The sequence below is a fragment of the Streptomyces sp. SX-6 genome (genome assembly GCF_059089585.1).
The window spans coordinates 1-198023 of sequence record NZ_JBTHHU010000013.1; the positions used below are offsets into that span (position 1 = coordinate 1).

General features: G+C 71.3%; 159 protein-coding genes, 1 pseudogene and 1 riboswitch. Of the genes and pseudogenes, 81 read left to right on the forward strand and 79 right to left on the reverse strand.

The genetic code is table 11. From position 1 onward, the window contains the following. The 6 genes and pseudogenes from ACV530_RS17740 to ACV530_RS17765 all read left to right on the forward strand — a co-directional run. Positions 1 to 113: pseudogene (locus tag ACV530_RS17740) on the forward strand (IS5/IS1182 family transposase); the annotation flags it as partial. A gap of 513 nt (positions 114 to 626) precedes the next feature. Beyond that, positions 627 to 1100 carry a DUF7848 domain-containing protein gene (locus ACV530_RS17745; protein WP_494333476.1) on the forward strand — a complete coding sequence of 158 codons (474 nt, stop codon included), beginning with the start codon at positions 627 to 629 and terminating at the stop codon, positions 1098 to 1100. A 225-nt stretch (positions 1101 to 1325) separates the two neighbouring features. Then, positions 1326 to 1571: a hypothetical protein gene (locus ACV530_RS17750; RefSeq protein WP_494333477.1), complete on the forward strand. Its 246-nt coding sequence runs from the start codon at positions 1326 to 1328 to the stop codon at positions 1569 to 1571. Next, positions 1568 to 2134, forward strand: coding sequence for an orotate phosphoribosyltransferase (locus ACV530_RS17755; protein WP_494333478.1), 567 nt, complete (start codon positions 1568 to 1570; stop codon positions 2132 to 2134). The genes ACV530_RS17750 and ACV530_RS17755 overlap by 4 nt, the downstream gene beginning before the upstream one ends. Positions 2135 to 2387: 253 nt before the next feature. Continuing rightward, a complete protein-coding gene (locus ACV530_RS17760) occupies positions 2388 to 4340 on the forward strand; it encodes an ABC transporter ATP-binding protein (RefSeq protein WP_494333479.1) in 1953 nt (650 codons plus the stop codon). A gap of 26 nt (positions 4341 to 4366) precedes the next feature. Next, positions 4367 to 5365, forward strand: coding sequence for an alpha/beta hydrolase (locus ACV530_RS17765; protein ID WP_494333480.1), 999 nt, complete (start codon positions 4367 to 4369; stop codon positions 5363 to 5365). Here ACV530_RS17765 and ACV530_RS17770 read toward each other — a convergent pair. Beyond that, entirely contained in the window at positions 5340 to 5714 is a 375-nt protein-coding gene (locus tag ACV530_RS17770) for a hypothetical protein (protein WP_494333481.1), read from the reverse strand. The genes ACV530_RS17765 and ACV530_RS17770 overlap by 26 nt on opposite strands. 203 nt (positions 5715 to 5917) lie before the next feature. Between ACV530_RS17770 and ACV530_RS17775 the strand changes: the two genes are divergently transcribed. Further along, positions 5918 to 6577: an MgtC/SapB family protein gene (locus ACV530_RS17775; protein WP_494333482.1), complete on the forward strand. Its 660-nt coding sequence runs from the start codon at positions 5918 to 5920 to the stop codon at positions 6575 to 6577. A gap of 134 nt (positions 6578 to 6711) precedes the next feature. Here ACV530_RS17775 and ACV530_RS17780 read toward each other — a convergent pair whose 3' ends face one another. Next, the gene (locus ACV530_RS17780) at positions 6712 to 8043 is read right to left on the reverse strand and encodes an RNA-guided endonuclease InsQ/TnpB family protein (protein WP_494333483.1); all 1332 of its coding nucleotides are present in this window, start codon (positions 8041 to 8043) and stop codon (positions 6712 to 6714) included. A gap of 239 nt (positions 8044 to 8282) precedes the next feature. Then, positions 8283 to 9188 (reverse strand): LysR family transcriptional regulator, encoded by a 906-nt coding sequence (locus ACV530_RS17785; RefSeq protein WP_494333484.1) that lies wholly within the window; start codon positions 9186 to 9188, stop codon positions 8283 to 8285. A gap of 110 nt (positions 9189 to 9298) precedes the next feature. Here ACV530_RS17785 and ACV530_RS17790 point away from each other — a divergent pair, with 110 nt between their 5' ends. Beyond that, the gene (locus tag ACV530_RS17790) at positions 9299 to 10207 is read left to right on the forward strand and encodes an EamA family transporter (RefSeq protein WP_494333485.1); all 909 of its coding nucleotides are present in this window, start codon (positions 9299 to 9301) and stop codon (positions 10205 to 10207) included. Here ACV530_RS17790 and ACV530_RS17795 read toward each other — a convergent pair. After that, the gene (locus tag ACV530_RS17795) at positions 10173 to 11180 is read right to left on the reverse strand and encodes a phospholipase D-like domain-containing protein (RefSeq protein ID WP_494333486.1); all 1008 of its coding nucleotides are present in this window, start codon (positions 11178 to 11180) and stop codon (positions 10173 to 10175) included. The genes ACV530_RS17790 and ACV530_RS17795 overlap by 35 nt on opposite strands. 252 nt (positions 11181 to 11432) lie before the next feature. Here ACV530_RS17795 and ACV530_RS17800 point away from each other — a divergent pair, with 252 nt between their 5' ends. After that, positions 11433 to 12512 (forward strand): NHL repeat-containing protein, encoded by a 1080-nt coding sequence (locus ACV530_RS17800; protein ID WP_494333487.1) that lies wholly within the window; start codon positions 11433 to 11435, stop codon positions 12510 to 12512. Between the two features lie 107 nt (positions 12513 to 12619). Here ACV530_RS17800 and ACV530_RS17805 read toward each other — a convergent pair whose 3' ends face one another. Further along, a complete protein-coding gene (locus ACV530_RS17805) occupies positions 12620 to 13789 on the reverse strand; it encodes a helix-turn-helix domain-containing protein (RefSeq protein WP_494333488.1) in 1170 nt (389 codons plus the stop codon). Positions 13790 to 13939: 150 nt separating this feature from the next. Between ACV530_RS17805 and ACV530_RS17810 the strand changes: the two genes are divergently transcribed. The 4 genes from ACV530_RS17810 to tgmC all read left to right on the forward strand — a co-directional run bounded on the left by ACV530_RS17810 (position 13940) and on the right by tgmC (position 17406). Next, positions 13940 to 14356, forward strand: a complete 417-nt coding sequence (locus ACV530_RS17810; RefSeq protein WP_494333489.1) for a hypothetical protein — start codon at positions 13940 to 13942, stop codon at positions 14354 to 14356. Between the two features lie 706 nt (positions 14357 to 15062). Beyond that, complete coding sequence (gene tgmA / locus ACV530_RS17815) at positions 15063 to 15326, forward strand: putative ATP-grasp-modified RiPP (RefSeq protein ID WP_494333490.1); 264 nt, start codon at positions 15063 to 15065, stop codon at positions 15324 to 15326. Between the two features lie 11 nt (positions 15327 to 15337). Beyond that, positions 15338 to 16291, forward strand: coding sequence for an ATP-grasp ribosomal peptide maturase (tgmB, locus tag ACV530_RS17820; RefSeq protein WP_494333491.1), 954 nt, complete (start codon positions 15338 to 15340; stop codon positions 16289 to 16291). Then, entirely contained in the window at positions 16288 to 17406 is a 1119-nt protein-coding gene (gene tgmC / locus ACV530_RS17825) for an ATP-grasp peptide maturase system methyltransferase (protein WP_494333492.1), read from the forward strand. Before tgmB ends, tgmC begins: the two co-directional genes overlap by 4 nt. Positions 17407 to 17745: 339 nt before the next feature. On the opposite strand, the gene ACV530_RS17830 is transcribed toward tgmC, so the two are convergent. Beyond that, positions 17746 to 18333, reverse strand: a complete 588-nt coding sequence (locus tag ACV530_RS17830) for a TetR/AcrR family transcriptional regulator (RefSeq protein ID WP_494333493.1) — start codon at positions 18331 to 18333, stop codon at positions 17746 to 17748. Between the two features lie 335 nt (positions 18334 to 18668). On the opposite strand from ACV530_RS17830, the gene ACV530_RS17835 reads away from it, so the two are divergent. Then, complete coding sequence (locus tag ACV530_RS17835; protein ID WP_494333631.1) at positions 18669 to 19877, forward strand: Cmx/CmrA family chloramphenicol efflux MFS transporter; 1209 nt, start codon at positions 18669 to 18671, stop codon at positions 19875 to 19877. A 94-nt stretch (positions 19878 to 19971) separates the two neighbouring features. Here the strand turns inward: ACV530_RS17835 and ACV530_RS17840 are convergent, their stop codons facing one another. Both ACV530_RS17840 and ACV530_RS17845 read right to left on the reverse strand, forming a co-directional pair. Then, positions 19972 to 20922 carry an SDR family NAD(P)-dependent oxidoreductase gene (locus ACV530_RS17840; protein WP_494333494.1) on the reverse strand — a complete coding sequence of 317 codons (951 nt, stop codon included), beginning with the start codon at positions 20920 to 20922 and terminating at the stop codon, positions 19972 to 19974. Positions 20923 to 21146: 224 nt separating this feature from the next. After that, positions 21147 to 21728 (reverse strand): TetR/AcrR family transcriptional regulator, encoded by a 582-nt coding sequence (locus ACV530_RS17845; protein WP_494333495.1) that lies wholly within the window; start codon positions 21726 to 21728, stop codon positions 21147 to 21149. Positions 21729 to 21800: 72 nt separating this feature from the next. On the opposite strand from ACV530_RS17845, the gene ACV530_RS17850 reads away from it, so the two are divergent. Then, the gene (locus tag ACV530_RS17850; RefSeq protein ID WP_494333496.1) at positions 21801 to 22295 is read left to right on the forward strand and encodes an SRPBCC family protein; all 495 of its coding nucleotides are present in this window, start codon (positions 21801 to 21803) and stop codon (positions 22293 to 22295) included. Positions 22296 to 22578: 283 nt separating this feature from the next. On the opposite strand, the gene ACV530_RS17855 is transcribed toward ACV530_RS17850, so the two are convergent. After that, on the reverse strand, positions 22579 to 23373 hold the full coding sequence (locus tag ACV530_RS17855; RefSeq protein WP_494333497.1) for an IclR family transcriptional regulator: 795 nt from the start codon (positions 23371 to 23373) through the stop codon (positions 22579 to 22581). Between the two features lie 724 nt (positions 23374 to 24097). Between ACV530_RS17855 and ACV530_RS17860 the strand changes: the two genes are divergently transcribed. Beyond that, entirely contained in the window at positions 24098 to 25510 is a 1413-nt protein-coding gene (locus tag ACV530_RS17860) for a phenylacetate--CoA ligase family protein (protein ID WP_494333498.1), read from the forward strand. Beyond that, the gene (locus tag ACV530_RS17865) at positions 25507 to 26409 is read left to right on the forward strand and encodes a hypothetical protein (RefSeq protein WP_494333499.1); all 903 of its coding nucleotides are present in this window, start codon (positions 25507 to 25509) and stop codon (positions 26407 to 26409) included. Before ACV530_RS17860 ends, ACV530_RS17865 begins: the two co-directional genes overlap by 4 nt. Positions 26410 to 26457: 48 nt before the next feature. On the opposite strand, the gene ACV530_RS17870 is transcribed toward ACV530_RS17865, so the two are convergent. The 3 genes from ACV530_RS17870 to ACV530_RS17880 form a co-directional block, all read right to left on the reverse strand. Further along, positions 26458 to 26928 (reverse strand): GNAT family N-acetyltransferase, encoded by a 471-nt coding sequence (locus tag ACV530_RS17870; RefSeq protein ID WP_494333500.1) that lies wholly within the window; start codon positions 26926 to 26928, stop codon positions 26458 to 26460. Positions 26929 to 27038: 110 nt separating this feature from the next. Continuing rightward, the gene (locus ACV530_RS17875) at positions 27039 to 27956 is read right to left on the reverse strand and encodes a serine hydrolase (RefSeq protein WP_494333501.1); all 918 of its coding nucleotides are present in this window, start codon (positions 27954 to 27956) and stop codon (positions 27039 to 27041) included. Continuing rightward, positions 27953 to 28822: a LysR family transcriptional regulator gene (locus tag ACV530_RS17880; protein ID WP_494333502.1), complete on the reverse strand. Its 870-nt coding sequence runs from the start codon at positions 28820 to 28822 to the stop codon at positions 27953 to 27955. Before ACV530_RS17880 ends, ACV530_RS17875 begins: the two co-directional genes overlap by 4 nt. An 82-nt stretch (positions 28823 to 28904) precedes the next feature. On the opposite strand from ACV530_RS17880, the gene bla reads away from it, so the two are divergent. Beyond that, positions 28905 to 29789 carry a class A beta-lactamase gene (bla, locus tag ACV530_RS17885; RefSeq protein WP_494333503.1) on the forward strand — a complete coding sequence of 295 codons (885 nt, stop codon included), beginning with the start codon at positions 28905 to 28907 and terminating at the stop codon, positions 29787 to 29789. On the opposite strand, the gene ACV530_RS17890 is transcribed toward bla, so the two are convergent. The 6 genes from ACV530_RS17890 to ACV530_RS17915 form a co-directional block, all read right to left on the reverse strand. After that, positions 29779 to 30345: a DJ-1/PfpI family protein gene (locus ACV530_RS17890; protein WP_494333504.1), complete on the reverse strand. Its 567-nt coding sequence runs from the start codon at positions 30343 to 30345 to the stop codon at positions 29779 to 29781. The genes bla and ACV530_RS17890 overlap by 11 nt on opposite strands. A gap of 36 nt (positions 30346 to 30381) precedes the next feature. Further along, positions 30382 to 31665 (reverse strand): alpha/beta hydrolase family protein, encoded by a 1284-nt coding sequence (locus tag ACV530_RS17895; protein WP_494333505.1) that lies wholly within the window; start codon positions 31663 to 31665, stop codon positions 30382 to 30384. Positions 31666 to 31734: 69 nt separating this feature from the next. Then, positions 31735 to 32868 (reverse strand): alpha/beta hydrolase, encoded by a 1134-nt coding sequence (locus ACV530_RS17900; protein ID WP_494333506.1) that lies wholly within the window; start codon positions 32866 to 32868, stop codon positions 31735 to 31737. Positions 32869 to 32963: 95 nt separating this feature from the next. Then, positions 32964 to 34082 (reverse strand): glycosyltransferase, encoded by a 1119-nt coding sequence (locus ACV530_RS17905; RefSeq protein ID WP_494333507.1) that lies wholly within the window; start codon positions 34080 to 34082, stop codon positions 32964 to 32966. Beyond that, the gene (locus tag ACV530_RS17910) at positions 34079 to 34849 is read right to left on the reverse strand and encodes a DUF2334 domain-containing protein (RefSeq protein WP_494333508.1); all 771 of its coding nucleotides are present in this window, start codon (positions 34847 to 34849) and stop codon (positions 34079 to 34081) included. The genes ACV530_RS17905 and ACV530_RS17910 overlap by 4 nt, the downstream gene beginning before the upstream one ends. 482 nt (positions 34850 to 35331) lie before the next feature. Then, a complete protein-coding gene (locus tag ACV530_RS17915; protein WP_494333509.1) occupies positions 35332 to 35760 on the reverse strand; it encodes a hypothetical protein in 429 nt (142 codons plus the stop codon). A 353-nt stretch (positions 35761 to 36113) separates the two neighbouring features. Continuing rightward, positions 36114 to 36265: riboswitch (cyclic di-AMP (ydaO/yuaA leader) on the forward strand. A gap of 5 nt (positions 36266 to 36270) precedes the next feature. Between ACV530_RS17915 and ACV530_RS17920 the strand changes: the two genes are divergently transcribed. Further along, positions 36271 to 36744 (forward strand): C40 family peptidase, encoded by a 474-nt coding sequence (locus tag ACV530_RS17920; protein ID WP_494333510.1) that lies wholly within the window; start codon positions 36271 to 36273, stop codon positions 36742 to 36744. A 48-nt stretch (positions 36745 to 36792) separates the two neighbouring features. Here the strand turns inward: ACV530_RS17920 and ACV530_RS17925 are convergent, their stop codons facing one another. Then, complete coding sequence (locus tag ACV530_RS17925; RefSeq protein WP_494333511.1) at positions 36793 to 37191, reverse strand: YchJ family protein; 399 nt, start codon at positions 37189 to 37191, stop codon at positions 36793 to 36795. A gap of 51 nt (positions 37192 to 37242) precedes the next feature. On the opposite strand from ACV530_RS17925, the gene ACV530_RS17930 reads away from it, so the two are divergent. The 3 genes from ACV530_RS17930 (at position 37243) to ACV530_RS17940 (ending at position 42124) form a co-directional block, all read left to right on the forward strand. After that, positions 37243 to 38127, forward strand: coding sequence for a TolB family protein (locus tag ACV530_RS17930; protein ID WP_494333512.1), 885 nt, complete (start codon positions 37243 to 37245; stop codon positions 38125 to 38127). Between the two features lie 152 nt (positions 38128 to 38279). Beyond that, positions 38280 to 39596: an alpha/beta hydrolase gene (locus ACV530_RS17935; RefSeq protein WP_494333513.1), complete on the forward strand. Its 1317-nt coding sequence runs from the start codon at positions 38280 to 38282 to the stop codon at positions 39594 to 39596. After that, positions 39593 to 42124: a bifunctional lysylphosphatidylglycerol flippase/synthetase MprF gene (locus ACV530_RS17940; protein ID WP_494333514.1), complete on the forward strand. Its 2532-nt coding sequence runs from the start codon at positions 39593 to 39595 to the stop codon at positions 42122 to 42124. The genes ACV530_RS17935 and ACV530_RS17940 overlap by 4 nt, the downstream gene beginning before the upstream one ends. Before the next feature lie 24 nt (positions 42125 to 42148). Here the strand turns inward: ACV530_RS17940 and ACV530_RS17945 are convergent, their stop codons facing one another. Further along, positions 42149 to 43228, reverse strand: coding sequence for a polyprenyl synthetase family protein (locus ACV530_RS17945; RefSeq protein ID WP_494333515.1), 1080 nt, complete (start codon positions 43226 to 43228; stop codon positions 42149 to 42151). Between the two features lie 99 nt (positions 43229 to 43327). Next, positions 43328 to 44029 carry an SDR family oxidoreductase gene (locus tag ACV530_RS17950; RefSeq protein WP_494333516.1) on the reverse strand — a complete coding sequence of 234 codons (702 nt, stop codon included), beginning with the start codon at positions 44027 to 44029 and terminating at the stop codon, positions 43328 to 43330. 458 nt (positions 44030 to 44487) lie between these two features. Between ACV530_RS17950 and ACV530_RS17955 the strand changes: the two genes are divergently transcribed. From ACV530_RS17955 to ACV530_RS17995, 9 genes are all read left to right on the forward strand, one after another. Then, entirely contained in the window at positions 44488 to 45741 is a 1254-nt protein-coding gene (locus tag ACV530_RS17955) for an MFS transporter (RefSeq protein WP_494333517.1), read from the forward strand. Positions 45742 to 45836: 95 nt separating this feature from the next. Further along, the gene (locus ACV530_RS17960; protein WP_494333518.1) at positions 45837 to 47612 is read left to right on the forward strand and encodes a non-ribosomal peptide synthetase; all 1776 of its coding nucleotides are present in this window, start codon (positions 45837 to 45839) and stop codon (positions 47610 to 47612) included. Beyond that, positions 47605 to 48366 (forward strand): hypothetical protein, encoded by a 762-nt coding sequence (locus tag ACV530_RS17965; RefSeq protein ID WP_494333519.1) that lies wholly within the window; start codon positions 47605 to 47607, stop codon positions 48364 to 48366. The genes ACV530_RS17960 and ACV530_RS17965 overlap by 8 nt, the downstream gene beginning before the upstream one ends. Next, positions 48363 to 50174, forward strand: coding sequence for an amino acid adenylation domain-containing protein (locus ACV530_RS17970; protein ID WP_494333520.1), 1812 nt, complete (start codon positions 48363 to 48365; stop codon positions 50172 to 50174). Before ACV530_RS17965 ends, ACV530_RS17970 begins: the two co-directional genes overlap by 4 nt. Further along, entirely contained in the window at positions 50171 to 51463 is a 1293-nt protein-coding gene (locus tag ACV530_RS17975; protein WP_494333521.1) for a cytochrome P450, read from the forward strand. Before ACV530_RS17970 ends, ACV530_RS17975 begins: the two co-directional genes overlap by 4 nt. Further along, positions 51460 to 52233 carry a thioesterase II family protein gene (locus ACV530_RS17980; protein WP_494333522.1) on the forward strand — a complete coding sequence of 258 codons (774 nt, stop codon included), beginning with the start codon at positions 51460 to 51462 and terminating at the stop codon, positions 52231 to 52233. Before ACV530_RS17975 ends, ACV530_RS17980 begins: the two co-directional genes overlap by 4 nt. A 29-nt stretch (positions 52234 to 52262) precedes the next feature. Further along, positions 52263 to 53477, forward strand: a complete 1215-nt coding sequence (locus ACV530_RS17985) for a cytochrome P450 family protein (protein ID WP_494333523.1) — start codon at positions 52263 to 52265, stop codon at positions 53475 to 53477. A 38-nt stretch (positions 53478 to 53515) separates the two neighbouring features. Then, positions 53516 to 55336 (forward strand): non-ribosomal peptide synthetase, encoded by a 1821-nt coding sequence (locus tag ACV530_RS17990; RefSeq protein WP_494333524.1) that lies wholly within the window; start codon positions 53516 to 53518, stop codon positions 55334 to 55336. Next, the gene (locus ACV530_RS17995) at positions 55333 to 58566 is read left to right on the forward strand and encodes a non-ribosomal peptide synthetase (RefSeq protein ID WP_494333525.1); all 3234 of its coding nucleotides are present in this window, start codon (positions 55333 to 55335) and stop codon (positions 58564 to 58566) included. The genes ACV530_RS17990 and ACV530_RS17995 overlap by 4 nt, the downstream gene beginning before the upstream one ends. 67 nt (positions 58567 to 58633) lie before the next feature. Here the strand turns inward: ACV530_RS17995 and ACV530_RS18000 are convergent, their stop codons facing one another. Beyond that, positions 58634 to 58837 carry an MbtH family protein gene (locus ACV530_RS18000; protein ID WP_494333526.1) on the reverse strand — a complete coding sequence of 68 codons (204 nt, stop codon included), beginning with the start codon at positions 58835 to 58837 and terminating at the stop codon, positions 58634 to 58636. Positions 58838 to 58996: 159 nt separating this feature from the next. On the opposite strand from ACV530_RS18000, the gene ACV530_RS18005 reads away from it, so the two are divergent. The 9 genes from ACV530_RS18005 to ACV530_RS18045 all read left to right on the forward strand — a co-directional run bounded on the left by ACV530_RS18005 (position 58997) and on the right by ACV530_RS18045 (position 68298). Beyond that, complete coding sequence (locus ACV530_RS18005) at positions 58997 to 60487, forward strand: condensation domain-containing protein (protein ID WP_494333527.1); 1491 nt, start codon at positions 58997 to 58999, stop codon at positions 60485 to 60487. Positions 60488 to 60534: 47 nt separating this feature from the next. Then, entirely contained in the window at positions 60535 to 61869 is a 1335-nt protein-coding gene (locus ACV530_RS18010; protein WP_494333528.1) for a lysine N(6)-hydroxylase/L-ornithine N(5)-oxygenase family protein, read from the forward strand. A gap of 22 nt (positions 61870 to 61891) precedes the next feature. After that, on the forward strand, positions 61892 to 62536 hold the full coding sequence (locus tag ACV530_RS18015; RefSeq protein WP_494333529.1) for an FMN-binding negative transcriptional regulator: 645 nt from the start codon (positions 61892 to 61894) through the stop codon (positions 62534 to 62536). 53 nt (positions 62537 to 62589) lie between these two features. Further along, the gene (locus ACV530_RS18020) at positions 62590 to 63354 is read left to right on the forward strand and encodes a thioesterase II family protein (protein WP_494333530.1); all 765 of its coding nucleotides are present in this window, start codon (positions 62590 to 62592) and stop codon (positions 63352 to 63354) included. Beyond that, positions 63344 to 64954: a condensation domain-containing protein gene (locus ACV530_RS18025; protein ID WP_494333531.1), complete on the forward strand. Its 1611-nt coding sequence runs from the start codon at positions 63344 to 63346 to the stop codon at positions 64952 to 64954. Before ACV530_RS18020 ends, ACV530_RS18025 begins: the two co-directional genes overlap by 11 nt. Next, positions 64947 to 66224 carry an ATP-grasp domain-containing protein gene (locus tag ACV530_RS18030; protein WP_494333532.1) on the forward strand — a complete coding sequence of 426 codons (1278 nt, stop codon included), beginning with the start codon at positions 64947 to 64949 and terminating at the stop codon, positions 66222 to 66224. The genes ACV530_RS18025 and ACV530_RS18030 overlap by 8 nt, the downstream gene beginning before the upstream one ends. Before the next feature lie 80 nt (positions 66225 to 66304). Next, the gene (locus ACV530_RS18035; RefSeq protein ID WP_494333533.1) at positions 66305 to 67213 is read left to right on the forward strand and encodes an alpha/beta fold hydrolase; all 909 of its coding nucleotides are present in this window, start codon (positions 66305 to 66307) and stop codon (positions 67211 to 67213) included. A gap of 168 nt (positions 67214 to 67381) precedes the next feature. Further along, complete coding sequence (locus ACV530_RS18040; protein WP_494333534.1) at positions 67382 to 67615, forward strand: chaplin; 234 nt, start codon at positions 67382 to 67384, stop codon at positions 67613 to 67615. 116 nt (positions 67616 to 67731) lie between these two features. After that, positions 67732 to 68298: a hypothetical protein gene (locus tag ACV530_RS18045; RefSeq protein ID WP_494333535.1), complete on the forward strand. Its 567-nt coding sequence runs from the start codon at positions 67732 to 67734 to the stop codon at positions 68296 to 68298. A 13-nt stretch (positions 68299 to 68311) separates the two neighbouring features. Here the strand turns inward: ACV530_RS18045 and ACV530_RS18050 are convergent, their stop codons facing one another. Continuing rightward, entirely contained in the window at positions 68312 to 68764 is a 453-nt protein-coding gene (locus ACV530_RS18050) for a universal stress protein (protein ID WP_494333536.1), read from the reverse strand. Positions 68765 to 68958: 194 nt separating this feature from the next. On the opposite strand from ACV530_RS18050, the gene ACV530_RS18055 reads away from it, so the two are divergent. Further along, a complete protein-coding gene (locus ACV530_RS18055) occupies positions 68959 to 71061 on the forward strand; it encodes an FUSC family protein (RefSeq protein WP_494333537.1) in 2103 nt (700 codons plus the stop codon). Here ACV530_RS18055 and ACV530_RS18060 read toward each other — a convergent pair. Beyond that, the gene (locus ACV530_RS18060) at positions 71048 to 71950 is read right to left on the reverse strand and encodes a LysR family transcriptional regulator (RefSeq protein ID WP_494333538.1); all 903 of its coding nucleotides are present in this window, start codon (positions 71948 to 71950) and stop codon (positions 71048 to 71050) included. The genes ACV530_RS18055 and ACV530_RS18060 overlap by 14 nt on opposite strands. Positions 71951 to 72093: 143 nt before the next feature. Here ACV530_RS18060 and ACV530_RS18065 point away from each other — a divergent pair, with 143 nt between their 5' ends. Beyond that, a complete protein-coding gene (locus ACV530_RS18065; RefSeq protein WP_494333539.1) occupies positions 72094 to 73368 on the forward strand; it encodes a hypothetical protein in 1275 nt (424 codons plus the stop codon). Positions 73369 to 73373: 5 nt separating this feature from the next. Here ACV530_RS18065 and ACV530_RS18070 read toward each other — a convergent pair whose 3' ends face one another. Continuing rightward, positions 73374 to 73838, reverse strand: coding sequence for a universal stress protein (locus tag ACV530_RS18070; protein WP_494333540.1), 465 nt, complete (start codon positions 73836 to 73838; stop codon positions 73374 to 73376). 195 nt (positions 73839 to 74033) lie between these two features. Between ACV530_RS18070 and ACV530_RS18075 the strand changes: the two genes are divergently transcribed. Then, positions 74034 to 74690 carry a response regulator gene (locus ACV530_RS18075; RefSeq protein ID WP_494333541.1) on the forward strand — a complete coding sequence of 219 codons (657 nt, stop codon included), beginning with the start codon at positions 74034 to 74036 and terminating at the stop codon, positions 74688 to 74690. 45 nt (positions 74691 to 74735) lie between these two features. Here ACV530_RS18075 and ACV530_RS18080 read toward each other — a convergent pair whose 3' ends face one another. Together ACV530_RS18080 and ACV530_RS18085 are read right to left on the reverse strand one after the other, a co-directional pair. Beyond that, a complete protein-coding gene (locus tag ACV530_RS18080) occupies positions 74736 to 76190 on the reverse strand; it encodes a glyceraldehyde-3-phosphate dehydrogenase (RefSeq protein ID WP_494333542.1) in 1455 nt (484 codons plus the stop codon). 54 nt (positions 76191 to 76244) lie between these two features. Continuing rightward, positions 76245 to 77534, reverse strand: a complete 1290-nt coding sequence (locus ACV530_RS18085) for a cytochrome P450 (protein ID WP_494333543.1) — start codon at positions 77532 to 77534, stop codon at positions 76245 to 76247. A 132-nt stretch (positions 77535 to 77666) separates the two neighbouring features. Between ACV530_RS18085 and ACV530_RS18090 the strand changes: the two genes are divergently transcribed. Further along, entirely contained in the window at positions 77667 to 79184 is a 1518-nt protein-coding gene (locus tag ACV530_RS18090) for an MFS transporter (RefSeq protein ID WP_494333544.1), read from the forward strand. 59 nt (positions 79185 to 79243) lie between these two features. Then, complete coding sequence (locus ACV530_RS18095; RefSeq protein ID WP_494333545.1) at positions 79244 to 80092, forward strand: sulfurtransferase; 849 nt, start codon at positions 79244 to 79246, stop codon at positions 80090 to 80092. Position 80093: 1 nt separating this feature from the next. On the opposite strand, the gene ACV530_RS18100 is transcribed toward ACV530_RS18095, so the two are convergent. The 3 genes from ACV530_RS18100 to ACV530_RS18110 all read right to left on the reverse strand — a co-directional run bounded on the left by ACV530_RS18100 (position 80094) and on the right by ACV530_RS18110 (position 84091). Continuing rightward, entirely contained in the window at positions 80094 to 81245 is a 1152-nt protein-coding gene (locus ACV530_RS18100) for a Cmx/CmrA family chloramphenicol efflux MFS transporter (RefSeq protein WP_494333546.1), read from the reverse strand. 224 nt (positions 81246 to 81469) lie between these two features. Further along, entirely contained in the window at positions 81470 to 82441 is a 972-nt protein-coding gene (locus ACV530_RS18105; RefSeq protein WP_494333547.1) for a hypothetical protein, read from the reverse strand. A gap of 183 nt (positions 82442 to 82624) precedes the next feature. Continuing rightward, entirely contained in the window at positions 82625 to 84091 is a 1467-nt protein-coding gene (locus ACV530_RS18110) for an FAD/NAD(P)-binding protein (RefSeq protein ID WP_494333548.1), read from the reverse strand. Between the two features lie 81 nt (positions 84092 to 84172). Between ACV530_RS18110 and ACV530_RS18115 the strand changes: the two genes are divergently transcribed. Next, on the forward strand, positions 84173 to 85162 hold the full coding sequence (locus ACV530_RS18115; protein ID WP_494333549.1) for an NAD-dependent epimerase/dehydratase family protein: 990 nt from the start codon (positions 84173 to 84175) through the stop codon (positions 85160 to 85162). Here ACV530_RS18115 and ACV530_RS18120 read toward each other — a convergent pair. Beyond that, positions 85159 to 86151: a GlxA family transcriptional regulator gene (locus ACV530_RS18120; protein WP_494333550.1), complete on the reverse strand. Its 993-nt coding sequence runs from the start codon at positions 86149 to 86151 to the stop codon at positions 85159 to 85161. The two genes, ACV530_RS18115 and ACV530_RS18120, sit on opposite strands and share 4 nt — an antisense overlap. A 52-nt stretch (positions 86152 to 86203) precedes the next feature. Here ACV530_RS18120 and ACV530_RS18125 point away from each other — a divergent pair, with 52 nt between their 5' ends. After that, positions 86204 to 86602: a cupin domain-containing protein gene (locus ACV530_RS18125; protein WP_494333551.1), complete on the forward strand. Its 399-nt coding sequence runs from the start codon at positions 86204 to 86206 to the stop codon at positions 86600 to 86602. A gap of 18 nt (positions 86603 to 86620) precedes the next feature. Here the strand turns inward: ACV530_RS18125 and ACV530_RS18130 are convergent, their stop codons facing one another. The 5 genes from ACV530_RS18130 to ACV530_RS18150 form a co-directional block, all read right to left on the reverse strand. After that, a complete protein-coding gene (locus ACV530_RS18130; protein WP_494333552.1) occupies positions 86621 to 87088 on the reverse strand; it encodes a MarR family winged helix-turn-helix transcriptional regulator in 468 nt (155 codons plus the stop codon). Between the two features lie 58 nt (positions 87089 to 87146). Beyond that, on the reverse strand, positions 87147 to 88544 hold the full coding sequence (locus ACV530_RS18135; RefSeq protein WP_494333553.1) for an MFS transporter: 1398 nt from the start codon (positions 88542 to 88544) through the stop codon (positions 87147 to 87149). Positions 88545 to 88641: 97 nt separating this feature from the next. Beyond that, positions 88642 to 89754 carry a PP2C family protein-serine/threonine phosphatase gene (locus tag ACV530_RS18140; protein WP_494333554.1) on the reverse strand — a complete coding sequence of 371 codons (1113 nt, stop codon included), beginning with the start codon at positions 89752 to 89754 and terminating at the stop codon, positions 88642 to 88644. Between the two features lie 50 nt (positions 89755 to 89804). Beyond that, complete coding sequence (locus tag ACV530_RS18145; RefSeq protein WP_494333555.1) at positions 89805 to 90473, reverse strand: IclR family transcriptional regulator domain-containing protein; 669 nt, start codon at positions 90471 to 90473, stop codon at positions 89805 to 89807. A gap of 134 nt (positions 90474 to 90607) precedes the next feature. Beyond that, positions 90608 to 91144: a hypothetical protein gene (locus tag ACV530_RS18150; protein ID WP_494333556.1), complete on the reverse strand. Its 537-nt coding sequence runs from the start codon at positions 91142 to 91144 to the stop codon at positions 90608 to 90610. A 241-nt stretch (positions 91145 to 91385) separates the two neighbouring features. Between ACV530_RS18150 and ACV530_RS18155 the strand changes: the two genes are divergently transcribed. The 5 genes from ACV530_RS18155 (at position 91386) to ACV530_RS18175 (ending at position 95172) form a co-directional block, all read left to right on the forward strand. Then, positions 91386 to 91661, forward strand: coding sequence for a hypothetical protein (locus ACV530_RS18155; RefSeq protein ID WP_494333557.1), 276 nt, complete (start codon positions 91386 to 91388; stop codon positions 91659 to 91661). A 201-nt stretch (positions 91662 to 91862) separates the two neighbouring features. Beyond that, positions 91863 to 92237 carry an RNA-binding S4 domain-containing protein gene (locus ACV530_RS18160; protein ID WP_494333558.1) on the forward strand — a complete coding sequence of 125 codons (375 nt, stop codon included), beginning with the start codon at positions 91863 to 91865 and terminating at the stop codon, positions 92235 to 92237. A 112-nt stretch (positions 92238 to 92349) separates the two neighbouring features. Further along, positions 92350 to 92631: a Sec-independent protein translocase subunit TatA gene (gene tatA, locus ACV530_RS18165; RefSeq protein WP_494333559.1), complete on the forward strand. Its 282-nt coding sequence runs from the start codon at positions 92350 to 92352 to the stop codon at positions 92629 to 92631. A 491-nt stretch (positions 92632 to 93122) separates the two neighbouring features. Beyond that, the gene (locus tag ACV530_RS18170) at positions 93123 to 93608 is read left to right on the forward strand and encodes a DUF6542 domain-containing protein (protein WP_494333560.1); all 486 of its coding nucleotides are present in this window, start codon (positions 93123 to 93125) and stop codon (positions 93606 to 93608) included. Beyond that, positions 93601 to 95172, forward strand: coding sequence for an LCP family protein (locus tag ACV530_RS18175; protein WP_494333561.1), 1572 nt, complete (start codon positions 93601 to 93603; stop codon positions 95170 to 95172). Before ACV530_RS18170 ends, ACV530_RS18175 begins: the two co-directional genes overlap by 8 nt. A 164-nt stretch (positions 95173 to 95336) precedes the next feature. Here the strand turns inward: ACV530_RS18175 and ACV530_RS18180 are convergent, their stop codons facing one another. From ACV530_RS18180 to ACV530_RS18190, 3 genes are all read right to left on the reverse strand, one after another. Further along, positions 95337 to 96242, reverse strand: a complete 906-nt coding sequence (locus ACV530_RS18180; RefSeq protein WP_494333562.1) for a DUF4142 domain-containing protein — start codon at positions 96240 to 96242, stop codon at positions 95337 to 95339. A 183-nt stretch (positions 96243 to 96425) separates the two neighbouring features. Next, the gene (locus tag ACV530_RS18185; protein ID WP_494333563.1) at positions 96426 to 97028 is read right to left on the reverse strand and encodes a hypothetical protein; all 603 of its coding nucleotides are present in this window, start codon (positions 97026 to 97028) and stop codon (positions 96426 to 96428) included. A gap of 241 nt (positions 97029 to 97269) precedes the next feature. Continuing rightward, positions 97270 to 98172 (reverse strand): phosphotriesterase family protein, encoded by a 903-nt coding sequence (locus ACV530_RS18190; protein ID WP_494333564.1) that lies wholly within the window; start codon positions 98170 to 98172, stop codon positions 97270 to 97272. Between the two features lie 81 nt (positions 98173 to 98253). Between ACV530_RS18190 and ACV530_RS18195 the strand changes: the two genes are divergently transcribed. Continuing rightward, positions 98254 to 98817 carry a CGNR zinc finger domain-containing protein gene (locus ACV530_RS18195; RefSeq protein ID WP_494333565.1) on the forward strand — a complete coding sequence of 188 codons (564 nt, stop codon included), beginning with the start codon at positions 98254 to 98256 and terminating at the stop codon, positions 98815 to 98817. 20 nt (positions 98818 to 98837) lie between these two features. On the opposite strand, the gene ACV530_RS18200 is transcribed toward ACV530_RS18195, so the two are convergent. From ACV530_RS18200 to ACV530_RS18220, 5 genes are all read right to left on the reverse strand, one after another. Beyond that, positions 98838 to 99647 (reverse strand): Tellurium resistance, encoded by an 810-nt coding sequence (locus ACV530_RS18200; RefSeq protein WP_494333566.1) that lies wholly within the window; start codon positions 99645 to 99647, stop codon positions 98838 to 98840. A gap of 24 nt (positions 99648 to 99671) precedes the next feature. Then, the gene (locus ACV530_RS18205; RefSeq protein WP_494333567.1) at positions 99672 to 101303 is read right to left on the reverse strand and encodes an NRAMP family divalent metal transporter; all 1632 of its coding nucleotides are present in this window, start codon (positions 101301 to 101303) and stop codon (positions 99672 to 99674) included. Positions 101304 to 101685: 382 nt separating this feature from the next. After that, positions 101686 to 102357 (reverse strand): transglycosylase SLT domain-containing protein, encoded by a 672-nt coding sequence (locus tag ACV530_RS18210; RefSeq protein ID WP_494333568.1) that lies wholly within the window; start codon positions 102355 to 102357, stop codon positions 101686 to 101688. A 62-nt stretch (positions 102358 to 102419) separates the two neighbouring features. Further along, positions 102420 to 103658, reverse strand: coding sequence for an LCP family protein (locus ACV530_RS18215; protein ID WP_494333569.1), 1239 nt, complete (start codon positions 103656 to 103658; stop codon positions 102420 to 102422). After that, entirely contained in the window at positions 103651 to 104148 is a 498-nt protein-coding gene (locus tag ACV530_RS18220) for a DUF6542 domain-containing protein (RefSeq protein ID WP_494333570.1), read from the reverse strand. Before ACV530_RS18220 ends, ACV530_RS18215 begins: the two co-directional genes overlap by 8 nt. Positions 104149 to 104295: 147 nt before the next feature. Here ACV530_RS18220 and ACV530_RS18225 point away from each other — a divergent pair, with 147 nt between their 5' ends. Next, a complete protein-coding gene (locus ACV530_RS18225; RefSeq protein WP_494333571.1) occupies positions 104296 to 104511 on the forward strand; it encodes a cold shock domain-containing protein in 216 nt (71 codons plus the stop codon). A gap of 50 nt (positions 104512 to 104561) precedes the next feature. Then, the gene (locus tag ACV530_RS18230; protein WP_494333572.1) at positions 104562 to 105296 is read left to right on the forward strand and encodes a Mut7-C RNAse domain-containing protein; all 735 of its coding nucleotides are present in this window, start codon (positions 104562 to 104564) and stop codon (positions 105294 to 105296) included. Positions 105297 to 105319: 23 nt separating this feature from the next. On the opposite strand, the gene map is transcribed toward ACV530_RS18230, so the two are convergent. Continuing rightward, positions 105320 to 106087, reverse strand: a complete 768-nt coding sequence (gene map / locus ACV530_RS18235) for a type I methionyl aminopeptidase (RefSeq protein ID WP_494333573.1) — start codon at positions 106085 to 106087, stop codon at positions 105320 to 105322. Between the two features lie 51 nt (positions 106088 to 106138). Here map and ACV530_RS18240 point away from each other — a divergent pair, with 51 nt between their 5' ends. Next, positions 106139 to 106411 (forward strand): helix-turn-helix domain-containing protein, encoded by a 273-nt coding sequence (locus ACV530_RS18240; protein ID WP_494333574.1) that lies wholly within the window; start codon positions 106139 to 106141, stop codon positions 106409 to 106411. Positions 106412 to 106456: 45 nt separating this feature from the next. Here the strand turns inward: ACV530_RS18240 and ACV530_RS18245 are convergent, their stop codons facing one another. The 3 genes from ACV530_RS18245 to gnd all read right to left on the reverse strand — a co-directional run bounded on the left by ACV530_RS18245 (position 106457) and on the right by gnd (position 109955). After that, a complete protein-coding gene (locus ACV530_RS18245) occupies positions 106457 to 107095 on the reverse strand; it encodes a 50S ribosomal protein L25/general stress protein Ctc (RefSeq protein ID WP_494333575.1) in 639 nt (212 codons plus the stop codon). 184 nt (positions 107096 to 107279) lie between these two features. Continuing rightward, positions 107280 to 108455 carry a MalY/PatB family protein gene (locus tag ACV530_RS18250; protein ID WP_494333576.1) on the reverse strand — a complete coding sequence of 392 codons (1176 nt, stop codon included), beginning with the start codon at positions 108453 to 108455 and terminating at the stop codon, positions 107280 to 107282. Between the two features lie 39 nt (positions 108456 to 108494). Beyond that, positions 108495 to 109955: an NADP-dependent phosphogluconate dehydrogenase gene (gene gnd, locus ACV530_RS18255; RefSeq protein ID WP_494333577.1), complete on the reverse strand. Its 1461-nt coding sequence runs from the start codon at positions 109953 to 109955 to the stop codon at positions 108495 to 108497. A gap of 291 nt (positions 109956 to 110246) precedes the next feature. On the opposite strand from gnd, the gene ACV530_RS18260 reads away from it, so the two are divergent. Beyond that, on the forward strand, positions 110247 to 111416 hold the full coding sequence (locus tag ACV530_RS18260) for a cytochrome P450 family protein (protein ID WP_494333578.1): 1170 nt from the start codon (positions 110247 to 110249) through the stop codon (positions 111414 to 111416). 40 nt (positions 111417 to 111456) lie between these two features. On the opposite strand, the gene ACV530_RS18265 is transcribed toward ACV530_RS18260, so the two are convergent. After that, positions 111457 to 112401 carry a hypothetical protein gene (locus tag ACV530_RS18265; RefSeq protein WP_494333579.1) on the reverse strand — a complete coding sequence of 315 codons (945 nt, stop codon included), beginning with the start codon at positions 112399 to 112401 and terminating at the stop codon, positions 111457 to 111459. A gap of 148 nt (positions 112402 to 112549) precedes the next feature. Next, complete coding sequence (locus ACV530_RS18270; protein ID WP_494333580.1) at positions 112550 to 113686, reverse strand: class II histone deacetylase; 1137 nt, start codon at positions 113684 to 113686, stop codon at positions 112550 to 112552. Positions 113687 to 113873: 187 nt separating this feature from the next. Between ACV530_RS18270 and mdlC the strand changes: the two genes are divergently transcribed. Both mdlC and ACV530_RS18280 read left to right on the forward strand, forming a co-directional pair. Further along, the gene (mdlC, locus tag ACV530_RS18275; protein WP_494333581.1) at positions 113874 to 115475 is read left to right on the forward strand and encodes a benzoylformate decarboxylase; all 1602 of its coding nucleotides are present in this window, start codon (positions 113874 to 113876) and stop codon (positions 115473 to 115475) included. A gap of 74 nt (positions 115476 to 115549) precedes the next feature. Beyond that, positions 115550 to 123430 carry an SDR family NAD(P)-dependent oxidoreductase gene (locus ACV530_RS18280; protein WP_494333582.1) on the forward strand — a complete coding sequence of 2627 codons (7881 nt, stop codon included), beginning with the start codon at positions 115550 to 115552 and terminating at the stop codon, positions 123428 to 123430. Here ACV530_RS18280 and ACV530_RS18285 read toward each other — a convergent pair. The 12 genes from ACV530_RS18285 to ACV530_RS18340 all read right to left on the reverse strand — a co-directional run bounded on the left by ACV530_RS18285 (position 123402) and on the right by ACV530_RS18340 (position 145090). After that, positions 123402 to 126296, reverse strand: a complete 2895-nt coding sequence (locus ACV530_RS18285) for a M91 family zinc metallopeptidase (protein WP_494333583.1) — start codon at positions 126294 to 126296, stop codon at positions 123402 to 123404. The genes ACV530_RS18280 and ACV530_RS18285 overlap by 29 nt on opposite strands. Positions 126297 to 126333: 37 nt before the next feature. Further along, positions 126334 to 128085 (reverse strand): hypothetical protein, encoded by a 1752-nt coding sequence (locus ACV530_RS18290; RefSeq protein WP_494333584.1) that lies wholly within the window; start codon positions 128083 to 128085, stop codon positions 126334 to 126336. 75 nt (positions 128086 to 128160) lie between these two features. Continuing rightward, entirely contained in the window at positions 128161 to 129408 is a 1248-nt protein-coding gene (locus ACV530_RS18295) for a hypothetical protein (protein WP_494333585.1), read from the reverse strand. A 30-nt stretch (positions 129409 to 129438) separates the two neighbouring features. Further along, on the reverse strand, positions 129439 to 131166 hold the full coding sequence (locus tag ACV530_RS18300) for a hypothetical protein (RefSeq protein WP_494333586.1): 1728 nt from the start codon (positions 131164 to 131166) through the stop codon (positions 129439 to 129441). A gap of 47 nt (positions 131167 to 131213) precedes the next feature. Further along, a complete protein-coding gene (locus tag ACV530_RS18305) occupies positions 131214 to 132164 on the reverse strand; it encodes a scabin-related ADP-ribosyltransferase (protein ID WP_494333587.1) in 951 nt (316 codons plus the stop codon). 45 nt (positions 132165 to 132209) lie between these two features. Then, positions 132210 to 133115: an MBL fold metallo-hydrolase gene (locus tag ACV530_RS18310; protein WP_494333588.1), complete on the reverse strand. Its 906-nt coding sequence runs from the start codon at positions 133113 to 133115 to the stop codon at positions 132210 to 132212. A gap of 127 nt (positions 133116 to 133242) precedes the next feature. Beyond that, the gene (locus ACV530_RS18315; protein ID WP_494333589.1) at positions 133243 to 134370 is read right to left on the reverse strand and encodes a hypothetical protein; all 1128 of its coding nucleotides are present in this window, start codon (positions 134368 to 134370) and stop codon (positions 133243 to 133245) included. After that, positions 134367 to 135335 carry a hypothetical protein gene (locus ACV530_RS18320; RefSeq protein ID WP_494333590.1) on the reverse strand — a complete coding sequence of 323 codons (969 nt, stop codon included), beginning with the start codon at positions 135333 to 135335 and terminating at the stop codon, positions 134367 to 134369. The genes ACV530_RS18315 and ACV530_RS18320 overlap by 4 nt, the downstream gene beginning before the upstream one ends. 29 nt (positions 135336 to 135364) lie before the next feature. Next, positions 135365 to 138811, reverse strand: coding sequence for a hypothetical protein (locus ACV530_RS18325; protein ID WP_494333591.1), 3447 nt, complete (start codon positions 138809 to 138811; stop codon positions 135365 to 135367). Continuing rightward, entirely contained in the window at positions 138808 to 141087 is a 2280-nt protein-coding gene (locus ACV530_RS18330) for a hypothetical protein (RefSeq protein ID WP_494333592.1), read from the reverse strand. Before ACV530_RS18330 ends, ACV530_RS18325 begins: the two co-directional genes overlap by 4 nt. A 7-nt stretch (positions 141088 to 141094) precedes the next feature. Then, complete coding sequence (locus ACV530_RS18335; RefSeq protein WP_494333593.1) at positions 141095 to 143674, reverse strand: DUF6603 domain-containing protein; 2580 nt, start codon at positions 143672 to 143674, stop codon at positions 141095 to 141097. A gap of 768 nt (positions 143675 to 144442) precedes the next feature. Continuing rightward, positions 144443 to 145090 carry a TetR/AcrR family transcriptional regulator gene (locus ACV530_RS18340; protein WP_494333594.1) on the reverse strand — a complete coding sequence of 216 codons (648 nt, stop codon included), beginning with the start codon at positions 145088 to 145090 and terminating at the stop codon, positions 144443 to 144445. A gap of 295 nt (positions 145091 to 145385) precedes the next feature. Here ACV530_RS18340 and ACV530_RS18345 point away from each other — a divergent pair, with 295 nt between their 5' ends. Continuing rightward, positions 145386 to 146651, forward strand: a complete 1266-nt coding sequence (locus ACV530_RS18345; RefSeq protein WP_494333595.1) for an NAD(P)/FAD-dependent oxidoreductase — start codon at positions 145386 to 145388, stop codon at positions 146649 to 146651. Here ACV530_RS18345 and ACV530_RS18350 read toward each other — a convergent pair. Further along, entirely contained in the window at positions 146587 to 147078 is a 492-nt protein-coding gene (locus tag ACV530_RS18350; protein WP_494333596.1) for a helix-turn-helix domain-containing protein, read from the reverse strand. The two genes, ACV530_RS18345 and ACV530_RS18350, sit on opposite strands and share 65 nt — an antisense overlap. Between ACV530_RS18350 and ACV530_RS18355 the strand changes: the two genes are divergently transcribed. Both ACV530_RS18355 and ACV530_RS18360 read left to right on the forward strand, forming a co-directional pair. Next, positions 147070 to 147936, forward strand: a complete 867-nt coding sequence (locus ACV530_RS18355) for a DUF6424 family protein (protein ID WP_494333597.1) — start codon at positions 147070 to 147072, stop codon at positions 147934 to 147936. The two genes, ACV530_RS18350 and ACV530_RS18355, sit on opposite strands and share 9 nt — an antisense overlap. Positions 147937 to 147952: 16 nt before the next feature. Then, on the forward strand, positions 147953 to 148408 hold the full coding sequence (locus ACV530_RS18360; protein WP_494333598.1) for a hypothetical protein: 456 nt from the start codon (positions 147953 to 147955) through the stop codon (positions 148406 to 148408). A gap of 20 nt (positions 148409 to 148428) precedes the next feature. Here ACV530_RS18360 and ACV530_RS18365 read toward each other — a convergent pair whose 3' ends face one another. The 7 genes from ACV530_RS18365 to ACV530_RS18395 form a co-directional block, all read right to left on the reverse strand. Continuing rightward, positions 148429 to 149460, reverse strand: a complete 1032-nt coding sequence (locus ACV530_RS18365) for an NAD-dependent epimerase/dehydratase family protein (protein WP_494333599.1) — start codon at positions 149458 to 149460, stop codon at positions 148429 to 148431. Positions 149461 to 149532: 72 nt separating this feature from the next. Continuing rightward, positions 149533 to 150063, reverse strand: coding sequence for a GNAT family N-acetyltransferase (locus tag ACV530_RS18370; RefSeq protein ID WP_494333600.1), 531 nt, complete (start codon positions 150061 to 150063; stop codon positions 149533 to 149535). A 74-nt stretch (positions 150064 to 150137) separates the two neighbouring features. Continuing rightward, positions 150138 to 151040 carry a ribokinase gene (locus ACV530_RS18375; protein WP_494333632.1) on the reverse strand — a complete coding sequence of 301 codons (903 nt, stop codon included), beginning with the start codon at positions 151038 to 151040 and terminating at the stop codon, positions 150138 to 150140. A 28-nt stretch (positions 151041 to 151068) separates the two neighbouring features. Then, positions 151069 to 152019 carry a D-ribose ABC transporter substrate-binding protein gene (locus ACV530_RS18380; RefSeq protein WP_494333601.1) on the reverse strand — a complete coding sequence of 317 codons (951 nt, stop codon included), beginning with the start codon at positions 152017 to 152019 and terminating at the stop codon, positions 151069 to 151071. Positions 152020 to 152027: 8 nt separating this feature from the next. Further along, entirely contained in the window at positions 152028 to 153005 is a 978-nt protein-coding gene (locus ACV530_RS18385; protein ID WP_494333602.1) for an ABC transporter permease, read from the reverse strand. After that, the gene (locus tag ACV530_RS18390; protein ID WP_494333603.1) at positions 152995 to 154545 is read right to left on the reverse strand and encodes a sugar ABC transporter ATP-binding protein; all 1551 of its coding nucleotides are present in this window, start codon (positions 154543 to 154545) and stop codon (positions 152995 to 152997) included. The genes ACV530_RS18385 and ACV530_RS18390 overlap by 11 nt, the downstream gene beginning before the upstream one ends. Then, complete coding sequence (locus ACV530_RS18395) at positions 154542 to 155585, reverse strand: LacI family DNA-binding transcriptional regulator (protein ID WP_494333604.1); 1044 nt, start codon at positions 155583 to 155585, stop codon at positions 154542 to 154544. Before ACV530_RS18395 ends, ACV530_RS18390 begins: the two co-directional genes overlap by 4 nt. A 238-nt stretch (positions 155586 to 155823) precedes the next feature. On the opposite strand from ACV530_RS18395, the gene ACV530_RS18400 reads away from it, so the two are divergent. After that, complete coding sequence (locus ACV530_RS18400) at positions 155824 to 156606, forward strand: sigma-70 family RNA polymerase sigma factor (protein ID WP_494333605.1); 783 nt, start codon at positions 155824 to 155826, stop codon at positions 156604 to 156606. A 55-nt stretch (positions 156607 to 156661) separates the two neighbouring features. After that, positions 156662 to 156835: a hypothetical protein gene (locus tag ACV530_RS18405; protein ID WP_494333606.1), complete on the forward strand. Its 174-nt coding sequence runs from the start codon at positions 156662 to 156664 to the stop codon at positions 156833 to 156835. A 57-nt stretch (positions 156836 to 156892) separates the two neighbouring features. Here the strand turns inward: ACV530_RS18405 and ACV530_RS18410 are convergent, their stop codons facing one another. Then, positions 156893 to 157132 (reverse strand): chaplin, encoded by a 240-nt coding sequence (locus ACV530_RS18410; RefSeq protein WP_494333607.1) that lies wholly within the window; start codon positions 157130 to 157132, stop codon positions 156893 to 156895. Positions 157133 to 157430: 298 nt separating this feature from the next. Between ACV530_RS18410 and ACV530_RS18415 the strand changes: the two genes are divergently transcribed. Beyond that, on the forward strand, positions 157431 to 158879 hold the full coding sequence (locus tag ACV530_RS18415; RefSeq protein ID WP_494333608.1) for an SDR family NAD(P)-dependent oxidoreductase: 1449 nt from the start codon (positions 157431 to 157433) through the stop codon (positions 158877 to 158879). Here ACV530_RS18415 and tsaD read toward each other — a convergent pair. Continuing rightward, entirely contained in the window at positions 158858 to 159940 is a 1083-nt protein-coding gene (tsaD, locus tag ACV530_RS18420; RefSeq protein ID WP_494333609.1) for a tRNA (adenosine(37)-N6)-threonylcarbamoyltransferase complex transferase subunit TsaD, read from the reverse strand. The genes ACV530_RS18415 and tsaD overlap by 22 nt on opposite strands. An 80-nt stretch (positions 159941 to 160020) precedes the next feature. Here tsaD and cbiE point away from each other — a divergent pair, with 80 nt between their 5' ends. Together cbiE and cobM are read left to right on the forward strand one after the other, a co-directional pair. Continuing rightward, complete coding sequence (cbiE, locus tag ACV530_RS18425) at positions 160021 to 161247, forward strand: precorrin-6y C5,15-methyltransferase (decarboxylating) subunit CbiE (protein WP_494333610.1); 1227 nt, start codon at positions 160021 to 160023, stop codon at positions 161245 to 161247. Further along, on the forward strand, positions 161244 to 162002 hold the full coding sequence (cobM, locus tag ACV530_RS18430; RefSeq protein ID WP_494333611.1) for a precorrin-4 C(11)-methyltransferase: 759 nt from the start codon (positions 161244 to 161246) through the stop codon (positions 162000 to 162002). Before cbiE ends, cobM begins: the two co-directional genes overlap by 4 nt. A gap of 27 nt (positions 162003 to 162029) precedes the next feature. Here the strand turns inward: cobM and ACV530_RS18435 are convergent, their stop codons facing one another. After that, positions 162030 to 163280: a glycosyltransferase family 2 protein gene (locus tag ACV530_RS18435; protein WP_494333612.1), complete on the reverse strand. Its 1251-nt coding sequence runs from the start codon at positions 163278 to 163280 to the stop codon at positions 162030 to 162032. Positions 163281 to 163645: 365 nt separating this feature from the next. Here ACV530_RS18435 and ACV530_RS18440 point away from each other — a divergent pair, with 365 nt between their 5' ends. Further along, entirely contained in the window at positions 163646 to 165091 is a 1446-nt protein-coding gene (locus ACV530_RS18440; protein ID WP_494333613.1) for an ArnT family glycosyltransferase, read from the forward strand. Next, complete coding sequence (locus tag ACV530_RS18445; RefSeq protein ID WP_494333614.1) at positions 165088 to 167514, forward strand: galactose oxidase early set domain-containing protein; 2427 nt, start codon at positions 165088 to 165090, stop codon at positions 167512 to 167514. Before ACV530_RS18440 ends, ACV530_RS18445 begins: the two co-directional genes overlap by 4 nt. Before the next feature lie 62 nt (positions 167515 to 167576). Here ACV530_RS18445 and ACV530_RS18450 read toward each other — a convergent pair whose 3' ends face one another. Further along, a complete protein-coding gene (locus ACV530_RS18450) occupies positions 167577 to 167843 on the reverse strand; it encodes a dsRBD fold-containing protein (protein WP_494333615.1) in 267 nt (88 codons plus the stop codon). 149 nt (positions 167844 to 167992) lie between these two features. Here ACV530_RS18450 and ACV530_RS18455 point away from each other — a divergent pair, with 149 nt between their 5' ends. The 3 genes from ACV530_RS18455 to ACV530_RS18465 all read left to right on the forward strand — a co-directional run bounded on the left by ACV530_RS18455 (position 167993) and on the right by ACV530_RS18465 (position 170328). After that, positions 167993 to 168826, forward strand: coding sequence for a MerR family transcriptional regulator (locus ACV530_RS18455; protein WP_494333616.1), 834 nt, complete (start codon positions 167993 to 167995; stop codon positions 168824 to 168826). Between the two features lie 77 nt (positions 168827 to 168903). Then, a complete protein-coding gene (locus tag ACV530_RS18460) occupies positions 168904 to 169920 on the forward strand; it encodes an MDR family NADP-dependent oxidoreductase (RefSeq protein ID WP_494333617.1) in 1017 nt (338 codons plus the stop codon). 27 nt (positions 169921 to 169947) lie between these two features. Continuing rightward, on the forward strand, positions 169948 to 170328 hold the full coding sequence (locus tag ACV530_RS18465) for a MerR family transcriptional regulator (protein WP_494333618.1): 381 nt from the start codon (positions 169948 to 169950) through the stop codon (positions 170326 to 170328). 2 nt (positions 170329 to 170330) lie between these two features. On the opposite strand, the gene ACV530_RS18470 is transcribed toward ACV530_RS18465, so the two are convergent. Then, the gene (locus ACV530_RS18470) at positions 170331 to 171476 is read right to left on the reverse strand and encodes a cobalt-precorrin-5B (C(1))-methyltransferase (RefSeq protein WP_494333619.1); all 1146 of its coding nucleotides are present in this window, start codon (positions 171474 to 171476) and stop codon (positions 170331 to 170333) included. A gap of 50 nt (positions 171477 to 171526) precedes the next feature. On the opposite strand from ACV530_RS18470, the gene ACV530_RS18475 reads away from it, so the two are divergent. From ACV530_RS18475 to ACV530_RS18500, 6 genes are all read left to right on the forward strand, one after another. Beyond that, the gene (locus ACV530_RS18475) at positions 171527 to 172291 is read left to right on the forward strand and encodes a cobalt-precorrin-6A reductase (protein ID WP_494333620.1); all 765 of its coding nucleotides are present in this window, start codon (positions 171527 to 171529) and stop codon (positions 172289 to 172291) included. A 205-nt stretch (positions 172292 to 172496) separates the two neighbouring features. Then, on the forward strand, positions 172497 to 173717 hold the full coding sequence (locus tag ACV530_RS18480; RefSeq protein ID WP_494333621.1) for a ComEC/Rec2 family competence protein: 1221 nt from the start codon (positions 172497 to 172499) through the stop codon (positions 173715 to 173717). Positions 173718 to 175008: 1291 nt separating this feature from the next. After that, on the forward strand, positions 175009 to 179106 hold the full coding sequence (locus tag ACV530_RS18485; protein WP_494333633.1) for a DUF6603 domain-containing protein: 4098 nt from the start codon (positions 175009 to 175011) through the stop codon (positions 179104 to 179106). Next, complete coding sequence (locus ACV530_RS18490; protein ID WP_494333622.1) at positions 179103 to 181454, forward strand: hypothetical protein; 2352 nt, start codon at positions 179103 to 179105, stop codon at positions 181452 to 181454. The genes ACV530_RS18485 and ACV530_RS18490 overlap by 4 nt, the downstream gene beginning before the upstream one ends. Further along, entirely contained in the window at positions 181451 to 185293 is a 3843-nt protein-coding gene (locus ACV530_RS18495; protein WP_494333623.1) for a hypothetical protein, read from the forward strand. Before ACV530_RS18490 ends, ACV530_RS18495 begins: the two co-directional genes overlap by 4 nt. Then, positions 185290 to 186837 (forward strand): hypothetical protein, encoded by a 1548-nt coding sequence (locus ACV530_RS18500; protein ID WP_494333624.1) that lies wholly within the window; start codon positions 185290 to 185292, stop codon positions 186835 to 186837. The genes ACV530_RS18495 and ACV530_RS18500 overlap by 4 nt, the downstream gene beginning before the upstream one ends. 55 nt (positions 186838 to 186892) lie before the next feature. On the opposite strand, the gene ACV530_RS18505 is transcribed toward ACV530_RS18500, so the two are convergent. Beyond that, positions 186893 to 188515, reverse strand: coding sequence for a phospholipase D-like domain-containing protein (locus ACV530_RS18505; protein ID WP_494333625.1), 1623 nt, complete (start codon positions 188513 to 188515; stop codon positions 186893 to 186895). A 373-nt stretch (positions 188516 to 188888) separates the two neighbouring features. Between ACV530_RS18505 and abc-f the strand changes: the two genes are divergently transcribed. From abc-f to ACV530_RS18520, 3 genes are all read left to right on the forward strand, one after another. Next, the gene (gene abc-f, locus ACV530_RS18510; protein WP_494333626.1) at positions 188889 to 190526 is read left to right on the forward strand and encodes a ribosomal protection-like ABC-F family protein; all 1638 of its coding nucleotides are present in this window, start codon (positions 188889 to 188891) and stop codon (positions 190524 to 190526) included. Between the two features lie 41 nt (positions 190527 to 190567). Continuing rightward, complete coding sequence (locus ACV530_RS18515; RefSeq protein WP_494333634.1) at positions 190568 to 192013, forward strand: aldehyde dehydrogenase; 1446 nt, start codon at positions 190568 to 190570, stop codon at positions 192011 to 192013. Between the two features lie 265 nt (positions 192014 to 192278). Then, the gene (locus ACV530_RS18520) at positions 192279 to 192638 is read left to right on the forward strand and encodes a hypothetical protein (protein WP_494333627.1); all 360 of its coding nucleotides are present in this window, start codon (positions 192279 to 192281) and stop codon (positions 192636 to 192638) included. 51 nt (positions 192639 to 192689) lie between these two features. On the opposite strand, the gene ACV530_RS18525 is transcribed toward ACV530_RS18520, so the two are convergent. The 3 genes from ACV530_RS18525 to ACV530_RS18535 all read right to left on the reverse strand — a co-directional run bounded on the left by ACV530_RS18525 (position 192690) and on the right by ACV530_RS18535 (position 197879). Beyond that, on the reverse strand, positions 192690 to 193595 hold the full coding sequence (locus ACV530_RS18525; RefSeq protein WP_494333628.1) for a Dyp-type peroxidase: 906 nt from the start codon (positions 193593 to 193595) through the stop codon (positions 192690 to 192692). 341 nt (positions 193596 to 193936) lie between these two features. After that, positions 193937 to 194305: an SCO4402 family protein gene (locus ACV530_RS18530; RefSeq protein WP_494333629.1), complete on the reverse strand. Its 369-nt coding sequence runs from the start codon at positions 194303 to 194305 to the stop codon at positions 193937 to 193939. Beyond that, the gene (locus tag ACV530_RS18535) at positions 194295 to 197879 is read right to left on the reverse strand and encodes an RHS repeat-associated core domain-containing protein (RefSeq protein ID WP_494333630.1); all 3585 of its coding nucleotides are present in this window, start codon (positions 197877 to 197879) and stop codon (positions 194295 to 194297) included. Before ACV530_RS18535 ends, ACV530_RS18530 begins: the two co-directional genes overlap by 11 nt. Between the last annotated feature and the right edge of the window lie 144 nt (positions 197880 to 198023).

The following is a 198023-nucleotide window of genomic DNA, read 5'->3' on the forward strand; positions in this document are numbered from 1 at the left end:
GCTACCGCCGCCTCACCGTCCGGTACGAACGCAAGGGCTCCCACTTCCTCGCCTTCCTCGGCCTCGCGGCCGCCCTCACCTGCTACAAGAAACTCGCCAAGATCACCACGTGAGACATCCTCTTAGTACCCTCGACAAGTAGGCGGGATCGTACTTCAGTTCGCGTGCGACAGCCCTCATGGTCAGCCCCTCGGACGCTAGTGCGGCTCGCGCGCGGGAAGCGAAGTCGTTCATGACAACTCCAAGGTGTTGACCAGTGCCTCCGAGAATAGTCAACGCCGGTCAACTCCCGCGACGGGTTTGAGATCCGGTACTCATGACTAGCTCAAACCCCGGCGACCGTCGTACCGGCCCCGGGGCGTGGCCAACGCCGTAGAGGAGCGCTGACATGGTCCACCGTATCCGCCGCTGGCTCCGCCAAGCCAGCACACCCCACCAGCACGCCAACACCCCCGCACCAGCCCCACACCCCCCGCTCACCGCCCTCACCCGGACCCCAAAGCCCGATGCGGTTGCCACCACCTTGCAACCCCCACGCCCGGCTTCCAGGGCGACCTCATGCTGTGGGCCACCCCCCACGGCATCGACATCCGCACCCGCCAAGCCAGCGGCAGGAAGGCGGGCCGATGAACGACGCACTCCCACGCCGCACCCCCCAACAGGCTCACGAAACAGGCTCGTTCGTCATGGACACCAGGCGGGACGAGATCGGCCAAGTCATGGGCCGTGAAGGCCCCTGCTACCAGCTACGCCCGCCACGAGGCGGCAGGGAGTGGGAAGCCCAGCCCAACCGCATCCGGCCCGCAACGGACGCCGAAAAGCTCAGGGCCAAAGTCCAGATCGCCAACACCGGCGACAGGTCAGGCAAGGGGATGACCCTGATGCGTATCGCCGACTGGACCATCAGCCCCGAGACGGCGCCGGAAGCCCCAAAGATCATCCACGAACTGCAATGCACCACCTGTCACGCCACATCCGAAGCCAGCGAGGACTTCGGGACGGTACGCGAGTGGGTCTTGATCCACGTCGACCACAACCCCTCCCACACCGGCTACCGCGAGCTCATTCACCGGTTCTGGCGAGCAGTGCCCGTGAGGTGACAAACACCCCCTAGACACCTGCCCCGGGTACCCCCACGGCCGGTAGCCGGAGGCGGGCAGCGGAGCCCCTGTCAGCTCAAGGCAGGGGCCCCACATCCGGCCCCCGTCGACACGGCGGGGGCCGCTTCACGCTCTGTTACGGTGGCGGAGAGTGAGGGAGGGTGACGGGGGTGGACAGGTCCAGGGTGTCTATCACTTATCCCCCGCGCGGATCTGGTGGTTGCGATGGGCGGCGGGGTCGGCACCCTGCACGAACTGACCGCCGCCGTCTACTACGCGGGCAACATCCGTGCCGTTCCCGTCTGGTTCGCCGGCCCCACTGCCCTTCGCCTGTTGGCCTTCCTCCAGCGCGAGCAGTGGCTGTTCGAGTCGCCGACCAGGCCACTGGGGTTCCTCACCCCGATCGCCTCGGCGGCCCTGTTCGCCACCGAACTCGCCCACCTGTACCCACCATCGCAGGGGGAAGCATGACCACCGCCACGGGTGTAACGCCAACGCTGCCGTCTCGCATCGCCGAAGTCGCCTGCGTCACAGGCCCGTTCGCTCTGGCTGACGGCCGAATGCTGGACGCCTACTTCGACGAGTACCGGCTCGCCGGTGACCCGTTCCTGCTGCACGATGTCGCCGACGCGATGGCTGCCCTGGTCCCGGCGGGGGCCGATGCCCTCGCCGGGGTCGAGCTCGGCGGTGTCCCGCTGGTCGTCGCCCTGTCTGCGGTCACCGGCCTGCCCGCCGCGTTCCTGCGGCGGGCCCCGAAACGCTACGGCTCGCAACAGCAGGTCGAAGGCGCGCCCGTTGAGGACCTGGGGGCCGAACTCGACGACAAGGCCCTGCTGGGCGCCGCGGTCTCGCCCCACCTGCACCAGGATGGGATCCAAGCCAGCCAGTTGCTCGCCGGGCCAGCCCGAGCGGTTGGCGGCGGTTCCGGGGGGGGCAAGGGACCGCTCGCCAGCGCCGGTGGCCGACGCTCGCAAGCACTTGGCCAAGCCCTGGTCGTCGCTGCTCAGGAGGCAACCGCCCTGCTGAACAAGTAGCAGGCGAGAGAGCGCCGACAACCGGATGACCCACCTCGGCCTCGCCGACCCACGTGGCCGAAACCTTCTCCAGGCTGCATACAAAGCGCTGTCGCCGTGACCTTCCGAACGAACACCCGGTTGAGCACCGGGTGCCTTCGTCATGGCGCTCTTTGCCCAAGGGGAGGGAGTACGGAAGGTGGAGGATTCGTCCGGCGGTAAACAGACCCGGTGCCGGCTGTGGGGGAACTCCCGTGCACGGGACCAGGCGCCCTTGTCGGAGAGCGAGAAGCTGCTCTTCTCCGGCGCGCTGCGGCACGACAAGAAGTGGGCGGTCTACGAGGACCCGCTGCTGCGGATGTCGCTGTGGTCGATGGCCAAGCAGTTCCCGTCGATTCTCGCCACAGTCTGCAAGGTGGCGTGGGGCGTGGACCGCCTCGCGCTCCTCGTGGTGTTCGGCGCGAACCTCGCGGCCGGGCTGATGACGGCGTTCGGGCTGGTGGCCACCAACCAGGTGCTGGTGCACCTGTTCGCCACCGGCCCCACCACCGACCGGCTCCGCCAGGCACTGCCGGCGCTGCTCTCCGCCGGGGCCGTCTCGGCGGTGTCGGTGGGGCTCGGCTGCTGGTCGGTGATGTACGCGGGCCGCCTGTACCCGAAGATCGAACTGGCCTATACGGCCCGCTACTACCGGGGCATGGCGCGCTGCGAGATGGCCGCGCTCGAGAACAAGGACATCTACAAGGTCCTGGCGGCAGGACGCTACGGCACGGACTCCGTCAAGCGCATGCTGCGCTACGCGGTGGACATCCTGCACGACCTCGTGGGGTTCGCCGCCTCGGCAGTGGTGCTGGCTCTCCTCAACCCGCTGCTCGTCGCCGCGCTCGCCCTGATCGCCGTGCCCCGCTGGCTCGCCGCGGTCGCGGTGGTGCGCCGTACGTACGCGTCCATGCACGTGTGGCTCGACCACACGCGCGCGGTGGACACGATCACGTATCCGATCACGCGGGCCGACGTCAGCGCCGAGGTGCGGGTGCACGGCGCGGGCAAGCTGCTGATGGACGCGCACGCCGACATGGCGGCCACGGCCGCCCGGGAGAAGGCGCGCCTGGCGAAGGCGGAGGCGGGTACCGAACTGGCCGGGTCCGCGGCCTCGGGCGTGGGACGGCTGTGCGCGTACGGGCTGTTGTGGTTCCTGCTGACCTCGGGCGGCATGCCACTGGCGGCGGCCGGCACGGCCGTGATCGCCATCCGTACCTCCACCGGATACCTCGCCGGTCTCGTGATGCAGTTCAACCACATGGTCGAAGAGTCCATGTACCTGGCCGACTTGGACCAGGCATGCGCGCTGACCGCCGAGCATGCGATTCCGGACGGCGGCCGGCCGGTCCCGGAGCACGGGTTCGATGTGGTCCTCGACCGGGTCTCGTTCCGCTACCCCAACGCGGACCGGCACGCCCTCGAGGACGTGTCGTTGACGATCCCGAAGGGCAAGGTGGTGGCCCTGGTCGGGGAGAACGGATCGGGCAAGACGACCCTGGCCGGCCTCGTCGCCGGCCTGTACCTCCCCACCGGCGGCACCCTGGCCTTCGGCGGCGTGGACGTGCGCGAGGCCGACCGCGACAAGGTCTTCGACCGGATCGCCGTCCTGTCCCAGGAGATCGCGCACTGGCCCATGACCGTACGGGCGAACATCCACATCGGCCGGGCCACCGTCCCGCGCCGTGACATCCAGCAGCGGGCGGAGAGAGCCGCGGACGAGGCCGATGTCATCGGCGTCATCGAGGACTTGCCGGACAGCTGGGACAGCATCGCCGTCAAGGGCTTCGAGCGCGGCGTCAAGCTCTCGGGCGGGCAGTGGCAGAAGCTCGCCACCGCCCGCGCCCTCTACCGCGACGCGCCCCTGCTGATCGTGGACGAGCCGACGGCCGCCCTCGACCCGAAGAAGGAGATCGAAACCTTCGCCGCGCTGCGGGAGTTGACGAACGACGGCACCACGGTCCTGATGATCACCCACCGGCTCGCCGCGACCGCCACCGCCGACCTGATCCACGTCCTGCACGAAGGCCGGCTGCTCGAATCCGGCACGCATGCCGAGCTGATGGCCGTCGACCGCGGCCACTACCGAGAGATGTACGAACTCCAGGCCGCCCAGTACGCCCGGACCGTCCCCGCACCCCGCGCGCCCCGCAAGGAGGGAGACCGTGTGAACGGCATCGGCGGATGATTGACGCGGATGATTGACTACGTCGTATGGATCTCGGACGAGTGCCCCCTTTCGACCCCGAACTGGCCGTGGCGCTGGCCGCCTTGGGCGACGCGGTGAGGGAGCCGTTCACTCCGGAGAACCTCGCGGCCCGGCAGGAGCGGGACGCCGCGGTCCGGCCCAGGCCCTCGGTTCAGGATCTCCGGGCCGACGGCCGCTTCGAGGTGGACGAGCTGCGCGTGCCGGGAGCACCGGGCGGTCCGGACGTCACGCTCGTGAGCGCCCGGCCCGCCGGGATCACCGGGCCGCTGCCGCTGCTGTACTACATGCACGGCGGCGGCATGATCATGGGCAACGCGTGGTCCGTCCTTCCGCAGCTGCTGCGCGAATGGGCTCACACGCTGGAACTGGCCGTCATATCTGTCGAGTACCGGCTGGCGCCGCAGACGCGGTACCCCGGACCGCTGGAGGACTGCCACGCCGGATTCCTCTGGGCGGCCGCGCACGCGGACCGGCTGGGCATCGACGCGAACCGCATCGTCATAGGAGGGAAGAGTGCCGGCGGCGGACTCGCCGCGGCACTCGCCCTGCTCAACCGGGACCGCGGCGGGCCCGCGCCGGTCGGGCAGTTGCTCCTGTGCCCGATGCTCGACGACCGTGACAACACCTTCTCCAGCCACCAGATGGACGGGGCCGGAACCTGGGACCGAACCTCCAACGCCACCGTGTGGCAGGCGCTGCTGGGCGACCGGTACGGCGCTGCGGACCTGCCGCCTTACGCCGCTCCCGCTCGGGCCACGGATCTGTCCGGGCTGCCCCCGGCCTATATCGAGGTCGGGTCGGCCGAGACCTTCCGGGACGAGGGAGTGGCCTACGCCGACGCGATCTGGCGGGCCGGCGGCCAAGCCGAACTGCACGTCTGGCCGGGGGCCTTCCACGGCTTCGACACCTTCGCGCCGTCGGCGGCTCTCAGCCGGGACGCCCGCGACGCCCGTACCCGCTGGCTCCGGCGCATCCTCGTCAGCCCTCCTCGATGTCCGAGATGAGCTTGGTGCTCAGATCGCTCTGCACCGCCAGCCGGGTGTGCCCGGCATCCGGGCCGGTGCCCCAGGTGAGCGTGACCGTGGTGAACAGGTGCCCGGCACCGGAATCGTGATAGCGGACCTCCCAACGGGTGGGCACGTCCTGGGCGCGCAGGACGCCGTCGGCGTGGTTGGCCTCCTCCCAGGCGGCCAGCCGCTGCCGGAAGTCCTCCGTGAGGTAGTGGGCACGAAGCTCGTCGGACAGGTCGTCGGTGCCGTCGGAGACGGCGTCGATGTAGGCCCCGTAGAAGTCGGCCACCCGGTCGACCGCGGAGTCCGGACTCCCGCTGCGGACCGCGTCGTTGTCAGGCATGAATTCCCCCCTGGGACAATGCTGTTCAGTCCACACTCTTGGTGACAATCTGCCCTGTTCTGCTGAAAACAGTCCCGGACGGTCGTGTGCTGGTCGAACCGGAACCGTAGCGCGCGGCGAAATCAATCGTTTGAGCCGGTATGGCAGTTATTTGGGCGAATGAGCCGGTTGGTCAAGGCTGGGCGCAGATCGCGGAGTTCCTGGTGGCGCTGCTCCTCTCGGGGATCATCGGGCTCGAACGCCAGATGAGGCACAAGGCGGCGGGGCTGCGGACCTACACCACGGTCGGCGGCGGAGCGGCGGTGTTCATGCTGGTGAGCAAGTACGGGTTCACCGATGTGGTGCATGCGGGCACGGTGGTGCTCGACCCGTCGCGCGTCGCGGCGCAGATCGTGTCGGGGCTGGGCTTCATCGGCGCGGGGGTCATCTTCGTCCACCGTGGTTCGGTGCAGGGGCTGACGACGGCGGCGACGATCTGGCTGACCGCGGGGGTGGGGGCGGCCGCGGCCGCCGGTCTGCCCCTGCTGGCCGCGCTGGCCGTCGCGGCGTACCTCGCCATCTCGTACGCGTTGAAGCCGCTGCTGGCCCGCCTGCCCGCCCGGGGCGGTGTGACGGCCGGGTACCGGATCGTCTATCTGCAAGGGCGGGGCCTGTTGCGGGAGTTGCTGGACCGGTGTACGGGGGCCGGTTTCTCCGTGCACGAGCTGCGCACCATCACCGGCCCCGTCGGCCGTGAGACCGAGCAGGCGGTGGAGATCGCGTTGCTGGTGCAGGGCTACGGCGACTTCGATGCCCTCACGACGCGGCTGGCGGCGGTTCCCGGGGTGCTGGTGTGCCGCCGCACCGAGCCGGAAGGGGATTGAGCGCCGGTCTCATGGCGTGTTGAGGGCAGACTGGACGACCAAACATCGTTCGGCGGCCCGAGTGAAGCTGTTTGTCTCGGCAACGGCTATGACTTGACCATCCTCGCCCCCTTGACGGGGGCGATTCCCTTCGGCTACCCGCAGGTGGCCGGGAAGGCTTCACGCATCCGCCTCCGGCGCGGGGCCGGGACTCGCGCCGTGGTGGCGCTGCGCGTGCTGTTGATGACCGAGCCACCGGTCCGGCGGGCTCGGGCCTCGATCTCGACCGAGGCGTTGTGGTCGGCGTCGTCCTCGTGCCCGCAGTGGACGCATGAGAACAGGCGTCCGCAGCCGGGCCGGGATTCGGGATCGACCTTTCCACAGGCGGGGTTGCCGCACGTGTTGGAGGTATGGAACGCGGGCACCGCAACCAGCACCGAACCGTACAGGCGGGCCTTGTACTCCAGCTGACGTCGCCGTTCTCCGGGGGCGTTGTCCAGGATCGACCGGTTGAGCCCGGCCTTCTGGCGCACGTTCCTGCCCGGCTGTTCGACGGTGCCCTTGGCGGAGGCCGTCATGTTCTTCACGCGCAAGTCCTCGATACCGATCATGCCGTGGTTTTTGGCGAGGCCGGTGGTGAGTTTGTGCGTGAAGTCCTGGCGGCGGCCGGTCTGCCGGGTCCTGAGTTTCGCGATCTGGGCGATCGTCCTCCTCAGCCTGCGGCTGTACTTGCCTGCGTTGTGCTTCTTCGCGTAGGTGATCTGGCGGGCCTTGGTGCGCTCCAGGTACTTGAGGCGGGCCTTCTCCGCGTCGGTCAGGGTCGGCGGCATGAGGCGAGGCGCTGTCTCGGTGGACACATACGCGGAGGCAGCGACACCGAAGTCCACTCCGCAGCCCGGCTTGCCGTTCGGCCGTACGGCCTTGGCCCCGGTGTGGACGCCGAAGGAGACATGCCAGCCGTTACCGTCCCTGCTGATGGTGGCGTTACGGATCGTGCCGCCGATGGCACGGGAGAGACGGAAGCGCAGCCATCCCAGCTTCGGGATACGCACCTCGGCCCACTTGCGGTTGATCTTGCGGACCTCAACAGCCTGCCCTGGGAACGGGATCGACAGCCGGTGCCCGCGCTTCTTGCGGACCGGGAACTTCGCCGGGTGCTCCGGATTCCAGAAGTTGTCGTACGCCCGATCCATGTTGCGCAGGATCTGCTGCCCGGCCTGTGCCGGAAGGTCGCCCATCCACTCCATGTCGGCGCGGGCCCGGGTGAGGTGCTTACACTGCTCGGCGGACCGCAGCGTGTACCGGCGCTGCTCCCATAGGTACACACGCTGTTCCAGGGCCACATTCCACAAAGCGCGCCCGGTGTGCCCCCACCCGGTCAGGACTAACTCCTGACTCCCAGTGGGATACGCCCGGTACTTACGCCCCAAGTCCGCCTTCACACCCTCAATGTACCGTTGTTTTATGGTGACATGAGCCACATCCATCACCTGGGGAACTTCCCCCGAAGGCCGCTATCTCGGAGCTGGTCAACTCCCTGAAAATCATCCATCTTCGCCGTCCTGGCTGTGACAATCCTCCGCGAGAGCCTGTCCGCTTGGCGCCTCGTCCGGGGTGTGACGGGCGTCGTAGGTGTCGGCCCGGTGGTGATCAGGCCGAACGCGGCACTCGACACCGCCGGGATCGTGGCATGCCTGGCGAGCGCGGCCACGATGGCGCTCGTCTTCTATTTCCCGGTGTCTGCCCAACGGCCCCGTAGCTCCGCCACCGTTGCCGTGATCGCGGGGCGGCGCGCGGCGCCGGCTCTCCACAGGGCGTAGAGCCTGCGGACCGGTACGGGGTCGAGCCGCACCGCGACCACGCCGGGCGGGAGCGGGCCGCGGCCGAGCCGGGGGACGAGGGCGACGCCGAGGCCCTCGGCCACCAGGGCGAGCTGGGTCTGGTACTCGGAGGCCTGGTGGCGCAGGTCGGGCTCGGAGCCGTTGGTGCGCAGGGTGCGGACCAGCCAGTCGTGGCAGGACGAGCCCGGCGGCTGGCAGATCCACTGCTCTCGGGCCAGGTCGGAACGGCGCACCGACGTACGTCCGGCGAGCCGGTGGTCCGTGGGGACCAGCAGGTCGCAGTGGTCGTCACCGATGACGGCGTGCTCGACGCCGTCGGGGGCGGGCAGCGGGGCGATGTCCCAGTCGTGGGCGACGGCCAGGTCGATGACACCCTTGGCGACGAGGTCGACGGAGACGTGGGGGTCGATCTCGCTGAGCCGGACGTCGAGTTCCGGGTGGGCGCGGGCCAGTGCGCCGAGGACGCCGGGCAGCAGCCCCCGCGCCGCTGTCGCGAACGCCCCGATCTCCAGCCTTCCGGCGGGCTGCCCCCTGCGCTCCTCGAGGCGGGTCTGCGCGCGCTCCACGATCAGCAGCAATTCCTGTGCAGTGGCGGCGAGTTGGCGGGCGTCCTCGGTGAGGGCGACGCCCCGGCCGCGGCGCTCGAGGAGGGTGGTGCGGGTCTCCCGCTCCAGCTTGGTGATCTGCTGCGAGACGGCGGACGGCGTGTAGCCGAGCGCGGCGGCGGCGTTCGCGACCGAGCCGTGGACGGCGACGGCGTGCAGTGCGCGCAGCCGGGCGAGGTCGAGCATGCCGGTGTCCCCTCCGTGGCGATGCGTTAGCGATGCATTAGCAGGGCTTAATTCAATCATGAAGACATCCGCGCTGGTGCTAACGGGTCTCCGCTGGTGATCCTCGACGCATGCGTCCCGTACACATCGCTCTCGCCGTGCTCGTCGCAGCCGTCTGGGGGGTCAACTTCGTCGTCATCGAGGTGGGGCTCGGCCACTTCCCGCCGCTCCTCTTCTCCGCCCTCCGCTTCCTGGTGGCCGCGCTGCCCGCCGTGTTCTTCGTGGGCCGCCCCAAAGTGGCCTGGAAGTGGGTGGTGGGCGTCGGACTCGTCCTCGGCGTGGCCAAGTTCGGGCTGCTGTTCATCGGGATGAACAAGGGCATGCCGGCAGGCTTGTCGTCGCTGGTGCTCCAGGCCCAGGCGGTGTTCACGGCGGTCGCCGCGCTGCTGTTCCTCGGCGAACGGCCGGGCCGCAGAAAGGTGCTGGGGATGGCGGTCGCCCTGGCCGGGATCGCGCTGACGGCGATCGACCAGGGCGCGGGCGGCTCGCTGCTCGGTTTCTCGCTGACGGTCGCCGCGGCTGTCTGCTGGGGCGTGTCCAACGTGCTGACCCGCAAGGCCGCACCGCCCGACCCGCTCAACTTCATGGTGTGGGTGTCGACCGTGCCGGTGCTGCCGCTGCTCGCCCTCTCGTTCCTCTTCGAGGGCCCGGACCGCGACCTGGCCGCCCTGCGCTCGCTGGACTGGAACGGTGCGGGCGTGATCGTCTACGTCGCCTGGGTCAGCACGGTCTTCGGCTTCGGCGCGTGGGGCCTGCTGCTGCGCCACTACCCGGCCTCGTCCGTCGCGCCGTTCAGCCTTCTCGTGCCCGTCTTCGGGATGTCGTCGGCGGCGCTGCTCCTGGGCGAGCCGGTCGGCCCCCTGCGCTGGTGCGCCGGGGCCCTGCTGGTGGGCGGTGTCGCGCTCGCGTCGCGCCCCGCCTCGCCGCTGGCGTACGGACGGTGGTTCAGTAGGGCGTTCCGTCGGCCAAGTCGGTCTTGACGGTCGACTCGATGCCGTTGAGCACGTCCGGGCTGTTGACGATCAGGCCGAGCTCGCGGTTGTTGTTGAGCGAGTTGTCGGAGAAGTTCTCCGAGCCGGCGAAGACCTTGGCCGTCGGGGTGCCGTAGTCGGCGACGATCGCCTTGGCGTGGATGTAGCGGCCCTCGGTGGAGGAGAAAGTGACGACCGTGCCGCCGGCCTGCTTGACCTGGTCGAAGTAGTCGCCGTATTTGTCGGGGTTCATGCCGACGACCCGGACGGTGACGCCGCGGTTCTCCGCCGCCACCACGGCGTCGACGAGGGCCTTGTCGCCGAACTCCAGCTGCTCGAGGTCGAGGGAGCGCTGGGCGCCGTTGATCAGGTCCAGCAGGCGCTGCTGCGAATCGGTGGGCGACCACACCAGGTTGTCGCCGTCGGAGGGGGTGACGTCGTCCTGGGCGTAGTCCGCGTCGAAGACCTTCTCTATGGCGGCGACGTCGGCGGCGTCGGTGTCGAAGACGCCGTAGTCACGGCCGGTCGCGTAGTACTTCGAGTCAAGATTCCCCGTCAGGATCAGCGACTTGGCGCCGTCCACGGTGACGGTCTTCTGGTGGGTGTAGACGAAGTCGGACGAGGAGTACACCACGCCGACGCCTGCCTTCTTGAGGGCCTGGTAGGCCGATTTGTTCACGGAGGTGTGCTTGGCGTCGAGGACGACGCGCACGTTCACGCCCGCTCTCTTGCGGCTCACGAGGGCGTTGGCGACCTTGGTGTCGCGCAGCTCGTACATGGTCATGTCCACTGACCTGGTGGCCGAGTTGATGAAGTCGTAGACCGCGCTGTGGTCCTGGTCGGGGAAGACCAGCAGCGGGGAGGCGGAGGCGGAGGTGGGGGCGGCCTGGGCGGCGCTGGAGGCGGCCAGGACGGATATCGAGGACAGCAGCAGGGCGCCCGCCGAGAGGGTGGCCCGGCGGACAGGGGGAGGCAAGGACATGCCGAACTCCGGTCATGTGCATGGGCGGTGGGGGGCTTGCGGGGCGCCCGGGGGGCGCGTAGTGCCCATGCTGCGACCGGCGGAGTTTACGCGGGTAGATGCCGGAGGTTAATTTTTGGCATAGCCACGACAAATCTGCTTGCCGAAAACCGCTCACCTACACAGGTGAATCCGTCGTATTTTTCCGCCGATTGTCGGGCATGCCGCTTCCATGGCCCAGTCGACGAGCGACTGTGCACGAGGGGGAGCCAGTTGGACCGCCGTACGTTTCAGAAGTGGCTGATGGTGATGGGCGGCACGGCTGTGTTCGGGGTGCCGGAAACGGCGGCGGCAGCGGCCGCCGGTCGTCCGGTGGTGGAGTACGGGCTGCCGTCCGCCAAGGAGACGCACGAGATCGTCAAACTGCCCGGCAAACCTATGGCGTTGGTGTCCCAGATGTCCAACAGCCGCCTGGTGAAGCTGCGTCTGGACCCGCACACCGAGCGGGTGACGGGCGCCAAGGCGTTTGCGCTGGGGGAGCCGGACGCGATGCTGCACGGCCTGGCGGTGTCAACGCGCCACCCCGGCAGGATCTGGGCCACGCACGAGGGCGGTAACCGGCTGCTGCTGGTGGACCCGAGGGCGGACGCGCTCGACGCCGCGCCGCGCATCGAGCGGGAGATCGGCATCCCGGGCGGCGGCCAGGGGCCGCACTACGTCCACGAGTACGGCGACATGCTCTGGGTGACGTTGAAGGAGGGCAGCCAGGTCCTGGCCCTGGACCACACGCGTCCGGCGCACTACCGGCTCTTCGAGGCGAAGCGCCAGCCCATCTTCGCCGCGCGGCACCCGATCAGCGGGGACTTCTACGTCAGCCAGGACAGCTCGAGTTCGGTGCTGCGGATCGACCCGCGGAGCGGGCGTACGGCGCAGATTCCCGTCCCGGCGGAGCGGGGCAGCACACCGGTCGGGCTGATCAGCGGGCCCGGCGGCGTCTGGGTGGTGCTGCTCGGCACGGCCGAGGCGGGGACGGGCACGTTCGGCCGGATCGACGGGAACGGGCGGATCACCTGGCACCGGTTGCGCGCTCCGCAGGGACGTTCGGCGGGCTTGCTGCACCTGGCCTTCGGCCCGTCCGGCATGTGGCTGCTGGGGTCGTCGATCGTCTCCGACAATGTGCGGGACGTCATCATCCGGGTGCGGTTCGACCCGTCGTGGACGCGGATCGTGGGGGAGGAGTACGCCGCACTGCCGACGCAGCGGTGCAAGGCGCATCGTGTGCTACCGCTGCAACGCAGCGTTCTCGTCACCGAGTTGGCGACCGCCAAGGTGGCGCAGCTGGCGACCGGCTGATCGCTTTTCGAACCAGTACCGTGCAGCCGTGTCGTGCGGCCCGTGCCTCAGCCCCGGCCCGCTGATGACAGGTCGGGGCTCCGGTCGCTGGCGCCTGGAGGTGCGCTTCAAATCTTGATGTTGGCCTTCTTTGCAAGACGGGTCAGCCTGGGGTTACTCCTCTTGTGCATTGTCGTGAGGACTCGAAGCAACTCTTGGCTTGTGGGATGGACCCTCGCCATCTGTGGCGCGAGAGTCCAAGCTTTCTCCAGCTCCTCCAACGCGCCGTCTTTGTCCCCCAACGCAAGCTTCGACCTTGCCACGTTCATGTGCAGGGGACTCGTTCGGGTGGCGGGGAGCCTCAAGGGGTTACCCTCCCCGAAGTCCTCCATGGTCTCGATCGCATCGCGATGTCGGCCAAGGTCTCCAGAGGTCGCAACGATGTGCACTGCTGTGTTTTGCGGCCCGAAGTGAATCCCCAGGCGATTCACATCTCGATCGAAATCCTTGGACAGCGCCCAAGCGTTTGCGATGTGCTTGTCTGCGGTCTTGCGATCCTTCAGCCGCCCCGCCAGGGTCATGCCGCGGAGGTGGAGCATGCCGAGAGCGTAGGAGCGACCTCGGCCAGATGCGTGGCTCTCGACCTGGCAGATCGCCCGGTCTACAACAGCTAGGCCGTCTTCGAACTCGCCATGGTTGAGGTGTACGCCAGCCGTATCCCGGGCTGCAATTGCGAGGGTTACAGGGTCAGCCTGAGCAGCCGCGAGCTTTTGCTTGGTTACCGCCAGGTCGGCCAGAGTCATCCACCGGTGCCGGGCAGCCAGCCAATAAACCGTGCTGTAAGCCTCTGCCACCATTGCCCAGGCTTGGGGGGTGTTGACGGTGTGGGCATGGTTCTGTACGCCGGATACGAGGTCCGGCAGATTCGCGAGAACCTGCCCGAGATCGGCGTCCCCCCTTATCGCAATCATGTCCGCCAGAGCCTGCTTCAGTGCCGCTTCTGACTTCTCAGGCGCCCGCGGAAGATCGAACCGCCGAATGGCGGTATTGAGCGCCTTCAGGGAGTCCTCAGAGGTCACAGGAGCCTGACCAAGAACCTCTTCAAGGGGCAAGCCCAGGGCGTGGGCGATCGAAGCAGCTACACCCTGCGTCAACGCCCTCTCGCCGCGTTCGACCTTACCGAGCAGCGACTTGGAGACTCCTGACTCTCGGGCGAGTCGAAATTGTCCCCAATCGCGCTGTTTGCGGAGCCGAGCCACGTTCGCACCAGGCCCAGGCACTTCGCTGATTGCACCCATGCGCACTTCCGATCGACGTCGTTGGCTTCATGGTCCCAGGAGGCACGTACCCGCGCCTTCGAACTGTGCACTTCTTGTGCACTTTCGGCTACGCGTTTGGGCGTTGACTTGCCGTAGGTATCCAGCGACACCGAGGGGAAGGCGAGACAATTGGCGGATACTTCCGCACGACGCCGCAACATCGCGAACGCGGCCAGTGGCCTACCTGATCGGGTGCACGTCGTCCTCTACGCCTGCGTCGACGACGGCCGCGCCCCCCGAGAGGTGTTGGAGTATCTGCGCGCCCGGGCCGAGGCCCGCGGCCGGTTCGTGCGCGCCATGTACTCCGACGTGGCACCCCTGACCACTATTCGGACCGATCGGAGGAACTGGTACAAGGTCGAGCGTCTGCTGAGGACCCAGCAGGTCACAGAGCTCGTCGCCCGGAGCGAGGACGAGATTTCCTCCTCGGACCTGGGCAAGCTGCAATTCCGGGATTGGATGCTCAGCCTGCCTGCCTTCACCGTCTACGTTGGTGAGTCGTCGCCCGTGTCGCCGGCCGGGGAGCCCTCGGAGGCGGTTCGATGACCTATCGCAGCGGTCTGCCGTCCACGAAGATGACGATGCGGGTGTCGCTGGACAGTGGCCGCACCTGGGGTCCGACCGTTCATGTGTCGGCGACCAAGGAGGCCAAGGGCGACCAAGTGCGCTGTGTTTTCCCGCCCTGTGAGTGCGCGTGGTGCGCCAAGGACGAGTGCAAGGAGCGCCGGGCGTCGGATCGGCTGCTGCGTGCTCGGCCTGGGGGACGCTCATGATGATGCCCCTGCCTTTCATCTCTCTGCCGCACATGAGCGGACCCCGATCCAGTGGGCCCGCGGATCCCCTGGCCCCGTGCACGGTGTGCGGGCGCTTCAACCGCTTGATCGGCGCTGCCGAGCGGGCAGGCAGCCGCGAGCAGGCCGACGCATACCGCAAGGCGCAGATCGCCCATCAGGCCAAAGACCACTTGAGTGCACAGTGACCTAACGGCGGGACCCGCCACTTTTAACCCCTGCCCTTCTGCTGGGTATCAGCAACGCCTGGTGAGGGGCAGGCACCAGATGCCCGCCCGGTCGCTTGCCGTGTCGCGTTGTCGGCCGGGCGGGGCTCATGCTCGCCCCGGGCGTCCTTGCGGCAACAGAAGGACCCCAGTGCGGGTCGCACACCGCACCACCAGCACGAGCCGTTTCGGCTGTCGGCAGCCCTGGCAGCCGGAGGGCTCGGGGAACGTCAACTACCAATCCAGGGAGTGCTGATGGAGAACACGTCAACTACGGTGGCCTCGCTGACGCCGTGGGGCATGCGCCGCATGCAACCGCTCCGCAACGGTGGGGCAACGCTGTTGTACGCGGGGCTGGACACCAAGACGCAGACCGGCCGTTGGATCGGCAAGAGCGGTGAAGCCCTGCCGATGGAGATGGGCAAGCACGGCACGTCTGTGAACACCTACCCGCCCACGCAGGTGAGCAAGGACGGCAAGCAGGACAGCGACTCCGGCCACGACGCGACGCAGGACTAGGAGACAAGGCCGTGGACGGACGCCCGGTGCTGGTCGCCACCGAACACGAAGACGCGACCGCCGACCTCGTCATAACGGAGCTGAACCGGCGCCGGGTGCCCGTCCTCCGGTTCGACCCCGGCAAGGACCTGCCCGGCCATGTCACCCTCGCCGCGAGCGTCGACGCAGACGGCTGGTCGGGAACGCTGACCGTAGGAGAACGCACCGCCGATCTCGCGTGCGTCCGCGCGCTCTACCACCGACGGCCGAGCGCGTACCTGCCCGAGCACGACGACCAGACCGAACAGTTCGCAGCACAAGAGAACCGCCGGGGGCTCGGCGGAGTGCTCGCCGCGCTTCCCCGCTGTCTCTACCTGAGCCACCCGCAGGCAATCGCCCGCGCGGAGTACAAGCCCGAACAGCTCTCGATGGTCTCTCACCTGGGGCTGCCCGTACCCCCAACACTGATCACCAACGATCCGGCCGAGGCAAAGGCGTTCGCTGCCGCACGACCCACCATCTACAAGCCGTTACACGCAGGGGCATACGAGGTCGACGGCGAGCCCGCCGGAATCTGGGCTGCTCCAGTCGAGCCCGGCGAGATCACACGCGCTGTGAGCCACTGCGCCCATCTCTTCCAGGCACAGGTACCCAAGATCGGGGACGTGCGCGCGGTGATGGTCGGCGGCCGGGTGTTCTGTGCCCTGATCAAAGCCCCGGCTGGGGTGGTCGACTGGCGCAGCGAGTACCGGAACCTCTCGTACGAGCCGATCGGCTGTCCCGAGCCGGTTCGGGCTGCCCTGGTGGCGTTCCTCGCCCACTACGGCCTGAACTTCGGGGCGTTCGACTTCGCTGTGACGGCCGAGGGCGCATGGTGGTTTCTGGAGTGCAACCCGAATGGCCAATGGGCGTGGCTCGAACATGCGGCGGATCTGCCGATCACGTCCGCAATCGCTGATCTTCTGGAGAACGGAGAGGCCCTGTGACCGGCACAGAATCGGAGGGACTTCGGGCGGCCCTCGCCGCTCGGCTCAGGGAATCGGGGGTGCTCCGTAGCCCCGAGTGGGAAGCGGCCGTGATGGCGGTACCTCGTGAAGCGTTCCTGTCGCGAGGGTGGTTCGAGCACGATGGGGGCGGCTGGTACCGCCCCGTCCGGCCCGACTCCCTCACAGCCCTGACGCGGGTGAACGAGGACGACACCCTTGTGACACAGGTGGCCGGCTCGGTCTTCCCCGAGCAGATAGAGGGACGCATCTGCGGCGCTCCGTCGTCGTCCTCCACTCTTCCCGGGCTTGTGGTGCGCATGCTGGAAGAGCTGCACGTGTCCGAGGGCGCGAAGGTCCTGGAGATCGGGACGGGCACGGGCTACTCGACTGCGCTCCTGTCCTACGTCGTCGGTGAAGACAACGTGACCACAATCGAAGTGGACCGGGAGCTGTCCGACCGTGCCGGTATGGCCCTTGCCCAGGCCGGATACTGGCCCGATCGCGTGGTCGGGGACGGCCTCGCGGGCTACCCGCACAGCAGCCCGTACGACCGGGTGATTGCTACCTGTGGTGTCCAAACCGTCCCGGCCGAGTGGATCGCACAGACTCGGCCCGGCGGGGAAGTCCTGGTGACTGTCGGTGGGTGGATGAACGCGTCCGAGCTGGTACGGCTGACGGTCGCCGAAGACGGCACGGCAAGCGGGCCGGTCCTCGGAGGGCAAGTGTCGTTCATGCTCGCCCGCCCGCAACTGCCGCCCTCGTTCGGATTGCTGCCCGATCTCGACTCGGGCACGGCCTCGCCGACGGGACTCGGGGCTGACGTGCTGGACGACTGGACAGCCCGATTCGTCGCACAGTTCGCCGCGCCGAGTGCCCAGCGGCTCACGCTTGAACGTGACGGACGCCCGGAACACATCATCATCGATGTGGAGGCCGGAGCATGGGCCGCGCTGTACCAGAAAGACGGGCAATGGATGGTCCGGCAGGCCGGCCCCGATCACCTGTGGGATGTGATCACCGAGCACGTCACGCAGTGGCAGAAGGACGGCCGGCCGCCAGCCGAGCGAATGCGGCTGCAGGTCACCACCGAGGGGCAACACCTCACATGGGAGTGATCACGACCAACACGCCTTGAACTCGCTACCCCGCTCGCGCACCTCCAGGGGTGCCGGGCGAGGTTCCCTTATATCCGCTGTCAGCGGGTGTAATGCGAGTGCTCGGCGAGTCGTAGTCCTTGAGGGCGGGTTGTCCGGTTCCTGGGCTTCGCGTGAGGCCACGGTTGCTGTGCCCTCATGGGCGCCGTTGTCGCGAACGGCGCCGGTCTTGGCATCGATGTGGAGATCGTCCGGCGCACGAGGTCGCGGTGCCGGCGGGGCGGGGGCCGGTGTTCATGTAGCGACGGAGCGACGGCGGCCGGTGCCGGGAAGGGGCCGGCCGCCGTGTCGTCCGTGCGTTCAGAGCGCGGCGAGCACGTTTTCCACGACGTCCGCGAGTACCTGCCGGTCGTCGCGGGCCCTGCTGAGGACGTGCAGGCCGTAGTACGTGCTCAGTACCTGGCGTGCCAGGCTCTCCGCGTCGCGGTCGGTGCGGATCTCGCCGGCCCGCTGGCCGCGCGCGACCGTATCGCTGAGCGCCTCCTCCACCCTGGCGAAGTGGCGGCGCACCTGTTCCTTGACCTCCGGGTCCGAGCTGGCCATCTCGATGGCCGCATTGATCGCGAAGCAGCCGACGGGGCGCCCGGTGCCGGAGGCGTCGACGTCGACGCCGATGTCGTGGAGCATCAGCTCGCGCAGCCGGTCCTTGACCGGCCCCGGCCGCTCCAGGATCTCGATCTGCGCGTCGGTGGCCGTCTCGTAGTACTGGCGCAGGGCACGCAGGTACAGCTGCCGCTTGTCGCCGAACGTGTTGTACAGGCTCGACGGGCCCAGCCCGGTGCCCTCGCTCAGGTCACGGGTGGAGGTCGCCTCATAGCCCCGGCGCCAGAACGCGTCCATCGCCGCGCCGATGACGCGGGTCTCGTCGAACTTCCTCGGCCTCGCCATACTCAGCACACTAAAGGTTTTGAAGCGATCGTCCAAAAACCCCGGGCAGGGGCCTCGCCCGGCGCGGTGCCGAAGGCCGCGCACGCCCGCATGGGTGACGGCGCGCACAAACCGCGCCGCCGCTCCGGCAGTTGAACGCTTCCGGATCCTCACCTCTCGAACCTCCGCCGTTTTGGAGCGTACGCTTCAAAATGTGCTAGCGTCCTGGCCATGGAGTCGAGGGCGCCGTACGTCCGGTTTGTGAACCCGACTCAGAAACCACCGATCCCCGAAGCGTTGGAGGGCCTTTCATGGCAGTCGACTCGAAAACCACAGGCCCCGGGCGAGCCGGGAAGATGCCGCTCGCCGTCTACATCCTCGGACTCGGCATCTTCACCCAGGGCACCTCGGAGTTCATGCTCTCCGGCCTGCTGCCCACCATGGCCGACGACCTGGGCGTCTCGATCCCCGACGCCGGACTCCTCATATCCGCCTTCGCCATCGGCATGGTCGTCGGAGCGCCCCTGCTGGCCGTCGCCACGCTGAGCTGGCCGCGCCGCACCGCGCTGGTCGCGCTCCAGGCCGTCTTCATCGCCGCCCACGTGGTCGGCGCGGTCGCGCCCGGCTACGGGCTGCTGTTCGCCACCCGCATCGTGAGCGCGCTGGCCTACGCGGGATTCTGGGGCGTCGCCGTGGCCACGGCCGTGAGCATGGTGCCGGTGAGCGCCAAGGGCAAGGCCGTCGCGGTCGTCGCCAGTGGGCTCACCCTCGCCACCATCGTGGGCGTCCCGGCCGGCACCGTTCTGAGCCAGTTCGCGGGCTGGCGCGCGGCGTTCTGGGCCGTTGCCGTCCTCACCCTCGCGAGCCTCGCCTGCTCGATGCTCGCCATTCCCGGCGGCAAGGGCCCCAAGGAGGAGACCCGTACGGTCAAGTCCGAGCTGCGGGCCATGGCCCGGCCGCAGCTGTGGCTCTCCTACGCCGTCACAGCCTTCGCCTTCGGCGCCGTCATCGTCACCTTCAGCTACCTCGCCTCGGTGCTCACCGACGTGACCGGCCTCTCCGAGGGCTGGGTCCCGGCCATCCTGGCGCTGTTCGGCGTCGGCGGACTGATCGGCATGACGATCGGCGGCCGCGTCGCCGAGTCGCACCCGATCCGCACCCTCGCCTTTGGCCTCGGCGGCCTGATCATCGCCTCCGTGGTGCTCGCGCTGACGGCGCGGAACGTGATCGTCACGGTCGTGGCCGTCTTCTTCCTGGGCCTGGCCGGCTACGTCACCAACCCGATCCTGCAGTCCCGGGTCTTCACCGTGGCCCCCGGCGCCCCGACCCTCGTCGGCGCCGCCAACACCTCCGCCTTCAACGTCGGCAACACCCTGGCGCCGCTGCTGGGCGGCCTGGCCATCAGCGCCGACTGGGGCTACGAGTCCGTGGCGTGGGTCGGTGCCGCCCTCGGCGTGCTCGGCCTCCTGGGCGCGCTGTGGGCCGGCGCGCTCCAGCACCGCACCGACAACGCGACGGTCGCCGCACCGGACCTACGGCAGGAGCTCGCAGGGGCCGACGCCTGACACCCCCGGACAGGACGGCAGCAGCCGCGAGTTGGCGTCACCCGCAGTTGGCCATGCTGAGCACGCCAGTTGGCCGCAGGCTTGCTTGCCTGATCTATCCGCGCAGGGTGTCGGGGGCGACTCCGGTCAGGTCGCAGCTGGCGTCCCACAGCTGCGCCGCGACGGCGGTGTCGGCGAGATTGCTCCAGACCGCTTCTTGTCGAGGCGTGCCGCGCAGGCTGAAGAGGTGTGGTCCCCACAACTGTCCTCCGCGCACGGCCGGGTCGAGCACCGCTCGAACCGCCGGCCATGCGCCGGCGTGCTTGCCCTGGACGACAAGGGCGGCGGGTGCCGCGCGCAGCCGTGCACCAACGGTTCGTATATGGATCGGCGGTCGTGACGGGGTGAGGGAGTCCAGGGCGCCGCCAGGATGGACCACCACGCTCTCCACCGTGCTGCCGAGAGTGCGCAGGCGGCGGTCGAGTTCGAGGCCGAAGTACATCTGCGCCAGCTTTGATCGCCCGTAGGTGCGCTTGGGCCGGTAGCCCCGCCGTGACTGCAGGTCGTCCAGGTCCAGCTGTTCGGATTTCGCCGCGAAACTGCCGACGGTCACGATGCGTCCCGCCGGTGCGGCCGACAGCAGCGGCATCAGGCGGCCGGTCAGCGCGAAGTGCCCGAGGTGGTTCGTGCCGAACATGACTTCATGACCGTCTCCTGTCTCGCGGCGTGGCAGGTCGTCGAGCGCGACCCCGGCGTTGTGGACCACCGCATCGAGACGATCCACCTTCAAGGATTCCACCGCCGCGCTGAGCGACGACAGGTCGGCGATGTCCAGCTGGATGGCATGTACTTGTGCGCTGGGTACGCGCGAGCGGATCGAGGTCACGGCGGCTTCGGCTCTCACCGGGTTGCGGCTGCCCAGCACAACGGTGGCTCCGGTGGCGGAAAGCTGCTCCGCGATGAAGTACCCGATGCCCGCGTTGCCGCCGGTGACCAGGAAGGCGCTGCCCTCGGCACGCGGTAGCCGGTGAACGTCCCAGGACGAGGTGGAGGACGCGGACAACATGACGGCAGGCTCCCTTGGTCTGGAAGGACGAGACGGTCGCAGTCGCTCTCGGGGAAGCGGCTTGTCACCCATGGTTCCGGCGGGAACCGAGATATCGCCTACGGATCACCGACAGCTGCGTTGAGAGACCGACATCCCGCCTATACGTGGTGCTAGGGCCCGTATCCGGTTGTGATCAACCTTGGATGTTCCGGAACACGCTTCTGGCCTCGCGGCGGCGCGCGTCACTCCAGCAGCGCGGCCACGCACTCCTCCGCCAAGTCCTCGGCGTGCGGCGGCAGTACCTCGCCGGCGCGGTAGTGGCGGCGGACCAGGGAGACCGGGAGGTCGACGAGGGCCAGGGTGACGCGTTCGACGGCCTGCGGGGTGTCCTTGCCGAGGGACTTCGCGAGGGCGGTGATGGTGCCCAGGACGCGGCGGTTGCCCTCGTCGGCGCGGCGGACGTACTCCTCGGGCCAGTCGGCCCGGCCGAACTCCTCGGCGCCGTGCAGCAGTAGCGCCGCCTCGTCCGGGTGCGCCCGGCACCAGGCGACGGCCTGTCGGGCGGCGGCCCGGCCCGCCCGGCGAGGGTCGTCCTCGCCGGTGAGTGCCGCGTGGTAGCGCTCCTGGAAGCGTTCGGTCGTGCGCAGCCACACCTCGGCCAGCAGGGCCGTCCGGTTCGGGAAGCGGTGGTAGACGGAGCCGCTCGGTGCGCCAGTCTGCTTGGCCACCGCGGACATGGTCACGCCTGCTGGTCCGGCCGTGGCGGCCAGTCGTACGGCGGCGTCGAGGAGGAGCGGGGTCTCGAAACGGGGTGGCCTCGGCATGTATTGGAGAGTACCCTCCAATTAATTAGAGAGGCTTCTCTATAAGCGTTGTGGCAAGGGAGAGGTGTGCCTGTGGGGGTCTGTAATGTGCACGAACGTGTCCTGGACGCGCCGCCGGACAAGGTCGGCGCGCTGATCGACACCCTGGCCGGGCAGGAGGACCTGCTGTGGCCCTGTGAAAGCTGGCCGTCGATGGCCTTCGACCGACCGCTCTCCAGAGGGGCCAAGGGTGGCCACGGGCCGGTGCGTTACACCGTCGTCGCCTACGTCCCGTCCACCTGGGTGCGCTTCGCCTTCCGCGCGCCGCGCGGCTTCGACGGCTTCCACGAGTTCGCCGTGCTGCCGCTCGGCGACGGGCGGACGGTGCTGCGCCACACCCTCGCCATGAACGCCCGCGGGCCGGCCCGTCTGACCTGGCCGCTCGCCTGGCGGCCGCTGCACGACGCCTGCCTGGAGGACGCCCTCGACCGGGCTCAACTGGCCTGTACGGGGGCGGTCGCCAGGCGAGCGCGGTGGAGCCCGTACGTACGGCTGCTGCGCGCCGCCCGGGTCCGCGGCGTGCGTTGAGGCGGGAGCGCCGGGACGGGAGCGGGGAGCGCCGGGCACGGGGGTGTCGGCGCTCCCCGCCCGGTCGCCGGGGGTGTTCCAGGGCCTGAGCCGGTAGAACTTCTTGGACCGTGTCCTATGTAGGTGAGGCGGGCGTTGACCGGTCATGGGGCGGGGAACGTGGGACCGGATCGTTCCGGACGGGCTGTGGGACGCTGCGCGGCACACGAGGGGCGGCTGCACACGAGACGGTCCGGCCGGCGCCCGGGGCCCGCCCCGCGAGCCCCGGGCGCCGGCCGCCGGCTCAGCGGCTCGGGTCGGCCGCGCCCGCGAAGCCCTTCACGGCCCGGTTCGGGGCCGGCCTGGCCCTGCGGGGCTTGGACGCGGGCTCCGGCAGGCGGGCCAGCCTCCCGCTGATCGCCGACGCCGCGCGGCTCACGGCGTCGCACAGCGGGGGGATCAGCTTCGCGTCCAGGGCGGTCACCGCGATGGCAGCCACCACCTGGCCGGACGCCGAGTGCACCGGAGCCGCCACGCACGACAGCGACTCCACGCACTGCTCGTAGTCGAACGCGAGCCCCCGCTCCCGGACCCCCGCGACCTCACGCGCCCAGGCGGCCTCCGTCCACCCCGCAGGCCGCTCCGGCCCGGGGGCGGCCGCCGCCAGGACCAGTTCGGCCGCGCTGCCGGGCGGCAGGACGACCCCGGAGCGCAGCGGGAAGACCTCGTCCACCTCGCCCCGAATGCCCCCGACAACGATGATGTGTCCGGCTTCGGGCACCGACAGGCTCAGGCTCACCTCACCGCTGACCGCCGCGAGTTCCCGTAACGGCTGGGCCGAGGCGGCTCGGAGCGCGCGCGCCGGATGCCAGGCCTGCCCGAGCCGGAACGTCCGCGGGCCCAGCCGGTAGCGGCCTTCATGACTCTGCACCGCGCCCAGTGCGACCAGCTGCCCGAGCAGCCGGTGGGCGGTGGCCTTCGGCAGCGCGGCGTCACTCGCCAGCCGGGTCAGCCCCACCTCGTCATCGTGCGCGAGTACCTCCATGAGTGCGAACGCGCCTTCCAGCACGCCGCGTCCCTCAGCGCTGGATCTCGCCATGAGGGTCCCCCTCTCATGCCGGGCCGTCGATTGGACGGCCCCACAATTCCCCCGTTCGAACCCTTCGACCTGACTGCGGCCCCCTGTGCCGACCTCATGGGAGACCTGGCTAAGTCAGTTGGTTTGCCAGCGAAGGCAGTGCGGTTGCCGATGTGGCGAAAAGCAGTGCGGCGGCAGCCGACGCGTATGCGGCGAGCGCTGGCATCCGACTGAACACCGGCAGCGGTGAACCTACTTCAGCCTCTGCTCGATGAATAGTTGACGTCTGCACAGTGACGCCCCCCGCTGGTAACAAAGTGCACAGCGAGCCAAGGCCGGCCCCTGCCGACCCGCGGACTCCGGGCATGGGCAGGGGCGGCGAGGCGTTCCAGAAGGGCCTTCAGGCCCTCGCGCACGGCACCGGGCAGAATGGTTCCCCTCAGTCGCCGGTCCGTTGAATGGACCCGACCATTGCCCGTGCGCAGTGATCGAGCCACTGTGTTGCTCGTCAAGGGACGGAACGCCGGTAACTCCTGCGGGAGTCAAGCGGACGTCCACTCGCAGCAAACAGGGGAGGCACATATGAGCGCCATCAAGACGAGCGCGAAGCAGTTCAAGTACGTCATGGGTGCGCTGACGGCGGTCTTCTTCGGCGCTTGTTCGGCCAGCTGACGTAAACCCCAGGGGTGGGGGGGGGTCCCCCCCCCCACCCCTTCGTCCTGTTCGAGGTGCGAGGGAGGCATCAGTGCTGGAGACGGCTGTCCGGCAGGTGCGGGTGGCCACGGCCATGGTGTTCGGCCGGCGGCTGAACGTACGGGCCGTGGAACGGCTGGTCGCCGACGCGCTCGTCACGCTGGAGGAGTTCGGCTCGCTCGGCGACGACGTCGACGAACTGGCCGACGGACCGTTCACCGATCCGGCCGAGCGCCGCGACCTGCAGAACCGGGCGCTCCAGCGCACCGTGCGCAGGCTCGCCACACGCTCGCCCTTCTACCGGGAACGGCTCGCCGGAGTGGACCCGGCCGGGATCACGACCGAGACGCTCACCCGCATCCCGGTGACACGCAAGGCCGACCTGATCGCCCGCCCCGCCGACTTCCTCTGCAGCGACCCGTACCTGGTGACGCAGACCACCGGCACCACCGGCGCGCCGGTCCAGATCTGGCTCTCCCGCTACGAGATGGAGCTGTGGCCCGCCCTGATCGCGCTGTCCCTGGTGCTCCGCGGCGACCTCGGCCCCGGCGACCGGATGCAGATCAACCTCAGCTCGCGGGCGACCGCCGCCGTACAGGAGGACGTCGAGGTGTGCCGCCTCGCCAACGCCGCCTGTCACGTCGTGGGACAGGTCCCGCCCGAGGAGTCCGTCGAGCACCTGCTCGGCCGCTCCGGCCCCCGGCCGACGGTGCTCACCGGCAATCCCAGCTACCTCGCCCGCCTGGTGAGCGTCGCCCGCGAACGCGGATACGGGCCACAGGACTTCGGGCTGCGCGCGGTCTACGCGGGAGGGGAGATGCTGTCGCGCAACCTGGCCGCCGCCTTCCGCGAGACCTTCGGCGCACGCACCGTCGGTGACTCCTTCGGGATGACCGAGCTGCTGCCCGTCAGCGGCCGTACCTGTACCCACCATCACCTGCACATCGACCCCAACATGGGGTACACGGAGGTCCTCGACCTGGAGACGGGCGAGCCCGCCGGGCCCGGCCGCCTCGGCGAACTGACGGTCACCCCGTACTTCCCCTACCGGGAATGCATGCCCGTCCTGCGGTACAACACCGGTGACGTGGTCCGCACCCTGGACGGCGAGCCCACCTGCGAACTCGCCTCGGTCCCCGCGATCTCCCACATCCTCGGCAAGGCCGGACAGCTGTACCGCACCGCCGACGCCGTCGTCACCCCGCGCGACATCGTGGAGGCGCTGGACGGCACCCCCGGCCTGCCGTGGCCGCTGCGCCACCGGGCCGAGGTCACTGCCCGGCGCCGGCTGCACATAGAGGTCGCCTCCAAGGAACTCGGCGCGGCCGACGTGACCGAACGGCTGCGGGCCGAGGGCATCGACGCCGACGTCACCGTCCTGCCGCTGGACGACGCGGAAGCGGCGCTGCGCTTCCCGCTCCGCTGCGACCTGCTGGAGCACACCTTCACCCGGAGCCACGCATGACGGTCTTCTTCCAACTCGCGGTCAGCTGCGCCCTGGCACTCGCGGTGTGCGTCGGCTCCGTCGGCTACTTCCGCACCGTCCGCACCGCCCGGCCGCCGATAGGCGTCTTCAACGGCGCCGACATCGTCCTGATGATGGGCTTCGTCCTGGCGCTGCCGTACCTCTACCTGACGCTGCCCGGCGCGGTCCTGCCGGTGGTGCTCGCGGTGGCCTTCGCAGGCGGGCTGTCCGTCGGCTACCAGCCCGTCATCGGCGACGGAAGGCTGCGCTGGGCGCTGATCGCCGCGCTGATCGCGGCCGTGCTCGGCACCCACCTTGCCTTCGGCGACACCGCCGCGCCGTACTGGATCGCCAACAGCTGCGTCGTCGGCCTGGTCGTCGTCTCCGCCACCAACATCAACGTCCAGGGCGGGATGCGGCTGAAGAACGTCGCGTGGTTCCTGCTCGCACTCACCGCCTACGACGCGTTCTTCGCCTGGGTCGTCCCCCTGACCGAGGAACTGTCCGACGCGGTCCAGGGCTACCCCTTCGCCCCTGCGGCCGGGCTGCGCATCGGGGAGGACCTCGGCGCCGTGCTCGGCATGGGCGACCTGCTGGCCTACGCCCTCTTCACCACCGCCGCCTACAAGGCGTACGGGAAGGCAGGGCTGCGCACCGGGATCGTGCTGGTCGTGCTCTTCGGCGCCGTGGCCCCGGTGGCCACCCTGCACATCGTCGGCGCGGTCACCGGGCACGCCGCGGCGCTGATCCCGGCCCAGGTGTTCTTCGGCCCGGCGGCCTTCGTCGGCCACCTGCTCCTGCGCCGCCGAGGCCCGGAACGGCGGATGGCCGAACTCGTGTTCCGCCGCGACCGGATCGGAGCCCCAAGGGCGGCGGCCGGCCGAACTCCTCCTGGCTGAACCGGATCGAGGCCCAGTTCACCGCCCTGCGAGAACGCGGCCTGAATCTCAGCCGAGTCGTTTGAGCATCTTGACCGTGGTCGTCTCGTAGCCGAGCGATTCGTAAAGGCCGCGCGCACCCGTGTTGAACCCGAAGACACTGAGACCAAGGGTATGAGCGCCCTGCGTCCGGGCGTACTCCTCGCCGAGGACCATGGCCCTTCGCCCGAAGCCCCGGCCCCGCTTGTCGGCGTCGATCATGATGTCCCAGATCCACCAGGCGCCGGCGTCGTCGCTCGTGTCCGGTCCGATCCAGAGGTAGCCGACGGTTACCCCGGCGTCATCGACCACGTCGAAGACCACGTGCCCCGGGCTTGGTGTGCCGGAGGGAAAGGAGCGGGCCATGCTTTCGTCCGCGTGCCGGTGAGCCTCCTCGGGTGTTTGCCCCGTAGCGACAAGATCTTTGGCGTACTCGGCTCGACTGCGCTCGAGCCAGGCAGGAAAGTACCGGGCGTCCAAGTGGCGGAGGGTCACAGGCATTGGATCAGCTTCCCACGCCGTCGACGCTGAAGCGGTATCGCCCCCGCCCCCGCCCAACGGTTACGACAATCCGCCAACAGGGCAAGCGTTGTTTGATACGGCACTCGTAGTTAGAGAACAGACGCCGTACCAGACCGCAACTGGTCGTGCAGGGCCCGCGCCACATGCGCCATCACGGCCTCCGCCGTCGGCTGGACGGCCGCCGGGACGGCGGACTCCGTCAGGGCCGCGACCGCGTACCGCGAGCCGTCCTCGTGCTCGATCACCCCGATCTCGTGGCGCAGGTTGAGCAGGGTGCCGGTCTTGGACGACCATCGCGAGGCGTCCGAACTGAAGTCGGGCGTCAGCCGGTTGCGGATGACGTTCTCGCCCATGAGCGAGCGCACCTGTGCGGCGACGGCGGCCGGGACGCGGGTGGGATCCCAGAGGGCCTGGAGGAGGTCGACGCAGGCCCGGGCGGTTCCGGAGTTCGCGCGGCTGACGTCGAGCTGGGGGACCGGGTGGCCGTGCCCCGCCGTACGGGAGCCGATCGCCAGGGACTGGGCGAGATGGACGTCGCCCGGCCCGAACCGCTCCGCAGGGGTGCGGGTGAGCTCGTCCATCATGTGGCGGACGGTGATGCCGGTGACCCCGGCATCCGCCAGGGCGCGATTGACCTCGGCGGGCGGGACGAGGCCGAACAGGGCGTCCGCCGCGGTGTTGTCGCTGAGCGCGGTACTCAGGTAGAGCAGGTCGTCGACGGCGATCCGGGCCGTGTGGCGGAACCTGCTCAGTCCCACCGGGCCCGCCGATGTGATGCGCCCGGGCTGCACGTCGATCATGGCGGCCCCGTCGATGCGTCCGTCGTGGATGCGCTCCAGCACGGCCATGGCGAGCGGCACTTTGACGAGGGAAGCGAGCGGCAGCTCGAGGTCCGGGGCGATGCCGAGTTCGTCGCCGGTGGCCAGGTCCCGGACCAGGAACGAGCCGGACAGCCCTCCGTCCGCGAGCAGGGTCCGCAACTCCCGTACGGCCCGTTGGGTGTTCATGCCTGCTCCCGTGGTACGCCCAGGCACTGCGCGATCGGTTCCCGGAGTGCGCTGGTCACATGCTGTGCGTCGCCGCCGCGTACGTGGTAGCCACGGGCGACGGGCGTGCCCGCCAACGGGCGCCAGTGCAGCCCCAGTTCGTCCGCCTGCGCGGACGAGCACAGCAGCAGGGAGCCGTTGCGGAGGGTTTCGGACACGGCCGTGGTGAGCGAAGGCGCGACCGCTATCTGTGCGGGGAGGAGGGCGGCGCGGTGGCCGAACTGCTCCAGATGGTCCCGGATGTGCGGCAGATCGTCCTCCGGCTGGATCCAGATCCGTTGGTACGAGCGCTGCGGCCGCCGGGACCGTAGCGTCTCGATACGCAGCGGCCTCGTGTCCGACACCGTCGCCGAGGCCACTCCGAGCGGGACGGCCCAGGTGGCCTCGTTCGGAGGGACGGCCACGAGTGCCAGACGTACCTCGTGGGTGCCGAGCAGTTCCGTGCGCGCCGCAGGGCCCGCGGTACGGAAACCGAGGACCATGCCCTGCTCGCGGGCGGCCGCCTCCAGCGCGGCCAACTCCCGTACGGGGCACACCTCGGGAACCGCGAACGCCAGCGGCCTGAGCCGGGCCTGTTCGGCGTCGCACTCCAGCGCGTCCGCCAGCTCGACCAGCCGCTTCGCGGACGGGAGCAGGTCCCGCCCGAACGGCGTCAGCGCGGCACGACGGCCGGAGCGGTCGAACAGGGCGCTGCCCAGGTGCTTCTCGAGAGCGGCTATCCGCCGGCTCGCGACGGGCTGCGGCACCCCGGCCGCCGCGGCGCCCAGAGTGAAACTCCCTCGCTCGCCCACCCGCACGAACACACGGCACGCTCCCACCAAGTCCATCGATCCATCGTATGCATAAAGCGCATGAAAGACGCCATAGCTGTCTTTGTCCGCATGAGAGGAGGGGCGGCAGGCTGCTCGCATGCCCTTCACCAAGTCCCGTACCGCTCTGTTCACCGCCCCGCTGCTCGCGGCTGCCCTGCTGACCGGGTGCGGCGCCAAGGACGGCAGCGCCGCCGCCCCGGCAGCCGACCCCTTCCGTGCGATCGAGCAACGCTTCCACGCCCGGCTCGGGTTGTATGTCCTGGACACCGGCACCGGCAGGGAAGTGACCTACCACGCGGACGAACGCTTCGCGCACGCCTCGACCTTCAAGGCTCTCGCCGGTGGCGCCCTGCTGCGTCATGCCTCCGACGCGGACCTCGACAAGGTGGTGACCTATCGATCCGAGGATCTGCAGGAGTGGGCGCCGGTCACCTCGAAGCACGTGGACACGGGCATGAAGCTGCGCGATCTGGCTGCCGCGGCCGTGTCGTACAGCGACAACACGGCGGCCAATCTCGTCCTGGACCACATCGGCGGCCCCAAGGGCCTGCAGAAGACCCTGCGCGACCTCGGCGACACCACGATCAGCAACGACCGCGCCGAGCCGGACGTCAACAAATGGAAGCCCGGCGACAACCGGGACACCAGTACACCCCGTTCCCTCGCCGCCGACCTGCGCCGTTTCGTCCTCGGCGACGCCCTTCCCAAGGACCGGCAACAGCTGCTCACCGACTGGCTGGTGGGCAACACGACCGGCGCTCCCTACATCCGGGCCGGCGTCCCCCACGGCTGGAAGGTGGGGGACAAGACCGGCAACGCCGCGTACGGCACCCGCAACGACATCGCGGTCGCCTGGCCCGGCGGCGGCCGCAAGCCCGTCGTCATCGCGGTCCTGTCCGAACGCGGCAAGCCCGATGCCAAATCCGACGACGCCCTGATCGCACAGGCGACGGAAGCGGCCCTGGAAGCGCTCACTCCTTGACGGGTGCCTGCTCCCGCAACAGGGCGACGAACGCGCGCATCCACGCCGGGTGGTCGGGCCACGCCCGGGCCGACACGAGGTTGCCGTCGACCACGGCCTCCGCGTCCACGAACGTGCCGCCCGCGAGCCGCACTTCCGGTTCACAGGCCGGGTACGCCGCGGTGCGGCGGCCCTCGAGCACACCGGCTGCCGCGAGGGTGAGCACGCCGTGGCAGATCTGCGCGACGGGCTTGTCCGCGGCGAAGAACGCCCGCACGATCCGCCGCACATCGGCGTCCAGCCGCAGGTATTCGGGAGCCCGGCCGCCGGGGATCACCAGCGCCGCGTACGCGTCGGGGTCCACGTCGGCGAACGGGAGGTCGGCCTGCCAGGAGTGGCCGGGCTTCTCGGTGTAGGTGTCGAAGCCCGGGACGAAGTCGTGCACCACGAACTGGAGTTTCTTCGCCGACGGCGCGGCGATGTCCACCTCGTACCCCTCTTCCAGCAGCCGCTGATAGGGGTAGAAGACCTCCAGGTCCTCCGCGGCATCACCGGTGACGATCAGGACCTTGGGCATCGGGGCTCCTTCGGCTCGGACAGTGGCCGAGAGCTCCTACCCACCTTTGCGGACAAGGCCACTTCGCCGTGGCCGGTTGTCGGCCAGGTCCGTCCGGTACGGGGCGCAGCCGGTGGTGCGCAGGCCGCCGTGCGTGCCGAGGAAGGACAGGACGTCGCACACCGACTGGCCGAGCACCTGGTCGTGGTCGGCGCCGGGGTAGGTGCGGTCGACGACCGCGGGCGAGCCCAGCGCCCGCAGGTGTCCGACCACTTCGGCCGTCCACAGCGGCGGTACGTCCTGGTCGTTCCCGCCCTGGACGACGAGCACCGGCCCGGCGACGGCGGTACGGTCCGGGTCGCCGTAGGCCCCCATCTTGCGGCCGAGCGAGGTGAGTTGGTCGCTGCTGAGCGGAAGGGTCTCCTCGGTGGTGACATGGGCCAGTGGTGCGTAGCTCGCCTTGAGGCACTCGCCGAGGACGCGGGTGGCGGTCTGCGCTCCCGTGGGCCCGAGCAGGCTGCGCAGGTCGACCGACGGGTCCGTGGCGCTGAGCCCGGCAAGTGAGTAGAGCGCGAAGGACAGTTCGCTCGACTGGTGCGAGGCGATCACGCCGGGGAGCATGGCCTCGAGGTGGCTGGCCGGGGCGATGGCGACCGTGCCGCCCAGGCGCAGGCCGGGCGCCCGCCCTGCGGCGTTGGCCGCGAAGAGGACGGCCTGCCCGCCCTGCGAGTGGCCGACCGCGAACCACGAGGGCGCGAGGTCCGGTTGGAGGCGGTGGGCGGCGGTGACGATGTCGACGACCGCGTTCCCCTCGTCCGCCCCGACCAGATAGGTGTGCATGCCGGGCGTGCCCAGCCCCGGGTAGTCCGTCGCCGCGACCGCGTAACCGGCGCGCAGCAGGCTGCGCAGCTGCTGGGCGTAGGCGTTGAAGCCGAGGTTGGGCGTCTGCGACGGCGCGCACTTGTCCGCCACGCCGGTGGTGCCGTGCGCCCACGACACCACGGGCCGGCCACCGGGCGGCGGCGGACCCTGCGGTACGAGCACCGTGCCGCTGACCGCGATGTCCGAGCCGTGGGCGTCGGTGGAGTGGTACAGCACCGTCCAGCGCCGCGCACCGCCGAACGTCCGGTCCGGCCCCCGGTCGCCGGCGGCGATCAGGCTGCCCGGGGCGGCGGGCGTCAGGGGGCGGGGCACCTCGTAGGTGTGATCGGTGATCCGTATCCCCGCGGCCGTCGGGGGGCGCGGGCCCGGCGCCGGGGCACCGGACGAACAGGCTCCGGCCGCCGTCGCGATGGCGAGGACGGCGCCCAGGGCGACGGGCCGGCCGCCGAATATGCTCACGCCGCCAGCCTGCCACCGGGCCCGGCGGTGCGCAGGCGCACGCCGCCAGGCGGGTGACGTACGGGTCGCTCACCGCGCCGTGCGCGCGGCCAGCTCCTTGTCCATCCAGCGCAGGACGAGCGGGTACTCCTCGCGCCACGTGCGGAAGTTGTGCCCGCCCTCGTCCCGGACGAGCTTGGTGACGCGGGTCGGGGCCTTCGCCTTCTGCGCGAACTCCATCGTGGGCCGGTAGTTCTCCTGGTACTCCTTGCCGGACTTGCTGGTGGACACCAGCAGGGACACGGGCGGCGGGGGCATGTGCCCGAGGCGCCAGATGAGATCGGACTCGTTCTTGAGCCGGGCGCTTTTGTCGTAGAGGTCGCCGGTCTGGCCGTCCTGGCGGGCGTAGTAGTCGGCGGAGAGCCCGGCACCGGCGCCGTAGCGGGAGGGGGCGGTCATGGCCATCTTCAGGGCGCAGTAGCCGCCGGTGGAATCGCCCACCGCACCCCAGGCGCCGGCCGAATTGTCGGCGCGGTACACGTCGTTGACGGCGATGGGGAGGTCCTGGTCGAAGAAGGTGAGGGACTGCGGGCCGCCGGGCACGTCGGTGCAGTTGGTGTCACGGCCGGGCACCACCGAGGGCCGGACCATCAGGACGATCGTCGGCCTCATCCGCCGGTCCATGATGGCGGCGGAGGCGGCCTGCGGGACCTTGATCTGGGTGATGAGGTTCTTGGAGACCCCGGGCTGGCCCGTGATCGCCACCACGACCGGGAACCTGTCCTTCGCGTGTTCCTTCTGGAAGTACTGCGGCGGCAGGTAGGCGTAGCCGTCCATGCCGAACCCGGTGACGGGCCCGCGGATCTCGATCCGGTCCACCTGCCCGGCCTTTTCGCGGCCGCCCTTCAGACCGATGGACTCCTGACCCTTCACGACGAGCGCGGGCGGGCGTTTGCCGCCGTCCGGGCCGGGCTGGAGCTCCTGATGGGTGGAGGAGCGGCCGAGGAGTTCGGCCCAGCTGGAGTAGAACCCGAAGTCGTCGTTGGCCTTGACGAGGAGGACGGCGATGACGCTCGCCTGCAACAGCACCAGCAGGCCGAAGCGGGCGGACAGCGCGAGCAGGCTCCTGCGGGCGACGCGGGGCCACAGCCACAGGACCAGGACACACATCGCGACGGCGACGAGTGCCAGGACCAGCAGGAGGGTCGGGGAGGTGAGGCCCATGGCGTGCTCCTCTTCGGATTCTCTTCGAAGGGTGCTTTCCTCTGGAGAGAGGGAGACGGCAGGGGCAGGGTTCCCTCTATGCCCGCAATTTCATGTTATGGAACGGTGGTTGGGGCACCGTTCGGGGCACCGTGATGAACAGCGAGCATCCGCGCCACGGTTGCCGCCCACGGGAACTCCTCGGCCCGGGCACGCGCCGCGGCCCGGCGCCGGTCCCGCGGCCAGCCGAGCACCGTCGCGACGGCGTCCGCCATGGCCGGGGCCGTCGCCGGCACGGCGAGCCCCGCGCCCGGGACGGGCAGTTCACGGGCGGCCCCCGCGTCGGCCGTGACCACCGGGGTGCCGCAGGCGAGCGCCTCGAGGGCGGACAGACCGAACGCCTCGACGGGGCACGGCACGAGCGCGACGTCCGCCGCCGCCGTGACGGCCGCCACGGCGCGGCGGTCGGGCACATGGCCGTGGAAGCGCACGGGGAGCCCGGCGGCCCGCCGCAGCAGACGCTCCCGTTCGGGGCCGTCGCCCAGCACGTCGAGCCGCGCGGCGACGCCGCGACGTCTCAGTACGCGCAGGGTCTCGAGCGGGAGATGCGGAAGCTTCTCGGCCGACAGCCGTCCCGCGTACACCAGCCGGACAACCTCGGTCTGCGCAACGGCGGCCGGGGTTGCCGGGGCGAACACCTCCAGGTCGACACCGAGCGGCACCCGGTGCAGTGCGGGGGCGCCCACGCGGCGGAACTCCGCGCAGGAGAAGGCCGACGCGGCGACGACCGCGTCGAAGGAGCGGGCCAGCCGGCGGTTCCACCAGTCGGCCGGCGGGCGCAGCGGGACGCAGGCCGGCAGCCGGGGGGCCAGGATGGCGTCGATGCGCTCGTGGGAGAGCAGGACGCTCCGTACGCCCCGTGCCCTCGCCCAGGCCGCGGCGGGCACGAGCGTGAGCTTGTCCGAGACCTCGACCGAGTCCGGCGCCAGCCGGTCGAGCAGCCGGTGCAGTCCGCGCGCGGAGAGCACCAGCCGGTAGCCGCCGCCGACGGACAGGCCGGGAACGGTCATCCGCAGCCCCGACTCCTCGCCGCGCACCCACGTGTGTCCGCTGCCCGGCACCACGAGGATCCGTTCGTGCCCCGCCGCGGTGTAGCCCCGGCCGAGCGCGTCGAGCGTGGTGCGCAGCCCGCCGGAGGCGGACGCGTAGAAGTTGGCGAGCTGGACGATCCTCACGCCGGGCTCCCGGCCCGCCACACATCCACCAACTCGGCGTACGTGCACGGGCGCGCCCCGGCGGCCAGCGCCGCGTCGACGGCCTCGAGCGCGCTCTCGCGCAGGCCCGGCCGGGCCAGGTCGGCGGGGTGCAGGGCGATGCGGAACGGCGTGCCGCGTACGGACCACCGGCGTGCCGCCGCCCGCATCAGCCGGGCACCGGCCCGCTCCCCGCGTCCGCCGGGCCGGTGGGACAGCGCCGGCATGCGGTGCGGGATCCCGGTGCGCAGGTCGCGCACCGCCAGGTGGCTGGTCGTGTACTCCAGCCCCAGCGCGCGCAGGGCGGCCACCGTGTCCCGGGAGGCGAGCCACCCCGGCGGTGTGAAGCCGCGCGGGGTGATGCCCACGGACGCGAGCGCGGCCAGGCCGCGCTCGAGGCGGGCCTGTGCCTCCTTGCGGTCGAGGGCGCAGAACTCGGCGCAGCCGCGCGCCAGTACGGCGTTCAGCCAGCGGCGCGGCAACGGACCGCCGGGCACGCCCTCGTGCGCGTACCCGTGCAGCGCGAGCTCGTGCCCGTGCCGTTGCGCGGTCCGTGCCCAGTCGACCAGCACCGGGTCGTCGGGCAGGCACGGGCCGCGCCAGGGGCCGGGCACGAGGAGCAGGGTCGCGGGGACGTCACGGGCGTCCAGGTCGCTCACCCAGAGCCTGCTCTGCTCCAGGCTCCACGGGGCGACATCGTGAACGGACACCACGAACCTGCCGCTGTCGCCGCGTTGCGAAGTCCTCACCGGAAGAGTTTCACACGGTGAGGGCGTCTCTCACTGGCGTACGGTCCAGTGGTCGTCCGCACCGGCCTGGAGGCATTTCAACTGCGGGCACAGGAACGCGCTGCCGTCAGGGTTGTTGTCGGTCCACGGGGAGTCCGACGGGCTCGCAGACTTCCCCCGTGGGCCTCGGTGCAGTAGTAACCGAGGCCGGTGGCCGGGTCGTTGCTCGCTTGAAGTTCTCTCCCGATAAATCCGGGAGATTCTCCCCTGGGTCGCTCCGGGGAGTTTGACAGGTCATGCCTGTCCGACGACGACCCTCCCGGCCGCCGGAGCAAGTACGGGACTCGCTCGAGTTGTTGGGGACTTGGTTATCGTCCCCGGCGATGTGCCGAGCGTACCAGAGGAGTTACGGAGCGACACGACGGCGCTCGCATCGCCCCGTCAAGAATGGCCTTCCTGAGGGTCTTGGCGGGGCTGCCCGGTGAACTGCACCAGTCCCAGGCTCAGATCTCGTCACCGCTGTTCCAGTACGCGGTGACGATCTCCATGCACGAGCCCTGTGCCTTCGTCGTGGGGGAGTAGGTGAAGTTCTGCGCGTCACTGACCCGGTAGGCGGGGTCGACGCTGTGGGTGGCCATGATGCCGTCGTGCGTGCCGGGCCGGGGGAAGACTCCCCACCAGTTGTGCGTGACGTCGGCGGCGGCTCCGGTGCGGTCCGCCGCGGCCCGGCGGCCGTCGGCGAAGGCGCGCACCGCCCGTTCGCGGCCGGGGGAGTGGCCAGGTGTCCGGGCTCCGGTCACGACGCCGCGGTGCGGGGCGTCGGGGTCGGGGGCGCTTGTGCCGTTGGCGGGATGCGCGGTGGCCGGGACGATGCCCGGCGCGCCGAGTGCGATGAGCGCTATTGCCACCAAAAGGGCGCGGTGTCTTGCCACGTGACTCCTCCTGGACCGGACGGTCGTACGGCTGGGGGGTGGGAGTGCAGCGTTCCGGTCGCAATGTCCATGACAGTCACGCCTGCGTCAAGAGCCGCAGCGTTCCCAGGTCATGGCTGCTTTCGCCCGACGGGCCGTGATTTCACGGGAGTTGACTGCATCCGCTCCCGCCTCCGGAGTGCCATACGGTGCGACAAATTCCGTTCGCCCGCGACGTGAAGAACCTCACAGACAGCCACTTCGGCTCTGTTTTTTGCCGGTTGATGGTGCAGGATCTTTCTCCGAACAACAGCACCCGTCACCGAGGCGGGTCGATCCGGGCGGACGCCGAGTCCTGCCGCCGCTCCGGATACGGAACTGATTCGCGGATCGGCAGGAGCGGGAGACCCAAGCAAGGCGAACCACGATGGTGGTGGTTCTAGGGGTGAAGCCACGGAAGTGGCCGGGCAACTTCGCCAGTTCGAACCCGACAGGTCATCTTTCGCAGGCGGATGACGAAGGGCTTTTGGCATGTCTTCCTTGCCTCGAATACCCGCGCTCATCTCTCGGGCCGGAACCGCATCGGCCCTTACCGCCGCCACCGTCGCGGCATCCGTTCTCCTGCCGGGCATGGCCGCCAGCGCCGACGCGGCGACCCCCGGGGCCAAGGCCGTGAAGGTCGCGGCCTCGAAGAAGGGCTCCCTCTACCAGTGGGGTGCCACCGGCCCGAACCGCTTCGACTGCTCGGGCCTGACGCAATACTCGTTCAAGAAGGCCGGCAAGAAGCTGCCGCGCGTGGCCGAGGACCAGTACAACGCCACCCGCCACATCTCCCGCGGCTCGCGCAGCACCGGCGACCTCGTGTTCTTCCACTCCGGCAGCTACGTCTACCACGTGGGCATCTACGCCGGCGGCGGCAAGATCTGGCACGCCCCGGGCACGGGCAAGAAGGTCCGGCTCGAGAAGATCTGGACCAACAGCGTCTGGTACGGCCGGGTCCGCTGACCCATTGACCCGTGTATGGCCCCGCCGCCTCGGCGGCGGGGCCATGCGTCAGACAGCGTCCAGGTAGACCCAGTTCCCGTCCTCCCGCACAAAGCGGCTGAGTTCGTGCTGGGAGTCCGCGTGGCCGTGCGCGCGGTAATGGGCGCGGAATTCGACCGTGCCCTCGGTGTGGAACGCCGTGCCGTTCCCGGTGGCGAGGATATCGAGTCCGGTCCACCGCATACCGGGGTCGAATTCCAGGCCCGGCGGCCGCGTGGAGGAATGCCAGGTGCGGAGCAGATACGCGGCGTCGTGGACGACGAAGGCGCTGTAACGCGAGCGCATCAGACGCTCGGCGGTGGCCGCCGTCTTGCGGCCGCTGTGGAGGCTGCCGCAGCATTCCCCGTAACTGGCGTCGAGCCCGCACGGGCACGGCGCATCGGACGTGATGGCGTGGTTCTTGGACACCGGACAATTGTGCCGTTGTTCCGGGCCGTCCCGCTCCACTAGCGTTGGCGTATGCGCAGCAGCCTGACCGCCGAGCTGCTCTACCGGCAGACCGGAACACTCAGCGCCCAGAATCCCGCGTTCTCCCCGGACGGCCGCTCGCTCCTCTTCACGGAGTTCAAGAGCGGCTACAACACGGGGGACGCCGCCCTGCGCGTCCTGCCGCTCGACGGCACCGGGCCGCCGGGCACCCTGCTCGACGTGCCGGACACAGCAGCCGTGAACCTGCCGGGCGCGAGCTGGAACCGGTCCGTGGGAGTGGTCTTCGCCTGGGACCGGGAGGTCCACGACGAGGTGTGGACCCTGCAGCCGGGCGGACAGCCGGCCCGCATCACGAAGCACGACGGCAACACCGGCTACCTGGAGCCCAGTTTCTCGCCGGACGGGGAATGGATCGTCTTCCAGGAGAGCGTGGAGAGCGACACCGCCCCCGGGCCCGGCTCCCTCCGCAAGACCAGGCGCGACGGATCCCCGACGGTCCTCCTGCCGACCGGGCCCGGCACGGACAACCGCGAGCCCAACTGGTCGCCCACGGACGACCGGCTGGTCTTCCAGCAGCGGACGGGCAGCGGCGACTGGGGGCTCCGCCTCCTGCACGCCGACGGCACCGGGCCGCCGAGCACGCTGATCACCGGAGGCGGCGAGCACACGGACCCCAGCTGGTCGCCCGACGGGAAGGCCGTGGTGTTCTCCTCCACCTACGGCGGCCTCGACCTGCCGCAGATCTTCGTCATCCCCGCGGCGGGCGGCACCCCGGTCCAGGTCACCGGGGATCTCACAGCCTATGCCGGTGCGCCCAGTTGGTCGCCGGACGGGGCGTGGATCGCCTTCGAGTCGTCCCCCGGCGGCGGCGACCGGCCGACCTCGCTGTGGCGGATCCCCGCACCACGGACCTGAACCTTCCGAGTTGCCGGATACCTCCCGGTCAGTAGCATTTTCGGTGAACGGGTGGATGGCGCGGAACGTCCATCCGGCCTCCCGTGGGAAGCCGCCGCTCGAGACAGCGCGACCCGTTCGCCCGAAGAACACGTACGGACGTGGTGCGACGGATGCGGATGGCGGCAGGCCCGCTGGACTGGTCCCTGGTGACCGGATGGATTCCGGTCGCCGTTCTGGTCGTCGGCCTCTGTGCCCTGGCCCTGCTGTTCTTCTCCCGGCAGCGCCGGTGGTGGGTCCGCTGGGCTCCCGTGGCCGTACTGCTCGCCGCCCTGCTCACCTGGCTGGGCCAGGTGGCCGTGGACGACTGGCTCCAGCCCTTCCCCGACCCCCTGCCCGCCGGCGTCGTGTTCTGGACGGGCGTCGCCGTCCTGGGCGTGTGCCTCGCCCTCTTCCGGATCCCCCTGCTCCGGCCGCGCCACTGGGCCGGTGCCGCGCTGGCCGGCGCCCTCGTCGTCCTGCTCGGCGCCTCGCAGATCAACCGGCACTTCGACCAGTACCCGACGGCACGTTCCGCCCTGAACACCTGGCTGCAGAAGACCACCCGGCTCGCCGAGGCCACCGGCACCACGGAACCCGCCCTCGTCGTCCCGCCGGGCAAGGCGGTCTCCGACGTGTGGCAGCCACCGCCGGACCTGCCGAAGGACGGCACGCTCTCCAGGACCCCCATCCCCGGCACGAAGTCCGGCTTCAAGGCCCGTGACGCGTACGTCTGGCTGCCGCCCGCCTACCGCACCAGCCCCCGCCCCCTGCTGCCGGTGATCGTGCTCATGGCCGGGCAGCCGGGCTCACCGGACGACTGGATCAACTCCGGCCGCCTGGTGGACATGATGAACACCTTCGCCGCCGGCCACCGCGGGCTCGCCCCCGTGGTCGTCGTCGTGGACCCGCTCGGCTCGCAGTTCGCCAACACGCTCTGCCTCGACTCCCGGCTCGGCAACGTCCAGACCTACCTCGCCGAGGACGTCCCCGGCTGGATCCGGGCCCACCTCCAGGTCGCCGCGCCCCGCACCTCGTGGGTCGTCTCCGGCATCTCCTTCGGCGGCACATGCTCCCTCCAGCTCGGCGTCAACGCGCCGCAGGTCTACGGGGTCGTCAACGACATCTCGGGCCAGGACGCCCCCACCCTCGGCAGCCCGGCCAAGACGGTCGACAAGGCCTTCGGCGGCGACGCGGCGGCCTTCGCCCGGGTCAATCCGCTCGATGTGATGGCCCGCCAGAGGTTCCCCGACACCAGCGCCGCGTTCGTCGCGGGCAGCGACGACAGCACTTACCGGCCCCAGCAGCAGAAGGTCTACGACGCCGCGGTCCGAGCGGGGATGCGGGCCGAGTGGGTCCTGCTGCCCGGCGGCCACAGCTGGCAGGTGTGGCGCCCCGGCCTGGAGCGGCAACTGCCCTGGATCGCCGGCCGGACCGGGCTGATCCCATGACCGCCCCCGCGACCGCCCCCGCCCCGGCGCCCACGGTCGGCGACGCCAGGCATGCCTGGCGCACCACCTTCGACCGGCTGCTCCTCCCCGTCCGCCACGCCCCGTTCACCCTCGGCTTCCTCGCGGTGCTGTGGATCGTGGGCGCGGTCACCGGAAGCATCGGTTCCGGTCCCAGTCCGCACCGGCTGGACCGGGTCGGGGCCGGGGTGCCCGCACTCGCCGAGGGCCGCTGGTGGACACCGGCGAGCTCGCTGCTGTGGTGCCCCGGACTCGGCGGCTACCTCGCGGCGACCGTGCTCACCCTGGTGCTGGTCACCCCCTCCGAACGCCGCCTCGGCGTCGCCCGCACCGCCGGGACCCTGCTCGGCGGACAGATCCTCGGCACGCTGCTGGGCATCGGCGCCGTGAAACTCGGCTCCCTCGCCGGCGAACAGTGGCTGGCCACCCTGACGGACGACCTCACGGTCACGCCGACCGTGGGCGCGCTCGCCGTCGGCGCCGCCCTCAGCTACCGTCTCACCGCCCTGTGGCGCCGCCGCATGCGGCTCGGCGTCGTCGCCTTCGCCCTGGTGATGGCCCTGTACGTGGGCCACCTCCAGGGCATGCTCCGGCTCGGCGGCGCGGTCGTGGGGCTCGTCGCGGGCGCCGTGCTGTACCGCCGCCGAGGGCCCCTGCGGCTGCGCCACTCCTCCCACACCGAGGCCCGGGTGCTGGTCGCCCTCGTCGTGGCGGCCTCCGCGGTCGGGCCCATGGTCGCCATCCTCTACAAGGACGCCTACGGCCCCTTCAACTCCTTCGGCGACCTGTACGTCAGCGTCCGGCCCACCGCCCAGGAGGTCGCGGACACCTGCAAGGTCTCCGCCCAGTACTGCCACGCCGTGCACGCCGTACAGCACTTCTACAACTCGCCCGCCCTCGTCCTGTCCGTCCTGCTGCCCCTGCTGCTGCTCGTCCTCGCCGAGGGACTGCGCCGCGGGCTGCGCCTGGCCTGGGGGCTGGCGGTGCTGGTGCAGCTGGCCTGGATCGCCGTGTTCGTCGAGTGGCTGCACGAATTCCTCAGCACCCCGTCCGACTACGTCACCGTGTCCGCCGAGCACACCGGCTATCTCCAGGCCCTCGCCGAACAGATGCTGCTGCCCGTCCTCGTCCTGCTCCTGCTCGCGCTCACCCGGGCCCGCTTCCCCCTGCGCCTGCCGCGGTCCGCGCTCCGCGGGACGGTCCTCGTGGTGGGCGGCGCCCTGCTGCTGGCCTGCGCCGCGTACGTGGGCATCGGCTACGCCGTACGCGACCAGTACGACCCGGACGCCACGCTCGGACGGCTCTTCGCCGGGCTCGTCTCGGAGTTCCTGCCCCCGGCCTTCCTCGGCTACTTCGCCGACTGGCCCGTGCCCGTGGGCGGCACCGCGCAGGCCCTGTACCAGTACTGCGGGCTGCTGTTCTGGGCCGTCACCCTGGTCGCGCTGCTCGTCACCTTCCGGCGGCCCCGGCTGCACACCGACGCCGACGCGGCCGTCCGCGCCCGTGAACTGCTCACCGCGCACGGCGGATCGACGCTCTCCTACCTCACCACCTGGGACGGCAACTACTACTGGTTCGACGATGCGGGCCGGGCCGCCGTCGCCTACCGGGTGATCGCCACCGTGGCCCTGACGACCGGCGACCCGTTCGGCGTGCCGGAGGCACGGGCGGACGCCGTCGCCGGCTTCGCCCGGTACTGCGACGAGCGCGGCTGGACCCCCTGCTTCTACAGCGCGGGAGCCGAAACCCGGGCGGCGGCCGAGCGGTTGGGCTGGCGGTCCGTCCAGGTCGCCGAGGACACCGTGGTGCCGCTCCCCGACCTCGCCTTCACGGGAAAGAAGTGGCAGGACGTACGGACCGCCCTCAACAAGGCCGGGAAGCAAGGGATCACCGCCGAGTGGTGGGCCTACCCCGAGGCCCCCGTCGCCCTCACCGACCAGGTGCGCTCCATCTCCGAGGAGTGGGTCGCCGACAAGGGGCTGCCGGAGATGGGCTTCACCCTGGGCGGCCTCGACGAGCTCGACGACCCGGCGGTGCGCTGCCTGCTCGCCGTGGACGCCGACCGGACGGTGCACGGCATCACCAGCTGGATGCCGGTGTACGAGCGCGGCGAACCGATCGGCTGGACACTGGACTTCATGCGCCGCAGGGCGAGCGGCTTCCGCGGCTCGATGGAATTCCTGATCGCGTCGGCCGCCCTCGGCTTCAAGGAGGAGGGGGCGCGCTTCCTCAGCCTCTCGGGCGCCCCGCTGGCCCGTACGGCCACGGCGGAGCCGCCCGCCGCGCTGCAGCGCATGCTGGACCACGCGGGCAAGGTGCTCGAACCGGTCTACGGATTCCGGTCGTTGCTCAACTTCAAGGCCAAGTTCCAGCCCCAGTACCGGCCGATGTACATGGCCTACCCGGACCCGGCCGCGCTGCCCGCCATCACGCGGGCGATCGGGAAGGCGTATCTGCCGCATGTGACGGCAGTTCAGGGAGTGAGGATGATGCGGCAGTTCTCGGGCTAGGGCGCATCGGGGGGCAGGCGCTCGCTAGTGGCTTCGCCGGGCGGCCCACCAGGGAAGTTGCTCGAAGAGCGCAACGGCCTCCGCACGCCAGTGGGAACGCCATGACGCGGCTTCGGCGGAAGCGGCCTTCGCATACCGCTCGATGCTCTCCTGCAACGTGACGTGTACGTCGTGACGGTGGGCGATGTCACGGATGTGTTCGACGGTCCGGGGTGTGCAGTCCGGGTCGCCGAGTGCGGCCGTGACAGTGGCATGGTCGCCTCCATCGGTGGCAGCCAGCAGGGCCCGGACGGCGTAGGTGTGGCGGCCGGCCCGCACGTCGCTGCCGGCAGGCTTCCCCGTGATGTCCGGGTTCCCGAAGAGGTCGAGGTAGTCGTCCCGCATCTGGCCGGATATACCGGCCAGCGTGGCGTACCGGCGCAAGCTCGTCTTGTGCTCGGCCGGGTCCTCGCCGGCAGCCAGGAGCCCCAGGGCCATGGGCGCGAAGATGGTCTGATGGCCTGTCTTGTACTCGCTGACAGTGTCGAGCAGTCGCTCATCGGGGGAGGGATGCAGGTCGCGTTCCAGGTCGAGGACCTGGCCCATGACGGTGTCGGTGGACATGGCGAACTGGACGTCCAGCATGGCGAGTCTGCGCTCGGCGGGGACGTCTGCCCGGAGCAGGGCGCGCAGGGCCAGGAACCCGGCGAGATCGCCGGCCATGAGAGCCAGCCCCAGCGCGGTCTGCGGGTGTTCGGGAAAGTCGTCGCGGTAGGCGTAGTAGGTCGAGGGCCCGCCGCGGCGCACCGGCGAGTCGTCGATGATGTCATCGAGGATGAGCGCGTGGGTCTGGAGCAACTCGGTGCTCAGCGCCGCCTCCATCAGGCCCGGTACCTCGTCCTCGGTCACCAGGCGGGCCGCTTCGTGGACCAGAGCCACCCGTATCCGTTTGCCGCCGCGCAGCGACACTTGCGCCAGCAGATCCAGACAACGAGGAGCGAAGCGGCTCAGCGGTGGGCTGTCGACCTCGAGAGAGAGCTCGGCGAAGTACTTCTCGAAGTACCGGTCGAACCGTCGCCGGTGCCCGGCGGCACGTTCCACGGCGGTCAGGGTGCTGCTGTTCATAGGTGTTCGGGAGGCCTTCCCTCGGGGGCGTCGTGGACCAGCATGGCAGCGGTGCCGAGATGCCGCGCCTTCGGGCCAGGACGCATCGGTGGCATGCGCTCAGAAGTTGGGCAATACCTTGATCAACTCCACGTTGACACCAGCCGGTTTGGACACTGCCCAACTCACGCAGTCGGCCACGTCATCAGCGCTGAGTGGCTGAATCTCCCCATATGCCTCTTCGGCTCTCTTCTCATCGCCACCGAATCGCACGAGGTTGAATTCTGTGCGCACCAGGCCGGGGGCGATCTCGGTCACCTGTACAGGCGTGCCCTGCATCTCCTTGCGCAGGGTATCGGCGACCGCCACCTGACCGTACTTCGCCGACGCATAGCCCGCGGCGCCGGGGTATGTCTGGTACCCGGTCAGCGAGGTGATCACAATGATCCTCCCGTCACCGCTCGCCACCAGCGCGGGAAGCAGGCTCTGCGTGACACGGATCGTGCCAAGGGCGTTGGTCTCGTACATACGGAGACAGGCTTCCGGGTCAAGGTCTGCAATCCGGTCCACACTCAGTGAACATCCCGCGTTGTTCACGAGCACTTTGCAGACGGACACCGACTCGGCCAACTCCGCAACCGACCGGGCGTCCGTGACATCCAGCCGGATCGCTCGCCCCCCGATCTCGTCCGCCAAGGTTTCGAGTCTGTCAATTCGGCGTGCGGCGACAACAACGTCGAATCCATCGGAAGCCAGGCGGCGTGCGGAAGCGAGCCCAATCCCGCTACTGGCGCCGGTCACAACAGCTATGGGTTTTGTCATGCCCGAGATCCTGCCCTGCCGCCTGTGGTCCCGCCCATCGCAAGGACGGCCTTGAACATCGCCCAGGATGTGATCCAGCCACTTTCGCCCGGACAGGACAAGGTTTCTCCTCGATCTGCGGTTCGCTGGGTCAGCATTGTTCGACGTGCGTGTACAGAATCGGCCAGGCAGTATCCAGCCAATGAGGGGCGAAATTTGGTCAGTTGGCCGGCTGGCTGGAAACAGGAGCTGAAGGCGCCGATGTGGCCGAAAGTCGGTGGGTTCTTCTCCCTGATCTCACAAAAGGGGGTGATAAACAGCCCATCCCGCCCACAACGATCATGGTTGACGTCGGTCGTCGGGGATGCATAGGCTCGTGATCGTTCAACCAATGAGTTGTCCGCCGCACGAAAGGCTTTCGTGTCCGTGCGTACAGTTGCCCCGCAGGGTTCTTCTCTCATGGCCGGGATCGGTCGCTGATGGGATCCCGAGAGCGTTTCGCAGTTTTTCGTGACCGCGATTTCTCTGTCTTCTTCGCCGGCTACGTCACGTCCAACCTCGGCACCTCCATGGCGTCCGTGGCACTTGCTTTCGCGGTCCTGCACAACGGGGGATCTCCCACCGATCTGAGTCTCGTACTCGCCGCCCGTATCATCCCGATGGTGCTGTTTCTGCTGGGCGGTGGCGTGCTCGGTGACCGGCTGCCGCGGCGCCTGGTGATGCTGGTGGCCGACTCTGTCCGCGCTCTCAGTCAGGGCGCCCTGGCCGTGCTGTTCCTGGCCGGGCCCGTCCCGTTGTGGACGATTCTCGTGCTCGCCGCCTGCGGTGGGCTCGGCGAGGCCCTGTTCCGGCCCTCGTTCGATGGTCTGATCCCCGAGCTCTCCCCGAAGGACCGGCTGCCCGAGGCCAACTCCTGGCTCGGGATGGCCCAGTCGGCCGCGAGCGTGGGCGGGCCGGCTCTCGCGGGCGTACTGGTCGCGGTCACGTCGGCGGCCACCGTACTGCTGGTGGACGCCTTCAGCTACTTGGCCAGCATCGTTGCCCTGCTCATGTTGCGGGTCGGCGACCGGGCCCCCGGCCTCGGCAACAGTTCCATGGTGGCCGAACTGCGGGCCGGATGGCGGGCCTTCTCGGCCCACACCTGGTTGTGGACCGTCACGCTCCAGTTCACCCTGTTCAATCTGATCGTGTGGGCTCCCTACCTGGTACTCGGCCCTGTCTCGGCGGAACGCGGCTACGGCGGACCCGAGGCATGGGGCCTGATCGTCGGCACTTTCGGCGGGGGGTCCTTGCTCGGCGGCCTGCTGCTGCTCGGCCGACGGCCGTCCCGTCCGCTGGTCGTGACCACTTTGATCACCTTTCTGTGGGCGGCGCCCTCGGCGGCCCTCGCGGTCCGCGCCCCGCTGTGGACGGTGTGTGCCGCGGCACTCCTGGCCGGTGTGTCGAGCGCCGTGTTCAACAGCCTCTGGATGACGACGATTCAGCGGCACGTCCCCGCGGACAGCCTGTCCCGGGTCATGTCGTACGTAACCTTCGGTGCCTATTCGGTAGGACCGATCGGGCTCGCCCTCGCCGGTCCGCTGGCCGAATCCACCAGTATCGGCCTGGTATTGGCCGTCGGTGTCGGCTGGCAGATTCTTGCCAATTCCGCCGTGCTGATGTTTCCGGCCGTACGGAATCTGCGTGCGCCGGTTTTCGGTCCTGATGAGAGCGCCACAGTGAATCCAGCCTGACCCGTTCCTCCTTCTCCTTTCCGCCACAGCTTCCCGAAACGGGGGTCATGGTGACTGCACAGAGTTTTCTTTGTCATGCTCATTCAAAGGTAACGGTGTGGGATCTGATATGTGAGGCGAGTGCGCGCCGGCCCGGCGCGGTGGCCCTGACCGACGGAATCCGCCGGTTCACCTATGCGGAACTGGCCGCGGTGGCCACCCGCGCCGCACATGTCCTGCGCGGCGCGGGGATCCGGCCGGGAGACACCGTGGCGCTGTGCTCCGTCCGTTCCGTGGACCAGGTGCTGGCTCTGGTCGGCGTTCTCGCGTCCGGAGCCGCGGTGGCGCCCTTCGACGTGCGCCAGGCCGCCACGGCCGTACGCGAGAACGTGGCACGGCTCGCGCCCGCCGCCGTCCTCGCCGACGCCGAGGGAGCGGCACTCTTCCCCGACGCACTGCGCCTCGACGACCTGCTGTCCGTGGACCGGGCCCCGGACCGGGAGGCACCGCCCGGTCCGGGGCCGGCGGACCTCGCGTACGTGCTGCACACCTCCGGCTCCTCGGGACGGCCGAAGCCGGTGCAAGTGCCGCACAGCGCCGTGCAGAACCGCTTCTTGTGGGGACAGACCCGCTACCCCATCGGCTCCGACGACACTGTCGTCCACTGGGGATCACTGGTTTTCGACTGCTCGTTCTGGGTGGTGCTCGCGCCCCTCTGCTTCGGCGCCACCCTGCTCGTCGCCCCCGAAGGCACCGAGGCCGACCCCCGGGAACTGGCGGCCCTGATGGACCGCCACCGGGTCACCGTGATGCACTCCGTCCCCTCCCTGCTGCGGGAGTTCACGGCCGAGGGCGGGGCCGCCGCCCTGGCGTCGCTCCGCTATCTGCTGATCGCGGGCGAGCGGCTGCCCGGCGACCTGATCCGCCGGGTCCTGGAGCTGACGGGTGCCCGGATCTTCAATCAGTACGGCCCCACCGAGACCTGTATCGATGTCCTCACCCACGAGATCGGCCCCGGGGACGAGGCGCTGGAAGCCATGCCGATCGGCCGCCCTGTCGACGGTGTGCACGCCGTGGTCGCCGACGTGGCCGGAGTTCCGGTTCCGGCCGGTACCCCGGGTGAGCTCCTGATCGGCGGTGCCAGCGTGGCCTGGGGATACGCGGGGGCCGCCGCCGCGACCGCCGCGCGCTTCGTGCCCGACCCGTACGGTGCCCCCGGCGGCCGGCTCTACCGGACCGGCGACCTCGTGTGCGAACGGCCGGACGGGGCTCTCGAGTTCCTCGGGCGGGTGGATCACCAGGTCAAGATCCGGGGGGTTCGCGTGGAGCCCTCCGACGTCGAACACGCCCTGCTGCTGCACCCCGAGGTCGGCCAGGCGGCCGTGGTCGCGGTGGAGAACCCGCAGCACGGCGGCGTCCGCCTCGTCGCCCACGTGGTGACCGGTGGGAAGATGCCCGACGACGCCGCGCTGCGCAGCTTCCTCGCACAGCGCCTGGTCTCCGCCGCCATCCCCGAAACCTATCGGCGGCACCCGGCGCTGCCCCGGCTGGCCAGCGGGAAGATCGACCGCCTCGAGCTGGCCCGGCACGCCGCCCAGGATCCGCCGGCCGCACCCGGCGAGCCGCCGTACCAGGCCCCGCGCACCGAGACCGAGCGGACCGTCGCCCGGATCTGGCAGGACCTGCTCCGGGCCGAACGCATCGGACGCGACTCCGACTTCCTGTCGCTGGGCGGACAGTCGCTGCTCGCCATGCGGCTGATCGCCCGTGTCCGGGCCAGGTTCCGGGTACGGCTGCAGGCCCGGACGGTGTTCGACGCACCGACCCTGGCGCGGTTCGCCGCCGTCGTGGACGAGGCGGTCGCCGAGCGGGAAAGGGCCGGCGTTGGCTGAGCGACAGGAACTGCGGATCCCGGCCCGGTACAACGGGCCGCCGGACTCCGGGCACGGCGGGTACGTCTCCGGCCGGTTCGCCGCTCTCGCGGCCGCGCATCAGGGCGCGATCGCCACCGTGACCCTGGCCGAGCCCATCCCGCTGGACGAGCCGCTGACCTTTGTCCCCGGCACCCGGAGGTCGACGGTGACGCACGGCACCCGGCTGGTCGCCACGGTCGCGTCCGGCCGTACGCCCGCCGATCCGCCGCCCGCCGTGGACCCGGCCGCCGCGCGACAGGCCTCGGCCCGCTTCACGGGGCGAGCCGGCCACCCGTTCCCCACCTGCTTCGCGTGCGGGGACAGTCGGCCCGCCCGGGACGGCCTGGGGCTGGCCCCCGGGCCGGTCGACGGGATGCCGGGCACCGTGGCCGGCCCCTGGACCCCGGCCGCCGAGGGGGCGGCCGCCGGCACCCCGGTCCCGGCCGAACTCGTGTGGAGTGCACTCGACTGCCCCGGCGGCTGGACCGACGACCCGCTGTCCCGCCCCCGGCTGCTGAGCCGGATGACCGCCGTCGTGCTGCGCGCGCCGCGAGCCGGTGAACCATGCGTGGTGGTGGCCAGACGCGGCGCCGTCAGCGGCCGGCTGCTCCGGGTGGACAGCGCCCTCTACAACGCCGCGGCGGAGCTGCTGGCGAGCGCGGCCAGCACGTGGACCGCGCTCGCCCGCCCCGGCACCCACGTCTCGAACTCGCCAGGAAGGGACACGGCATGAACCAGCACCAGGGCTCCGTGATCCGGAACGACGGCCGGGCCACCGTGCACGGCCGCTTCACGGCTCAGGCCCGTGTGACCCCCAGGGCCCCGGCACTCAGCTGTGACGGCACCGTTCTGACGTACGCGCAGCTGGACGCCGCGGCCGACGCGCTGGCCGCCCGGCTCCGTGGCCTCGGCGCCGGGCCCGGCCAACCGGTGGGCGTCCGGCTGGAGCGCTCACCGGAGCTGGTCGTCTCCCTGCTCGCGGTGCTGAAGACCGGCGGCTTCCATGTGGCGCTGAACCCGGGCGAGCCTGCCGCCCGGGCGGCGGCGCTGCTGCGGGACTCCGGTGCCGGATTGCTGGTCACCCGGCCGGAGGCGCCCGCTGAACTGCTCGCCGAGGTGAAGCCGGTGTACCTGGACTCCCTCGACGCCGCGGACCCGCCGGCCGGCACCGGCCCCGCGCTGCCGGCCGTTCCCCCGGGCGGCGACCGGGACCCGGCGTACCTCGCCTACACCTCGGGCACCACCGGGGAGCCCAGAGGCGTGCTGGTGCCGCACGGCGCGGTACTGCGCCTGGTCAGGGACAGCGACGTGCTGCCGGTCGGGCCCGGGGACGTGGTGCTGCACCTGGCGCCCGCCGCGTTCGACGCGTCGACGCTGGAACTGTGGGCGCCACTGCTGAACGGCGCTCGGCTGGCGGTGTTCCCGGCCGGCGAGGTGACCCCGGAACGGCTCGCCGAGGTGGTCGAGGCGGAGGGGGTCACCGCGATGTGGCTGACCGCCGGACTGTTCCACCTGGTGGCGGAGCGGCCCGACCCCCGGCTGGCCAAAGTCCGCAGGCTGCTCGCGGGCGGCGATGTCCTCTCGCCCCGGCACGTGGACACGATGCTCGCGGCTTTCCCCGGAATGACGCTGGTGAACGGTTACGGCCCGACCGAGAACACGACGTTCACGTGCTGCCACGCCGTGACCGAGGCGGTCTCTCCGCACCCGGTGCCCATCGGGCGCCCGATCCCCGGTACCGAGGTGCATCTGCTCGACGAGCGGTTGCGCCCCGTGGCCGACGACACCGTGGGGGAGCTGTACGCGGGCGGCACGGGTGTCGCCCACGGTTACCTGGGCCGGCCGGCGGCCACCGCCGAGCGGTTCGTCCCCGACCCCTTCTCGCGTACTCCGGGCGCTCGCCTGTACCGCACCGGCGACCTGGCCCTGCGGCGGCCGGACGGGGTGCTGGAGTTCCACGGGCGCGTGGACGGACAGGTCAAGATCCGCGGATTCAGGGTGGAACCCGGCGAGGTGGAGGCGGCGCTGCGCGCGCTGCCCGGCGTCGGTGACAGTGCGGTCGTCGCCCGGACCCGGCCGGCCGGAGAGCGTGCCCTCGTCGCCTACCTGACGGGGGATCAGCCGCTGCACCTGCCCGGCATACGGCGCACCCTGGCCGGACAGCTGCCCGCCCATCTGGTGCCCGGCACCTTCGTCCAGCTGGACAGGCTGCCGCTCGGTGCCGCGGGCAAGGTCGACCGGCGCGCCCTGGCCGCACGCGAGGAGCGCGCCAGGCCCGAGACCGACGTGCCGCTGCGACTGCCCGAAGGCGAGCTGGAGCAGTGGCTGGCGCAACTCTGGTGCGACCTACTGGAGATCGACCAGGTCGGTGTGGACGACGACTTCTTCGACCTGGGCGGGCACTCCCTCGTCGCCGCCGCGATCACCGGGGAGATCGGCAGCGTCCGGGGTGTGTTCGTCACCGCCCGGTCCTTCTACGAGAACCCCACGGTCGCCGAACTCGCCGCACTGGTCGATGAGTTGGGGGAGGTGGCCCGATGAGGACCGGTCGCCCCGGACACACCGCGGACATCGCGCTGGACACTGTTGACCTCGCCGACCCCGAGCTGTATGCCTCGGGTGACCCGCACACCGTCTGGCATGCGCTGCGCGAGCGGGCCCCGGTCCACCGTCAGACCCTGCCCGACGGCCGGTCCTTCTGGTCGGTGACCACCTACCACGACGTCAACGACGTGCTGCGCGACCACACCCGGTACACCTCACAGCGCGGCACGCTGCTGTCCATCCTGGGGTCAGCGGACCCGGCCGGCGGTCTGATGATGGCGGCCAGCGACCCGCCCGTGCACACCGCGCTGCGCGAGCCGATGGGCAAGGCGCTGTCGGCCCGTGCCCTCGCGCACTGGGAGCCGCGCATCCGCGAGGTGGTGCTGCGGTTGCTGGCGCCGCTCGCCGACGGCGCGCTGGACCTGGCACAGGCCGCCACGGCCTTTCCCATGGCGTTCACGGGGGCGCTGATGGGCCTGCCCGAGGAGGACTGGGCCCGGCTGGCCCGGCTGACCACGATGGCGATCGCTCCCGAGGACCCGGCGTTCCGGGACGGCGGGGGGCACACGACTCTGCTGTCCGCCCACCATGAGCTGTTCGAGTACTTCGCGCGGCGGGTGCGCACCGTCTCGGCCGCGCCCGGCGACGACCTCACCGGTTTCCTGCTCCGGATGAAGGCGGACGGGCGCCCGCTGCGCCAGGACGAGCTGGTCTACAACTGCTACAGCCTGCTGCTGGGGGCGAACGTCACCACCCCGCACGCCCTCGCGGCGACCGTGGTGGCCCTGATGGAGCACCCTGACCAGTACCGCCGTCTGCAGGCCGAACCGGCGCTGGTGACCAGTGCGGTGGAGGAGGGGCTGCGCTGGTCCTCGCCCGCCAATCACTTCATGCGGCACGCCGTCGAGGACACCGAGCAGAACGGCGTACGGATCGCCCGCGGCGACGCCGTGGTGGCCTGGCTGGGTTCGGCGAACCGGGACGCCTCGGTCTTCCCCGACCCGTACCGCTTCGCCGTCGACCGCAGCCCGAACCGGCATGTGGCCTTCGGCTTCGGCCCGCACTACTGCATCGGGGCACCGCTGGCCCGAATCGCCCTGCGCGTGATGTTCGAGGAGATCGTCCGGCATGTGGCCGAGTTCCGGCCCGCCGGTCCGGTCGGCCATCTGAAGTCCAACTTCGTGGCGGGGATCAGTTCCCTGCCCGTGACGGCCGTCCTGCGCGACGGCGCGGCCGAAGCTCTGGCCGCCCACGCGCCGCTGCCCCGTCCGGAGGTACTCGCATGACCCCGCGGCAGAAACCGCAGAAGAAGAAATGGCTGCTGCGCACCCCGAGCGCGGACGCCCCGGCCCGGCTGTTCTGCTTTCCGTACTCCGGGGTCGGCGCGTCGATGTACAACAAGTGGCCCGGCAGGGTGGGGCCGGCCGAGATCTGCCGCATCCAGTTGCCGGGCCGCGAGAACCGGGTGAGGGAGGAGCCCTTCGACACCTACGAGGCACTGGCCGAAGAGCTCGCCCAGGCCCTGTTGCCCCACCTCGACCGGCCGTTCGGCTTCTTCGGCCACTGCGGAGGCGCTCTCGCGGCCTTCGCGACGGCGCACCGGCTGGCCGGACTCGGCATGCCGGTCCCCGACCTGCTCTTCATCTCCTCCCAGGTGGCCCCGCACGAGGGCCCGTACGGTCGCTACCTCACGATGGACGAGACGGAGCTGCGGGCCGAACTGGAGCGCCTCACCAGGCTCATGGGCTCGGAGCCGGTGCCGGACCTGATCGACCTGGGACTGCGCGTCATGACGGCGGACCTCGCGGCGAACCGCGCGTACCGGACCCCCGCGCCGGTCGTCCTGCCCACCCGCATCCGCCTGCTCGGCTGGCGCGACGACCAGGAGGTCGAACCGGAGCGCATGACCGGCTGGGCGGCGTGTGCCCCGGCCGGGCAGTGCGAGCGGAAAGTGCTGCCGGGAGACCACCACGCGTTCCTGCGCGCCCCGGGCCCGCTGGTCGACGAGCTCGCCGACGGCATGGCCGGCGCGGTCGCCGCGGCGGCATCCCACTGAACACCGAGAGGACCAGAAGAGAGGAACCCATGGCTTCCGACCCCTATGTGTCCGGTTCGCTCAAGGAGACCGGCGACCCCGATCCCTACGCCAACTACGCCTGGCTGCGCGAGCACGCCCCGGTCAGCGAGGTGTACACCCCGCATCGTGAGGGCACCACCTGGCTGGTCACCACGTACGAGCTCGCCCGTGCCTGCCTGACGGACCCGCGGCTCAGCAACGACGACCGCAACTCGGCGGGCGCCCCCGCCGCCTTCGGCAGCGGCCAGTGGGATCCGGCGCGCGGACTGCTCGACCTGGACCGGCCCGAACACGCCCGGCTGCGGCGGCTGGTGGCGGGCGCGTTCAGCGCGGGCGCGGTCGAGCGGATGCGGGAGATGGTGGCCCGCGTCACCCATGAGGCCATCGACGCCATGGCCGGCCTGGACAGCTGCGACCTCGTCGAGCACTTCTCGCTGCCGGTCCCGGTGGGGATCATCCATGAGGTGCTGGGGATCCCGCCGGAGCGGCGCGAGTCCCCGGCGCACTGCCTGGACCTCTTCTACCACGCGGGCCTGACCGACCCGCTGGACGTGGACAAGCTGGCCCAACTGCTGGAGTACACGGCGGGACTGGCCGCGTACAAGCGGACTCATCCGGGGCCCGACGTCGGCACCCATCTGGTCCGGGGACTGGAGTCGGGGGAGCTGCACGACGAGAACGAGCTCGCGGCGATGATCCTGTCGGTGCTGGGTGCCGGACATGTGACGACCGTTCAGTTCCTGGGCACGGCGGTCTACCGGTTGCTCCAGCACCCGGACCAGCTGGCGGCGATCCGGGCGGGGAGGATCAGCTGGCAGTCCGCCGTGAACGAGCTGCTTCGCTACGACGCCCCGGTCCAGTCCACGGCGTACCGCTACGCCACGGAGGAGATGGACCTCGGCGGAGTGCGGATCGGCAAGGGGGACGCGCTGCTGGTGTCGCTGGCCGCGGCCAACCGCGACCCGGCCCGGTTCACCGACCCGGACGTCTTCCGCGCGGACCGCAAGGGCCCGGGCCACCTCGGTTTCGGCCACGGGGCACACCTGTGCCTGGGCGCTCATCTGGCCCGGCTGGAGGGCGAGATCGCCCTCGACATCCTCTTCCGCCGGCTCGACGGGATCCAACCGGCCGTTCCCCTCGACGACGTGACGTGGACGTACGGGCCCATGCTCCGCGGACCGCGCGCGCTGCCGGTGCTGCTGCCCACCACCGCGGTCCGCTGAGCCCGCGACAACGACGAGACGAAGATCTGGAGTGTGCCATGGCAGGAGAGCAGCAGGCGGACTTGGGCCGAACCGCCCGTACGGTCCTGGAGGGCTTCGACGTCCGGGTCGCCAAGGCCCCGGACGAGCCCGCCGTCATCTCGGGTGGCACAGCGCTCAGTTACCGGGAGCTGGACGAGGCGGCCGAGTCGCTGGCCGGTGACCTCCGGGCGCTGGGGGCCGGGCCCGAGACCGTGGTCGGGCTGTGCGTCCAGCGCGGGACCGGCCTGGCCGTCGCGGTGCTGGGTGTGGTCAAGGCGGGCGCGGCGTACCTGCCGCTGGACCCCGCGCACCCGGCGGAGCGGTCCCGGGCGGTGCTGGCCGACGCGGGGGTACGCCTGGTGGTGACGGACAGGTCGGTATCGGCCGGTCTGGACGCCGAAGGCTGGGGACAGGCCCTGGTGTACGAACTGGACGGCGAGCGCCCGGCGCCGGCCGCCGTGGACCCGGCCGGTCCGGACGACGCCGGACCGGCGGGCGAAGCCGACCGGCTGCTGTACGTCATCTACACATCGGGGTCCACCGGGCGGCCCAAGGGCATCGCCATGCAGAGCGGGCCGCAGATCACCCTGCTCGACTGGTGCCGGGAGAACTACGCCGAGTGCCCCGTCGCCCTGCAGTACTTCCCCGTCACCGCCGATGTCGCCTTCCTGGAGCTCATGTCCACCTGGTGGCTGGGCGGTTGTGCGGTGATCGCCACCGAGCTGGAGCGCTACGACATCGCGGCGCTGGCCGGCCTGATCGAACGGTACGCCGTCACCAAGGTCCTGCTGCCGGTGGTCGCGCTGGACGAACTCGCCCGGTACAGCGGGACCGCACCCGGCCAGGTGGCCACTCTCCGGGAGCTGATCACCACCGGTGACCGGCAAGTGATCACTCCGGCCATCCGTGAACTGTGCGACCGGTCCCCGGGGATGTTCCTCGACAACCACTACGGCTCGACCGAGGTGAACGTGGTCACCGCGCCCAGGCTGACGGCGCCGGCCGCCGAGTGGCCCGAACATCCGCTGACGGGGCGGCCCATGTCCGCCGCGCGGATCTACGTACTCGACGCGAACCTCTCGCCCGTGCCGCCGAACGTGCAGGGGGAGATCTACGTCGGCGGAGGGCCGCCGGCCCGGGGATACGCGGGCCGGCCGGGCCTGACGGCCGCCGCGTTCCTGCCCGACCCGTACGCGGGGGTGCCCGGCGTCCGGATGTACCGCACCGGGGACCTGGGGCGATGGCGGCCCGGTGGGGTGCTGGAGTACCTGGGCCGGGCCGACTTCCAGATCAAGCTGCACGGTTACCGCATCGAGCCGGGAGAGATCGAGGCCTTGCTGCGCGAGCGCGCGGATGTGGAGCGGGCCGTCGTGCTCCGGATCGGTGAGGGCCAGGACGCCTACCTGGCGGCCTATCTGATCGCCGTCGGCGAACCGCCGGCCCCGGGCGAGCTGCGGGAGTACCTCGGGCTGCGGCTGCCCGCTCCGATGGTGCCGGGCAGCTACGTCTTCCTCCCGGAGTTCCCGCTGACCGGCACCGGAAAGGTGGACCGCAAGGCGCTGCCGCTCCCGGACGGCGGCGGGCCGCAGTGGATCGCGCCGCGCGACGAGACCGAACGGACCGCCGCGGAGGTGCTGGCCCAGGCCCTGGGCCGGGACCGGATCGGGGTCACCGACGACTTCTTCCGGCTGGGCGGGCATTCGCTGCTGGTCACCCAGGTGGTGCACCGGCTGCGCGCCGCGCTCGGGGTGCGGCTCCCGCTGCGGGCGGTCTTCGAGCGGCCGACCGCGGCGGCGTTGGCGGAGGAAGTACGCCGGCTGCGTGAGGAGCGCGGATGACCACACGGACGGCGGCCGGCGAGCCGGCCGGGCAGCCCGTGCTGTCCTTCGCCCAGGAGCGACTCTGGTTCCTGGACCAGCTCTCTCCCGGCGAGTCCGGCTATCTGACACCGTTCAGCCGCCGGCTGGACGGCCCGGTGGACGCGGACCTGCTGGAGCGCGCGCTGCGGGCGGTGGCGGAACGGCATCCGGTGCTGCGGTCACGGATCGACGCCACCGGGGGGCGACCGGTTCCCGTGGCCGAGGCCGCCACAACGGTGCGGCTGGAGCGCGCCGACCTGAGCGGTGAGCCGGAGCCGGAGCAGGCCGCGGAGGACGCCGTACGGACGATGCTGGACACGCCCATGGACCTGGAGGCGGCACCGTGGCTGCGGGCCTCGCTGTTCCGGCTGGGTGAGGGCCGCTTCCTCTTCCACGTCCAGGTGCACCACATCGCCTTCGACGGGGTCTCCCGGGGCATCTTCGAGCGGGAGCTCTCGGCCCGGTACCGGGCGTTGGCGGGCGGCCGCCCGGCAGCGGCGCCCCCGCCCGGCCCGGATTACGCCGCCCACGCGGCCCGGCAGCGGGCCTCGCTCGGATCCGCCGAGCGGGAGTCGCTGCTGGCCCATTGGCGGGGCGTGCTGGACGGCGCACCGCACGTACTGGAACTGCCGTCGGACCGTCCGCGCCCGGCTCGGCCCGGCCCCCGGGCGAGGCGGGTGGACTTCCCGGTCCCCGAGGAGGTCACCGCCGCCCTGTACCGGGTAGCGGAAGCACACCGGACCACCCTGTTCTGTGTCGGTCTCGCCGCCTACCAGCATCTGCTCAGCCGGTACGCCGATGTCCGGGACGTACTGGTGGGGGTGCCGTTCGCGGGCCGCGAGGACCCGGCGGTGGAGCAGGTCATCGGGTTCTTCACGCACTCCGTGCCGCTGCGTGGGGAGTCCGGCGGATCGCCGTCGCTCGACGACCTGACCCGGCAGGCCAGGGACCGGGTGCTGGAGGCGCTGGACCATCAGGAACTGCCGCTGGACCAGCTCGTGGACGGGCTCGGCGTGACCCGCGAGGCCAACCGCAATCCGCTGTTCCAGCACTGGTTCGACCTGGCGGATCCGGAACTGGACCGCCCGGCACTGATCCTGCCGGGTATCCGGGTCCGGCCGGTCCCGGTCGCCGAGGCCACCACCCGCTTCGACACCGAACTCCATCTGCGGCCCTCCGGGGCAGGGCTGACGGGGAGGCTGCTGTGCTCGGCGGACCTGTTCGACGAGGAGCAGGCCGAGCGGTTGGCCGGGCATTACGCCGCGCTGCTCGCCGCGGCGGCCGCGGAACCGGGCCGGCCTCTGGACTCGATCCCGCTCACGGCCGGGGCCGAGCGCGCGCGGCTGCTGGACCTGGGCACCGGACCCGCCGTGCGGCGCGGTCCGGCGACGGTGGACGCGTATGTGGACCGGACGGTGGCCCGGATCCCGGACGAGGTGGCCGTCAGCCACGGCGGACGGCGGCTGACCTATCGTCAGATCGACCAGTGCTCACGGCGGATCGCCCGGGCGGTCCGGGAGTGCGGGGCCGGGCCCGAGCGGGTGGTCGCGGTCTGCCTGCCGCGCGGGCCCGAGCTGGTCTGCGCCCTGCTGGGCGTCGTCCGGTCGGGGGCGGCCTACCTGCCGGTGGATCCGGAGCTTCCGGCCGAGCGGGTCGCGTACCTGCTGCGGGATTCCGGCGCGACGGCGGTGGTCGGGGACGCCGGGGCCGAGAGGCTGACGGGGGTGTCCGGGGACCGCGTGGTCCGCGTCGGCGAGCTCCTGGACGCGGACGGCCCCGGCGGCCCCGACGGCGGGGCGGCGGAACCGACAGCCGGGCACGTGGACGCGGACCCGGCCGCGGCACTCGATCCCGACCGGCTTCTGTACGTCGTCTACACCTCCGGTTCGACCGGGCTGCCGAAGGGCGTCGGCGTCACCCACCGGACCTTCAGCCGGCTCCTCGACTGGCATCTGGACCGGTACCCGGTGGCCGCGGGAGCGGCCACGGCGCAGACGGCTGGTGTCTCCTTCGATGCCGCCGCCTGGGAGATCTGGCCTGCCCTGGCGAGCGGTTCGCGGCTGGAGGTGTGCTCGGCGGACGAGGTGCGCACGCCGTCCCGCCTGCTCGACCGGCTGGCCGGCTCGGGCACCGGCACGGCCTTCGTCCCCACCGCGTCGGCGGAATTGCTGATCCGGGAGCCGCTCGGCCGGCGGACCCCGCTGCGGCGGCTGCTGACCGGCGGCGATGTGTTCCGGCCGCGTCCCGGTGACTCCCCGGGGATCCCGGTGTTCAACCACTACGGCCCGACCGAGAACACCGTCGTCGCCACCGCCACGGACGCGCTCGCGCGGCCCTGGCCGGACCGCTCCATCGGCCGGCCGATCGCGGGGGTACGGGCCTATGTGCTCGACGACCGGCTGAACCTGGTGCCCCGCGGAGTGCGTGGCGAGCTGTGGCTCGGCGGGGCCCTGGTGTCGCGCGGCTACCGGGGCCGGGCCGGGCTGACCGCCGAGCGGTTCGTGCCCGACCCGTTCGCCACGGAGCCGGGAGCGCGGATGTACCGCACCGGGGACCTGGCGCGGTGGTCGGCCGACGGCACGCTGGAGTTCCGGGGCCGGGCGGACGGGCAGCTGAAGATCAGCGGTTACCGGGTGGAGCCGGCCGAGGTGGAGGCCGTGCTCCTGCGCTGTCCGGGGGTCCGGGAGGCGGCGGTGACCACGGCGGCGGGCGCCGGCGGAGCCCCGTTACTGGTGGCCTGTCTGGTGTGCGCATCTCCCGGTCCGAGCGACGCGGAGCTGCGGTCCCGGCTGCGCCGGGAGGTGCCCTCGTACCTGGTGCCCTCCGTCTTCGTCCGTCTGGACGGCCTGCCGCTGACGGTCACCGGCAAGATCGACCGCAGGGCACTGCCCGCGCCTTCGGCGGCCGGGGACAGTACGACGGTGGCGCCACGGACCGCGGCCGAGTCGGCGGTGCACGGCCTGTGGCTGGAGGTGCTGCCCGGGCGCGCGCCCGGGGTTGAGGACGACTTCTTCGCCTCGGGCGGCACCTCACTGTCGGCGGCCCGGCTGTCGGTACGGGTCCGGGAGACCTTCGGGATCGACTTCCCGGTACGTGCGATATTCGATTTCCGTACGGTTGCCGAGCAATGCGCCGCAATCGAAGAGCGTGTACTCGCATCAATTTCCAACATGACCGAGAGTGAAATAAACGCGGCCCTGAATTCCTGACGCGCCCACGGAAAGAGACCGCCGCGACATGGCGTAGCGGCGGTCTCAGGGGTGCCTCGAAATTACCTCAAGAGGCGTCCCGGTAATACTTCGTCCGCACGCTCAGCGGGGTGATGTCGGTCCAGGTCCGGTCAATGTGGGCGAGGCATTCCTCCCTGCTTCCGGAGACTCCGACAGGGCTCCAGCCTGCTGGAATGTCCATCGCGGAGTCCCAGATCGAGTGCTGCTCCTCGTGATTGACAACAACCTGATAGACGCGATCGTCGGTCATTTCGGAACCTCCAGAACAAGCCGTACAGGGTGCTTACCGGCGGTGCAGTTTAGTCAGCCGGGCGATCAATTGTCGAGGGGCGTCGAAATCCCTTGTGATACGTGTTCGAGCGGAGTAGCGTCCAGCTTGCCAAATCGTCGATCACAACTGGAGCGGAATGTGACGGGCAATCTTTCGGACGCCGCCCGTGTGCTCATGGAGCGGCGGATGGCCGGGCTGTCGGCGCCCCTCCGGGAGACGCCGGACCCACGCCCCGAGCGTCCGCCGCTCGCACCGGCCCAGCGCCGGCTGTGGTTCATCCACCAGCTCACCCAGGGCAGCCTGGCCTACAACGTGCCGACCGCGTACCGGCTGCGCGGCCCGCTGGACACCGAGACGCTGGAACGCGCGGTCCATCGTGTGGTGGGGCGGCACGAGGTGCTGCGCACCTGCTACCCGGCCGACGAGGGGGGCGAGCCGTTCCAGCGCGTGCTGGACGCCGGTGCCGACGCCGTCGGGCGGACCCCGGTGGCACGGCACGACCTCGGCTCGGCGCCCGACCCGGTCGCCGCGGCCCTGCGGCTCGCCGGCGAGGAGGCCGACCACCGGTTCCGGCTCGACACGGAGGGCCCGCTGCGGGTATGGCTGGCCCGGCTGGGGCCGGACGACCATGTGCTGGGCATCGTGGTGCACCACATCGCCTTCGACCGGGAGTCCCTGGCGATCCTGTCCGGTGAGCTCTCCGCGGCCTACCGGACCGAGGCCGGTGCCGGGACACCCGCACTGCCGCCGCTCGAAGCCCAGTACGCGGACTTCGCCGTCTGGCAGAGCGGGCTGACCGGCACCGCGGGGTACGAGCGGGAGCTCGGCTTCTGGCGGGAGACCCTGGGCCGCCTGGCGCCCGTACTGGAGCTGCCCGCCGATCACGAGCGGCCGAAGGAGCCGACGTACCGGGCCGGTGAGGCGGCGATCGTCATCGACGCGGCGACCGTGGAGCGACTGCGGGCCCTGACCGCCGAGCGCGGTGCCTCCCTCTTCATGACGTGCCTGGCCGCCTTCCAGGGACTGCTGTCGCGCTACACCGGGGAGACCGGCCTCGCGGTCGGCTGCCCGGTCAACGGCCGGATGAAGGTGGCGTACGAGGGGCTCATAGGGTTCTTCGCCAACTCCCTGCCGATCGGCGTCCGGCTCGGCGACGACCCGGCGTTCGGCACCATGGTGGACCGTGCGCGGGAGGCGCTGCTGTCGGCGCACGCGCACCAGAACGTGCCGTTCGACCGGATCGTGCGGGAGCTGTCGCCCCTCCGCGACCTCAGCCGCAATCCGCTGGTCCAGGTCTGGTTCGACCTGGACGCGGGCGGCACCGGTACCGCCGCGGACCTTCTCGACCTGCCGGGGGTGAGCGCCGAGTACTTCGCCGAGGGGCGGGTACGGACCCGGTTCGATGCCGAGATGCACCTGGGCGAGCGGGCCGACGGGACGGTCACGGGACGGCTGCTGTACGCGCAGGACCTGTTCGAGGCGGCGACGGCGGACACGTTCTGCGAGCACTACACGAACTTCCTGGCGGCGGTGGCCGCCGACCCGGGGCTGCGGCTGTCGCGCGTGCCGATCTTCTCCGCGCACCAACGGTCCACCCTGCTGGACGACTGGAGCGTCGGCGCCGGGTGACACGCAGGGCGGTACGGACATCGATCAAGGCTGGAACGGAGGCTGTGGTGGAAGCTGCGGGGCATACGGATACGGCAGGGCCGGGCGGGCAGGACGCATCCGACGAGGCCACGTACGACGTCCTGGGCGTCGGCTTCGGTCCGGCCAACCTCGCCCTCGCCGTCGCACTGCGCGAACATCCGTGGGAGGACGCGAAGGCGGCCTTCCTCGAACGCCGGCCGGGCTTCGGCTGGCACCCGGGGATGCTCCTCGAGGACGCCACCATGCAGGTGAGCTTCCTGAAGGACCTGGCGACCCTGCGGAACCCGGTCAGCCAGTACGGCTTTTTGAACTATCTGCACGAGCGGGGCCGGCTGGTCTCCTTCGTCAACCAGAAGGATTTCTTCCCCACCCGGCTCGAGTACCACGACTACCTGGAGTGGGCCGCCGCCAAGTTCTCCGGCCTGGTCTCGTACGGCACCGAAGTGGTCGGTGCCACACCGGTCCAGGACGGCGACGAGGTCCGTGCCTTCGACGTGACCGCCCGCGAGGCGGCCACCGGCCTCACCACCACCCTGCGGACCCGTAACCTCGTGGTCGCGACCGGCCTGGTCCCGCGGATGCCCGCGGGCATCACCGCTTCGGACCGGATCTGGCACAGCTCCGAGTTGCTGCACCGGCTCGCCGGCCTGGACGGACGGGCGCCCGGGCGCTTCGCGGTGGTGGGCGCCGGGCAGAGCGCGGCCGAAGTCGTCGCCCATGTGCACTCCGTCTTCCCCGGGGCCGAGGTCACGGGCGTGATCCCGCGGTACGGCTACAGCCCCGCCGACGACTCGCCGTTCGCCAACCAGGTCTTCGACCCGGACGCGGTGGACGACTTCTACGACTCCCCGCCCGGCGTGAAGGACAAGTTCTACGCCTACCACGCCAACACCAACTACGCGGTCGTGGACCTGGATCTGATCAATGACCTGTACCGGCGCATGTACCGCGAGTCCGTGCGCGGCCGGCGCCGTCTGACGATGCTCCCGATGAGCCGGGTCACGGACGCGACCGAGACCCGGGACGGCGTACTGCTGCGCATCGCCCGGGCGATGACGGACCGTACCGAGGAACTCGCCGTGGACGTGGCGGTGTTCGCGACCGGCTACGACCCGATGGACGCCGCGGCGGCCCTGGGGCCGGTCGCCGGCCTGTGCAAGCGGACCAGCTCCGGCACCCTGCGCGTCGCCCGCGACCACCGCGTGGAGACCGAACCCCGGGTACGGGCCGGCATCTATGTCCAGGGCGGTACGGAGCACACCCACGGCATCTCCGCCTCTCTGCTGTCGAACATATCCGGGCGCGCGTGGGAGATCACCGAGTCGATCGCCGCCAGGCGCCGGCTCGCCGCACCCCACTGACCCCGAGCGCGGAAGGAGTCCCATGTACGTTCCCCACCTCTACCGGCCCAAGGACCCCGCCTGGCCGCTCGACATCATCCGCGGCAATCCGCTGGCCACCCTGGTGAGCAACGGCCCCGACGGCCCGCTGGCCACGCACCTGCCGGTCATCCCGGACGACTCCACTCTCGCCCGGGGCACCGGCGACACCGGCCTGGTGGGGACGTGCTTCCATGGCCATCTGAACCGGAGCAACCCGCACTGGGCCGCCCTGGACCCGGCATCCCGTGCGCTGCTGATCTTCCAGGGGCCGGGCGCGTATGTGTCCCCCACCGTGTACGACGTCACCCCCGCCGCCCCCACCTGGAACTTCGTCGCCGTGCATGTGCGCGGCACGATCACCCCGCTGCCCGATGCCGACGAGACCCTCGACGTGATCACGGCGACCGTCCGCGCGTACGAACGCGATCACGGCACCGGCTGGGACATGACCGAGTCCGTCCCGTACTTCGAGCGGATCCTGCCCGGTGTGGGCGCCTTCCGATTCGATGTCACGGAGGCCGACGCGATGTTCAAGCTCAGCCAGGAGAAGCCGGACGAGACGCGCGACCGTGTGGCCGATGCCTTCGCCCGCTCGGGCAGCGGGCCGGGATGCGGCATCGCCGACGCGATGCGGCGCTACAGCTGACCGCAGGTCTCCAGCACGTCCGCCGACAAGGATGCCGACTAAGGATTCCGTCAATGAAGACCGCCCATGCCCTCCTGCCCTACTGGGACGACCGACTGCCACGTGCCCGGGCCACCGTGTTCTGCCTCCCACACGCGGGCGGGGGTGCCTCGGCCTACCGGGAGTGGGTCAGGGCCTCCACCACGCTCGACGTCCAGCCCGTCCAGCTGCCGGGGCGCGAACAGCTGATAGGCAGGCCCGGGATCGAGTACATGCCCGAACTCGCTCACCTGGTCGGTGAGTTGATCGCCGACATGGCTCCGCAGCCCTTCGTGCTCTTCGGGCACAGCATGGGCGGTGCGATCGCGGCCGAGGCGACCGCCTGGCTCGAGCGCGGCGGGTATCCACTGCCCGCGCTACTGGTCGTCTCGGCGCGGCCGCCGGTGAACCAGGCGCGCCCCGAGCCCGGCGAGTCCGAGGACGAGTGGCTCGTGCGGCGCGTGCTGGACGCGGGCGGGACCCCCGCCGGACTGCTGGAGGACCCCGAACTGCGTGAGCTCTTCCTCGGGACGATTCGCTCCGACATGCGACTGCTGCAGGACTACGCACCGGCGTTCGGCCGCCTGTCCGTACCGTTGCTCGCCCTGGGCGGCACCGAGGACGACGTGACCGAGTCCCGGCTGGCCGCCTGGCAGGACCACTTCACCGCGCCGATCCGTATCCGGATGTTCCCGGGCGGCCACTTCTATCTGCGACAGCACCGCGACGCCGTCCTGACGGCCGTGGAGGAGACCCTCGGTGCATCCCTGGCAGGAAGGAAGACGGTCCATGGAGCCTGAGCCGGCGACCCACGCACTCCTCGCGATCTTCCGGGAGGAGATCGGCTCCGAGCAGGTCGGGCCGGACGACGACTTCTACGCGGTCGGCGGGGACTCCCTCATCGCCGTGCGGGTGGTCGCGCGGGCCACGGAGCAGGGCATGCCGCTGCACCTGATCGACCTGCTGATGAACCCGTCGGTCCGCGAACTCGTGGAGCATGTACGCTCCGCGCCCGCGGGCGGAGGGGACCCGGAGGAGGCCGGTGGATCCCCCGCGCACCCCGGCGACAGCCTGGTGGATCCCGAGGACCGGGCGGCCATGCCCGCCGGGGCGCTGGACGCGCTGCCCGCGTCGGCACTCCAAACCGGATTGATCTTCCAGTGCGAGATGGCCGAGGACCCGGGCCTCTACCACGACCTGATCGGGCTGCGGGTGACGGCCCCCTACCACGAGGGCCTCTTCCGTTCGGCACTGCAGGAGTTGATGGACCGTCACCCCGCGTTGCGCAGTTCCTTCGACCTGGGCGGCTACTCGGAGTCGATGCAGCTGTTCTGGGGCGATGTCGTCGAACCGCTGGAGACCGAGCGCGTGGGTACGGCCGCGGAGGCCGACGCGGCCGTGTCCGCTTGGCGGGACAAGCAACTCTCCACCACCCTGGACTGGGAGCACGCGCCACTGTTCCGCTGCCATGTGGCCGCGGGGCCGGGCGGCACATTCCGGCTGACTGTCGCGATCCATCACGCGATCATGGACGGCTGGAGCTTCGCCACCGTCCTCGTCGACCTGCTCACCCTCTACGACGCCCGGCTGACGGGCACCGGCCACGGACTGCCGGAGCCGCCCGCGGCCGCGGCCGCGGAGTTCGTCCGGCTGGAGCGGGCCGCCGTCGACTCCGCCGAAGCCGCGGAGTTCTGGCGCGCCCAGTGCGATGTGCCGCCGCTGCTGGACCGGGAGCGGTACGGCCGGCCGGCCGACGCGTCCGGGCGGCGCGCCGCGGCGCTGCCTCCCGGCCTGTTCGCGGAGCTGCGCGCACGGGCGGCCGAGGCACAGGTCCCGCTGAAGAGCCTGCTGCTGGCGGTGCACTGCCGGGCCCTGGGCCGGATCACGGGGCGCACCACCGATGTGGTCACCGGGGTGGTGGTCAACGGACGGCCCGAGATGCCGGACGCCGACCGGGTCGTCGGACTCTTCCTCAACACCGTTCCGCTGCGCCTTCCGTCCACCTCCGGCACCTGGGCCCGGTTGGCCCGGACACTGTGGGAGGCGGAGGTGGCCGCCGCGCCCCACCAGCGTCATCCGCTGGCGCTGATCGAGGAGACTCTGGGACGGCGCTCGTTCGACGTGGCCTTCAACTTCACCGACTTCCACGTCTACCGCCGCCTGTCCGGGCTCGGGGCGCTCTCCGCCGACGGGTGGTGGGACCGGGACAAGGCGAGCCACCCGCTGTCCTGCGACTTCACCCTGGACTACCCCGGCTTCGGCAGCGGGCTGCTCATCTCCTTCGACCCGCGGCTGGTGACTGGGGAGCAGGTGGAGGAATACCTCGCCCTGGCCGTCGGCGGCCTGCGCGCCGCGGCCCGGGACGTGCACTCCGCCGGGACGGAATCCCACGATGGGTGAACCGGCACCGCTCGCGGTGGCGTACGACGCGGGCTCCGTCTCCCCGGCCGAGATCGCGGTGGGCGTGGCGGGACTGGCCCCGGTGGCCTTCCTGCTGCCCGGCTCACCGCATGCGCGCAAGCTGCGGCCGGTCCTGTCCCGTCTGGGCCGGGTGGTCCAGCTGACGGGAAGCCCGGAACGGGACGCCGTCCTCGTACGGCGGCTCGCCCCGGCAGGGGTGCTCACCTTCTCCGAGAACCTGCTGCGCGTCACGGCCGGTCTCGCCCACGCCCTCGGTCTGCCCGGCCACACGCCGGAGGTGGCCGAGGCCCTCACCGACAAGTACCGGCAGCGGGAACGGCTGCGCACCGCCGGAGTCGACGCGGTGCGGTGCCACCCGGTCCCGGACGCCGCTGCCTGGGAGCGGGCACTGTCGGCCGTCGGATTGCCCGCGGTGGTGAAGCCGGCACATGGCCAGGGCAGCCGGGGGACCTTCGCCGTCCGCGACCGGGCGGAGGCGGACGACGTGCGGTCGCGGCTCTTCGCCGGCCCCGGGGGCACGTGGGTGGTCGAGGAACTCCTGCGGGGACGGCCGAGCGGGCCCTTCGGCGACTACGTGTCCGTCGAGACCGCGACAGGCCCGGACGGGACGCGGGTGCTCGCGGTGACCGGCAAGCACCCGCTGGCCCCGCCCTTCCGGGAGTCAGGACAGTTCTGGCCCGCCGCCTTGCCTCACGAGGACCACGCGGCGGTGTCGGACCTGGCGGTACGGGCGGTCACCGCTCTCGGTGTGACGACCGGCATCTGCCACACGGAGATCAAGCTCACTCCGGGAGGCCCCCGGATCATCGAGGTCAACGGCCGTCTCGGCGGTCACCTCAACGAACTGTCCCGCCGCGCCTGCGGAGCGGATCTCGTCCGGACGGCCGCGCTGCTGGCCCTCGGCGCTCTCCCTCCGCCCGCCCCGGCTCCACCCGGCCGGGTGTACTTCCAGTTCAACGGCCTTGCCCCGGTCCGCCCCGGGCAACTGCGCGCCCTGACCGGCGGCGACGAGATCCGGTGCCGGGAGGGCATCACCGGCTACCGGTCCTACGTCCGCCCCGGCGACCGCCTCCCCGGTGGCGTGGGCAGCGTCTTCATAGACCTCCTCACCGGCGACGTGCCCGACCATCCGGCCATGGTCGATCTCCTCGACAGCGCCTTGCCTCTTCTTCGCTACGAGTTCACCGACGGCGCCACCACCTGGACCGAGTCCCCGCAGCGGGCACGGGCCGGTCAGGGAATCGGCTGAACCGCATCCGACGGCGGCCCAAGGGGTACGGCTTATGCGGCAGTTCTCCGGCTGGTGTCCGCTTCTGTAGGGGAGTGGGTGTGGCAGTGAGCAAAGAGAAGGCATGGAAGGTCGGCCCGTCGGCCGTCGACATCGTCTACGAGCGTTTCGGCGGGCGGGGTGCGCCGCCCGTGCTGCTGATCATGGGTGGCGGGGCGCAGATGATCCACTGGCCGGACGGGTTCTGTTCCGGACTCGCCGGGCGCGGTGTGCAGGTGATCCGGTTCGACAATCGCGATGCCGGCCGGTCGACGCACTTCCGCGACGCACCGGTGCCCGATGTGCGGGCGGCGCTGGCCGGTGACCTCTCGTCGGCGTCCTACACGCTGTCGGACCTGGCCGCCGACACCGTCGGGCTGCTCGACGCCCTCGGGATCGACAGCGCTCACCTCGTCGGCGCCTCCCTGGGCGGCATGATCGCCCAGCTGACCGCCATCGAGCATCCCGGCCGGGTCCGGTCGCTGACGTCGATGATGTCCACCACCGGTGACCCCGGTGTGGGCCGGATCAATCCCGCGGCGGTGGCCGGGGTGGGGGCGCCGCCGGAGGACCGGCAGGGCTACGTCGACTGGTACGTCCGCGCCATGCGGGCCATCGGGTCGCCCGGGTTCGCCTTCGACGAAGCGGCGGCGGCCGACCGGGCCGGTCGTGCCCACGACCGGGGGTACGACCCTCAGGGCATGCTGCGCCAGGCCGTTGCCGCCGTGGCGTCCGGGGACCGCACGGCGCGACTGCGGGCGCTGAAGGTCCCTGCCCTGGTGATCCACGGTGCCGCCGACGTGATGTGCGACGTCAGCGGTGGGCGGGCCACCGCCGAGGCCATCCCCGGCGCCGAGTTGGTGGTCATCGACGGCATGGGCCACAACTTCCCCGAAGGGCTGTGGCCCAGGATCACCTCGCTGATCGCGGACTTGGTCCACCGCGTCGAGGGTGGCAACTCGCAGGGCTGAAGCCGTAGTTGGTGATGCCGGTGCACTCACAAGCGGTCAAGGCCGCGACAGTGATCACCGGAGGGGATGAACATATCGTCATGCAGTAGCGATAGTGGTTTTTCCTGAGCAAGACTCTCTCTTGCCAGAGCCTTTGCTCTGTACCCCCCCTTTCACGATGGAGACATCATGAGCATTCGCAACGCCGCAGCCATGACCGCCCTCGCCGCCACCGCCCTCGGCGCCGGAGCCGCCACCGCCAGCGCCGACGGTGCCCACGGCGTCGCCGCCCACTCCCCGGGCGTCGTCGCCGGGAACGTCCTCCAGGTCGCGCCGCACGTGTCCCCGAACGTCGGCGGCAACGCCATCTCGGTCGTGGGCGTCATGAACAGCGCGACCGGCAACACGCTCGTCAACAAGTAACAGGCGCCCCGGTACCAGCCGCCGAGGCCGCCGCAGGTGAGGGACCGCACCTGCACCGGCCGCGCGCCCCTGCCACTCCCGGGCAGGGGCGCGCGGTCCCGTTAATCTGATCGATCGTGCTTTCCGACTACCAGCAGCAACTCCGGGACCGCGTCCTCGCCGCCCCCGTCGTACCCGCACCGCCGCCGTGGCGTCCGGTCGGCGGCGGACTGATACCCGTCGGCGGACTTCTCGGGGTCGGCTTCGGGACCGATCCGGCCGATGGGCGCGACCTGTTGATGGTCGTCTCCAGCAGTGGTCACGGCGTCTTCGACGCGGTCACCGGCGAGAAGATCGCCCGTGACTACGACCCGGAGGGCGACATACCGGACGGACCCGATCTCGCCTGCCCGGGCATCGGCCCGCTCGCCGGTGTACGGGTCCCCATCGCCGGAATGTACGGCGGCGGACTGCACGCCACGACCGGGGACGGCTGGAAGACCGAGGTCGTCAGCCCCGAGTGGCCGCACGACCGCGTGCTGCTCTCGAAGGGCGGAGCGTTCTGGCGCGGTCCCGCCGGGGACGGGTGGTGGCACGTCTTCCACGCGAACTACTCCGAGTTCCGGGCCGCCGGGTTCTCCCCGGGCGGACGCACCCTCGCGATCGCGACCAGCAGCGACGTCACGCTGCTGACCAGGGCCTGAGGGCCTGACCGCGTCAGTCCCCGTCCGGGACCACCAGGACAGGGCCGTACGCGTGCCGTACGCAGTACCGGCTCACCGAGCCCGTCAGCATGCGGTGCACCACGCCGTGCGAGCCGGTGCCCACCACCAGCAGGTCGCCCTCGCGGGCGGCGCTCTCCACCAGCAGCGGACCGGTCTGGCCCAGTGCCACGACCGGCTCGCACGGCACGTCCTCGGGGAACCCGCCCAGCGCGCATGTGCACGCGCGTACCAGGTCGTCGTGCGCCTGGTGGGCCAGTTCCCGGGCCGTCTCCGGGTCCGGCGGCCACAGCATGTCGACGTAATCGCCTTGAGGGGACGAGTAGATGAACACCGGGCGCAGCTCGGCCTGGTGACGCCGGGCCTCGCCCACCGCCTGCCGCAGCGCCGCGAGGCTGCTGGACGATCCGTCGACCCCGACCACGACACGTCGCACTGAGTGATTCATTTCCCGTCCCTTTCTCGTCGTCTCATCGCTTTCGTCCGGTTCATCCGGACATCTCCACGCTAGGAGCGCAGGCCGCGCGCCGTGATCGGCCGTTCGGCCCCGAAGCGGGGGAACCGGCCTCCACCGATCGGGGGAGCGGGGCACGGTACGCCCCGGTTGCGGCCGCGAATGATTGCCCGAAGGGTGGAGGCACGATGATGCGGTGGCTGCTGCGGCACGAGGACGGACCGCACGCCCTGCGGCGCGCCGTCTGGTCGGTCGCGGCCGGCTGCACCGGCTTCTACACCCTCCTGTACGGCCTCGGGCAGCCGGTCGCGGCCGTCTACGCCATGTTCGGCGCCCTGCCGCTCGTCCTGTTCTGCGAGGTCTCCGGTTCTCCGCGTGAACGCACCCGCACGCTGCTCGCCGCGCTTCCCGTCGGCTGGCTCCTGGTCACGGCCGGGACGCTGCTCGCCGTCCACGACTGGGCCGCGGCCTGCGGCATGCTCGTGGTCGGCTTCCTGGTCTCCTTCTGCGCGGCCTGCGGGCCCCGCCTGGCCGCCCTGTCCATCGCCTACCAGCTCTACTACGTGCTCCCGTGCTTCCCGCCGTACGCACCCGGCACGCTCGGCGCCCGGCTCGCCGGGCTCACCACGGGGATCCTGCTCACGGTGCTCGCCGAACGGTTCCTGTGGCCCGAACCGGCCCCGGTCCCGTACCGCGCCGTCCTCGCCGACGCGGCCGCCGCCCTGGGCGACTACGGCGACCTGGTCGCCGACGGCACCCCGGCCGGGGCGTCCGCGCCGCCCGCCGCCAAGGCGGCGGCCGACCGGGCCCTGGAGGACGCGCGGCTGTCCCGCCTGCCCCCGGCCGAGCGCCCGACCTCGCCCTCCGTACGGGACCGGGCCCTCAACCACACCCACGACGCCCTGTGGCAGGTGCACGCCCAGCTCACCCGGCTGTTCGCCGGCGCGAACGCACCGTACCCGGCGTCCACCGCGCTGCTGCACGACGCCGCCACGGCCCTGCGCCGCGTCGCCGCCACCCTGCGCACCGGCGTCCCCGCCCCGCAGGGCGGCCGGCTCCCCGCCGCCCTGCGAGAGTTCGACGCCGTACGGGCCGACGGGCTGCCCCGCGCCGATGCCGCCCGCCTGCGCCACGACGCGGTCGTCCGTACCGCGGCCGAAGTCGCGCGGCTGGCGGAGGAGGCCGCCCGGATCGCGGTCGAGGGGCGGCAGCGGCACGCCGAGGAACCCTTCGGCTACGCGGCCGCCCCCGCCGCCGTCCGGTGGGGGCGGCGGCTCAGCATCCACCTGAACCCGCACTCGGTGCTGCTGCAGAACGCCCTCCGCCTCGCCGTGGCCCTCGCCGCCGCGCGCGTGATCGCCGGTGCGCTCGCCCTGCCGCACGGGTTCTGGATGCTGCTGGCGACCGTCAGCCTGATGCGCACCTCGGCGGCGGACACCCGCAGCGCCCTGCTCCCCGCCTTCGCCGGCACGGCGGCCGGTGCCGTGCTCTCCGCGCTCATGCTCCTCGTGGTCGGCAACGTCCCCGTCTTCTACGCGGCCGTGATGCCCCTCGTCTTCCTCGTGGGCTTCGGTATCGGGCCGCTGCTCGGCCCCGCCTGGACGCAGCTGGCGTTCACCTTCGCCTTCGTGCTGCTCTTCACCCAGCTCTCCTCGGCCAACTGGCACCTGTCCGGCGTACGGTTCGTCAACGTCCTCGTCGGCGGCTCGATCGGCGCGCTGGCGAGCCTGCTCGCCTGGCCCCGGGGCGGCCGCGGCCAACTCCGCCGCGCCGTGGCGGACTTCCTCACCGAATCGGCCGGGGCCTGCCGCACGGTGACAGCCGTGCTGTGCCACGATCGCGACAGCACCGAGGCCGCCGCGCTGCCGGCCCGCCGCGCGATGGTCCTCGCCGATGCGGCGTACACCCAGTACCGCACGGAACACCACCCGCACCGGGCGCCCGACCCCGTCTGGGGCACGGCCATGGCGGCCGGCCGCCACGTGGTCGTCGGCGGCGAGGCGATGCTCGCCCGCCACGACGGTCCGCTGCCGTCCGACGCGACGCGCGAACTCACCGCCCTGGCACGGCAGGTGGCCGGCGAATACCTGCGGTCGGCCCACGCGCTGCGCGCACGGGAAAGCGGCACCGGCATCCCGCCCGACCCGTACCCCGCCCGCACCTCGGGCGTGCTGCGCTGCGCCGAGCATTGCGTGCCGGAGGCGATGCCCGCCCAGATCCTGCTGATCGCCGACGCCGAGGCCTGGCTCACGGGCGTGGCATGCGACGCGGCCCGTATCAGGGCGCTCTGACACCGGGCGCCGCCGCGGCGAGCGTCTCGGCGCACGCCGCCGCGTCGTCGGACGGCTGCGCGACGGTGTAGACGGTGAGCTCGCGCTGCAGGGGACGGCACAGCCGCACGGCCGCCGCGTACGGCCGTGCCCGCAGGGCGCCTTCGGGGACGAGTGCCAGGCCCGCCCCCGCCCCGGCCAGCGCCACGGCCGCCCCGGCGTCCGGGACCTCCACCGCGATCCGCGGCCGGAACCCCGCCGCCTGGAACGCGTCGGCGCACAACTCGCCCGGAGCGTAGCCCCGATGACCGATCCAGCACCGGCCGGCCAGGTCCTCCAGGTGGACGTCCCGGCCGCACAGCGGATCGTCCTGCGCGCACACGACCACGAACTCCTCGGTCCCCAGGCTCCGTACGGCCCCCGGCCACTCCACGGGCCGCGGCCCCGCCCCGAGGTCCGCCGCGCCCGCGGCCACCGCGTCCTGCAGCAGGCCACGGCTGCCGTACGGGCACACGCACACCGGTGTGCCGGGACGGGACATGACCCACTGCCGCACCCCCGGCACCAGCGCCCAGGGCAGCGCGGAGCGCACCGTGCCGATGCGCAGCGGGCGCCGGCTGCCCCGCGCGGCGTCACGCGCCGCCGTGGCGGCCTCGTGCGCGCAGCGCAGGGTCGTCCGCGCGTACGGCAGGAACGCCGCACCCGCCTCAGTGGGGCGGACGCCCTCGGGGCGGCGCTCCAACAGGGCCGTGCCGACGGTGCGTTCCAGGGCCCGCAGCTGCTGCGAGACCGTGGGCTCGGTCACATGCAGCCGCGCGGCGGCCCGGGTCAGCCGTCCCTCGTGCACGACGGTGACCAGGTATTCCAGCTGGCGCAGGGACAGATTCCCGGCGCTGTTCACCGTCTCCATAGCGCGTGCCTATCTCCCCATTGACGGAATCTTCTTGATCCGTGGTGCGGACCGGGATTGAGTGCGAGGGCGGCCGAGGAGCGGATGCCCGCTCGGGGGTGGGACTCGGACCGGCTCTTCCCGGAAGGAAATCAAGGAAGCCGATGAAGTTCTCACCCCGTTCCCTGCTGGTCCCGCTGCTGCTCGCGGGCCTGGCGGCCCCGCTGGCCGCGGTCCCCGCGGCCGCCGACTCCGGCGACCGGACCCCGCCGGTGCTCAAGGCCGGCGACGGCCCGGGCGACAAGGAGGCCGTCTCCGTCGTCAGACCGGGCGGCGACGGCAAGGTCACCCAGGTGCCGCTCGGCGACGCCCGGCTCACGGGCTACGACGCCGCCGGCGGACATGCGGTGCTCGCCGGAAAGAAGCCCAACGGCCTGCAGAACGCGGGGCAGTTGAAGACGGGCGACGTGATAGCGAGCCCCCCGGTCGCCGCCGCGCCCCAGGGCGCGCTGGTCAAGGTCGTCGCCGTGCACCCGGGCAAGGACGGCTCGGTGGCGGTCGACACCGCCCCGGCCGAGCTGACCGATGCGCTCGGCGACGCCAAGGCCGACCTCAAGCTGCCTCTCACGGCGGCCGACCTCAAGGTCAAGCCGCTCACCAAGGGCGGCACCGCGTCCGCCGGGCAGTCCGGCGGCGGAGGCGTCCGGCTCGACGTGGACGTGCCCATGCCCCCGGGCGTCAAGCCCACCCAGGGCAACTCCAAGGCCCTGTCCGGCTGGCTGGAGCTCCACCCCGAGCTGCTCTTCTCGTACGAGCGCGCCCACTGGTACTCGGTCGCACCCTCCCGGGCGACGATCGGCACGGCGGCCGACTACTCCTACGGCTTCAAGGCCCACGCCGAGGGCACCGCCTCGTACGACACCGGGCACAAGCCGCTGCACATCCCCGCGGCCGAGGTCGACGTCAACAAGACCGTCTGGCTGGGCCCCGTGCCGATCGTGCTCAACCTCAAGGTCGACTACTTCTACGACATCTCGGCCGACGGGAAGATCAGCGTCGACGCCGAACAGCGCACGGACGGGCACCTCGAGGTCGGCGCCCGCTACGACGCGGACCACGGCTGGAGCGCGCTCTCCGGCCCCGAGCCCACCACCACGGGCACCCCGGCGCGCATCGAGGGCTCGGCCACCGCGAAGGCCGGCGTCGGCACCCGCACCCAGCTCGGGCTCTACGGCGCGGTGGGCGTCGAGGCCGACTTCATGCCGTACCTCAAGGCCACCGCGCACGGCGGCACGGGCGGCACCGGCTGGGGGCTGTACGGGGGCACGGACCTCACCGGCTCGTTCTTCGCCAAGCTGAAGATTTTCGGGGCGAAAGTCCTCGACCACGCGTGGAACTTCCCCACGGTGACCTTCGAGCGCAAGCTCGCGGAGGGCTGAGGCGCTCATGACGTGTCCTCCTCGTCGGGGCGGACGACGAGGACGGGGCAGCCGGCGTGCCGGAGGCAGTACCGGCTCACCGAACCGTGCACGAGGCGGTGCCACAGACCCTGGCTGCCGGCCCCCATCACCAGCAGATCGGTGCGGTGCCGGGCGGTCGCCACCAGGGCCGGCCCCGCGTCCGCGCGGACGGTCCTCGGCAGCACCCTCGGCCCGAACGGCGCCGCGCCCAAAGCCTTCTCGCAGGTCTTCGTCAGCACCCTGCGAGCGTCCATCTCCCAGTGCGCACGGACGTCGGCGGGGGCGGGGTGGACGGCATCGGCCGCCTCGCCGCCCGGCGGGGACCAGGCGAGCACGGGACACAGGGCGGCGTCGTGCCGGAGGGCCTCGTGCGCCCCTTGCCTGAGGGCCGCGACGCTGCTCGGCGAACCGTCGACACCGACGACTACGCGCTTGACCGACTGCGACATTTTCCTCCGCCTTTCCTCGGGTCCCGCTTCCTCGGGTCCCGTCCAGGCTAGGAATGGCTTTTCCGCCGGGGTATCGGGCCGAAGGACGAGAAAACGGGGGAGGGGATGTCCCCCGATCGGCGGGCACCCGGAAAATGCACCTATGGTTGACAGAGAACGTCGAGGACATCGACACGCATACGGAAGTGACGAGACATGGTGTCCGATTCCGGTTCCGGCAAAGACGTGACGGTGGTGGTGGCGGACGACCATCCCGTCTACCGCGAAGGTGTTTCCCGCGGGCTGCAGCTCAGCGGCCGGATCACCGTGCTGGCCGAGGTGGGGGACGGTGCGGAGGCCCTGGCCGCGATCCGCGAGTTCAAGCCCGCGGTGGCCCTCATCGACTACCGGCTCCCCACGCTGGACGGAATCGCGGTGATTCACGCGACCGTCCGGGACGGGCTGCCGACCCGGACCATTCTGCTGTCGGCGACGACCGACGGCGCCGTGGTCTACCGGGCGGTCCAGGAAGGGGCCGCGGGCTATTTGGCCAAGGACGCCAAGCGGTCGGAAATCGTCAGCGCCGTACTGAAAGTCGCCGCTGGAAAGCAGGTGGTGGCCGAGGAACTCTCCCACGGTCTCGTCGACGAAATCCGTATGCGGGCCGACCGGGACACCGCGGTCCTGTCCGAACGCGAACAGCAGGTGCTGCGCGGCTTCGCCGAGGGCAAGAGCATCCCGCAGCTCGCCGCCGAGCTGTACCTGGGGGCGAGCACGGTCAAGACGCACACCCAGCGGCTGTACGAGAAGCTCGGCGTCTCCGACCGCGCCGCGGCGGTCGCCGAGGCCATGCGGCGGGGACTGCTGGAATGACCGGCCGGCGCCGGGCACCAGGCGCCCGGCGCCGGCCGACGGGGATCAGGCCACCGGGGCCGGGTAGGTCGGGTACTCCACCCCGGAGACGTGCTGGACGACCCGGATGACCTGGCACGAGTAGCCGAACTCGTTGTCGTACCAGAGGTAGAGGATCGCGTTGTCGCCCTCGACCTTGGTGGCGCCCGCGTCGACGATCGAGGCGTGCCGCGAGCCGATGAAGTCGCTCGAGACCGCGTCGGGGGCGGTGATGAAGTCGATCTGGCGCTTGAGCGGCGAGGCCAGCGACACATTGCGGAGGTAGTCGAGGACCTCGTCGCGGGAGGTCTCGCGCGCGAGCCGCAGGTTGAGGATCGCGATCGAGACGTCCGGCACCGGAACCCGGATCGAGCTGCCGGTGATCTTCGCCTTGAGGTCCGGGAGCGCCTTGGCGACGGCGGAGGCGGCGCCGGTCTCGGTGATGACCATGTTGAGCGGCGCCGAGCGGCCGCGGCGGTCGGAGCTGTGGTAATTGTCCAGCAGGTTCTGGTCGTTGGTGAACGAGTGGACGGTCTCCACGTGGCCGTGCAGGACGCCGTACTCGTCCGCCATCGCCTTCAGCGGCGGGACGATCGCGTTGGTGGTGCAGGACGCGCAGGACAGGATCCGCTCGTCCGGCTTGATCGTGTCGTGGTTGACGCCGTGGACGATGTTGGGGACGTCGCCCTTGCCCGGCGCCGTCAGGACCACCTTGTCGATGCCGGGGCGCAGGTGCTCGGAGAGGCCCTCGCGGTCGCGCCACTTGCCGGTGTTGTCGATGAGGATGGCGTCCTTGATGCCGTACGCCGTGTAGTCCACCGACGCCGGGCTGTCGGCGTAGATCACCTTGATCGCGTTGCCGTTGGCGAAGATCGTGCTGTTCGCCTCGTCCACGGTGATCGTGCCCTGGAACTGGCCGTGGATGGAGTCGCGCCGCAGCAGCGAGGCGCGCTTGACGAGATCCTCGGCGGCCCGGCCGCCGCCTCCGCGCACGACGATGGCCCGCAGCCGCAGCCCGTTGCCGGAGCCGGACTTCTCGATCAGCAGCCGGGCGACGAGACGGCCGATCCGGCCGAAGCCGTAGAGGACGACGTCGCGCCCCTCGCCGCGCTCGAGCTTGTTGGCGCCCGTGGCACCGGCGACGGCCCCGGCGGTGAACTCGGCCACCCCGAGACCGCGGTCGTCGGTCTTGTACGTCGCGGCGAGCATGCCGATGTCGATCTGCGAGGGGCCGAGATCGAGCGTGGTGAGAGCCTGCAGGAACGGCAGCGTCTCGGTGACCGTGAGTTCCTCTCCGGCTATCTGCCGGGCGAACCGGTGGGTCTTGAGGATGCTGACCACCGACTTGTTCACCAGGGAGCGGCTGTGCAGCAGGACCGTGACGTCCCGCTCGCGGTGCAGCTTCCCGATGATCGGGATCATCGATTCCGCGATCTCCTCGCGGTTCTTCCAGTCAGTGAACGAGTCGTCGTTGACAGTCACAGGCTTCTCTTTCGAGCTAGGAGGCGCTCACATGCTAACCCCTCTCTGTTTTGATCATGCGGGCGGTGCGGAGCGCGGTGCGGAGCGGGGGCTCACTGTCATGCGGATGTCGCCGGCCGCCCGGAGCACGAACCGTTCGGTGGGGACCACCTCGTGTCCGGGCACGGGGCGGAACCGGAGGCGTTTGAGCAGTACGGTCAGGACCAGCTCGGCCTCGACCATGGCCAGGGCGGCGCCCTCGCAGCCGCGCGGGCCGAGCCCGAAGGGGATGTAGGCCAGCCGCGGCCGCCCGGCCGTTTCCTCCGGGGTGAACCGCTCGGGCCTGAACCTCTCGGGCTCGGGCCAGTGGTCGGGGTTCATGTGCACGGCCCAGAACGGATAGAAGACGGTTGTCCCGGCCGGGATCTCGTAGTCGCCCAGGACGAGCGCCTCGGTCGTCTCGCGCGCGCCGTACGGGCCGGGCGGGAAGAGCCGCATCGATTCCTTGAGGACCATGTCCAGATAAGCGAGCCGCCGGAGGTCGGCGTACGCGGGCGCGGCGCGGTCACCGAGCACGCGGTCCAGCTCGTCGGCGACGCGTTCGGCCACTTCGGGATGCCGTCCCAGCAGATGGAGGGTCCATGAGACGGCCATCCCGGTCGTGTGGTGGGCGGCCAGCATCGTCATCATGACGGTGTCGCGGATCCGCGCGGGGCGATCACCGGCTTCGACGAGTGCCCCGATCAGGTCGCTCTTGTCCGCGCGGCTGTCGTCACGGTGGGCTGCGACGATCTCGTCGACCGTTGCGCGTAGGTAGCCGAGGGCTTTCTCCGCCCGCGTGCTGTCCGTGAGCACCTCTTCGAAGGCGGTGACGACACCGTCCGGATCCGGGGCCTGGCCGCCCAGCGCGTACTCGCAGATCATCCGCAGCGACAGTGCGGTGAGGTCCTTCTGCAGCTCGACGGACCCGTTGCCGGCCTGCCCGGCCCAGTCGTCCGCGAGCGCTGTCGCCAGCGCGGTGAAGCGCGCGAAGTGCCGCTCGTGGGACGGGCGCCCGGCCAGGACCTCCAGCAGCAGGCGCCGTAACGGGGTGTGCTCGTCGGCCGGCATCACCTGCAGGTTGCCCGCCTCGAACAGCGGGGCCAGGAACGCGAAGAGCCGCTCCGGCCGCTTGTCGATATGAGCCGTCGCCTCCAGCAGCACCGGGTCGGCGACCGACACGGCCATTGCCGCGCCCGGGAGTTGGAACCGTACGACGGGTCCGTACTCGGCGTGCAGCCGCAACTGGTAGGTGTGCAGACCACCCGCTGCCGCGATGGCGCCGACGCCACCGTCCGCGCGGGGCTCGGGACCGGGAATGTTCATGGTCGTGCCTCCTCGCCGGGAGTCCGGTTCACAGGGCACCACGGTCTCAGAGCGGCCGCATACAGCGCCCGGTTGCGCGCCGGATGGGCCTCCGGTCAACTGGATCAATCGGCACGTAAGGCGGTGAAATCCATGGCGCCGACCCGTTCGCCCGCCGGTGCGGGCCGCTGGGCGATGCTCGCCGTGCTCTGCGCCAGCCTGCTGCTGGTCGCCATGGACGCCACCATCCTCAATGTCGCGCTGCCCTCGCTGATCAAGGATCTGCGGCCCGGGCCGCTGGAGCAGCTGTGGATCATCGACATCTACGGCCTGGTCCTCGGCGGACTGCTGGTCACCAGCGGGGCCGTCAGCGACCGCTACGGCCGCAAGCTGCTCTTCCTCGGCGGGTTCGTGCTCTTCGGGGCGGCCTCGGTCGTCGCGGCGACCTCCGACAGCACCTGGCAGCTGATCGCCGGGCGGGTGCTGCTCGGGATCGGCGGCGCCATGGTGATGCCCTCGACGCTCTCGCTGATCCGCACCATCTTCACCGACCCCAGGGAGCGTGCCCTGGCCATCGGCGTCTGGGCCGCCGTCGCGGGCGCGGGGGCGTGCGTGGGGCCGCTGGTCGGCGGTGTGCTCGTCGAACGCTTCGGCTGGGCCGCGGCGTTCTGGGTCAACGTGCCGGTCGTCGTGGTCACGGTGGCGGTCGGCATCCGGCTGCTGCCGGAGTACCGCGCCCCGCAGGCCGGGCGGCTCGACTGGCTCGGGGCGGTCCTGTCGATCGCCGGCATCGTGGCGCTGGCCTGGGGCATCAAGCACGTGGCCAAGGGCAGCACGGCCCCCGAGGACCTGGCCGCGCTCGTCCTAGGCGTGCTGCTGCTGGCATGGTTCGCACGGCGCCAACTCGGCCTGGAAGACCCGCTGTTGGACGTACGGCTCTTCCGCAACGGCCCGTTCCTGGCCGCCGCGCTGGCCACCCTGCTCGCGATGCTCGCCATCGGCGCCGCCCTGTTCCTGCTGTCGCTGTGGCTGCAGTACGTCCACGGCTACTCGCCGTCGCAGGCCGGTGTGCGCACCCTGCCGTCCGCCCTGGCGATGCTCGCCGGCGCCCTGTCCTCGCCCTGGGTGATGCACCGCATCGGGGTGCGCGCCGTGCTGGGGCTCGGCCTGGGCGCCCTGGCCGCGGGGTTCGTCCTGCTCGCCGTCAGCCCGGAGCCGACCGGCTACCCCGTCGTCGCCGTCGTCCTGGCCATGCTCGGTCTCGGCGATGGCCTGGCCATCACCGCGTCCGCCTCGGTGCTCGTCTCCTCGGTGCCGCCCGAACGCGCGGGCCAGGCGGGCGCCGTGTCCGAGACCTGCTACGAGCTCGGGGTCGGCCTCGGGGTGGCGCTGCTGGGCAGCATCCACGGCGCCGTCTTCTCCGGCCACATGTCCCGGCTGCCCCTGAAGGGCAGCGATCTGACCACCGCCCGGGGCTCCGTGGGCGGCGCCGTCGAAGTCGCGGAGGACATCGGCGGGGCGACGGGACGCCAGGTGCTCGACACCGCGCGCGCCGCCTTCGACGACGCCCTGACCACGACCTCGTACGTCTCGGCGGGGATCGTGGTCGTGGTGACGGTGCTGACGGTGTGCCTGGTGCCGCGCGGTTTCAAGGCGACCGGCGGCCACTGACGCCCGCGGGGGCGTGTTCTAGGATCCGGGGGCAACCGGAAACGAGGAGGCGTCACCCCGTGCCGTACGACGACACCGATGTGCTGATCACGGTCCCCGAACTGCAGGAACGCCTCGCGGCGGACGCACCGCCCGTGCTGATCGACCTCCGCTCGACCCACAAGGGCCCGACCCCGCTGGAGCTCTACCTCGCCGGCCACATCCCGGGCGCCGTCCGGGCCGACCTGAACGCCGACCTCGCCGCCCCGGCCGGCGCCCGCGGCCGGCACCCGCTGCCGGAGGCAGCGGAGTTCCAGGCCGCCGCGCGCCGCCTCGGCATCCGCGAGCACGGCCCGGTCGTCGTCTACGACCAGCGCGACTCCACCATCGCCGCCCGGCTGTGGTGGATGCTGCGCTACTTCGGGCACCGGGGCGAGGTCCGGGTGCTGGACGGCGGGTACGAGGCCTGGGTGCGCGCCGGGCTGCCCGTCGCCGAGGGCCCCGCGGAGCCCGTGGCGACGGGCGACGTCACCGCGGTGCCCGGCGGCATGCCCATGCTGACGGTGGATCAGGTCCCCGAATTCGCCGCCAGTGCCGTCCTGTTGGACTCCCGGGCCGCCGAGCGCTACCGAGGCGAGACCGAACCGCTGGATCCGGTCGCCGGTCACATCCCGGGTGCGGTCTGTGCCCCCACCTTCGCCAACAGCGACCCCGACGGCCTCTTCCTGCCGCCCGCCGACCTCCGCAAGCGCTACGCCGGACTGGGCGTCACGCCCGGCACCACCGTGGGTGCCTACTGCGGTTCGGGCGTGACGGCCGCCCACCAGGTCCTGGCCCTGCACCTGGCCGGGATCGAGGCCGCCCTGTACGTCGGCTCCTGGAGCGAGTGGGTCGCGGACCCGCAGCGGGAGGTGGCCGTCGGGGCGTGACTCAGGCCGTACGGCGCCGCATTCCCCGCACCGCCCCCGTGATGGCGAGTGCGGTGGTCACCAGCAGGGCGCTGACCCACAGCGGCGATCGGTAGCCGAACCCGGCGCCGATCGCCAGCCCGCCGATGCCCGGGCCCACGGCCGCGCCCACGTTGAACGCGGCCGTGGCGAAGGAGCCCGCCAGCGTGGGCGCTCCGGCCGCCGCGTAGAGCACCTGCGAGATCAGGGTGGTGCCCACGGCGAACGACAAGGTGCCCTGGACGAAGACGCACACGAGCGCCGCCACCGGGTTCCCGGCCGTTACCGCGAAGACGACCCAGCCGACGAGCAGCGCCGCCCCGCCGACCGCCAGGAGCAGGGCGGGCCGCGCGTCCGCCACCCGGCCGCCGACCGTGACACCGGCGAACGAGCCGGCACCGAAGAGGGCCAGTACGGCCGGCATCCACGCGGAGCCGATGCCCGTGACGGTGGTGAACAGCGGCGCGAGATAGGTGAACGTACAGAACGTCGCCCCGTTCACCAGGGCACCCAGCAGCAGGGTCACCATGAGCCGCGGATCGCGCAGCACCCGCAGCTCACCCCGCGCGCCCGCGGGGGCCGGACCGGAGGAGCCGGCCGGCACCGAGCGCAGGATGGCCACCACGGCCGGCACCGACACGACCGCCACCGCCCAGAACGCGGAGCGCCACCCCCACACCCGGCCGAGGAGCGCACCGGCGGGAACCCCCGCGACACAGGCCAGCGTGACACCGCCGAGCAGTACGGAAGCGGCGCGCCCCTTGGCGTTCGGCGGCACCATCGCGGTCGCGGCCGCCATGGCCACGGCGAGGAAGCCCGCGTTGGCCAGAGCGGCGACGACCCGCGTCGCCAGCAGCACCCCGAAGTCGGTCGTGACCGCACCGACGACATGGACGAGCAGAAAGGCCGTCAGAAAGACCAGCAGCGACCGGCGTCGCGGCCACCGCATGCTCAACACCGCCATCAGCGGCGCACCGACGATCATCCCCGCCGCGAACGCCGACGTCAGCGACCCCGCGGTGGGGATGGACACATGCAGATCGTGCGCGATGTCCGGGATGAGGCCGGACAACATGAACTCGGATGTCCCCTGCGCGAACACAGCGAGTCCGAGCAGGTAGAGAACGAAAGGCACAGCAGAACTCCGCAGCCACGTCATGGATGGAAAAACACCTGCGCGGAACGGTGATCCGGTGGCGCGAGTCGAAGCCGGGCACGCCGAACGGCCCCATGGGGCACGGGACTTCAGCGCGGCATCACGAGCAGCCACCGGACGACCGGTGGCCTGGGTCTTGACGACTCGGGACTGGACACGGATGCATTGTCGTCACACCCGTCCCACCCTGTCGAGGGGATTCATTACCCCTGGCGCAGGTCCTCCCAGGTGATGACCGGGCTCCCGGCCCGCATGCTGAAGTCCATCGCGGGCTCCCGCACCGGCCACTTGAGCCGCAGCCAGCACGGCACGGTGGCCGCGATCCCGTCGTCGGCCGCGAGATGCCAGAACGTATTGGAGTCCCGCCGCGCGAAGTACGGGCAGAAGAGGGAGATCACCAGCGTCACCCGGCGGCCCTTCGTGACCGGGGTGACCGCATGGAAGATGCGGCTCCCGTGCAGGAACAGCGTCGCCCCCCGCTCCCCGCAGTCCGCCTCCCGGATGCGCGGGTCGTCCTTCTGCACGTCCTCGAACTCGCCGGTGCGGCCGTGGAAGTAGAGGAAGCGCCCGCCCTCGTACTCGTCCTGGCCGCTGAGCTGGATCGTGAACACGTAGTCCATGCCGTCGCGGTGCCACTTGACGATCTCGGTACGGCCCCGGCCCTCGAAGTAGTTGATCTGGGCGGTGGGAATCCGCAAGGGGTGCGGGATCAACGGCACGCCCACCAGGCGGGAGCAGGCGAGCAGGAACTCCCGGTCCCGGATCATGTTGTTGACGAACGGCGACATGAGGTCGGCGCTGCGCACCCGCCGCGTCGCGATGAACTCGCTCTCGCCCGCCGAGGGTTCGAGACGGTCGCACACCTCGGTGAGGCACTCCAGACCGTCGGCGGTGAGGATCCGCAGCGGTCCCACGAGCGCGGTGTCGTCCGTCCTCCCGTCGCCGCGGCCCAGTTCGCGGGACGCGTAGCCGAACTCCTGGAGGGTCACCCGCGGCCCGGTGGCGTTCCGTACGACGTACTCGCTGCGCCAGCGCGGTTCGCCCGGCAGCTCGCGGCCGACGCGGGGCCTGTGCGCCCGCAGGGCGTGGAAGACCTGGTCGAACCCGGTGGCCGTCCGGGGAAGGCTGAGAACACCGCTGCCGCTGCCGCTGCGACGCGTCCGGACCATCGCCATGGGGCCATCTCCTCCGGTGGGCGGTGGGCGAAGAGCCTCGGCGCGGAAACCGGGATGCGGAACGGGGCACACAACCGGCTCCGCCGCCTGCCGCGGTCAGTATCCACCGCCCCGCCCCGGGCCCGGCAAGGCCCGGATCCCGCCATGCGCGGCGGCTGTTCACCCACCCCCGTTCACCCCCGTTCACCCTCCCGCGAGCTGGTCGGCGACATGGCGGGCCTGGCGCGTGACATTGCGCAGATGGTTGGAGAACGGGATGCGCATGTGGGTGCCGACGCCGGCCACCCAGACACGCTCGGGCGGCGCCCCGGGGCGGCGGCGCACCCGCAGGTCGGCCTCCAGCCGGTCGACGACCCCGGCGCTCCCCGTCGGCCGGGACAGGTGGAGTGCCGTGCCGTCCTCGTCCCAGTGCAGTTCGGGCGGGTGGAAGCCGGTGGCGTTGACGACGAGGTCGAAGGAGACGGGGCCGGCCCCGGGCCAGGACACCCGCCACGCGTCCCCGTCGTGGGTGAAGGAGCGGGGGTAGGAGTGGGCCAGGTCCAGGACGCCGGAGCCGAAGTGCCCCAGCAGACGGCGGGCGTTGACCACGGTCAGCGAGGTGAGAAAGCGGCCGATGAACCGGTCGAAGTGTGCCAGCAGTTCTCCGCGGCGCTCCGCGGGCAGCGCGGCGCCGAGGGCGATCCCCGCCTCGACCACGGGGACCGACACCCCGGGCCACAGACAGGTGCCCGCCTCCACCAGGGCCGTCTCCTCCGCGAGGCGCCGGACCGGGTCCCCGGCCCGCGAGGTCTGCTCCCGCAGCGGGCGCCGCCCGAGCAGCCGGACGGCCTCCACCACGCACCGCGTCAGCCTCGACTCCAGCAGCGGATCGGCGGGGTCGAGGCGGGCCATGCGCTCGAGCGGCGGGAAGTCCCGTACGGGCGCGGCGAGCGAGTGCCGCACCGCGGGCAGCAGACCGGACGGCGAGGTCATGGTCGTGCGGTGGCCGTCCCGGCACAGCAACAGGGCCGCGTCCACGGCAGATTGACGGGTGCCGAGCACCAGCACCCGTCGGTCCGGCGGCAGTTCCCCGGCGATGCGGGTGGCCGGATACGGGCTGTCCAGGTAGTGCGGGTGGTCCGTGAGGCCCGCGAAGCCCTCCGGGACCCGCGGCCGGTGCACGCCCGTGCCGACCACGACGTCGTCGGCGGTGAGCTCCCGGCCGTCGTCCAGGCGCACGCGTCGCACTCCGCCGTCCACGCCGACCGACAGCACGCCGGCCCGTACGTGCTCCGTCGCGATGCCGTGGGCGGCCGCCAGCGCGCGGGCCCGTGTGTGGCGGTCGTGGCAGTACTCGGCCATCCGCGCCCGGGGAACGCAGTCGTCCGGGTGGCCCGTCCAGCCGTGGCCGCGCAGGTAGTCGACGAAGTCGCCGGGCCGGTCCGCCGACAGGGAGTTGATGCCGGCGGCGCTGTTGCACAGCAGCAGGGGATCGGGGTCCCCGAAGGCGAGTCCCCAGCCGGGCGGCCGCGGGTCCACCAGCCGGATCGTACGGACCCCGTGCCGCGCCCGGCCGGACGGGCGCACCAGCGCCTCCACCAGGTGCGTCAGGACGCTGGTCCCGGCGACCCCGGAACCGACGATCACCACGTCACGTCCGCTCGCCGACAAGCCGTTGCCTCCCGAACTCCGGGTTTCGCTGTGAGCATGCGGAGGTTCCCAAAACGGCGCCGGAAAGGCAAGGTCGTGACCATGAAGCTCTTGATCTTGGGTGGGACGGAGTTCGTGGGGCACGCCTTCGCGGAGGAGGCGCTGGCGCGGGGATGGGAGGTGACGGTCTTCCACCGGGGCCGCCATCAACCGCCGCCGGGCGCCGCCGCGTTGCTCGGTGACCGTACGGCCGCGGACGGCCTCGCCGCACTGGAGCGGGGCGAGTGGGACGCCGTCGTCGACACCTGGTCGGGCGCGCCGTCCGCGGTGCGGGACGCGGCCCGCGTCCTGGCGGACCGCGCCGGGCGGTACGTCTACGTCTCCAGCCGCTCCGTCTACCGGCAGCCCTGCCCGGTCGGTCTCGCGGAGGACGGGCCGCTGGTGGACGGTTCCCCCGACGCGGGCGAGGTTGCCTATGCGGAGGACAAGCGGGGCGGGGAACTCGCCGCGGCCGAGGCGTTCGGGGACCGGTCGCTGCTGCTGCGCGCGGGGGTGATCCTCGGCCCGCGGGAGAACATCGGGCGGCTGCCGTGGTGGCTGCGGCGGATCGCCCGCGGCGGCCGGGTCCTCGCCCCGGGGCCGCGCGACTCGCGGCTGCAGTTCATCGACGTCCGCGACCTCGCCGCCTGGGGCCTGGACGCCGCCGTGCGGGGCCTCGACGGCGCGTACAACCTCATCAGCCCGCCCGGTTGGACCACCATGGCCGAGCTGCTGGAGACCTGCGTACGGGTCACCGGTGCGGATGCCGAACTGTGCTGGACGGACCCGGAGCCGCTGCTCGCCGCCGGGGTGCGGCCGTGGACGGAGCTGCCGGTCTGGCTGCCGCCGGGTGGGGAGCACGACGCGATATTCGGCGGCAGCGCGGACAAGGCCCTTGCCGCCGGGCTGCGTTGCCGCTCCGTCGCGGACACGGTGACCAGTACGTGGGAGTGGCTCCAGGAGCTGGGCGGGGAGGCGCCGCTGCGGGCGGGGCTCCCCCCGGTGGGCCTGGACCCGGAACGGGAGGCGCGGCTCCTGGGGGCCGTCGCCTAGCAGCCGGCGCGCTGACCGAACCGCAGGCGGTACGCCGAGGGGCTGAGCCCGGTCCGGCGGCGCATCTGCGCCCGCAGGTTGGAGGGCGTACCGAAACCGCTCGCGCGGGCCACCGCGTCGAGAGGCAGCTCGTCGCGTTCGATCAACCGGCAGGCCAGCGCGATGCGTTCGGCGGTCAGCCAGGCCAGCGGGGTGGTGCCCAGCTCGGCCCGGAACCTGCGGTGCAGCGTGGCCGGGCTGACCGCCGCCCGCGCCGCCAGGTCCGTGACGGCCAGCGGGCGGTCGAGGCGTTCCCGGGCCCAGGACAGCACCGGGGCCAGCGACGCGTCCGGCGCGGCCGGCAGGGGGCGCTCGATGAACTGCCGCTGGCCGCCCTCGCGGTGGGCCGTGAAGACCAGGCGCCTGCTCACCGTGTTCACGGCCTCGGCGCCGTGGTCACGGCCGATCAGGTACAGGCAGAGGTCGAGCGCCGCCGCGCTGCCCGCCGCGGTGAGGACGTCGCCGTCGTCCACGAACAGCACGTCCGGCTCGAGCCGGACCTCGGGGAAGAGCCGGGTGAACTCCTCGGCCCACCGCCAGTGCGTGGTCGCCCGCCGGTCGTCGAGCACACCGGCCGCGGCGAGGGTGAAGGCGCCGCTGCAGAAGCTCACCAGGCGTGTACCGCGCCCCGCCGCGTGCCGGACGGCGTCGAGCACCGCCGGGTCCGCCCCTGCCAGCGGATCCGGCCGGTTGGGCGCGATCACGGTGTCGGCGGTCTCCACGGCCTCCAGCCCGGCCACCCCGGACAGCGTGAAGAACCCGTTGTGCATGCGCACGGCCGGGGTGGCCGAGCAGAGCGTGAAGTCGTACCACGCCCCGCCCAGTTCGGGACGGCGCAGGCCGAACAGTTCGGTGGCGACGCCCAGTTCGAAGGGGTTGGACCCCTCGTCGACGATCACGGCGACGCGGTGGGGCCGGTCCGCGGCGGGATGCGAGGATTCTTGCGGCATATGCGATTCCTAGCACTGTCCGGGGCGTCCCGTCACGGGTGATGATGACCGCATGATCAACAAGCCCATCGCTCTGCAGGCCGCCCTCGACAGCTTCGACCGTCTGTGGAGCCCGCGCATCGTCACGCAGGTCAACGACTACGACGTCCGCGTCGCCAAGGTGGCCGGCGAGCACATCTGGCACGTCCACGAGGACACCGACGAGTTCTTCATGGTGCTCGACGGCGAACTGACCATCGCGCTGCGCGACGGGGAGCCTCTGCGCGAACGCGCCGTCGTGCTGCCCAAGGGGTCGGTGTTCGTCGTCCCGCGCGGGGTGGAGCACAAGCCGTCCTCGGCGGACGGCGCGTCGATCCTGGTGTTCGAGCCCACCGGCACACCGACCGTGGGCGACCGGCACGAAGAGGTTCCCGATCACGTCGACGCGACCACGGGGCACGCGCTCGGCTGACCGCCGGAGCCTGAGGCGCTACGCGTCCTCGGTCAGCCGCGTGAGCAGGTCGATCGCCTCGATGACGACGGCCCGCTCCCGGTCGTCCAGCCGCTCGCCCAGAGCCTGGACGATCCAGCCCTCCTTGGTGCGGCGGCCCTCCGCGATCTGCCGGACCCCTTCCGGGGTGAGGGAGATGATGGCCTGCCGGCGGTCGCTCGGGTGGGGCGAGCGCTGCACCAGCCCCGCCTCCTCCAGGCCGCTCACGGTCGCGCCCATCGACTGGGGGCGCACCCGCTCGGCCCGTGCGAGGTCCGCGGTGGTGGCGGGGCCGTGGCGGTCGAGCCTGCCGAGGACGGACGCCTGCGACAGCGTCACGCTCTCGCCCTCGTTGGCCGCGCGCAGACGCCGCGTCAACTGACCGGCCAGAGCCCGCAGTTTCGACGCCGCTTCGCTCAGCTCCGTCGGGTCGGAGGGGGCGAGGGGCTGCTGCTCGTGGGCCGTCATGACGAAAGGGTACCTTCCGAAGAAGGGCCGCCGCCGTGCCGGTCGGTCGCTGTGCCGGTCAGCCGTCCCGGCGGCGCAGGCCGCGGTCCGCGAGGGTGGCGAGGAAGAGGGTGGCGCCCAGGACGCTCAGCACGATCGCGATCGTCCGCAGCCCGCCGGTGGTGGCCCGTTCCCCGTACAGCAGGCCGATGAGGCTCGACGAGGCGACGGCGCCGATGTACTGCGAGGTCCGGAAGAGTCCCGCCGCGGCGCCCGTCTGCTCGGCGGGGGCCTGGGCGTACATCGCGGCCTGGTTGCCGACGGTGTTGAGGCCGTTGGGCAGCCCGAAGACGACACCGATCGCGACCAGCAGGACCACCGGGCTGTGCGGCCCGGCGAACGCCAGCGCCACCGAGGCCACGACCATGGCGGCGGTCCCGGCCAGGAGCGGCCCGCGCACCCGCGTGCGCCGCGCCGCGCACCACGAACACAGCGCCGCCACCGCGCTCATGGGCAGCAGGATCACGCCGGTGACCGAGGGGGAGTACCCCCGGACCTCCTCGAGCCACTGCGTCCAGCCGTAGAGGATGCAGTAGATGACCAGGAACGTCACCCCGTAGCGCAGATACGTGCGCACCAGCGGCCGGTTGGCGGCGAGCATGTGCAGGTCGAGGAACGGCCGCCGGGCCCGCAGCTCCCAGAACCCCAGTGCCGCCGCCATGACGACGCCGAGAGCGAGCAGCGGCCAGGAGGGGTGCCGCAGGTCGTTCAGGAAGAGCATCACCGGAAGGATCACGCCGGTGAACAGCAGCATGCCCAGCGGGTCGAGGGCGGTCCAGGCGCTCTCCGTGCGCGGGCCCGTGCGCGGCTCGTCCCTCGGCAGCCAGGCCAGGGTGAGCACGAGTCCGGTCACGGCGAGCGGCACGTTCACCACGAACACCGCCCGCCAGCCGGCCAGGCCGACCAGCAGACCGCCCAGGGCCGGGCCGAGTGCCGCGCTGGAGAGGCCGGCGATCGTCAGCGCCCCGAGCACACGCCCCGGGGTCTCCTGCCGCAGCCGGACCGACTGGGCGCGGATCATGGCCATCGCGGCGGGATAGGCCGCCGAGGTGCCGATGCCGATGAGGACGCGGACCGCGATCAGCTCGCCGAGCGAGTCCGCCGCGAGCGCGGCCAGGCCGGCCAGGCCCACGAGGACCAGGCCCGTCGCGTACACCCGCCGGGCGCCGAACCGGTCGGCGGCCCGGCCCAGCGCGGGCTGTGCCACCGAGCTGGCCAGGTACAGCCCCGCGATCAGCCAGACCGTGGCCGAGGCGCCCGCGTGGAAGGCCCGGCCGATGGGGACGAGCGCCGTGGCGATCATGGTGGAGTTGATGGGGTTGAGCATCGAGCCGACCATGACCGGCGCCACGAACCGGGCGCCGAAGCCGCTCTCCTCACCGCGTGCCGGCGCGGTGAGGGTCACGCTGCTGGACATCACGTCTTCCTTCGTCGTCGTGGAATGCATCGCACGCGCGTATAGAAGGAAGGCTAACTTCTAATCAGAGAATCTTGCAAGGTTAACTGTCGTTCTCTCAGTGCTCCCGGCTGTGCTCCCGGCGGACGACCAGCAGGGCGGCGTCGTCCGACAGAGCTCCGCCCGCATGGGCCAGCAGATCCGCGACGATCCGGTCGACCAGCGTCTCCGGTGTGCCCTCCGGCATCCCCGCCAGGCGCTCCTGCAGCGGGTAGAAGCGCCCGTCCGCGTCCCGGGCCTCCGTCACACCGTCCGTGTACAGCAACAGCAGATCGCCCTTCCGGAAGGCGAACCTCTCGCCGTGGTACGGCCCGGCGGCCAGATTCCGCAGGGCCAGCGGGGGATCGGCGTCGGCGCCGGGCGCGTGCGCCGCGAGCTCGATCACTTTCCCCGCCCGCAGCAGCAGCGGCGGCACATGCCCGCAGTTCACCAGCACGGCCTCGTCGCGGCTCCCCGTCGGCACCTCCAGCAGGGCGGCGGTCACGAACTCCTCGCCGACCCCGCGCCGCAGCACCGTCGCGTCGAGCCGTCGCGCCACCGCACCCGGATCGACCTCGACCTGGGCCGCCTCGCGGAACGTGCCGAGCACGTCGGCCGCGGTCTCGACGGCGGACAGCCCCTTGCCCCGCACGTCGCCGATGAGCAGCCGGGTCCCGTACGGGGTCGCCAGCACCTCGTACAGATCCCCGCCCACCCGGGCATCGGCGGCCGCCGCCAGATAGCGCACCGCCACCCGCAGCCCGCCGATCCGCTCCGGGACCGGCCGCAGCAGCGCGAGCTGCGCCGCCTCGGCCACGGAGCGCGAATGCAGCAGTTCGCGCTCGCGCGTGGCCACGAGCACGACGTTCGCGGTGCTGATGCAGGTGATCGCCAGGACGGAAATGCCCGTGGCCACGTGGACGGCCAGGGGCACGAAGCGATTGGTCAGGGCCAGCAGCACGGTCAGCCCGGTGGCGACCGTGCCGACCGCCAGCGGGACCCGGGCACGCCGGGTGCCGATGCCGGCGAGCACGGGCGCCGTGGCGAGCACGGGCGAGAGGGTCCAGCGGGGGCCGGTCATCAGGTCCGTCGCGACGACGGCGACGAGGAGACCGTAGGCGGCCGCGACGAGCAGCCGCGCATGGCGGGGGAGGACCGGTGGCGGACCGTCGCGGCCCGGGTCTCGCGTCATGACTGCCTCCCACCCCAGGGTGCAGCCGTGGGCGGACCGGGCGCGAACGGTCACCGCGCCGTGGCGAGCTCCGACGAGATCGCGGCGGCGGTCCTGCGCAGCAGCGCCTCGTACCGCCCCGCGTCCCGGCCCGCGGGATCCAGACAGGAGCACGGGCCGGTCAGGCACAGGGCGGCGGCACAGGCGCCGGAGTCCGGGGCGGGTACGGCGACGGCCAGCGACGCGGTCGCCCGGTCATCGGTGTCGGCCGCGTGCACGCACCGCTCACCGCGGTCCGGGGCGGCCAGGACCCGGGCCACGGCGCTGGTCGCGGGACGGACGTCACCGGTCTCAAGCCGCTGCGGGGTGTTGTCCGGCCGGAAGACGTGGTGGACGAGCTGCGCCCCGTCGGGGTGGACGACGGCGAGGGACACGCTCATGCCGCTGTGCGCCGCCAGCTCGTCGGCCCAGGTCATCGCGGCGGAACGGACGTCGTTGGCATCCGGCGGGGCCGGTTCCTCCGCGGGCCGCAGGGGGCCGGCGGGGCGGAAGGACCGCGTGCTCGCGTCGTAGCGGACGAGCCCCTCGGTCCGCAGGCCCTCGAGAAGGTCGCAGACGGTGGTGGCGGGCAGGTGCAGCACGGCCGTCAGCCTGCGGACGGTCGCGCCGTGGTCCGGGTCGCGGGCCAGGAGCCGCAGTACGGCCGCGGTGTCGGCGGCGAGTGCTCGGGACCGGTGCATCGGTGAGCCTCCTCACGGTTCGGGACGCTGCTCCGTGAGCCAAGGCTAGGACCGGGCGGGGCGCGGGCGAGGTCCCCCGGCCGGCGGAACGGGCGGGGGAACCCGGGGTCCACCGGTCGGGGGACACTCCGCCGCTACGAGGCCGTGACCTCGGTGCTCGCCGCGACGGGGGCCGTGTCGGCGAGCGTGCACGTGACCGTCGCGCCGAAGACGTGGACGGTGACGTCGCCGGGTGTGAAGGTCGCGGTGCCGGCCGTGGTGAGCGTGGCGGAGGCGGTGCCGCCGGCCACGGACACGGTGGAGCCGGCCGCGATGTCGGAGGTGTTGGTGGCGCCCGAGGCCGTCACCGTGCCGGAGGCCGATCCGCCGAGGGTGAGGTTCATCTCGGCCGTCACGGTGCCGGCCGGGAGGGTCACCGGCGCCGTCAGCTGGGTCGCCGCGCTCACCGTGAGGTTCGCGGTGCCGCCCTGCGGGACGCTGGCGGGCGCCGTCACCGTCACCTGGAGGGTGTTGACGCCGCTGGGCGCGGGCGGTGTGCAGGTGTAGCCGACCGACACGGTGTCGGCCAGAGCAGACGGTGCGGTCAGTCCGATGCCCGCACTCGCCATCAAGGCGACGGCGGCCGCGCAGGCCGCCGTCCGTGTGCGGTTCGACCATCTCGTCGTACTCATCGTGGAGTTCCCTCCCGACCGAAAGTGAGGATGGCGTGGACACGCCACCCCCTCTTTCGCACACGGAACCGCAGAAGTCAACACCAACTCCCGTGCGGGCAGCGGGAGTCGGGTGCCTCGTGAGGTGTTCCGCGCCATGGCACCGCGGTGGCGACGACGTGTATGTAAGAGGCACCTGTCACGCATGGATGTCACGCACGGATGTCACGCACGGATGTCGCGCATGGAAGGAAGGACCGGAATGACCGTCACCGGCACCGGCAAGAGCCCGGCCACGGAGGCCACATGGGCGCTGCCCCTGCTCTTCCTCGCGCCGGCCCTGCTCATCAGGATCCTGTCCGACCGGTCCGCGCCGTGGCTGGTGGCCGCCTGGGCGGTCTGGGGCGTCGCGACGGCCCTGACGGCCGCGGGCTGGGTGAGCGTCGTACGCGGCGGGGTGAGGGAGGCGCAGGCCTGGTCGATGTGCCTGCTGCTCCACGTCGTCCTGGTCATCCAGGCGATATCGCTGGCCGGGTGACAGCAGCCGGACGCACGGCGGCTGGCCAGGGCCTGTCCGATGGGTCAGCGCGGGCCCTGCGGCGCCTGGCACGGCACCTCGCCGCGTTGTCGCATCACCCGAGTACGCCCAGTACGCGGGTGATGCTCCGCCTTGCGATGCACCGCACCAGACGCCGCAGGGCCCGCACTGACCCATCGGACAGGCCCTAGAGTCGGAGGCATGGTTGCAGACGAGGGGGCCGTGCGGGTCGACAGCTGGATCTGGTCCGTGCGGCTCACGAAGACGCGTTCGCTGGCGGCCGCGGCCTGCCGGGCGGGGCATGTGCGAGTCAATGACGAGCGGGTCAAGCCCGCCCAGGCGCTGCGGGCCGGGGACGAGGTGCGGCTCTTCCACGCCGGGCGGGAGCGGATCGTGGTCGTCACACGCCTCGTGCGCAAGCGGGTCGGGGCGCCCGTCGCCGCCGACTGCTACGTCGACAACAGCCCGCTGCCCCCGCCGCGCGAACACGTGGCCCTGGCCGGTGTGCGGGACCGGGGCACGGGCCGGCCGACGAAGCGCGACCGGCGCGAGCTGGACGAGCTGCGCGGCCGATGAGACCCGGCTGTCCGCAGCGCCGGTCTGATAGTGGAACAAGGCACGTATAGTGGCGGCTGGAGACATTCGCCGGACGACGGCTTTGGCGACCGAGGGGAAGAGGTGAGGCGGGATGCTGCGAAACGGCCTGGAGCCCTGGCACCTGCTTGTCGTAGTGATCGTGGCAATCCTGATCTTTGGCTCTAAGCGGCTTCCGGACACGGCCCGGGCGCTGGGCAAGTCCCTGCGCATTCTCAAGAGCGAGACCAGGGCGATGAAGGAGGAGACCGCCTCGACGGCGTCGACGCCGCAGGGGACGGCCAACGCGGAGGCGAAGCCGCACACCATCCAGGCGGCGCCCGGAGATGTGGCGTCCGCCCGACCCGTCCACGAGAGCGACACCACTCCCCGCTGACCTCGGAGCAGCTCTCGGGCATCTTCCGTTCCGGCCGGGACGGTACGGCCACGCACTTGTCCGGTGCGTGGCCGTCACCGTACCCGGCCGCAGCTCGTTGACCCTCCGGTGGAAGTTCCGCGGACGGGCGGGGGTGTCGGACGGTGCGTCGGAGGAGTCCGTGAAGCGCCCGCGCCGGGCCGGGGTCATGGGCCCGGCGGTGCCGTCGGGCGGTGGCGGGACCGCGTGGAAAGGCCCGGCGGCCCGCATCGGAATACTTGCTATATTGCGCAATCGAGCAAGTCGAGCTTGGTCCGGATCGCTTGCATCCGCGCTGCCGGGTAAGGCCCGGAGGGCCGCGGGCGGATGCCGAAAAGTCGCACAGGCCGCCGCGTGACGCGGCTGCCGACAGGATGGGAGCGCGCATGGGGGGCAGGCCGCCCGGTGCCCTGGGAGATCGGATGTGGCAGGAGGGCTCCGGGCGAGGTCCTGCGGCCCGTGGTTCGGCCCGGTTGCCGAGCCAGAGGGCCCGCTCCTGGGAGTCCGGCCGGCCCCGGCCGGCCGGCAGACCGGCGCCGCGGCGGAGCCCGGAGTCCCCGCCGGTCCTGGAGGCCAGGACGGCCCTGTTCCTGTCGGGAGCGGTGGTGATGCTGGGTGCCGCCGTCGACGAGGCGACCGGCCCCGGACTCGGCTGGATCTATGTGCTCAGTGCCACCGTCGCCGCCGGCCTCGTGGCCCTGGCCTGTGCACGGCCGGGCAGTTGGTGGGTGCCCGCCGTGCCGCCGCCCGTCGTCGCCGCGGTCGCGCTGTGCGCGGGGCTGCTGACGGACGATTCCCACCCCCAGGGCAGGGCGGCCGCCGCCGCGGCGATGACCGAGGTGCTGCGCTGGGCCAACGACACCTTCCCGGCCATGGCGGCGGCCGAGGTCATCGTGGTCGCGGTGCTGGTGGCGCGCACCGTACGGTCCGGACGAGGCGGGAGGACGAGCCGTGCGTGAACCCCGCCGTACCGACGGAAACCGCAGGACCGGGGGCCGGACCCCCGACCGGACGGCGAACAGCCAGCGCCGTCGGCGCACCAGCCCGGGAGCCGCCGCACGCATCGCGATCTGCTTCTCCTCGGCGGCCATCATGGTCACCAGCGGCACCGGCTGGCTCGCCTACCACTGGCTCAACAACGGCCTGATCACCTCCAGCGCCCTCGACGCGCTGCGCAAGGGGCCGAAGAAGCTGGACGACTCGGTCAACCTCCTGCTGATCGGCCTGGACAGCCGCAAGGACATGAACGGCGACGACCTCCCCAAGGAGTTCGTCCAGCAGGAACTGCACGCCGGATCCAGTGAGATCGGCGGCTACAACACCAACACCCTGATCCTCATGCACATCCCGGCGGACGGCGGGAAGGTGACGGCCTTCTCGATCCCGCGCGACGACTACGTCCCGATCGCGGGCGGCCGGGGCGAGCACAAGATCAAGGAGGCCTACGGCATCGCCAAGGCCGAGGCCCAGGACAAACTCACCGCCGAGGGCGTCAAGGGCGCGGAGCTGGAACAGCGCAGCCGCGAGGCGGGGCGCGAGGCCACCCTCGCGACCGTGCAGGACTTCCTCGGGGTGCCGATCGACCACTTCGCCGAGGTCAACCTGCTCGGCTTCTACGACATTGCCAAGGTCGTGCAGCCGGTCCCGGTGTGCCTGAAGCACGCGGTGCACGACCGGTACTCGGGAGCCGATTTCCCGGCCGGGCCACAGGAGTTGAACGCACGTCAGGCGCTGGCCTTCGTCCGGCAGCGGCACGGCCTGACGAACGGGGACCTCGACCGGACGCACCGTCAGCAGGCGTTCATCTCCTCGGTCACCCACAAGCTCAAGTCCCAGGGAGTCTGGGGTGATTTCGGCAAGCTTCAGGGGCTGTTCGACGTCGTGAAGAAGGACGTCGTCCTCGACGACCGGTGGAACATCCTCGACTTCGCGCAGCAGGCCCCCAACCTCACCGGCGGCAACGCGGAGTTCCACACGCTGCCCATCGCCGGGTTCGCCAACCGCAAGGGCGAGGCGGTCAACCTCGTCGACCCGGTGAAGGTGCGGGCCCTCGTCCAGTCGATGATCGGCCAGGCGGCCGCCGCCTCGAGCCCGTCGGCGTCGCCGTCGCCCGCCGTGCCGGCGGACGCGGCCTCGACGACCGTGGACGTCCGCAACGCCTCCGGGGCGTCGGGCGCCGCGGCGGCGGAGTCGAAGGCCCTGTCCGCGCTGGGCTACCGGGCGGGACGGATCGCCAACGCCCCGGCGGCGGGGGCGACCACGGTCGTCCACGGGCCGGGCGCGGAGGCGGCCGCGCAGCAGATCGCCGCGGGCCTGGGCGTGAGCGCGACCTCCAGCGCCGCGGTCCCCGCCGGGCACGTCGTCGTCACCCTCGGACCCGGCTTCAAGATGACGGGCACACCCGGCCCGGCCCCGCACGCCGGCGGCCAGGACAAGACGAAGAAGAGCGACCCCTCCCCGGTGTCGTCGGACGATTTCCAGGGGCCGACGGTGAAGATGGGCGGCATCCCCTGCGTCGACTGACGTCAACTCCCTGTGATGCGTGATGTGTTGACGTGACCCGGATGGTGCGCTCGGATCCCCTGTCCCCGGCGCACCGCCGGGGACAGGACAACCACCGGGGGAACCATGTCCTTCGCGTTCCGCGCGGCCGCGACAGCGTCAGCGGCGGGGCCGCCGCATCGGCCCTACCAGTTGGTGTCGCTCGCGGAGGGCGCGCTGTGGTGTTCACCAGTGACGCCGGTGACGCCGGTGACCTTGTGCCGGGTGACATCAGCGGGGCGAGTGACGCGTTCATGGCCCGCCTGCGTCGAACGTCCCGTCTGGGCCGGACGCTGTGCCTGGGGCGAGCGCTCTGTCTGAGCCGGGCGCGCTGTCTGGGCCGGACGGGACGTCTGGGCCGAACGTCCCGTCTGGGTCGGACGCGTGGCCTGGGTCGAACGTCCTGTCTGGGCCGGACGTGCTGCCTGGGTCGAACGTCCCGCTTGGGTCGAGCGCCCTGCCTGCGTCGAACGTCCCGTCTGCGTCGGACGCTCCTGCTGCGACGAACGCTGGGACCGCGACTGCCGCAGGTTGATGCCGAACATGCAGTCACGGACCATGTCGAGGTGCTTGGCGATGACCGGCCGGGCCTTGGCGGCCAGGTCCCGGGCATCGATGTCCGTCCCCTTCTCCTTCTCGTAGTCCATCAGCTGAAGGGCCTTGACGTGCCCGGTGTCCTCGGACTGGAGCCACGTCAGGTCGTACTGGATGGTGTGCGCCTTCTTCCTCATGTCCTGGAGCTCCTGGAGGTCCTGCTGCTCGTTCGCGGCCGAGCGGGGCAGGGACAACCGCTGTTGCGACGCCAGGTCCTTGATCCGGTCGTCCAGCCGGGTGTGGTCGCGCACGAGGGTCTGGCCGGTCTCCCTCACACAGCGGGAGACGGCGCCGATCTGTGCGTCGCGCCCCGCGGCGATCTGGGCCAGGTTGCCGTGGTGAAAGGCCGTCAGGAACTCCTCGTCGTGGTCGTCCTCGGTGGCGAGGGCCGTTCCGGCGGTTGTCGTCGCCAGGGCGAGAGCCGCCAGCACGGTCGTGACCCGGTAGCGCATGCGCATCGTTCGTTGCTCCGTTCTTCGACGGCCCCGCGGTGCGGATCGTCGCGCGGGCCGGTCCGGTGAGGGGCACGCGTGTCGCGCCCCTCGCAGAGCAGATGACTGCCCCCGGGCAGGCCGCCGCCTGCCCGCCGGACACCTTCAGTCCCCCCAATGGAGCACTACCGGTTGCGCTTTGCGGGAACCTCAGCGTCCGAGCAGCCCGGTCAGCGTGTGCACCAGGCCGGACAGCAGCCCGCCCGCGACGCCCACCAGCCCGGTGGCCGCCCCGGACACGGTGTTCAGCAGCCCCGGCACGAGCCCGGTCACCGTGCCCAGCAGGCCCGTGACCACGCCGAGCAGCCCGCCGCCGTCGCGGCCCCGGTCGCGGTCCCAGCCGTGGGCGAGCTCGTCCCTGACCCGGGTGGATTCCTCCGAGGCGCGCGAGACCGCCGCACGGTCCGGCAGGGCCGCGGTCGACTGCCGCTGCAGTTCGGCCCGGTCCCGGGTGAGGGCGTCGAGCCGGCCCTTGACCGCGGCGCACCGGCCGTTCAGCTCCGCGCTCCGGTTGGGCGTCGCGTCGCATTCCCGGGCCACCTCCACGGCCCCGGTGGTGAAGCGGTCGGTGTCGATGGACCTGAGCGCGTCACCGGAGATCCGGCGCACGTCGTTCGGCGTCCCGGCGGCCACGGGGTTGACCGCCGGGGCCGGCCGCCCGCCGTCGGCGACGGCGGGCGCGGCCGGGCCGAGGACGAGGGTGCCGCACACGACACCGGCGGTGAGGAGGGTTGTGCCGCGAAGGGCTTCCATGGGTGGCTCCTTCAGGGTTAGGGATCTTGTCGTCACCCTGAGCCGGGTCCCCGTACCCCGCAATCGGAAGCCGCCGCACACGGCACCGGGCTGACGCCGCGTCGGTCAGCCATCCGGGTCGGCTTCGCTCCGATGGAGCGTCAGCTGTCGCCTCGTCAGGCGGAGCCCGGAGATTCACCTCCCCGGCTACGCCGGACGGGTCCCGTACCGCCGACGCGTCGTCAGGCCCGGGTGCCGCGGCCTACGCCCGCCAGTCCACCGCGAACGCCCGCGCGGGATTCGCGACGAACACCCTGTCCGTGAACTCCCCGCCCAGCTCGGCCTCCAGCCGGGGGCGCAGCGTGTGCAGCAGGTACGGCATGCCCGGGCCGCCCCCGGACGAGGCGCGGGCCGAGGCCGTGGTGGTGTCGCCGCCGAGCAGGATCCGGTCGGCGTGGCCCGCCTCCGCGAGGGCGGCCAGCTCGTCGAACAGCCGCCAGTCGGTGGCGTGATGGGCGCGGGACGGCCCGTCGAAGACCAGGTACGCGCCGGACCGGGCCGCCGCGCGCTGCACCCGGGTGTCCGGGCAGCGCCCCAGATGGCCGAGGAGCACGCTCGAGGGCGGTACGTCCAGCTCGCCGCAGAGCAGGTCGAGGACCTCGAGGGCGGCGGTGCCGAGTTCGAGGTGGACGGCGACGGGGGCGCCGGTCGCCCGGTGTGCCTCGGCGGCGGCGGTCATGGTGTGCCGGGCGTGGGCGTCGAGGCCGTGGAAGCCCCCGGCCACCTTGACGAGGCCCGCGCGGACCGGAGCCGTCGTCAGGTCCGCGGTGAACAGCTCCGCGAGCCGGTCCCGGACGCGGGCGAGGACGTCCCCGGCGTAGTGCGCGGCCTGGTGCAGTCCGGTGGCGGCGACGACGTGCACGCCGGTGGCCCGCGACGCCTCGGCGGCGTCGGTGAGCCGCCGGCCCATCCCGCGCGGGGTCCACTGCACGACCGTCCGGCCGCCCGCCGCGCCGAAGGCGCGGAGCTCACCGGCCGCGGCGCGGGGGTCGTCCAGCTCCTGGCCGGGCAACTGCGGGCTGCGCAGGAAGAGATGGTCGTGCGCGTCGGTGACCCCGAGCTCCGTGGCGGGGATGTCGCCGAGGACCGTACGGACCGTGCTCATGGGTGATGCCCTCCGAAGCATGTATGTAACGCCTCAACCGTTACGCAAGACTGTAACGCATGAGCCGTTACGCTGGTGGGCATGAGTGACGAGGACCGCCTGGCCTTCCGCTTCGACTGCGGCGCGACCTGGCTCAACCTGCTGGCGACGCGCGGCAGGACGTACAGCGCGCACCCCGTCGAGCGCATCGCCACCCCCGGGCGGCTGCGGGAGTGGCTCGTCCGCAGCGAGATGGCGCCGGTGAGCCCGCCCGGCGAAGCCGACCTCCGGCAGGCGCAGGCGCTGCGCGAGACGCTGCGCGGCGTCGCCCTCGCGGTGGTGGCGCAGGAACCCCCGCCGGCGGACGCCGTCGCGGAGCTCGCACGCTTCCTCGACGCCGAGCCCGATCCCGTACGGCTCGTCATCGACGGGCGGCTGCGGCGCGAGGCGCCGCCCACGGCGGGGGCGGCGCTGGCCCGGATCGCCCGCCAGGCCGTCGACCACCTCACGGGCGCGGAGCGGCAGCACCTGGCCGTCTGCCCCGAACACGACTGCCGGGGCGTCTTCGCCAACCCCACCGGCCGCCGCCGGTGGTGCCCCTCACCCGCGTGCGCGAGCCGCGGACGGGTCCGCGCCCTGCGCGAGCGGCGCCGCGCCGACGGCTGACGCCGCCGGGCGCCCGCCCGTCACGGGCCCTTGTAGCCGCGCGCCCACTGCAGGCCCCAGCCGTAGAGCCGGTCGAGGTCCGACTGGAAGCCGTAGACGTACGTCGCCTCGCGGTGCACCGTCAGATGGCCCTGGTGGTTCTCGATGAGCGCGACGGCGCAGGACCGGGCCTGCGGGGCGCGCTCGTCGAGTTCTATGGCGAACTGGTGGCCGTCGGGCAGGAAGAAGGTGAGCGTGCTGTCGATGCGGCCGAAGACGGGCGTGCAGTCGTAGTTGTAGACGAAGACGAGGAGCCGCCGGAACTCCTCCCTCTTGTCCAGGTTGATGTAGAGCGTCTCGCCCGTCGGCCCCCCGAACCGGCTGTCCCCGCTGAGGGAGATGTACGGCGGGTGGTAGAGGTCGCCGTGGAACTCGCCCAGCGGCTGGACGACGCCCTTGGTGCCGTCGGCCAGTTCGTACAGGCACGCCAGGTCGAGGTCGACGGACACCAGCGCCGGGCCGTGCGCCTGCAGCGCCGCCCCGTCCGACGAGAACAGGGTGCGCAGCAGACCCGAACCGCGGTCCGCGCCGGACCCGTTGTGCATGCGCCACGTCAGGTTGACCCGCAGCGTGCCGCCGGTGGTGCCGTGGTGGGTCAGCCAGTCCGTGGGATGGGTCTTCGAGAGCCGCTTGTGGTGCGGGGTCGCCCAGTCGAAGCCGTGCCGGGCGCCCTTGTGACGGGTGCCGCCGCCGGTCAGGTACGACCACAGGCTGCCGTCGGCGTCGGGAGCGAGGGCGGCCCGCCCTTCGGCCGGCGTGGTGCGGCGGAGGTCGCGTTCCCGTGGTCGCATTCCGGTCTCCCCTCTCGGAAACGGTCAGGGCCTGAGCGCCAGTTGGCCGGTCTTCACGAAAACCAGGACCACGGCGGCCAGCAGATAGGCCCGCAGACCGATCAACGCCAGACGGCGGCCCGTGGACATGGGCGGCGGCGTCAGACCGTGCAGCGAGGGCGGGCGCCAGCGCTCCCGGCCGTCCCTGCGCGCGGGGGCCGGCCGGCCCGGGGACCTGCGCTGCACCAGCACGCACCCGGCGGTGACCAGCAGCGCGGCCGCCGCGGTCGCGGCGAGCACGGCCGCGATGCCCACGGCGGACAGGCCGGGAAAGACCACCGTGGAGGTGAGGACGACGGAGAGCGCCACCAGGACGATGACCGCCGACGCCGTACAGACGTTCTGCACCCGGCTGTTGACCCACGGCCCGAGCAGCGCCCGGTCGTTGCACAGGAGCAGGAGGAAGACGGAGGCGGAGGGGAGCAGCACCCCGGCCAGTGCCTGCACCCCTTCGGCGACGACCCCCAGCGGGACGCCGGGGGTGAGCACCACGGCGGCCGAGGCCAGTGCCAGCACCGTGGTCACCGTGTGGAAGGCGGGCGCCTGCCGGATGCCGTGGCGCAGTGAGTGCCGCCAGCCGAGCACGTCGCCCAGGGTGTAGGCGGTGGACAGCGACACCGCCGACGCGCCGATCACCGAGCCGGCGAACAGGGCGACGGCGAACAGCACTCCGACGAACCGGCCCGCATAGTGTTCCAGTCCGACCGCGACCCCGCCCGCGTCGGTGTAGGCACCCGCGCCGGGACGTCCGCTGAAGGCGGCGGCGGCACAGCCCATGACCAGCACCCCGCCGACGACCGTGCAGGCGATGCCCATCCAGAGGTCGGCCTTGCCGTAGGTGAGGAAGCGGGGGGTGATGCGCTTGTCCACCACGTACGACTGCTGGAAGAACAGCTGCCACGGGGTCACCGCGGCACCCACGATGCCGATGGTCAGCAACAGGACGTCGGAGAGGGCGGCTCCGCCGGGCAGGGACGGCTGGAAGCCGTCCGCCAGGCTCGCCGCGGCGGGGTGGGCGACCAGCCCGACCGGGATGAGCAGCAGCGACGCCGCGCACAGCGCGATCGCGACGCGTTCGAAGCGCCGGAAGCTGCCGGTGGCCGCGGCGGCGATCACCGCGATCGTCGCGACGACGACGCTGGACGGACGGTCGAGCCCGAGATAGCCGACGGCGAGCGAGACGCCGATGAACTCGGTCACCACGGTGAGGGCGTTGACCAGCAGCAGGTCGATGACGCAGAACGCGCACCAGAACCGGCCGAAGCGATGGAGGATCAGCCGGGCGTGGCCCACGCCGGTCACCGCGCCGAGCCGTACGGCCATTTCCTGGTTGACGTACAGCACGGGCACCAGCAGGGCGAGCGTCCAGAGCAGCTGGGTGCCGTAGTCCTGGCCGGCCTGGGTGTAGGTGCCGAACGCCGCCGCGTCGTTGACCATGGTGATCAGCCCGGGCCCCAGGACGGCCAGCAGGATGCGCACCACGGCCCACAGGCGCCGCCGTTGATGGGCCCCTGCCATGACGGTGCCCAGCGCACCGCGTATGAGCTCGCCCTCGCCCTCTGGGGAGCCGGGCCGGCGGCCGGAGGCTCCCGATGCGTCGATGGTCCGGTCCGTCACGGCCAACCTCCACGGGACGCGAGTGAGCCAGGGGATGGGCGAGGCAGGGCAGGGGGAGGGGGTTGGCCCGCATGAGCCCGGGCACACGGTAGGAGTAGCTTATAAACTTGCGCAAGTATGCAAGTCGATCTCCATGAACGCGGCCGAGGGCATTCCTCTTCACCGAGGCTTCACCGCCCCGCGGCGTGATCGGCCGCGGGGCGCGCCCGTCGCAGGGGGACACACCTTCACCACACGCAACACGGCCCATATTGGCGCCCGTTGCGCATGTCAATCGGGTCCCGGGGCGCACCGGGGCACTGGGGGTGAATTCAGCACTCGAGGGCGGCGGGCCGTTGCCCGCGTGCCGCCGGGACTGTCATCGGGACCGCCGCCGGGACCGTCATGCGGAGCGGCCGAGGGCCTCCTGGGCCTTGTCCCAGTTGGCGCGCAGCCGGTCCAGATAGCCCTGGGCCGTGCTGCCCGGCCGGGCTCCGCGGGCGAAGGCCGCCATGTTGCCCGCACCGGCGTTGTAGCCCAGCGCCAGGAGCTCGTCGCGGGTGAGCGATGAGGGCCGCTGCGCGGGCAGTTGGGCGGCGAGGTCGTGCAGGAACCAGGCCTCCGCGGTGATCGCCAGATCGGGGTCGTCCGGCAGTTCCTGCCAGTCGCGGTGCGCGAAGGAGCGCCCCCGCCTGGTCTCGTCGAACGCGGCCTTGTGCATGTTCGCGATGCCGAAGGCGGAGTCGGGCTTGATCTTCTGCCACTGCCGCTCGAACGAGGGGTCGTGCGGCTTGTACGACTCGTTGTAGAGGATCGCCATCACCAGCCGCGGGTTCACCCCTGCCTCGCGCGCGTGCTTGGTCACCTGCGGGGCGAAGCGCGCGGGGTCCTGGTTCACGGGCTCCTTGGCGGAGCCCGTGCCGGTGCCGCCCGTCGGCTTGTCCGTCACGGCGGGCGTGGCCGTACGGTCCGTGTGCCCCGGACCGGAGTCCCCTCCGCCGCAGCCGGTGGCCGAAGCGGCGACCAGGACGGCCGTCACCGCGAGCAGGGCCCGCCGCCCTCGGGGCTTCCTCACGTTCTTCCTCCTGCTGTTCGGGTGCGCGTGTGCCTTCCATCCTCGCCGATCCTCCGGCGGGGTCAGTCCACGCAGGGCACACCGCCCATCTTCACGCCGGGGCCCGCGAGGCCGTTGTCCGGTTCCGGTTCCCGTGAAGACGGCCTCGTGGGCCGGGGCGGGGCCGGCGCCGGGCTGCCCGGACCCGGCGAGGGGCCGACCGCCTCCCGCACCGTGGCCCTGATCCGGTCCGGGTCGACGAGGTTGACGTCCTCCCCGCCGAGCGTGGCGAACCCGGTGATCGGCAGCGTGCGGAACTCCACGTTGCCGCCGGTGAGATTGGGGGCCTGCTGGGCGAAGTCCAGCACGTTCCAGGAGCTGTCGAGGACGAGGTCCTTCTTCATCACCTCGAACAGATCCCGCAGCCTGCCCAGGTTGTCGAAGGCGCCCTGGGACTTGAGCTTGTGGGTCACCGACGACAGGAACGCCTGCTGCCGGTGGGTGCGGTCCAGGTCCCCGTTGTCCAGGCCGTGCCGCTGCCGGACGAACGCCAGCGCCTGCCGCGGGCCGAGTTCCTGCACGCCCGCGGGGAAGTCCGCCCCCGAATAGCGGTCGTGCACCGCGTGTTTGAGGCACACCTCGACGGGCTGGAGCGCCTTGGCGATGTCGTAGAAACCGAGCAGATTGACCTCGGCGAAATGGTCGACGGGCACGCCCAGGAACTGCTGCACCGTGGTGAGGGTCGACGCGCGGCCCGCCTCCCGGCTCTTGTGCTCCAGTTCCGGCCCCTTGACCCCCTGCGCGCTCAGCTTGTCGTGTGCGGCGGTGTAGGCGTAGGAATACGCCTCTTTGATTTTGTAGTGCCCCTGGGACGAACCGTCGCCGTGCAGCGTCTCCACATAGTCGTCACGGGGAACGGAGAACGCCGTGACCTTCGCCCCGTCGGCCGGAATGTGCATCAGGATCAGGGTGTTGGTGTTGTAGTAACCGATCTCACTCGATCCGGCGTGCAGTTCGTCCTGGACGAATTCCCTCGGCAGGTCGTTGCCGTCCATGTCCTTGCGCGAATCCAGCCCGATCAGCAGCAGGTTGACCGAGCTGTCCAGATGCCGGGGCGCGTGCTTCCTGGCCGTGTTCAGGGCATCCGAGGTGGTGAGACCGTCGGTCAGCGTGCGGTAGGCGAACCATGTGAAGCCGCAGGTGATCAGCGCGAGGGCGGAGGCCGTCCAGAGCAGGGACCGCGCCGCCACCCGCAGCACGGAGCGCCGGACCCTGCGGTGCCTGCGCACCGGCCGCCCGCCGGTGTGCCAGGGGTCACGCATCGCCGCCCTCGCCCGTGCGCAGTGACCGGATGCCGTGGAGCACGAGCACGGCGAGCACCGCGCACTCGGCGGCCACCATGGCCGGGAAGGCGAGCAGAGCCCAGCGCACCGCCTCGGTCGTGAGCGGCTTGCCGCGGAGCGGGGACGTCGCCGAGGTGACGAGGGACGTGCCTATGGTCAGTGCCGCCACCACCAGCGGCGGCGCGGGCACCACCCAGCCCAGCCCGCCGCGCGCCGTGGCCCGTACGGTCGCCCACACCGCCCCGGCCACGGCCCCCAGCGCCAGGCCCCACCCCGGCCCGGCCGCGGTCACGGCGTCGGCGCAGGCGCCCAGCACGGGCGGGACCGTCAGCGCCGCGGCCGTCCCGACGGCATGCCCCGGGGCGCGGTCCGTTCCCGTCCGCGCTTCCGGCGCCGGACCGGGGCGCGTCCACTCGTCCGAGGGCAGGAACGTGCCGCCGCGCGGTGCTCTCGTCCAGTGCCCCGCCATGCGTGCGCCCCCGTTCGCTCCTCGTCCGGACTCATCCGGTCCTCCCTCTCGATGGGACGTGCCACCTGCACCGTTGGTTGCGTGGTTGCGCAACCCGGCAATACCTTCAAGGGCAGGCGTGTTGGGGCGAGAGCTGGGGGAGTGGGCATGAGCGAGAGGGTCAGGGTCAGCGGCGTGGTCCGCTGGTTCAACCAGGCGCGGGGATTCGGCTACATCAAGGGCAACGACGGCCGTGAAGTACGGGTGCGGAAGGACGTCCTCGACGACGGCACATTCCTCACCGAGGGCATGCGGGTCACGTACGTCGCGGTGGACGACAACGAGGACGAGGTGCACGCGGAGCACGTCCGTATCGTCGAGTAGCCGAGGAGGGCGGCCCCCGGTCCGCCGGGGGCCCGTGGCATGCTGAAGGCGTGAACGGACCCGAGATCGACGTGCTCTTCGCCCCCGCGCTGCGGCTCTTCGCCGCTCCCGAGCGGCGCACGGAACGGCTCGCCGTCGTCACCGACGGCGCCTCTTCTCTCGGGCACGTCGTCGAGTCGCTGGGCGTCCCGCTCACCGAGGTCGGCCGGCTGCTCGTCAACGGCCGCCAGGTGCCGGTGTCCCATGTGCCGGAGGCGGGCGAGACCGTCGAGGTGTGCGAGGTCGTACGTCCCCAGCGGGTGCCGGGAGCACCCCTGAGGTTTCTGCTCGACGTCCATCTGGGAACGCTCGCGCGGCGGTTGAGGCTGCTGGGGGTCGACGCGGCCTACGAGAGCGACGACATCGGCGACCCCGCGCTCGCCGCACTCTCGGCGGCCGAGCGCAGAGTCCTCCTCTCCCGCGACCGCGGCCTCCTGCGGCGGCGGGAGATCTGGGCGGGCGCGTACGTCTACAGCGACCGCCCCGACGAACAACTGCGGGACGTGCTCGGCCGGTTCGCACCCGGCCTCGCGCCCTGGACGCGCTGCACCGCCTGCAACGGCCGGCTCCGGGAGGCCGACAAGGACTCCGTCGGGGAACTGCTCGAGCACGGCACGCGGCGTACGTACGACGTGTTCGCCCAGTGCACCGCCTGCGACCGGGTGTACTGGCGCGGCGCGCACCACGCGCGGCTGGAGACGATCGTCTCGGAGGCGGTCCGCGAGTTCGGGGGAGCCGCGGCCTGAACGGGTCGTGCTGCGGATCGGATTCAGGGCAGGGTCAGGATACGGGGGCCGTCGTCGGTGATGGCGACGGTGTGCTCGATGTGGGCCGCCCGGCTGCCGTCGGTGGTGAGCAGGGTCCAGCCGTCCTCGGCCGTACGGTAGTTGTCGCCGCCTCCCGCCATCAGCATCGGCTCGATCGCCAGGACCAGTCCGTGCCGCAGCGGGAAACCCCGGCCGCGGCGGCCGCGGTTGGGCACGTGCGGGTCCTCGTGCATGCGGCGCCCGATGCCGTGCCCGCCGAAGCCGTCGGGCATCCCGCAGCCCGCGGTGTCGGCGACCGTGCCGATGGCGTGCGATATGTCCCCCATGCGATGCCCCACGACGGCGGCCGCCACGCCCGCCTCGAGGGCCCGCCGGGTGGCGGCGATCAGCTCCAGGTCGGCGGGGCGGGGAGTGCCGACGGTGAAGCTGACGGCGGCGTCCCCCGTCCAGCCCCCGAGTTCGGCCCCGCAGTCGATGCTCACCAGGTCGCCGTCGCGCAGCCGGTAGTCGGTGGGTACGCCGTGCACGACCGCGTCGTTGACCGACGCGCAGATCACCCCGGGGAACGGGGTGGGGGCGAACGAGGGCCGGTAGCCCAGGAAGGGCGAGCGCGCCCCCGCCTTGTCCAGCACCTCGCGGGCCACCTCGTCCAGCTCCCGCAGTCCCACCCCGACGGCCGCCGCGTCCTCGACCGCGGCCAGCGCGTGCGCCACGACGCGTCCGGCCTCGCGCATCGCCTCGAGCGCGGCATCGGTCTTGATCTCCACCATGTGGTGTCCCCTCCTGGAACCAATTCTTATACCGGTATTAGTATCACGGTCATGGTGAGAACTCCTCTGACCCCCTGGGAACGCCAACGCGGGGAACTGCTCGGTACGTTGCTCCGCGATGCCCGGGGCGGGCGCAGCATGGCGGAGGTCGCCGCGGTGGCGGGCGTGTCCGCGGAAACCCTGCGCAAGATCGAGACGGGGAGGGCGCCGACCCCGGCGTTCTTCACCGTGGTGGCCCTGGCAGCCGCGCTGGGCCTGTCGACGGACGAACTGGCCGCGGCGTGCGCCGACGGCATGGAACCCGCGGAAACGCTGATCGCCTAGAAGGCACGCGGGGCGCCGGGCCGACCAGCCCGGCCCCCCGCGGTGTCAGGACTCCTCGGCGGTCTCCGGGGCCTCGGCGGCGGCCTCCTCGGCCCCTGCCTCCGCCTCCGCTTCTTCCTCTTCCTCCTCGGGCTCCGCCTCGACCTGGGCGAGGACGACCTGCAGTACGGCCGTGTCCTCCTCGACGGCCAGAGAGGTGCCGCGGGGCAGCTTGATGTCCCCGGCGTGGACGGTGTGTCCGGCCTCCAGGCCCTCGATGGAGATGGTGACGCCCTCCGGGATGTGGGTCGCCTCCGTCTCGACCGGCAGGGCGTTGAGGATGTGCTCGAGCAGATTGCCGCCGGGGGCCAGCTCGCCCTCGGTGAGGACCGGCACCTCGACGGTCACCCGCTCGCCCTTCTTCACGGCCAGGAAGTCCGCGTGGACCAGGAAGCCCCTCAGCGGGTCGCGCTGCACCTCCTTGGGGATGACGAGCTCGCTCTCCTTGTCCCCGATGCTCAGCCGGATCAGCACGTTCTTGGTCTTGAGGGCCATCCACAGCGCGTGGCCTTCCACCGTCACGTGCTTGGGCTCGGCGCCGTGCCCGTAGATGACGCCGGGAACCTTGTTGTCGCGGCGGATGCGGCGGGCGGCGCCCTTGCCGAGCTCCGTCCGCGCCTCGGCTTTCAGCTTGACCTCGGCCATGACTGCACTCCTCGTCTTCGGACCATCCGGTGGCCGTCACCCGGACCACGACAGGCCTGTACGAAGAGCGCGCGCCGACGACGGATCCGCACCCCGTGAGTACGGCCTCCCTAGCCGAGCAACGCCGCGAGTGTATCCAGCCGGAGCACCCCCGCCACCTGCTGTTGCTCCGTACGGCGCAACGTCAGCCGGTGCCCGCCGACAGTCCTTCGGCCATCCGCCGCACCGCCTCCGTGAGGATGCCGGGGGATGTCGCCAGGTTCAGCCGGACGTGCCCCACGCCGCCCGTGCCGAAGTCCGTGCCCCGGTTCAGGGCCACCCGGCCCCGCTCCAGGAACACGGCCGCCGGGTCGTCGCCCAGGCCCGTGGACCGGCAGTCCAGCCAGGCCAGGAACGTGCCCTGCGGCGGCCGGTAGCGTATGTCCGGCAGCTGCCGTGCCAGCAGCTCGCCGAGCAGCCGCCGGTTCTCGTCCAGCCCGGTCAGTACGGCGTCGAGCCAGTCGCCGCCGTGCCGCAGGGCGGCGGTATGGGCGATCACCCCCAAGTGGCTCGGCCCGTGGCTCACTTCGGCGGGCATCCGGGCCAGGTCGTCCGCAGCCGCGGGCCCGGCCACCGCCAGGGCCGCCTTGAGCCCGGCCAGGTGCCACGCCTTCGAGGCCGACAACAGGGCGAACGCGTCCTCGGCACCGGGCACCGACAGATACGGCACATGCTCCGCCCCGGGCAGCACGAGCGGGGCATGGATCTCGTCCGCGACCACCCGCACCCCGTACGCACGGGCGAGGGCGGCCACCTCCGCCAGCTCCCGGGAAGTGTGCACGGTGCCCGTGGGGTTGTGCGGGCTGCACAGCAGGAAGGCGGCTCGTCGCCCGCGGGCCACGGCCCGCCGGAACGCGGCCTCGAGCGCGCCGGGGTCGATCCGGTGCTCCGCGTCGAGCGGGGCCTCGACCACCCGCCGGTCCATGTGCTCCACGAACGCGTAGAACGGCGGGTAGACGGGGGAGTTGACCACGACCGCGTCCCCGGGGCCGGTCACCAGCTTGAGCACCTCGACGACGCCCAGCATCACGTCCGCCACGACAGCCGTACGCTCGGTCACCACCCCGTCCCAGCCCCACCGCTTCCGCGCGAACGCGTCCAGCGCCGCCGCGTACTCCGCGCCGGACGCCATGTACCCGGTGTCGCCCAGCGCGACCGCCTCGGTCACCGCCCGCGCCACCGGCTCGGCGAGCGGCACGTCCATCTCGGCCACCCACAGCGGCAGCACGTCCGGCGGGTACTCCCGCCACTTCGCGCTCGTACGACGGCGCAGGTCGTCAAGGGACAGCCGGCGCAGGGGATTTGCCGTGTCGGAGAACATGCGCTCCATTGTGCGCCGCGCCGGTCCTTCGCGCGCGGCTCAGCCGGTGCGCTCCTCGTCACGGTCCCCGCTCCAGCGCGTGTGGAACGACCCCTCGCCGTCCACCCGCCGGTAGGTGTGGGCGCCGAAGAAGTCGCGCTGACCCTGCGTCAGGGCGGCGGGCAGGCGCTCAGCACGCAGCGAGTCGTAGTACGCGAGGGCGGCGGCGAAGCCCGGGGCGGGCACCCCGTGCCGTACGGCCGTGGCGACGACCGTACGCCAGGCATCCTGGGCCCGGCCCACCTCGCCGGCGAACTCCTTGTCCGCCAGCAGCGTCGGCAGCGCCGGGTCGGCCGCGAACGCGGCACGGATGCGGTCGAGGAAGGCGGCCCGGATGATGCAGCCGCCACGCCAGATCCCGGCCACCCCGCCGAGGTCGATGTCCCAGCCGTACTCGGCGCTCGCCGCACTGATCATGTTCCAGCCCTGTGCGTACGACACCACCTTCGACGCGTACAGCGCCTCCTCGACCTGCGCCGCGAACTCCTCGGCCGCTGCGGGCGACAGCACCTCGCCCTTGGGCCCGGGCAGCCCCCGGGCCGCCTTGCGCAGCCCGGCGTGACCGGACAGCGACCGGGCGAACACGGCCTCCGCGATACCGGACACCGGCACCCCCAGATCCAGCGCGGTCTGCACGGTCCACCGCCCGGTGCCCTTCTGCTCCGCCTCGTCCGCCACCACGTCCACGAACGGCCGCCCCGTGGCGGCATCGGTGTGGGCCAGCACCTCGGCCGTGATCTCGATGAGGTACGAGTCCAGCCGGCCCGTGTTCCAGCCACGGAAGATGTCGGCGATCCGGGCAGGCTCGTAACCCGCGACCGTGCGCAGGAGGTTGTACGCCTCGGCGATGAGCTGCATGTCGGCGTACTCGATGCCGTTGTGGACCATCTTCACGAAGTGGCCGGAGGCGTCGGGGCCGATGTGGGTGCAACAGGGGCTGCCGTCGGGGGCCTTGGCGGCGATGGATTCGAGGAGGGGGCCGAGGGCTTTGTAGGATTCGGCCGATCCGCCGGGCATGATGGACGGCCCGTTGAGGGCGCCTTCCTCGCCGCCGCTGATGCCGGTGCCGACGAAGTGGATGCCCTTGGCGCGGAGCGCCTTTTCGCGGCGGAGGGTGTCGCGGAAGTGGGCGTTGCCGCCGTCGACGATCATGTCGCCTTCGTCGAGGAGGGGCGCGAACTCGTCGATGACGGCGTCGGTGGGGTCGCCGGCCTTGACCATGATGATGAGGCGGCGGGGCTTCTGGAGTGCGGCGACGAATTCTTCGGCGGTTTCGGCGGGGACGAAGTCCCCTTCGTGGCCGTGTTCGTCGATGAGGGCCTGGGTCTTCGCGAAGGTGCGGTTGTGGACGGCGACGGTGTGGCCGTGGCGGGCGAAGTTACGGGCGAGGTTGCTGCCCATGACGGCGAGTCCGGTGACGCCGATCTGCGCGGTGGCCTTGGGGGAGGGGGTGCTGGGCATTGCGGTGGTCCACTCCTGTCGCGTGCGTCGAAGACTTGTGCGAGGTGTCAACGCCGGAGGGCCTGAAGATCTTCCCCTCGGACAGTCGGGCGTCGCCCGGTCATCGTTGCATGGGGTGCTCGAAGGCTGCTGGGAGCGCGTGGAGATGCCCCTCGGCCTGTCACTTTCTTCACTACGGAAGCGTCCGTGCCTGTGGTCCGTTTGAGTGACCCGGACAATGTGTGGAGTGGGTACGCGTCGTACGCGCGACCATCACTGAGACCGCCCAGGACAAGGAAGAAGTCCCACACCATGAGTGACCCGCTGTCGTGCCCAGAGTTCCTCCAGAACCCCTACCCCTTCTACGACCACCTCCGGGCGACAGCACCCGTGACGCCGGTGACCACCGGCTCCGAAAGCAGGCCCAGCTACCTCGTGACCGGCTACGCCGAGGCGAAGGCGGCATTCACCGACCCGCGACTGTCCAAGGACACCGCACGGTTCTTCACCGGCCGCCCCTCCAACCGCAACCTCCACCCCGCGGTCGCCCACACCATGCTCGCCACCGACCCACCCGAGCACACCCGGCTGCGCCGCCTGGTGACCAAAGCCTTCACCACCGGTGCCGTCACCCGCCTGCGCCCGTACATCCAGCGCACCGTCGACCACCTCCTCGACGCCCTCCCGAGCGACGGTGAGGCCGACCTCGTCGCCGGTCTTGCCATCCCGCTCCCCGTCGCGGTGATCTGCCAGCTGCTCGGAGTCCCCGAGGCCGACCGAACTCAGGTACGCACCTGGTCGAACGACCTCTTCGCCGCCGGACAGCCCCAGCGGATCGACACGGCCTCCCACGCCGTGGCCGACTACATGACCAGCCTCATCGAGGTGAAGCGACGTTTTCCGGATGACAGTCTCCTGCACGGCCTCATCACCATCCGGGACGACGGCGAACAGCTCAGCGAAGACGAGCTCGTCTCCCTCGCCGTCCTCCTGCTCGTCGCTGGTCACGAGACCACCACGAACTTCATCGGCAACGCTGTCCTCGCGCTCCTCCAGCACCCTGAACTCCGGGCCAACCCAGGCCAGATCAGCGGCTTGCTGGACGAACTGCTGCGCTACGACTCACCGGTCGGCATCGCCACCTTCCGCTACAGCACCCAGCCGCTCACCTTCGGCGAAACCGAAATCCCCGCCGGCGTCCCCGTACTCATCTCGCCCGGGGCAGCCAATCGTGACCCCGCCCGGTACCCGGACCCTGGCCGCCCCGACCCTGACCGCGATGCTCACGGGCATCTGGCCTTCGGTCACGGCATCCACCGTTGCCTGGGTGCGCCACTTGCCTTGGCCGAGACGGAGATTGCCCTCCGAACACTCTTGGGGCGGTACCCCGACCTTCGCCTTGCCGCAGACTCTGCGGCCCTTCGGTGGCGTCCTACACGGCTTATGCGCGGGCTGGAGGCTTTGCCGGTCTACGTGGCGTAGCTGCTGATGTACCGGCTGCGCCGCATGGACTCGGCCAACATCAGCCACCGTTGATCAGCGCGACGGCTTTGTCCATCGCGTCCCACGCCTGCGCAGGGTCGGGGCGTCGGCCCAGGCCGCAGGCGGCGGCCACGTCCACCTCGCGCCGGGCGAACCGTTCGATCATGTCCAGCAGGCTGCGATGGTCCTCGATGGTGAGGTTCTCGTGAATGAAACCCGCCACGAAACGCACCTCCGGAGGCAGCGCGAGTGCTTCGAGCGGCCGGTACCAGCCTTCCTCGAAGGATCCCGGCTTGTTCGCCGCCGCGAACGGCGCGTGGATGTAGTCGAGGTGCCGTCCTTCCGGGAAGCCGGTGACCATGGCGTTGGCCAGCAGCACAAGCGGCAGTGCGTCGGGCAGCTCGGCGAGGGCCTTGTGCTGGAGATCGCCGAGGCAGAGATGGACGCCGAAATGAGTGCCCTCACGAGTGCCTGCCACGATGTCGTGCAGGTCATGTGCCAGCTGCCTGGCCCCCGCCTCCTTGGCCTCGTCGGGTGCCCCGGCCACCGCCAGCAGGCTTGCGGGCGTTTCGAGTTGGAACACCACGGGCTCGTCCGCTTCGTCGACAATGCGGTTGGCCTGGTCAATGGTCGCCTGCGCCCAAGCCTGCGGGATCACTTGGTCGGACATGGCGACGTCCATACCGAAAGCCAGCATGGTGAGGTCGAGCGGGGCAGGCAGACCGACCTGGAATCTGATGTCGGAATGGCCGGTCTGATCACGGAGGTAGGCGAAAGCCGGGAAGCTCTCGACGAATGTGTGGAAGTAGTTGAGGTACAGATTCCTCGGGTCCAACGTTCGGCCTTCACGCACACGGAACAGCGGGCCCGCCCCGTAGCCGGTGTAGACGCCGTCGTGTATCAGCTCGACATCGGGGTTCACGCGGAGCCATTCGATGGTGCGCGAGCCCCAGACCGATCGGTCTCCGGTCTCGCCGTCCGTCATACGAAGAAGATGCTCACCAACACGCCGGAGAGCCGTGGCCATGGCATCCGGCGCGGACAGGCCCGGCCACGTGCCTACAAGGTGAGTCTTTCGCATAGGGCGCATTGCCTTCCTGGGCGAGTGCGGTTCGGACGAGGGAAGATCGTGATCAACTGCCCATCAGGCCGTCCGGTCGGGTGGGGGTTGGTACCTCGGCGGCGAGGTGCGCGGCTTGTCCGACGGCGGCCCGTTGGTGCGGTTGCAGCTGCTGGCCTCCGAAGCCGTCGACGAGTTCGAGGTAGGGGTCTTCGAGCAGATGCCGGCCGGTCATCTCCTCGATCACTGCGTGCCCGCAGAACGGGACGTAGACCTCGCTGTACCCGCCTTCGTGGATCATGCTGACCCGTCCGGAGCACAGCCGGTCCGCGGCGTCGAGGACGTGGCGCGCCATGGCGCGGTAGCCACTGGAGCTGACCAGTTGGCGCGCGAGTGGATCCATGGCCCCGGCGTCGAAGCCGGACGCGACGATGATCAGTTCCGGATGGAAACGGTCCAGTGCCGGCACGACCACCTCGGTGAAGGCGAAGTCGTATCCGCCGTTGCCGGTTCCCGGGGGCAGCGGCACGTTGACGGCGCTGCCGTATCCCGGTCCGACACCTCGCTCGGATATGTCACCGCTGCCCGGCGGGAAGCAGTTCTCCTGGTGCAGCGAGATGGTGAGCACGCCGGGGTCCTGCTCGAAGGCGTGCTGGGTGCCGTTGCCGTGGTGGGCATCCCAGTCGACGATCGCCATGCGCTCGATCCCGAGTGCCTTCGCGTGGTGTGCGGAGATCGCGACGTTGCCCAAGTAGGCCATTCCCATGCCGTGATCGGGCATCGCATGGTGGCCGGACGGCCTCACCAAGGCGTAACTGTTGCGTACCGTGGCGTCGACCACCGCTTCCACCGCGCTGATCGCTCCGCCCGCAGCACGTCGCAGGATGTCCAACCCGCCGGCGCCGAAAGGTGAGATGCCGTCCCCGGCGTCACCGCCGGTGCCGTCGCTCTGTGCCGAGAGCCGTTGCAGGTAGTCCTCGGTGTGCACGGTGAGCAGTTGCTCGTCGGATGCCGTGGCAGGCTGCAACCGCACCAGATGGTCGAGCAGGCCGGACACGGCGAGCAACTCGTGCAGCCGGCGTTTCGTGCCGGGTGTGTCGAGGTGGTGCAACGGCTGAAGTCCGCGGCGCGGATCGGACGGCAGCAGGCCGGTGACCGAGCCGGAATCGTGCCAGGAGTAGATCTCGTGGTAGACGTACCCGCTGCTCATCAAACTCCTTACTGTGCTGGTGTGATGGGTGCTCCGCCGGGGTCGGCCCGGGGACGGGCCGGAACCTCGCCCCGATCCCGGCCGGGATTCTCGACGAGAACGTACAGACGCCTGGAGTGTGTCGAACAGTCCGCCGTCCAGCGGGTGGTATTGCGCGAGCACCGGTCCCCGGGACAGAGTGGCGGCCGTGACTTCCGTCCGAGACGCGGCTGTCGATCTGCTCCGGTCACATGGGCTGACCACCTGGTTCGGCAATCCGGGCTCTTCGGAGCTGAGCCTGCTGCAGGACTTCCCGGCCGACTTCCGGTATCTGCTCGGGTTGCAGGAGATGGTCCCGGTCGGCATGGCCGACGCCTTCGCCCAGATCACCGGCCGGCCCGCGCTCGTCAACCTGCACACCGCGCCGGGCATGGGCAACGCCCAAGGGGCCCTCTACAACGCCTTCGTCAACAAGACCCCGTTGATCGTGACCGCCGGCAACCAGCGGAGGTCCATGCAGAACCAGTACTGCCTGCTCACCAACGTGGATGCCACCGTCGTGCCGAAGCCGTTCGTGAAGTGGTCCGCGGAGCCGGCCGTCGCGAGTGAGGTCCCGGCGGTGCTCGCGCACGCGATCCACCTCGCCCGAACCCCGCCGACCGGACCGGTGTTCGTGTCGCTCCCCATGGACGACATGGACGTCGAACTGGACGACAAGCAGGTCGCCGACATCCGTGTCCTTCGCGACCGGACGGTCACCGACGCCCGGGCTTTTCCCGGTCGGCTTGCCGCGGACATCGCCGACCGGCTGGACGGCGCTGCGTCACCGGCACTGATCGTCGGGGGCGATGTCGACCGGTACGGCGCCTGGGACGCGGTGGTCGCGCTCGCGGAGCGTATGAACTGCGTGGTCTGGACCGCGCCGCTGACCGGGCTGTCGGGCTTCCCGGAGGACCATGCCCTCTACCAGGGCATGCTGCCGCCCGGCGCTGGCTGGATCTCCCGGGAGTTGGCCGGCCACGACCTGGTGCTGGTGCTCGGTGCGCCGGTGTTCCGCTACTACCCCATGATTCCCGGGCCGTACCTGCCGGAGGGCACCCGGCTGATCCACATCACCAACGATCCGGACGAGGCCGCCCGAGCCCCGGTCGGTGACGCGATCATCGCGGACCCGCGCGCGGCGGCGGAGGCGTTGCTGGCGCGAGTGGGTGTGTCCAGCCGTCCCGCCCCGGCTGCCAGGGCTCCTGTCCCCGCGGTGGAGCCGGCGGCCGTACCGCTCACGCCCGAGGCGTTGTGGGCGACTGTGGGCGGCAACGCGCCGGCCGACACCCTGTGGGTGACCGAGGCGGGCAGCAGCGAGGGCACGATCTTCAACTGCATCCGGCCAGGCGGCCGGTTCTCGCACCTCACGGCCGCGGGCGGCGGCCTGGGCTTCGGGCTGCCTGCCGCGGCCGGTGCCCAACTCGCGGCGCCCGACCGTCCCGTCGTGGCGCTGATGGGTGACGGTTCCATGCAGTACGCGATCACCGCGCTGTGGACCGCGGTCCGCCACCGCGTCCCGGTCACCGTCGTCGTCGCGTCCAACGCCGAGTACGGCATCCTCAAGCAGTTCGGCGTCCTCGAACACACCCCCGGCGTGCCCGGCCTGGACCTGCCGGGCCTGGACGTCGTCGCCACCGCCACCAGCTATGGGGCGGACGCGCACACCGCCCACGACACCGATGAGTTGGCGAGCCTGCTCCGTGCCGGCACCGCCGACCGTGAGCGCCCCACACTCATCAACGTCCGCACCACCAAGGTCAATGTCTAGCCGGCTCACGTCTGTGCGCGGCTGGGTATGTTGGTCGGCGCGACAGTGGTGCGGCTATGGCGGAGGGCGGCCTCATGGGCGAAGGCACCATCAAGGTCCGCGACGAGTTGATCCGGCCGCTGCCCGACGCGTTGAAGGAACACGCCGCACGCGGGCCGGGCCGCATCGCCTACGAGGACGCCCGGCGGACCGTGATCTACGGGGAACTGGAACGGCGGACCGGCCGGCTGGCGGGTCATCTGCGGAGGATGGGCGTACGTCACGGTGACCGGGTCGCGCTCTGCGCGGGCAACCGGGTGGAGTTGGTGGAGAGTTGGCTGGCCGTGCTGCGTGCGGGGGCCGTGGGGGTGCTGCTCGACCCCGGGTCGACAGAGGCCGAACTGGCCCACCTGATCGGTGATTGCGCACCGGTGCTGGTCATGACGGAAGCCGCTCTGTTGCCGGTGGTCGCACACGTCGGTCCGGGGCTGCGGACGCTGGCGGTGGACACGGGCGCCTTCGAGGAACTGGCCGGCAGCGACCCCGGGGTCCTGCCACGCGACGACCTCGGGCTCGACGAACCGGCCTGGATTCTCTACACCTCGGGTACGACCGGGCCGAGCAAGGGTGTGGTGTCCACTCAGCGTGCCGCGCTGTGGTCGGTGGCGGCGGCCTACGTCCCGCTGTGGGGGCTCGGGCCGCAGGACCGTCTGCTCTGGCCGTTGCCGATGGCTCATGCCTACGCCCACTCGCTGTGTCTGCTGGGGGTGGTCACGGTGGGGGCCGGCGCATACCTCCTGGACCGCGGTGCCCGTCCGGCGCACGCGTTGACCGACCGGCCGTTCACCCTCCTCGCCGGCGTGCCCGCCACGTACCGGCTGCTGCTCGACGAACTGTCCCGCACGTCCCGGTGGCCGATGCCGGGGCTGCGCCGCTGCGTGAGCGCGGGCGCGCCCTGCCCGCCGGAGCTGCGCTCGCAGGTCGAGCGGCAGTTGGGCGTTCCGCTGCTCGACGGCTACGGCTCCACCGAGACCTGCGGCAAGATCGCGGTCACCCCGGTCGACGGCGCCGGGCCCGACGGGCTGCTGGTGCCGGTGCCCGGCGTCGAGGTGCGGGTGACCGACCCGACGACCGGCGAGGACGTCGCCGACGGAGGCGAAGGGGAGATCCGTGTCCGCGGCCCCCACCTGATGACCGGCTATCACCACCGCCCCGACGAGACGGCCCGAGCTGTGCGGGGCGGCTGGTACCGCACCGGGGACCTCGGCCGCCGCACCCGCGGCGGCGGTCTGCGTGTCACCGGCAGGGTCGAGGAACTGATCATCAGCGGTGGTGAGAACGTCAACCCCTCCGAGGTCGAGCAGGTGTTGCTGGGCTGCACCGGAGTCATGGATGCGGCGGTCGTCGGCAGGCCGCACGACGTGCTGGACGAAGTGCCCGTGGCGTTCGTCGTCCCCCGCCCCCAGGGGGTGGACATCGATGCCCTCCGTGCCGTGTGCCGGGCACGGCTGTCGGCCGTCAAGGTGCCCCATGAGATCCATGAGACGGACGAACTGCCGCGTACGCGCTCCGGAAAGATCCAACGGGCGGCACTGGCCGGAAAGTCGGCCGAGGCCGTGGCATCACGCGCGACGGCTGCTTCGCGGCTCCTCGAACGGCTGCGGTCGTTGCCCGCGTCCGCGCGCCGCGAAGGCGTGCTGCGCCTGGTCCTGGACGCGGTGGCCGAGACCGGTGACGTGCCCGGAGGGGACGTGGATCCGAAACGGCCCTTCGCCGGGCTGGGGTTCACCTCCCTCGCGGGGTTACGGCTGCGCGACCGGCTCGCCGCGGTCACCGGACTGACCCTGCCCACGACGCTGGTGTACGACCGGCCGACCCCCGCGGCCGTGGCCCGGAGCCTGAGCGCCGCCCTCTTCGGCGATCCGGAAACGGCAGCGACCGGTGCGTCCCGTACCGGGGCGGCCGGAGAGCCGCTGGCCGTGGTCGCCATGGCGTGCCGCTACCCGGGGGCCGGCCGCGACGTCACCACTCCCGAGGAGCTGTGGCACCTGGTCGCGGACGGAACCGACGCGACGTCCGGCTTCCCCGCCGACCGCGGCTGGGACACGACGCGGATCCACGACCCCGACCCGGACCGCCTCGGCACGTCCGTCACCCGCCGGGGAGGGTTCCTGCGCGGGGCCGCGGACTTCGACGCGGCCTTCTTCGGCATGTCCCCCCGCGAGGCGCTGGCCACCGACCCGCAGCAGCGGCTGCTGCTGGAGGTCTCCTGGGAGTTGTGGGAGCGGGCCGGCATCGACCCGCTCACCCTGCGGGACAGCGACACCGGCGTGTTCGTCGGCGTGATGCACGACGACTACGCCGGACGCTTCCTGCACCATGGGCCTCACGAGCTGGAGGCGCACCTCGCGCTGGGGTCGGCGGGCAGCGTGGTGTCCGGCCGTCTCGCCCATCACCTGGGGCTCCGCGGGCCCGCCGTGACCGTGGACACCGCCTGCTCGTCGTCGCTCGTGGCCCTGCACTGGGCGGCGCGGGCGCTGCGCTCCGGCGAGTGCGCACTGGCCGTCGCCGGGGGAGTCACCGTGATGGCCACGCCTGTATCGTTCGTCGCCTTCAGCAGGTTGCGAGCCCTGGCGCCGGACGGCCGCTGCAAGCCCTTCTCCGCGACGGCGGACGGCACCGCCTGGGGCGAGGGGGCGGGCCTGATCCTGCTGGAGCGGCTCTCCGACGCCCGGCGCCACGGCCACCCCGTGCTGGCCGTGCTGCGCGGCTCGGCCGTCACCTCCGACGGCGCCTCCAACGGGCTCACCGCCCCCAGCGGCCCGGCCCAACAGGACGTCATCCGGCGGGCATTGGCCGACGCCGGGCTGTCCCCGGCGGACATCGACACCGTGGAGACGCACGGCACCGGCACCGCGCTCGGCGACCCCGTCGAGGCCCGGGCGCTCCAGGCCGCCTACGGGCAGGACCGCCCGGCGGACCGCCCGCTGTGGCTGGGCGCGCTGAAGTCCGTCACCGGGCACACCCAGGCCGCGGCGGGTGTCGGCGGCGTCATCAAGACCGTCATGGCCATGCGCCACGGACGGCTGCCGCGTATCGCGCATTGCGCACGGCCGACACCACAGGTGGACTGGGACGCGGGCGGCGTACGGCCGTTGACGGAGGAACGGGGGTGGCCGACGGCCGCCGGACGGCCCCGCCGTGCCGGGGTGTCGGCGTTCGGGATCGGCGGGACCAACGCCCACGTCATCCTGGAAGAGGCGGCCCCCGGGGCCGTCCCCGAGGCCGCGTCCCGACGGGATCCCGTCTCGCCGCCCCCGCTGCTGCTGTCGGGCGCGGACGCGGGCGCGCTCCGGGACCAGAGTCGGCGGATCGCCGAACTGCTGCGCAGAAGACCCGGGTTGTCCCCGCTGGACGTCGCCTTCTCCCTGGCCACCACCCGTGCCGCGCTCTCCTGCCGCGCCGCCGTGCCGGCCGGCGACCGTGCCGCTCTGCTGAACGCCCTGGACGGCCTGGCGGCGGACGGCCCCGCGACCCGGTCGGGTGCCGTGGTCCGGACCACCGCCGCGCCCACGGCCCGCCTCGCCGTGCTCTTCACCGGGCAGGGGGCCCAACACCCCGGCATGGGACGCGCCTTGCACGGCACGTTCCCGGCCTTCGCCACGGCCTTCGACGCTCTGTGTGCCCGCTTCGACGCGGCCTTCGGTGGCGGCTTCCCCCCGCTGCGGGACGTGCTGTGGGCGCCCGAGGGCACCCCGGACGCCGCGGCCGTCCACGATCGGACGGACATCGTCCAGGCGGGTCTGTTCGCTTTCGAAGTGGCCCTCTTCCGGCTGCTGGAATCCTGGGGGATCCGTCCCGACGTCCTGGCCGGGCACTCCCTGGGCGAGCTCGTCGCGGCCCACATCGCGGGCATTCTGACGGAGCCGGACGCCGTCGCCCTCGTCGCCGCACGAGGGCGCCTCATGCAGCAACTCCCCGCCGGCGGAGCCATGGTGGCCCTGGAAGCCTCCGAGGAGGAGGCCCTCGTGGAACTGCGCGCGGTCACGGACCGCGCGGCCCTCGCCGCCGTGAACGCCCGGAACTCGGTGGTCGTCTCCGGGGAGGAGGCGGCCGTCCTCGCCGTCGCGGACCGCTTCACCTCCCGAGGTCGGCGCGCCACCCGGCTGCGGGTCGCCCATGCCTTCCACTCCCCGCTGATGGAACCGGCCCTCGCCGCCTTCGGACGGGCCGCCGCCGGGCTGACCCACCACGCGCCGCGCATCCCGGTGATGTCCACCCTGACCGGCCGCATGGCCGAAGGGGGCGACCTGCGCTCGGCCGCGTACTGGGTACGGCACGCCCGCGCGACCGTGCGCTTCGCCGACACCGTGCACCGGCTGACAAATGACGAACGCGTCACCGTCTGCGTGGAGTTGGGCCCAGGTGCGCAGCTCGCTGCGGCGGCCGCCGCCGGGTCCGGCCAAGAGGACGGCCGTGCACCCGTGTTCCTCGCCACCGCGCGGGGCGGTGCTCCGGAGCCCGCCTCGCTGCTGTCCGCCGTCGCCCGGCTGCACGTGGAGGGGGTCCCGGTCGACTGGCGCCGGGTGTACGAGGGAAGCGGCGCCCGTCGGGTGGACCTGCCGACGTACCCGTTCCAGCGCCGACGCCACTGGCTGCCCGCCGGCCCCGCCCCGTCCGTACCCTGCGCGGACGACCGTGCCCGTCCACTGCTGTCCGACACCGTCACGCCGCCTGACAGCCAACGCCTGCTGTGCACGGGGGACTTGTCCGGTACGGATCAGCCGTGGCTCCGCGACCACGTCGTCGCCGGGCGCGCGCTCGTCCCCGCGGCGGTGTTCGCCGAGACGGCGCTCCATGCGGGCGGGATGTGCGGACTCGACGGACTGGAGGAGCTGGTGCTGCTGTCGCCGCTGGTCCTCCCCGAAGCGGGCCGGGTCCAGTTGCAGGTGGTGCTCGGCGAACCGGACGCCGTCGGCCGCCGTACGGTGGACGTCCACTCCCGCCCCCGGACGGCGGGCCCGCTCGGCACCTGGACCCACCACGTGACGGGACGGCTCGTCCCGGCACCGCGTGCCCGGGAGCGCGAGGGCGACGGCGGGGTGTGGCCGCCCGAGGGAGCCGTTCCCCTGGACCTCACCGGCGCCTATGAGCGGCTGGCCGCAGCGGGACACACCTACGGGACGGCGTTCCGGGGCGTCACGGCCCTCTGGCAGACGCAGAGTTCGGGGGAGCTCTTCGCCGAAGTGCGGCTGTCCGCCGAGCTGCACGCCGAAGCGCGGGGCTGCGTCCTCCATCCCGCGTTGCTGGACGCGGCGTTGCACGTACCCTTACTCGCAGCCGGCGCCGCAGGCCCCGCCCGCGTCCCTTTCGCCCTGCGCGACACGGCCGTTCACGCCGTCGGCGCCACGGCACTGCGCGTCCGCGTCCGGGCCGTCGGAACGGACGAGTTCAGCGTGCATCTCACCGATCCCGCGGACGCTCCGGTGGCCCGGGTGGGCTCCTTGACGACGCGTCCGCTGCCGGAGTCTCTGTCCGACGGCGGCACGGCCGGGACCCTGTACCGCCCGCACTGGGTCGGCGTTCCGGCCCCCGGCGACGGAACGGCGCTCACCGTGACGCACCCCGACGACCTGGGACTTCGGACGGCGCTCTCCGGGACCGGCAGGGGCGGCGGGCCGACCGTCGTCTCGCTGGGGGCAGCGAATCAGGACCCCGCCGAGGCCGCGCACACCCTCACCGCACGCGCCCTGAGGGTGTTGCAGGAGCACCTGTCCCGTCCGGCGGACCACGGCGGGCGACTGGTCGTGGTCACCCGCGGTGCCTTCCGCGACGCTCCGGACCTGCCGGCCGCCGCCGTGTGGGGCCTGGTGCGGTCCGCGCAGTCGGAGCATCCCGGACGGCTCACCCTGGTCGACCTCGACGACCACCTCTCGTCCCCGCTGCTGCCCGCCGCCGTCGCCACCGGCGAGCCACAACTCGCCCTGCGTGAAGGCACCGTACGTGTTCCCCGGCTCACGCCCGCGACGGGTGACCGTGCCCCCGGCGGCACTCTGGAGGACGGCACCGTGCTGATCACCGGCGGCACCGGGGGTCTCGGCGCGTTCCTCGCCCGGCACTTGGCCGACCGGCACCGGGTCCGGCACCTGGTCCTGCTCAGCCGACGCGGCCCGCAGGCGGCAGGTGTGGCGCGGCTGCGGGCCGCGCTGGAACGCTCCGGGGCCCGTACGGACGTGCTCGCCTGCGACGCCGCCGACCGCGCCCGGCTGGCACAGGTGGTCGCACGGTACGCGTCCACTCTCACCGCCGTGGTGCACGCCGCCGGAGTCCTCGACGACGGAGTCCTGGAGGCCCTCACCCCCGAACGCCTGGACGCCGTACTGCGACCGAAGGCGGACGCGGCCTGGAACCTGCACGAGGCGACCGCGGGCCTGCCCCTTTCACATTTCATCCTCTTCTCCTCGGCTGCCGGGCTGCTGGGCAACCCGGGCCAGGCCAACTACGCCGCCGCCAATGCCTTCCTGGACGCCCTCGCCCGGCATCGCGCCGCCCTGGGCCTGCCCGCGCTCTCCCTCGCCTGGGGGCCCTGGGGCGGGCCGGACGGGATGGCGGCGGCCCGCGTCGACCATCCCGGCCGGGCGGCGGACGGCGTCCTGCGGGCGCTACCCCCCGACCGTGCACTGGCCCTGTTCGATGCCGCCCTGGGCGCGGACGACCCGGTGCTCGCACCACTGCTGATCGCCGACTCTCCTGGTGATACCCCGCCGCTCCTGAGCACCCTGTTCCCTCCGGCCCGCCCGGTCGCGCACTCCGGGAGCGCGGCGCCCGCGTCCCGGCGACAAGAGCTCGACGCGCTGGCGGACCCCGACCGGCGCGCCGCGCTGCTGGAACTGGTCCGCGAGGAGACCGCCGGAGTCCTCGCCCACCCCGACGCGTCCGCCGTGCCGCTCGACCGCCCCCTCACCGAGCTGGGTCTCGACTCCCTGACGGGGGTCCTGCTGCGCAACCGGCTCACCGCCCGTACCGGTCTGTCCCTGAGCGCGGCCGTCGTCCTCGACCGGCCGAGCGCGCGGGAACTCGCCGACCACCTGTGCGAGGCCATGGCGGCAGGGGGGTTGGACAAGGCCGTGCCCCGCCCGCCCCGGACGCTCGCCTCCCTCTACCGGCGCGTGTGCGGGACCGGCGATGTCGTCCGGGCCATGCACCTCCTCGTCACCGCCTCCCTCGCGCTGCCCACCTTCGACGCCGCCGAGGCCGCCCACCACGCGCTCGCTCCGCTCCGGCTGGCCGCGGGCGGTGACGGCGTTCCCGCGCTGGTGTGCCTCCCCTCCTTCGCTCCCGGCCTCGGCCGCCCCTGTTTCTCGACCCTGGCCTCCGTCTTCCGCGGCGAACGGGACGTCCTCGAACTCCGGCACCCCGCACTCGACCGGGAGGAGACGGTCCCCCGCACCTGGGACACCCTCGCCGAACTCCACGCTGCCACCGTCCAGAAGCACATCGGTGACCGTCCCTATGTCCTCGTCGGCCACTCGATGGGCGGCTGCGCGGCTCACTCCGTGGCAGCCCGGCTGGCGGACGCCGCGAACCCGCCGACCGGTCTCGTCCTCGTCGACACCTACCACGTCACCCCGGGCGACGAGGACCGGCCGTGGCTGCTGGCCATGCCCGCCCGACCAGCCCTCGAACTGGGCGACCGGTTCGAGGCCGTGGTGGACGACACGTCCCTGGCGGCTCTGGGCGCCTACAGCCGTCTGGCCCGCGGCTGGACCCCGGAACCCCTGCCGGTTCCCACCCTGTTGGTCCGCGCCACCCGGCCCTCGTCCCCGGGCGGGGACTGGCGGCAGACCTCCTGGCCCGCTCCGTGCACGACCGCCGATGTCGTCGGCGACCACTGGAGCGTCCTGGAGGAGGAGGCACGTACCACTGCCGGTGCGATCAGCGACTGGCTCAACGGGAGAGCTGGCGGTACGCGTTGACGTAGTTGCGCAGCAGGGCCTCGTGGGTGCCATGGACGATGTCCATGAGTGAGGTCTGGTCGAGGAGAGCGCTGAGGCCCTCCGTCTCCCTGATGCGCTTGACGAGCTCTGTCTTCCTGCCCTTGGTGACGTACTTCTCGAACTTGTCCGGGTCCGTTCCGGCGAGTTCGGTGAGTTTTGCCAGCTTGGTGTCGTCCGGAATGTAGAAGAGGAGATCCAACAGGCCTTGCGCCTCGCCGCGCGTCACCCAGTAGGAGCCGGGGCCGGGATTGAGGACGCGCTTGTCCCACTCCTCACGGCGGGCATGGCTCTGGGTGTAGGTCTGGCGGAGTGCGGCGATGCGTTCGCTGACAGGTCCCGTTTCGGGCGTGGCCAGGATGGCCTTGACGAGCCTGTCGCCGTCGGTGACGACGGAGCAGTCGGGGTCGAACACCCAGTTGTCCGCGCCGCGGATCTTCCAGAGAGAATCCGCCAGCTTCTTTCCCTCCTGGTCGCCCATACCGAAGGTGACGCCGTCCTCCAGCCCGGTGAGGCCGTCCACGAGCTTGATGAAGGTGTTGGGCTCCGGGAAATAGACGGTTCTGGGGTCGACCTCCGCCATCGCGACGCGGACGTCCCGGTCCATCGCGGTGGCGATGCCCACCCGCCGATCGTTGTGCGGGGGAAGACGGTATCCCCCGCTGAAGAGGTCGGGCCAGCCTTTCTCCCGTAGTCGGCCCGCCACCTCGTCGAACAGCTCATTGCCCCCGGGAGTCCTGAGCGACTTCACATCGGCGTCGCCGGTGTGGAAGTAGACCGGCTTGGATCCTTCACCGTCGGCGTACAACGCCTCCGCGAACTCCTGTGCCCGGTCGCTTCCTGCGATGGTCTGTCGTATGGCGCCGTAGGGGATGGTCTTCTGATCGCCGAGGCCTTTCCCGCTCGGCGCGCACCAGAGGAAGGAGAGGACCGCGACCGGGAAACCATGGCCCTCCCGCTGCCACGCGTCGGCGAAGTCCTTGATGATCCCCTTCTGTCGGTTGACGCGTTTCTCGCGTTCGGTGTTGCTCTCGCCGTAGGAGTAGCCCTCGTTGAGTCCGATGACGAGCGCGCACCCCTGCCCTGTCGTGGTCGCCTGACTGCGGTAGAGGTGCGCCAGATCGAGCAGTTGCTGATGGCTGTTGACCTTGGCCGGGACCATGGCGACGAAGCCCGCTTGCCCCTTGCGGGGTTCCGGGCTGCCGACCGCCTGCCCCGGGTTCACATCGGTGATCGGCCCCGAGGACGATTTACCGGTGGCCGAGGTCCCGGACCGGACCCGGTTGACGATCACCCCTGCTTGTTTCCGCTGCTCCTCGGGCAGGCTGCCGGGGCTCGTCCACTGGGGCCGGGAGGTCTCCACCGGTTTGTCCGGGCTGCGATGGCACGCGCGCTGCTCGACCAGGTAGCCCTGTTCCAGGCGGGCGTCGCCGATTCTGTCCCGGTGATTCCGCACCTGGTCCGCGGCTTTCGGGTCGATGCCGCTCAGGAATTGCGCCAGTGCGTTCAGGGAGGAGACATCGCGCTTGTAGACGAAGCTGCTCGCGCCGGCGAAAAGACGGTGGGGGATGCGCTTGCGGGGCACGGCCAGATGGAGAACACGCTCCACCCTTGTCAGCGCGACGTAGGCGATGCGGTGCCGGAAGCCCAGGTCGCGGGCGATGGCGACCTCGGTGACGCCGCGCACGCGCTTGCGCTGCTGCCAGGTCGCCGCGGCACCGCGCAGGGCGGCGCGGCTGTCGGCGTCCCGTCGGCCCGCGCGCACGACCGCGCGGGCGTGGTGGTCGAAGGCCACCCGCTCGGCCCGTTCTTCGGCCGGGGAGGGCGAGATCCGCCGGCCCTTGTGCCGCACCACCGTGCCGTCGATCCACTCCAGGGCCACGTCGCTGCCGTGGGTGCGGATCTCCTCCCAGTTGATGCCGCGCAGCACGACGAGCCTCCGCTCCGCCCCCGTACCCGTCTCCGCGACCGGGAGCGGGTGGAGGTACCGCAGGGACAGCTCACTGCGCGTCGCCTTGTAGAACGCCGCGCGCTCCTCGCGCGTCTCGGATTCTCCGGTCTCGCGTACGACGACCGGGCCCGGGTCCCGCATGCTGACCGCGAGGCTGGTGCCGTACCTCTCACGGAACAGCCGCTCGGTCTCGGCTATCGCGGCCTGCTTGATCCTGTCGCGTTCGGCGTCGTCGTGACCTGTGTCGTCCATGGTCCCGGCCAGGGCGTGCGCGGCGTGGACCAGCTCGTGCGCGAGGATCATCTCGGGAGCCGTGGCCACGTCGTCGGAGAGCATCAGCACCCGTGGGTGGAAGGAGACGACGGAGTACGCGCCCCGGCCGTTGTAGAGCGGTCCGCCGAGCCTGGAGGACAGCGACCACTGGACGGGGGCGCCGTTCGTGGCCTGCGCGATGATGACGTTGATCCCCGCGAACTCCTGCCGCGCCGGCTTGGGATCGCTCTTCCGGGAACCGCGGTGGCGGTACAGGACCCGTCTGCTGATGCCCTTGTCCCAGTCGTCCGGCCCGCCGTAGCCGCCGTCCGGGTCGGGCAACGGCTGGGCGTGGCCCAGGAATTCGACGAGGCGCTTGCCCGCTTCGGAGGACTCGATTCGCTGGAGCAGGAAGTCGATCTCCTGTATGTAGTCCTTGGCGTTCAGTTCGAGGTCGGGATCGGCGGGGGAGTCGCTCAGGTCGAGTACGTCCGGGTCCGCGCATACGGCGATGCCGGGCCGTATCACGGTCAGGGGCAGCGGCTCGCCGCCGAGCCAGGCGATCTCGATGCGGGACTTTTTGGCCGTCCGGACCGGTCGCGGTGGTATCAGGCGGGCGAGGTCGAGCCCTGTGAGGCGACGCATGACGGGGGTGTTTCCTTTCGGGGAGTCCGCGAGGGATTCAGTCCGTGATGACCAGGACGGCCTGTGCCTGCCGGGCGTCGGTGGTCAGGACCAGGGAGGCGGCGGCGTCGGCCGCTGTCGGCGCGGTGTACCGCAGCGAGATCTTCTCGACGGAGGGCAGCAGGTTCGGAAGTCCCGCCATCGGCGCGCTCGTCGCGGGCAGCAGATGGGCGAGCGCCTCCCCGAGCGTGATGCCTTCCTGGGCGGCCCAGGTCGCGGTCCAGCTCGTGGCGTCCGGATCCTTGTCCGCCACGAGGTCCAGCTCCATCAGCGACGACTCCGGGCCGCTGAGGAGGAGGGAGCCGGTGGCCTCGACGTCGGACGGGCCGTCCCCCGTGCTGATCCGCGTGGTGAGGTGGGCGCGGGCCCGCAGCCCGGCGGGCAGGGGGAACTCGGCGGATCCGGCCGCGGCGAACAACCGTCCGGAGGGGGTGGGGACGACCTCGAAGCACAGCTCCCGCAACGTCAGCTCCGCCAGGGAGGCGGGCAGGCCGCTGCCCAGGTTCCGCTCGGTCCAGGCGCTGATGTCACGCAAGGCGATGCGGTCCGCCTCCACGGTCAGTCCCCAGCCCTGGACGGTCCTGCCGGCCTTCACCCCGATCCGGGTTCCGCCCACGACGAGGGTGCCCGCCAGGGTGACCTCGAGTGCGCGGTCCCCGCCGCCGGACACCAGCACCGTCTGGTCCTCGATCCGTACGCCCGCGATCTCCAGGGGGCTCAGGAGCTCTCCCGCGACGACGAAGGCGCCTTCCCGGAGGTCGCACAGGAAAGAGAGCCGTCCCAAGCCGTTCTCGCCGAGATCGGGTGCGGCCTGCTCGAAGAGACCGTTGCCGTCGGCGAGTTCGCCGTGTGCCATCAGGGTGGGCAGTTCGACGGCCACGGCGGTTTCCAGTCCGCCCACGGACAGATGTCCGCTCAGCTCGACCGACAGCCCTCCCCAGCCGTCCTGCCGGGCGGCGGAGTCCAGGGCGATCCGTGCGCGGACCTGGCTGAGCGTCACGCCCGCGGGCAACTGCCACGCGTGTGCCAGGTCGACCTCGAGCGCTCCTGTCACCCGTCCGTCCCCGGGGGCGTACGAGACGGTGACCTCGCGGAGCGCGGGCAGAGCGGAGACGAGGAGCCCCTGCCACTCCGTGGGGAAGTGTTCGGTGACGGCGTCCGCGCCCGCGCAGCCCGGCAGGTCCGCCATGTGCCGCAAGGAGGGCAGGGAGAGTCCGTCGGGGAAGCGGGCGGACACCGTGAACGCGCCCTCGTCCACGGAGGCGAGGAACAGCACCGGCTCGTCGAGGCCGGGCAACTCCCAGCGGGCTCCCGCGGCGACGGGCGTCCGCTCCTGCTCCGTTTCCTTGTCCGTCTCCTTGTCCGTACGGGGCGTGGCGTCGAGCACGACGACGGGCGACTGCGCCCCCAGGGCCTGAAGCGGGCTCAGGTCGTACGCGGGGAAGGGCTCGGGCAGCCGCCACTTCGGGGCGTCCACGACCAGCGCGAATCCCACGACCGTCCGGCCCGACACATCGGTCAGGAACTCCGCCACGGACGGGCAGGGCTCCGGCCCGAGGGCGGGCACGGCGCAGCGCCCTCGCACCGTCATGCTCTCCGCGGTGAACTCCGCGTCCGAGAAGTTCAGTTCGGAAGAGCCGAGATACGTGGAGAACGCGCCACGGACCGCGGGGTCGGCGAACTCCTCGGCCCGGAGTCGCAGACTCCCGCTCCGTGCCCTCTCGGTGATTTCCTCAACGGACAATGGCATTGCCGAATCCCGTCCTCGGTATTTCTGTGGTCACTTACGACCGTCCACTTGGCATCACCTCGCGAAACGGCGAGGTCAGACGTAGATCTCTTCGTTGATCATGATGACGGCGGGGCCGTTGCCGGGGTCGGCCGCGGTCGGCCGCGGGCGTGCGAAGTCCAGCGCGGCGGCAGGGCCGTCGTGGGCCGCGATGATGCGCCTGGCCCGTTCGGCGTGCTCGGGGAGGAGTTCCTGTTGAAGGTGAGGCTCGGCTTTCGTGCGATCCTCGAGAAAGCCGTCCTGCTCCTTGACGAAGCGGTCGAAGTACTTCGTGGTGAGGTTCCTCTTCGCCTTGGGTTTGGGGTCGTTGTGGATGAGTTCTCTGAACATCACGTCCCCGTCTGGTCGCTTCCAGCCCTGCTTCCAGACGCCTCCGGATTGGTCTTCCTTCGCCAACGGGCCGTAGGAGGGGCGCGCGGTGAATTGGAGCTCCTGGGCCAGCCGCCGTTCGCTGATGTCGAACAGCCCCATGCGTTGTGCGCGTATGCGCTGTGCTCGATCGGCTTCGGCGGCGTCGAGGGGGTTGACCAGGCGGCGGTCGATTGCTTCGATACTCCGCAGTTGTCCGGGGGTGTTGCGCAGGACCTTCTGCCCTGTTCCGGTGTCGGTCGTGGTGCCGAACAGCCACTCCAGAGCGATGGGGTTGCCGTGGGTCACGATCTCTTCGAGCGGGCTGGCGTCGAAGGCGAGAGCGCCGTTGAGGGACCCCGCCAAGTAGGGCTGCTGCTCCTCCTCGTTCGCCTCCATTGACCCGGCGACGATGTGGGCAGCGTGGATCAGTTCATGGCCGAGGACGATCTCGGGTGCCAGAATGACCCTGTCCTGGACAACGGCAAAACGCGGATTGAACTCGATGTACGAGAAGTAGCCGAGGCCGCTGCGGGCGGTGGGTGCCTCGTCGGTAAGGGCACGCGTGTCCGCAGAGGTGCTGCCCCCGCGGGAGAGAATCACCGTCGAGATGTTCGCCGGGGAATTCCCTGACACGTACTGGGCCACGAAGGCGGATGCGCCGAACCCGTCGGGGCCGGGCAGTGGCATGGCCTGCCCGAAGAAGTCCACCAAGCGCTTCCCGGAGGGAACGTCCTCCAACCGCTTCAGGAGGCCTTCCACTTGAGCCAGGAACACCGGGTCGGGAGGGGCTGTCGGGTGCGACAGCATGGTGGTGCGGTCCACGGAAGTGACCGCGATTCCCGGGCGGAGTTCCACGGCCGTGCAGGAACCTCGCTTGCCCATCGTGATCCGCATGTGCGCGGGGGGCGTCTCGGGGGTGGAGGGGTGAGTCACTGGGGGCTCCGAATGTGAGGAGACGGTCGGTCAGCCGCGGCGGGTGTCCGCGAGCGGGGCGGGCGTCGCTCCGGACGGCGCCATGGCGAATACGGCACGCACGGTTCCGGCGTCCGCGGCGACGACGACACCGCCGTCCCCCGTCATGAGGTCGAGCTCGGTGACCTCGGGCAGGAGGTTCCGTACGGAACCGTCCACTGTCCCTCCGAGCCATTCGACGAGATCTGTCACGGAAGCCGCGGCGTCGCCCTGCCAGGAGGCCCGCACGCGGCCCCCTGCTTGTGCCTGGAGTTCCAGGACCATGGGTTCGGAGGCCGGCGGGTCGATGGACAACGTGGCTTTCAGATGCCCGGAGTCCGAGCCGGTGCCACTGGCGGCGCTGATCATGAGGTCTGCCTTGCGGCTGCCGAGAGAGAACAGGCTGTCGGCGGAGAACTCGAAGGAACCGTCGGCCCTCCGGGCCACGGAGAGGTCGTCGAGGACGACGCCGCGCAGGAATTCGGGCATGGTCACTGCCATGCGTTCCGACAGCCAGTCAGCGACCGAAGCGAAGTCCACATGGCGCGCTGAGCCGGCCAGTTCCCACCGTCCGTCCGTTGTACGGGCGGCGACGGCGCGGACTCGGGTGGATCCGATGGCCAGCTCGCCGAGGATCCGTACGTCCGGAGCCCCGCTCCCGCGGCCGGCTATTTCGAGGGAGGCGTTCTCCAGCGCGAAGTCCGAACCGGCTGCCGCGGGTGCCGAATAGCCGAGAGCGAGGGCATAAATTCCCTCCCGTAGATCGGCCCTGACCATGGCATGGGCGACAGGAAGACTCTCCACGCCGCTCCCGGAGGCGAATTCGGCCGATGCGCCGGAGTCCGGGAAGGGGCCGGCCGCCTCGGCCGTCACCTCCAATTCCGGAACCGTGATGGTTCCGCTGAGGAGGTAACCGTGCATGCCGATATCGGCATGCAGAGCGGCCCGGGTCCGCACGGGGCCGCTTTCGGGGAAGGTCAGGGTGAACTCCGCCTCGACGGCGGTGAGTTCCGCCGCCCCCGGGAACGCTGCCACGTGCTCGGCCAGGCTCACCCGCAACCAGACGCTGCGCAGCCGTTTTTGGCCGGTGTCGGCGACGATCCGGATCTGTCGTATCCGAGGAGCGGTGACGGGTATCTCCGCCGGAAGGGCGAAATCGGCGCCCGAACCGAACGGCAACTGAGCGAGATCGGCGAGGGCGGACAAAGGCAGTCCTTCCCCGAGAGTCAGCGATGCGGTGATCGTCGACTCCCCGGAAGGGGTGACGTCGAACTCCCACTCCTGATGGTCCGCGCCGATTCCCGGCAGGCGGACCACGCAGCGGGGCACGACGGCCATGTCCCCGTCCTCGGACAGGCCGAGAGTGAGGACGGCGTGCAGCCGCCCCGCCCTCCACGTGGTGCCCAGAAACCCCAGGTCGAGGTCGAGACCGCCCAACTGGCACCGCCAGTCCGGCAGCTGCACGTCCAGTACGACGGCGCTCACGTCCGCTTCCCGGGCATCGCCGAGGAATCGCAGGGTGCAGGGCAGATCGACGCCGTGGTGAGCCAGCGCCAACCGGCCGGTGACGGTCAGCGTTTCGAGGTCCACCTCGGGGTCATGGACGGTCAGTGTGTCCGTGAAGAGATAGTCGTCGAAGAGTTCCAGAGCGCTCTCATGCGCCAACTGTTCCGGGGTGAGAACCAGTTCTTCTTTCGTGCCGGTGAGGATCGTCCGGACTTGCGCCGTCGACAGGGACACCACTTCGCCTTTCGCTTCTGCGTACTTTTCCGCGCCGTGCGCGGCCGTCAACGGGCCCACGGGGGGACGACCGGAGTCACCTCTGCCGGAGTGCCGAACGGATGGCTGGGGCTCGCCTGGCCCTGAGCCGGCCAGAACTCCTTCTCACCGCGCCATCCCCGGGGAGCGGTGAACTTCCGGGAGCCAGGGGTCCAGGGCGCTTCGTCGAGTCTCGTCCAATAGCCGACGAGCCCTGTCCAGCGGGCCGCTTCGTCTTCGAACGGGTTGTACCGGAAGTTCTCGTCGAATCCCGGGAATCCCCTTCTCCGGTCCCGCTCATGCTTGATGAAGTCCGTTGCCGAGGACCATGCGTGCTGCTTGACCGGGAGGCGGCCGTCGGGGCGTTCGTAGAAGGTGAAGCGCAGAGTGATGTCCACCTGGTACGCCTGAAGGATTCGCTGCGGGGGGATGTGCCACGGCGCGTCCCACTCCGTGGCCTCCTTCACCAGTTTCCGGGCCCGGCCCCCGGAATGGCGGATCCGTCCGGGGTCGAGCACATTGCCTTCCATGCTGACCAGGTACTTGGTCGGCTTGATCACGTACAGCCACTTCTTCAAGGAGGTGCCGTCCCGGTCCTCGGCCAACTCCCGGGCGATCTTCCGCAGTTTGGAGAGCTCCGCCTCGTTGTCGTACCCCTTCTTTACGAGCTCCTGGACGGCCAGCCCGGCGTTGAGGTCGGTTTCCCTCATCGTTTTCAGCAGGGGGCCGAGCTCCCATCGGACGAACATCTTCATGGCGGTGTCGACATCCCGTGCCACGCTGACGAAGCCGCTCTTTCTGCTGAACTGCTTCCAGTCCGCGAGGTGGCCCGGGATGTCGTAGTACGTGTCCCAGCCCGTGAACCCGTCCTTGAATATCTCTTCGGGGCCCCGGCTGTCGATCCGGTACACCCAGTCCGGCACCCTCTTCAGCACGTACGGAAAAATGGGGAGCAGCTTCTTCTGACTGCCGTTCGGCATCTGTGATCCTGATTCGGGAAGAGGGTGAACGAGTTCGCTTCGGATTCAGCCGGAGAAGCCCGCCGCCGAAGACGGCTGAGGCTCGACGGCCCATGAATCGACGGAGGTGAAGGCGAACCGGTCCTTCTCCGCCGCCGGGCCCGACAACAGCACCGCGGCGCTGGCGTGTCCGGTGGCCGAGCCGCCCTCCGAGGCGGATGGAGTGTGCTCCCGCACGAGGGTGTACCGGTGACTCCCCTCAGGGCTCCAGGGCCACCCGTAGGCGCCGTCAGCCGATGGATGACCGAGCACGAGCAACTGCCCTTGGGAAGCAAGGGGGCGACCTGTGTGCCCGTCCGCGGCATCGGCCGGGAACGCCTCCGATTGAAGGCCGGCCGCGACGGACCCCGGCACATCGCCGAGGAAGACGACGCGCAACGAACCGTAAACCAGCAGGAGGACGCTCCCGTTCGCGTCCGCATCGGACGATCCCGTATTGCCGGTGGAGTTCGCCGCGAGCACATAGAGCCGCATTCCGGCGAAGGAGACGACCGGCGCGCTCAATCCCCGGAAGGACGGGGGAAAGGTGCGCGCGTTATTGCCGACCAGCCACCGGTGAAGTTCTGCTCCTCCCTGGAGGCCGGCGTATTGCCGCAGGTCTCCGCCGCAGGAAACCTGCCCGATCTCGAGCCCCCGGGTCACCGGGAGCAAGGCGTTGCAATGGGAGGAGTCGGGGTGCGTGAGGAAGACGTGATCGATGCGCTCGCGCCCGGCGAGGGCCCGCCGCACGGTGGTACGCATCTTCTCGGCCGTCTCCCGCGCCCCCTGGAAACTTCCGCAGTCGATCATCACGGTCGGCGGGGGACCGGCGTGCTGATCGCCCGCTTCCGGGAAGGTGATGACGGCGCAGGTCGTGTCCTTGGTGTCCGTGAGCACGATCCGGGCCGGCTTACGGGCGGGGTTTTCATCCATCAATGGCCCGTGATGGGGGCTCAAGTTGTTCTCCTTCGGGGCACGCGGTCGGGGTGCGGCCGGGGTTCTCGGGCAGGGGTGAGGCGGCGAGCATGCTCGGATCGGGGGCCGTGCCCGGCCGCCCGGTTCACGCGGGGAACACGTGATTTCCCCACGCGATGGTGACCATCGCCGCGCCGGTGTTGCTCACGTCGGAGGAGACGAGCGTGGCCCTGTCGGCATCGAAGTAGCTGTCGCCGCCGGTACCGCCGTGGCCTCCCTGGCCACCGGCACCGCCTCCTCCACCTCCGCCTCCGCCGCCTCCGGCGTACACACCCAGCCACCCCTGCCCGGAGCCGCCGCTTCCGCCGCCTCCGCCGCCCTGGCCTGCGTCGCCGTTGCGGCCGTCACTCGCGGTCCCGGAGCCGCTGCCGTTCGCGCCACCGTGGCCGCCTCGCCCGCTGTTGCCGCCGTTGCCGCCCATGCCGCCGTGTCCGCCGTGGTTGGAGTCGTCGCCGCTCTTGGGCCTGCCCGGCATGCCGCCGATTTGTCCGGAGCCGTTGTTGCCACTGTTTCCGCCTTGGCTGCCTCCGCCACCGCCGGAGCCAGCCGTGGACGATGTCCCGCCCCCGCCTCCTCCTCCGCCACCGCCGCCGCTGTAGGCGCCCCAGTCCCAGCCGCCACCGCCGCTGTTCCCGGCGTTGCCTTGGGTTCCGCCGGTTGCGCTCCCGCCCGCGGTGCCCTCGAACGTTCCGCCGACAGCGCCGGCGAGTCCGGCATCGCCTCCGGAGCCTCCCCGTCCCCCGCTGCCGCCGCTGCCGCCGGATCCGCTGCCGCCCCCGGTCCTCGAGCCGTCTTGGCCGCCGCGCCCGTCGGTACCGGCGTCGCCCCGACCGCCCGCCGCGCCCGCGTCTCCACCACTGCCCGCGCCCGCGATCAGGGTGTCGCGGTGGAAGACCTGCGCCGAGGCAGCCGCTGACCCGTAGCGCGCGACGCGGACGCCGATGATGTCCCCGGGAGTGACGTAGAGCAGGGCTTGGATGTCGGCGCCTTTGCCCCCGCTCACCCCGTCGGCGTCATTGCCCCCGGCGCCCCGGACACGCAGGGAGAGGATGGTGACGTGGTCGGGGACGACGAACGTCCGCTTGTCGTCCGAGCCGTCGTAGAAGAAGTTCCGGCTGTCCGCCGCCGTGGTGGTGCGGATCCTCAGGTGGCCGTCGGCCGTGATGTCTCCGGAGGCCTTGAGGCGTCCGCCGATGGTGACTTTGCCGGTCATGCCAGCTTCCCCCACAACGGCGTGCCCTTGGGGTCGAGGAACCGCGCGTCGGTCGTGATGTCGCCGGTCGCCCCGACGGCGCCGGTGACGTTCATGTCGTTGCCGACGTCGAGGTCGCCCGTCACGGTGAGACGCGGGAAGACGGGCTCTGCGACGGCGACGGCCGTCGAGAGGTGGTGGGTGATCGTTTCGCCGGAGCGCTGCAGCGTCACCAGGACCTGGAAGTGGGTGTCGCGGGTGAGGCCGTCGACGGAGAGCTGCCACTTGTCCCGGGGGCCGAGCTGCTCGACGGACCGACCGCCGTAGTAGACGTCACAGGTCGCGTCGGACGGCGCGGTCCAGGTGAGGACGGCCTTCTGCTTCGGCTTGAGCAGAGTGACGGGGGCGGAAAGGGGGTTGCCCTTGTCGTCGGCCTCGCGGATGACAAGGTCGCCGACCACGTCGGCCGTGAGGGCCTCGGCCGGGGGGTACTTGGCGAGCGGGAAGGTGACCTGGTGGGTCTCCCAGGTCTGGCCGTTGTCGACGCTCACGGTCTCCCGGATGCGCAGCAGGGCCGTGCCCGCGATCCCGTTGGCCTTGAAGTCCTTGAGGCGCAGGAGGAGTCCGTGGGTGGTGAGGGAGACGGACTCGCCGCTGACCGGGCGGACGGTGAGCGGCGTGCCGCCGGCGGTGAAGGCCGCCATGTCGTCCTGGGGCAGGGTGAGGAGGACCCCGCTCTCGATCTCGTCGACGGTCCACTGGCCGGCGGGTTCGGCGGTGGGGACGACGCGGTGGCCCGCGGGCACGAGGTCCTGGGCGAGGTCGCCGGTCGGGAGCACGAGGAGGATCTGCTTGCACAGGACGGCCTCGGTGCCCGAGTTGGACACGACGACGTCGATGTGGGCCGGCCGGTCGGTGGCCAAGGGGGCCGGGACGGTGGCCAGGCTGTAGGTCAGGCGGCTGGTGCCGCCGAGGTGGGTGCTCATGGTGGCGTTTCCTTGGGTGCTTGCGGGAGTTACTCGGATGCGGCGGTGTCGTCGGCCTGCGGGAGCGGGCTACGGGAGGTGAGCAGGCCGGAGCGGAGTACGGGGGCCTGGCCGTCCCAGCGCGGGGTGGTGCTCGCGGCCGAGGTGGGGAAGCGGGTCCAGGTGCCGTCGGCGGCACGCTCCGCCCATGCCCACGTCTGGTCGTCGACGGTGCGCACCGGCAGGGCGACGGCGCCCTCCTGAAGGGCTGCCGCCGGGGTGAGCAGCGGCCCGGTGCGCAGGACCGTGCGCATGCGGTTCAGCGGTCCGTCGGTGAAACGGTGCGGGATCTCGAGCGTCGTGGTGGGCAGCAGGCCGGTGGTGGCGTGCACGGGGGCGTGCGGGTCGACCAGCAGGGTCAGGTGCCGGGCCGCCCCGGCCGTGACGCGCAGGTGGGTACCGTCGCCGATGGCGGCGATGCGCGGATGCGCGTCGCCCGGCGCGACCACGGTGCGCAGCGTGCCGGGGTCGGTGTCGGCGAAGTAGCCCACCAGCCCGTCGCACACGCGGCGTCGCTCGCCCAGGCGCACCGGCCAGGAGTAGCCGGTGAACTCCGGGCTCGGCGGGTCGTGGTCGAAGATGTGCTGCCAGCCCGGGTCGGTGGGCGGCGGTCCGTCCAGGTCCAGGTGGAGGCGGCAGCGGACGAGGGCCAGCGGGCGCCCGGCGAGCGCGGCCGAGGCGGCGCCCGCGGTGGGCACGATGTCCACCAGCGAGGTCTCCAGGAGATCCATGGCGGCGGGCAGCGGGCTGCCGTCCGCGCCGGTGCCCTGGAACCAGGTGACGAGTGCGTGCAGATGAGGGAGGGAGGCGCGCAGGGCGTCGAGGTCGGCGGGAACGGCACCGGGCAGCGGCGTCCACACGGCCTCCCGGGACGGCTGGCCCAATCGGTACGCCCAGCGCAGCAGGCCGAGGGCCGTGCCGTCGGGTGCGTACACCGTGAGCGAACCGTCGACCAGGTTGGGGACGATCCAGCCGACGAGCGGATTCCCGTCGTCCAGGTGGGTGGCCGGGTCCGTGTCGCGGGCGGCGTCCATGAGGTCCAGCCCCAGGCGCGCGGCCTGCGGCAGGCGCGGCGGCAGCTGGATGACGTGCTCGGGGGTCGTCCCCAGGGCCTCGGGGACGTGCTGCGGGCGCAGCGCGTCGGCCACCACCGGGTGCCGGAGGGCGCTCGCCCCGCCGGTACCCGCCGGGGTGATGACGTCCAGGGCGCGCCCGAAGGAGTCCACCAAGGTCAGCCGCAGGAAGCGGAACTGGCCCGCGCGCAGCTGCTGGAAGCCGGAGTCCGGCCAGCCCTCGAAGGGCACGGGCAGCGGGCCCGGGTCGGGGCTGGTGCGGTAGGCGTCACCGATCAGCTCCGCCAGCTCCGGCGGCGCGCCCAGCGGCGGGACGCCCTGGCCCGGGTCCTGGCCGATGAGCATGTCGCGCAGCCCCGCCAGCGAGCTGGACAGCACGTCCCCGCGGACCACCTGGTCGGCCAGCGCGTCGCAGCGGGCGGAGAGACGGGGGTTGTCGGGCGCGTACTGCCGGAGCTGGTCGGCCAGGCTTCGCGGCAGGTGGTCGCTGAGCAGCGTCCGGCCGGTGTAGGTGCGCGCGGCCCCGGGGCGGGGCTGCGGGCAGGTGTAGCCGGTGCCGTCGAACTCCCACTGGTCGTGCGGGAGGGGGTGGTATTCGACCTCCCAGAGCAGGTGGAGGGGGTGCCACGGCTGTTGCCAGGGGTCGTTGCCGAAGGCCGGGGCGGTGCCGGTGCGCGGAGTCGCCACTGAGCCCGCGTCCGCCCGGCTGTTCGGGTCGAGCAGGAACGCCTCGCGCAGCAGGGCGCGCGTGGAGCCCGGCATGGCGGAGTGTTCGCCGGAGCCGAGGTCGAGCGCGTTGCACGCGAGGTCCGGCCGCTGGGCGGTGAACTCGCCCGGTACGCCGGGGAGTTGCACGGCGGTCACAACCTGGTCACTGAATCGGCAGCGCAGCGTCGCGTCGTCCGAGACGGGCAGGGAGCCGGCGCCCTGCAGAACGACGGCCGGGTCCAGGGCCCGGTGGAAGGGGGCCGGGGCCACACGCTTGAGGCCCCAGCGGACGGGCAGGCCGTGTTCCTGGGCGTACTGGCGGACCGATTCGGTCAGTTGCTCGGGCGTGTCTCCGCCGGGGAGGGCGGACCGGAGGCGGTCGGCCTCCTCCCGTCCGGCGCGTACGCGTGCCGCGAGGCTGCCCTCGCGCTCGGGGTCGAGCTCCTGCGTCAGCTGCTGGTGGTGGTAGCCGCGCGGCAGTACGGGCAGGCCCTGGAGGCGCCACATGCCGTACAGCCTTCGGCGCAGCCCGGCCAGTTCGCGTTCCGCCCGGTCGCAGGCGTGCTGCGCCGCGTTCAGGGCGGCCTCGACGGAGCGGGCGCGGCGCTCGTCCTCGGGGGAGGCGGCCTCCTCCGCGGTGCTGGGCGGCACCGCATGCCAGGCGTACGAGGCCGAGCCCTCGGCGAAGCCGGCGCCGAGCAGGATGTCGGTGAGGCGATGCGCGTTGTCCGGGTCGTCCGCCCGGGTGAGGGTGTTGGACTGGAGCTGGTCGAACAGCGCGGGCGCGAGAGCGAGGGACGGGTCGGTGGCCGCCTTGTCGGCGGTCAGGGCGGTGAACGCGGAACGGGCGCTGTCGGCGACGGCCACGGTCGGGTCGGGCCGCTCCTCGCCGGAGGGGTCGTAGTGCGGCAGCACGCCGTGGACGCGGCCGGTGTAGACGGTGCGGCTGCCCGGGGGCGGTGTGCTGTCCGCCTGCCAGCCCAGGGAGGCTTCCAGTGCCTCGCGGGCCTGCGGGTCGGCGAGCGGGTCGTCGGAGCCCGTCGCGTGCCAGCCGACGACCTGGTAGCCCAGGCGGTCGAACTGCTCGGGCAGTTGGGCCAGGGGGTCGTGGAAGGAGAAGACGTCCTGGCAGTGCGGCTGGAACGCGGCGAAGGACAGGGTTCCCGGGCCGGTCGCGGTCAGGAAGGTGGGCCGGTCCGCCGCGGATTCCGTCCACTGCGCCGCCTCGGTGCGGCGTCCGATCCGGGTCGGCGTGACGTGACCCCGGCCAGGACGCAGATAGGGCACCGTGCCCGTGCGCTTGTCGAGGAAGTCGCTCTCGACGACCCACGCGGCGGTGGCGTACTCGCCCGCGGCCGTGTAAGCGTGCCGGACGACCAGCCAGCGGTTCGGCGCGGGCGGGAGCGTGACCTCGCCGCCGGGCGTGGTCGCCCGGCGCAGCGCCGCCGGAAGCTCCCAGTGCAGGTACACGCCGTCGTGGCCCGCCTCCCGGGAGAACTCCGTGTCCGTGCTCGCGTAGGGCGACGGCTCCGGGGAGCGGTGGACCCCGAGCAGGTGGTAGTTGGGCATCCACCGCAGGAAGGAATCCTTCCTGCGCACCTGGTCGTTGACGACCAGGGCCCGGAGCCTCACGGGGACCAGGAGGTCGGTGTTCATCGGGTGGTTCCTTCGAAGGAGAGGGTCAGCTGCTCGGGGGCGCGCACCAGCTGCACGGCGAACTCGGCGGGGGAGAGCGGGGATCCGGGCCTGACGTCCTCGGCGAGGCGGGCCGCGAGCCTGCCGACGTCCAGCACCCGCGCCCCGGCGGGGGTGGTGACGGTCAGGGCCGGGTCGGTGCCGACGGGCACCGAGCGCCCCAGCGGCCGGCCGACCTCGCCGTCGGCCAGGCTGCGCAGCGCCACGTTTCCCTCGTCGTCCACGCCGAAGTGCAGTCCCTGGGGCGGCTCGCTGATCGTCAGGCGGTCCGGCATCCGGTCGAAGAGCACCAGCAGGACGTCGGCGCCCAGGGCCTCGCTGCGGATCACCTCGACCGGGGCGGTCCCGGAGGCGGCTCCGGCCTCCACACGCAGCGTCGGCCAGCCCGGGACGAGGGCCGAGCGCAGCAGCAGACCGGCGGCGGGCACGAGCCCTTGGCCGTCGAGCAGGTCGTCCAGTTCGGCGTCGGTCGTGGCGTCCGCGCCGGGGTGCCGGTCCAGGCTGCGCGCGCCGTCGAGCAGGGCGTCGAGCCAGCCTCGGTCGACATGGAACAGGCGCAGGCTCTCGGGCGGGAGCATCCGCTGGTCCGGGACGAGGCAGTCGAACGGCACTCCGCTGAGCGCGCGCAGCGTGGCCAGCCATGCCGCCGCCTCCCGCGCGTCCGGCGATGGCAGCTCCGGGGTGGAGGAGCGCCGCGGTGCGTCGAGGCGGTACGCGGCGGGAGCGGTGCTCACGGCCTGGGGGTGCGGCTCGACGTGCGGCTCGGCCTCGTCGGAAGCGGCGCGTACGGTCCGGGGCCGCGGCACGGCCTCGTCGGGGGCGGCGAAGGCCGCGGCCAGCGCGTCGAGGGCGCCGCCGCACAGCAGTTCCTCGAACTGCTCGCGCGGCGTCGGGGCGGCCACGCGGGCGGCTGTGCGGGCGGTGCGCGGGGCCGGTCCGGCGGACAGGGCGCCGTGGAAGAGCTGCCGGCGGTACGCCGCGTACTGGCGGTCGGTCGCCCGGCGCAGCCGGCCCTGGTGGCGCAGCCGGACCAGGGTCGTGGCGAAGCCGGGGTCGGCCAGGGCCAGGGCGCGGCCCACGTTCCAGGCGCAGGCGTAGCCGGTGGCGAAGGTGCCGGTGTGCGGCTCGTGGAGCAACAGCCCGTCGGCGTCGGGGAAGTGACCGTCCGCCGGCCGGGGCAGCTCGGGTGCGACGCGGGGGAGGAACGGGCCGCTGTACCACGCGAGGGAGCGCTCGCCGGAGTCGGTGATGTGGGTCATCGGGACCATGCCCTGCTCCAGCAGGGCGCCCAGCTCGTCCGGCAGCCCCGCGTCCGTGGCGGGGGCCGGGCGCAGCGGGGCGGCGCTGTGTTCGCCGTTGCCCGGGGCGAAGCGTCCGGCCAGTCGGCCGAAGCCGTCGCCGGACGCGGCGCAGGAGGTGAACGTCCAGCTGTGCAGGGACACCAGGCGCACGGGCTTGCCGTCGGCCTGCGGCTCCGGCGGCGTGTGGCCCTCCAGCGAGACCAGGTGGGCCACGTACCGGCTCCGGTCCGCGTCGGGGAAGCGGGCGGTGGTGATGACCGCGTGCGCGTCCCGGCCCGTACGGCCGCCCCGGCCTTCGGCGGGCGCGGCGTCCTCGCCGCCCGCTTCCCCGACGCGGACGTGGGCGAGGAGGGCGAGGTCGGACGGCTCGGGGAGGAGCTGTGCCAGCAGTGCCCGCGGTATGTCGACGACCCGGCAGGGGGTGTCGAGCAGGGCGGGGTCGACGGCGTCCCGGTCCAGGACGGGCCCGGACACCGCGGCGTCGCCGTCGAGGAGCGCGCGGACGGTCACCGAGGCGGTGGTGCCCAGGGCGTTGGGGTCGCCGGGCAGCTCGCCCTCGCCGAAGAGCAGCAGCGCCGTCCAGGGGGCCCGGGCGGGGTTCCGGACGCTGCCGGTGAAGGGCTCGCGCTCCCACGGCAGGGCCGCAGGGTTGAGCGTGATGTGCGGGAGCAGGCCGTGGAAGGGGCCCTGGCTGTGCGCGGCCGGGTACACGGCGTGCACCCAGGAGGGGTCGAGGCGGAACTGCGAGGCCCGTACGTCGACGATCTGTGCCACCGGGTCGAGGTGGGCACCCGGCAGGTGCTCGGCGGGGAGCCGCTGGTCGACGGTGATCCGGTAGCGGCCGGCCTCGATGCCGGGCAGCAGGTGGTCGTGGAAGGTGACGGGGGTGTCGTCCGCCGGTGCGGTTGCGGACTGCTCGGTCGGGTGCGTGGTCATGAGGTCCTCACGAGTGGGCGAGTCGCAGGGGCGGGGAGGAGAAGGCCGCTTCGCGGGCGTAGCGGTCGAGCGCCGCGCCGGCGTCGAGCGGATAGCCGGCGGCGGACAGGGCGGCGAGCGCGGCCTGCCGCGCCGCGGTCTGCCCGGGCGCGTCGACCCGCAGCGCGCCGGTGCCGTCGGTCTCCTCGCGCTCCCCGCGGATCCCGGCGGGGGCCGCGTCCGGGTCGAGCGGCAGGATCCCTTCGGGCAGCGGGGCGTGGTCGAGGCGGCCGCTCCGGCTGGACGCGGCGGCTTCGGGCAGGCGCGGGGCCGGTACGGCGATGCGCGCTCCGCTGACCAGTCCGCGGACGAAGGGGTCCGCGCCGAGTGCGTCGTCGGCCTTCCCGGCGCCCCACAGCGCGGTCGGCTGCGGTGTGCTGTGGACGCTGACGCTCCAGTCCCGCCAGTGGTCGGCGGGCAGTTGGCGCCAGTGACCGTCCTCGGTCTGCTGCTCGACCGTGACCGCGAGTGTGACGTCGAGGCCGGTCTTGGCCATCGGACGGATGTTGACCTCGGCGGGGCCGTCCCCCGTCTCGTCCACCCCGTTGACCGTCAGCGCGGAGGCGGGGAACGCGGTGCCGACGGTGAAGGCGAAGCCGTCGGCGGCGGCGGTCCAGGTCTCCGGGCCGTCCGACGGCGCTTGTTCGGCGTGGTCGGGGTGGAGGCCGTCGACGGGGGCGAGCGTCAGCGGGTGCTGCGGCAGCAGCGTGCGGAACTGTTCCCAGCCGATGGGCGCGGGACCGGTCCTGGGCTCGCCGAAGTCGATCGGGATGGAGATGCCGAGCACCTTCACGTGTGCGGTGCCGCCGAACGGCGGGCCCCATACCGACAGCCGGGCACCCAGCGAGGCCTCGCCGCTCCAGCCGAACAGCAGCCACACCTGGGCGGTGATCTCCGCCCACACGTCCACCTCGTAGTGGAACGGCGCCCACTCGACCAGGGCGTCGAAGCCGACGTCGACCCGGGCCCTGGCCCACGAGCTGTCGTACCGCAGGTCCAGGCGGCCGCCGGCCATGACGGCCGAGGGGGTCAGCGCGAAGTAGCTGGTGCCCTTCAGGGCCACCGAGGAGCCGGAGGTCCAGTCGACGCCGACCGGGTCCGCCTGCGGGTAGTGGGCGGGCGGGGAGTAGCGCGGGTGGTAGCCGCCGATGGTGAAGACGAAGTCACCGGGGTGGTCGCTGTTCCCGAACCACAGGCGCAGCGCCGCTCCGCCGGTCAGGTGCACGGACCGGTCGAGCAGGAAGCTGTCCGGGGCGAGGCGGGCGTCGACGGCCAGCATGTCCGCGGAGCGCCGGTAGACCGCGGAGATGTCCAGCTCGACACTGGCGTACGGCTCTCCCATCTTCTTCTCCGGGTCGGGGAACTGGGCTTTCGCCGAGCCCAGCAGCCCCACCACCAGGTCGTCCGGGCCGAATTCGGCGAACGCCAGGGCCTTGCAGTGGACGATCTCGAAGACGTCCGCGTTCAGGCCGAGGGCCAGCCAGGTGCTGCCCTCGTGCGGGGTGACCCAGGCGGGGGCGTTGTCGGTCCCCTCGGTCAACTCCTTGAGGACGTCCAGCGGTTCGGGCGGCGTGTCCTGGCCCGCTCCGTCGATCCCGCGCAGCAGGGGGAATCCGGCGACCTGGTCGATGGCGGGCACGCGCAGGCTGCTGTTGTAGCCGAAGCCGGCCTTGACACCGGTGACCCGGAAGGCCGGCGGGCCGCCGAACTTCGCCCCCAGCTCGGCGTACAGGAAGAGTGACTGCGTTCCGTCCTTCAGGCTCCCGTACGTGCCGATCGCCGTGAAGCCGGCGCTCGGAGTCCTGATCAGGGCGCTGCCCTCGATCAGCCGCTCGTAGGGCGAATCGGCGGCGACCGGCTTGTTCACGAACGCGCCGGATATCTCCAGCGGAGGCTTGCGGAAGGACAGGCTCAGCCCGTCGAGCCGGCCGGAGGGCGTGAAGTCCTTGCCGTCCAGGGGAATGCCCAGGCCCAGCCCGTCCACGCCGAGCTCCAGGGGGCCGGCGTGCACCGCGGCGTCGCAGAGGACCCAGATCTTCTCGTCCTGGTAGCTGGCGCCCAGGCGCCGCAGGAGCAGTGGGCCGAACGAGCGGTCGAGGGTGACCCATGCGGCGGCGGCCGGTTCCGCCGAGTTGTCGGCTGCGGTCGACGGGGCGTCAGATGCCGCCGCCGGAACCGCTGTTGCCAGTGTTTCCGGGGCGCTCGGTGCGAGGACGGCCTGCCGCTTCTCGGGATCCTTGGGGTCCTTGCGGGACTTGGCGTCGGCGAGGCGGAACATCAGGGGGGTGCGCGTTTCGCCTCCCCACTCGTAGTCCAGGGCCACCAGGGCGCGCCCGCGGGTCTCTTCGGGAAACCTCGGGTGGGTGCCGTCCAGGCGGGAGATCTGTTCGTTGAGCGCTTTCACCTGATCGGCGGTGAGGGCGTCGGAGGCGATGACGGCTTTCACGCCGGTGATGCCGAGGTCGTGGTCAGGGGAGATGCGGTCGCCGACGAGGGGAAGGTCAGAGAGTTTGGCGGCGATTCGGGCATCGACGAGCAGGGCGAACAAGAGGCACCTTCCGGGCCGGGAACGGGAAATCGGAGGGATTCGAAAGGGGATTGCTTCGCGAGGGGGCTTACTTCGCGCTCGGGAAACCCGGCAGGCTTCTTCCCCCGGGGCAGGGTTCGTCCGGCACCGGGCCGATTTCCTCGGTGAGTTCGGCCCTGGCGGGCTCGATCTGCCTCGTCGGCTCCGCGCCCTCCGCCAGTGCCGCAACGAATAGAGGCACTGCCGGGTTCCCCTCCTCGGTATTTCTTCCGTCGGTCACGGTACCCCGCCCGACGGCCGAGCGGTGAACCCTCAATTGTGTTCAACGATCAACTGAATCAGTTTGTTGAATAGTTGCCCGAATTATCGGCGACCGACCGCGCGCAAAGCGGGTGATCATGCGGCGTCTCAAATCTATGCATACACCTGGCTCGCAAGCCAATTGACGGTATGTGGTGTGCTTCACATCGACTTGTCGGTCCGCTCGGGAACGGAACGGGCGGCTCGTACGACCGCCGGCGCGACGTCGTCAAAATCTTCACGGCGGGTTTCTGAGCTACCGTCAATGTGGCCCGGTCTGCGAGGCCTTGACCGACGAGGCATTGGTGGCACCCTGATGCGTCCCACCGCCGCCGTGCTGGAGGGTATTCCGCACCCAGGTTCCCCAACCCGCTTCTCTGTACCATGAGTTGACCGCACCGCGTCACGGCATGGAGGGGCTCGCGATGGCCATGTCCATGTAGAGGGTGTCCGGGAAGCCCCGTTCAGGGACGCGTCCGGTTGCGCACCTCAGTCCGCGCCGACGGTCGTACCCTCCACCCCGTACGTCTCGAGGTAGGCGCTCAACAGCCGCTTGAGCTCCGTCGTCGTGGCCTCGTCGCCATTCCGGTCCTGTCTGAACGCGACATCGAAGAGGCGGCCGCCGGCTTCGAACGCCAGCCTTATCGCGAGTAGCGGAGTGTCGGCGCGCAGGAGTCCACGGGTGGTGAGCAGTCTCCACAAGTGTTCGGAGATGTGGTCGTCGAACTCCTGAAAGAGGGCGGTCAGCGCCTCATTGCGACCGGAGAACCGCAGCTCGACGCAACTGGGGTGCGCTCGGAAGTACTCGACGATCGGATCGAACGCGATGGCCACCGCTTCCGGGATCGATCGAAAGTCCTCGTCGCCGATGTGGTCCAGCTCGTCTTTCAGCGCATCGACGTGACGCCTGATGATCGCTGCGTCCACCTGATAGCGGTCGGAGAAGTAGTGGTACACCGAAGGCGTCGGGATGCCCGCCCGTTCGCCGATGGCCTTGAGGGTGGCGGCTTCGTAGCCGCCCTCCACCAGGACCTCCTCCGCGGCGTCCAGAATCGCCTGGACCCGGGCCACGCCGCGTCGCTGCAGTACGGCCTCCGGCCGGGCCGGCGCCTGATGGGCGGTGGGTGTGCCGCCCATCGAGGTGGTGTGTTTCGGCCCGTCGCTGCTCCGCTTAGCCATGTCGCGCCCCGGTCGGAAGAGCAAAGTCGATCACGAATCGACACCCTAGCAGGCCGCGATCGCCGTGCTCCGGGCGTGCCTCTTGACACTGCATCGTCAGCATACTCAAACTCGATACGAGTTTGAGTATGCTGAACGCGTATGAGGAAGTGGTGACATGAGGACCCGAGAGATCGACTACACGACGTTCACCGGATGGATCGATCCGCCGTCCGACGTCCTTCCGGCACTCAAGGGGGAGATCACCTGCGATGTGGCAGTCATCGGCGGCGGTCTCGGGGGCATGTCAACCGCCTTGCGCCTGGCCGAGCGCGGAGTCGACGTCGTTCTGCTCGAGGCGGAGTTCTGCGGTCACGGGTCGAGTTCGCGCAATGCCGGACAGCTGGCGGGCGGTCCCGGCGGCGACATCCAGATGCTCAATATTCTCTGTCCCAAGCGCCTGCCCTCCATCGTGAGGTTCGCCGAGAACTCCGCCCGGTTCATCGAGAGCCTGATGAAGCGCCTCGATATCGAGTGCGACTACGAGCCGACGGGCAACGTCGGTGTCGCGGTTTCGAAGGGCCAGATGGGCAGGGTCCGCAGAGTCGCCAAGATCCTCGCAAGGTGCGGCGCGACCGTAGAGGTCGGAAACAGTGCAGAACTCGGGATCCCGCGCAGTTTCATCGGCGGGCTCCTCGAACCGGTCGGCGGCATGATGAACCCGGGGAAGTTCACCCTGGGTGTTCGACGCGCCCTGCTCGCATCGAACGCACGCGTTTTCGAGCAGACGCGTGTCGAGAACGTCGAGCCGTCCGGGAACGGCGTACGCGTCTCGGTCCCCGGTGGCCAGGTCCGGGCCGGCCGGGTGGTGCTGTCCGGCAACGCGTTCGGCGGAGAGCTGAAGATCACGCCGAAGCGACTTGCCTCACCGATCTGGGTCACGGAGGCCGAGACCGTACCGATCGACCCCGCCCGCCTCGCCGCGCTGGGCTGGACCAGCCGGTCCGGGGTGGTCACCCAGCACGCCATCATGCAGAACTACCGGCTGACGCCGCGCAACACGATCGTCACCGGCGTGCGCAGGCTGCAGCGCGGAAAGTACCCGCTCTCGCCGGGACGCACGGCCGACGAGTCAGTGGTGGCCGGTCTCGTGGACGGGTTCAGGATGCGCTTCCCCTCCCTCGCGGACGTCGAGTTCGATCGCGCGTGGGGCGGCTGGGTGGCGGTCACGCCCAGCTGGCTGCCTGTGGCCGGCCAGGTCGCCGACAACATCTATTACTCGATCGGCTGCAATGGGCACGGCCTGGGGCAAGCCCCCTATCTCGGGCAGTTGATCGCCGACCGTATCGTCGGCGACGCTCCACACGAGGACCTCCTCGCCCTGTGGCGCGAGAAGCCCACGTTCTTCCCCGCGCCGGCCATGACCCGGGCCGGTCTCCGTGTCGTCTGGTTCGTGGACCGCATCGCCGACCGGTTCAACGGCAGTCGACGTAACGCCCGGCGGAGCGGAGCGGGCGCTTGGCCTCGAGAGAGCGTCTGATTTCGATTGATCGCCTCTTATGTCCGGGCGGGTGCCAGTCCGTCCCGCCCGGGGCCGTGTCTGCCCACGCGATGTCGTCCACCGCTATTCCCGGGTCACCGGCCAGCGTCGCCGGAGTCATTCCGGTGAACGCCACAACCTCCCGGTGGAGATGGGACTGGTCGACGTAACCGCACTCCGCCGCGACCCGGACCGCGCTGTGGCCCGCGGCCAGGCGATGGGCGGCATGTCTGAAGCGGACCAGCGTCGCGGCACGCTTGGGGGGTCTCGAACTCCAGGACGGGCTGATCCGCCGGGCCCGCGAGTACGTGGACACAGCCCGCGGGCTCCGCATGGTCCTGGGCGACGTCTCACGGCAGTCGGTCCCGATCCGGCCGTGAATCGCCGGGTGGGCCATGCACCCAAAGGTATGTCTCAAATGCCCCATCAATCCTATTTCCTTGACTGCCCTGTGCCCCGGGAGCAGGCTTGCCGGGCGAGACGGCTGACGCCGGTCATTGCGCTGTACGGCGTGAAAGGAGTGCCGATGGCTGCGAAAAGTGGCGGGGATCCCGGGAAGACGCACACCGAGAGCGAGGATCTGCACTGGACGATCGATATTCCCGATCACCCGCGTCGTGGGGATTCTCCCGAATACGTGCGCTCGAGAAAGAAGATGCACGAGATCCTGGCGACCGTCGACCGGCCCTTCTACGGACCGGAACCGGTCGAGTGCCATCATGGCGCCGGCGTGTGGCTGAAGGACGAAGAAGGCTGGTTCATGGTGCGCAACCTGGCCGGCGTCGAGTGGTCCGCGCAGTTTTGCGCCGACCCCCGGAAGGTCGACCTGCTCCGCCGGAACGCGAGCCGTCTCTATGCGGCTTTTCCCCAGGCCGTCGAGGAACTCGGCATCCGTGAGCTGCTGGACACGCCCATCACCGATGCTGCCGGGGTGGCTCGGTGGACCGACTCCATCTGCAATGCCAGTGTTCCCCTGGAGCACAAGGACCACAGCGCCGAGCTGCCGAAGGGCGGAGGCGTCCACCACTATCCGAGCCCCATCACCGAGATCGACTTCTTCAAATTCGACGATTTCCAGCTATGGGTCACCGACGAGGAAGGCGAACCTGTCGCCGTGGCACCGGTCAAGCCGCGCGGTTCCGGTGACGGACGGGTGCACGTGATGTATGCCTCCGAACAGTCTTCGATTCGTCCGAAACTGCGGGAATTCCAGGCCCAGGGCAAACCGCTGGTGCTCGATCCGGAGCACCCGCTGGCCCGCGCGGCGTTCGCGCGGCAGACCTGAGCGGCGGCCCTGAGTGTTGACCTGCTCGGTCAGCACCCTCCGCGACGAACCGCTGACCTTCGATCCGCCGCTCAGCCAGATCCAGCGCACCATCACCGTGCGGGGACGGCTGGCCCTGACCGACTGCACCGCCCGCGACCGGGCCCTCGGGCACGCGCGCTCTGGCATGCTCGCTTTCAGCGGCAGCAGCCAGGCCACGTGTACGAGTGCCCAGGCCGTCCGCGGCGAGGGCACGATCACCTGGTACGGCCCGAACGGCCGCTCCACCGGCACCTCCACCGTGCGGCCCGGCCTCCACCGCGTCACCACCTACAACCCGGGAGACGCCCTCCTCGCGGGCACCGTCGTCCGAGGCCTGATGAACGGCGCCCGCGTCTCCGGCAGCGCCACCCCCACGAGCGATGTCAGCGGCTGCGTCCTGGGCGGGCTGCGCGGCATCCGGGGGCGGGGAACGGTGACGTTTCTGCGCTGACGCCCGGCGGCCGGCCGACGTCACCGTGCCGCGCGCCGTGCGTCCCACGCCGCGAGCAGTTCGCGCTCGCGCTCCGGAGACAGGCCCAGGACCGTGTCGCCCTGACGGTAAGGGCCCTTCGCGGGGCCCCGCTCGCGCAGCCACTCCCAGGTGGCGCCGACGGTGTCGGCGAGCGGGCGCGGTCGCATGCCGGCGGCCTCGGCCTTCGCGGACGAGGCCGCCCAGATACCCGCGAGGTCCGGGATGTCCGCTGCCCACAGGGGCAGGCCCGTCCACACGGCGACCTCGTGCTCCAGCAGGAAATCGTCGTCGACCCACACCGGTTCGGCATCCGAGCCGGTCACCCGGGCGCAGTGCGCGAACAGCGCGCCCAGCGTGTCACCGGCGCCCTCGCCGATTCCGCCGGCCACCAGATAGCGGTCGCCGTCGCCGGCCTCCGCCCGGTCGAGCCCGAACGCGGCGATGTCCCGCGCGTCCACCAGCCGTACCGGTCGCTCCGGGCCGCCGGGCACCAGCACCCTCCCGCCCCGGGCGAAGCGTTCGAGCCACCAGAGCAACCGCCCCGTGTTCTCGTAAGGCCCCACGATCATGCCGGGGTTGAGGATCAGCGCACGCCCGGCGAAACGCTGCTCGACCGCCCGCTCGCAGCCGGCCTTGAGAGCGTTGTGGACGACGTCGCCCGGCGCGGCGTCGGGTGCGCACCCATGGCGGGCGGACGTCTCGTCCACCGGCTCGCCGGGCCAGCCCGCGAAGGCGTGGAAGGACGACACGAACAGGTATGCCTCGGCGTGACCGGACAGCGCCTCGGCCGACCGCGCGACCACGCGCGGCTCCAAACCGCACGTGTCGACGACCAGGTCCCAGGCGCGCCCCTTCGTGAGCCGGGCCAGGTCGTCCGCGTTCTCGCGGTCCCCGCGCACCACTTCGGCCCCGGCCGGATCCGGGCCCGATCTGCCCCGGTTGAACACGGTGACCTCGTGACCTCGCCGTAACGCCTCGGCCACGAAGGCACGGCCGAGGAACACCGAACCGCCCAGTATCAGTATCCGCATGGCTACGATCATGGCCTCCACCTGTGTGTCGGCGCCATGGTTCCCGCCATGTCGCCGACACACAGGTGGAGTTCAGCGCGCGCTGGTGGCGCGGGCGGCGCGGCGCAGGCGGGCGCGGGCGGGGTCCTGTCCGGGATGCGCGGCCGCCGGCGCGGACTTGGTGGGGTTGGGCCGTACGAACAGGGTGACGGTGACGCCTTCGGCGAAGCCGTTGCGGCGCATCAGGGCCGCCGATGCCTGGTTGTCGCGTTCCACGTCGGTGATGATCCGGGAGGCGCCGGCCGCGAAGAGGGCGTCGCAGCAGCGTTCCACGAGCGCGCTGGCGACGCCCTTGCCCCGTGCCCGCTCCTCCAGGGCGATCCACTCGAGGTAGCCCCAGTCGTCGCGCTCGTCGTAGGAGAGCGATCCGAGGACGAAGCCGAGCAGCCCTTCGTCGTCCACGGCGACCCAGCACGCCTCCGGCTGTGTGTCCCAGTGCACGGCGACCGAGGACAGCGACCACGAGGTGTACGGCATCGCGTTCACGTCGTAGGCGCGGTAGCCGAGGTTCAGAACGGCATCGAGATGGGACAGTTGCATGGGAGTTACGTCGATATGGTCCATGTGTGAATCATGGCATAGCGGACACAATTGACGATTGGGCCCGTGGCGGCCGTCCCGGTCACCCGGGCAGTTGGTCACCCGGGCAGTTGGTCCGGCGTCGGGTACGACGGCTGGGCGCCGGGCCGGGTGACCGAGACGGCCGCCACGCGGACCGCGTAGCGGACCGCGGCCACCAGCGGCGTACCGTCCGCGAGTTGGGCCGCCAGCGCGCCGGTGAAGGCGTCGCCCGCGCCCGTGGTGTCCACGGCCTCGACCGCGATGCCCGGCACGGGCACGGCGTCCGGCGCCGTGGCGTCCAGCACCAGGGCGCCGTCGGAGCCCAGGGTGACCACGACCGACCGGGCTCCCGCCCGGCGCAGTGCCGCAGCCCACGCGGCCGGGGCGCCGTCCGTGAGGCCGGACAGCTGCCGGGCCTCGTGCTCGTTGACCACCAACGGGTCGGCCGCGGCGAGCAGTTCGGGGTCGAGGACGTCAGGTGCCGGCGACGGGTTGACCACCGCACGGGTGCCGGTCTCCCGGGCGACGGCGACCGCCGCCCGTACGGTCTCGAGCGGGATCTCCAGCTGGAGCGACACCACGGACGACGCCGCGAAGACCTCGCGCGCCGCGGTCACGTCGGCCGGGGCGAGGCGGGCGTTGGCGCCGGGGGAGACCACGATGGAGTTGTCCCCGTCCGGCCCGACGACGATCATCGCGGTGCCGGTGCGCATCCCCGGGCCGGCCAGCACATGACGTACGTCCGTGCCGGCCGCGCGCTGCGCGTCCAGCAGCAGTTCGCCGAAGGCGTCGTCGCCGACCCGGGCCAGCAGGGCGGTGCGGGCGCCGAGCCGGGCCGCGGCAGCGGCCTGGTTGGCGCCCTTGCCGCCCGCCGACTCGACCAGGTCCGTACCGAGCACGGTCTCGCCCGTGCCCGGGCGCCGGTCCACCCGGACCGTCAGATCGGCGTTGGCCGAGCCCACCACCAGGACGTCGTACACAGGGTTCTCGCTCAACTCGCTCACTTCGTCATTTCCGTTCCCCGGTCACCAGCACGACCGGTACTTTCACCGTGCGCGGCAGGGTCCTGCCCTCGGCGGCCCGGAGCGCCCACTGCACCGCCTGTCTGCCGAGCAGCTCCGGCTGCTGGGCGACGGTCGCGGTCAGGGTGCCGTTCCGTACGGCCGCGATCCCGTCCGGCGTGCCGTCGAAGGCCACGACCTTGACCGCCTTGCCGGAGGAGGAGCCGAGCGCCTTGGCCGCGCCCAGGGCCATCTCGTCGTTGGCGGCGAACACCCCGGTGATGTCGCGGTGGGCCTGGAGCATGTTGGCCATCACGTCCATGCCCTTGGTGCGGTCGAAGTCGGCGGGCTGGCGGGCGACGACCTCGATGCCCGGGAAGGCCCTGATGCCCTCCTCGAAGCCCCGGCCGCGCTCGCGCGCCGCCGAGGTGCCGGGCTGTCCCTCCAGGAAGGCCACCTTGCCCTTGCCGCCGAGCGCGTCGGCCAGCGCCTTCGCCGCCATCCGGCCGCCCTCGACGTTGTCGGAGGCGATCGTCGTGCCGACGTCACCGCCGTTGACCCCGCGGTCGATCGAAATCACCGGTACGCGGGCCCGGTTGGCCACCTTCACCGCCGGGACCGCCGCGTCGGAGTCCACCGGGTTGATGACCGCCGCCCTGACGTTCTGGCCGGCGAAGGTCTCCAGCTGATTGACCTGCTGCACGGGGTCGTTCTGCGCGTCCGTGATGTTGATCTTCAGTCCGCGGGCCTTCGCCTCGGCCTGCGCGCCCTCCTTGATGCCGACGAAGAACGGGTTGTTCATCGTCGACAGCGCCAGTCCCAGATCCGTGTGCCCGCCCCGGTCGCAGCCGGTCAGCACGGTCGCCGCCAGCGCGACCGCCGCGGCGCAGGCGGCCGTACGCCCCTTCGCCACGTGCCCCTTCGCCACGTGCCCCTTCGCCACGTGCCCCTTCGCCACGCGCCCCTTCATCGCGTGCCCCGGCGGCGCAGCGTGTCGAGCAGCACGGCCACCGCGATCACCAGGCCGGTGGCCACCTGCTGCCAGAACGCCGAAACGCTCAGCAGGTTGAGGCCGTTGCGCAGTACCGCGAGGATCAGCGCGCCGATCAGGGTGCCGGACGCCTTGCCGGAACCCCCGGACAGGCTCGCCCCGCCGATCACCACGGCGGCGATGGCGTCCAGTTCGTAGCCCACCGCCGCCTGCGGCTGCGCCGAGGTGAGCCGGCCGGCCAGCACGATGCCCGCCACCGCCGCGAACAGCCCGGACAGCGCGTAGATGACGAGCTTGCGGCGCCCGACGGCGATTCCCGACAACCGGGCCGCCTCCTCGTTGCCGCCGATGGCGAACATCGCCCGGCCCGCGTAGGTGCGGTTGAGGACCAGCGCGGCGATCAGCCCCATGGCGGCCAGCACCAGGACCGGCACCGGCAGCCAGCCGCCCAGGGTGTCGCCCAGCGCACCGAGGGAGGACGGCAGGGCGATCGGCGAGCCGCCTGAGATCACCAGGGCGAGTCCGCGGCCGACCGACAGCATGGCCAGGGTGGCGATGAACGCGGGCAGCCTCCCGTACGCGACCAGCGCGCCGGAGACCAGCCCGGCGCCCGCGCCCACGGCCAGCCCCAGCAGCACGGCCGCCCACACCGGTATGCCCTGGTCGGTCGCGGCCCAGGCGACGACCGTCGCCGAGAGCGCCGCCACCGAGCCGACGGACAGGTCGATGCCCGCCGACACGATCACGAACGTCACGCCGAGCGCGAGGATCGCGGTCACCGACGCCTGCACGCCGACATTGAGGAGGTTCTGCCCGTTCAGGAAGTCCGCGGACAGCGCCGTCATCACCACGGTCAGGGCGATCAGCCCGCCCAGCGGGCCGTTGCGCAGCACCGCCCGCGCGAACCACTGCCCGGGGGTGCTCCCCGGCACCCGAAGCACCTCAGCCGACATCGGAGCCCTCCATTGCGCTCACATTCGCGGTCATCGACCGCACCGCCAGTTCCATCACGGCGTCCTGCGTGGCCTCTTCGCCCGTCAGCTCGCCGACGAGCCGGCCCTGGGCCATCACCAGCACCCGGTCGCTCATCCCCAGTACCTCCGGCAGATCGCTGGAGATCATCAGCACCGCGCAGCCCGCCGCCGTCAGCTCGTTGACGAGCCGGTAGATCTCGACCTTCGCGCCGACGTCGATGCCGCGCGTGGGTTCGTCGAGGATCAGCAGCCGGACCCCGGCCAGCAGCCACTTGCCGATGACGATCTTCTGCTGGTTGCCGCCGGACAGCGTCCGGGCGCTCTGCCCCAGCCCGCTCATCCGCACCTTCAGCCGCTCGGCGACCGCGGCGGCCTCGCGGCGCTGCGCCCGCCGGTCGACGAAGCCGCCGCGCGTGTCGCGGGGGAGCCGGGCGAGGGTGAGGTTGTCCTGCAACGAGGCGTCCAGGACCAGCCCTTGGCCCTTGCGATCCTCCGGGACGAGCCCGAGCCCGGCACGCATCGCCGCCCGTATGCCGCCGGGGGCCAGCGGCGCGCCGTCGACCTCGACCGTTCCGGCGTCGTACCGGTCCACGCCGAACAGCGCCCGCGCGACCTCCGTACGGCCCGCGCCCACCAGCCCGGCCAGGCCGACGACCTCACCGGCGCGCACCTCGAAGCCGACGTCCTCGAAGACCGGCCCGGCCGGTCCGCCGTGCCGGGTCAGCCCGCGCACGCGCAGCAGCGGCGCGCCCGGCCGCTCGGGCCGCTCGCGGGGGTACTGCTCGGCGATGTCGCGGCCGACCATCAGCCGGATCAGCTCGTCCTCGCCCACGCCGGCGGGGACCTCGGCCACCGAGCGGCCGTCCCGCAGGACGGTGACCCTGTCGCCGAGGGCGGCGATCTCCTCCAGGTGGTGGGTGATGAAGACGATGCCGACGCCGCTCTCGCGCAGTTCGCGGACGATGCCGAAGAGTGTGTCCACCTCCTCGGAGGTGAGCACCGCGGTCGGCTCGTCCATGATCAGTACGCGGGCGTCCAGGCTCAGCGCCTTGGCGATCTCCACCATCTGCAGCCGTGCGACGCCGAGTTCGGCCACCGGGGTGCCGGGCGGTACGTCCAGCCGCACCCGGCGCAGCAGTTCGGCGGCGCGTGTGTGCAGGGCGCGCTTGTCGATCAGGCCGAACGCGCCGCGCGGCGGGCGGCCCAGGAAGATGTTCTCGGCCACGCTCAGCCGGGGTACGAGGGTGAACTCCTGGTGGATGGTGGCGATGCCCAGCCGTTCGGCGTCCTGCGCGGAGCGGATGACGGCCTCCTGCCCGTCCACCAGGATGCGGCCGGCATCGGGGCGGTGGACGCCGGAGAGCATCTTGATGAGGGTGCTCTTGCCCGCGCCGTTCTCGCCGAGCAGGACGTGCACCTCGCCCGCGTGCAGGGTGAGGTCCACGCCGTCCAGGGCTCGTACGCCCGGGAACGACTTGGTGACTCCCGTCATGCGCAGCAGTTCGCGTCCGCCGGTCATGCGCCGCTCCTTCGGGGTGCAGATGCCGATGCCGGTGCTGATGCCGGTGCCGGTTCGCCGCAGGAGCGGCGCGGTACGAGGTGGGCGGGGAGCAGTACGGACGCGGGTTCGTTCCCCTCGATCCGCTCGAGCAGCGTGTGCACGGCGGCCCGGCCCAGCTCCCGTGTGGGCTGGGCGATCGCGGTGAGCGGGGGATCGAGGTGGGCGAACCACGGCACGTCGTCGAAGGCCACGAGCGCCACGTCGGCGGGGACGCGCAGCCCGCGCGCCCGTACCTCGTCCAGGGCGCCGAGCGCCATGAGGTTGTCGGTGGCGAGCACGGCGTCCGGCGGTTCGGGCAGGTCCAGCAGCGTGCGCATCACCCGCTGCCCGCCGCCCGCCCGGGGGTCGGGCGAGGCCCCGACGCGCTCGGGCGGCAGCGGGATGCCGTGCGCGGCCAGGGCGGTGCGGAAGTGCTCCAGGCGTTCGTCCCCGGTCGGGGTGCCGGCGGGGGCGACGATCACGGCCGGGCGGCGCCGGTCCAGCGCGGCGAGGTGCGCGGCGAGCGCGGTCAGGGCCGCGCCGCCCTCGGCCCGTACGCACGGGGCGGCGACGCCGGGGACCGCGCGGTCGAGCAGGACCAGCGGGGTGCCGGAGGCGACGGCCTCGCGCAGCATGGCGGACCCGGTGCCGGCGGAGCTGACCATCAGCCCGTCGATGCGGCGGTCGAGCAGGGTGCGGATGTAGTCGTCCTGCTGCTCGCTGCTCTCCCCGGCGTTGCCGATGATCAGGCTGTAGCCGAGCCGCCGGGCCTCCTGCTCCACGGCGTCGGCGAGTTCGATGAAGAACGGATTGCGCAGATCGCTGATGACCAGCCCGAGCGTCCGGGTGCGGGCGGTGCGCAGCGCGCGGGCGACGACGTTGGGCCGGTAGCCGAGCTCCTCGACGGCGGCCAGGACCCGCTCCCGGGTCTCGGCCACGGGGGAGCGGCCGTTGAGCACACGGGAGACGGTGGCGACGGAGACGCCGGCCCGTTCGGCCACGTCCTTGATGTTCGCCATGACACCTCGCATGTAATCGATTTCGTGGGGGACAGGTAATCGATTACACGCGGGCCGCGTCAAGGCGGCTGTCGTGTGGCGCGCACCACACGCGAGGGCTTCGCTCTGTGTAGCCGGACGACTTCTCCGAGTCGCGGGAGCGGTCGGCCGGAGGCATGCTGAGACGGCTGCGGCTCGGTTTCCGAGTGAGACCCGAGTGAGGCCCGAGTGAGGTTGGAGCGAGGGGAGAACTGCGGTCATGACAGCAACTGCTCTCCGCCGGCGGACGCGTCAACCGTCCGGCACGGACGCCCTGTTCACCCGGCTCACGGAGCTCCCCCCGGGGCCCGAGCGCACCCGGCTGCGGCAGGAGGTGATCGCCGCCTGGCTGCCCATGGCCGAGCGCATCAGCGTGCGCTACCGCTCGAGCGGCGAGAGCCCCGCCGACCTGCGCCAGGTCGCCGCCCTGGCCCTGGTGCGCGCCGTGGACCGGTTCGATCCGGCGCTGGGCTTCGCGTTCGAGTCCTTCGCCGTCCCCACGATCAACGGCGAGCTCAAGCGCCATGTCCGCGACCATGTGTGGTCCCTGCACATCCCGCGCAGGGACCAGGAGTTGCGGGCCGCCGTCCGCTCCGCGCGGACGCGGCTGGAGCAGCAGGGCTCCGGTGCGCCGGTCACCACGGCGGCGCTGGCCGCGGAGACGGGGCTGACCGAGGCGGAGGTGCGGCGCGGCATCGATGCCGACGGCGTGCACCACACGCTGTCGCTGGACCACCCCGTCGACGCCGCGGGCGAGATCGTGCTCGCCGACACGCTGGGCCTGGCCGACGGTGCGCTGGAGCTGGTCATCGACCGCCAGTCCCTCCGGCCGTTGCTGCACGCCCTGCCCGAGCGGGAGAAGTCCGTCCTGTACTGGCACTTCTTCGGCAACCTCACCCAGCAGCAGATCGGCGCGCGCCTGGGTGTCTCCCAGATGCAGATCTCCCGCATCCTCAGCCGTACCTGCGCGCAGCTGCGCCGGAAGCTCCTCGCACCGGCCTGAAGCCCCCGGCCTTGAAGCCCGTGACCGGAAGCCCGTGACCGGAAGGACGGTCGCCATGTCCTCACAGCACACGCACCTGACCCCCGACCTGCCGCCCGTCGTCGAGATCCCCGATCTCCCCGGCGCCGCCGGCGACGCCGAGCGGGCGCCCGCCCCCGAACAGGGAAGTGGCGCCCATCAGGAGAACGATGGGCGCCACGAGTGCGCGGCCGACGGCTCGGGCGGCTGACCGTAGCCGTGTCGCGCGGGTTGTGTGATCGGTCTGTGCGGCCTGCTGCCGGGGAGATCAGCCGTTGACGCAGGTGTTCCCGAAGGTGGGGTTCAGCAGGGCGACGATGTCGATCGAGTTGCCGCACAGGTTGATCGGGAGGTGGATCGGGACCTGGATGACGTCCCCGGAGAGGACGCCGGGGGAGCCGACGGCCGCGGCCCCTGCTCCGGCGTCGGCGGACGCAACACCCGCGGAACCGGTGATGATTGCGCCGACGGCCGCGGTGGTGAGGGCTGCCTTGGCGATTCGCGACATGGCTGAACCTTTCTAGGGGGTTTTGAGCGCCAATTGTGACCGGCGGTTCCAGGCGGGATGCACCAAAATGGGCTTTTCGGGCGGCATTTAACCCGTAAAGGGCAATAAGTCAGATGTGATACAAGGGGTTTGACGGGGGAATCCCGGCGCGCGGGCGTCGAGCGGGCGTCAATGCGGCGGCTCGTGGATCACCCGGAGCCCCTGCCCGGTCCCGCGCGGGTTTGGCGCGGCCGCCCTTGCCTACGTACAGTTCCTGGGAAGTTTCAATCGAACGTATGGACTGGGAACGACAGCGGCGATGACGGTCACTGAAGAGACGGGTATCGATCCGGAGCGCATGGCGATCTGCCTGAGCGTGCTCCAGGAGCTCGACGAGCTCCCGGTCGACCACCCCGACGCGATCATGGTGCGGCGAGCCACCTCCGGTATCTACCGCACGGTGAAGCAGCGCCGCCGCCAGGAGCGCCGCGCCGCCAAGACGGCCCACGACAAGGCCGTGACGGAGGCCACCGCCACCGGCTCCGCCGAGCGCATCGACGACGAGACGCAGGGCATCCTGCCCAGCTCCACCGCGCTCGGCGAGATCGCGGGCATACTCGTGCGGCCCCGGTCCTGCTACGTCTGCAAGGACCGCTACACCGAGGTCGACGTCTTCTACCACCAGCTCTGCCGCGCGTGCGCCGCCGAGAACCGGGGCCGCCGCGACGCCCGCGCCGACCTGACCGGCCGGCGTGCGCTGCTCACCGGCGGCCGGGCGAAGATCGGCATGTACATCGCGCTGCGCCTGCTGCGCGACGGCGCGCACACGACGATCACCACGCGCTTCCCGAACGATGCGATCCGCCGCTTCAAGGCGATGCCCGACAGCGACGAGTGGATCCACCGCCTGAAGATCGTCGGCATCGACCTGCGCGACCCGGCGCAGGTCGTCGCCCTCGCCGACTCCGTCGCGGCCGAGGGCCCGCTCGACATCCTGATCAACAACGCGGCCCAGACCGTGCGCCGTTCCCCGCGCGCCTACAGCGAGCTGGTCGGCGCCGAGTCCGCGCCGCTGCCCGCCGGCGAACTGCCCGCGGCCGAGGTGATCGGCGCCTTCGGCAGCGGTGCCGTGGACGCCGTCGCCGCCCTGCCCGCCGGGCGCGACGGGGGCCTGACCGCCCAGGACGTCACCGACCTGGCGCTCGTCGGCGGCTCGGCCTCGCTCGCCCGGATCGAGGCCGGCACCGCGATCGACGCGGGCGGCCTGGTGCCGGACCTGGACGCCACCAACAGCTGGATCCAGACGGTCTCCGACGTCGACCCCGTCGAGCTGCTCGAAGTGCAGCTGTGCAACTCGACCGCGCCCTTCATCCTCATCAGCCGGCTGCGCCCGGTCATGGCCGCGTCCCCGGCCCGGCGCAAGTACGTCGTGAACGTCTCCGCGATGGAGGGCGTCTTCAGCCGGGGCTACAAGGGCGCGGGACACCCGCACACCAACATGGCCAAGGCGGCGCTCAACATGCTCACGCGGACCAGCGCCCAGGAGATGTTCCAGGCCGACGGCATCCTCATGACCAGCGTGGACACCGGCTGGATCACCGACGAGCGCCCCCACCCGGACAAGGTCCGGATGGCGGAGGAGGGCTTCCACGCGCCGCTGGACCTCGTGGACGGCGCGGCGCGGGTGTACGACCCGATCGTCCGCGGCGAGGAGGGCGAGGACCTCTACGGGTGCTTCCTGAAGGACTACCGGCGCGCCAACTGGTGAGCCCGCGGGTGCAGCGCCGCGTACTCCAGCGGCGCCGACGGGTCCACCGACACATCCAGCGGTGCGGGCTCGGCGCCCGCCCGTACCAGCAGGTCGCCGACCGCCGCGATCATCGCGCCGTTGTCGGTGCACAGCCGCAGCGGCGGTACGCGCAGCTCGATCCCGGCGGCGGCGCAGCGCTCCTGTGCGAGCGCGCGCACCCGTGAGTTGGCGGCCACACCGCCGACCACGACCAGGGTGCCCACGCCGTGCGCGGTGCAGGCGGTCACGGCCTTGCGGGTGAGGACGTCGGCCACGGCCTCCTGGAGCGAGGCGGCGCCGTCGGCGACCGGCAGCGGCCGTCCGGCCGCCCGGTGGCCCTCCGCCCAGCGCGCTGCGGCCGTCTTCAGGCCCGAGAAGGAGAAGGCGTACGGCTCGTCGCGCGGCCCGGTGAGGGGGCGCGGGAAGGGCACCGCGCGCGGGTCGCCCTCGCGTGCCGCGCGGTCCACGGCGGGCCCGCCCGGATAGGGCAGGCCGAAGACGCGGGCGACCTTGTCGAAGCACTCGCCGGCCGCGTCGTCGAGGGTGTCGCCGAGGTGCGTGATCGGATCGCGCGCCAGGTCCCGGACGAGCAGCAGTGAGGTGTGGCCGCCGGAGACGATCAGCACCACGCAGGGATCGGGCAGCGGCCCGTGCTCGAGGGTGTCGGCGGCCACGTGTCCCGCGAGGTGGTGCACGCCGTACAGCGGTACGTCCAGCGCGTACGCCAGGCCCTTCGCCGCCGCCACCCCGACCTGGAGGGCGCCCGACAGGCCCGGGCCGGTGGTCACCGCGACCGCGTCGATGTCGGCCGTCTCCAGGCCCGCGTCGGCGAGCGCCGCCCGGACGACCGGGGCGGCCGCGTGTACATGGGCGCGGGCCGCGATCTCCGGGACGACGCCGCCGAAGCGGGCGTGCTCGTCCATGCTCGAGGCCACCGCGTGGCCCAGCAGCCTGCCCTCCCGCACCAGACCGGCACCGGTCTCGTCGCAGGACGACTCGATACCCAGCACCACCGGTGAACGCTTCTTCTGCCTCTTCATAGTAGTTGCACATCCTATGCAACAAGCTCGGGGCGAGCCCCGGCTCCCCGGGCATCCGCCCAGGTCAGTAGAGTTCCGGCGTGACTGACCTCCCCCTCACCGTCGTGGGCATCGGCGCCGACGGCTGGCCCGGCCTCGCCCCCGCGTCCCGTGACGCCCTGCGCCGGGCCGAGGTCCTCGTCGGAGGCCCGCGCCAGCTCGGCCTCGTGCCCGCGGAGTGTCCCGGCGAGCGCGTCGCCTGGCCGTCGCCCCTGCGCCCCGCGATCCCGGGGCTGCTCGCCGCGCACGCCGGGCGGCGCGTGTGCGTCCTCGCCAGCGGCGACCCCATGTTCTTCGGCATCGGCCGCACGCTCGCCGAGGTGCTCGGCGCCGGGCGGCTGCGGGTGCTGCCGCACCCGTCCTCCGTCTCCCACGCCTGCGCCCGCCTCGGCTGGCCGCTGCACGACACCGAGGTGATCAGCCTCGTCGGCCGTCCGCTCGCCGCGCTCGCCGCCGCCCTGCACCCGGGCCGCCGGCTGCTGCTGCTCTCCGCCGGAGCCGGTACGCCCGCCGAGGTGGCCGCGCTGCTGCGCGAGCGCGGGTTCGGGCCGAGCCGGATGACCGTGCTCGAACAACTCGGCGGCGACCGCGAGCACCGCGCCGAGGGCACCGCGCAGGACTGGCCCCACCCGCCCGGCGACCCGCTGAACGTCATCGCCGTCGAGTGCCACCGCGAAGCCGGGGCGCCCCGGCTGCCGCTCACCCCCGGGCTGCCGGACGAAGCCTTCGAGCACGACGGCCAGCTGACCAAGCATCACGTACGGGCCGCGACGCTCGCCGCCCTCGCCCCCGCCCCCGGCGAACTGCTGTGGGACGTCGGCGGCGGCTCCGGGTCCATCGGCATCGAGTGGATGCGCGCCCACCGCTCCTGCCGCGCCGTCAGCGTCGAGCGCGACCCCGTACGGGCCGGACGCATCGCCCGCAACGCCGAGTCCCTGGGCGTACCCGCCCTGCGCGTCGTCACCGGCGCCGCGCCCGAGGCACTTGGTCAACTGCCCGCGCCCGATGCCGTGTTCATCGGCGGCGGCCTCACCGCGCCAGGCCTGCTCGAGGCCTGCTGGCGCGCGCTGCCCGAGGGCGGGAGGCTGGTCGCCAACACCGTCACCCTCGAGTCCGAGGCGCTGCTCGCCGACTGGTACCGGCGCCACGGCGGCGAGCTCACCCGTATCGCCGTCTCCCGCGCCGTCCCCGTGGGCGGCTTCACCGGCTGGCGCCAGGCCATGCCGGTCACCCAGTGGTCCGTCGCCAAGGAAGGCCAACCGTCATGACCGTGTACTTCATCGGTGCCGGCCCCGGGGCCGCCGACCTCATCACGGTGCGCGGCGCGCGGACCCTCGCCCGCTGCGGCGTCTGCCTCTACGCGGGCAGCCTCGTGCCCCGTGAACTCCTCGCCGAATGCCCGCCAGGCGCCCGCCTCGTCGACACGGCGCGGCTCACCCTCGACGAGATCACCGCCGAGTTCGTCCGGGCCCACGAGGCCGGGCACGACGTCGCCCGGCTGCACTCCGGCGACCCGTCCGTCTTCAGCGCCGTCGCCGAGCAGATGCGCCGCCTCGACGCCGCGGGCATCCCGTACGAGATCGTCCCCGGCGTCCCCGCCTTCGCCGCCGCCGCGGCGGCGCTCGGCCGTGAACTGACCGTGCCCACCGTCGGCCAGACCGTCATCCTCACCCGCATCGCCCGCCAGGCCACCCCCATGCCCCCCGGCGAGGACCTCGCCACCCTCGGCCGCAGCGGCGCCCTGCTCGTCCTGCATCTCGCCGCCCGCCATGCCGACGAGGTCGCCGCCGAACTGCTCCCGCACTACGGCCCTGACTGCCCCGCCGCGGTCGTGGCCATGGCCAGCCGCCCCGGCGAACTCGTCCTGCGCGGCACGCTCGCCGACATCGCGGACCAGGTGAAGGCGGCCGGAGTGGTGCGCACCGCGGTGATCATCGTGGGCCGGACGCTGGCCGCGGAGCAGTTCCCCGACAGCCACCTCTACTCGGGCGGCCGCGACCGCGAGCACACGCCTTGTCTGTGAGTGCCGGGGGCGGGTGAGGGCCGGGGGTCAGCCGACGGGCTCCCGGTCGAGGTGGGCGCCGACGTGCGAGGTCAGCTCCCAGTCCGACCGGCCCCGGTACTCGCGCCACACGGCCCGCAGCGCCGCGACGGCGAGGAGGACCGAGTACGGCGGGCCGCCGACGAGCAGCTTGACGTAGTGCACCGGCCGGATGCGGAAGCCGTACGCGCGGCCGAAGTCGTGCAGGGCGACGGCCTCGAAGACCATCATCGCGGCCATCGGCAGCATCGGCAGCCACGCCGCCAGCGCGACGGCCAGCGGGACTCCGCCGACGAAGGCGATGAGCAGACCGAAGGGGATCATCACCCCGGTCGCGGCCTGGAGGAACGGCGTGCTGAGGGTGTAACGGGCGAGGACCCGCTGCCGGAACCCCGGCAGCCTGCGCCACTCGCCCTTGCGCAACACCTGGAGGAAACCCTGGTTCCAGCGGGTGCGCTGCTTGAGGAGAGCGGTGAGTGAGTCGGGCGTCTCCTCCCGGGTGACGAGCGCCGCGTGATAGGCGACGACGACCTTGGCGCCCTGGCTCGACAGCCGCACCCCCAAGTCGCAGTCCTCGGCGAGGCAGTTGCCGTCCCAGCCGCCCGTCTCGCGCAGCAACGCGGCCCGGACGAAGACGGTGTTGCCGCCGAGCGGTATGAAGCCCTTGCGGGCGTGCAGGTGCAGCCGGCTGCGGAACCAGAAGAAGTACTCCAGGCAGTTGCGCAGGCTGTACCAGCTGGAGTGGTAGTTGACGAGCTGCACCCCGCCCTGCACGACGTCGGCGTTCTCGCGGCGGAAGGCGAAGTCCACATGTCTGAGCAGATCATGGTGGACGATGTCCTCCGCGTCGAAGACGCCGACGATGTCGCCGCTGGTGTGCGCCAGGGCGGTGTTCAGGGCCTTGGGCTTGTTCTTGGACTCGTGCGTGTCCACCACGACCTTGACCATGTGCGGGTGCTCGGCGGCCAGTTCATGGGCGATGGCCGAGGTGCCCGGGTCGTCGTGGCCGACGATCACCACGATCTCGTACGCGGGATGGTCGATGCGCAGCATCCCCTCGACGGTGTGCCGCAGGACGGCCTCCTCGTGCCGGGCGGGCACCAGAAGCGAGAACGACAGCCCGTGCAGGCCGTCGGGTTCGGCGAACGCGGTGGACTCCAGCACTTCGGGAGTGCGCCATGCGTGCATCATCCACCACAAGGTCACACCGGCCAGGGCCATGAGAACCACCGAGTCCAGTACGAGGACCACGGAGAGCATGTATTCCCCCCACGATTTCCGATTGTGTACTCCCCATTCCCATGGGGAAGTTAGCACGCCTGCCCCATGGTCCCCGTGGAATCGGGATACGGAATTCACGGTTCTGCCGAGAACGTCCTGACCTGCGACGTCACTTCGCGCCGCCGGTGGCTCATTTGCTTCTGGTCATGTGCCGTTGTGGTGTGCCAGCCTGTCTCGTCGTCGGCCCGGCCGGGCCCTGGGGGAGGCACGTCGTGAGGAATGCCGCGCTGCGGCCGAATGTCCGGAAGGTCGCGGAGCCCGTCGCACCCCGAGAGGAATCAAGACCTCCGACCCGCCGCCGGAAAAGATTGCGCGCGGATTTCGTCCTGGTGACATTTCTATTGATGGCGATCGTCGCCATCAGGGCCTGGAACATGGGCAATTACCCATTTCCCAACGACGACGAGGGGACCTATCTCGCCCAGGCGTGGGCGGTCCAGCACGGCAAGGGCCTCGCCCATTACACCTACTGGTACGACCACCCGCCCCTCGGCTGGATACAACTCGCCGCCTTCTCCTGGCTTCCCGCCGCCCTGATGCCCGGCTCGCCCGCCTTCGTCCAGGGCCGCGCCGCCATGCTGGTCGTCGTCGCCGCCACCGCGCTGCTCGTCCATCTCGTCGCCCGTCGGCTCGGAATGGGCCGCGCCGCCGCCGCGGGCGCGATGCTGCTCCTCGGCCTCTCGCCGCTCGCGATCACCCTCCAGCGCCAGATCTACCTCGACGGATTCGCCACCCTCTGGGCCCTGGCCGCCTTCGCCCTCGCACTGTCCCCGCGCCGCCATCTGTGGCACCACATCGCCGCGGGCATGGCCTTCGCCGTCGCGATGCTCTCCAAGGAGACCATCACCGTCCTGCTCCCGGCGCTGATCTACGCCCTGTGGCAGCGCAGCCACCCGAAGACCCGTACGTTCTCCGTCGCCGGGTTCGCCTCCGGGCTGGTCCTGACCGTGCTGTTCTATCCGCTCTACGCCCTCCTCAAGGGCGAGCTGCTGCCCGGCCCGGAGCACGTCTCCCTGCTCGGCACCCTCCGCTTCCAGCTCGGCGGACGTCAGGGCAGCGGATCGGCCTTCGAGGCCGGCACCGACGCCAACATCCTGGTCCACGGCTGGATTTCGGGCGACACACTGCTCCTGGCCGGCGGCTGCGCGGCCGCCGTGGCCGCGCTGTTCCTCAGACATCTGAGACCGGTCGGGCTGGCCGTGGCCGCCCTCGTACTGGTCGCCCTGCGCCCCGGCGGCTATCTGCCGCAGATGTACGTCGTGCAGCTCCTGCCGTTCCTGGCGCTGGCCCTCGCCGGAGCGTCCGAGGCGCTGATACGGGCACTGCCCGCGCGGCACACCTGGCGGCTGCCGGCGGTGGCCGTCCTGCTGGCGGCCGTGGCGCTCGCCGCGGGACCCCAGCACGTACGGCAGACCCGCCTGGCCCTGACCGCCACCCAGAACGGCGTCTACCACCAGGCCGCCGCATGGCTGCGCGCCGGCCACGTCCGGGACGCGGCCGGCACCCGCATCGTCACCGACGGGGTGCTGTGGCTGGACGCCGTGGACGCCGGGTTCACGCCCGGCAAGGTGATCTGGCACTACAAGCTGGACCAGGACTCCGCCGTGGCCGCGTCCCTGCCGCACGGCTGGCGGGACATCGACTACGTCGTCTCCACCCCCGCCCTGCGCGGGGAGCAGCACAACCTGCCCACCGTGCGCGCGCTGTTCGCACACTCCAAGGCCGTCGCGACCTTCGGAGAAGGGGGCGGGAGGATCGACATACTCAAGGTAGTGAAGGGGGACCGATGACCTCGCACCACCGGAGAAGACTTCTCCAACGTGTCCAACGTGCCCGTATCAGACTCCTGTTGCTCGTCACCGCCCTGATCGCCGCGGGCCTCGCGGTCGTTCAGCCCGGCGCGCAGGCCGCACGCGCGGCGGACAACCTCGTCACCAACCCGGGCCTGGAGACGCTCGGCCCGGACGGCTTCCCCACGTGCTTCGAGAAGGCCGGCTGGGGCGACCAGACCGTCACGTACACCGTGACCGGCCGCGACCAGGCCCACTCCGGCGACCACGCGGTCCGCATCGACATGACCCGGCGCGCCGGGGGAGACCGCAAGGTGATGATGCGGGAGGACGCCTGCGCGCCCAAGGTCGTCACGGGCCACCAGTACGACCTGTCGCTCTGGTACACCTCCACCACGCCCGACGTGACCCTCACGGTGTTCCGCCACGACACCCGTGCGGGCTGGGTCTTCTGGACCGACCTCAAGACCCTGCCGCGGTCCGGCGCGTACAGCCGTGCCGAGGTCCGCACCCCCGTCATCCCCGAGCGGACCGACCAGATCACCTGGGGTGCCGCCCTGTACGGCGTGGGCTCGCTCACCACCGACGACTACTCCATGGTGGACGCGACCGTACCGACCGATCCGCCGGTCGACCCCTGCGCGCCCGCGGGCCGCCCCGACTGCCGCGGCCAGTGGGAGGTCAAGCAGGCCCCCGCCCCGCTGCGCGCCATCCACTCCGTCCTGCTGCACACCGGCAAGGTGCTGCTGATCGCGGGCTCCGGGAACGACCGGGACGCCTTCAAGGCGGGCACGTTCAAGACCTCCGTCTACGACCCCGTGGCCGAGACCTTCACCGACGTGCCGACGCCCGACGACTTCTTCTGCGCCGGACACGTCCAACTCCCCGACGGGCGCGTGCTGGTGATGGGCGGCAACAAGGACTACGCGTCCCCCGACGGCAAGGTCGGCTACAAGGGCCTCAAGGTGTCCTACGTCTTCGACCCGGCCACCAACCGGTACACGAGGACCAACGACCTGAACGCCGGCCACTGGTACCCCTCCGCCACCGAACTCGGCAACGGCGACGTCGTGTCCTTCGGCGGGCTCGGCGAGGACTCCTCGGGCACCGTCGTCAACGAGCACTACTCCACGGCGGGCAAGCGCTGGCTCGGCATGGGCGAGGCCAAGCAGGCCTGGCACTTCTGGGGGCTGTACCCGGCGATGATCCTGCTGCAGGACGGCCGCCTCTTCTACACCGGCAGCCATGTCTTCGGCCGCGGCCTGGACGGCACCGGGGCGTCCGTCTACGACTACGACAAGGGCCAGGTCACCGATGTCCCGGGGCTGCGCCGCAAGGACGAGCGCGACCAGTCGATGTCCGTCCTGCTGCCTCCGGCCCAGGACCAGAAGGTGATCACCATCGGCGGCGGCAACCACACCGTCGCGCCCGACGCCCACCGCCTCGTCGACCTGATCGACATGAAGGCCGCCTCGCCCCGCTACCTGCCCGGCCCCGACCTGCCCCAGGGCACGTACGCCAACGGCCGCAGGCAGCAGGGCGCGGAGGGCAAGGTCTATGTCTCGGCGGTGATCCTCCCCGACGGCAAGGTCCTCGAGACCGGCGGCGCGCTGCACACCTACCGCGAGGACCCGGTCTTCGAGGCGTCGCTGTACGACCCGGCGACCAACACGTTCCGGCCCGGCCTCGCGGCCGACCCGGTGCCGCGCACGTACCACTCGTCCTCGACGCTGCTGCCCGACGGCCGGGTCCTGAGCATCGGCAACAACCCCGGCGACGGCTCCTTCGACCGGCGCGTCTCCGTCTTCAAGCCGCCCTACCTCTTCAAGGGCCCGCGGCCGAGCATCACCTCGGTGGCCAAGGACGCCTGGGCGTACGGCTCCACCCAGCGCATCACGGTCGACAAGCCCGTGGTCAAGGCGTCGCTGATCCGGCCCGCCGCCGTCACCCACTCCTCCGACCCCAACCAGCGGTACGTGGACCTGCCCATGACGGTCCACGGCAACACGATCGACCTCAGCCTCACCAGCAACCCGAACCTCGCCCCGCCCGGCTGGTACATGCTGTCGGTGGTCGACGCGAACGGCGTGCCGTCGGTGTCCAGCTGGGTGCGCGTCGGCCCGCAGGGCCAGGTCGCCGCCGCGCGCGTCCAGCGCTTCGCCGACGAACTGGCCGCACCGCAGCACCCCGCGGCACACGCGCAGCACGGCGTCACCGTCCCGCCGGGTTACGACGGCTGCGACCACGGCTACGGCGACGCGGGGCAGTGCGTGCCGTGGACGTTGCCCCGGACAGGGCCGGGCGGACCGTGCGCGTGGCTGCGCGAGCACGGCTTCGGCCGGCTCACGGTCCACGGCGACGACCGCCACCACCTCGATCCCAACCGCACCGGCATCGCCTGCGGCCGCACAGGACACCACTGACGGGCCGGCCGGGACGACCGGCACGCCGTGCGCCGGCCACGTGCGCCGGTTACGTGCGCCGGCTAGTGCGCGGCAGCCGTGCGCAGCGCGCTGATCTCCCGGCCGCCCTTGGCCTTCAGCTGGGCCGCAAGGTCCTCGAGCACGCGGGCCCCGGCCACCTCCTCGCCGATCCGCAGCTCGCCCGGATCGTCCGGGTGACGGGTGGCGTGGGCCCGCGCCCGCAGCTCCGTGCCGTCCCGCAGCCGGAGCAGGCCGGCCGCCCATACGCGGCGGTCGTCCCGGTCCTCTTCGAATTCGACCTCGACATGCCAACCGGCAATCATCGTCATGGGTACCACCTCCGAAACCCCTGGCCAGCAGGCCGTACCCCTCCTCCTGCCAGGCTACGTCGCCCCCGTCCGGGGCGCATGCGCGGCCGGGGGGCCGGGAACAGGGCGCTTGACCCTGACACCGTGTCATCCGGTGGACTGACCGCATCATGTTCACCATCGGAGAATTCGCCCGGCACGGCCGTGTCTCGGTCCGCATGCTGCGGCACTACGACGCCATAGGGCTGCTGCGCCCGGCCCATGTGGACCCGGTCAGCGGCTACCGCTCCTACGAGGCGGGACAGCTGGCCCGCCTCAACCGTGTCATCGCCCTCAAAGACCTCGGCTTCACCTTGCAGCAGGTCCGGGCGATCGTGGACGAGGAGGTCGGCGTGGAGCAGCTGCGCGGCATGCTGCGGCTGCGGCAGGCCGAACTCGAGGCCGCCGTCGCGGCCGCCGGGGCACGGCTGACCCAGGTCGCGGCGAGGCTCCGCAGCATCGAGAGCGAGGGAACCATGAGCACCGACGACGTAGTGATGAAACACATCCCGGCGGTCCGCGTGGCCGAGCTGAGCGCCACGGCCGCCAGCTACGCGCCCGAGGACATCGGCCCCGTCATCACACCGCTCTTCGCCGAGCTGTGCCGGCAGCTCGACGAGGGCGGCGTGACCCCGACGGGACCGGGCATCGCCTACTACGAGGACGCCCCCGACGGCTCCGGCGGCCTCCTCGTCCACGCGGCCATGCCCGTGCCCGCCGCGACGAAGCCCCCGGCCGGGTCCGGCTTCTCGCTCGTGGACCTCCCGCCCGTCGAGGCGGCCACGATCGTGCACCACGGCGCCATGGAGGACATCATGCCGACCGCCCAGGCCTTGGCCCACGGGATCGCCGCCAACGGCCTCCGGTCCACGGGGTACGCGCGCGAGCTCTACCTCGAGTGCACCGAGAACCGGGCGGACTGGGTGACCGAACTGCAGGAGCCGGTCACGCGGACGAAGGCTTGACCCTGACCCGCGGGTGAGGGGTTAGCGTCGGCGCGCCGTACGACCCCGTACGGCGCGCCGAACCCGGAGGAGTCCCCATGCCCGCCCTGCCCCGCACCTCGCGCGAAGTCCGGCTCGCCGCCAGGCCGGCCGGACTGCCGAGGCCCGAGGACCTCGCCCTCGTCGAGGCACCGCTGCCCGTGCCCGCCGAGGGCGAAGTGCTCGTCCGCAACCGGTACTTCCACGTCGCCGCGTACCTGCGCACGCTCCTCGGCGGCAGCGTGCCGGGCGCCGCCGTCCCCGGCCTGCGGCCCGGGGACACCCTGATCGGGGCGGCGGTCGGCGAAGTCGTCTCCGCGCCCCCGGGCGGCCCGGTGCGGCCCGGCGAGCTGGTGGCGCACTGGAAGGGGTGGCGGGAGTACGCGGCGGTGTCCGCCGCCGAGTGCCTGCCGCTGCGCCACGAGCTGCCCGACCCGGCGGCCCATCTGTCCCAGGGGTGGATCGCCTACGGCGCCCTCACCCGGGACGCCGAAGTCCGGCCCGGGGACGTGGTGTTCATATCCGGGGCCGCGACCTCGATCGGCACGGCGGCAGGCCGCGTTGCCCGGCTGCTCGGCGCGGGCCGGGTGATCGGGAGCGCCGGCTCGCAGGAGAAGGCCGACCGGCTGGTGGCCGGGCTGGGTTACGACGCGGTCGTGGTCCGAGGCACGCGGCCGTTCGGCGAGCAACTGGCCGAGGCCGCGCCCGACGGCATCGACGTCGTCCTCGACACCGTCGGCGGCGAGCAACTGCGGGCGGCGGTCGCGGCGGCCCGGCACGACGCCCGCTTCGCCCTGGTCGGCGCGCTGTCCGGGCAGATGGCGCCGGACGGCACCGGCACCACGGCACCGGTGGAGCTCGACCTGATGCAACTCATCGTCAAACGCCTCGCGTTGCGTGCGTTCAGCGGCGGCCCGCAGGTACGGGCCGAGTGGGACGAGCGCTTCGCCGGATGGCTCCGCTCCGGCGAGATCGACTTCCCGCACGTACGCGTCGCGGGCATGGAACGTGCCCCACAGGCGTTGCACGAGGTGATCGGCGGACGCCACCTGGGCACCGTCGTCGTGGAGTTGTAAGTCGTGGAGTTGTAAGGGGAGGCCGGAGTGCGGATCGGTGATGCGGCAGCCGCGGCGGGCACGACGCCGCGAGCGCTGCGGTTCTACGAACAGCGCGGGCTGCTGCCCCCGCCGCGGCGTACCGCGACCGGACAGCGGTGGTACGGCGCGCAGGAGGTGGCCCGTGTCCGCCTCGTGCGCGAGCTGCTCGCCGCCGGCCTCACCGTCGAGGACGTCCGCGCCTGCATGGAGCGGCCGTTGCTGTCCGAGGACGAACCCGTGCCGCCCGGCGTTCCCGAGGGCATGTGCACCCGGTCCGAGGGTGTCGTCGCGCGCCGGCTCGCCGCCCTCGACGCCGAGATCGCCAGGCTGACCGGCGTACGGGACCGGCTCGCCGCCCGGGCAGGACTTCCGGCCTCCTGCGCCTGACGTCACCGCCCGGCCGGGCCCCTCGCCTCCGCCCGCCCCACGATCGTCCCCGCGCGGTCGATGCAGATGACGTCGACCGCCACCGGTGCGCCGCGCAGCACCGCGAGGGCCTCGCCCCGGGCGGTGGCCGCCACCAGGTCGCCGAGCGGGACGCCGCGCGCCGCGCACCGCTGCAGCGCGTCCAGGCCCGTGTTGGCGGCGGCGACCGCCGTCGCCAGCTCCTCGTCGGCACCGCCGCCGCGGGCGAGGCGGGCGAGGAAGCCCTTGTCCACCTGCGAGCGCGACGAGTGCAGGTCGAGATGGCCCGCGGCCAGCTTGGACAGCTTGGCGAAGCCGCCCGCGATGGTGAGCCGGTCGACGGGGTGGCGGCGGATGTACTTCAGCACGGCACCCGCGAAGTCGCCCATGTCCAGCAGGGCGTCCTCGGGCAGCCCGTGCACGGCGACCGCCACCTTCTCGGAGGTCGAGCCCGTGCACCCCGCCACATGCGTACGCCCCGCCGCACGCGCCACATCAACTCCCCGCCGGATGCTGTCGATCCACGCCGAACAGGAATAGGGCACCACGATCCCGGTCGTGCCCAGGATGGAGATCCCGCCCAGGATGCCCAGCCGCGGGTTCCAGGTGGAACGGGCGATCTCCTCGCCATGGTCGACGGAGATCTCGATCTCCACATCGCCCGTGCCGCCGTGCCGCGCGGCCACCTCGGCCACGTGGTCGCGCATCATCTGCCGCGGCACCGGATTGACCGCGGGCTCCCCGACGGGCAGCGGCAGCCCGGGCCGGGTGACCGTGCCCACGCCGGGCCCGGCCCGGAACACCACGCCGGAGCCCGGCGGCAGCGCCCGTACGGTCGCGCGGATCAGCGCCCCGTGCGTGACGTCCGGGTCGTCGCCGGCGTCCTTGACGATGCCCGCCATCGCCCGTCCGTCCCCCAACTCCTCGGCGGCGAGCGCGAAGCCGGGCGTCTGCCCCTTGGGCAGCGTGATCGTCACCGGGTCGGGGAACTCGCCGGTGAGCAGCGCCGTGTACGCGGCCGTCGTGGCCGCCGTCGCACAGGCCCCGGTCGTCCAGCCGTGGCGCAGCCCGGTGTGCGCGAGTTGCGCGGTACGGCCGCCCGATGTTTTCGTCGTCTCCGTCTCAGCCACGAAGATCACCGAAAAGATCATCGAGAAGATCACCGACGGAAGGGCAACGCGTGACCGCCGAGCGCCACATCCTCGTCCTGGGCGGCACGACCGAGGCCCGCCTGCTCGCGGCCGACCTGTCCGCCGACCCTGCGCTGCGCGTCACCAGTTCCCTCGCGGGCCGCGTCGCCTCCCCGCGCCTGCCGGCGGGGGAGGTGCGGATCGGGGGGTTCGGGGGGCCCGAGGGCCTGGCCCGGTGGCTGCGTGAGCAGCACGTGGACGCGCTCATCGACGCCACGCATCCTTTCGCCGAGAAGATCAGTTCCAACGCGGCACGTGCTGCCGCCGACGTCCATGTTCCCCTGTTGGCGCTGCGGCGTCCCGGCTGGGTCGCGGGCCCGGGCGACGACTGGCACTCCGTGGGCTCGCTGACCGAGGCCGCGGACGCGCTGTCCGCCCTCGGCGAGCGGGTGTTCCTCACCACCGGCCGCATGGGCCTCGCCGCCTTCGCCCACCTCGACGCCCTGTGGTTCCTCGTACGCTCCGTGGACGCGCCGCAGCCGCCGATGCCGCCGCGCATGTCGGTGCTGCTGGACCGAGGCCCGTTCACGCTCGAGGGCGAACGCGAGCTGCTGCGCCGCCACGCGATCGACGTGCTCGTCACCAAGGACAGCGGCGCGGCGGCCACGGCGGCGAAGCTGACCGCCGCGCGTGAGGCGGGGGTGCCGGTGGTGGTGGTCCGGCGCCCGCCGGTGCCGGAGGGCGTGCCGGTGGCGGAGGACACGGCGGGGGCGGTGCGCTGGGTGCGGGATGAGATCCTGCAAGTGTCCGGCTGAGAGCGGTAGTTGACGGTGGGTCGGACCGGAGCAGGCCCCGGACGGTGGGCATCAGGCCAGGAATGCTTCGGAACGCGCCATAGACAGGGATTCCTGTCGGTGATCGGTCCCGCGTGCGGTGGGATGGCCCGGCGACCGCGCGGGTTGCGGACTGTCGTCCGTAGGTGCGCGGTCCGTTACGGACCGACGCCATCGAGGGGACGACATGCCGGTCAAGGTGGTGTTCTTCAATGTGGGTCAGGGTGACTGCACCCTGATCACGTTCTACAAACCGGGGGCGCCGAAGGCGGACGCGGCGGTGCTGCTGGACTGCGGGTCCAAGCCCGGGGGAGAGGTGGCGCCGCGGGGGGCGGCAGTGGGTACGGCCAAGCAGCGCCTGATCGACCACCTCCGGAAGCGGATCGACGATCACCTGCAGGACCTGGTCAACCCCGGCGTCCTGGACTACCTCCTGATCAGCCATCCCGACGAGGACCACTTCAACCTGCTGGGAGACGTCCTCCTCGACCCCGCCACCAAGAAGCTGCGTTACACCCTGAACAACGTCTGGTACTCCATGGCATCCGGCGACTACAAGGAAGGCAACAGGAGCTTCCGCTTCGTGGAGACCTTGCTCACCAACCCTGCGAGCCTGGCGAGCTCCAGCGGTCACAGCGTGGTGAATCCACCACGGGAGAAGCCGGACCAGGGGGTTCCGGAGCCGTTGTTCGGCCCTGTGACCCCTGCCGCACCGAACCTCTACTTGATTGACAGCGGTGCGTTTCATCTCAAGGGGGCCGCCAGGATCCAAGGCGCCAAGAAAGAGGCGCTCGCCAATCTGAGCAGCCTGGTCCTCGTGCTGGTCGGGGCAGTGGACGGCAGCGGGAAGCGCCAGAAGGTGCTGCTGATGGCCGACGCCCTCGTGCAGAACGAGAAGTTCCTGATCGACTTCGACAAGGACCCGACCGACAACTGGTTCCGTCGGGAGAAGGAACTGTGGCTCAAAGTCGGCCACCACGGGAGCAAGACCTCCACGTGCAAGGAATGGCTGGAGCACACCACCCCGGACGGTCTGTTCGTCAGCACCGGCCCCCTCCTCTTCGGCGGCAGGACCGCTACCTGTACCGACAGCGACTTCAATCATCGAATGCTGGGCGACTGGGAGGCGGTCCGCACTGCGCACAAGATCCCGGACCCCAAGGTCACCTCGAAGAAGCCGCTGAAAAGGCACTGGGGCCATGGCTACCAGGGCAACACCACTGCTGTCCCCTGGCAGTTCGGCTTCCAGGACATGACCGGAAAGGGTGTCTTCAGCACCCTCGCCGGGCAGCCGCTTGCCCCGAACCCGGCAGTACCCGGAAGCCCCACAGGCGAATGGACGGGCCGCGACTGGGTCCTGTGGATCGACCGCGACGGCGCCGGTACTTACGAGATCTCGTACGAATAGGAGGCTTGCCATGGCGCTGACCGTCGAGACGCTGCGCGCGACCCTGCAGGCCGCCGTAGGGCAGCCGGAACTCACCGTCCCACCGGAATTCCTTGAACTGGAGCCCGCCGAGGGGCTGTTCCACGACCACCTCGCCGACAGTGCGTTGCAGGTGCGCGCGCCGGCGATCGACGTGGACCGGCTCACAGCCGTCGGCACCGTGCCGCTCGCAAGCGGCACGGAGGCGCACACGGCGGTACGGTTCCTCGCCGACACCGGCAAAGGCGTCGTCGTCGGGGTACGGATCGATGCCGCCCTGCCCTCCGACGCACCCGACCTGCCCAAAGAACTCCGCGACGCCCTCATCCCGCTGGAGCGTTTCGGCCTCGGCACCCTGCACCTGGTGCTCGGCGTGGAACCGGCCCTCGACGAGCAGTCCGAGGCCCTGGTGGGCGCGGGCGCCGAACTGAACTTCCCCAGCGCGCAGGCCGATCCCAAGCCGTATGTATGGGGGTATCCGCCCGCCCAGGGGAACATCTGGCGGCTCGGCGCCGAATTCGCGCCCGTACGCATCACGGCACTGGACGACCTGGCGGCCTTCGCGGCCCTCGGTACGGGCGGCTTCGACCTGCCGCCCGACCTCGCACCCGGAACCGGCCTGGCGCTCACTGCCCTCGCGGTCGCGTACGCCGTGGGCAACGGCTCCCCGCAGACCTCCGGTACGAGCGGCCTCCTCACCGTTCAACTGGCCGTCGGACTCGACCGGGAGTGGAGCCCACTGGACGGGCTCACGGTGAAGAACCTCCACGCCGAGTTCGCCGTGCTCAGCCCCTTCGCCGGTCCCCAGCTCCTCACCACGCTCGGCGGCACGGTCCAGCTCGCCGACGACATCGCCATCGACGTCGAAATCGGCCTCCCCGACCGCTCCTTGACCGGCACCCTGGTCCGGCCCGTCAACGCCGGCCAACTTCTCCAGGACCGCTTCCCCGGCGTCCCCGTCCCCGACACCCTCACCGTCAGTGAACTCACCCTCTGGGCCGAACTCGCCTCCGACGCGGGCAACCGCGGCTACGGACTCGACCTCGCCCTCACCGACGTCTGGCAGCCCGTCCGCGGCATCGAGCTCAGCCAGGTCGTGCTCACCGTCTCGCACCAGGCCGGGGTGACTCTGGCCGGGCTCGCGGCGCGGTGGCAGCTCGACGCGGGCGTCCTGAACGTCGCCGGAACCTGGTCCTCCACCGACGGGTGGGCCTTCACCGCGCACGCGGTCGGTCTGCAACCAGCCGTCATCATGAGCCACTTGGGCATCGACATGCCCGAGGCCCTGCGCGATCTGACCATCGAAGAACTCTCCGTCGCCTTCGATGCCTACGGCCACTTCACCTTCGCGTGCACCACCACCCTCACCGTCGACGAGATCCCCGTCTCCCTCACCGTCACCGTCGACCACACCCCCGACCACACCCAGGTCTCCGGACTGCTGCGGCTGACCGTCCCGCTCGACGAGGAGACCGAGCGCGTCCTGGAGTTCGCCGTCGACTACGACAGCGACCCCACCGGCCGTATCCTCACCGCCCGCTGGGCTGGCACCCCCGCCGTCACCGCCCGTGAACTCGCCGGTTCTGTCGGGCTGTCCATCCCCGCCGGGGTCCCCGCCGGGCTCCTGCCCGCCCTGGCCTCCGTCGGCCTGCGCTACGACAGGACGGCCGGGCGGCTGCTGCTGTCCGCCACCACCGAGGCCGGCGGTGGCATCGTCGTCGCGTCCGTACCGGGCACCCCGCGCGCCCTCGTCCTGCTCGTCGCCGCGAACATCTCCGACCTCGAGCCCACCAAGCTGTCCCAGCTGCCGCTCGTCGGCGGCCAGATCCCGCCGGGCGTGGACGTCGGCATCACCGGCATCCAATTCCTCGCCACCAGCGGTGCGTTGACCCCCGCCCAGGTCACACTGGTCAACACCGACCTCGACGCCACCGGCTGGACCGGCGGCAAGCTGCCCGACTCCGGGACCGGCCTGCCCAAGGGCGTGGTGCTCACCCTCCCGTACGAGGTCGCGGGCGCGGCACAGGACCCGCTCGCCGTCTCCTTCGGGGGAGGCGGGCAGAAACAGCTCGCGCTGAGGGACAGCGGCAGCGGCGGCCCGGAGTCCGCCGCGTGGGCCGACATCGGCCGCTCCTTCGGCCCCCTGCACCTGCAACGCATCGGCGCCGGCTTCGACTCCGGCAAGGTGCTGGTGATGTTCGACGCGAGCATGGGCGCCTCCGGGTTCACCCTGGGCGTCATCGGGCTCGGGATCGCCCTGGACCTCGACACCATGAGCGCCGAACCCCGCCTCCAGGGGCTGACCGTCGATCTGCGCCGCAACCCGCTGCACATCGCGGGCGCCCTCATCAACCGCCAGCCCCCGCCCGACGATTACAAGATCCTCATCGAGGGCCTGCTCGTCGTCGAGATGCCGAAGTTCGGAGCGCTCGCGCTCGGCGCGTACCAGCGGCGCGTCGACGGCATGACCTCGTTCTTCGCCTTCGGCCGCCTCCAGGGCACCTTCGGCGGACCGCCCCCGTTCCGCGTCACCGGCTTCGCCCTCGGCTTCGGCTACAACAGCAGCGTCCGCGTCCCCGAGCAGACCGAGATCGCCCAATTCCCGCTCGTCACCGGCCTGGACGGCGGCCTCGACGACGACCCCCTCAAGACGCTCCCGGTGCTTACCGGCGGGCCCAACCCCTGGGTCACGCCCGCCGAAGGCCAGATCTGGCTGGCCGGCGGCATCGACTTCACCTCCTTCGAATTCGTCCAGGCCCGCGTCCTGCTGCTCCTCGAAGTCGGAAACTCCCTCACCCTCGCGCTCATCGGCCGCGCCACCGCGAGCTTCCCGCAGAAGGGCGAGAAGAAGTACGCGCGCGTCGGCGTCGACCTGCGGATCGTCTACCAGTCCGCGCGCGGCGAACTCGCCGCCACCGCACAGCTCGTGGACTCCTATGTCATCGACCCGTCCTGCGTGCTCACCGGCGGCTTCGCGTTCTACTCCTGGTTCGGGCCGAGCCCGCACGCCGGGGACTTCGTCCTCACCGTCGGCGGCTACCACCCCGACTACCCCAAGCCCGGCCACTTCCCGGTCGTCCCGCGTCTCGGCTTCACCTGGTCCGTCGGTTCGGCCGTCACCGTCAGCGGCGGCGCCTACTTCGCGCTCACGCCCAACGCCGTCATGGCGGGCGGCATGCTGGACGTGCGCTACAAGTCCGGGAACGTCGAGGCGTGGCTGACCGCACAGGCGAATCTGCTGATCCAGTGGGCGCCCCTGCACTTCCGCGTCGGGATCTCCATCCGCGTGGGAGCCCGCGTCAAGCTGCTGTTCACCGTCAGCGGCGAGATCGGGGCCTCGCTCGACCTGTGGGGGCCGCCCACGGGCGGCACGGTCACCGCGAAGTTCGTCTTCATCAAGATCACCGTCAAGTTCGGCGCCTCGCTGTCCGGTCCCGCCGCGCTCACCTGGGACGAGTTCCGTACGCAACTCCTGCCGCCCGAGGCCCCGCTCACCGCGCACCCGCTCACCGGCCTGCTCACCGACCCCGACGCCGACCCTGCTCTGCGGGCGGCAAGGATCAAGGCCGGTACGGAGCCGTGGCTGGCCGACCCGGCCGGATTCTCCTTCGCCGTCTCCAGCGTCGTGCCCACGGCACAGGCACAGTTCAACGACCGGGAGCCGGAGAACCACAGCACCGTCGACATCAGGCCCATGAAGGAGAAGGGCATCGACGGGCTGCTCCACGTCACCGTCCAGTACAGCAACACCCGCCGCCGGCAGCTCGCTTCCTGGCAGTCGCTTCCCAACGACAGCAAGTGGCGGATCGAGGCGGAGCACGGCAATGTGCCGTTCGCGCTGTGGGGCGACCCGGACATCCCCCAGGACAAGACCCTCGGCCAGGACCCGCTGCTCGACCACCTCACCGGCCTGCGCGTCACCGTCCCCCCGCCCGAGACCAACGGCCAGGACCTCGGTCCGATCGCCGAGCGCGACCTCGCCACGGAGAAGCTCAGCCCCGACGCCACGCTCCCGCTCGACCCGAACGCCGGCCCCACCGGCTCGCCCGTCGAGCTCGCCGAACCGCTCGGCGCCGGTGTGGGCGTACTCGCCGAGCACATCGCCAACCTCGCGGCGGGCTCGGCCCGTACCCGCATGCACGGCGTTCTCGCCGGGCTGTGCCACGGCATCCCGCTGCCCAACGGTACGGTCGGCGACTACGCCGAGCAGGCCCGTACCGCCGGACTCGACGCGGACCCGCTGCTGCTCACCGAGGACCCCCAACCGCCCGCCCCCGAGCCCGTCGTCCTCGTGTTGGACGACACCACCGGGGCCATCCTGTCCGTCGACCCGGACACGGCGGCCGTCGTCGGCCGGGTCCCGGTCGGGCAGCCGGGACCCTACCTGGCGGCGACCTCCGCGGACGGCGCGACGCTCTACGCGGCCGGTACGGATCCGAAGCAGCTGGCGGTCATTGACGTCGTCGCCCAGCAGGTACGGCCGCCGCGCACCGGAATCGAGCTCGCCGGGCAGCCGACGGTGCTCGCGGTCAAGCGCGACAACTCCCGGGCCGTCGTGGCCCGTCCGGCACGCACCACGGCCGCTTCGGTCGATCTCACCGGGAGCGCCGCACCGGTTAGCACCGACGTCGGCCAGGATGTGCAGAAGATCGGCGCAATCTCGGTCGACGTCGAGGCCGGCCGCCTGTACGTCACAGCCAACGACCTCAGCAGGACCTTCACCTACGACACTTCGACCGGCGACCGGGTCGGCGACGGCGTCACCGGACCCGCGACGCCCACGTTCGTCACCGCCGGCGAGCCGGGCCGGGTGTACGTCTACGGGGCCGAGGCGAGCAGCAACGGGCAAGTGCAACTCGTGACGGTGCCGAACAGCGGCACGTGGTACCAGCCGTACAACCTCCTCGCCCGTGGCACCGCACTGGCCCTGCTCACCAACTCGGCCCGGCGCGGCATCCTGTTGCGCAAGGTCGACGACGGCGGCCAGGTGGTGACGCTGTACGAGCGCCAGGGCTCCACCAAGGACACCATCGCGGAATACGACGTAGCCATCGGCCCCGACCCCCGCTCCCTCACCCTCGACCCGTGCGACCGCGCCTGGGTGCTCCACGACTCCACCGTCTCCGTCGTCAGCGGCGGTGCCCTGCTCGGTGAACTCCCCCTCGAAGCACGCCCGTTGTCGGTCACCTTCACCCCGGACGCCGCCCGCGCCTTCGTCGCCTGCGACGACGCGACCGTCACTGTCGTCGAGATCCACGACGACAACGCGCCGGTCGCCACAGAGCACTGGCAGCTGCCACCCGGCACCGTCGCCTCCGCCGCCCTCTACACCGTGTTCGCCGCCACCGCCTCGGAAGGGGCCGCCCGATGACGGACCAGCGCCGCGCCCCCGCGCGGGCCACCGACCCCAGCTTCGTCCTGCGCTTCCAGGACAACCGCGAACCCGCCATCAACGCAGGCCTCTACCGCGTGCGGGCCACGCAGACCCTGCCCGGCGTGGACGGTTCCGACGACTACCTCGTACCCGTCGAGGAGACCTTCGAGGTCCGCGCCCCGCAGTTCGCCCTCGCCGACGAGCACGTGCACGCCGTCAACCCGGCACCCGAGGCCCGCTCCGACTACACCACGACCCTCGCGCACCTCACGCTCACCGATCCGCTGCTGCCGTGGATGCGGCGCTTGGACGAGTCCGGTACCGCCCTCGAGGCGGCACCCGAGGAACCCTGGCTCGCCCTGCTCCTGTTCGCCGAGGGCGAGTTGCCCGGCGACCCCGAGTCCGCTGCCCTGACCGTGCCCATGACGGCGGAGGAACTCCTCACCGACGCCGACGGCGTACGCCACCCGCACATCGCGCCCTCACAGATCGAGGGCGACCCGAGCGCGATCTGTCAGACCGTGGACATCCCCGGCGACGTCTTCGCCACGCTCGCCCCGCGCACCGGCGAGCTCCGGCACCTGATCCATGTCCGGGACGTCCGCACGGACACCGGGCTGCGCGGCGAACAGCTCGCCGAGGGCACGTACGCGGTCGTCGTCGCCAACCGGCTGCCCGACCGCGAGCACGAGATCCGCTACGCCGCGCACCTCGTCGCCCTGGAGGGCTGCCGCTCCATCCTCGAGGACGCGGACGCCGGGCAGCTGACCGCCGACGTACGGATCCGCCTCGCCGCGCTGCGGAGCTGGTCCTTCACCAGCAACCCGGCACCCGGCGGGGGCTTCCCCGGGCGCGTACGGCACTTCCTCTTCGACGAGACGGACCAGGAACGCGACCTGCTGCTGCACGTCCCCCCGCCCCCGGCCGAGCCGCCCGCCGGAGCCGACCCCGCCGCGTACACCACCGCCCGCGCCCGGCTCGGCTCCGGCCGGGTCCCCTTGGCCTATCGGCTGGAAACCGGGGAGCAGAGCTACGCGTGGTACCGCGGGCCTTTCACCGCCGAGCCCGCTCAGCCCCTGCCGGAGATGCCCGCCGTCGGCTGGACGAGCGCCGCGCAGCTGACGGCATACGAGCAGGCATGGGGGATTTTCGACACGGGCTGGGGTGCGGCCTGGACCCTGGGCCGCGCACTGGCCCTCGCCGACGCGGACTTCGCGGCCATGCTGACCGCATGGCACGCGAAGGCCCGTGCGCGGGCGGCGGTGCTGGCTCAGCGGCTGGCGGCGGTGGGCCTTGAGGCGAGGGGTACGGACGGGGCGGCGGAACGCGCCCTCGGCCCCCGCCCCTTCGGTACCCTCCTCGAGGAGCTCGCCGTCGACGGCGCCGCCGCACGGCTGCTACGGGCCGGTACGCACCCCGCACAGACCCGCCACGCACCCCCGCCCGAGCCCTTCCGGCGCACCCCCACCGCCGGGCGGCGCGGGGCCGGACGGGCCGCGCGGACCGCCGAACTGCTCACCGACCCACCGGCCGCGCTGCGCACCGCCCTGACGGCTCAACTCGCCGCCGACGCCGTCCCGATCACCGCATGGCTGCAACGGCTGCGGCTGCTGCACAACATCCCCTTCGCCGGCCTCGTCCCCGACGAGAGTGCCCTGCCCGCCGAGTCCCTGCGCCTGTTCTACGTCGACCAGGGCTGGCTCACCGCTCTCGTCTCCGGCGCGGCGGGCATCGCCATCACCGGTGAGACGGACGACGCCATCGCCTGGATCGCCGCTCCCTGGGTACGTCCCCAGGCTGTCCCTCCCACGCCCTGCGCCGGTGTCCTCATCCGGTCCGCGCTGGTGCGCGAATGCCCCGGCCTTCTCGTCCGCCCGTACCGGGGCCACGGCGACGACACCCGCACTCCCATCGCCGTACTCCGCCAGGACGTCCTCGGCCCCGACGTGCTCCTCGTCCTCTTCGAGGAAGTACCCGACGAGGTCGAACTGGCCGAGCCGCCCGAGGGCCTGTCCTTCGGCGTCGACATCAGCCAGGGCAAGCGACGGGTGATCAACCTGCGACGCGTGGACCCGCCCGCCGTCGCCCGGCAGCTCGACGGCGAGGCGTTCCCGCACCCCGAGGGCCCCGACGGACTCGAGGCGTATCTGCGTCCCGACCCCGCGGGCCGGCGCGCCGTCCTCGACCTGCGCCCCGCCGACGCCGACGGGCTGCTGCGCAAACTCGGCGGCCGCCTCGCCGAGTTGGGGCAGTCGGCCGCGGACCGCTTCGGCCCCGCGGGTCTGGCCGTCCAGCTCGTCAACGCGCCCCGCCGTCAGCTCATCACCCGTGAGGTGGGCCGATGACCGCGAAGAACCCCGAGGAAGGGCAGAACCGCGCCGTGACACACCCCCTCGTCGTCCCCCTGCAGATCGAGGCGCTCACCGTCAACGAACGCGTCCGCTACGCCGAGGTCTTCCAGCGCTGGCAGGCCAACTACGCCCTGACCCGGCTGAACCTGTCGCCCGAACCGCCCGCGTTCTCCAACACCGACACGGCCTTCAACGCCGATCCCGAGCGCGAAGGCGTCTATCTGCACTGGCAATTGCCGCAAGCGCTCACCCACGGCGTGGACGAGAAGGGCGATGGCATCCCCGTCTTCCCGCTCGTGCCCAACCGCTGGCTCGTCGTCCGACAGGCCATCGCGACCGACTCCGGGGAACGCACCGACACCGGCTGGATCGTCGAGAGCGACTACCTGGACCCGGCCCTCGGCTCCAGCACCTACATGGACCGGGACGGCCGCCTCACCCGCATCGGCCGCCGCATCGACCTCGCCGACGGCGCGTGGAGCGAACCCGGCACACCCGGCGGGCTGTTCCTGACCGCCGTCGGCCCCGGTCTGCCGACCTTCGCCGCCTACCAGCCGTACAACCGCGACGTGTTCTCCGTGCACGACCGCACGGACGACCTCGACCCTGACACCGCCTACCAGCTCAACTACCTGGTCGCGGGCTGGTACAGCGACCCCGCCGCCGACCCGCTGGCCGGGGACCTCGCGCAGCGGCTGGCCGAGCTCAACTGGACCGCCACGGGAACGGCGCCCGACACCGCCCGTACGGTCTGCCACGGAACCGCCCTCGACGTGCAGTGGCAGCGCCGGGGCAGCGGCATGCCCGCCTCCGACCGGCCCGACTACGTCACCATCGGCGTGGGCAACAACACCGAGCACGCCACCAAGGCCATCAAGGAGTACGCGGCACGGCGCGCCGGATCCCCGCCCGAGCTGGCCGCCCTGCTCTCGGCCGTGCACTCCGGCGTCCTCGACCTGCTCGAGGAACCCGACGGCCAGTTCCAGGCCGAACGCGCCCTGCACGCCTCGTGGTTCACCCCGGAGCCGGGCGGATACACGTGGGTGCTGGAGGAGGCCGAGAACCCCGGCATGCCGGAACCGGCTGCACGCAGCCGTCGGCCGCGAGCCGTACGCAGCGCGTTCGCGCAGGCCCTCGCCAAGCTCAACGAGGACCAGGCCGCGCACGACGCCGCCGTCCAGGACCTCATCGCCGCGCAGCGCCGGCTGTACGACCTGTGGTGGGCGGCGAACCTGCCGAAGGTGCCGGACGCTCCGGACGAGCCGACCGGCAAGTACCGCGAGGACCTCACGGCACGTGTGGGGGACGCCACCAAGGCGGCGAAGGACCAGCGCGACCGGGTGGCGCGGCTGCGCGCCGCGATCCCCTGGGGCGACACCCCCGAGCAACTCGCCGCCGACATCGGCCAGTACCAGCTCGACCACGGCCTCCCGCCGGACGAGGTCGTCCTCAAGCGCGCCGTCCTGCCCGGCCACCACCGGCCCAACGACCCGGTCATCGTCATCCGGGGGACGAAGGACCGTCCCCTTCCGCCGGACCCGGAGCACGCGGCGGCCGCCGACCCGTACGCGGTGCGCGAAGGCGAGTACGACGACAGCGAGCAGGACGAGGACCCGCCGCTGAAGTGCCGCTGGCCGGACGCGCTCGTCACCGGCGTACGGGTCGGGGGGAGCCCGGTCTCCGCGAGCGACGCGCAGACCCCGAAGCCGCCCAACCTCCCGGCCCCCGACGGGCTGTCCGGCGTGCTGCCGGCCCTGCTGCGCGAGCTGTTCCACCTCGCCTCCTCCAACGCCCGTACGCTCGCGAGGGCCACCGGCTTCAGCGACTGGCAGACGCTCGCCACGGCCATGCGCGACCCGAACGCCAACGCCGTCGGCACCCCCGGCGCGTACACCGCACAGTGGCGGCAGCCCTGGCAGCCCCTGTTCTTCGAGTGGAAGGTCGACTACTTCCCCGTCGAGTGGCAGGGCGACCCGGACGGCGGCCACGCGGACCGCGCCAACTGGCGCTTCGACGGCACCGAATACCACTGGCTCGGCACCGGCGCCCACCCCGTCCCCCTCAGCCTCAGCGGCCGCCAGTTCCTCGCACCGACCGCCTCGGAGACCATGGCCGCCGCGCTGCGCCAGTACGCCCGTACCCACCCGGGCCCCGGAGCCGCCGCGCTGCGGGCGCTCGCCCGGCAGGTCGAGGACGACGCCGACTGGTTCTCGCAGCCCCTCGCGGGCTTCACCGAACAACTCGCCGCCCGGGCGTCCACCCCCGCCACCCTCAACCCCCACTCCGAGCTGCCGGACGACCTGCGCACCGCCCTCACCGAGGCGTCCGGCCGCACCCTGCCGCCCAACCCCGGCGCCCTCCCGCGCCCGTTCACCGGCTGGAACGAGAGCCTCTACCAGCCGCTGCGCGCCGGACAGTTCGCCTTCGCGCGCCTCGCCGTCATCGACCGCTTCGGGCACGCCCTGCCCGCGATCTTCCCGGACCCGAGGGCGCTGCAGTTCGCTCCCGGGGACGAGCCCGGCGACGTGATCGGCGTCGGCGTACCCGCCCGCCGCTTCGCACCCGAGCTCCCCGAGGAGCTCACCCCGTCGTGGCAGGACCCCGACGACCCGTCCCAGGGCCACTGGACCATCAACCCGCCCACCTGGTACCGCTTCACGCAGCTCACGCCCCGCCTGACCCAGCCCGCGCGGGCCGGCTTCACCCTCCTCGACGCCCGGAACGACCTCAACCCGCTGACGACCGCGAGCGACCCGGACACGACCCCGGTATCCGCGTGGCTCGTCCCGGGGTACCTCGACCGCGCGCTGTACGCGTACGGGCCCGACGGCACCCCGCTCGGCGAACTGCGCACGACCCTGCCGCCCAGCGGCGACCCGCACGTGACCTGGCACGCGCTGCCGTACTCGCAGTACCGCGAGATCGACGACCTGCGGGCCAATTACCCGATTCTGCACGGCTTCCTGACCGCACTGGTCGCCCCGGACCGGGGCCCGGCCGCCCTGCGCTCCCTCCTCACCGTCATCGACCGCACCCTGTCCACCACCGCCCCCGTCGGGGACGTCGCGCCCCCGCACACGCCCAGCGTGCTCGTCGGACGGCCGCTCGCGCTGATGCGCGTCCGCTTCGACATCGACCTCGACGGGCCGCCGTACACCGACCCCTCGTGGGAGAACCTCCGCGATCCGCAGGCGCCGGCGTACCCCGGCTACCGCTGGCCGGTCCGGCTCGGCGAACGCAACGAGCTGACGGACGGGCTGGTGGGCTACTTCCACGGCGAGCACCGCGACACGAACTACCGCGTGCTGCACACGGTCCTGGGCGAGGCCGAACTCCCCGACGAGGCACGGGAGTACTTCGCCCCGGTCGGTACGGGAGCCTCCCTCGCCCTGCCCGCCCGACCCCCGGGCAGCGACCCCGACCAACGGAACGCCGCCTACCTCACCCTGCTCGCCGACCCGCGCGGCACGGTGCACGCCACCACGGACGTCCTGCCGACCGCCGAAGTCCGCCTGCCCGCCCGGCTCGTGGAGCCGCCGCTGGCCGAACTCCCGGTGTCCTTCCGGCTGGGCCCGCTGCCGGTGAGCGAGTACGTACCGGACCCGGCGGGGGTACGTTCCGGGCCGCCCGCGCTCGTCCTGCCGCGCCCGTCCGACCGGTACGGCACGTGGACGTGGGTGCAGAACGAGACGGCGGACACGTGGAGCGAGGCCACCACGTACGCCTCCGACGGCGAACCGCACCACCCGTATCCCGCGCCGACGTTGCGCACCGGCCGCCTCACCCTGCGCCCTGTGAAGGCCGACGACCAGACCGAAGGAGATCGCCGATGACCGACTGCGTGCTGAGCTACGCCCTGACGACCGTGCCCACCCCGCTGACCGTCAGCCCGCCCAAGTCCGGCCCGGGCAACGAGGACGAACTGGCCTACGGGTCCATCGACCTCGTCATCTCCAACAGCGGCACCACGCCGGTGCGGTGCAGCCGGATCGCGATCGTCCTGCCGGTCGGCTCCCTCGCCCAGGACCTGGCGCTGACGGGCGAGGGCATTGCACCGTACGTCGAGCCGGAGTCCGGGTGGACGGTCGTGGGTCCGCAGCCGGATGTCCTGCTCGCCGTGCCGACGGCGGAGACGGCGGTGTTCCCGGCGGCGGGGGAGACGTCGAAGGTGCGGTTCAGCGTCGAGCCCACGGGCGGGGAAAGCGAAGTCACCGTCGACGGGCTGTACATCACCCTGAAGAACATCGCCGTCAGCAACAAGACCGGTGTCGCCCGGATCGGGATCGAGGAGTGGGCGACGACGGGTTCCACGATCCCGGACGTGCCGAACACGGGGACGCTGGACGTCGCGAAGTTCCCCTTCCGCAGCGGGGCGGACCCCGCGCCGGGGGTCGGGCGGGCTCTGGTGGCCGTCACGGAACAGGGCGGCCCGCCGGCCACGCGGATCGCTGCCGGCGCGGCCGTACGGCTGGAGTGGCACCATGTGCGCGGTGACAACCACGAGTTGTACATGGACGGGCGGCGCGTGACGGACGCCTCGATCGCGGGCGGGAGTGTGTATCCGGTTCCGGCGGGGGAGGTGCTCCGGGACACGGCGTTCGCGCTGAAGACGGTGACGCCGACACCGGACGGCGGGTTCGTGACGCGGTGGGATCACTTGACGGTGTGCGTGACGGACCAGACGCTTGCGAGCCTGACGGTGAGCGGTGCGCTGACCGCGAAGGGCGCGGTGACGGCTGAGCGGAATCTCGATGTGACGGGCGCGGTAACGGCGAAGGACACGCTGGGTGTCACAGGGGGCGCGACGGTTGGCGGGACGCTCGGGGTCACGGGGGGCGCGACGGTCGGGGGGACGCTCGGGGTGACGGGCGACACGACGGTCAGCGGGACGCTCGGAGTCACGCAGAAGCTGACAGCAAGCAGCGATGTCCAGGTGGACGGCAGCGCCACCATCAGCGGAAGCGCCTTCCTCAACGGGGCTGTTGGCTCAGGCAGCTCGGGCGGATGGATCGATGTCCCGGGGCAGGTGTCATTTACCGCCCAAACGTCAGGAATCGTCGTCGGGATCGCCCAGTCCGGGTCGCGGTACAGCTCCTGCGTGGTGACTGTCCTGGGAGGCGCCGCTGGGGATGTCAGGGCTACGGCATGTGCTGACAACGACCCGAAGAATCAGCATCATGTGCAGATGTCCTCGGCAACATCTTTTGTGAGGAAGGGGGCCACTGTGACGGTTAAAGCCGAACGACAAACAAGCAGTGACGGTGCGTGGAACTATCTGTACGCCTGGTATCGCTGGATTCCCTTCGGCAACATCTCTTCCCTCTCGGATTCGGAGAGTTCCTCGGAGCCCCCCGTAATGATGAGCCAGGACGGCTGACTTCGGCGTCATGTCGTGGGCCGGACGTTCGACGTCCGGCCCACGACACAACGAGCTACCGGTAGTCGGCGCTGATCCCGCGCTCGTAGTCGAATGTCGCGGTCGCCTTGGAGTACCGCCACTCCGGCTCCAGCAGGTTCTTCTCCAACTGGGCGGCGGCCGCCGGGCTCTCCACGATGTAGCCGAAGTCCTGCAGCCACGACGGATAGAGGTTCTTCGACCCGATGTAGAAGGTCGAGCTGTCCACCAGCACCAGCTTGTGGTGCAGGGCATAGGGGTGGCCGTCGGCCCACTTGGCCGCGTCCGAGCTGCGGAAGGTGGCCAGCTGCAGATGCGCGGCCATGGCCTTCTGCGCTGCCTCCTGGCCCCCGGCGATCCGTGCCAGCCGGTTGCGGAGCACATCGCTGATCTCCGACACCGACTTGATCTGCGAGTACCCGCCGCTGCCGACCACGCCCCGGTTGGCCGGGTCGCTCACCACGATGCGGACCTTGACCCCGGCGGCCAGCTTGGCGGCGAGGATGTCATAGAGCCGGATGTCGTACCGGGGGAGCGGCGGGCAGGTGGAGTTGAGGTCCTGCTGCGAGAGCACCACGCTGTTCCGCGCGCTCTCCACCAGGGCGCGCAGGGTGCTCCCCTCCGGGTTGACCGTGTCGTAGTCGCGGTCGGCGTTGGTGTTGTCGTGCACCCCCACCACGCACTTGGTGTCCGGCGCGGACGGCAGCTCCGGACGGAACCCGGACTTCTCGTCCTTCTTCCTGATCCCGACCCCCAACCCGCCCACGGCGATCACCGGTACGTCGCCGGTGGGCCCGGCAGGCGTCGGGTTGGCCTCCTGCTCCATGCGCGGCATGCAGCCCGTCCCCTTGGACGCCGAGAACCAGACGCTGGTCACATTGCTCTTGTTCCGGCAGGTCCAGGACCACAGCTGGTCGAGATAGCGCCCGGCCGTGTGCGCCGCCGGCCCGGTCAGCGCCAGATCAACATCCGTCACCGGATGGGCGGTGTCCAGGTAACCGTCCTTCCAGTCGTTGATCCCACCGGCGATGACCGATTTCCCGTCCACCACCAGCAGCTTGGAGTGGTTCCAGGAGAAGGCGGTCTTGGACGTCGTCATCGAGGCGGTGTTCAGCTCGATCCCGGCCGCCGTGTCCTTGCCCAGCTTGCCCAGCAGATCGTTCCGGTAGGAGGACGGCAGCACATTGAGGTGATAGACCGGCGCGGCCCCCACCAGCACCCGCACCTTCAGCCGATTGCCCTTGCTCACGGCCGACTTGAGCCCGGCCACGATGGCGTCCTGGAACGCGCCGTCGGGGAAGGGCGCCAGCGTGGATATGTCGACGGTGCGCTGCGCCTGCGCGATGTTCTCCGTCATCTTCGCCAGCAGCCGCTTGCTCCCCGGCCGTTCGGCGCACTTGGCGTCACCCCAGCAACCGGGCGTCTGCAGCAGCCAGTCCGCGGCTCCATCGGCCGAGGCGTCCAGCTTGTTGCCGGCGGTGCGCTGCCAGACCTCTCCCTCCAGCCCCGGCGACACGTCGCGCAGGGTGCGCTCGATCGCGTCGAGGTGCGGGGTGGCCGCGCTCTCGTCCGCGATGGCGGGGCCGGCGGGGAGGGAACTGACGGTGAGGGCGGTCAGCAGGGCGATGGGCGTTAAGCGGGCAAGCCTGCGGCGGAGCATGGGGTTCCTTTGACAGAAAATTAACAATACGGGGTGACAGGTTGAATGTTTAAGATCGCCTGTCGACCAACTGCGCAGAAGCTACCAGGTGTGCGGACGGCGTCGCTCGTACGCCCAACTTCGTTCCCAGCCACGGCCGATCACACAGCTGCGAGCCAACCCGTATACTGGCGAGGATTCTGATCGTGTGTTGAGGAGACCAGACGTGGTGGTGGACGACGACATCTCCGGGTGATACCCGGACCCGACGGGCCACCGGCCGGTGCGTGGAAGCACCGCCGTCGTGGCTGCGTTGTCGTTCCCTCTTTTCCTCCCCGTCTGCTGCCGAGGCAGAAATGTCATCCCTGCCTCCCTCCCCCACGAGGTTACCTCCATGTCCGGCGTTTCCGTCGTCTGCTCGAACCTGTCTTTCGCCTGGCCCGACGACACCCCTGTCTTCCAGGACCTGTCCTTCACTCTCGGCTCCGGCCGTACCGGTCTCGTAGCGCCCAACGGCACCGGTAAGAGCACCCTGCTCAAGCTCATCGCCGGCAGCCTGCGGCCCCGCACCGGGTCGGTCGCCGTGACCGGCACCCTCGGCTACCTGCCGCAGAGCCTTCCCCTGACCGGCGACCTCACCGTCGCCGAGGTACTGGGCGTCGCCGCGATCATCCAGGCCATCGAAGCCGTCGAGGCGGGCGACGCCGACGAGAAGCACTTCACCACCATCGGCGACGACTGGGACATCGAGGAACGCACCCGCGCCCAGCTGGACCGCCTCGGCCTGGCCCACCTCGCCCTGGACCGCACCCTGAATACCCTCAGCGGCGGCCAGGTCGTCTCCCTCGGCCTGGCCGCCCAACTGCTCAAGCGGCCCGACGTGCTGCTGCTCGACGAACCCACCAACAACCTCGACCTCGACGCCCGCCACAAGCTCTACGACGTACTGGCGACATTCAACGGTTGCCTGCTCCTGGTCAGCCACGACCGTGCCCTCCTCGACCGCATGCAACGCATCGCCGAACTCGACGGCTGCGGCCAACTCCGCCTCCACGGCGGCAACTTCACAGCGTACGAGGAGGCAGTGCGCGCCGAGCAGGAGGTGGCCGAAAAGAACGTCCGCAACGCCGAGCAGGAACTGAAGCGGGAGAAGCGGGAGATGCAGCAGGCCCGCGAACGCGCCGAACGCCGCCAGAGCAACGCCGCCCGCAACCTGAAGAACGCTGGCCTGCCCCGCATCTTCGCCGGCACCATGAAGCGCGGCGCGCAGGAGTCCGCCGGTCGCGCCGGCCAGATGCACGCTGGCCGGGTCACCGAGGCAAAAGCCCGGCTGGACGAGGCCGGACGGACCCTGCGCGAGGAGCAGCGCATCACGCTGGACCTGCCCGACACCGACGTACCCGCCGGACGCAACCTGTTCCTCGGCGAACAACTCCGCGTACGGCTCGGCGACAAGGAAGTATTCACCGGCGGCGGTGTCGACCTGACGATCCGGGGCCCGGAACGCATCGCGCTGCTGGGCCCCAACGGCGCGGGCAAGAGCACCCTGTTGCGTCTGCTCAACGGAGACCTGGCCCCGTACAGCGGCGAGATCAAGCGGGCCGACGGGCGTATCGCCTACCTCTCACAACGCCTCGACCTGCTCGATGACGACCGTACGGTCGCCGAGAACTTCACCGAATACACCCCGCAGCGGCCGGAGGCCGAGCGGATGAACCTGCTCGCCCGCTTCCTCTTCCGGGGCGCCCGCGCCCACCTGCCCGTAGGCGTGCTCTCCGGCGGCGAGCGGCTGCGCGCCACCCTGGCCTGCGTCCTGTGCGCACAACCGGCCCCGCACCTGCTGCTCCTGGACGAGCCGACGAACAACCTCGACCTGGTCAGCGCGGGCCAGCTCGAGAGTGCCCTGAACTCCTATCAGGGGGCCTTCGTCGTGGTCAGCCACGACGAACGGTTCCTCCGGGAGATCGGGGTGAACCGGTGGCTGCGCCTGGCCAACGGTGAACTGACCGAGCCAGGAGCCCCCGAGGTGTGAGCCAGTCCAGCGACATGTCGACCGGCAGAGGCGGAAAGAACATGATCATCAACGACAGGCTCTACATCGGCGGCACTTGGACCCGGCCCAGCACCCCGACGCACACACTGGAGATCCACTCCCCGCACGACCGGTCGGTCATCGGCCGCGCCGCCCAGGCATCCCCCGCGGATGTGGACCGCGCGGTGGCGGCCGCCCGGAAGGCCTTCGACCTCGGACCGTGGCCGCGAACCGCCCCTGCACAGCGCATCGAGGCCATCCGCCGCCTGAACGCGCTGCGCGAGGACCGCGCGGAGGAGATCGCGGCACTGATCTCCGCCGAGAACGGCTCGGCGATCTGGTTCACCAGGGCGGGACAGCCCGGGCTGACCCGGCAGGCCAACGCCTACCTCAAGGCAGCCGAGGAGTTCGGCTGGGAGGAGACGCTCCAGCCATCCGACCCCGCACTGCCTATTCGTAGCGTGGTGCGCCGCGAGGCGATCGGCGTGGTCGCCGCGGTGATTCCGTGGAACTCCCCGTTCTCGGCCGCCCTGGCCAAGATCATCCCAGCGCTGCTGGCGGGCAACACCGTCGTATTGAAGACCTCCCCGGAGAACTCGCTCAGCATGAACCTGCTCGCCGAGCTCCTGGACGCGGCCGGCCTGCCCGAGGGCGTGGTCAGCGTGCTCCATGCCGACCGGGAGACCAGCGAGTACCTGGTCTCCCACCCCGGCGTCGACAAGATCGCCTTCACCGGTTCCACCCGCGCCGGTCGACGGATCGCCTCCATCGCTGGCGAGCAGCTCAAGCGGGTCAGCCTGGAGCTCGGCGGCAAGTCGGCCGCGATCATCCTGGAGGACGCCGACCTCACCAAGGCCGTCGCAGGCCTGAAGTTCGCCTCGCTGCTCAACAATGGCGAGGCATGCATCGCCCAGACCCGGATCCTCGCACCGCGCTCGCGGTACGAGGAGGTCGTCACCGCGCTCAAGGAACTGATCGAGTCCCTGAAAGTGGGCAACCCCGCCGACGAGGACACCTTCATCGGCCCGATGATCTGCCCCGACCAGCAGCAGCGGGTCCGTGACTACATCCGGCTCGGCATGGAGGAGGGGGCACGCCTGGTCGTCGGCGGCCCGCAGGTGCCTTTGGGCCTGGAGGGCGGCAACTACGTCACCCCCACCGTCTTCGCCGACGTCGACAACCGGATGCGGATCGCCCAGGAGGAGATCTTCGGTCCGGTGCTGGTGGTCATCGCCTACGACGACGAGGACGACGCGGTCCGTATCGCCAACGACTCGGAGTACGGCCTCTCCGGCGGCATCTGGTCCGCCGACGAGCAGCACGCGATGGCCGTGGCGCGACGCGTACGGACCGGCACGGTCACCGTCAACGGTGCCCCGATCGGCTTCGACGGCCCCTTCGGAGGCTTCAAGTCCAGCGGTATCGGCCGTGAGTACGGCGCCACCGGACTGGCCGGCTACGTCGAGTACAAGACGATCACCGCCTGACCGCCGGCGTCGGCGCCCCACGGGAACCAACGTGATCGGCAGGGCGGTTGCCGTCGTCTGGCCGGTCACCCGGTGGACCACACTGCCCGTGCCCGACACGTTCGATCGCTGACATCCGGCGGCGGGCGCACTGCCGCTCGATCGTCTCTGACTTCGCGGGCAAGCTTGGCGGGGCCCAGCCGGGGGGCGCAGCCGGTCGGGTCCGTCCCGGTGGCGGGGACGGATCCGATACGGCTCGAAGTGCGCCGGAACATATGGAGGACCCATGACCGCACAGCCCGCAGAAGATCCGACCGAACTCATCCCCCGCCCCGAGAAGACGTTCCCTGCGCTGCGGGCCGCACTTGCGCGCATCGCTCCTTCGCGTCTCGCGGAGTTTCAAGCGGACCATGATTCGGCGTTCACGTCGGCCACCCAGCATGCCTCGTTCAACCCGATCCGTATGTTCCAGATCAAGTGGGCGACCGAGATCGAGATCGAGCGTCGCCCTGACCTGGCAGCCCGATATCGCGCCGCCCTGGAAAATGCGAACACCCTGGATCGCAGCGACCCGAAATGGCGCGAGGCCATGGATGAGTGCATGGCGGTCCGTGATGAGGCCCGATCCGCGGTGACCGATGACTGATGGCTGGGCGCGGGAATGCGACCTTGAGCAAGAGCGGCAGCCTCGAACGCTTCAGCGTATCAATGCGTCCATCCACGCTTCGCCGTGCGGCGGCACAAAGTAGTAACCTCCGCCAACTGTAAGGACATACTTGGCGAGCGCTTCTCCCACCAAGCGCTTCTGCGTCGCCTCGAAGCCCCTCGTGAGGTCGCGCTGAAAACAAGAGAAGATCAGTCCGGTGTCGCCGTTGCCTCGGTCGTAGCTGTAGCTGCGCCGCACCATTGACGGTGGCTTCCGTCGGTTCGGAGCCGCCATCCTCACATGCGAATCCAGTGGCGTGATCTTTCCCTTGGGGTCGGCAGCGAAGTTCGGCTCCTCACTAACAGGTGTCCCATCCAGCCAACGGCCATCGCGCCGACGGCCAATGACGCGCTCCTGCTCCTCGGAGGAATCCTTGTCCCATAGTTCCGTCGCGAATCGCACGATGCGTATGACTTGGTAGCTACCTCCCACGGCCCACTCGGGCTCGCCCTGGTCGGCGCGCACCAGGGAGCGATCCAAGGCCTCCCTCTCACTGGGTGGATTACCGAACCCCTCGGTGAAATGAAAGGGATTACGCGCCAGCCCTTTGCCTTCTTCAACCCGGTTGTCGGCACGGAATCCGTCGACCCGCCAACGGAGTTGCCACGGTGGGGAATCCCTCAGTAGTCGCTCCGCCGCTTGTGTCACGACCGCTCGCGATTCACCCGCAATCTGGACCAGCATGTCGCCGTGCGAGGTTCGGGGGTCCAGCAGGTCACCCGCGAAGGTCGGCATCGCTCGTAGGTGGCGCGGCTGGTGATCGTTCCTGTCGAACAGGCCCGCGCCCAACGCTATCCCACCGGTCGCACCGCCCTCGTTCAACGCTTCCGCCGCACGCGCCAACTCCCTTACTGCCGCCCAGCGGCGGTGCCCATCGCCGAGCAGGTCAAAGGCCATGACTTGTGTGTATGACGCGGGAACCACCCCGCGCAGCTGAGTCGGCGGCTCCGGCGAAGCATCGCGATCCCCGTGGCCAGCAGAGTTGTCGGAATGTGCCGAACACCCCGTCACGCCAGCGGCGAACAGCACTCCGCCGATCCCCAGTACGGTTCTGCGCTCCACACGTCCCCCCGTCTTCGGCTCAGGGGCAGATTCAGGGACACCTTTCAGCTATTGGCGATCGCCCTCATTCGTGCCCGCGACTCGACTCAGGACACGGACCGCTTCCGTGTCCTGCTCGACGGTCCGCACGTCTGCTACATACTCGAACAGAACCCTTTGGGTTTCTGATCAATATCTCAAGGAGCGCCACCCATTGCCTTCAAGGCTTCACGCGCCGCCGCAACGACATCACCCCACCCTTGGGAATTAATCATCTCTGCGTCGCTTGATGCAGAAGAAGACAGAACGGAGTCAAGCGCAGAGTTCAGTGCAGCCATTGCGGAGACTTCTTCGTCGTCAGCAAGGACATACCCCAGCCTTCCGCTCGGCTCGGCCAGAACACCCGAGTCATCGAAGAAATCCAGCGCCTCGTCAAGGCCAGAGGCGCCCGGGGCTTGAAGCGTCCAATGCTTCTCTTGCCAAACCCTGTCACCTAGCTTAACCAGCCAGTCAACCAACTGGCTTCGTATCCAGGGCGTCTGAAGGCCATGACCCTTAGGGGGCATTCCAGGTCCTCCATGTCTGCCACTCGCTCAGTGGTATATGAGCCTCCGCCGGATAATCTTGTATTCGCGCATTGGGAGGCAGAAGCTCGCCACCGCGCCCCACGATCCTTCCCCCGGAGTTGATCACCACGTGATCAACTTGCTGGGTGTCCCATTGAGAGTTGGGGTCTCCCCTGTCGATACGAACGCTGTCTTGTCCCTTCGGAGCGCGCCACACAAAGCCCTCCTTATTGACATTCTTCCTGAACTTGCTCGTCATATTGGGGCCAGACCAGCCGCTCGGGATTTTCCCACTCCCATACGGGAACCAACCAGGACCGATCCCCGGACAATTCGCATTGTGAACGAGGACCGGCGTCTGGCCCGCAAGCACATAGTAGGTGTGCAGGCCGTCGACCGTGAGGTTGTGAGCCTCGGCCGCGGCCGTGCGGTGCCGTACGGCCGTGACCTGGACCCATGTGCCCGCGCTGGTCTGCAACCACTGGCCGGCCTTCAACTCACGTGCAGGCACCCACTCGTGGAGGGCGGGCACCCAGAAGGGGTGGCCGTCGGTGGCGGTGAGGTGGCCGGTGTCGGATGACGATTCCGTTGTCAGGTCGACGAGTTGTTTCTGCCCGTCGCCCTGGATCAGCGTGGTCACGGCACGTGGTCCGGTCTCACCCGTCTCGGGGTCGGTGGCCATGACCTGGTCGCCGACCTTGACGTCCTTGATCGCCTTTTGCGTGCCGTCAGCCATCAGGACCGGGGTGTCCGGAGTGAAGCTGTTCTTCAGGCACTGCGCGGCTCTGCTCGCACCCCAACCCTCCAGGAACTCGCCCAGGCCGGTCCCGAGCATCCCCGTCAGACAGCTGCTGGCCGCCGACGTGATGACCTGGCCCCAGCTGACTTTGCGTCCGGACAGGCGTTGGCCGAGCCAGTCCATGCCGCCGTCCATCAGGCCACCGACGACGCATCCGGCGATCAAGGGGTTGTTGCCGGTGGGGTCGGTATAGGTGGTCGGGGAAGACAGGGCGTACTGGTAGAGGTTGGGGCCGCCCGCCTGGCCGATGGGGTCCTCGGAGATGAAGCGGCCGGTGGACGGGTCGTAGTAGCGGTTGCGGAAGTACAGCAGTCCCGTCCCGTCGTCCTCACGGCCGGTGAACGTGTACGGGTTGGTGGACGGTGATCCGTCGGACGAGGACTGGCCGTTGGGGTCGTAGGCGTAGGTGGTGGCAATCGTTCCGTCGTCGTTGGCCAGACCCACCACCGAGCCCAGCGCATCCGTCAGGTAGACCTGAGTCCTGCCGCCCTCTGCACGGGTCAGGAAACGGTCCAGGCCGGATGTCGTGACCGTTGCGGTGGGATTGCCCGAACCATCCAGCTCGGCCAGGGGGTTGGATCCGTCGGTCAGAAACCCGGAGGATCTGCCTTCTACCTGCTTGGACGCTCGGCCGCCCAGCGGATCGTAGGAAAACGTGGAGGAGCTGCCTGCCTTGGTCAGTCCGGTGAGCTGGCCGCGGGCGTTCCAGGTGTAGTCGCGCAGGCCGTCCGACTTCAGACGGCCGTCCCTGTCATAGGTGAACGAGCGGCTGCCCAGCCGGGTGAGGCGGTTGGCGTCGTCGAACGCCGCTCCGTCCTCCGCAGCCGGCAGCGCGACCTTGGCCAGCCTGCCCGTCAGGCCGGTGTGCAGGCCGCGCTCGTCACGGGCGTAATTCAGGTCGCCGACAGCTGTTCCCGCGCGGGAATAGGTGATGGCCTTGACCATCCCGGTCCTGTCCAGATCGGTGGCACGGGTCCAATTGCCAGGCAATGCGACGGACTTCTCCCTCCCGACCGCATCCAGAGCGAAGGTGACGGTGCTGCCGCCAGAGGTGAGGGAGGTGAGGATGCCGGACTTGTCGTAGCCATAGCCCGTGGTGACCCCGGCCGCGCTCATCTGCGTGCGCTGGTCGGCCGCGTCGTAGTCGTAGGAAACGGTGCCGGTGGGGCCGGTGACGGTCTTGGTGCGGTCGTAGTCGTCGTAGGCGAAAGCCTGTGTGCCCGACGCCGAATCCGTGATCTGTTGGAGCAGGTCGACGTAGTTGTAGAGGTAGGTCGCGGTGGATTCGGCCTGGCCGGCCGAACCGACGCCGTAAGCCACCGACTTCGTGCGGCCGAGGAGGTCGTACTCGGCCGTTGCCGCTTGGCCGGATCGGTTGGTGGACCGGGTGATGTGTCCTGCAGGGTCGTACTCGAAGGCCGCCGTGGCCCCCACAGCATCCGTTGCGCTCTTGGGCCGGTCGGCGTCGTCGTACGCCCATGTCGATGCCTTGCCGCGTGCGTCACTGAGCGAGGTGAGGTTGCCGTTGTCGTCGTAACCGAAGCGGATGCCGTTGCCCAGCGGGTCCGTGGTCTGGGCGGTCTGGTTGAGCTTGTCGTAGGCGACGGTGCTGACCGCGCCCGCCGTGTCGGTCAGCGCGCTGGGCCGCCCGGCGGCGTCCCAGAACTGGGCCGATATTCGGCCCTCGGCGTCCTTTGCCGCGATCCGCATGCCATGGCTGTAGGTGTACTGGGTCACCGCACCCGACGCATCGGTGACCGTCTTCACCTGGCCTTCGGCGGTGTGCGTGAACGTGGTCCTGCGACCCTCGGGATCCGTCGCCGTCTGCACATCGCCGTTGGCGTCGTAGCCGAGCAGGGTGGTGTTGCCCAGTGCGTCGGTGGACTTGGAGATCTGGTCGTACGGGCCGTCGTAGGAAACCGTTCCGGATTCACGGGCCTTGCCCGTACCCGCCAGCCGGGTGGACGAGATCACGTGACCGGCCGCGTCGTAGTGCAACTGCGTACGTCGGCCGAAGGGGTCGACGATCGCGTCAACACGGTGGTTCGGCCCGCGCTCGAAGACGGTTTTACGGGCGAGGTCCGAGCCGTGAGCCGCCGTGTCCGAGGTACCGAAACCGTCTCCGTCGAAGGTGACACGACGCACCGCGCCACTGGGCTGCTTCGCCTCGGTGGCGGTGACCTTGCCGACATCGTTCTTGGCGTACGAGAAGGTGTATTTGGCACCCTCGGCAAGGGCCTGCTCCTTCACCCGCCCGTCTGCGTCATACGAGTTGGTCATGTAGGTGATGCCGCGGGCATCCGTCGCGGTGGCGATCCGGTTGCTGGCGCCGTCGTAGGTGTAACGGCTCACCTTGCCCGCCACGTCGGTCACTGTTGCAAGACGACCAGCGCTGTCGTACGTGTAGCCGGTGGTGCGTCCTGTGTTGTCGCGTGCTTCGCGGACTCGGTGGTACTCGTCATAGGCGAAGGCGAAGGCGATCCAGCGTCCGCCGGGCGTGGTGATGCGGGTGATCTCGCCCTTGTTTCGGTCCCGTCTCGTCAGCTCAACGGTGTTTCCGTGACGATCACGGATTTCCTTCAGCGCTGCATACTGCGGGAACACCCATACGCTGCCATCACGGAACTTGAGATCCCACCCGGCGTTCCCACTCCAGGAGATCTTCGTTCCCCGGAATCCACTGGGCGTGTCTGTGGGCTCGAAAACTGCGTCGTCGTAGCTGGTGCCCGGCGAAGTATGCACGTAGTGCACGCTCTGTCCGCCGGGGAGGTACAAGTCGACTTCCTTGTACGGGTCGTGTCCCTTGAAGTGGTGTAGCGAGTTGCGTGCCAACGATCATGTTGTCGGCGGGATTTCGTCGTGGGTGTGGTCGGCCGGGTAGAGCTGGTCCATGCTGCCTTCGGGGAGGTAGCGGCGGGG

Coding starts and splice junctions, on each gene's coding strand:
- ACV530_RS17745 (WP_494333476.1), top strand. CDS start 627: ATGAACGACGCACTCCCACGCCGCACCCCCCAACAGGCTCACGAAACA.
- ACV530_RS17750 (WP_494333477.1), top strand. CDS start 1,326: ATGGGCGGCGGGGTCGGCACCCTGCACGAACTGACCGCCGCCGTCTAC.
- ACV530_RS17755 (WP_494333478.1), top strand. CDS start 1,568: ATGACCACCGCCACGGGTGTAACGCCAACGCTGCCGTCTCGCATCGCC.
- ACV530_RS17765 (WP_494333480.1), top strand. CDS start 4,367: ATGGATCTCGGACGAGTGCCCCCTTTCGACCCCGAACTGGCCGTGGCG.
- ACV530_RS17770 (WP_494333481.1), bottom strand. CDS start 5,714: ATGCCTGACAACGACGCGGTCCGCAGCGGGAGTCCGGACTCCGCGGTC.
- ACV530_RS17780 (WP_494333483.1), bottom strand. CDS start 8,043: ATGGATGTGGCTCATGTCACCATAAAACAACGGTACATTGAGGGTGTG.
- ACV530_RS17785 (WP_494333484.1), bottom strand. CDS start 9,188: ATGCTCGACCTCGCCCGGCTGCGCGCACTGCACGCCGTCGCCGTCCAC.
- ACV530_RS17790 (WP_494333485.1), top strand. CDS start 9,299: ATGCGTCCCGTACACATCGCTCTCGCCGTGCTCGTCGCAGCCGTCTGG.
- ACV530_RS17795 (WP_494333486.1), bottom strand. CDS start 11,180: ATGTCCTTGCCTCCCCCTGTCCGCCGGGCCACCCTCTCGGCGGGCGCC.
- ACV530_RS17805 (WP_494333488.1), bottom strand. CDS start 13,789: ATGGGTGCAATCAGCGAAGTGCCTGGGCCTGGTGCGAACGTGGCTCGG.
- tgmA (WP_494333490.1), top strand. CDS start 15,063: ATGGAGAACACGTCAACTACGGTGGCCTCGCTGACGCCGTGGGGCATG.
- ACV530_RS17830 (WP_494333493.1), bottom strand. CDS start 18,333: ATGGCGAGGCCGAGGAAGTTCGACGAGACCCGCGTCATCGGCGCGGCG.
- ACV530_RS17835 (WP_494333631.1), top strand. CDS start 18,669: ATGCCGCTCGCCGTCTACATCCTCGGACTCGGCATCTTCACCCAGGGC.
- ACV530_RS17840 (WP_494333494.1), bottom strand. CDS start 20,922: ATGTTGTCCGCGTCCTCCACCTCGTCCTGGGACGTTCACCGGCTACCG.
- ACV530_RS17845 (WP_494333495.1), bottom strand. CDS start 21,728: ATGCCGAGGCCACCCCGTTTCGAGACCCCGCTCCTCCTCGACGCCGCC.
- ACV530_RS17855 (WP_494333497.1), bottom strand. CDS start 23,373: ATGGCGAGATCCAGCGCTGAGGGACGCGGCGTGCTGGAAGGCGCGTTC.
- ACV530_RS17865 (WP_494333499.1), top strand. CDS start 25,507: ATGACGGTCTTCTTCCAACTCGCGGTCAGCTGCGCCCTGGCACTCGCG.
- ACV530_RS17870 (WP_494333500.1), bottom strand. CDS start 26,928: ATGCCTGTGACCCTCCGCCACTTGGACGCCCGGTACTTTCCTGCCTGG.
- ACV530_RS17875 (WP_494333501.1), bottom strand. CDS start 27,956: ATGAACACCCAACGGGCCGTACGGGAGTTGCGGACCCTGCTCGCGGAC.
- ACV530_RS17880 (WP_494333502.1), bottom strand. CDS start 28,822: ATGGACTTGGTGGGAGCGTGCCGTGTGTTCGTGCGGGTGGGCGAGCGA.
- bla (WP_494333503.1), top strand. CDS start 28,905: ATGCCCTTCACCAAGTCCCGTACCGCTCTGTTCACCGCCCCGCTGCTC.
- ACV530_RS17890 (WP_494333504.1), bottom strand. CDS start 30,345: ATGCCCAAGGTCCTGATCGTCACCGGTGATGCCGCGGAGGACCTGGAG.
- ACV530_RS17900 (WP_494333506.1), bottom strand. CDS start 32,868: ATGGGCCTCACCTCCCCGACCCTCCTGCTGGTCCTGGCACTCGTCGCC.
- ACV530_RS17920 (WP_494333510.1), top strand. CDS start 36,271: ATGTCTTCCTTGCCTCGAATACCCGCGCTCATCTCTCGGGCCGGAACC.
- ACV530_RS17930 (WP_494333512.1), top strand. CDS start 37,243: ATGCGCAGCAGCCTGACCGCCGAGCTGCTCTACCGGCAGACCGGAACA.
- ACV530_RS17935 (WP_494333513.1), top strand. CDS start 38,280: ATGCGGATGGCGGCAGGCCCGCTGGACTGGTCCCTGGTGACCGGATGG.
- ACV530_RS17940 (WP_494333514.1), top strand. CDS start 39,593: ATGACCGCCCCCGCGACCGCCCCCGCCCCGGCGCCCACGGTCGGCGAC.
- ACV530_RS17945 (WP_494333515.1), bottom strand. CDS start 43,228: ATGAACAGCAGCACCCTGACCGCCGTGGAACGTGCCGCCGGGCACCGG.
- ACV530_RS17950 (WP_494333516.1), bottom strand. CDS start 44,029: ATGACAAAACCCATAGCTGTTGTGACCGGCGCCAGTAGCGGGATTGGG.
- ACV530_RS17955 (WP_494333517.1), top strand. CDS start 44,488: ATGGGATCCCGAGAGCGTTTCGCAGTTTTTCGTGACCGCGATTTCTCT.
- ACV530_RS17970 (WP_494333520.1), top strand. CDS start 48,363: ATGAACCAGCACCAGGGCTCCGTGATCCGGAACGACGGCCGGGCCACC.
- ACV530_RS17975 (WP_494333521.1), top strand. CDS start 50,171: ATGAGGACCGGTCGCCCCGGACACACCGCGGACATCGCGCTGGACACT.
- ACV530_RS17980 (WP_494333522.1), top strand. CDS start 51,460: ATGACCCCGCGGCAGAAACCGCAGAAGAAGAAATGGCTGCTGCGCACC.
- ACV530_RS17985 (WP_494333523.1), top strand. CDS start 52,263: ATGGCTTCCGACCCCTATGTGTCCGGTTCGCTCAAGGAGACCGGCGAC.
- ACV530_RS17990 (WP_494333524.1), top strand. CDS start 53,516: ATGGCAGGAGAGCAGCAGGCGGACTTGGGCCGAACCGCCCGTACGGTC.
- ACV530_RS17995 (WP_494333525.1), top strand. CDS start 55,333: ATGACCACACGGACGGCGGCCGGCGAGCCGGCCGGGCAGCCCGTGCTG.
- ACV530_RS18000 (WP_494333526.1), bottom strand. CDS start 58,837: ATGACCGACGATCGCGTCTATCAGGTTGTTGTCAATCACGAGGAGCAG.
- ACV530_RS18015 (WP_494333529.1), top strand. CDS start 61,892: ATGTACGTTCCCCACCTCTACCGGCCCAAGGACCCCGCCTGGCCGCTC.
- ACV530_RS18020 (WP_494333530.1), top strand. CDS start 62,590: ATGAAGACCGCCCATGCCCTCCTGCCCTACTGGGACGACCGACTGCCA.
- ACV530_RS18025 (WP_494333531.1), top strand. CDS start 63,344: ATGGAGCCTGAGCCGGCGACCCACGCACTCCTCGCGATCTTCCGGGAG.
- ACV530_RS18030 (WP_494333532.1), top strand. CDS start 64,947: ATGGGTGAACCGGCACCGCTCGCGGTGGCGTACGACGCGGGCTCCGTC.
- ACV530_RS18040 (WP_494333534.1), top strand. CDS start 67,382: ATGAGCATTCGCAACGCCGCAGCCATGACCGCCCTCGCCGCCACCGCC.
- ACV530_RS18050 (WP_494333536.1), bottom strand. CDS start 68,764: ATGAATCACTCAGTGCGACGTGTCGTGGTCGGGGTCGACGGATCGTCC.
- ACV530_RS18055 (WP_494333537.1), top strand. CDS start 68,959: ATGATGCGGTGGCTGCTGCGGCACGAGGACGGACCGCACGCCCTGCGG.
- ACV530_RS18060 (WP_494333538.1), bottom strand. CDS start 71,950: ATGGAGACGGTGAACAGCGCCGGGAATCTGTCCCTGCGCCAGCTGGAA.
- ACV530_RS18065 (WP_494333539.1), top strand. CDS start 72,094: ATGAAGTTCTCACCCCGTTCCCTGCTGGTCCCGCTGCTGCTCGCGGGC.
- ACV530_RS18070 (WP_494333540.1), bottom strand. CDS start 73,838: ATGTCGCAGTCGGTCAAGCGCGTAGTCGTCGGTGTCGACGGTTCGCCG.
- ACV530_RS18075 (WP_494333541.1), top strand. CDS start 74,034: ATGGTGTCCGATTCCGGTTCCGGCAAAGACGTGACGGTGGTGGTGGCG.
- ACV530_RS18085 (WP_494333543.1), bottom strand. CDS start 77,534: ATGAACATTCCCGGTCCCGAGCCCCGCGCGGACGGTGGCGTCGGCGCC.
- ACV530_RS18090 (WP_494333544.1), top strand. CDS start 77,667: ATGGCGCCGACCCGTTCGCCCGCCGGTGCGGGCCGCTGGGCGATGCTC.
- ACV530_RS18105 (WP_494333547.1), bottom strand. CDS start 82,441: ATGGCGATGGTCCGGACGCGTCGCAGCGGCAGCGGCAGCGGTGTTCTC.
- ACV530_RS18115 (WP_494333549.1), top strand. CDS start 84,173: ATGAAGCTCTTGATCTTGGGTGGGACGGAGTTCGTGGGGCACGCCTTC.
- ACV530_RS18120 (WP_494333550.1), bottom strand. CDS start 86,151: ATGCCGCAAGAATCCTCGCATCCCGCCGCGGACCGGCCCCACCGCGTC.
- ACV530_RS18125 (WP_494333551.1), top strand. CDS start 86,204: ATGATCAACAAGCCCATCGCTCTGCAGGCCGCCCTCGACAGCTTCGAC.
- ACV530_RS18130 (WP_494333552.1), bottom strand. CDS start 87,088: ATGACGGCCCACGAGCAGCAGCCCCTCGCCCCCTCCGACCCGACGGAG.
- ACV530_RS18135 (WP_494333553.1), bottom strand. CDS start 88,544: ATGTCCAGCAGCGTGACCCTCACCGCGCCGGCACGCGGTGAGGAGAGC.
- ACV530_RS18140 (WP_494333554.1), bottom strand. CDS start 89,754: ATGACGCGAGACCCGGGCCGCGACGGTCCGCCACCGGTCCTCCCCCGC.
- ACV530_RS18145 (WP_494333555.1), bottom strand. CDS start 90,473: ATGCACCGGTCCCGAGCACTCGCCGCCGACACCGCGGCCGTACTGCGG.
- ACV530_RS18150 (WP_494333556.1), bottom strand. CDS start 91,144: ATGAGTACGACGAGATGGTCGAACCGCACACGGACGGCGGCCTGCGCG.
- ACV530_RS18155 (WP_494333557.1), top strand. CDS start 91,386: ATGACCGTCACCGGCACCGGCAAGAGCCCGGCCACGGAGGCCACATGG.
- ACV530_RS18160 (WP_494333558.1), top strand. CDS start 91,863: ATGGTTGCAGACGAGGGGGCCGTGCGGGTCGACAGCTGGATCTGGTCC.
- tatA (WP_494333559.1), top strand. CDS start 92,350: ATGCTGCGAAACGGCCTGGAGCCCTGGCACCTGCTTGTCGTAGTGATC.
- ACV530_RS18180 (WP_494333562.1), bottom strand. CDS start 96,242: ATGCGCATGCGCTACCGGGTCACGACCGTGCTGGCGGCTCTCGCCCTG.
- ACV530_RS18185 (WP_494333563.1), bottom strand. CDS start 97,028: ATGGAAGCCCTTCGCGGCACAACCCTCCTCACCGCCGGTGTCGTGTGC.
- ACV530_RS18190 (WP_494333564.1), bottom strand. CDS start 98,172: ATGAGCACGGTCCGTACGGTCCTCGGCGACATCCCCGCCACGGAGCTC.
- ACV530_RS18195 (WP_494333565.1), top strand. CDS start 98,254: ATGAGTGACGAGGACCGCCTGGCCTTCCGCTTCGACTGCGGCGCGACC.
- ACV530_RS18200 (WP_494333566.1), bottom strand. CDS start 99,647: ATGCGACCACGGGAACGCGACCTCCGCCGCACCACGCCGGCCGAAGGG.
- ACV530_RS18215 (WP_494333569.1), bottom strand. CDS start 103,658: ATGCGTGACCCCTGGCACACCGGCGGGCGGCCGGTGCGCAGGCACCGC.
- ACV530_RS18220 (WP_494333570.1), bottom strand. CDS start 104,148: ATGGCGGGGCACTGGACGAGAGCACCGCGCGGCGGCACGTTCCTGCCC.
- ACV530_RS18225 (WP_494333571.1), top strand. CDS start 104,296: ATGAGCGAGAGGGTCAGGGTCAGCGGCGTGGTCCGCTGGTTCAACCAG.
- map (WP_494333573.1), bottom strand. CDS start 106,087: ATGGTGGAGATCAAGACCGATGCCGCGCTCGAGGCGATGCGCGAGGCC.
- ACV530_RS18240 (WP_494333574.1), top strand. CDS start 106,139: ATGGTGAGAACTCCTCTGACCCCCTGGGAACGCCAACGCGGGGAACTG.
- ACV530_RS18245 (WP_494333575.1), bottom strand. CDS start 107,095: ATGGCCGAGGTCAAGCTGAAAGCCGAGGCGCGGACGGAGCTCGGCAAG.
- ACV530_RS18250 (WP_494333576.1), bottom strand. CDS start 108,455: ATGTTCTCCGACACGGCAAATCCCCTGCGCCGGCTGTCCCTTGACGAC.
- gnd (WP_494333577.1), bottom strand. CDS start 109,955: ATGCCCAGCACCCCCTCCCCCAAGGCCACCGCGCAGATCGGCGTCACC.
- ACV530_RS18260 (WP_494333578.1), top strand. CDS start 110,247: ATGAGTGACCCGCTGTCGTGCCCAGAGTTCCTCCAGAACCCCTACCCC.
- ACV530_RS18265 (WP_494333579.1), bottom strand. CDS start 112,401: ATGACGGACGGCGAGACCGGAGACCGATCGGTCTGGGGCTCGCGCACC.
- ACV530_RS18270 (WP_494333580.1), bottom strand. CDS start 113,686: ATGAGCAGCGGGTACGTCTACCACGAGATCTACTCCTGGCACGATTCC.
- ACV530_RS18280 (WP_494333582.1), top strand. CDS start 115,550: ATGGGCGAAGGCACCATCAAGGTCCGCGACGAGTTGATCCGGCCGCTG.
- ACV530_RS18285 (WP_494333583.1), bottom strand. CDS start 126,296: ATGCGTCGCCTCACAGGGCTCGACCTCGCCCGCCTGATACCACCGCGA.
- ACV530_RS18290 (WP_494333584.1), bottom strand. CDS start 128,085: ATGCCATTGTCCGTTGAGGAAATCACCGAGAGGGCACGGAGCGGGAGT.
- ACV530_RS18305 (WP_494333587.1), bottom strand. CDS start 132,164: ATGCCGAACGGCAGTCAGAAGAAGCTGCTCCCCATTTTTCCGTACGTG.
- ACV530_RS18310 (WP_494333588.1), bottom strand. CDS start 133,115: ATGGATGAAAACCCCGCCCGTAAGCCGGCCCGGATCGTGCTCACGGAC.
- ACV530_RS18315 (WP_494333589.1), bottom strand. CDS start 134,370: ATGACCGGCAAAGTCACCATCGGCGGACGCCTCAAGGCCTCCGGAGAC.
- ACV530_RS18320 (WP_494333590.1), bottom strand. CDS start 135,335: ATGAGCACCCACCTCGGCGGCACCAGCCGCCTGACCTACAGCCTGGCC.
- ACV530_RS18325 (WP_494333591.1), bottom strand. CDS start 138,811: ATGAACACCGACCTCCTGGTCCCCGTGAGGCTCCGGGCCCTGGTCGTC.
- ACV530_RS18330 (WP_494333592.1), bottom strand. CDS start 141,087: ATGACCACGCACCCGACCGAGCAGTCCGCAACCGCACCGGCGGACGAC.
- ACV530_RS18340 (WP_494333594.1), bottom strand. CDS start 145,090: ATGGGCGGCACACCCACCGCCCATCAGGCGCCGGCCCGGCCGGAGGCC.
- ACV530_RS18355 (WP_494333597.1), top strand. CDS start 147,070: ATGCCCCATCAATCCTATTTCCTTGACTGCCCTGTGCCCCGGGAGCAG.
- ACV530_RS18350 (WP_494333596.1), bottom strand. CDS start 147,078: ATGGGGCATTTGAGACATACCTTTGGGTGCATGGCCCACCCGGCGATT.
- ACV530_RS18365 (WP_494333599.1), bottom strand. CDS start 149,460: ATGCGGATACTGATACTGGGCGGTTCGGTGTTCCTCGGCCGTGCCTTC.
- ACV530_RS18370 (WP_494333600.1), bottom strand. CDS start 150,063: ATGGACCATATCGACGTAACTCCCATGCAACTGTCCCATCTCGATGCC.
- ACV530_RS18385 (WP_494333602.1), bottom strand. CDS start 153,005: ATGTCGGCTGAGGTGCTTCGGGTGCCGGGGAGCACCCCCGGGCAGTGG.
- ACV530_RS18390 (WP_494333603.1), bottom strand. CDS start 154,545: ATGACCGGCGGACGCGAACTGCTGCGCATGACGGGAGTCACCAAGTCG.
- ACV530_RS18395 (WP_494333604.1), bottom strand. CDS start 155,585: ATGGCGAACATCAAGGACGTGGCCGAACGGGCCGGCGTCTCCGTCGCC.
- ACV530_RS18400 (WP_494333605.1), top strand. CDS start 155,824: ATGACAGCAACTGCTCTCCGCCGGCGGACGCGTCAACCGTCCGGCACG.
- ACV530_RS18405 (WP_494333606.1), top strand. CDS start 156,662: ATGTCCTCACAGCACACGCACCTGACCCCCGACCTGCCGCCCGTCGTC.
- ACV530_RS18410 (WP_494333607.1), bottom strand. CDS start 157,132: ATGTCGCGAATCGCCAAGGCAGCCCTCACCACCGCGGCCGTCGGCGCA.
- ACV530_RS18415 (WP_494333608.1), top strand. CDS start 157,431: ATGACGGTCACTGAAGAGACGGGTATCGATCCGGAGCGCATGGCGATC.
- tsaD (WP_494333609.1), bottom strand. CDS start 159,940: ATGAAGAGGCAGAAGAAGCGTTCACCGGTGGTGCTGGGTATCGAGTCG.
- cobM (WP_494333611.1), top strand. CDS start 161,244: ATGACCGTGTACTTCATCGGTGCCGGCCCCGGGGCCGCCGACCTCATC.
- ACV530_RS18435 (WP_494333612.1), bottom strand. CDS start 163,280: ATGCTCTCCGTGGTCCTCGTACTGGACTCGGTGGTTCTCATGGCCCTG.
- ACV530_RS18440 (WP_494333613.1), top strand. CDS start 163,646: ATGGCGATCGTCGCCATCAGGGCCTGGAACATGGGCAATTACCCATTT.
- ACV530_RS18445 (WP_494333614.1), top strand. CDS start 165,088: ATGACCTCGCACCACCGGAGAAGACTTCTCCAACGTGTCCAACGTGCC.
- ACV530_RS18450 (WP_494333615.1), bottom strand. CDS start 167,843: ATGACGATGATTGCCGGTTGGCATGTCGAGGTCGAATTCGAAGAGGAC.
- ACV530_RS18455 (WP_494333616.1), top strand. CDS start 167,993: ATGTTCACCATCGGAGAATTCGCCCGGCACGGCCGTGTCTCGGTCCGC.
- ACV530_RS18460 (WP_494333617.1), top strand. CDS start 168,904: ATGCCCGCCCTGCCCCGCACCTCGCGCGAAGTCCGGCTCGCCGCCAGG.
- ACV530_RS18480 (WP_494333621.1), top strand. CDS start 172,497: ATGCCGGTCAAGGTGGTGTTCTTCAATGTGGGTCAGGGTGACTGCACC.
- ACV530_RS18485 (WP_494333633.1), top strand. CDS start 175,009: ATGCCCGAGGCCCTGCGCGATCTGACCATCGAAGAACTCTCCGTCGCC.
- ACV530_RS18490 (WP_494333622.1), top strand. CDS start 179,103: ATGACGGACCAGCGCCGCGCCCCCGCGCGGGCCACCGACCCCAGCTTC.
- ACV530_RS18495 (WP_494333623.1), top strand. CDS start 181,451: ATGACCGCGAAGAACCCCGAGGAAGGGCAGAACCGCGCCGTGACACAC.
- ACV530_RS18500 (WP_494333624.1), top strand. CDS start 185,290: ATGACCGACTGCGTGCTGAGCTACGCCCTGACGACCGTGCCCACCCCG.
- ACV530_RS18505 (WP_494333625.1), bottom strand. CDS start 188,515: ATGCTCCGCCGCAGGCTTGCCCGCTTAACGCCCATCGCCCTGCTGACC.
- abc-f (WP_494333626.1), top strand. CDS start 188,889: ATGTCCGGCGTTTCCGTCGTCTGCTCGAACCTGTCTTTCGCCTGGCCC.
- ACV530_RS18515 (WP_494333634.1), top strand. CDS start 190,568: ATGATCATCAACGACAGGCTCTACATCGGCGGCACTTGGACCCGGCCC.
- ACV530_RS18520 (WP_494333627.1), top strand. CDS start 192,279: ATGACCGCACAGCCCGCAGAAGATCCGACCGAACTCATCCCCCGCCCC.
- ACV530_RS18525 (WP_494333628.1), bottom strand. CDS start 193,595: ATGGCCTTTGACCTGCTCGGCGATGGGCACCGCCGCTGGGCGGCAGTA.
- ACV530_RS18530 (WP_494333629.1), bottom strand. CDS start 194,305: ATGCCCCCTAAGGGTCATGGCCTTCAGACGCCCTGGATACGAAGCCAG.